The 224,919-nt window shown below is 65.1% G+C and carries 219 protein-coding genes and 1 tRNA gene; 103 read left to right on the forward strand and 117 right to left on the reverse strand.

All coding sequences use genetic code 11. The features are described 5' to 3' along the window. Positions 1-163: 163 nt before the first annotated feature. Positions 164-2,251, reverse strand: a complete 2,088-nt coding sequence (locus AC1ROK_RS21420; protein ID WP_492850689.1) for a molybdopterin-containing oxidoreductase family protein — start codon at positions 2,249-2,251, stop codon at positions 164-166. A gap of 233 nt (positions 2,252-2,484) precedes the next feature. Here AC1ROK_RS21420 and AC1ROK_RS21425 point away from each other — a divergent pair, with 233 nt between their 5' ends. The 3 genes from AC1ROK_RS21425 (at position 2,485) to AC1ROK_RS21435 (ending at position 6,478) form a co-directional block, all read left to right on the forward strand. After that, positions 2,485-3,297 carry a M10 family metallopeptidase C-terminal domain-containing protein gene (locus tag AC1ROK_RS21425; protein WP_492850691.1) on the forward strand — a complete coding sequence of 271 codons (813 nt, stop codon included), beginning with the start codon at positions 2,485-2,487 and terminating at the stop codon, positions 3,295-3,297. A 240-nt stretch (positions 3,298-3,537) separates the two neighbouring features. Then, complete coding sequence (locus AC1ROK_RS21430) at positions 3,538-5,673, forward strand: hypothetical protein (RefSeq protein ID WP_492850693.1); 2,136 nt, start codon at positions 3,538-3,540, stop codon at positions 5,671-5,673. A gap of 10 nt (positions 5,674-5,683) precedes the next feature. Further along, positions 5,684-6,478 carry a calcium-binding protein gene (locus tag AC1ROK_RS21435; protein ID WP_492850695.1) on the forward strand — a complete coding sequence of 265 codons (795 nt, stop codon included), beginning with the start codon at positions 5,684-5,686 and terminating at the stop codon, positions 6,476-6,478. An 85-nt stretch (positions 6,479-6,563) separates the two neighbouring features. Here AC1ROK_RS21435 and AC1ROK_RS21440 read toward each other — a convergent pair whose 3' ends face one another. Together AC1ROK_RS21440 and AC1ROK_RS21445 are read right to left on the reverse strand one after the other, a co-directional pair. Then, entirely contained in the window at positions 6,564-7,892 is a 1,329-nt protein-coding gene (locus tag AC1ROK_RS21440) for an ATP-binding protein (protein WP_492850697.1), read from the reverse strand. Then, positions 7,892-8,608 (reverse strand): response regulator, encoded by a 717-nt coding sequence (locus tag AC1ROK_RS21445; RefSeq protein ID WP_492850699.1) that lies wholly within the window; start codon positions 8,606-8,608, stop codon positions 7,892-7,894. The genes AC1ROK_RS21440 and AC1ROK_RS21445 overlap by 1 nt, the downstream gene beginning before the upstream one ends. 202 nt (positions 8,609-8,810) lie before the next feature. On the opposite strand from AC1ROK_RS21445, the gene AC1ROK_RS21450 reads away from it, so the two are divergent. Together AC1ROK_RS21450 and AC1ROK_RS21455 are read left to right on the forward strand one after the other, a co-directional pair. After that, a complete protein-coding gene (locus tag AC1ROK_RS21450; protein WP_492850701.1) occupies positions 8,811-9,119 on the forward strand; it encodes a hypothetical protein in 309 nt (102 codons plus the stop codon). 84 nt (positions 9,120-9,203) lie between these two features. After that, positions 9,204-9,476, forward strand: a complete 273-nt coding sequence (locus AC1ROK_RS21455) for a 3',5'-cyclic-nucleotide phosphodiesterase (protein ID WP_492850703.1) — start codon at positions 9,204-9,206, stop codon at positions 9,474-9,476. Between the two features lie 9 nt (positions 9,477-9,485). On the opposite strand, the gene AC1ROK_RS21460 is transcribed toward AC1ROK_RS21455, so the two are convergent. Continuing rightward, entirely contained in the window at positions 9,486-9,641 is a 156-nt protein-coding gene (locus AC1ROK_RS21460) for a hypothetical protein (protein ID WP_492850705.1), read from the reverse strand. Positions 9,642-9,856: 215 nt separating this feature from the next. Next, positions 9,857-10,171, reverse strand: a complete 315-nt coding sequence (gene sugE / locus AC1ROK_RS21465) for a quaternary ammonium compound efflux SMR transporter SugE (RefSeq protein WP_492850707.1) — start codon at positions 10,169-10,171, stop codon at positions 9,857-9,859. A gap of 121 nt (positions 10,172-10,292) precedes the next feature. Between sugE and AC1ROK_RS21470 the strand changes: the two genes are divergently transcribed. The 3 genes from AC1ROK_RS21470 to AC1ROK_RS21480 all read left to right on the forward strand — a co-directional run bounded on the left by AC1ROK_RS21470 (position 10,293) and on the right by AC1ROK_RS21480 (position 13,536). Further along, the gene (locus AC1ROK_RS21470; protein ID WP_492850709.1) at positions 10,293-11,324 is read left to right on the forward strand and encodes a FecR family protein; all 1,032 of its coding nucleotides are present in this window, start codon (positions 10,293-10,295) and stop codon (positions 11,322-11,324) included. 175 nt (positions 11,325-11,499) lie between these two features. Beyond that, complete coding sequence (locus AC1ROK_RS21475; RefSeq protein WP_492850711.1) at positions 11,500-12,702, forward strand: sugar efflux transporter; 1,203 nt, start codon at positions 11,500-11,502, stop codon at positions 12,700-12,702. 45 nt (positions 12,703-12,747) lie between these two features. Then, entirely contained in the window at positions 12,748-13,536 is a 789-nt protein-coding gene (locus AC1ROK_RS21480; RefSeq protein ID WP_492850713.1) for an ion channel, read from the forward strand. Between the two features lie 102 nt (positions 13,537-13,638). Here AC1ROK_RS21480 and AC1ROK_RS21485 read toward each other — a convergent pair whose 3' ends face one another. The 4 genes from AC1ROK_RS21485 to ndk form a co-directional block, all read right to left on the reverse strand. Continuing rightward, on the reverse strand, positions 13,639-13,824 hold the full coding sequence (locus AC1ROK_RS21485; protein ID WP_492850715.1) for a tautomerase family protein: 186 nt from the start codon (positions 13,822-13,824) through the stop codon (positions 13,639-13,641). 1 nt (position 13,825) lies between these two features. Next, positions 13,826-14,122 carry a tautomerase family protein gene (locus AC1ROK_RS21490; RefSeq protein WP_492850716.1) on the reverse strand — a complete coding sequence of 99 codons (297 nt, stop codon included), beginning with the start codon at positions 14,120-14,122 and terminating at the stop codon, positions 13,826-13,828. Between the two features lie 51 nt (positions 14,123-14,173). Next, positions 14,174-16,183 (reverse strand): DEAD/DEAH box helicase, encoded by a 2,010-nt coding sequence (locus tag AC1ROK_RS21495; protein ID WP_492850718.1) that lies wholly within the window; start codon positions 16,181-16,183, stop codon positions 14,174-14,176. A gap of 201 nt (positions 16,184-16,384) precedes the next feature. Then, the gene (ndk, locus tag AC1ROK_RS21500; protein WP_492850720.1) at positions 16,385-16,807 is read right to left on the reverse strand and encodes a nucleoside-diphosphate kinase; all 423 of its coding nucleotides are present in this window, start codon (positions 16,805-16,807) and stop codon (positions 16,385-16,387) included. Between the two features lie 109 nt (positions 16,808-16,916). On the opposite strand from ndk, the gene AC1ROK_RS21505 reads away from it, so the two are divergent. Then, positions 16,917-17,375: a GNAT family N-acetyltransferase gene (locus AC1ROK_RS21505; protein ID WP_492850722.1), complete on the forward strand. Its 459-nt coding sequence runs from the start codon at positions 16,917-16,919 to the stop codon at positions 17,373-17,375. 87 nt (positions 17,376-17,462) lie between these two features. After that, the gene (locus AC1ROK_RS21510; RefSeq protein ID WP_492850724.1) at positions 17,463-18,371 is read left to right on the forward strand and encodes a hypothetical protein; all 909 of its coding nucleotides are present in this window, start codon (positions 17,463-17,465) and stop codon (positions 18,369-18,371) included. A gap of 26 nt (positions 18,372-18,397) precedes the next feature. On the opposite strand, the gene AC1ROK_RS21515 is transcribed toward AC1ROK_RS21510, so the two are convergent. Then, complete coding sequence (locus tag AC1ROK_RS21515; protein ID WP_492850726.1) at positions 18,398-18,898, reverse strand: hypothetical protein; 501 nt, start codon at positions 18,896-18,898, stop codon at positions 18,398-18,400. Positions 18,899-18,986: 88 nt separating this feature from the next. Further along, positions 18,987-19,388: a hypothetical protein gene (locus tag AC1ROK_RS21520; RefSeq protein ID WP_492850728.1), complete on the reverse strand. Its 402-nt coding sequence runs from the start codon at positions 19,386-19,388 to the stop codon at positions 18,987-18,989. Between the two features lie 96 nt (positions 19,389-19,484). Here AC1ROK_RS21520 and AC1ROK_RS21525 point away from each other — a divergent pair, with 96 nt between their 5' ends. After that, positions 19,485-21,371, forward strand: a complete 1,887-nt coding sequence (locus tag AC1ROK_RS21525; RefSeq protein ID WP_492850730.1) for an ABC-F family ATP-binding cassette domain-containing protein — start codon at positions 19,485-19,487, stop codon at positions 21,369-21,371. A 5-nt stretch (positions 21,372-21,376) separates the two neighbouring features. Further along, entirely contained in the window at positions 21,377-21,796 is a 420-nt protein-coding gene (locus AC1ROK_RS21530) for a cupin domain-containing protein (RefSeq protein ID WP_492850732.1), read from the forward strand. 36 nt (positions 21,797-21,832) lie between these two features. Here the strand turns inward: AC1ROK_RS21530 and AC1ROK_RS21535 are convergent, their stop codons facing one another. The 3 genes from AC1ROK_RS21535 to AC1ROK_RS21545 are packed head-to-tail and all read right to left on the reverse strand — an operon-like array spanning position 21,833 to position 24,347. Then, positions 21,833-22,279 (reverse strand): DNA polymerase III subunit chi, encoded by a 447-nt coding sequence (locus tag AC1ROK_RS21535; RefSeq protein WP_492850734.1) that lies wholly within the window; start codon positions 22,277-22,279, stop codon positions 21,833-21,835. Then, positions 22,276-22,854: a hypothetical protein gene (locus AC1ROK_RS21540; RefSeq protein WP_492850736.1), complete on the reverse strand. Its 579-nt coding sequence runs from the start codon at positions 22,852-22,854 to the stop codon at positions 22,276-22,278. Before AC1ROK_RS21540 ends, AC1ROK_RS21535 begins: the two co-directional genes overlap by 4 nt. Further along, the gene (locus AC1ROK_RS21545; RefSeq protein ID WP_492850738.1) at positions 22,851-24,347 is read right to left on the reverse strand and encodes a leucyl aminopeptidase; all 1,497 of its coding nucleotides are present in this window, start codon (positions 24,345-24,347) and stop codon (positions 22,851-22,853) included. The genes AC1ROK_RS21540 and AC1ROK_RS21545 overlap by 4 nt, the downstream gene beginning before the upstream one ends. Positions 24,348-24,575: 228 nt before the next feature. On the opposite strand from AC1ROK_RS21545, the gene AC1ROK_RS21550 reads away from it, so the two are divergent. The 5 genes from AC1ROK_RS21550 (at position 24,576) to pdxA (ending at position 31,210) form a co-directional block, all read left to right on the forward strand. Next, positions 24,576-25,664 carry an LptF/LptG family permease gene (locus AC1ROK_RS21550; protein ID WP_492850740.1) on the forward strand — a complete coding sequence of 363 codons (1,089 nt, stop codon included), beginning with the start codon at positions 24,576-24,578 and terminating at the stop codon, positions 25,662-25,664. Continuing rightward, positions 25,661-26,722: an LptF/LptG family permease gene (locus AC1ROK_RS21555; protein ID WP_492850742.1), complete on the forward strand. Its 1,062-nt coding sequence runs from the start codon at positions 25,661-25,663 to the stop codon at positions 26,720-26,722. Before AC1ROK_RS21550 ends, AC1ROK_RS21555 begins: the two co-directional genes overlap by 4 nt. Positions 26,723-26,727: 5 nt before the next feature. Beyond that, positions 26,728-29,043 carry an LPS-assembly protein LptD gene (locus AC1ROK_RS21560; RefSeq protein ID WP_492851311.1) on the forward strand — a complete coding sequence of 772 codons (2,316 nt, stop codon included), beginning with the start codon at positions 26,728-26,730 and terminating at the stop codon, positions 29,041-29,043. Between the two features lie 130 nt (positions 29,044-29,173). Further along, a complete protein-coding gene (locus AC1ROK_RS21565) occupies positions 29,174-30,049 on the forward strand; it encodes a SurA N-terminal domain-containing protein (protein WP_492850744.1) in 876 nt (291 codons plus the stop codon). Positions 30,050-30,181: 132 nt separating this feature from the next. Then, complete coding sequence (gene pdxA / locus AC1ROK_RS21570) at positions 30,182-31,210, forward strand: 4-hydroxythreonine-4-phosphate dehydrogenase PdxA (protein ID WP_492850746.1); 1,029 nt, start codon at positions 30,182-30,184, stop codon at positions 31,208-31,210. A 320-nt stretch (positions 31,211-31,530) separates the two neighbouring features. Here pdxA and copM read toward each other — a convergent pair whose 3' ends face one another. Further along, a complete protein-coding gene (copM, locus tag AC1ROK_RS21575; protein ID WP_492850748.1) occupies positions 31,531-31,962 on the reverse strand; it encodes a CopM family metallochaperone in 432 nt (143 codons plus the stop codon). 132 nt (positions 31,963-32,094) lie between these two features. Here copM and rsmA point away from each other — a divergent pair, with 132 nt between their 5' ends. Together rsmA and AC1ROK_RS21585 are read left to right on the forward strand one after the other, a co-directional pair. Further along, a complete protein-coding gene (gene rsmA / locus AC1ROK_RS21580) occupies positions 32,095-32,925 on the forward strand; it encodes a 16S rRNA (adenine(1518)-N(6)/adenine(1519)-N(6))-dimethyltransferase RsmA (RefSeq protein WP_492850750.1) in 831 nt (276 codons plus the stop codon). After that, positions 32,925-33,182 carry a hypothetical protein gene (locus tag AC1ROK_RS21585; RefSeq protein WP_492850752.1) on the forward strand — a complete coding sequence of 86 codons (258 nt, stop codon included), beginning with the start codon at positions 32,925-32,927 and terminating at the stop codon, positions 33,180-33,182. The genes rsmA and AC1ROK_RS21585 overlap by 1 nt, the downstream gene beginning before the upstream one ends. A 326-nt stretch (positions 33,183-33,508) precedes the next feature. Here the strand turns inward: AC1ROK_RS21585 and AC1ROK_RS21590 are convergent, their stop codons facing one another. From AC1ROK_RS21590 to AC1ROK_RS21630, 9 genes are all read right to left on the reverse strand, one after another. Further along, positions 33,509-33,802 (reverse strand): hypothetical protein, encoded by a 294-nt coding sequence (locus tag AC1ROK_RS21590; protein WP_492850754.1) that lies wholly within the window; start codon positions 33,800-33,802, stop codon positions 33,509-33,511. A gap of 183 nt (positions 33,803-33,985) precedes the next feature. After that, positions 33,986-34,624 (reverse strand): guanylate kinase, encoded by a 639-nt coding sequence (gene gmk / locus AC1ROK_RS21595; protein WP_055879293.1) that lies wholly within the window; start codon positions 34,622-34,624, stop codon positions 33,986-33,988. 58 nt (positions 34,625-34,682) lie between these two features. Continuing rightward, positions 34,683-35,576, reverse strand: coding sequence for a YicC/YloC family endoribonuclease (locus tag AC1ROK_RS21600; RefSeq protein WP_492850756.1), 894 nt, complete (start codon positions 35,574-35,576; stop codon positions 34,683-34,685). Then, complete coding sequence (gene mltG / locus AC1ROK_RS21605) at positions 35,576-36,718, reverse strand: endolytic transglycosylase MltG (RefSeq protein ID WP_492850758.1); 1,143 nt, start codon at positions 36,716-36,718, stop codon at positions 35,576-35,578. Before mltG ends, AC1ROK_RS21600 begins: the two co-directional genes overlap by 1 nt. A 90-nt stretch (positions 36,719-36,808) precedes the next feature. Further along, positions 36,809-38,071, reverse strand: a complete 1,263-nt coding sequence (fabF, locus tag AC1ROK_RS21610; RefSeq protein WP_492851313.1) for a beta-ketoacyl-ACP synthase II — start codon at positions 38,069-38,071, stop codon at positions 36,809-36,811. Positions 38,072-38,104: 33 nt separating this feature from the next. Further along, positions 38,105-38,341, reverse strand: a complete 237-nt coding sequence (locus AC1ROK_RS21615) for an acyl carrier protein (RefSeq protein WP_055048542.1) — start codon at positions 38,339-38,341, stop codon at positions 38,105-38,107. A gap of 288 nt (positions 38,342-38,629) precedes the next feature. Next, positions 38,630-39,370 (reverse strand): 3-oxoacyl-[acyl-carrier-protein] reductase, encoded by a 741-nt coding sequence (gene fabG, locus AC1ROK_RS21620; RefSeq protein WP_291311319.1) that lies wholly within the window; start codon positions 39,368-39,370, stop codon positions 38,630-38,632. 26 nt (positions 39,371-39,396) lie between these two features. Beyond that, on the reverse strand, positions 39,397-40,347 hold the full coding sequence (gene fabD, locus AC1ROK_RS21625; protein WP_492850760.1) for an ACP S-malonyltransferase: 951 nt from the start codon (positions 40,345-40,347) through the stop codon (positions 39,397-39,399). A gap of 114 nt (positions 40,348-40,461) precedes the next feature. After that, complete coding sequence (locus tag AC1ROK_RS21630; protein ID WP_492850761.1) at positions 40,462-41,418, reverse strand: threonine/serine dehydratase; 957 nt, start codon at positions 41,416-41,418, stop codon at positions 40,462-40,464. Between the two features lie 81 nt (positions 41,419-41,499). Between AC1ROK_RS21630 and AC1ROK_RS21635 the strand changes: the two genes are divergently transcribed. After that, positions 41,500-41,697, forward strand: coding sequence for a hypothetical protein (locus tag AC1ROK_RS21635; protein ID WP_492850762.1), 198 nt, complete (start codon positions 41,500-41,502; stop codon positions 41,695-41,697). A 5-nt stretch (positions 41,698-41,702) separates the two neighbouring features. On the opposite strand, the gene AC1ROK_RS21640 is transcribed toward AC1ROK_RS21635, so the two are convergent. Beyond that, positions 41,703-41,888: a hypothetical protein gene (locus tag AC1ROK_RS21640; RefSeq protein WP_492850764.1), complete on the reverse strand. Its 186-nt coding sequence runs from the start codon at positions 41,886-41,888 to the stop codon at positions 41,703-41,705. A gap of 295 nt (positions 41,889-42,183) precedes the next feature. On the opposite strand from AC1ROK_RS21640, the gene rpsF reads away from it, so the two are divergent. From rpsF to AC1ROK_RS21660, 4 genes are all read left to right on the forward strand, one after another. Beyond that, positions 42,184-42,597, forward strand: coding sequence for a 30S ribosomal protein S6 (gene rpsF / locus AC1ROK_RS21645; protein WP_492850766.1), 414 nt, complete (start codon positions 42,184-42,186; stop codon positions 42,595-42,597). 77 nt (positions 42,598-42,674) lie between these two features. Then, the gene (gene rpsR, locus AC1ROK_RS21650) at positions 42,675-42,929 is read left to right on the forward strand and encodes a 30S ribosomal protein S18 (RefSeq protein ID WP_055048535.1); all 255 of its coding nucleotides are present in this window, start codon (positions 42,675-42,677) and stop codon (positions 42,927-42,929) included. Between the two features lie 121 nt (positions 42,930-43,050). Continuing rightward, positions 43,051-43,629: a 50S ribosomal protein L9 gene (rplI, locus tag AC1ROK_RS21655; protein ID WP_492850768.1), complete on the forward strand. Its 579-nt coding sequence runs from the start codon at positions 43,051-43,053 to the stop codon at positions 43,627-43,629. Positions 43,630-43,948: 319 nt separating this feature from the next. Next, positions 43,949-44,656 carry an outer membrane protein gene (locus AC1ROK_RS21660; RefSeq protein WP_492850770.1) on the forward strand — a complete coding sequence of 236 codons (708 nt, stop codon included), beginning with the start codon at positions 43,949-43,951 and terminating at the stop codon, positions 44,654-44,656. Between the two features lie 146 nt (positions 44,657-44,802). On the opposite strand, the gene AC1ROK_RS21665 is transcribed toward AC1ROK_RS21660, so the two are convergent. Continuing rightward, positions 44,803-45,336 (reverse strand): cytochrome b, encoded by a 534-nt coding sequence (locus AC1ROK_RS21665; protein WP_492850772.1) that lies wholly within the window; start codon positions 45,334-45,336, stop codon positions 44,803-44,805. Between the two features lie 73 nt (positions 45,337-45,409). Here AC1ROK_RS21665 and AC1ROK_RS21670 point away from each other — a divergent pair, with 73 nt between their 5' ends. From AC1ROK_RS21670 to AC1ROK_RS21700, 7 genes are all read left to right on the forward strand, one after another. Then, positions 45,410-45,847 carry a MarR family winged helix-turn-helix transcriptional regulator gene (locus tag AC1ROK_RS21670; protein WP_492850774.1) on the forward strand — a complete coding sequence of 146 codons (438 nt, stop codon included), beginning with the start codon at positions 45,410-45,412 and terminating at the stop codon, positions 45,845-45,847. Positions 45,848-46,041: 194 nt separating this feature from the next. Beyond that, the gene (locus AC1ROK_RS21675; protein WP_492850776.1) at positions 46,042-47,532 is read left to right on the forward strand and encodes a replicative DNA helicase; all 1,491 of its coding nucleotides are present in this window, start codon (positions 46,042-46,044) and stop codon (positions 47,530-47,532) included. A 2-nt stretch (positions 47,533-47,534) separates the two neighbouring features. Next, the gene (gene alr, locus AC1ROK_RS21680; RefSeq protein ID WP_492850778.1) at positions 47,535-48,671 is read left to right on the forward strand and encodes an alanine racemase; all 1,137 of its coding nucleotides are present in this window, start codon (positions 47,535-47,537) and stop codon (positions 48,669-48,671) included. A 179-nt stretch (positions 48,672-48,850) separates the two neighbouring features. After that, positions 48,851-49,222 carry a hypothetical protein gene (locus AC1ROK_RS21685; RefSeq protein WP_492850780.1) on the forward strand — a complete coding sequence of 124 codons (372 nt, stop codon included), beginning with the start codon at positions 48,851-48,853 and terminating at the stop codon, positions 49,220-49,222. Next, positions 49,212-49,709 (forward strand): P-loop NTPase family protein, encoded by a 498-nt coding sequence (locus AC1ROK_RS21690; protein WP_492850782.1) that lies wholly within the window; start codon positions 49,212-49,214, stop codon positions 49,707-49,709. Before AC1ROK_RS21685 ends, AC1ROK_RS21690 begins: the two co-directional genes overlap by 11 nt. Before the next feature lie 101 nt (positions 49,710-49,810). Continuing rightward, a complete protein-coding gene (locus AC1ROK_RS21695) occupies positions 49,811-50,065 on the forward strand; it encodes a GlsB/YeaQ/YmgE family stress response membrane protein (RefSeq protein ID WP_492850784.1) in 255 nt (84 codons plus the stop codon). Positions 50,066-50,099: 34 nt separating this feature from the next. After that, complete coding sequence (locus AC1ROK_RS21700; protein WP_492850786.1) at positions 50,100-50,633, forward strand: YidB family protein; 534 nt, start codon at positions 50,100-50,102, stop codon at positions 50,631-50,633. A 41-nt stretch (positions 50,634-50,674) separates the two neighbouring features. Here the strand turns inward: AC1ROK_RS21700 and AC1ROK_RS21705 are convergent, their stop codons facing one another. After that, entirely contained in the window at positions 50,675-51,445 is a 771-nt protein-coding gene (locus AC1ROK_RS21705) for an SDR family NAD(P)-dependent oxidoreductase (protein WP_492850788.1), read from the reverse strand. A 140-nt stretch (positions 51,446-51,585) separates the two neighbouring features. Here AC1ROK_RS21705 and AC1ROK_RS21710 point away from each other — a divergent pair, with 140 nt between their 5' ends. Further along, on the forward strand, positions 51,586-52,053 hold the full coding sequence (locus AC1ROK_RS21710; RefSeq protein ID WP_492850790.1) for a VOC family protein: 468 nt from the start codon (positions 51,586-51,588) through the stop codon (positions 52,051-52,053). Here the strand turns inward: AC1ROK_RS21710 and AC1ROK_RS21715 are convergent. Together AC1ROK_RS21715 and AC1ROK_RS21720 are read right to left on the reverse strand one after the other, a co-directional pair. After that, entirely contained in the window at positions 52,050-53,210 is a 1,161-nt protein-coding gene (locus AC1ROK_RS21715) for a S41 family peptidase (RefSeq protein ID WP_492850792.1), read from the reverse strand. The genes AC1ROK_RS21710 and AC1ROK_RS21715 overlap by 4 nt on opposite strands. Further along, on the reverse strand, positions 53,188-54,402 hold the full coding sequence (locus AC1ROK_RS21720; protein WP_492850794.1) for an enolase C-terminal domain-like protein: 1,215 nt from the start codon (positions 54,400-54,402) through the stop codon (positions 53,188-53,190). Before AC1ROK_RS21720 ends, AC1ROK_RS21715 begins: the two co-directional genes overlap by 23 nt. A gap of 198 nt (positions 54,403-54,600) precedes the next feature. On the opposite strand from AC1ROK_RS21720, the gene AC1ROK_RS21725 reads away from it, so the two are divergent. From AC1ROK_RS21725 to AC1ROK_RS21745, 5 genes are all read left to right on the forward strand, one after another. After that, entirely contained in the window at positions 54,601-55,215 is a 615-nt protein-coding gene (locus tag AC1ROK_RS21725; protein WP_492850796.1) for a 2'-5' RNA ligase family protein, read from the forward strand. An 80-nt stretch (positions 55,216-55,295) separates the two neighbouring features. Beyond that, positions 55,296-56,684, forward strand: coding sequence for a DNA repair protein RadA (gene radA, locus AC1ROK_RS21730; protein ID WP_291311346.1), 1,389 nt, complete (start codon positions 55,296-55,298; stop codon positions 56,682-56,684). A gap of 124 nt (positions 56,685-56,808) precedes the next feature. Then, positions 56,809-57,459 (forward strand): CvpA family protein, encoded by a 651-nt coding sequence (locus AC1ROK_RS21735; protein WP_492850799.1) that lies wholly within the window; start codon positions 56,809-56,811, stop codon positions 57,457-57,459. Between the two features lie 92 nt (positions 57,460-57,551). Next, the gene (gene purF / locus AC1ROK_RS21740; protein WP_492850801.1) at positions 57,552-59,042 is read left to right on the forward strand and encodes an amidophosphoribosyltransferase; all 1,491 of its coding nucleotides are present in this window, start codon (positions 57,552-57,554) and stop codon (positions 59,040-59,042) included. Between the two features lie 243 nt (positions 59,043-59,285). Then, positions 59,286-60,020 (forward strand): SDR family NAD(P)-dependent oxidoreductase, encoded by a 735-nt coding sequence (locus AC1ROK_RS21745; RefSeq protein ID WP_492850803.1) that lies wholly within the window; start codon positions 59,286-59,288, stop codon positions 60,018-60,020. Between the two features lie 117 nt (positions 60,021-60,137). Here the strand turns inward: AC1ROK_RS21745 and AC1ROK_RS21750 are convergent, their stop codons facing one another. From AC1ROK_RS21750 to AC1ROK_RS21760, 3 genes are all read right to left on the reverse strand, one after another. Next, the gene (locus AC1ROK_RS21750; RefSeq protein WP_492851315.1) at positions 60,138-61,400 is read right to left on the reverse strand and encodes a hemolysin family protein; all 1,263 of its coding nucleotides are present in this window, start codon (positions 61,398-61,400) and stop codon (positions 60,138-60,140) included. A 219-nt stretch (positions 61,401-61,619) separates the two neighbouring features. Further along, complete coding sequence (gene der / locus AC1ROK_RS21755; RefSeq protein WP_492850805.1) at positions 61,620-63,050, reverse strand: ribosome biogenesis GTPase Der; 1,431 nt, start codon at positions 63,048-63,050, stop codon at positions 61,620-61,622. A gap of 34 nt (positions 63,051-63,084) precedes the next feature. Next, complete coding sequence (locus AC1ROK_RS21760; RefSeq protein WP_492850807.1) at positions 63,085-63,978, reverse strand: tetratricopeptide repeat protein; 894 nt, start codon at positions 63,976-63,978, stop codon at positions 63,085-63,087. A gap of 208 nt (positions 63,979-64,186) precedes the next feature. On the opposite strand from AC1ROK_RS21760, the gene AC1ROK_RS21765 reads away from it, so the two are divergent. Beyond that, positions 64,187-64,606: a L,D-transpeptidase gene (locus AC1ROK_RS21765; protein WP_492850809.1), complete on the forward strand. Its 420-nt coding sequence runs from the start codon at positions 64,187-64,189 to the stop codon at positions 64,604-64,606. Here AC1ROK_RS21765 and AC1ROK_RS21770 read toward each other — a convergent pair. From AC1ROK_RS21770 to AC1ROK_RS21790, 5 genes are all read right to left on the reverse strand, one after another. Next, the gene (locus tag AC1ROK_RS21770; RefSeq protein ID WP_492850811.1) at positions 64,603-65,010 is read right to left on the reverse strand and encodes a YbaN family protein; all 408 of its coding nucleotides are present in this window, start codon (positions 65,008-65,010) and stop codon (positions 64,603-64,605) included. The two genes, AC1ROK_RS21765 and AC1ROK_RS21770, sit on opposite strands and share 4 nt — an antisense overlap. Before the next feature lie 4 nt (positions 65,011-65,014). Continuing rightward, the gene (locus AC1ROK_RS21775) at positions 65,015-66,415 is read right to left on the reverse strand and encodes an alpha-L-fucosidase (protein WP_492850813.1); all 1,401 of its coding nucleotides are present in this window, start codon (positions 66,413-66,415) and stop codon (positions 65,015-65,017) included. Beyond that, complete coding sequence (guaA, locus tag AC1ROK_RS21780; RefSeq protein ID WP_492850815.1) at positions 66,412-67,980, reverse strand: glutamine-hydrolyzing GMP synthase; 1,569 nt, start codon at positions 67,978-67,980, stop codon at positions 66,412-66,414. The genes AC1ROK_RS21775 and guaA overlap by 4 nt, the downstream gene beginning before the upstream one ends. 56 nt (positions 67,981-68,036) lie before the next feature. Further along, positions 68,037-68,741, reverse strand: coding sequence for a Crp/Fnr family transcriptional regulator (locus tag AC1ROK_RS21785; protein ID WP_492850817.1), 705 nt, complete (start codon positions 68,739-68,741; stop codon positions 68,037-68,039). 74 nt (positions 68,742-68,815) lie between these two features. Continuing rightward, entirely contained in the window at positions 68,816-69,433 is a 618-nt protein-coding gene (locus tag AC1ROK_RS21790; RefSeq protein WP_492850819.1) for a cyclic nucleotide-binding domain-containing protein, read from the reverse strand. 288 nt (positions 69,434-69,721) lie between these two features. Between AC1ROK_RS21790 and AC1ROK_RS21795 the strand changes: the two genes are divergently transcribed. Both AC1ROK_RS21795 and AC1ROK_RS21800 read left to right on the forward strand, forming a co-directional pair. After that, the gene (locus AC1ROK_RS21795; protein ID WP_492850821.1) at positions 69,722-70,948 is read left to right on the forward strand and encodes an acyltransferase family protein; all 1,227 of its coding nucleotides are present in this window, start codon (positions 69,722-69,724) and stop codon (positions 70,946-70,948) included. Positions 70,949-70,952: 4 nt separating this feature from the next. After that, positions 70,953-71,528 carry a DUF1349 domain-containing protein gene (locus AC1ROK_RS21800; RefSeq protein ID WP_492850823.1) on the forward strand — a complete coding sequence of 192 codons (576 nt, stop codon included), beginning with the start codon at positions 70,953-70,955 and terminating at the stop codon, positions 71,526-71,528. 5 nt (positions 71,529-71,533) lie between these two features. Here AC1ROK_RS21800 and AC1ROK_RS21805 read toward each other — a convergent pair whose 3' ends face one another. The 5 genes from AC1ROK_RS21805 to guaB form a co-directional block, all read right to left on the reverse strand. Continuing rightward, the gene (locus tag AC1ROK_RS21805) at positions 71,534-72,019 is read right to left on the reverse strand and encodes a TspO/MBR family protein (RefSeq protein ID WP_492850825.1); all 486 of its coding nucleotides are present in this window, start codon (positions 72,017-72,019) and stop codon (positions 71,534-71,536) included. A 32-nt stretch (positions 72,020-72,051) separates the two neighbouring features. Next, on the reverse strand, positions 72,052-72,456 hold the full coding sequence (locus AC1ROK_RS21810; protein WP_492850827.1) for a hypothetical protein: 405 nt from the start codon (positions 72,454-72,456) through the stop codon (positions 72,052-72,054). Position 72,457: 1 nt separating this feature from the next. After that, entirely contained in the window at positions 72,458-73,750 is a 1,293-nt protein-coding gene (locus AC1ROK_RS21815) for an RsmB/NOP family class I SAM-dependent RNA methyltransferase (protein WP_492850829.1), read from the reverse strand. Between the two features lie 61 nt (positions 73,751-73,811). Further along, positions 73,812-74,228 (reverse strand): MAPEG family protein, encoded by a 417-nt coding sequence (locus AC1ROK_RS21820; protein ID WP_492850831.1) that lies wholly within the window; start codon positions 74,226-74,228, stop codon positions 73,812-73,814. A gap of 13 nt (positions 74,229-74,241) precedes the next feature. After that, entirely contained in the window at positions 74,242-75,744 is a 1,503-nt protein-coding gene (gene guaB / locus AC1ROK_RS21825) for an IMP dehydrogenase (RefSeq protein WP_492850833.1), read from the reverse strand. A 400-nt stretch (positions 75,745-76,144) separates the two neighbouring features. Between guaB and AC1ROK_RS21830 the strand changes: the two genes are divergently transcribed. Then, complete coding sequence (locus AC1ROK_RS21830) at positions 76,145-78,196, forward strand: elongation factor G (RefSeq protein WP_492850835.1); 2,052 nt, start codon at positions 76,145-76,147, stop codon at positions 78,194-78,196. A 56-nt stretch (positions 78,197-78,252) separates the two neighbouring features. After that, complete coding sequence (locus AC1ROK_RS21835; protein ID WP_492850837.1) at positions 78,253-78,708, forward strand: GIY-YIG nuclease family protein; 456 nt, start codon at positions 78,253-78,255, stop codon at positions 78,706-78,708. A 102-nt stretch (positions 78,709-78,810) separates the two neighbouring features. Here the strand turns inward: AC1ROK_RS21835 and AC1ROK_RS21840 are convergent, their stop codons facing one another. Further along, positions 78,811-80,127: a hypothetical protein gene (locus AC1ROK_RS21840; RefSeq protein WP_492850839.1), complete on the reverse strand. Its 1,317-nt coding sequence runs from the start codon at positions 80,125-80,127 to the stop codon at positions 78,811-78,813. Positions 80,128-80,301: 174 nt separating this feature from the next. On the opposite strand from AC1ROK_RS21840, the gene AC1ROK_RS21845 reads away from it, so the two are divergent. Continuing rightward, complete coding sequence (locus AC1ROK_RS21845; protein ID WP_492850841.1) at positions 80,302-81,708, forward strand: MFS transporter; 1,407 nt, start codon at positions 80,302-80,304, stop codon at positions 81,706-81,708. 79 nt (positions 81,709-81,787) lie between these two features. Continuing rightward, positions 81,788-83,185 (forward strand): MFS transporter, encoded by a 1,398-nt coding sequence (locus AC1ROK_RS21850; RefSeq protein ID WP_492850843.1) that lies wholly within the window; start codon positions 81,788-81,790, stop codon positions 83,183-83,185. A gap of 212 nt (positions 83,186-83,397) precedes the next feature. On the opposite strand, the gene AC1ROK_RS21855 is transcribed toward AC1ROK_RS21850, so the two are convergent. Further along, complete coding sequence (locus tag AC1ROK_RS21855; RefSeq protein ID WP_492850845.1) at positions 83,398-84,111, reverse strand: RlmE family RNA methyltransferase; 714 nt, start codon at positions 84,109-84,111, stop codon at positions 83,398-83,400. Further along, entirely contained in the window at positions 84,111-85,292 is a 1,182-nt protein-coding gene (locus AC1ROK_RS21860; protein WP_492850847.1) for a Ppx/GppA phosphatase family protein, read from the reverse strand. The genes AC1ROK_RS21855 and AC1ROK_RS21860 overlap by 1 nt, the downstream gene beginning before the upstream one ends. Positions 85,293-85,557: 265 nt before the next feature. Between AC1ROK_RS21860 and AC1ROK_RS21865 the strand changes: the two genes are divergently transcribed. From AC1ROK_RS21865 to nagA, 9 genes are all read left to right on the forward strand, one after another. Beyond that, a tRNA-Gln gene (locus AC1ROK_RS21865) sits at positions 85,558-85,631 on the forward strand. Positions 85,632-85,951: 320 nt separating this feature from the next. Beyond that, positions 85,952-86,485, forward strand: coding sequence for a hypothetical protein (locus AC1ROK_RS21870; protein ID WP_492850849.1), 534 nt, complete (start codon positions 85,952-85,954; stop codon positions 86,483-86,485). Positions 86,486-86,800: 315 nt separating this feature from the next. Then, positions 86,801-88,096 carry an ABC transporter substrate-binding protein gene (locus AC1ROK_RS21875; RefSeq protein WP_492850851.1) on the forward strand — a complete coding sequence of 432 codons (1,296 nt, stop codon included), beginning with the start codon at positions 86,801-86,803 and terminating at the stop codon, positions 88,094-88,096. 238 nt (positions 88,097-88,334) lie between these two features. Continuing rightward, entirely contained in the window at positions 88,335-89,198 is an 864-nt protein-coding gene (locus tag AC1ROK_RS21880; RefSeq protein ID WP_492850853.1) for a carbohydrate ABC transporter permease, read from the forward strand. Between the two features lie 77 nt (positions 89,199-89,275). Next, a complete protein-coding gene (locus AC1ROK_RS21885) occupies positions 89,276-90,070 on the forward strand; it encodes a carbohydrate ABC transporter permease (RefSeq protein ID WP_492851317.1) in 795 nt (264 codons plus the stop codon). Continuing rightward, entirely contained in the window at positions 90,067-90,945 is an 879-nt protein-coding gene (locus tag AC1ROK_RS21890; protein WP_492850855.1) for an ROK family protein, read from the forward strand. Before AC1ROK_RS21885 ends, AC1ROK_RS21890 begins: the two co-directional genes overlap by 4 nt. After that, the gene (locus AC1ROK_RS21895; RefSeq protein ID WP_492850857.1) at positions 90,938-91,684 is read left to right on the forward strand and encodes a GntR family transcriptional regulator; all 747 of its coding nucleotides are present in this window, start codon (positions 90,938-90,940) and stop codon (positions 91,682-91,684) included. The genes AC1ROK_RS21890 and AC1ROK_RS21895 overlap by 8 nt, the downstream gene beginning before the upstream one ends. A 24-nt stretch (positions 91,685-91,708) precedes the next feature. Further along, the gene (locus AC1ROK_RS21900) at positions 91,709-92,503 is read left to right on the forward strand and encodes a sugar isomerase domain-containing protein (RefSeq protein WP_492850859.1); all 795 of its coding nucleotides are present in this window, start codon (positions 91,709-91,711) and stop codon (positions 92,501-92,503) included. Between the two features lie 50 nt (positions 92,504-92,553). Continuing rightward, complete coding sequence (nagA, locus tag AC1ROK_RS21905; RefSeq protein ID WP_492850861.1) at positions 92,554-93,681, forward strand: N-acetylglucosamine-6-phosphate deacetylase; 1,128 nt, start codon at positions 92,554-92,556, stop codon at positions 93,679-93,681. Between the two features lie 28 nt (positions 93,682-93,709). On the opposite strand, the gene AC1ROK_RS21910 is transcribed toward nagA, so the two are convergent. Next, positions 93,710-93,967 (reverse strand): hypothetical protein, encoded by a 258-nt coding sequence (locus AC1ROK_RS21910; RefSeq protein ID WP_492850863.1) that lies wholly within the window; start codon positions 93,965-93,967, stop codon positions 93,710-93,712. Positions 93,968-94,116: 149 nt separating this feature from the next. Between AC1ROK_RS21910 and AC1ROK_RS21915 the strand changes: the two genes are divergently transcribed. From AC1ROK_RS21915 to AC1ROK_RS21925, 3 genes are read left to right on the forward strand one after another with little or no spacing between them, the layout of a single operon-like run. Further along, entirely contained in the window at positions 94,117-94,929 is an 813-nt protein-coding gene (locus tag AC1ROK_RS21915) for a BtpA/SgcQ family protein (protein ID WP_492850865.1), read from the forward strand. Next, positions 94,929-96,026 carry a M42 family metallopeptidase gene (locus tag AC1ROK_RS21920; RefSeq protein WP_492850867.1) on the forward strand — a complete coding sequence of 366 codons (1,098 nt, stop codon included), beginning with the start codon at positions 94,929-94,931 and terminating at the stop codon, positions 96,024-96,026. The genes AC1ROK_RS21915 and AC1ROK_RS21920 overlap by 1 nt, the downstream gene beginning before the upstream one ends. Continuing rightward, entirely contained in the window at positions 96,023-97,513 is a 1,491-nt protein-coding gene (locus AC1ROK_RS21925; RefSeq protein WP_492850869.1) for an FGGY-family carbohydrate kinase, read from the forward strand. The genes AC1ROK_RS21920 and AC1ROK_RS21925 overlap by 4 nt, the downstream gene beginning before the upstream one ends. Before the next feature lie 187 nt (positions 97,514-97,700). Here AC1ROK_RS21925 and AC1ROK_RS21930 read toward each other — a convergent pair whose 3' ends face one another. From AC1ROK_RS21930 to AC1ROK_RS21945, 4 genes are all read right to left on the reverse strand, one after another. Then, on the reverse strand, positions 97,701-98,636 hold the full coding sequence (locus AC1ROK_RS21930) for a carbohydrate ABC transporter permease (RefSeq protein WP_492850871.1): 936 nt from the start codon (positions 98,634-98,636) through the stop codon (positions 97,701-97,703). Then, entirely contained in the window at positions 98,636-99,730 is a 1,095-nt protein-coding gene (locus tag AC1ROK_RS21935) for a carbohydrate ABC transporter permease (protein WP_492850873.1), read from the reverse strand. Before AC1ROK_RS21935 ends, AC1ROK_RS21930 begins: the two co-directional genes overlap by 1 nt. A 93-nt stretch (positions 99,731-99,823) precedes the next feature. Then, a complete protein-coding gene (locus tag AC1ROK_RS21940; RefSeq protein ID WP_492850875.1) occupies positions 99,824-101,458 on the reverse strand; it encodes an extracellular solute-binding protein in 1,635 nt (544 codons plus the stop codon). A gap of 417 nt (positions 101,459-101,875) precedes the next feature. Continuing rightward, on the reverse strand, positions 101,876-102,328 hold the full coding sequence (locus AC1ROK_RS21945) for an RbsD/FucU family protein (protein ID WP_492850877.1): 453 nt from the start codon (positions 102,326-102,328) through the stop codon (positions 101,876-101,878). Between the two features lie 397 nt (positions 102,329-102,725). Between AC1ROK_RS21945 and AC1ROK_RS21950 the strand changes: the two genes are divergently transcribed. The 6 genes from AC1ROK_RS21950 (at position 102,726) to AC1ROK_RS21975 (ending at position 108,700) form a co-directional block, all read left to right on the forward strand. Continuing rightward, entirely contained in the window at positions 102,726-103,655 is a 930-nt protein-coding gene (locus AC1ROK_RS21950) for a glycosyltransferase family 2 protein (RefSeq protein WP_492850879.1), read from the forward strand. Between the two features lie 61 nt (positions 103,656-103,716). Beyond that, positions 103,717-104,775 (forward strand): dTDP-glucose 4,6-dehydratase, encoded by a 1,059-nt coding sequence (gene rfbB / locus AC1ROK_RS21955; RefSeq protein ID WP_492850881.1) that lies wholly within the window; start codon positions 103,717-103,719, stop codon positions 104,773-104,775. Next, positions 104,772-105,665, forward strand: coding sequence for a dTDP-4-dehydrorhamnose reductase (rfbD, locus tag AC1ROK_RS21960; protein ID WP_492850883.1), 894 nt, complete (start codon positions 104,772-104,774; stop codon positions 105,663-105,665). The genes rfbB and rfbD overlap by 4 nt, the downstream gene beginning before the upstream one ends. Further along, positions 105,665-106,546, forward strand: a complete 882-nt coding sequence (rfbA, locus tag AC1ROK_RS21965) for a glucose-1-phosphate thymidylyltransferase RfbA (protein ID WP_492850885.1) — start codon at positions 105,665-105,667, stop codon at positions 106,544-106,546. The genes rfbD and rfbA overlap by 1 nt, the downstream gene beginning before the upstream one ends. Further along, positions 106,546-107,103 (forward strand): dTDP-4-dehydrorhamnose 3,5-epimerase, encoded by a 558-nt coding sequence (rfbC, locus tag AC1ROK_RS21970; RefSeq protein WP_492850887.1) that lies wholly within the window; start codon positions 106,546-106,548, stop codon positions 107,101-107,103. The genes rfbA and rfbC overlap by 1 nt, the downstream gene beginning before the upstream one ends. A gap of 436 nt (positions 107,104-107,539) precedes the next feature. Next, on the forward strand, positions 107,540-108,700 hold the full coding sequence (locus AC1ROK_RS21975) for a class I SAM-dependent methyltransferase (protein ID WP_492850889.1): 1,161 nt from the start codon (positions 107,540-107,542) through the stop codon (positions 108,698-108,700). A gap of 41 nt (positions 108,701-108,741) precedes the next feature. Here AC1ROK_RS21975 and AC1ROK_RS21980 read toward each other — a convergent pair whose 3' ends face one another. The 16 genes from AC1ROK_RS21980 to AC1ROK_RS22055 form a co-directional block, all read right to left on the reverse strand. Next, on the reverse strand, positions 108,742-109,800 hold the full coding sequence (locus AC1ROK_RS21980; RefSeq protein WP_492850891.1) for a polysaccharide pyruvyl transferase family protein: 1,059 nt from the start codon (positions 109,798-109,800) through the stop codon (positions 108,742-108,744). A gap of 67 nt (positions 109,801-109,867) precedes the next feature. Continuing rightward, the gene (locus tag AC1ROK_RS21985) at positions 109,868-110,413 is read right to left on the reverse strand and encodes a D-glycero-alpha-D-manno-heptose-1,7-bisphosphate 7-phosphatase (RefSeq protein ID WP_492850893.1); all 546 of its coding nucleotides are present in this window, start codon (positions 110,411-110,413) and stop codon (positions 109,868-109,870) included. Further along, positions 110,410-111,096, reverse strand: coding sequence for a sugar phosphate nucleotidyltransferase (locus AC1ROK_RS21990; RefSeq protein ID WP_492850895.1), 687 nt, complete (start codon positions 111,094-111,096; stop codon positions 110,410-110,412). The genes AC1ROK_RS21985 and AC1ROK_RS21990 overlap by 4 nt, the downstream gene beginning before the upstream one ends. Then, entirely contained in the window at positions 111,097-111,690 is a 594-nt protein-coding gene (locus tag AC1ROK_RS21995; RefSeq protein WP_492850897.1) for a D-sedoheptulose 7-phosphate isomerase, read from the reverse strand. Beyond that, entirely contained in the window at positions 111,675-112,700 is a 1,026-nt protein-coding gene (locus tag AC1ROK_RS22000) for a GHMP family kinase ATP-binding protein (RefSeq protein ID WP_492850899.1), read from the reverse strand. Before AC1ROK_RS22000 ends, AC1ROK_RS21995 begins: the two co-directional genes overlap by 16 nt. Next, positions 112,697-113,659: a GDP-mannose 4,6-dehydratase gene (locus AC1ROK_RS22005; RefSeq protein WP_492850901.1), complete on the reverse strand. Its 963-nt coding sequence runs from the start codon at positions 113,657-113,659 to the stop codon at positions 112,697-112,699. Before AC1ROK_RS22005 ends, AC1ROK_RS22000 begins: the two co-directional genes overlap by 4 nt. Before the next feature lie 2 nt (positions 113,660-113,661). Next, positions 113,662-117,093, reverse strand: coding sequence for a methyltransferase domain-containing protein (locus AC1ROK_RS22010; RefSeq protein WP_492850903.1), 3,432 nt, complete (start codon positions 117,091-117,093; stop codon positions 113,662-113,664). Positions 117,094-117,525: 432 nt separating this feature from the next. Continuing rightward, positions 117,526-117,768, reverse strand: a complete 243-nt coding sequence (locus AC1ROK_RS22015; RefSeq protein WP_492850905.1) for an acyltransferase family protein — start codon at positions 117,766-117,768, stop codon at positions 117,526-117,528. 23 nt (positions 117,769-117,791) lie between these two features. Then, complete coding sequence (locus AC1ROK_RS22020) at positions 117,792-118,493, reverse strand: ABC transporter ATP-binding protein (RefSeq protein ID WP_492850907.1); 702 nt, start codon at positions 118,491-118,493, stop codon at positions 117,792-117,794. Next, entirely contained in the window at positions 118,493-119,281 is a 789-nt protein-coding gene (locus AC1ROK_RS22025) for an ABC transporter permease (protein WP_492850909.1), read from the reverse strand. Before AC1ROK_RS22025 ends, AC1ROK_RS22020 begins: the two co-directional genes overlap by 1 nt. A 115-nt stretch (positions 119,282-119,396) precedes the next feature. After that, positions 119,397-119,822, reverse strand: coding sequence for a methylmalonyl-CoA epimerase (mce, locus tag AC1ROK_RS22030; RefSeq protein ID WP_492850911.1), 426 nt, complete (start codon positions 119,820-119,822; stop codon positions 119,397-119,399). Next, on the reverse strand, positions 119,819-120,226 hold the full coding sequence (locus AC1ROK_RS22035) for a hypothetical protein (protein WP_492850913.1): 408 nt from the start codon (positions 120,224-120,226) through the stop codon (positions 119,819-119,821). The genes mce and AC1ROK_RS22035 overlap by 4 nt, the downstream gene beginning before the upstream one ends. Continuing rightward, positions 120,223-122,361, reverse strand: coding sequence for a methylmalonyl-CoA mutase (scpA, locus tag AC1ROK_RS22040; protein WP_492850915.1), 2,139 nt, complete (start codon positions 122,359-122,361; stop codon positions 120,223-120,225). The genes AC1ROK_RS22035 and scpA overlap by 4 nt, the downstream gene beginning before the upstream one ends. 148 nt (positions 122,362-122,509) lie before the next feature. Next, the gene (locus AC1ROK_RS22045) at positions 122,510-124,486 is read right to left on the reverse strand and encodes an acetyl-CoA carboxylase biotin carboxylase subunit (protein ID WP_492850917.1); all 1,977 of its coding nucleotides are present in this window, start codon (positions 124,484-124,486) and stop codon (positions 122,510-122,512) included. Continuing rightward, positions 124,487-125,032 (reverse strand): endonuclease domain-containing protein, encoded by a 546-nt coding sequence (locus AC1ROK_RS22050; protein WP_492850919.1) that lies wholly within the window; start codon positions 125,030-125,032, stop codon positions 124,487-124,489. 8 nt (positions 125,033-125,040) lie between these two features. Next, entirely contained in the window at positions 125,041-126,573 is a 1,533-nt protein-coding gene (locus tag AC1ROK_RS22055; RefSeq protein ID WP_492850921.1) for an acyl-CoA carboxylase subunit beta, read from the reverse strand. A gap of 219 nt (positions 126,574-126,792) precedes the next feature. On the opposite strand from AC1ROK_RS22055, the gene AC1ROK_RS22060 reads away from it, so the two are divergent. After that, complete coding sequence (locus AC1ROK_RS22060) at positions 126,793-128,199, forward strand: helix-turn-helix domain-containing protein (RefSeq protein ID WP_492850923.1); 1,407 nt, start codon at positions 126,793-126,795, stop codon at positions 128,197-128,199. 55 nt (positions 128,200-128,254) lie between these two features. Here the strand turns inward: AC1ROK_RS22060 and AC1ROK_RS22065 are convergent, their stop codons facing one another. The 4 genes from AC1ROK_RS22065 to AC1ROK_RS22080 form a co-directional block, all read right to left on the reverse strand. Further along, positions 128,255-128,521 (reverse strand): YiaA/YiaB family inner membrane protein, encoded by a 267-nt coding sequence (locus tag AC1ROK_RS22065; protein ID WP_291311424.1) that lies wholly within the window; start codon positions 128,519-128,521, stop codon positions 128,255-128,257. A gap of 41 nt (positions 128,522-128,562) precedes the next feature. Further along, complete coding sequence (locus AC1ROK_RS22070) at positions 128,563-129,243, reverse strand: PspA/IM30 family protein (protein ID WP_492850926.1); 681 nt, start codon at positions 129,241-129,243, stop codon at positions 128,563-128,565. Positions 129,244-129,626: 383 nt separating this feature from the next. Further along, entirely contained in the window at positions 129,627-130,232 is a 606-nt protein-coding gene (locus AC1ROK_RS22075; protein WP_492850928.1) for a TetR/AcrR family transcriptional regulator, read from the reverse strand. 137 nt (positions 130,233-130,369) lie between these two features. Further along, on the reverse strand, positions 130,370-132,181 hold the full coding sequence (locus AC1ROK_RS22080) for an OmpA family protein (protein WP_492850930.1): 1,812 nt from the start codon (positions 132,179-132,181) through the stop codon (positions 130,370-130,372). 219 nt (positions 132,182-132,400) lie between these two features. Between AC1ROK_RS22080 and nadC the strand changes: the two genes are divergently transcribed. From nadC to AC1ROK_RS22105, 5 genes are all read left to right on the forward strand, one after another. Then, the gene (gene nadC / locus AC1ROK_RS22085) at positions 132,401-133,264 is read left to right on the forward strand and encodes a carboxylating nicotinate-nucleotide diphosphorylase (protein WP_492850932.1); all 864 of its coding nucleotides are present in this window, start codon (positions 132,401-132,403) and stop codon (positions 133,262-133,264) included. After that, positions 133,261-134,073 (forward strand): 3'(2'),5'-bisphosphate nucleotidase CysQ, encoded by an 813-nt coding sequence (gene cysQ, locus AC1ROK_RS22090; protein ID WP_492850934.1) that lies wholly within the window; start codon positions 133,261-133,263, stop codon positions 134,071-134,073. The genes nadC and cysQ overlap by 4 nt, the downstream gene beginning before the upstream one ends. Positions 134,074-134,215: 142 nt before the next feature. Then, positions 134,216-134,764 carry a PadR family transcriptional regulator gene (locus AC1ROK_RS22095; RefSeq protein WP_069908473.1) on the forward strand — a complete coding sequence of 183 codons (549 nt, stop codon included), beginning with the start codon at positions 134,216-134,218 and terminating at the stop codon, positions 134,762-134,764. 11 nt (positions 134,765-134,775) lie between these two features. Beyond that, positions 134,776-136,002 carry an efflux RND transporter periplasmic adaptor subunit gene (locus tag AC1ROK_RS22100; RefSeq protein ID WP_492850936.1) on the forward strand — a complete coding sequence of 409 codons (1,227 nt, stop codon included), beginning with the start codon at positions 134,776-134,778 and terminating at the stop codon, positions 136,000-136,002. Further along, positions 135,999-139,352: an efflux RND transporter permease subunit gene (locus AC1ROK_RS22105; protein ID WP_492850938.1), complete on the forward strand. Its 3,354-nt coding sequence runs from the start codon at positions 135,999-136,001 to the stop codon at positions 139,350-139,352. Before AC1ROK_RS22100 ends, AC1ROK_RS22105 begins: the two co-directional genes overlap by 4 nt. A 67-nt stretch (positions 139,353-139,419) precedes the next feature. Here AC1ROK_RS22105 and AC1ROK_RS22110 read toward each other — a convergent pair whose 3' ends face one another. The 14 genes from AC1ROK_RS22110 to AC1ROK_RS22175 form a co-directional block, all read right to left on the reverse strand. Beyond that, positions 139,420-140,406 carry an acyltransferase family protein gene (locus tag AC1ROK_RS22110; protein ID WP_492850940.1) on the reverse strand — a complete coding sequence of 329 codons (987 nt, stop codon included), beginning with the start codon at positions 140,404-140,406 and terminating at the stop codon, positions 139,420-139,422. Positions 140,407-140,694: 288 nt separating this feature from the next. After that, entirely contained in the window at positions 140,695-142,593 is a 1,899-nt protein-coding gene (locus AC1ROK_RS22115) for an ABCB family ABC transporter ATP-binding protein/permease (RefSeq protein WP_492850942.1), read from the reverse strand. Continuing rightward, the gene (locus tag AC1ROK_RS22120; RefSeq protein ID WP_244488434.1) at positions 142,593-142,904 is read right to left on the reverse strand and encodes an ArsR/SmtB family transcription factor; all 312 of its coding nucleotides are present in this window, start codon (positions 142,902-142,904) and stop codon (positions 142,593-142,595) included. Before AC1ROK_RS22120 ends, AC1ROK_RS22115 begins: the two co-directional genes overlap by 1 nt. Positions 142,905-143,016: 112 nt before the next feature. Then, on the reverse strand, positions 143,017-144,825 hold the full coding sequence (locus AC1ROK_RS22125; RefSeq protein WP_492850945.1) for a LysM peptidoglycan-binding domain-containing protein: 1,809 nt from the start codon (positions 144,823-144,825) through the stop codon (positions 143,017-143,019). Positions 144,826-144,902: 77 nt separating this feature from the next. Then, positions 144,903-146,510: a citramalate synthase gene (cimA, locus tag AC1ROK_RS22130; protein ID WP_492850947.1), complete on the reverse strand. Its 1,608-nt coding sequence runs from the start codon at positions 146,508-146,510 to the stop codon at positions 144,903-144,905. A gap of 10 nt (positions 146,511-146,520) precedes the next feature. Continuing rightward, positions 146,521-147,009 (reverse strand): GFA family protein, encoded by a 489-nt coding sequence (locus AC1ROK_RS22135; protein ID WP_492850949.1) that lies wholly within the window; start codon positions 147,007-147,009, stop codon positions 146,521-146,523. Further along, positions 147,002-147,490 (reverse strand): GFA family protein, encoded by a 489-nt coding sequence (locus AC1ROK_RS22140; RefSeq protein ID WP_492850951.1) that lies wholly within the window; start codon positions 147,488-147,490, stop codon positions 147,002-147,004. The genes AC1ROK_RS22135 and AC1ROK_RS22140 overlap by 8 nt, the downstream gene beginning before the upstream one ends. Beyond that, positions 147,483-147,995 (reverse strand): GFA family protein, encoded by a 513-nt coding sequence (locus AC1ROK_RS22145; protein WP_492850953.1) that lies wholly within the window; start codon positions 147,993-147,995, stop codon positions 147,483-147,485. Before AC1ROK_RS22145 ends, AC1ROK_RS22140 begins: the two co-directional genes overlap by 8 nt. Beyond that, a complete protein-coding gene (gene pip, locus AC1ROK_RS22150) occupies positions 147,992-148,948 on the reverse strand; it encodes a prolyl aminopeptidase (RefSeq protein WP_492850955.1) in 957 nt (318 codons plus the stop codon). The genes AC1ROK_RS22145 and pip overlap by 4 nt, the downstream gene beginning before the upstream one ends. Next, positions 148,945-149,442, reverse strand: coding sequence for a GFA family protein (locus AC1ROK_RS22155; protein WP_492850957.1), 498 nt, complete (start codon positions 149,440-149,442; stop codon positions 148,945-148,947). Before AC1ROK_RS22155 ends, pip begins: the two co-directional genes overlap by 4 nt. Continuing rightward, positions 149,429-149,812 (reverse strand): VOC family protein, encoded by a 384-nt coding sequence (locus AC1ROK_RS22160; protein WP_492850959.1) that lies wholly within the window; start codon positions 149,810-149,812, stop codon positions 149,429-149,431. The genes AC1ROK_RS22155 and AC1ROK_RS22160 overlap by 14 nt, the downstream gene beginning before the upstream one ends. After that, positions 149,809-150,198: a VOC family protein gene (locus tag AC1ROK_RS22165; RefSeq protein WP_492851319.1), complete on the reverse strand. Its 390-nt coding sequence runs from the start codon at positions 150,196-150,198 to the stop codon at positions 149,809-149,811. The genes AC1ROK_RS22160 and AC1ROK_RS22165 overlap by 4 nt, the downstream gene beginning before the upstream one ends. Positions 150,199-150,310: 112 nt before the next feature. Then, positions 150,311-151,711, reverse strand: coding sequence for a cysteine--tRNA ligase (gene cysS / locus AC1ROK_RS22170; protein WP_492850960.1), 1,401 nt, complete (start codon positions 151,709-151,711; stop codon positions 150,311-150,313). A 207-nt stretch (positions 151,712-151,918) separates the two neighbouring features. Then, positions 151,919-152,374, reverse strand: coding sequence for a hypothetical protein (locus AC1ROK_RS22175; protein ID WP_492850962.1), 456 nt, complete (start codon positions 152,372-152,374; stop codon positions 151,919-151,921). A 420-nt stretch (positions 152,375-152,794) separates the two neighbouring features. On the opposite strand from AC1ROK_RS22175, the gene AC1ROK_RS22180 reads away from it, so the two are divergent. Next, complete coding sequence (locus AC1ROK_RS22180; RefSeq protein ID WP_492850964.1) at positions 152,795-153,958, forward strand: DUF2865 domain-containing protein; 1,164 nt, start codon at positions 152,795-152,797, stop codon at positions 153,956-153,958. Here the strand turns inward: AC1ROK_RS22180 and gltX are convergent. From gltX to AC1ROK_RS22195, 3 genes are all read right to left on the reverse strand, one after another. Beyond that, positions 153,903-155,228, reverse strand: a complete 1,326-nt coding sequence (gltX, locus tag AC1ROK_RS22185; protein ID WP_492850966.1) for a glutamate--tRNA ligase — start codon at positions 155,226-155,228, stop codon at positions 153,903-153,905. The genes AC1ROK_RS22180 and gltX overlap by 56 nt on opposite strands. A 163-nt stretch (positions 155,229-155,391) precedes the next feature. Beyond that, positions 155,392-157,107, reverse strand: coding sequence for an NAD+ synthase (locus tag AC1ROK_RS22190; protein ID WP_492850968.1), 1,716 nt, complete (start codon positions 157,105-157,107; stop codon positions 155,392-155,394). 89 nt (positions 157,108-157,196) lie between these two features. Then, the gene (locus AC1ROK_RS22195) at positions 157,197-158,312 is read right to left on the reverse strand and encodes a hypothetical protein (protein ID WP_492850970.1); all 1,116 of its coding nucleotides are present in this window, start codon (positions 158,310-158,312) and stop codon (positions 157,197-157,199) included. A gap of 234 nt (positions 158,313-158,546) precedes the next feature. Between AC1ROK_RS22195 and AC1ROK_RS22200 the strand changes: the two genes are divergently transcribed. Then, positions 158,547-158,975, forward strand: a complete 429-nt coding sequence (locus tag AC1ROK_RS22200; RefSeq protein ID WP_492850972.1) for a response regulator — start codon at positions 158,547-158,549, stop codon at positions 158,973-158,975. On the opposite strand, the gene AC1ROK_RS22205 is transcribed toward AC1ROK_RS22200, so the two are convergent. From AC1ROK_RS22205 to rpiA, 5 genes are all read right to left on the reverse strand, one after another. Beyond that, a complete protein-coding gene (locus AC1ROK_RS22205) occupies positions 158,932-160,797 on the reverse strand; it encodes a PAS domain-containing sensor histidine kinase (protein ID WP_492850974.1) in 1,866 nt (621 codons plus the stop codon). The genes AC1ROK_RS22200 and AC1ROK_RS22205 overlap by 44 nt on opposite strands. Positions 160,798-160,954: 157 nt before the next feature. Beyond that, a complete protein-coding gene (locus AC1ROK_RS22210) occupies positions 160,955-162,340 on the reverse strand; it encodes a class II 3-deoxy-7-phosphoheptulonate synthase (RefSeq protein ID WP_492850976.1) in 1,386 nt (461 codons plus the stop codon). 65 nt (positions 162,341-162,405) lie between these two features. After that, the gene (gene gor / locus AC1ROK_RS22215; RefSeq protein WP_492850978.1) at positions 162,406-163,782 is read right to left on the reverse strand and encodes a glutathione-disulfide reductase; all 1,377 of its coding nucleotides are present in this window, start codon (positions 163,780-163,782) and stop codon (positions 162,406-162,408) included. Between the two features lie 113 nt (positions 163,783-163,895). Continuing rightward, complete coding sequence (locus AC1ROK_RS22220; RefSeq protein WP_492850980.1) at positions 163,896-164,477, reverse strand: DUF2059 domain-containing protein; 582 nt, start codon at positions 164,475-164,477, stop codon at positions 163,896-163,898. A gap of 96 nt (positions 164,478-164,573) precedes the next feature. Then, the gene (rpiA, locus tag AC1ROK_RS22225; RefSeq protein ID WP_492850982.1) at positions 164,574-165,266 is read right to left on the reverse strand and encodes a ribose-5-phosphate isomerase RpiA; all 693 of its coding nucleotides are present in this window, start codon (positions 165,264-165,266) and stop codon (positions 164,574-164,576) included. A 238-nt stretch (positions 165,267-165,504) separates the two neighbouring features. Here rpiA and AC1ROK_RS22230 point away from each other — a divergent pair, with 238 nt between their 5' ends. Both AC1ROK_RS22230 and moaA read left to right on the forward strand, forming a co-directional pair. After that, positions 165,505-166,101, forward strand: a complete 597-nt coding sequence (locus tag AC1ROK_RS22230) for a L,D-transpeptidase (RefSeq protein WP_492851321.1) — start codon at positions 165,505-165,507, stop codon at positions 166,099-166,101. Positions 166,102-166,192: 91 nt separating this feature from the next. Further along, positions 166,193-167,233 carry a GTP 3',8-cyclase MoaA gene (gene moaA, locus AC1ROK_RS22235; RefSeq protein WP_492850984.1) on the forward strand — a complete coding sequence of 347 codons (1,041 nt, stop codon included), beginning with the start codon at positions 166,193-166,195 and terminating at the stop codon, positions 167,231-167,233. 153 nt (positions 167,234-167,386) lie between these two features. Here the strand turns inward: moaA and AC1ROK_RS22240 are convergent, their stop codons facing one another. Then, positions 167,387-168,154, reverse strand: a complete 768-nt coding sequence (locus AC1ROK_RS22240) for an SDR family NAD(P)-dependent oxidoreductase (protein ID WP_492850986.1) — start codon at positions 168,152-168,154, stop codon at positions 167,387-167,389. Positions 168,155-168,225: 71 nt separating this feature from the next. Next, entirely contained in the window at positions 168,226-169,872 is a 1,647-nt protein-coding gene (locus tag AC1ROK_RS22245; protein ID WP_492850988.1) for a GMC family oxidoreductase, read from the reverse strand. Positions 169,873-170,454: 582 nt separating this feature from the next. Here AC1ROK_RS22245 and AC1ROK_RS22250 point away from each other — a divergent pair. Beyond that, positions 170,455-170,703, forward strand: coding sequence for a helix-turn-helix domain-containing protein (locus AC1ROK_RS22250; RefSeq protein WP_492850990.1), 249 nt, complete (start codon positions 170,455-170,457; stop codon positions 170,701-170,703). Here AC1ROK_RS22250 and AC1ROK_RS22255 read toward each other — a convergent pair. The 3 genes from AC1ROK_RS22255 to AC1ROK_RS22265 form a co-directional block, all read right to left on the reverse strand. Next, positions 170,700-171,581: an alpha/beta hydrolase gene (locus AC1ROK_RS22255; RefSeq protein WP_492850992.1), complete on the reverse strand. Its 882-nt coding sequence runs from the start codon at positions 171,579-171,581 to the stop codon at positions 170,700-170,702. The genes AC1ROK_RS22250 and AC1ROK_RS22255 overlap by 4 nt on opposite strands. A 1-nt stretch (position 171,582) precedes the next feature. Next, the gene (locus tag AC1ROK_RS22260) at positions 171,583-172,062 is read right to left on the reverse strand and encodes an Lrp/AsnC family transcriptional regulator (protein ID WP_055048427.1); all 480 of its coding nucleotides are present in this window, start codon (positions 172,060-172,062) and stop codon (positions 171,583-171,585) included. Between the two features lie 109 nt (positions 172,063-172,171). Further along, positions 172,172-172,846 carry a thermonuclease family protein gene (locus AC1ROK_RS22265; RefSeq protein ID WP_492850994.1) on the reverse strand — a complete coding sequence of 225 codons (675 nt, stop codon included), beginning with the start codon at positions 172,844-172,846 and terminating at the stop codon, positions 172,172-172,174. A gap of 109 nt (positions 172,847-172,955) precedes the next feature. On the opposite strand from AC1ROK_RS22265, the gene AC1ROK_RS22270 reads away from it, so the two are divergent. Further along, the gene (locus AC1ROK_RS22270) at positions 172,956-174,488 is read left to right on the forward strand and encodes a sensor histidine kinase (protein ID WP_492850996.1); all 1,533 of its coding nucleotides are present in this window, start codon (positions 172,956-172,958) and stop codon (positions 174,486-174,488) included. Between the two features lie 84 nt (positions 174,489-174,572). Further along, positions 174,573-175,925 (forward strand): aminotransferase family protein, encoded by a 1,353-nt coding sequence (locus AC1ROK_RS22275; RefSeq protein ID WP_492850998.1) that lies wholly within the window; start codon positions 174,573-174,575, stop codon positions 175,923-175,925. On the opposite strand, the gene AC1ROK_RS22280 is transcribed toward AC1ROK_RS22275, so the two are convergent. From AC1ROK_RS22280 to AC1ROK_RS22290, 3 genes are all read right to left on the reverse strand, one after another. Then, on the reverse strand, positions 175,922-176,707 hold the full coding sequence (locus tag AC1ROK_RS22280) for an aminoglycoside adenylyltransferase domain-containing protein (protein ID WP_492851000.1): 786 nt from the start codon (positions 176,705-176,707) through the stop codon (positions 175,922-175,924). The two genes, AC1ROK_RS22275 and AC1ROK_RS22280, sit on opposite strands and share 4 nt — an antisense overlap. A gap of 3 nt (positions 176,708-176,710) precedes the next feature. Next, positions 176,711-177,724: a nicotinate-nucleotide--dimethylbenzimidazole phosphoribosyltransferase gene (gene cobT, locus AC1ROK_RS22285; RefSeq protein WP_492851002.1), complete on the reverse strand. Its 1,014-nt coding sequence runs from the start codon at positions 177,722-177,724 to the stop codon at positions 176,711-176,713. A 67-nt stretch (positions 177,725-177,791) separates the two neighbouring features. Continuing rightward, positions 177,792-178,256, reverse strand: coding sequence for an SRPBCC family protein (locus AC1ROK_RS22290; RefSeq protein ID WP_492851004.1), 465 nt, complete (start codon positions 178,254-178,256; stop codon positions 177,792-177,794). A gap of 61 nt (positions 178,257-178,317) precedes the next feature. On the opposite strand from AC1ROK_RS22290, the gene AC1ROK_RS22295 reads away from it, so the two are divergent. Then, on the forward strand, positions 178,318-179,172 hold the full coding sequence (locus tag AC1ROK_RS22295; protein WP_492851006.1) for an adenosylcobinamide-GDP ribazoletransferase: 855 nt from the start codon (positions 178,318-178,320) through the stop codon (positions 179,170-179,172). Positions 179,173-179,318: 146 nt separating this feature from the next. Here AC1ROK_RS22295 and AC1ROK_RS22300 read toward each other — a convergent pair whose 3' ends face one another. Next, positions 179,319-179,951, reverse strand: a complete 633-nt coding sequence (locus AC1ROK_RS22300) for a glutathione binding-like protein (RefSeq protein ID WP_492851008.1) — start codon at positions 179,949-179,951, stop codon at positions 179,319-179,321. A 118-nt stretch (positions 179,952-180,069) separates the two neighbouring features. Here AC1ROK_RS22300 and AC1ROK_RS22305 point away from each other — a divergent pair, with 118 nt between their 5' ends. The 3 genes from AC1ROK_RS22305 to AC1ROK_RS22315 all read left to right on the forward strand — a co-directional run bounded on the left by AC1ROK_RS22305 (position 180,070) and on the right by AC1ROK_RS22315 (position 182,286). Further along, a complete protein-coding gene (locus AC1ROK_RS22305; RefSeq protein WP_492851010.1) occupies positions 180,070-180,957 on the forward strand; it encodes a LysR family transcriptional regulator in 888 nt (295 codons plus the stop codon). A 109-nt stretch (positions 180,958-181,066) separates the two neighbouring features. After that, positions 181,067-181,753 carry a retropepsin-like aspartic protease family protein gene (locus AC1ROK_RS22310; protein ID WP_492851012.1) on the forward strand — a complete coding sequence of 229 codons (687 nt, stop codon included), beginning with the start codon at positions 181,067-181,069 and terminating at the stop codon, positions 181,751-181,753. Between the two features lie 41 nt (positions 181,754-181,794). Then, positions 181,795-182,286: a nucleoside deaminase gene (locus AC1ROK_RS22315; RefSeq protein ID WP_492851014.1), complete on the forward strand. Its 492-nt coding sequence runs from the start codon at positions 181,795-181,797 to the stop codon at positions 182,284-182,286. Between the two features lie 155 nt (positions 182,287-182,441). Here the strand turns inward: AC1ROK_RS22315 and dusA are convergent, their stop codons facing one another. After that, positions 182,442-183,440, reverse strand: a complete 999-nt coding sequence (gene dusA, locus AC1ROK_RS22320) for a tRNA dihydrouridine(20/20a) synthase DusA (RefSeq protein WP_492851016.1) — start codon at positions 183,438-183,440, stop codon at positions 182,442-182,444. Positions 183,441-183,549: 109 nt separating this feature from the next. On the opposite strand from dusA, the gene AC1ROK_RS22325 reads away from it, so the two are divergent. The 7 genes from AC1ROK_RS22325 (at position 183,550) to AC1ROK_RS22355 (ending at position 189,990) form a co-directional block, all read left to right on the forward strand. Further along, positions 183,550-184,014 (forward strand): MarR family winged helix-turn-helix transcriptional regulator, encoded by a 465-nt coding sequence (locus AC1ROK_RS22325; protein WP_492851018.1) that lies wholly within the window; start codon positions 183,550-183,552, stop codon positions 184,012-184,014. Positions 184,015-184,016: 2 nt separating this feature from the next. Then, on the forward strand, positions 184,017-185,168 hold the full coding sequence (locus AC1ROK_RS22330; RefSeq protein WP_492851020.1) for an HlyD family secretion protein: 1,152 nt from the start codon (positions 184,017-184,019) through the stop codon (positions 185,166-185,168). A gap of 1 nt (position 185,169) precedes the next feature. Next, a complete protein-coding gene (locus AC1ROK_RS22335) occupies positions 185,170-186,723 on the forward strand; it encodes a DHA2 family efflux MFS transporter permease subunit (protein WP_492851022.1) in 1,554 nt (517 codons plus the stop codon). 60 nt (positions 186,724-186,783) lie between these two features. Further along, on the forward strand, positions 186,784-187,131 hold the full coding sequence (locus tag AC1ROK_RS22340) for a winged helix-turn-helix transcriptional regulator (protein ID WP_492851024.1): 348 nt from the start codon (positions 186,784-186,786) through the stop codon (positions 187,129-187,131). Positions 187,132-187,331: 200 nt separating this feature from the next. Continuing rightward, positions 187,332-188,606 (forward strand): NAD(P)/FAD-dependent oxidoreductase, encoded by a 1,275-nt coding sequence (locus AC1ROK_RS22345; RefSeq protein WP_492851026.1) that lies wholly within the window; start codon positions 187,332-187,334, stop codon positions 188,604-188,606. 38 nt (positions 188,607-188,644) lie between these two features. Further along, entirely contained in the window at positions 188,645-189,514 is an 870-nt protein-coding gene (locus AC1ROK_RS22350) for an AraC family transcriptional regulator (RefSeq protein ID WP_492851028.1), read from the forward strand. Between the two features lie 65 nt (positions 189,515-189,579). Further along, positions 189,580-189,990: a VOC family protein gene (locus AC1ROK_RS22355; protein ID WP_492851030.1), complete on the forward strand. Its 411-nt coding sequence runs from the start codon at positions 189,580-189,582 to the stop codon at positions 189,988-189,990. A gap of 58 nt (positions 189,991-190,048) precedes the next feature. Here the strand turns inward: AC1ROK_RS22355 and AC1ROK_RS22360 are convergent, their stop codons facing one another. Both AC1ROK_RS22360 and AC1ROK_RS22365 read right to left on the reverse strand, forming a co-directional pair. Further along, the gene (locus AC1ROK_RS22360; RefSeq protein WP_055879654.1) at positions 190,049-190,258 is read right to left on the reverse strand and encodes a cold-shock protein; all 210 of its coding nucleotides are present in this window, start codon (positions 190,256-190,258) and stop codon (positions 190,049-190,051) included. A 194-nt stretch (positions 190,259-190,452) separates the two neighbouring features. Next, on the reverse strand, positions 190,453-191,841 hold the full coding sequence (locus tag AC1ROK_RS22365) for a M24 family metallopeptidase (RefSeq protein WP_492851033.1): 1,389 nt from the start codon (positions 191,839-191,841) through the stop codon (positions 190,453-190,455). Between the two features lie 194 nt (positions 191,842-192,035). Here AC1ROK_RS22365 and AC1ROK_RS22370 point away from each other — a divergent pair, with 194 nt between their 5' ends. The 6 genes from AC1ROK_RS22370 (at position 192,036) to AC1ROK_RS22395 (ending at position 196,145) form a co-directional block, all read left to right on the forward strand. Continuing rightward, positions 192,036-192,932 (forward strand): metal ABC transporter substrate-binding protein, encoded by an 897-nt coding sequence (locus AC1ROK_RS22370; RefSeq protein WP_492851035.1) that lies wholly within the window; start codon positions 192,036-192,038, stop codon positions 192,930-192,932. Further along, positions 192,929-193,846 (forward strand): manganese/iron ABC transporter ATP-binding protein, encoded by a 918-nt coding sequence (locus AC1ROK_RS22375; protein WP_492851037.1) that lies wholly within the window; start codon positions 192,929-192,931, stop codon positions 193,844-193,846. The genes AC1ROK_RS22370 and AC1ROK_RS22375 overlap by 4 nt, the downstream gene beginning before the upstream one ends. Then, complete coding sequence (locus AC1ROK_RS22380; RefSeq protein ID WP_492851039.1) at positions 193,843-194,700, forward strand: metal ABC transporter permease; 858 nt, start codon at positions 193,843-193,845, stop codon at positions 194,698-194,700. Before AC1ROK_RS22375 ends, AC1ROK_RS22380 begins: the two co-directional genes overlap by 4 nt. Continuing rightward, the gene (locus AC1ROK_RS22385) at positions 194,700-195,545 is read left to right on the forward strand and encodes a metal ABC transporter permease (protein ID WP_492851041.1); all 846 of its coding nucleotides are present in this window, start codon (positions 194,700-194,702) and stop codon (positions 195,543-195,545) included. Before AC1ROK_RS22380 ends, AC1ROK_RS22385 begins: the two co-directional genes overlap by 1 nt. A 72-nt stretch (positions 195,546-195,617) precedes the next feature. Then, a complete protein-coding gene (locus tag AC1ROK_RS22390) occupies positions 195,618-195,848 on the forward strand; it encodes a type II toxin-antitoxin system CcdA family antitoxin (RefSeq protein ID WP_492851043.1) in 231 nt (76 codons plus the stop codon). Further along, a complete protein-coding gene (locus AC1ROK_RS22395; RefSeq protein WP_492851045.1) occupies positions 195,849-196,145 on the forward strand; it encodes a CcdB family protein in 297 nt (98 codons plus the stop codon). On the opposite strand, the gene AC1ROK_RS22400 is transcribed toward AC1ROK_RS22395, so the two are convergent. The 4 genes from AC1ROK_RS22400 to AC1ROK_RS22415 all read right to left on the reverse strand — a co-directional run bounded on the left by AC1ROK_RS22400 (position 196,142) and on the right by AC1ROK_RS22415 (position 199,030). Then, positions 196,142-197,059 carry a DMT family transporter gene (locus tag AC1ROK_RS22400; RefSeq protein WP_492851047.1) on the reverse strand — a complete coding sequence of 306 codons (918 nt, stop codon included), beginning with the start codon at positions 197,057-197,059 and terminating at the stop codon, positions 196,142-196,144. The two genes, AC1ROK_RS22395 and AC1ROK_RS22400, sit on opposite strands and share 4 nt — an antisense overlap. A gap of 2 nt (positions 197,060-197,061) precedes the next feature. Next, positions 197,062-197,973: a DMT family transporter gene (locus tag AC1ROK_RS22405; RefSeq protein ID WP_492851049.1), complete on the reverse strand. Its 912-nt coding sequence runs from the start codon at positions 197,971-197,973 to the stop codon at positions 197,062-197,064. A gap of 102 nt (positions 197,974-198,075) precedes the next feature. Then, positions 198,076-198,597 (reverse strand): DUF6580 family putative transport protein, encoded by a 522-nt coding sequence (locus tag AC1ROK_RS22410; RefSeq protein ID WP_492851051.1) that lies wholly within the window; start codon positions 198,595-198,597, stop codon positions 198,076-198,078. A 52-nt stretch (positions 198,598-198,649) separates the two neighbouring features. Then, positions 198,650-199,030, reverse strand: a complete 381-nt coding sequence (locus tag AC1ROK_RS22415; RefSeq protein ID WP_492851053.1) for a winged helix-turn-helix transcriptional regulator — start codon at positions 199,028-199,030, stop codon at positions 198,650-198,652. A 105-nt stretch (positions 199,031-199,135) separates the two neighbouring features. Here AC1ROK_RS22415 and AC1ROK_RS22420 point away from each other — a divergent pair, with 105 nt between their 5' ends. Next, positions 199,136-200,125, forward strand: a complete 990-nt coding sequence (locus tag AC1ROK_RS22420; protein ID WP_492851055.1) for a quinone oxidoreductase family protein — start codon at positions 199,136-199,138, stop codon at positions 200,123-200,125. A gap of 152 nt (positions 200,126-200,277) precedes the next feature. Here AC1ROK_RS22420 and AC1ROK_RS22425 read toward each other — a convergent pair whose 3' ends face one another. Then, the gene (locus AC1ROK_RS22425) at positions 200,278-202,791 is read right to left on the reverse strand and encodes a beta-mannosidase (protein WP_492851057.1); all 2,514 of its coding nucleotides are present in this window, start codon (positions 202,789-202,791) and stop codon (positions 200,278-200,280) included. Between the two features lie 159 nt (positions 202,792-202,950). On the opposite strand from AC1ROK_RS22425, the gene AC1ROK_RS22430 reads away from it, so the two are divergent. The 5 genes from AC1ROK_RS22430 (at position 202,951) to AC1ROK_RS22450 (ending at position 205,881) form a co-directional block, all read left to right on the forward strand. Continuing rightward, positions 202,951-203,697: an ArsR/SmtB family transcription factor gene (locus AC1ROK_RS22430; RefSeq protein WP_492851059.1), complete on the forward strand. Its 747-nt coding sequence runs from the start codon at positions 202,951-202,953 to the stop codon at positions 203,695-203,697. 34 nt (positions 203,698-203,731) lie between these two features. Beyond that, positions 203,732-204,040 carry a YciI family protein gene (locus AC1ROK_RS22435; RefSeq protein WP_492851060.1) on the forward strand — a complete coding sequence of 103 codons (309 nt, stop codon included), beginning with the start codon at positions 203,732-203,734 and terminating at the stop codon, positions 204,038-204,040. Between the two features lie 200 nt (positions 204,041-204,240). Beyond that, positions 204,241-204,657: a DUF4260 domain-containing protein gene (locus AC1ROK_RS22440; protein ID WP_492851061.1), complete on the forward strand. Its 417-nt coding sequence runs from the start codon at positions 204,241-204,243 to the stop codon at positions 204,655-204,657. Further along, positions 204,641-205,198: a TetR/AcrR family transcriptional regulator gene (locus AC1ROK_RS22445; protein ID WP_492851062.1), complete on the forward strand. Its 558-nt coding sequence runs from the start codon at positions 204,641-204,643 to the stop codon at positions 205,196-205,198. Before AC1ROK_RS22440 ends, AC1ROK_RS22445 begins: the two co-directional genes overlap by 17 nt. A 77-nt stretch (positions 205,199-205,275) precedes the next feature. Further along, entirely contained in the window at positions 205,276-205,881 is a 606-nt protein-coding gene (locus AC1ROK_RS22450) for a dihydrofolate reductase family protein (protein WP_492851063.1), read from the forward strand. A 4-nt stretch (positions 205,882-205,885) separates the two neighbouring features. On the opposite strand, the gene AC1ROK_RS22455 is transcribed toward AC1ROK_RS22450, so the two are convergent. From AC1ROK_RS22455 to AC1ROK_RS22465, 3 genes are all read right to left on the reverse strand, one after another. Beyond that, complete coding sequence (locus AC1ROK_RS22455; protein ID WP_492851064.1) at positions 205,886-207,754, reverse strand: ABC transporter ATP-binding protein; 1,869 nt, start codon at positions 207,752-207,754, stop codon at positions 205,886-205,888. Between the two features lie 280 nt (positions 207,755-208,034). After that, positions 208,035-209,903 (reverse strand): ABC transporter ATP-binding protein, encoded by a 1,869-nt coding sequence (locus tag AC1ROK_RS22460; RefSeq protein ID WP_492851065.1) that lies wholly within the window; start codon positions 209,901-209,903, stop codon positions 208,035-208,037. Positions 209,904-210,272: 369 nt separating this feature from the next. Then, the gene (locus AC1ROK_RS22465) at positions 210,273-212,123 is read right to left on the reverse strand and encodes an ABC transporter ATP-binding protein (protein ID WP_492851323.1); all 1,851 of its coding nucleotides are present in this window, start codon (positions 212,121-212,123) and stop codon (positions 210,273-210,275) included. A gap of 323 nt (positions 212,124-212,446) precedes the next feature. Between AC1ROK_RS22465 and pepN the strand changes: the two genes are divergently transcribed. Together pepN and AC1ROK_RS22475 are read left to right on the forward strand one after the other, a co-directional pair. Beyond that, positions 212,447-215,086 carry an aminopeptidase N gene (gene pepN, locus AC1ROK_RS22470; protein ID WP_492851067.1) on the forward strand — a complete coding sequence of 880 codons (2,640 nt, stop codon included), beginning with the start codon at positions 212,447-212,449 and terminating at the stop codon, positions 215,084-215,086. Between the two features lie 179 nt (positions 215,087-215,265). After that, the gene (locus AC1ROK_RS22475) at positions 215,266-216,522 is read left to right on the forward strand and encodes a sensor histidine kinase (protein ID WP_492851069.1); all 1,257 of its coding nucleotides are present in this window, start codon (positions 215,266-215,268) and stop codon (positions 216,520-216,522) included. Between the two features lie 127 nt (positions 216,523-216,649). Here AC1ROK_RS22475 and AC1ROK_RS22480 read toward each other — a convergent pair whose 3' ends face one another. Beyond that, entirely contained in the window at positions 216,650-217,342 is a 693-nt protein-coding gene (locus AC1ROK_RS22480) for a helix-turn-helix transcriptional regulator (RefSeq protein WP_492851325.1), read from the reverse strand. 75 nt (positions 217,343-217,417) lie between these two features. Here AC1ROK_RS22480 and AC1ROK_RS22485 point away from each other — a divergent pair, with 75 nt between their 5' ends. Together AC1ROK_RS22485 and AC1ROK_RS22490 are read left to right on the forward strand one after the other, a co-directional pair. Further along, the gene (locus AC1ROK_RS22485; protein ID WP_492851071.1) at positions 217,418-217,843 is read left to right on the forward strand and encodes a VOC family protein; all 426 of its coding nucleotides are present in this window, start codon (positions 217,418-217,420) and stop codon (positions 217,841-217,843) included. A 62-nt stretch (positions 217,844-217,905) separates the two neighbouring features. Beyond that, the gene (locus tag AC1ROK_RS22490; protein WP_492851073.1) at positions 217,906-218,634 is read left to right on the forward strand and encodes a CPBP family glutamic-type intramembrane protease; all 729 of its coding nucleotides are present in this window, start codon (positions 217,906-217,908) and stop codon (positions 218,632-218,634) included. A 3-nt stretch (positions 218,635-218,637) separates the two neighbouring features. On the opposite strand, the gene AC1ROK_RS22495 is transcribed toward AC1ROK_RS22490, so the two are convergent. Further along, positions 218,638-221,409 carry a bifunctional [glutamine synthetase] adenylyltransferase/[glutamine synthetase]-adenylyl-L-tyrosine phosphorylase gene (locus AC1ROK_RS22495; RefSeq protein ID WP_492851075.1) on the reverse strand — a complete coding sequence of 924 codons (2,772 nt, stop codon included), beginning with the start codon at positions 221,407-221,409 and terminating at the stop codon, positions 218,638-218,640. A gap of 357 nt (positions 221,410-221,766) precedes the next feature. Between AC1ROK_RS22495 and AC1ROK_RS22500 the strand changes: the two genes are divergently transcribed. After that, positions 221,767-222,387, forward strand: coding sequence for a hypothetical protein (locus AC1ROK_RS22500; RefSeq protein WP_492851076.1), 621 nt, complete (start codon positions 221,767-221,769; stop codon positions 222,385-222,387). 155 nt (positions 222,388-222,542) lie between these two features. Here the strand turns inward: AC1ROK_RS22500 and AC1ROK_RS22505 are convergent, their stop codons facing one another. From AC1ROK_RS22505 to AC1ROK_RS22515, 3 genes are all read right to left on the reverse strand, one after another. Further along, complete coding sequence (locus AC1ROK_RS22505) at positions 222,543-222,752, reverse strand: hypothetical protein (protein ID WP_492851078.1); 210 nt, start codon at positions 222,750-222,752, stop codon at positions 222,543-222,545. 73 nt (positions 222,753-222,825) lie between these two features. Next, complete coding sequence (locus AC1ROK_RS22510; RefSeq protein ID WP_492851080.1) at positions 222,826-224,238, reverse strand: sensor histidine kinase; 1,413 nt, start codon at positions 224,236-224,238, stop codon at positions 222,826-222,828. Between the two features lie 2 nt (positions 224,239-224,240). Beyond that, complete coding sequence (locus AC1ROK_RS22515) at positions 224,241-224,912, reverse strand: response regulator transcription factor (RefSeq protein WP_055997263.1); 672 nt, start codon at positions 224,910-224,912, stop codon at positions 224,241-224,243. Positions 224,913-224,919 lie beyond the last annotated feature (7 nt).

Below are 224,919 nucleotides of genomic sequence, written 5' to 3' on the forward strand. Positions count from 1 at the left end.
ACGCAGAACCGCCCTTGGGAGCCTGACCAACCCAAAACAGCTTGACGGCAAACACAGATGCTCTCTTGCGAAAACTAGGGACTTAGCTTCGCTAAGCCCAAGTTTTCGCTTTCTCCCCCGCCGAGGGGGAGATGGGGCCGGTGGGTGCGGTTACTTCGCTCCCTTACCCCCGCCGCACCCACACCGACGTATCGTGGAACGCCGCTCCGCCGAAGGGGCGGACGGGGTCCGAGCCGATCAGGGTGTTGATGCCCTGGCCGTTGCGATGTGCCGAGTTCGGGTGGATGCCCTCGGCGATCAGCACGCCGCGCTGCATGCCGGCAAAGAACACCGCTTTCAGCGCCACCTCGCCGCGACGGTTGCCGAGCGTGACCGGATCGCCATCGGCGATGCCGAGTTCAGCCGCATCGTCGGGATGGACAAAGACTGTCGGCTCGGGCTGGCGCTTCCGGCTGCCGGCGGTTTCGGCAAAGGTCGAGTTGAGGAAGCTGCGCGACGGGCTGGTGGCGAGCCGGAACGGAGTTTCGGCGTCGACCCGCTCAGTAACGTCCCAATGGTCGGCGAAGCGCGGCATCTCCGAGGGATCGCAAACCCAGGTGTAGCCCTTGAGCCGGGCTACCGCGTCCCAGTCCGGCTCGAAGCGATAGCGCTTGTCCGGCCAGGCGAAGCCATCGGCGAAGCGGGCCTTTTCGTCCGGCCAGGCGCCGTCGATGAAACCGGTCTTTTCGATCTCGTCGAGCTCGCCGAAGCCGGAGCGGCGGAAGGTCTCCGCCACCATCTGGCGATCGGTGAGGTGCATCGAGGCGTGGTCGCTGCCCAGGCGCCGCAGCAGTTCGTTGACCACCTCGAAGTTGGAGCGGCATTCGCCGGGAGCGTCGACCAGCTTGGGGCCGTAGAGCAGCCGGGTGTGGCCGCCGCGGCGGTAGTAGTCGTTGTGCTCGAGGAACATGGTGGCGGGCAGCACGATATCGGCAAACCTGGCCGTATCGGTCATGAACTGCTCGTGGACGACGGTGAACAGGTCGTCGCGCGCAAAGCCGGTGCGGGTGAGCCCCTGCTCCGGGCTGACGTTGACCGGGTTGGTGTTCTGGATGAACAGCGCCTTGACCGGCCCACCGCCCTTCAGCGCCGTGCTGTCACCGGTCAACACCTTGCCGATTTCGCTCATGTCGAGTTCGCGCCCGCCAGGGCCCATGTCGGCGCCGGTGATCATCGATTTGTCGAGCTTCCACGAGCCGGAGTTGGAATGGAAGGCGCCGCCGCCATGGTGCTGCCACGAGCCGGTCATCGCCGCAACCGAGAGGGCTGCATGCATCGCGGTTGAGCCGTTGCGCTGGCGGGTGAAGCCATAGCCGAGGCGGAAATAGGTCTTTGGCGTCGTGCCGACCAGCCGGGCAAAAGCCTCAATCTCGGTGACGGCAAGCCCGGTGATGGACGCTGCCCACTCGGGTGTGCGGGTCGAAAGGTGGGCTTCAAACTCGGGCGAGAAGTCGGTGTACTCAGCCATATAGGCGCGGTCAGCGAGACCGTCGCGCAGCAGGATGTGCATCACCGCCACGGCCAGCGCGCCATCGGTGCCGGGGCGCACGACGAGCGCCATGTCGGCCTGCTCCATGGTGCCGTTGCGGTAGATGTCGATGGCGACGATCTTCGCCCCGCGCTCCTTGCGGGCGCGGATGGCATGGGTCATCACGTTGACCTGGGTGGCGACGGCGTTGGTGCCCCAGATGACCACGCAATCGCTGTCGGCCATCGACTCGGGGTTGGGGCCGGCGAGCACACCGGTGCCGGCGATGAAGCCGGGCCAGGCGGTGCCGGTGCAGATGGTGTCATACTGCAGCGAGTAGCCGCGGGCGTGGCGCAGCCGTTCGATGCCGTCGCGCTGCACGTGACCCATGGTGCCGGCGTAGAAGTAAGGCCAGATCGCCTCGGGGCCATCGGTGCGCTCGATCTCCAGCCAGCGCGCGACGATCTCATCCATCGCTTCATCCCAGCTGATCCGCTGGAACTCGCCGGCGCCCTTTTTGCCAACGCGGCGAAGGGGATGCGTCAAACGGTTCGGGTGATGAATCCGCTCGGCGTAGCGCGCCACCTTCTCGCAGATGACGCCAGCCGTGTACGGATCGTCCTTGGCGCCGCGGACCCGGCCGATGGTCCGCTCGTCGATCAGTTCGACGTCGAGCGCGCAGGTCGACGGGCAATCGTGTGGGCACACCGAACGGGCGGTGCGAGGCGTGGTGATGGCGTTCATGGGCGCACATTTAGCACGGGGCGACGTCGCGTGCGACTGGCGAGGCCAATGCCAAGCGGCCAGGCAGCACCGAGCGCCGGGGCCCTCTCGCCCAGGAATTAGGCAAGCGCCGGAACCCGTTTGCAGCAGAATCCGATGTCGCCATGCGGCGCGAGCGTAGCCGTCATGCCGGGCGCGGTCGTGCCGCGCAGAACAAGGCCGTCGCAAGGTGGCGGTGTGAGAGGGAGGATATGATGGCATTCATTATCGGCACGTCCGGGCCGGATACGATTATCGGCATGGATGACGACGACGACAGGATCCTGGGCCTCGGTGGTGACGATCACCTCATCGGGCTCAACGGCAATGACGGCCTGATCGGCGGCCCTGGCGCCGACCTCCTCGAGGGCGGAGAGGGGGACGACACCTACGAGCTGAACGCCGACCGCTCGGATACGATCATCGACTTGAGCGGCTGGGACACCATCCGCGCCACCACCAGCCTCGACCTCGCGGACTACCCGGAGATCGAGAACCTGGTGATGGCTACCGAGGCTTCCGGCCGGGAGGCGCTGGGCAACGCGCTGAACAACGAGATCTTCGATCGGGGTGGCAGCAACATCCTCGATGGACGCGAGGGGCAGGACTATCTCGTAGCCGGTGGCGGCGACGACATCCTCATCGGCGGGCTCGGCGTCGATTACCTGCAGGGCGGCAGCGGCGACGATCGTTTCGATTTCCGCGACGTGGCCGAGACGGGCGTCGGCTCGGGTCCGGGCATCTACCACCGCGACCAGATCATGGATTTTACTCATGGCGATGACCTCATCCATCTGGGCGGGATCGACTCCGACGCCGGACATTCCGGCAACCAGGGCTTCCGCTTTCTTGGCGCCACCAGCTTCACCGGCTCGGCCGGTGAGCTCGTGACCTACGAGGAACTCATCAATGCCGGCACCGAAACGGTGACGGTGATCGCCGGCGATACCGACGGCGACGGCGTCGCCGATTTCGAGATCGAGCTGCGTGGCAGCATCGGGCTCAGCGCCGGCGACTTCATCCTCTAGGTGCTGTCGTCTTTGCGAGCCGGAACGGGCGGGCGCTCATCCGTGCCCGCCTGACGGGCGCCCACGCTGCGCGGTGAGCGGATGCCGCAAAAATAGGCAGCCACCAGTTCTGATTTGGCGACGGAAAGGTCGAAGGCGGGCTGATCCATGCACGGCTGACATGTCCGCCATGCAAGTCGCTACGTTCCCGGATCGCGGGCCGAGGCGGAGCCTTGAGCGATATTCGGGAGGATTTTCAGCATGGCCTATTATCCACCTAGCATCGATCCGGACGCGCTGGACGGCAGCGACGGCTTCAACATCACCGGCGCCACCACCGACGACAGGCTGGGGACCAGCGTCGAGGACGCCGGCGACGTCAACGGCGACGGTTTCGACGATATCATCGTCAGCGGCCGCGACCGGATGGGCGGCGCAGTCTACAACTACGTGGTCTTCGGTTCGGCCGAACCATTTCCTGCCGATTTCAACATCACCGAACTCGATGGCAGCAACGGCTTTGCCATCGATACGGTGGACAAGCCCTGGTACGTCCAAGGCGCCGGCGACATCAACGGCGACGGCTATGACGACCTGATGGTCGGCACCACCAACGACACTGACCAGTACGGCTACGAGGACGTGCACGTCGTCTTCGGCAAAGCGGATGGGTTCGAGCCGTATTTCTGGCTTGAACAGCTCGACGGCGAGAACGGCTTCACGCTCAACGGACCGCCGCGATCGACCGCAAGCTACACCATCGCCTCGGCCGGCGACACCAATGGCGACGGCTTCGACGATGTGCTGATCACCACCGACTACGAGGCCCGGCTATTGCTTGGCAAGGCGGACGGTTTTGCGGCGGATGCTGTTGTCACCGACGTCACCACATCGATCTTCAGGCAGCTGGAGCGCGGATACGAGCCCCCATCCGGTATCGGCGATATCAATGGGGACGGGTATGGCGACGTCGCCATTGGCGAGGCGGTGATCTTCGGCGGCGCAGATGGCTTTCCTGCCGACCTCGCCGTTGACCTCCTCGACGGCAGCAACGGCTTCCGGCTTGACCCCGATGTCACCCGCACGGTCGCGGCGGCGGGCGATGTGAACGGCGACGGCATCGACGACTTCATCATCGGCAATCCCAATGCCAGACCGCACGGCCATATCGATGGCGGCGAGGCCTATGTGGTGTTCGGCAAGGCGGACGGGTTCGACGCTTCGCTCGACCTCGAGGCGCTCGACGGCAGCGATGGCTTTGTCATCCGCGGGCCGACCCTGGCACGGCTGGGGACCGAGGTGGCCGGCGCCGGGGATGTGAACGGCGACGGTTTCGACGATGTGCTGGTGCAGACCGGCTACGGCCGGGCGCACGTCGTGTTCGGCCGGGCGACCTTTCACACGCCGGGCTTCGACGTCGACGATCTCGATGGCAGCAGCGGCTTCGAAATCGACAGCTCCGACCCCTATTCCGGCGTCGAAAACGTTGCCGGGCTAGGCGACTTCAACGGCGACGGCTTCGCCGACCTCGCCTTCGGCAACAGCAACGCCAGCCCGGGCGGCCTCTATCTCTCCGGGACCACTGCGGTGGTGTACGGGCTGAAGCCCACCGAAGCGGTGACCCGGATCGACGCCGCCGGCGACCAGACGGTGCGTGGCGGGCTCGGCCACGACGTACTGATCAGCTATGGCGGCGACGACCACCTGATCGGCGATGTGGGCAATGACTCGCTGCGCAGCGTCGAGGGCACCGACATCCTGGAAGGCGGGCTTGGCAACGACGAATACTTCGTGTTCGCCGACCGCACCGACAGCATCATCGACACCGGCGGCATCGACACGATCCGCGCCACGACGCACTGGGACCTCGCCGGCAATCCCGAGATCGAAAACCTGGTGCTTGCCGATGCGGGCGATTGGCACGTGAGCGGCAACGACCTCGACAACCGGCTGGTTGGCGGCTTTGGCGACAACGTGCTCTCCGGCGACAACGGCAATGACCGGCTCGAAGGCGGCGGCGGCAATGACATCCTGATCGGTGGCTTCGGGCGCGATGTGCTGATTGGCGGCGCCGGCACGGATCGGTTCGATTTCGCCAGCTACCAGAGCGAACCGACAGTGGGTCGCGACGTGATCGTCGACTTCGAAGCGGGCGAGGTGATCAACCTCGCCGGTGTCGACTCGAACGTCTGGCGCAACGGCAACCAGTCCTTCACGTTCATCGGCGATGGCGAGTTCACCGGCAAATGGGGTCAGCTGCGCTACGACTACTTCACCTTCACCAATGGTGAAGTGGTGACCATCATCGAGGGTGACACCGATGGCGATGGGGAGGCCGATTTCGGCCTCGAACTGCGCGGCCAGCATGTGCTGACGGCGGGCGACTTCATTCTCTAGGGGGGACGCGATGGCCTACATCATGGGCACAGATGCCGCCGAGACGCTGACCGGCAGCGATGCGAACGACTCCATCCTCGGGTTCGCCGGTAACGATCACATCATCGCACTTGATGGCAGCGACCAGCTGTTCGGGCATGGCGGCGCCGACCTGCTCGAGGGCGGGCTAGGCGACGACATCTACCAGCTTATCGACGATCGCTCCGACACCATCATCGATATCGGTGGGGTGGACACCATCCGCGCGACGGTGGCGATCGATCTCGAGGATTATCCCGAGATCGAGAACCTCACCATGGCCATCGACTATTCCGGCCGCGCGCTGCTGGGCAACGCGTCGGACAACGAGCTGATCGACTGGGGCGGCAGCAACCGGCTCGACGGGCGCGACGGTGATGACTATCTCAACGCCGGGGCCGGCAATGACCTGCTGATCGGCGGGCTCGGCACGGAGTTCATGCTCGGCGGACAGGGCCGGGACAGGTTCGATTTTCGCAGCGTCGAGGAGATCGGTACCGGCGAAACGACGCGCGACGTGATCTGGGACTTCAAGCCGACGGCGGACAAAATCAACCTCGGGTCGATCGACGCCAACGAGCAGTTCGCCGGCAACCAGGCATTCCAACTGCTGGGCTTTGCCGAGTTCACCGGCAAGGCCGGCGAGTTGCGCTGGGTCTACGAGCAGCGCGCCGACCTTTCCGCCGTAACGCTGGTCGAAGGCGACACAGACGGCGACGGCGTGGCGGATTTTCAGATCGAACTGAATGGCCGGCTGCCAATGTATGCAGCCGACTTCATCCTCTAATCCAGCCGATATTCCTCGGACTTCATATGGTCCCCTCTCGCACGGTTGGACCTGCGCGGCATGTGTTGAGCGCCGCAGATTGCGCTCAGACGGCAAGCGGCAGCGAGACGGTGAAGATCGTGCCGCCGCCCGGGCGATCCGAGACGGTGATGCGGCCGCCATGGCGATCGAGAATCTGCCTGACGATCGCCAGCCCAAGCCCGGTGCCGCCGTGCGTGCGGCTGCGCGACCCCTCGACGCGGTAGAAGGGCTCGAAGATCAGTTCGCGTTCGGCGAGCGGAATGCCCGGTCCACGGTCGGCAATGGCGACGAGAGCTTCGGTGGCGGTGGCAGTCACGCTGACATCGGCTTGCCGGCCGTAGGCGATGGCGTTGCCTACCAGATTGTGGAGCACACGGCGGAGCGCCGGCTCGCCGATGGCGACCTCGAGCGGGGGATGGCCGGACCATGCCAACTCCGGACGATCGGCGCGCATGCCGTCGAGGGTGGCGGCGACATCGGCCCGGCCCTCGCCCGGCTTGTCGCTAAGCGAGGCAAACTCCAGTGCCTGCTCGACCAGCGCCTGCATGGCCTCGACATCGGCAACGGCCTGATCGCGACCGGTCGAGGGCGGCATGAGTTCGAGCCGCAGGCGAAGCTTGGTCACCTGGGTTCTGAGATCGTGCGACATGCCCGCGAGGATGAGGGCGCGGTCGCGGATCAGTGCGGCGATCTGGTGCTGCATGGCATTGGTGGCCCCGATCAGCGAACGAAGATCCGATGCACCGCGGGGCTCGAGCTCGCGCGGGGACGCCGTCCGGGCGAAGGCCTCGACATTGGCAGTAAGCGCGGCCAGTGGCCGGGTCTCCCGCAGGACAAGGACGACGGCGACGCCGAGCACGATGAGGCCGATCAGCGCGGCAATGGCCGCCAGGATCCCCCCATAGACGTAGGAATCGACTTCGCCTGCCGGGTTGATGACGAGATAGGAGCCGCTCTGCAGCGCTACCGTAATACGCAGGTGCCGGCCGACCAGGCGGGCGAACGGGCCGTCGCCCTCGCCGCGGGCAGAGCGCACGTTACTCACCTCGATGCGATCGCGATCGAGCCCTTCGGCCGCAATCCGATCGGCGGTGATGCGGGCACTCCATCCCAGAAGCAGCCCACCGGGGTCGGGCGCCGGTGGGCTATCCGCTACGGCGACGTCGAAGCGGGCGTTGTTGAGCAGATCGAGCGCGAGACTGCGGCGAAGCGGCGGCAGGCGATCGAACAAACGGACCAGGCTGACCACCTGCCGGGCAAAAGAGGGGCGAATCCCTCCCAAGGTGAAACCGTCATCGCGCGTCACCTGCACGGCGAACGCCGCGATCTGGAGCAGGAAGATGGCGCCGGTGACAATCAGCACCAGCCGCAGCGAAAGGGGGAGGCTGCGCATCAGGCGTCCTCGACCGGCATGGCGAAGAGGTAGCCCCCGTTGCGCACAGTCGTGATGGCATCGACTACGCTCGGTGCAACCGGGGCGAGGCGGGCGCGCAGGCGCGAAACGGTGACATCGATAGTGCGATCGAACGGATCGGCAGTGCGACCGCGCGTCCAGTCGAGCAACTGGTCGCGAGAGAGGACGCGGCGCGGCCGTTCGATGAAACAGGCGAGCAGGTCGTACTCTGCGGTGGTGAGGGTCACCAGCGCACCGGCGCGAGTGGCGATGGCGCGGCCATCGAGGTCGATGATGAGCTCACCCACCGCCTTGCGTCGCGACACCGGCATGGCAGGCGGCATCAGGGCGGCCGAGCGCCGGAGCTGGGCGCGGATGCGCGCGAGCAGCTCGCGGGGATTGAACGGCTTGCCGAGGTAGTCGTCGGCGCCGACTTCCAGCCCAACGATCTTGTCAACGTCTTCCGACCTGGCCGTCAGCATGATGATCGGAACCATGCTTTCGATGCGGATGCGGCGGCAGACGGAGAAGCCGTCCTCGCCGGGCAGCATGATGTCGAGGACGACCAGCGCCGGCGCGAAGCTGGCAATGGTCTGCGTCGCCAGCCGGCCAGTATCGAGGGTGCGCACCTCGTAACCCTCGCGCGTGAGGAACTCGGCGAGCAACGCCCGGAGGTCGGGATCGTCCTCGATGACGAGCAGGCGTGCTGGGTTCATGAAGCGGCCGGTTGTCTGATCTGTCGCGCTGTCGAACAATTAGGTCGGCAGTACATCCCCCAAGGGCTGTAGCGGTTACACCGACGAGGCGGCAACCGCCGAGCTGCCGCCGTTACAAATCGTTACACGAGGGCGCCAGCGTGCAACAGCGGCGCAAAGACCCGGGTCCATCGTCTCCCCCATCGAAACCAGGAGACCAAAAATGCGAAAACTCGTCGTCGTCCTTACCCTTGCCGCGGCAGCCATGGTGGGAGGCACCGCCAGCGCCTCCGCCTGGGAGCGCAAGGTGACCATCGACACTGACCACGGCACCCTCACACGCTCGGCAGAGGTCTACTGCTTCCAGGGCGCCTGCTATCGCGAAACCGAGCTCACCGGCGTCAACGGCAACACGCTGAAGCGCTCGGGCATGTGCGTCCGCGTCGCCTATGAGCAATGGGACTGCAAGGGAACGGTGACCGGTCCGGCCGGCAACAGTCACAGCCGCCGGTTCCGCGTCACCGCATACTGATCGGCCACGACCCGGCCGTGGAGCGGGGGGCCCCCGGCCCCCAACCGCAGGGCTCCCCCGCTTGTTCTTTCACAGGAGTAACCAATGAAACGAGGTCTTGCGCTTGTTCTGTCCGCTTTGCTGACCGCAGCGACGGGTGCGGAGGCAGCACAGCTGAACCTGATGCAGAAGATGGAGCTGCGGCGCGTCTGCCAAGCCGATTTCCGATCAGCCTGCGGCGATCTGCAACCAGGCGACGGCCGGCTCGCGCAGTGCATTCGCGACAACGCGTCGAAATTCTCCGAGCCATGTCGACAAGCCATCGATGCGGCGCGTGGCGCCGTCCCCGGCGCCACCGATGAGGCGATGGACTACTAAATCCGTTGCCTATTCCTCGGCGCGGATTTTCTTCAGCTCCGCATTGTAGATGCGCAGGCTGAGGTAGATGGCGAACATGAAGCAGACGATGCCGGTGATCTGCGACAGCGGCAGACCGGAAAACAGCGGCAGGTGCTTGGCAATGAGCAAGGCAACAACGAGCATGAGGACAGACACGACCTCAGCAGAGCGGAACAGCATGGCTCCCCTTTACTTTCTTTTCGAGATGCGCTGACGCTCGGCGCGGATTAGCTCCGCCTGACGGAGCCCCCGCAATGCACGTTACGGAAAACCGCAAAAGGTTCCATCAACTTTTGCGTTATCCCGCAATTTCACCAAAGAGGCTGGCGCGGAAGCAACAGGTGCACCGGCAAGCGGCCTCAACTGACCAGCTTGAGGCCGACAATTCCTGCAACGATCAGGCCGATGCTGGCAAGCCGCAGGGCGGTGGCCGGCTCCTGGAACAGCAGGATGCCGAGCACTGCGGTGCCGATGGTACCGATGCCGGTCCAGATCGCATAGCCCGTGCCCACCGGCAGGTCACGCAAGGCGATGCCGAGCAGTACGATACTGGCGAGCATCGCCGCCACGGTGATGGCGGTCGGGCCGAGCTTCGAAAAGCCTTCGGTATATTTGAGGCCGATGGCCCACACGATCTCCAGCAGGCCGGCAACAGTGAGGTAAACCCACGCCATGGAAGTTACTCCTTGAGCGCGGGCCGTCCCGCCTGATCATTGGGAAGCGTCGGGGTCGTCCTCGACGCGAGGCATATAGGGCCTTGCTGCGCTGCTGAAAAGGGCCCGGGGCGCAGACCTGATGGTCCGCCTTCAGCCGCGGCGCGGACAAGCTGAACGATTCCTGAACAAGCCGGTCACGAGCGCCGATGAATCCGGTTTTTCGGTCTGGAACCGGCATACGGGCTTGTGTAGGAGACCGACGATCGCACTCGCCGGGGGGCCGGGCGATTTCCGTGCCACTGCATTGTCGAGGACGCATATGCACCCCCTGATGTGGCGAGCCCCCCTCGCCTGCGCACTTGCTGCGCTTGGATTCATTGCCTTTTCATTGCCCACGCTCGCCGCCAGCGGCAAGGCGCTGGGCGTCGACCCCGCCGCCTCGGTCGAAACCAAAGTTGACACCAAGACGCTGACGGTGGGCGCCGACATCTCCATCGGCGACCGGGTTGTCACCGGCGCCAAGGGGCAGGTGCAGATCAAGTTCAGCGACCAGACCGAGCTGGTGGTGGGCCCGAACTCCGCCCTGCTGATCGAGGACTATCTGCTGCGCAACGACGACTCGGCCGGCAAATTCGCCATCAACGCGCTGTCGGGCACCTTCCGCTTCACCACCGGCCGGGCGCCGAAAGACCGCTACATCATCGAAACGCCGACCGGCACCATCGGGGTGCGCGGCACCTCCTTCGACTTCAACTCGAGCGCCCAGGAAACCAAGGTGCTGCTCTATCACGGCCAGGTCGTGCTCTGTAATCTGGACGACGCCTGCGTGACGCTCGACGATACGTGCGAGCTGGGCGCCTACGACCTCGGTAAATCCGAGATTCTCGGCCACACCGACGACTTCAAGGGTGCTGACCGCGACGACCTGAAGGCGAGCTTCAAGTATGCCCAGTCGCAGGCCCCATTGCTGGGTGCGTTCCGCGTCGAAGAGGCAAAGGAGTGCTTCCAGAAGGGGTTTGTGGCCAATACGCCCAAAAGCCTGATCTATGGAGAGGGGAGCGGCGCACCACAGGTGTTGCCCGAACCTAACCCGGACGACGAGTATCCGCCGCCGGACAACGGGTTCCCGCCGGAGTGCTACGGTCCCAACGACGAGTTCTACTGCAACTGACCTTCGAGCGACGCAGGACGACGATGGTGACATGCGCCTACCGACGCTGCTGCTGACTAGCGCTGCCGTGCCCGTTCCTCGTGCACAAGCCACTCGAGCCACGTCTGGCACTCGACCAAACCACTGGCCTGCCCCCGCGATTCTGCACTAGGGATCGCGGGGGAGAGCCACCGACGTGACCGAGACTGTCCAACCACGCCTGCCGATGGCGGCGCTTATTTCTGCGAGCCTGTTATCGATCGGCGTCGGCTATGCCTCGACGGCGCCCTATGACGCGATCATCGCCATCGACGCACTTGATATCGGTCACGGCGATTTCGCGCTGATCCTGACGGCCGCCTCGATCGTCGGTGTCGTTGCTTCAGTGGCGCTCGGCTGGTTGTCGGACCGGATCGGCGACCGCCGGCTGCTGATGCTGGTCACCGCGCTGCTCGGCGCGATCGGCATGGGCCTGATGTACTGGCTGCGCAGCCCGATGGCCTTTGTCATCGCCTATTGCGTGATCCTGCCGTTCGGCAACTCGGCGTTCAGCCAGACCTTTGCCTATGCCCGCGTCTACTACGACCAGACGCGGCCGAGGGATGCCGAATTCCGCATCACCGTGCTGCGCTCGATCTATGCCGCTTCGTGGGTGATGGTGCCGCCGCTCGCCGGCTGGATCGCTGCGGTCTACCAAGTGTTCGACGTCTACCTCTTGGCGGCCATGGCCTATCTGGTCTGCGGCGCCATCTCGCTGGTGATGCTGGCCGACCCTGCGACCCGCGTCGTTTCGGCCCCGCCGAAGCCGAGCACCGACGGCAAAGGCGGCATCGGGCTGCCGATGCTGGTCGGCATCTGCGGCGTGCTCTTGATCAATGTGGCGATCAAGGTCAGCGGCACGGCGACGCCGCTGGCGATGGTCAGCCATTTCGGCGGCAATATCGGCGATGTCGGGATCGCCGCGGGCATCGGGGCATTTCTCGAGATTCCGCTGATGCTGGCCTGGGGCTTTCTCGGCCGCCGGTTCAGGAAGCACACGCTGATCGCCGCCGGGGCGCTGATCTACGCGCTCTACCAGGTGCTGCTGACGCAGGCGAGCGGGGTCACCGAGGTGTTCTGGCTGCAGATCCCGCGGGCTGTCGCGATCGCCGTGCTGATGAGCGTGCCGATCAGCTACATGCAGGAGGCGATCCGCGGGCGGGTTGGGCTTTCGACCTCACTGCTCGACGTTACCATCGTTGCCTCGGGCATGCTCTCGGCCGGGATTTTCGGCTTGGTGGCGGCGCCGGGGCAGTATCTCGAGCTGTTCTGGGTCGCGGCGACCCTGGCGACTTGCGGCGCGGCGGTGCTGGTGGTGGCGCACAACGTGCTGCAGCGACAGCCGGCCGTACAGCATTGACAGCAAGCGCGGTCCGGGCAAGCTCCCGGGGAGGAGGCAACGCGGATGGATGAGCCAAGTCCCGAGCACGGCCTGACCCGGCTGCGCTCAACCTTGCGGCTGCTCTACCACGGCAGTTCGACCACCGCGCTGCGCTTCCAGTTCGCCGTGTTGTTGGTCGACCTCGCGATCATTGCCTTTTTCATCGCGACGCCGCTGCTGCGCGAGCGGCCCAGCTTCATCTGGTTCGACATTGCGGTGGCCGTGCTGCTGATCGCCGACCTGGTGGCGCGTGGCCTCGCCTCGACTGATCCACTGCGTTGGCTGAGACAGCCGACGACGATCGTCGACATTTTCATCCTCGTCACACTGCTGCTGCCGGCCTGGCTCGCCAATTTCGGCTTCCTGCGCATCCTCCGGCTCTGGACGCTGTCACAGAGCGGCGTGCTGTGGCGGCCGCTGAAGAAGTTCAGGCTGACGCAGTACCGCGAACAGGGCGAGGCAATCGTCAACATCGTGACGTTCTTGTTCCTCGTTTCGGGGTTCGTGCTGACCTTCTTTGCGAGCCCGGATTCCGGCATCGAGGGTTATGTCGATGCGCTCTACTTCACCGTCACCTCGGTGACGACGACCGGCTATGGCGATGTGACGCTGCCGGGCACGGCCGGCAAGCTCACTTCGATTGCCGTGATGATCATCGGCATCACGCTGTTCGTCCGGTTGGCGCAGTCGATCTTCCGCCCTAACAAGGTATTCTTCCCCTGCCCGCAATGCGGCCTGCAGCGACACGAGCCGGACGCCGTGCATTGCAAGGCCTGCGGGCACGTGCTGAACATTCCCGACCCCGGGCACTAGAGCATTTCACCGCTCCGTTGAAACGGCCAAATGCTCCAGGCGGAAAGTCTGTGGTCCGCGTCTCACGGCGACAGGCTTTCCTGAAAGCGCTCCAGCCGCCGGTTACATCTCGTCGAAGGGCACGCCGCCCCTCGACTTGCTGTCCCGGGAGCTCTTGACGATCTGCACGACGACCCGCTCGGCCGGGACGTTGAAGTTCTTCACCACCGCGTCGGTGATGTCCTTCATCAGCGCCTTCTTGCTCTCTTTCGAGCGGCCTTCGACGATGTGAACGAGAATCTCGGGCACGTCAGGCCTTCACGGTCCTGGGCTTCGGCTTTGCCGGTTTCGGCTTGTCCTTGGCCTTGGTGACCTTGGGCGCCTTGACGGCCGCCTTGGCCTTTGCCTTGGCCTCGGCCTCGCGGATCTTGGCCACGGACGTGCCCATGTGGCCCCAGTTCTTGTTGTCGACCTCTTCGATGACCACGAAAGTGTATTCCGGCTTCTTGTTCAGGATCCGGACCAGCATCTCCGTGGTCTCTTTGTAGATCTGCAGCTTCTGTTCGTAAGTCGCGCCGTCGGTGATTTCGATACGGACGTAAGGCATGGTTTCCTCCCCCAAAGCCGGGGGCAGGATGCGGCAGCCGAGGTACGTTCGTCAACCGAGCGGATCGTAGCCCTTTTTCGGCTTCTTGCGGGGGGCGGTTCCGGCGGAGTCGGCCGGCGGGTCGCGCTTCTCGCGGTTCTTGTATTTCGGCTTGCCCTTGTCCTTGGGATTCACCTTCGGCTTCTCGGTCGGCTTCCTGTTGAACAGCACCGGTTCGCGCGCCACCGGCGGCGCATCGAAGGCGACCGGCGGGGTGATCTCGCGGGCCGGCTTGGTGGCGAGCTTGGCGCCCTTGTCGGAGCGCACCTTGTAGCGGGGGCCGTCCTCGCGTGGCGGCTTGTCGTAGCGCGGCGCGTCGTCGTGCTTCTTGAAGCGCGGGGCGCTGTCGCGGTTGTAGCTCTTTTTCTGCGGCGCCGCGGGCGGGCCGGAGGCGGCAATGGTGGTGTTGTTCTCGATCTGCCCGCCGACGCGACCGATGGCCGCCGCGAAGGCATCCGCCTTGTCGGCGGCAATCTCGAAGCGGGTTTCGTTGTCGAGGATCTTGATCGAGCCGACATCGCGCTTGGTGACGTCGCCGGCCTTGCAGATCATCGGCAGCAGCCACTTGGGGTCGGCGCGGCGGTTACGGCCGATCGACAGGGTGAACCAACGGCCGTTCTGCATCGGCTCCGGCTTGCCGCGCGGCGCGCCATCTTCGTCGACGAAGCGCTTGTCGCGGCGTGGCGGCTTCTCGTTAAAGGCCGGGATCGCCTGCTCAGACACTTCCTCGGGCGCCGGACGGGCGGCGAGCTCGCGGCGGATATAGGCGGCGGCGAGCTGCTCTGGCGTCAGGCGGGCGAGCAGGTCGGCGACGAACGGCGCCTCGACCTCGTTCGGCGCGGTGACGGCAACGGCCGTGGCGATGATCTGCTCGCGGTTGCGAGCGTCGATCTCGGCGATGGTTGGGGCGCCGCGGCTGGTGGCGTCGAGGTTGGCGGCGCGCAGCACTCGGGCAGCGGCGCTGCGGCGGTGCAGCGGCACGATCAGCGCGCAGATGCCCTTGCGGCCGGCGCGGCCGGTGCGGCCGGAGCGGTGCAGCAAGGTCTCGGGGTTGGACGGAACGTCGGCGTGGATGACCAGATCGAGGTTGGGCAGGTCGATGCCGCGCGCGGCGACGTCGGTTGCGACGCAGACGCGGGCGCGGCCATCGCGCATCGCCTGCAGCGCGTTGGAGCGCTCGGCCTGGGTCAGTTCACCCGACAGCGCCACCACGGGGAAGCCGCGGTTGGCGAGGCGGGCGGTGAGGTGTTTCACCGACTCGCGGGTGTGGCAGAACACGATGGTGTTGGAGCTGTCGTGCAGCAGCAGCATGTTGATGACGGCGTGCTCGCGCTCGTCGTTACGCACGACGATCTGCTGGTATTCGATATCGGCATGCTGCTCGCCGGCGCTGGTGGCGACGAGGCGAAGCGCATCGCGCTGGAACGTCTTGGCGAGATCGGCAATGGCGCGCGGCACGGTGGCCGAGAACATCAGGGTGCGGCGGCCTTCCGGCGCAGCGTCGAGAATGAACTCGAGGTCCTCGCGGAAGCCCAGGTCGAGCATTTCGTCGGCTTCGTCCAGCACCACGGCGCGGACGTTGCTCAGATCGAGGGCCCCCTTCGAGATGTGGTCGCGCAGCCGCCCGGGGGTACCAACGACGATATGGGCGCCGCGCTCGAAGGCTCGCCGCTCGGTGCGGATGTCCATGCCCCCTACCCCGGCGGCAATCTGCGCGCCGGTCTCGGCATAAAGCCACTCGAGCTCGCGCTGCACCTGCATGGCCAGTTCGCGGGTCGGGGCGATCAGCAGCGCCAGCGGAGTGGCGGCGCGCTCGAACTTCTCGGCCTCACCCAGCAGGGTCGGGGCAATCGCCATGCCGAAGGCTACGGTCTTGCCCGACCCGGTCTGTGCCGACACCAGGAGGTCCCGCTCGGCGGCCTCGGGCGCGAGCACGCTCAGCTGTACCGGGGTCAGCGTGTCGTAGCCACGGGCCGTAAGGGCGGCGGCAAGCGCGGGATGAATGGTCTCGGGAAGGTTCACGGGTGCATCTTTGCTGTTTGCTCGATGAGTATCACACTCACCGGGTCATTCCCGCAAAAGCGGGAACCTCTGTTTTTTGGCCTGCGGCGCGATCGCAAACGGAGGTCCCCGCTTTGCGCGGGGATGACATCGTGGTTGCGGCACTAGCAAAACAAAAGGGCCGCCCGGAGGCGGCCCTCGGAAATCGCTATCATCAGGCGATCAGCCGACGATCTCGTCGTCGGAGAAGAAGAACTTGATCTCCTCGGCCGCGGTCTCGGGAGCGTCCGAGCCGTGCACCGAGTTCTCGCCGACCGAAACGGCGTAGAGCTTGCGGATGGTCCCCTCGGCCGCGTTGGCCGGGTTGGTGGCGCCCATCACTTCACGGTTCTTCAGGATGGCGTTCTCGCCTTCCAGCACCTGCACGACCACGGGACCCGAGGTCATGGTCTCGACCAGCTCACCGAAGAACGGGCGTTCCTTGTGCACCGCATAGAAGCCCTCGGCCTGGGCACGGGTCATCTTGATCTTCTTCAGCGCCACCGGACGCAGGCCGTTCTTTTCGAACACGGCAAGGATGTTGCCGATCAGGTTGCGGCGGACCGCGTCGGGCTTGATGATGGAGAAGGTGCGCTCAATGGCCATGTGTCTGGTCCTTGGAGTGGGTCTGAATTGGGTGCGGCCTTCTAACGGGAAGGCGTGACGGGCGCAAGACGGGCGTTCTGTCACCAGCAATGCAGCGAGCGGAGGGCCGATGGGCTCCGGATACACTATTCGCCCGGCAAGGGCCGAGGATCAGCCGGTGCTGCTCGCTATCGTCTGGAAGACGGTGATGGCCAGCGAGCGCGATCGCGACACGCTGCTGGCGCATCCCGAAGCGGTGCAGGTGCCCATCGAACAATTGACGCCGGCAACCGCCTGCGTGGCCGATGCGGACGGTATCCTTGCCGGTTTCGCCATCGTGCTGCCGAGGCCGGACGGCGACGCTGAACTCGACGGGCTGTTCGTCGATCCGGCGATGCAGCGCCTCGGCATCGGCCGCCGGCTGGTCGAACGGACGAAGGCACTGGCGCGGGCCATGGGTGCTCCGACGCTGCACGTCGTCGCCAACGACGACGCCCTCGCCTTCTACCGGTCGGTCGGCTTCGTCGAGACAGGTGTGACAGAGACGCAGTTCGGCAGCGCGCCGTTGATGCAATTGGAGCTGAGGTGACGCCTCGGCGATGCGCGCACTCGTGCCCTCTGACACCACGGTCAAACGGGAGTAGAATGGCGACGTCGGGATCGAGCGGAGGGACAAATGTCTTCTGTGGGGTCTGCGCAGCTGCCGCATGGCGATACGGCGACGACCCGTGGCAACCGGGTCTGGAGCGACAGGCGGGTTCATGTCGGCGCCCTGATCGTGGTGGTCGCCCTGGCGATCGCACTGACGGATTATGCCGGGTATGGCTACGCCTGGTCGCATCTCTCCGGGTCCGGCGGGAGCGGCCCGTCCGCGACTTCGGCATCGACGAGCGAGGTGTTCGGCAACCTCACGTCGAAGTTCCGCGACTACAACAAGGACTCACGCGACATCTTCCTGATGGAGGAGCGCGGCAAGATCGATGCGCCGTACCTGTCGACCATCGCGAGGCTGCTGGAGAACACGGCGGAAGGCGACGGCGCAGGCCCGATGGTGGAGGCTTTCACGGACCTGCGGAGGGCGCTCGACCTCGAGCAGTCCTGCACCGCCGGCTATCCTTGGTCGACGCTGGTCTGGAGCGCGAGACGCGACATCGACACGATGGCCGATGGTAGCAAGCTGGTCGCGCTGGACCTGTTCTTCTGCCTTTTCACGGTGCCTAGGGACGAAAGCGGCATCGTTCGGTACCCGATCGCCACCGTCACCCTCACGGCGGACGAGAGCCGGCAACTCTCGTCGATCTACTCCCATATCAGTGCCGACGACGCTAGGAATGCGTTGCGCTGGCTACAGGCCGTGGTGAGTGGCGAGGTCGCGCACCTCAAGCGTCTTCTCGAGCTCCGGAACGCGTCGACATCGTCATTGTCAGGCGAGATCGACGACCGGCTGGAACAGTATCTGCGGACCAACCAGGCTGCTTTCGAGTACGGCGTGGCGATGACGCTGACCCGGGCTTTGCTGCTGACGGTCCTGATCGCGCTGGCGGCCGTGTCGCTGAAGCTGGCGTACCGGGACCGGTCGAAGTAGCAGGGCCCGCGTGCCGGCGTGAGCCCCTACTCCGACGGAAGCGACGGGACGTAGTCCGAGGTGTGGGGGGTGCTGTCGGGTGACGCTGGCACTGGTGCGACCACATCGAAAAACACAGCGAGCCGCCCCAGGATCAGAACAACCAAAGTGCTGGCGCCCGCCGCGATGGACAGCGCCAGCCAGATGTGGGTTGGAGCAACAGCCGCAAATGCGAGCGTCAGGCCGACACAGATCACAAATGCAACCACCAGCGGATCGATAATGCTAATTGGACGTCGCCTGGCCAGCTCCAAGAGCATGCAAGCACCGAGCAAGCCAGGGATGCAGCCCAGAACAAGCCCCGCCCCGATAAGAAGTGGAGCAGCCGGCACCATGACCACCAGATATTGAAGGTCACTTATGGCAAACGGCCCCGGACTTGCCAGCACAAAGACCAGCGCCGATGCGGGGAACGCCATGAGAGCAGGGGCAAAGACCATGCACAGGACGAATATGCTGGTCGGGCTTTTGATAACCCATCGTTGCACGCCAGAAGCCCCATAGAGTTGCCAAGGCGCAAACCTAACAAGCGCGGACTGGTATGAACATCCCCGGCGACTATTGCGAGCCCGGGCCCTACTCCGTCGGCGCCGGCGGCACGCAGTCCGGAGTGTGCGGCGCGATCTCGACCTTGCCCTTGGCCTGCACTTCGCCGCCGGGGCTGACCAGTTGCACCTCGAGGGCGGTGACGTCCTCGACGGCGTTGATGGCGCCGGTGTGCGTCACCTTCACCACCTGCATGGTGCAGACTTCGGCAGTCGAAACGATCGGGATGGTGACCGTGGCAGTGCCGGATTCGACTAGGTCGACGCTGCCGTTGCCAGTCTGCTCGCAGGCGCCGCCATCGTAGCTGAAGCTCAGCGACACCAGTTCGGCATCGAGGCGGCAGGCCTTCAGATCGTTGAGCGGCGCCAGTTCCTGGGCGAGGGCCACGCCGGAGACGAGGCACAGGGCGAGGGCGGCAGGGACGAGGCGCATTGGACTTCTCCAGGTTCTCGGTCTATTGGGTCGGCTCGATTTGACCCTATCTCCCACGTAACGCATTCCGCGCGCCGCGGATGCATCGGCCGCGCCATGTTGACCATTACCGATCTCAGTTACCGCATCCAGGGTCGTCCCCTGTTCGAAAATGCCTCGCTCGTTCTCCCCGACGGTTCAAAGACCGGTTTTGTGGGCAAGAACGGCACGGGCAAGACTACGCTGTTCCAGTTGATCCTGGGGCAGATCGCGCCCGAGGGCGGGACGATCGAGGTCAACAAGAAGGCCCGCATCGGCGCAGTGGCGCAGGAAGCGGTGGCGAGCGACATCAGCGTGCTCGACGTCGTGCTTTCGGCCGACAAGGAGCGAACGGCGCTGCTGGCCGAGGCCGAGACGGCGACCGATCCGCACCGTATCGGTGATATCCACACGCGGCTCGCCGAGATCGATGCGCATACCGCGGAGGCGCGGGCTTCGACCATCCTCAAGGGCCTCGGCTTCGAGAAGGACCGGCAACTGGGCCCGACCTCGGAGCTATCGGGCGGCTGGCGGATGCGCGTGTCGCTGGCCGGCGTGCTGTTCAGCCAGCCCGACCTGCTGCTGCTGGACGAGCCGACCAACTATCTCGATCTCGAAGGCACGCTGTGGCTCGAGAAGTATCTCGCGACCTACCCCTACACCGTGTTCATGATCAGCCACGACCGTGACCTGCTCAACAAGGCGGTGAACTCGATCGCGCATCTCGAACACCGGAAGCTGACCTTCTACAAGGGCAATTACGACACGTTCGAAGAGACGCGCCGGATGCAGATGGAGCTCAACAACAAGAGCCGCGAGAAGACGCTCGACCAGATCGCGCACCTGCAGAAATTCGTCGACCGCTTCAAGGCCAAGGCCACCAAGGCCAAGCAGGCGCAGGCGCGCGTCAAGATGATCGCCAAGCTGAAGCCGCCGGCGGCGATGTTCGACGAGAGCTCATCGCCGTTCAACTTCCCCGATCCCAAGAAGATCCCGGCCTCGCCGATGATGACCTTCGACAACGTGTCGGTGGGCTATGGCGACAAGGTGATCCTCCGCCACATCACCAACCGGATCGATCCGGACGACCGCATCGCGCTGATCGGCGTCAACGGCAACGGCAAGTCGACCTTCGCCAAGCTCCTGTCGGGCGACCTGAAGCCGATGGGCGGCGAGATGCGCAAGGGCAAGGGGCTGGAGATCGCCTATTTCGCCCAGCACCAGCTCGACAAGCTGAAGCCGGAACAGACGCCGTTCGAGCATGTCATCGACCTGATGCCCTATGACAGCGAAGCCAAGCGGCGCTCGCGTGTGGCGCAGATGGGGCTGACCACCTCGCGCATGGACACCAAGGTGAAGAACCTCTCGGGTGGCGAGCGGGCGCGCCTGCTGCTTGGGCTCATTACTTTCGGCGGGCCGGGGATGCTGATCCTCGACGAACCGACCAACCACCTCGACATCGACAGCCGCGATGCGCTGGTGGCGGCGCTCAATGACTATTCGGGCGCCGTGCTGATCATCAGCCACGACCGCCACCTGATTGACGCCACCGTCGACAAACTGTGGATCGCACAGAACGGCACGATCGAGGAATTCGACGAGGATCTCGATACTTACCAGCGCCTCCTGACCTCCAACGGCAGCGGCAAGGGCAAGAAGGAAGCGGCAGCGCCGGTGGTCGAGGACCGCAAAGCGGCCCGACAGGATGCCGCGGCCAAGCGCGCCGAAGTGGCGCCGCTGCGCAAATCGATCAAGGACCTCGAGCAGAAGCTCGGGCGACTCAAGACCGAACTGGCGCGGGTGGACGGCTTCCTCGCCGACCCCAAGACCTATGACGGAGCGCCCGAGCGGGTGATCCTGCTCGGCAAGGACAAGGCGCGATTCGAGGGCGAGATCGCGAGGATCGAGGAAAGCTGGCTGACCCTCAGCGAAGAGCTCGAGCAGGCCGAGAGGGCGATGGGATGACGGCGATGACCGCAAGCGAAGTGGTGGCGCTGCTCGGGATGGAGCCACATATCGAGGGCGGTTTCTACCGACAAACCTTCGCCGATGCGCCGAATGCCGCCGGCCGGCCGCACTCGACGCTGATCTACTACCTGCTCGACAACCACCAGACCGGCGCCTGGCACCGGGTGGATTCGTCCGAGGTCTGGCACTGGTACGCCGGCGCGCCGATGCGGCTCGACATCTCACGCGATGGCAAGACGGTCACCGAGCACGCGCTGGGCAACGACCTTGCTGCCGGCGAGCGGCCACAACTGGTGATCCCCGGCAACGCCTGGCAGCGGGCGGCCTGCCTGGGTGACTGGACGCTGGTCGGTTGCACCGTGGCGCCGGGCTTTCAGTTTTCGAAGTTCGAGCAGGCGGAGCCGGGCTGGGAGCCGGGCTGAGACCCGTCGCTACGAGCGGAGCGAGGAGCGAAGACCCTACCCCTTCTTCGCCCAGCGGCCGTTGCCGTCCTGCTGCCAATAGGTCACCTCATTGCCATCACGCAGCGCTTTCCACGCGGCGCGGGCGTCGGTCACCGCATCCGGATCGTGCCCGGAGAACATGAAGACGATGCGCTGATAGCCTTCGCCTGATTGCGGCACGGCGCGGTCGACGAAGAAGCGCACTTCGGCATTGTTGGGGTTGTGCGGGCGCGTGGTGATCAGCACCGGCTGCAGGTGGTCGGCATCGCCGCCGGCGAGGGAGTGCGGCAGAAAACTGTCGTCGCGGTAGGTCCAGAGCATGTAGTCGAGCGCCTGCGCCCGCTCGTCGCTGCTGGTCTCGACCACGACGCTCCAGCCGCGCTCCAGCGACTTTTCCAGTAGCACCGGCAGCACGCGCTCGAGCGGCTGGCTTTCGAGGTGGTAGAACAGGATCTCGGTCACGCGGGCTCCTCCGCCGGCGGTACGGCGCCGTGGCGCAGGGCCAGCCCGGTCAGCGTCTCGGCAAGCAGCTTTGCCGGCCGGTCCATGGCGCGCACCGGGATATTGGCGAGGCCCGCGGCCGGCTGGCGGAACCCGGCGGTACCGGCACGATAGGGGCTGAGGCGGGTTTCGCGCGGCGTTCTGAGCGCCAGCAGGACGCCGCCGCCACCGGGAGCCGGAGCGACCTCCACCACGTCGGACCAGGCGATCGGGCTGTCGGTGATGCGGCGATCGAATACGCCGTGCTCATCGATGGTCAGCACCGGGCGTCTTAGACGGAGGTCACCGATCACCACGCTGCCGACGGCGAGGAAGAACACGGCCACCGCGAGCGTCGGCAGCGCCAGCAGCGTCAGCTCGACGCTCGGGTGCATGCCGAGCAGGCCAACCAAACTCGCCAGCAGCAACAGGCTGGGCAGCAACGCCACCAGCCCGGCGAACAGCGCCATCGCCGCGATCGGCAGCAGCCACAGGCGCGAGGGATTGGCGACGAGCGGCAGATCAGGTAGCGCGCTGGTGGTTTGGGCGCCGGTCATTTGGCCTCATAATTGTCGCGCACCAGCCGATCGAGCAGCGCCACGCCGAAGCCGGAAGCCCAGGCGGTATTTGTCTCGCTGGTGGGCGAGGCCAGCGCCACGGCGGCGATATCGAGGTGCGCCCATGGCACATCGTTGACGAAGCGGGCGAGGAATTGCGCGGCGGTGATCGAGCCGGCCGGGCGGCCGCCCGAGTTCTTGATGTCGGCGAAGCGGCTATCGATCTGCTTGTCGTAGGCAGCGCCCATCGGCAGGCGCCAGAGCTTTTCCCCAGTGGCAAGACCAGCGGCGAGGAGTTTGCCCGACAGCTCGTCATTGTTGGAGAACAGCCCGGCGTGATCGTTGCCGAGCGCCACGCCGATGGCGCCGGTCAGGGTCGCGAGGTTGATCATGAACTTCGGCTTGAAGCGGTCCTGCGTGTACCAGAGCGCGTCGGCGAGGATGAGGCGACCCTCGGCGTCGGTATTGACGATCTCGATGGTGGTGCCGCTCATGGCAGTGAGGATATCGCCGGGACGATAGGCAGTGCCTGACGGCATGTTCTCGACCAGCCCGATGACGCCGATGGCGTTGACCTTGGCCTTGCGGCTGGCAAGCGCATGCATCAGCCCGGTAACGGCGGCGGCCCCGCCCATGTCGCCCTTCATATCCTCCATGCCGAGGCCGGGCTTGATCGAGATGCCGCCCGAATCGAACACCACGCCCTTGCCGATGAAGGCGATCGGCTGCTCCTTCGCCTTGCCGCCATTCCAGCGCATGATGACGAGTCGCGGCGGGCGAGCGGACCCCTGCGCCACGCCGAGCAGCGCGTTCATCCCAAGCTTGCGCATGGCCTTTTCATCGAGCTGTTCGATCTCGACGCCGAGCTCGGCGAGCTTGGCCGCCTCGGCGGCAAATTCGAGCGTGCCCAGGACGTTGGGCGGCAGGTGGATCAGGTCACGGGCCAGGAGCGTGCCTTCGGCAGTGGCCTGGCGGTCGGCGATAGCCTTGTCGACGGCGGACTTGGCATCGACGTGCAGCGTGACGGTCAACGCCCCATTGCCGTTGTCGTCGGGCTTGGTCGGCTTGTAGCGGTCGAACTTGTAGTGGCGGAGCCGGAGGCCGGCAGCGAGTTCGCCGATACGTTCGGGCGTCGCTTCGGCGTCGTCCAGCAGCACCGCAGCCTTGCTTGCCTTGATCGCCGTGAGCTTACCGGCGAGCGAACCGCCACGGTCGGTCCACGCCGACAGGCTGGCGCCCTGCTCTGCCTTGCCGCTGCCGAGCACCAGTAACCGGTCGGCCGCGACACCGGCCGGCGCCAGGAGGTCGATCACCTGCCCCTGTTTGCCCTTGAAGCTGGCGGCGGCGGAGACCTTCTGCCAGTCGAGCCCGGTGGCCTTCCAGACGTCGGCCGCGCCCCCGGCAGGCGCGGCGCCCTCGGCGACGTAGACGACCAGCGTTCCGGTCGCCTTCAGCGGCAGGGCGGCGGTCTTGATCTCGATCCGGTTCGGCATGGGCGAAAATACCTTATGGCAATGGGGCGGACGCGTTGTCCGAGAAGGGCAGGTTCACGACTGATAGTGGCTACGCCCGTCGCGTCAATCCCGCAACACCCCGGGGCCGACGGCCACGCCCTTGCCCGATTGGCTTGCCAAGCCATGCCGGGGGCGGGCAATGTCCGCCCGGTTCACCTGCCCGGGGGCAGACCGGAGGTGAGCGCGCGTCGGAACCAGATTGTCGGCATGACTCGGCTAGGCACTTATCTTTTCAGGCTTTTTGCCGCCGAAGCCGCCGCGCTTTTCGGGGTCGCGCTGACGATTCTGTACCTCGTGCAGCTGCTCAGAATCGTCGAGGTCGGGGCCGTGCGGGATCGCGGACTGGGCACCCTGTTCTGGCAGACCATTCTCGGCCTGCCGCCGCTCTCCATCGCGTTCCTCTACGTGTGCCTCGCCATCGGCCTGGCCCGGGCGCTGCGCGCCATGCAGGGCTCGCGCGAGCTGCACATCATCCACGTGTCGCAGCGGCTGCCGGCGCTGATCGGCACGATCCTTGGGTACGCAGCCGTCGGAGCGATGCTGGTGTGGTTGCTCGGGCATGTGATCGCGCCGATTGCCGGCCGCGAAAACAACCTGATCAAGGAGCAGGCGGCAGCGGACCTGGTGGGCCGGTCGCTGGTGCCCAACCGCTTTGCGGAACTCGGCGACGGCGTGACGATCACCGTCGGTGGACGCGGGGCGGATGGCGAGATCACCTCGTTCTTCGCCGACGACCGGCGCGATGCGCAGACCCGGCGCACCTATATCGCCGACTCGGCGGTGATCACTGCCGACGAGCTGGGCTATGTGTTGCAGCTCGCCGACGGCACGATCCAGTACCGTACGGCCGATGGTCAGTTTTCCGAGATCTCGTTCGAGCGCTACGACATCGCGCTGGAGCGGCTGACCGGCGACGAGGATACCGGCGACCGGCGCGGCGACCAAACCACCTATGGCTTGATTAAGCGGGGCCTGAGCGAAGGTGAAATGCCCAGCGAGGACCAGCGCCATATCGCCGAGCGGACAGCCGACGGGCTGCGCGTCCTGGCGCTCTGCCTGTTCGTCGCGGCAATCAGCGCCTTCCCGTCGGGCCGCCGCAGGGAGCCGATCCTGCCGGTGGAGATCACCGTGCTGGGCGCCGTGCTGTTCGAACGCGCCGTAACCTCCTACGTGCCGGTGCCGGGCTGGGCGCACGAACTCAGCGGCGTCGTCGTGCTGATCGTCATTGCCGCCGGCATCCTCATCTACCGGCTGCGGCTGTTCGCTCCCCTGCCGCGGGAGGCGCATAGCCGATGAACCGGATCGACCTGATCATCGTTCGGCGACTGGCGAGCAATGTCGGGCTGACGCTCGTCGTGCTGTTCGGCATCGTACTGCTGGTCGAATCGCTCAATACCAGCCGCTTTTCCGCCCTCTCGGCAACGGGCGGCGCGCCGCTGGCGCTGACCGCCGTGGTGCTGGCGGCGGCACGCTGGATCATCGATACCCTGCCCCTCACCTTTCTTGTCGGTACCGTCGCGGGGCTCCTGAACCTGCAGGCGACGCGCGAGATGACGGTGATCAAGGCCTCGGGCCGGTCGGTCTGGCGGGTGATGCTGGTGCCGCTGGCGGTTACCCTCGCCGGCGGGGTGCTGGTGACGCTGCTGGTCGACACGGCGGTGATCCAACTCAATCGCACGCTGTCGCTGAGCACCACGAGCGGCGAGGTCGGCCGTTCCGGCACGCTTTGGCTCGACGAGCGGCAAGGCGATGTCCACTACATTCTCGAGGCCGGGTACGTGAACCCGTCGGGTACGGCCCTGGGCAGCATCAACGTCTTCCTGATGGAAGCGCCGCGCGACCGGATCGAGGCGCCCGCCGCCGAACTGGTCGGCAACGAGTGGGTGATGCCCCAGGCGACGCGCTATCGCTCCAACGAAGTGCCTGAGGCGATGACCGATTTCCGGCTGCCAACCGCTCGGACGGCCGGCGACATGCGGGCCCGGATCGCCTCGATCAAGGACATGACAGTGTGGGAACTGGCAGGGTCACTGGCGGCCCGGCTCACCGATTCCCGGGAACGCGCCGAGACGGAAACGCGGTTCCTCAGGCTGCTTGCACTGCCACTTACGCTGTGTGGCTCGCTGGTCATTGCCTTCGCGTTTACGGCCGGTTATCGAAGGACCAATAAGTATGGTGGGGCGGTGCTTTATGGTATCGTCCTTGGCGTCTTGGTTTATGTCGTGACCGAGATGGCGGGACGCGCCGGGGGTGCCGGCGTGATGCATCCGGCCATCGCAGTTGCAGGGCCGGCGGTAGTAGCCATCGTCATCGGAGTGACGGTGCTGCTCAACAGGGAAGACGGGCGGACGTGAGCATTATGCGCCGCGACCGGGGGATGGGGACGCGCCTGCGCCAGTTCGGCGCGGTGCTTGTGCTTGCCTTGGTGACCGCATCACCCGCCACAGCGCAGTTCCTGCCCGAAGGATTCTTTGCCACGCTGCCCGAGCCGGGCGCCCCTGCCAGGGTCGAGGCCAACGTCCTCTCCTACGACAAGAGCAGCGACGTGATCAGCGCGCAGGGCCGTGTGCTGATGCAGTACGAAGGCTATTCGATCGCCTGCGACGACCTGCGCTACGAGCAACAGACCGGCAACCTGAACTGCATCGGTAACGTACAGCTGGTCGACCCGGCGGGTACCAAATACACCGCCGAGACGATCGAGGTGACCGGCGGGATGAAGCAGGCCTTTATCCAGTCACTGACCCTCACCACCACCGATGGTGCGCGGGTGACCGCCAACGACGTGCAATATTCCAGCACACTCGAGACCGTACTCAACCAGGCGACCTACACGCCGTGCGGCGAGTGCATCGACGCCAAGGGCAACCGCATCGGCTGGAAGGTGAAGGCCGCCAAGCTGATCCAGAACGCCGAAACCAAAACGATCTATTTCGAGCAGCCGTCACTGGAAGTGCTCGGCATTCCGGTGGCCTGGCTGCCGTGGCTGTCGCTGCCCGATCCGAGCTCGAAGCAGAGCAACGGCTTCCTGCTCCCCAGCGTCAACTACAAGCAGGTCTATGGCGGCCGCATCACGGCGCCGTATTTCATCAATATCGGCGATGACACGCAGATCCTGCTCGCCCCGTCACTGATGTCGCGCCAGGGCTTCCTGATGGCGGCCGAATGGCAGCAGCACTTCGATTACGGCTCGTTCACCGTCAAGGCGTCGGGCCTCTACCAGCTCGATCCGGGTGCGTTTTCGGGCATCGGTAACCGCGAATGGCGTGGCGCCATCCAAAGTTCCGGGCGTTTTCAACCGATTGCCGACTGGACGTTGGGTTGGTCGTACAGCGCCTTCACCGACGCGGCTTACTTCGACGATTACGACTTCAGCACCGCCGACTGGGTGACCAACGAAGTCTACGCTACGCATCTCAGCAGTGATTTCTACGCCGACGTCCGGCTGCAGGAGTTCCTGAAGCTGGGGCAGTACCCGAACGACTTCTCGGCCGACCAGGCGCAGAACCAGCAGGCCGCCACCCTGCCGAACGCCCGCGGCAACGGCTATTTCGACCTTGGCGACTGGGGGCAGGTGCGGGCCAACGGCAACCTGCTCGGGGTGTATCGCGCCGAGGACTCGCTGCAGACCTTTGCCGGCGTGCCGTATGTCTTTGGCTATGAAGGCAACAAGACGCATGCATCGGGCGAGTTGAGCTGGCAGAACCAGATCATTGCGCCGGGCGGCGTCGTGGTCACTCCGTATCTCGGTCTGCGGGCCGACGTCACCAACTACGACAACGGAGCCGCGGGCTTCGACGATGGGCCCGGGGGCTATCCGACCGAGCCGGCCGATCAGTTCCTATTCGCGGCGACGCCCATTGCTGCTGTCGATTTCCGCTGGCCGCTGTTTGCAACCAACGGGCTCGATACCCACCTGCTCGAGCCGATCGCGCAGTTGGTCTATCGCGGCAGCGACACCTCGCTGGTGGGCATCACCAACGACAACGCGCACAGCTTCGTGCTCGACGACACCAACATCTTTTCCTATGACCGCTTCACCGGCACCGACCGGCAGGAAACGGGGCTGCGCGCCAATGTCGGGGCGCGCTATCTCGCCAACTTCTCGGGCGGCCAATGGCTGGAGATCGTCGCCGGGCAGAGCTTCCATCTCGCCGGGACCAACGCGTTCGGCGTCGACGACCCCGTGAACACCGGCGTCGGCAGCGGGCTCGAGGACGATGCGTCCTACATGGTGCTTGGTGCGCGCGGTTCGCCCTATGCCGGGCTGACGCTGGGCGCCAAGATGCAGGTCGACCCCGACGGTCCGCGCGTGGCGCGCGCCGGCGTCGGCGGCGACTATGCCTTCGGCCCCTACTCTGTGGGAAGCGACTACGTCTACCTGCCTGCCGACGCGACAACCGGCGTGCCGGTGGATCAACATGAAGTGACCGTGCGCGGCAGCACGCCGCTGCCGCTCGACTACTGGCGCGCCATCGGCAGCGTGTCGTGGGATATCGCCGCCAGCGAGTGGCTGCAGGCCCGCGGCGAGCTGATCTATGACGACGGCTTCTTCCTTGCGGGCGGCTTTGCGCAGGCCAATGGAGCGACGCACGAGACGCCGAACTCGGTAACGTTCGGCGTGCAGTTCAAGCTGAAGGCGCCAGGGGCGCAGTTCGATATTCTCAACTACTAGTCCGGTCGGCGCGATCGACCGGTAAACCGACCTCGGCCAACCGATTTTGGCCGTATTCTTCCAACATTGAGATGGCCGAGCCGGGGGCGATCCGGCGGCCTTCCCAAAGAACTGAAAAATGGTGACGACAATGCTCCGCCTCATCGCTGCAACGCTGATCGGCCTTACCCTGAGCGTCATGCCGGCCTTCGCCGCGACCAAGGTCACGGTCAATGGCGTGCCGATCTCGGATATCGAGGTTGCCCAGCGCACCAAGCTGCTGGCGCTGGAAGGCGGCGGTGGCACCAAGAAGGCCATGGAACAGCTGATCGACGAGCAGTTGCAGATCCAGGAAGCCAAGCGGATGAACATCGTCATCTCCGACCAGCAGGTCGATGACGCGTTCCAGCAGGTCGCCCGCAACATCAAGGTGTCGAGTGACAAGCTGCGCCAGATCCTGCAGCAGGCCGGCGTCAACATGGACACCATGCGCGCCCGCCTCCGCGCCGCCATCGCCTGGCAGCAGGTGAGCGGCATGGTGGTCGCTTCCCGCGTCAAGGTGTCGGACCTCGACCTCGAGAAGGCCGCCGAGGCCAAGCTCGACCAGGCCTCGAGCTACGACTACATCCTCAAGGAAGTGCTGTTCATCAGCTCGACGGGCAATGCGTCGGCCCGCACCGGCCAGGCCAACCAGTATCGCAAGGCCTTCAAGGGCTGCGACAGCGCCGTGCAGGTGTCGCTGAACTTCACCGACGCCGCGGTACGCGATATGGGCCGCCGCCACGCCACCCAGCTGCCCGAGGCGCTGGCTGCCGAACTCGCCAAGCTCAACGTCGGCGGCATCACCAAGCCGCGAGTGACCGAAACGGGCGTGTCGATGCTGGCGATCTGCGCCAAGAACGAGGCACGCGACACCACCTTCCTCAAGAACAAGCTGCGCAGCGAGCAGGGCGGCGAGCAAATGAAGGCAGAAGCCGAAAAGTACAAGACCGAGCTGCGCACCAAGGCCAAGATCGTCTACAACTAACGGACCCTTGCCGGACCTTCGATAAATCGAAGGCAAAAACAACCGGTGACTTAGCGAGTCCATGTTAGTGGCAGTGAACCTGGCGCAGCAATTGGCTGCGCCAGTTCTGTGTTTTTGACACGCGAGGACACCTTGGCCGACACTCTGGCGCCGCTAGCCGTAAGCATGGGCGAACCTGCGGGGATCGGGCCGGACCTGATCCTCAGACTGTTCGCCAAGCGGGCTGAGCTGGGGCTGCCGCCCTTCATCGTCTACGGCCATATCGATTTCCTGCGGGCTCGCGCCGCCCGCCTGCGGCTGCCGTTGGCGATGGTCGAGAGCACGCCGCTCGAGGCGGCCAACCGCTTCGCCGAGGCCCTGCCCGTATTGCATGTCGATGGCCTGGTGCCCGACAAGCCGGGCGATCCCACGCCGCTCTCAGGCAAGGTAGTGATCGAAGCGATCAGTCGTGCCGTAAGTGACAGCCTCACCGGAGCCTGTCGCGCCATCGTCACGGCGCCGATCCACAAGGCGGCGCTCTACTCCGCCGGCTTCAAGTATCCCGGTCATACCGAGTTCCTCGCGGCGCTCTGCGCCCAGGGCGGCGTGGCGCCAACGCCGGTGATGATGCTGGCTCATGAGGCCCTGCGGGTGATCCCCGCGACAATCCACGTGCCGATCAGCGCCGTGCCGGCACTGGTAACGTTCGAGCTGGTGGTGAGCACCGGGCGGATCGTGGCGCACAGCCTCAGGACTCGCTTCGGCATCGCCGAACCACGCATCGGCTTTGCCGGCCTCAACCCGCATGCGAGCGAAGGCGGCAATATCGGCACCGAGGATTATGACATTGTCGGGCCGGCGATCGCTCAGCTGCAGCATGAGGGCATCCTCGCCGAGGGCCCGATGCCGGCTGACACGCTGTTCCACCTGCCGCACTGGCGGAAGTATGACGCGGTGATCGCGATGTACCATGATCAGGCGCTGATCCCGATCAAGACGGTGGCGTTCGATCAGGCGGTGAATGTCACCCTGGGGCTGCCGATCGTCCGCACCTCGCCCGACCACGGTACCGCGTTCGATCTCGCCGGCACCGGCAAGGGCTCCGATGCCAGCTTCCTCAATGCGATCCGGCTGGCCGACGAGCTGACCGGCGGCGTGGTGCAGCGGGCGGCGGCGCAATAGCTTTAGGGGCTCGGTCCCGCGTCGGCACTGTGACTCCTCACGCCCCCCTGTCTGGCGAAAACTAAGGACTTAGCCGCGCTAAGCCCAAGTTTTCGCTTTCTCCCCCGCCAAGGGGGAGAGGGGCATCGAGTGTGTGGCTGCGGATGCGGCCCCTTCGCCAGCGACCTAGCCACCGCCCTCGCCTCATCTCCCCCCTTGCGGGGGAGAATGGAATTTCTTGGGCTTAGCTTCTTGGCTGAGCCTTAGAGATTCCAAGAGAGGGGATCTTGGCGGGCACGGAGGCTCTCAAGCCCCCTGTCTGACGAGCTTGTGGCTCCCGGTTACTGCGGCTGCTTCTCCAGCCAGGCCAGCATATCGGCGATTTCCTTTTCCTGTGCCGTGATCACTGCCTGCGCCATCTCCTTCGCCCAGGGATCATCGCCGTGCTTGAGCTCCGCCTTGGCCATATCGATGGCGCCCTGGTGGTGCGGGATCATCGAGCAGACGAAGGCGACGTCAATATCGGTGGCGGTACCGCCGGCCATCATGTCTGCGTTCATTGCGTCCATGCCGGCCATCAGCTCGGTATGGGCGTCGGAGGCCCCTGCCCCGTGCTGCATGGCCATGGGCGCTGCCGCCTGAGGAGCGTTGGCGAGGCAGATGGCCGGAAGGTTTGCGGCCGGCGCACCGCCGTGAGCGCCATGATCCTGCTGCGCCATCGTGGGGGCAGCGAATGCCAGCAGCAGGGCGGCGGCGAGGGTGAACTTGTGCATGCTAATCTCCTTCCAGATCGGGCCTGATTCAATGGCCGTACCACACCCCCTGCACCTTCCCACCGTGGCAAGGTCAAGCGTGTTCTGCGGCACCCATTTGCCTTCGCTGATAAATCCGCTATCCCCGCTGCCATGCAGATCGACAATCTCCCCCCGCTTCGCGAGGTCATCGCCGCGCACGACCTGAGAGCCAGGAAGGAGCTCGGGCAGAACTTCCTGCTCGACCTCAACCTCACGGCGCGGATTGCCCGCGTGGCCGGCCCGCTGGCAGCAGTGACAGTCATCGAAGTGGGCCCCGGTCCGGGCGGCCTGACGCGCGCGCTGCTCGCCGAGGGCGCCAGGAAGGTCATCGCCATCGAGCGCGACGAGCGCACCCTGCCGGCGCTGGCCCAGATTGCCGAGGCCTATCCAGGCCGGCTCGAGGTGATCTCCGGCGATGCGCTCGAGATCGACTACGCCGCGCTGGCCGATGGCCCTACCCGGATCGTCTCGAACCTGCCCTACAATATCGGCACCGAGCTTTTGACGCGCTGGCTCACGGTGGAGCACTGGCCGCCGTTCTTCGAGAGCCTGACGCTGATGTTCCAGCGCGAGGTCGCCGAGCGGATCGTCGCCAAGGCCGGAGACGATCACTATGGCCGGCTGGGCGTGCTGTGTGGATGGCGAACCGAGGCGCGGATCGCCTTCAATGTCGGGCGCGAGGCGTTCACCCCGCCGCCCAAGGTCACCTCCAGCGTGGTGCACCTGAAGCCGAAGGTAACCAGTGATGGCGTCGCCGTACGCGACCTCGAAGCGGTCACCCGCGCCGCCTTCGGGCAGCGCCGCAAGATGGTGCGCCAGAGCCTCAAGTCGCTCGGCGTGCCGATGGAACCGCTGCTTGCCGCGGCAGAACTCAGGGGCGACGAGCGCGCCGAAGTGCTGCCGGTCGAGACGTTCCTGAAGCTGGCGAAGGCACGCCGCTGATGAGCGGCGTCATTGCCATCGTCACGGCGCTGCTGGCGTTCGGCATTCCGATTGCGGTGCCACTGTTCGCGCAGCGCTGGCGGACGCTGGCTATCCTGCTGGGGCTCGGGGTGCTGTTCTTTGCCTGGGTCAATCTCGACCTCGCCTCACCGGACGGCGTCACCCAGGCGCTGGGGCCGTTCACCTTCGGCCTGATGCTGTTCGGCTTCGCTGCCGGGGTGATCGCGAAGTTCGTGATGCTGGTGTCGCGGCGGTAGATACCGCCCCAAAGTGCGATCGCATATGGTGCTACTGGCACCCCTCTTGCCTTCTCCCCTTGAGGGAGAAGGTGGCGCGTAGCGCCGGATGAGGGGTCCGCGCAACGAAGTGTAGCGCGCTCGGAGCGCAAGCGACGAACGGTTGGAGTACGCGGAGAGAAACCCCTCATCCGGCCTTCGGCCACCTTCTCCCACAAGGGGAGAAGGCACTCGGTCCACGGCCGGTGCCTGTTGATATGCGATAGTCCTCCCCCTTGCGGGGAGGGATCAAAACCGGGGGTCAGCTCGCACCGAAGGGCGGTCAGAGAGCATACCGGGAAGAGCTTTCAGCCGCTGACGGTCGGCCGCGTTACCGCGCCGTCGCCGCTCACCTCGATCTCGGCAACCGAGACGGTGCGCTTGAGGATGGCGGCCGCCTTGACCAGCAGCGCGGTCTTCACTTCCGACGGGCTCATCTTGTCGTGAGTGTTGGCCCAGACGCGCAGGGTGAGGTTGTGATCGAAGGTTTCGCGCGAGCGAATCTCGCGCAGCAGCACTTTCACCTTTGCCTGGGTCCGATCGGCAAAGGTCGGATGCCGGTGCATTTCGTCGATGCTGCACGCTTTCACTTCGAACGGCATGCTCAAGTCCCCCGCGAGGGTAGGTTCCGCCCAATTCCGAGGTTTCGGAACTGCGGGCGCGCGAACCATCCACAGATGCCGATGGCTTATCCACAGGCAGCTATCGGAAGAGTTAAGGTGTTACCTTAACGATTTTGTTGCGCCTTTATGACGCTCGGAGGCTCGCAACCCTCTCCTCTCTTGTTAAAGAGAGTCGATCTGATCCTGCAAGTCCTTGACGAACTTATCCAATTGGATGAACCGGGGCCGTGCGAGGCGGGCCGCGGCAAGGATCGTGCGGACGCGCGAGGTGGAATCCTCCAGATCCTCGTTGACGAGCACGTAGTCGTACTCGCCGTAATGCTCCATCTCGATGCGCGCGTTCTTCAGCCGCTTCTCGATGGTACCGGCGCTATCCTGGGCCCGTCGCTCGAGGCGCTTGCGCAGTTCCTTGATCGAGGGCGGCAGGATGAAGATCGTCACCATGTCGCTGCGGCACTTCTCGTAGAGCTGCAGCGTGCCCTGGAAGTCGATGTCGAACAGGATATCGCGGCCGGCCGAGAGCCGTTCTTCGACGCGCGAGCGCGGCGTGCCGTAGAAATTGCCGTGCACCTCGGCGCTCTCGAGCAGTTCGCCGTCCTCGCGCATCTTCTTGAAGGTCGGCACGTCGATGAAGTGGTAGTGCTTGCCGTCGATCTCGTCGGTGCGGCGGGCGCGCGTGGTCACCGAGACCGACAGCGCGATGTTCGGATCATCCTCGAACAGGGCGCGAGAAATCGAGGACTTACCCGCGCCGGACGGCGAGGCGAGAACCAGCATCACTCCGCGGCGTGTGAATTCCATTCGTACTTCGCCCTCTGCCCAGTCCATAGCCCTTGGCCGCTGTGCGGCACTCGCCGGGCTACTCGATATTCTGGACCTGCTCGCGGAGCTGATCGATCACGGCCTTCAGGTCGAGGCCGATGGCGGTCAGGGCCACGTCGTTGGATTTGGAGCAAAGCGTATTCGCTTCGCGGTTAAATTCCTGTGACAGGAAATCGAGCTTGCGGCCGACTGGGCCGCCGCCTGAGATCAGCTGCCGCGCCGCTGCGATGTGCGCGCCGAGCCGATCAAGCTCCTCGCGGATATCGGCCTTGGTGGCGAGCAGCACGGCTTCCTGCGCCAGCCGCTCATCCGACAGCGTCGGGCTCGCTTCGCTGAGCTCGGCCAGTTGCTGGCGCAGCCGGGCGAGGATGGCGTCGCGGCTGCGGCCCGGGTGGATTTCGGCGGCCTTGGTGAGCGCGGCAATCTCGTCGATGCGTTCGGAGAGAATGGCGGCGATGCGGGCCCCCTCGTCGCGCCGCGCTACGACAAGGCCGGTTACGGCCTCCGCCACGGCGCCGAGGATCGCCGCGTTGAGCGCCTCCTCCTCGTCGGCCGAGAGCGCGGTCTCGTGCTGCTCGAGCACGCCGCGCAGCGCCAGAATGCCGTCGAGGCGAGGCTTGTCGGCGTTGACGCGGCCCTCCAGCCACTTGAAGCCCTCGAGCACCGCTTCCAGCGCCTGGTGATTGACGACGACGCGGCCGCCCTCGCCTTCGCGGTCGACGCTCAGCGATACGGTCAGCGAGCCGCGGGTGATCGATTTGCCGATCAGGCGGCGGATCTCGCTCTCCAGTACATCGAAACCAGAGGCAAGGCGCATCCTGAGATCGAGGCCGCGGCCGTTGACCGATTTGATCTCGATGGTGAAGCCGACGCCCGGCAAGGTGCCGCCGGCCCGGGCATAGCCGGTCATGCTGGCGAGCGACGCGCCCATCAGTTGGCGGGCTCGACGGTCTCGCCGGCGCCCTCGGCCTGCTCGGCTTCCAGCGCTTCCTTGGCGGCTTCCGCGTCCGCCTCAGCGGCCGCCTTGCGATAGAGCCTCACGTTCTTGCGGTGCTCGGCATAGGTTTCGGCAAACAGGTGGCCGTCGGCGGGGTTAGCGCTCTTGGCGACGAAGTAGAGGTCCTTGATCGCCGCCGGGTGCGCCACAGCGCGCAGCGCGTCCTCGCCCGGATTGGCGATCGGGCCGGGCGGCAAGCCGTCGATCTGGTAGGTGTTGTAAGCGGTCCTGGCCTTCAGCTCCGACGAGGTCGGGCCGCGGTTCAGCACGGCCTTTCCCTCGGTAACACCATAGAGGACCGTGGGGTCCGTCTGCAGCCGCATCGACTTCTTCAGCCGGTTGATGAACACGGCGGCCACCTGCGGCCGTTCGGATGCGACGCCGGTTTCCTTCTCGACGATCGACGCCATGGTCACCAGTTCGGCCGGCGACTTGATCACCGAGTCGATGGCGGGGTCGCGGCCGGCCCAGATCTCGTCGACGGTCTTCTTCATCTCGGCCTGCATCTTTTCGAGCACCGAGATGCGGGTGTCACCGGGGAAGAAATCGTAGCGCACGGCGAGCAGCGTGCCTTCGGGCGGCACGGGCACCGGCTCGCCGGTGAGGTTCGGGCCCTCGGCATTCAGCCGCTCGGCCACCTGGAACGAGGTATCGCCGGGGATGACGTTGACGAAGAAATCGAGCGGCTTGCCCTCGGTCAGCTCGGTGAGGATGTCGGCCATCGAGGAATTCGGCTTCAGCGCGTAGACGCCGGCCTTGAGGTCGCCTTCCTTCTTCAAGGCGCGGGCGCCGCCCCAAAACAGCCATTCGGACGGCAGCAGCTGGCCCTGCGGGATCAGCCCCTGCTCTTCGAGCCGGCGGGCCGTGGTCATCACCGAAGAGCCCTTCTCGACAGTGAAGTTGGCCTCGGTCTTGACCGCGCCGGGGGCATAGAACTGGCTGGCGCCGTAAAGGAAGATACCGACGGCAACGAGGATGCCGAGGACGAGCAGCGTCAGCAGCGCGTTGATGACGCTGAGGAAACCGCCACTCCGCCGTTTCTTGCGGACTCGCTTCTCGCTGCGCTCGTTAGCCATCGGTCGAACCTCCAGAAACGCGCACTAATCGCTTGAAAAATGACATCAATACGAACCCGGCGTCCGGTTACGACGCCAGGGTTCGGTCGCTTAGCTCGCCTTGCGGAAGATCAGCGAGGCATTGGTGCCGCCGAAGCCGAAGGAGTTCGAGAGGGCAATGTTGACCTCTTTCTTCCTGGGCTTGTGGGGCACCAGGTCGATCACCGAGGCAACCGACGGATTGTCGAGATTGATGGTCGGCGGCACGATCGAGTCGCGCATGGCGAGCAAGCAGAAGATCGCTTCAACCGAACCGGCCGCGCCAAGCAAGTGCCCGATCGCCGACTTGGTGGAGCTCATCGCCGCCTTGGGAGCAGCGTCGCCCAGCATGCGGGTCACGGAGCCGAGTTCGATCTCGTCGCCGAGCGGCGTCGAGGTGCCGTGAGCATTGATATAGTCGATCTCGGAGGGGTCGATACCGGCGCGCTTCACCGCCATCTGCATGCAGCGAAAGCCGCCATCGCCGTCCTCGGAGGGAGCGGTGATGTGGTAGGCATCGCCGGAGAGGCCGTAGCCGATGACTTCGCCGTAGATCTTGGCACCGCGGGCCTTGGCGCGCTCATACTCCTCGAGCACGACAATGCCGGCGCCTTCACCCATGACGAAGCCGTCGCGATCCTTATCATAGGGACGCGAAGCCATTTCCGGGCGATCGTTGAAACCGGTGGAGAGTGCGCGACAGGCCGCAAAGCCGGCGATCGAGATGCGGTTGACCGGCGATTCAGCGCCGCCGGCCACCATCACGTCGGCATCGCCCAGCATGATCAGCCGGGCAGCATCGCCGATGGCGTGAGCGCCGGTCGAACAGGCCGTCACCACCGAGTGGTTCGGGCCCTTCAGGCCGAAGCGGATCGAGACGTTGCCCGATGCCATGTTGATGATGCGGCCCGGGATGAAGAACGGGCTGACGCGACGCGGGCCCTTCTCGTGCAGGATGATCGAGGTCTCGTAGATGCCCCCGATGCCGCCGATACCCGAGCCGATCAGCGTGCCGATCCGGTGCTTTTCTTCTTCGGTCTTGGGTTCCACCCCGGCGTCTTCGATGGCCTGGGTGGCCGCCGCCATGGCGTAGACGATGAAGGGATCAACCTTGCGTTGATCCTTCACGTCCATCCACTCGTCGGGGTTGAACTTGCCGTCGGCGTAGTCGCCCAACGGGATCCGGTGTGCGATCTGGCAAGCGATATCGTCGACCTGGAAGTCGTCGATGCGCTTGGCACCGCTCTTGGATGCGAGGATGTTGGCCCAGGTTGGTTCGATCCCGCAGCCCAAAGGGCTGACGATCCCCATCCCGGTGACGACGACGCGGCGCAGTTCCATCGAAGAAGAGCCGTTAGCGGTCGGCGATCAGCCGACGGCCTTGGTCAGATAGGCGACGGCGTCACCGAAGGTCTGGATCGATTCCGCGGCATCGTCCGGGATTTCGACGTTGAACTCTTCTTCGAAAGCCATGACCAGCTCGACCTGATCGAGCGAGTCCGCGCCCAGATCGTCAATGAAGCTAGCCTTATCGACGACCTTCTCCGCATCGACGTTGAGGTGTTCGACCACGATCTTGCGGACGCGATCAGCGATATCGCTCATATTTGACTTCCCTTGTTACCAAACAGGTTGTTCGTTCGTACGCGGCCCCAGACACCGGAATTGCCCGGGCCCACCGACCTTTGCCGCCGTTCGCGGCAGACTGTAGGCGCGGCTTCGTACCCTCGCAAGTACGGGCCGAACCCGAAATCAGGGCGGAGGTAACATACTTCCCCCGCCATTGCCATATTGCGCAAGACCCGGTTTCCCCAGCCTTCGCACTGGCAAGCTTTCCCTCTGTCGCGCTCGCGAACCGCAAAAGTCTGCAACTTTTGCTGCTCACGCTCCGGTTCAGAGCATCACCATGCCGCCGTTGACGTTCAGCGTATGGCCGGTGATGTAGCCGGCCTCATTGCTGGCAAGGAACACCACCGCGGCAGCGACCTCGTCGGCGGCGCCGAGCCGGCCAGCCGGCACCTTGCCCAGAATGCTTTCACGCTGCTTATCGTTCAATTCGTCGGTCATCGCCGAGCCGATGAAGCCCGGCGCGACGGTGTTGACCGTGATGTTGCGCGAAGCGACTTCATAGGCCAGGGCCTTACTCATGCCGATGAGACCGGCCTTCGATGCTGCGTAGTTGCCCTGCCCCGGGTTGCCGACGACGCCGACCACCGAGGTGATGCCGATGATGCGGCCGAAGCGCTGCTTCATCATCCCGCGCAGCACCGCACGGGTGAGGTGGAAGGCTGAGGTGAGGTTCACCGCCAGCACTTCGTCCCACTCTTCGTCCTTCATGCGCATGAAGAGGTTGTCGCGGGTGACGCCGGCATTGTTGACGAGAATATCGATGCCGCCCAGCGCCGCCTCGGCCGACGGGATGAGCTTATCCACCGCGTCGAGGTCCGACAGGTTGGTCGGCAGGATCGGATGATCGCCGCCACCGAGCAGGTCGCGCGTCTCCTCGAGTGCCCCGACGCGGGTGCCGCTCAGCGCCACGCGCGCGCCCGACGCGGCCAGCGCCTTGGCGATTTCGCGCCCGATGCCGCCCGAAGCGCCAGTGACGAGGGCGCGTTTGCCCGTGAGATCAAACATTTACGGACTCCTCAGGAGAAACTGAATCAGGCGCCGAGTTCGGCGAGGAACGCATCGACATCGGCCGGGGCGCCGATCGACACCGCCGCTGTTTCCGGCGCAATACGCTTGGCGAGGCCGCTCAGCACCTTGCCCGAGCCGAGTTCGACCAGTTGCGTCACTCCGCCGTCTTTCACCAGCCAGCCGACGCATTCGGTCCAGCGGACCATGCCGGTGACCTGCTCGACGAGGCGCTTCTTGATTTCTTCCGGGTCGCTGATCGGCCTGGCCAGCACGTTGGCGACAACAGGCACGATGGGGGACTTCACGGCCACCTGGTTGAGCGCATGTTCCATCGCGTCGGCGGCGGGACGCATCAGCGCGCAGTGGAACGGGGCGCTGACTGGCAGCGGCAAAGCGCGCTTGGCGCCGGCCGCCTTCAGCAGCTCAATGGCGCGGTTCACCGCGCCGACGTGACCGGAGATCACCACCTGGCCGGGAGCATTGTCATTGGCAACGCCACAGACTTCACCGTCCTCGGCGTCATTGGCGGCGCGCAGCACGGTTTCGAGGTCGAGCCCGAGGATTGCCGCCATGGCACCCTGCCCGACCGGCACCGCCTGCTGCATGGCCTGGCCGCGGATCTTCAACAGCCGCGCCGCGTCGGCGAGGCTGAAGGCGCCGGCTGCCGCCAGCGCCGAGTATTCGCCGAGCGAGTGGCCGGCGACGTAGGCGACATTGTCCTTGAGCGAGAAGCCGCGGCTTTCGAGCACGCGCGTCACTGCGACGGAGACGGCCATCAGCGCCGGCTGGGCGTTCTCCGTGAGGCGCAGCGTCTCATCCGGTCCCTCGAACATGATGGCGGAGAGTTTCTGGCCCAGCGCTTCGTCCACTTCGGCGAAAACGTTGCGGGCCTCCTGATAGGCGTCGGCGAGTTCCTTGCCCATGCCGACAGCCTGGCTGCCCTGGCCCGGGAAGGTGAATGCGCGCTTGGTCAAGGTGGTGGCCTCCGCCGTTCTTATTGCTGCTTGCAGCCGAGCCTAAGCCCCGCCCGGACAGGCGTCCAGTTGGCGGCGGCGTTTGCAGGAGGGGGATGGCAAAGTCAAGGCGGGCTAGTCGAACTTCACCGCCGTCGTGTTGGCGCCGCAGAGCAGCACGCCAACCTTTTCGCCCGGCGCGGGCACATAGCGTCCCGAGAGGACGGCTGCCATTGCAGCAGCCCCGCCCGGTTCCACCGCCACGCGCAACACGTCCCAGATCGCCTGCTGCGCCGCAACGATCGCCTCGTCGGTGACCAGCACCGAGCGGTCGATGAACCCCGACAGGGCGAAGCTGAGACTGCCGATGCGTCGGGCGCCGAGGCTGTCGGCGGCAACGCCACCGACCGGCACGTCGACGGGGTGCCCCGCCTCGATGGCGTTGTGCAGGGTCGGTGCATTCTCGGGCTCGACGCCGATCAGCCGGACCCGGCCGGCTGCGGCTGCAGCGATGCCGCCGATCAGTCCGCCGCCGCCCACCGCCACCAACAGCGTGTCGAGCCCGGGCGCCTGCTCCAGCCATTCGATCCCGACCGTCCCCTGCCCGCACAGCGTCTCGAACATGTCGTAGGCATGCACCTCGAGCAGTCCTCGCTCGGTGGCGAAGGCGTGGCTGGCATTGTAGGCGTCGATGTAGCTGTCGCCGCCGATGACGATCTCGGCGCCATATTGCAGGATGCGGTTGATCTTGGCCTGCGATGAGATGCGCGGCACATAGATATGCGCCTTGATGCCAAGCCTTTGCGCCGCATAGGCGACCGCGGCGCCATGGTTGCCTCCCGAGGCCGCCACCACGCCACGCGCGGCGCCTGGCCGGATCAGCAGGTTGGCAAAGGCGCCACGGGCCTTGAAGGTGCCCGAATGCTGCATGAATTCGAGCTTGAAGGAGAATGGCGCGCCATCGAGCCCGAAATCGGCTGCCGCAACCTCCACCACGGGGGTGCGTCGGATGTGCGGGCGGATTACCGCCTCGGCGGCGCGGATCGCATTGCGATCGGGCGGGGCGGACGCGACAGCTTCGGTGGTGGTCATGGCGGTCTCGACAAGGTTATCATAGTGGAGCCGCCCGGCCTGCCTAACGCAAGTGTCGGGACGATGAAAGAGGCCGCGACGATGGGCAAGATCAACTCCGAGTGGCACCGTGAGCACAGGATGCCAACCAACGCGACCAAAAAGCAGCGCGCCGCCTGGCATTACGAGCATGCCCGGCATTGCGGCTGCAGGGCGCTGACGCCGTCGATCACGTCGCTGCTGGTCTCAGAGGGATATGAGATCCCGAAGCGGGCCGGCGAGGCGTCCGCGTCGGGCTGAGCGGATCAGTCGAGCGGCGGCGTTTCCCGCTCCGAGGGCGTCGGCCCCGGGTTCAACAGCGGATCACGCCATACCGGCATGCCCGGCAATTGTCCTTCCGGCAGTTCCTTCTCGGTCTGCTCGGCATCAGGAATGTCCAACGGCATGTCGGGCTGGCCGGCAGGCCGTTCTGGAATTTTACGATTGGTCATGACTTTCTCCTTATGCAAAGGAAAGGCTCGGCCGGCCGAGATCGTTCCGCCGGAGCGGAAGCGATCAGGACGTCACAGTCCCACGCCGCTTGCCATTGCCGGCGTTTTCCCCTATAGCCCGCCTCGCATTCGTTCGGCCGGGGGCTGAACGGAGGGTTCGTGCATTTGCACAAACAGGGTTCGCCCGTCCTCCCGTGTTCCCGCTCTTTAGAAGACTGCTTTGATCGCCTTTCCGGCTTCAAAGGGGCTCCGCGCCGAGTGGAAGTGTTGTGAACCAACTTGAAGGAAGGCGCTTATGGCCCTTTACGAACACATCTTCCTGGCTCGCCAGGACGTTTCCCCGACGCAGGTGGAAGAGCTGACCACGGCGCTGACCGAAGTGCTCACCAACGGCGGCGGCAAGGTCACCAAGAACGAGTACTGGGGCCTGAAGTCGCTCTCGTACCGCATCAAGAAGAACCGCAAGGCGCACTACACCCTGCTCAACATCGACGCTCCGCACGCCGCGGTGGCCGAGATGGAGCGCCAGATGGGCATCAACGAAGACATCCTGCGCTTCATGACCATCCGGGTGGATGAGCTCGAGGAAGGCCCGTCGGCCATGATGCAGAAGCGCGATCGCGATGACGACCGCGGCGACCGTCCGGGTGGCCCGCGTGGCGACCGTGGTGGTTTCGACCGCGGCGACCGCCGCCCGCGCCGCTTCTAAGAACGCCCGGGAGTATTCCAGGAAAAGTTGAAGACTTTTCCGGTTCGGAATGCGACCCACCCAAGAGGATAAGCCAAATGGCCATCAAAGACCTGACCACGACCACGGCCCGCCGTCCGTTCCAGCGCCGTCGCAAGACCTGCCCGTTCTCGGGCCCGAACGCGCCGAAGATCGACTACAAGGACGTTCGCCTGCTGCAGCGCTACGTGTCGGAGCGCGGCAAGATCGTCCCCTCCCGCATCACTGCGGTCTCCGCCCTGAAGCAGCGCGAACTGGCCAAGGCCATCAAGCGCGCCCGCTTCATCGGCATCATGCCCTACGCCGTTCAGTAAGAACCGTCGTTAGGACTAAGGCGGTTGGCGCTATAGACGCGCGCCAACTCGCCAAGCTGGGGTGGCCGGATGGCCGGCCGCTCCTAACTGCCCAAGGGCAGGACAGCACAAGGAAAGCATCATGAAAGTTATTCTCCTCGAGCGTATCGGCAAGCACGGCCACATCGGCGACGAAGTGTCGGTGAAGGACGGTTTCGCCCGTAACTTCCTGCTCCCGCAGCAGAAGGCGCTGCGCGCCACCGAAGCTAACCGCAAGAAGTTCGAGCGCGATCGCGCCGACATCGAGAAGCGCAACCAGGAGCGCCGCGAGGCCGCTGCCGGTATCGCGTCGGGCCTCAACGGCAAGTCGGTGGTGATCATCCGCCAGGCCGGCGAAACCGGCCAGCTTTACGGCTCGGTGTCGTCGCGTGACGTGGCCGACGCGCTGATCTCGGACGGCTTCACCGTTTCGCGTTCGCAGGTCGACCTCGCCAACCCGATCAAGACCGTCGGCGTCCACCCGGTGCCGCTGCACCTGCACGCTGAAGTTGCCGTCTCGATTACCGTCAACGTGGCGCGCTCGGAAGACGAGGCTGCCCGCCAGGCAGCCGGTGAGGATCTCACCGCGATCAACTACGACGACGAAGCGGCCGAAGAGTTCGCGGCTGGCCAGGCCGAAGCCGGCTCCGCCGCTTCCGAGGCCTTCGGCGACGAAGAATAAAACATCGTATCCCATCGACACGAGAAAGGGCCGGGAGCGATCCCGGCCCTTTTTGTTTGTGCGCCCCGACCGGCTGTGCCTACCAGCCCCGCGACAGTCTTGACGACGTGGTCTCCGGCACAGCTTTTGGCAGATCAGATTCCTTCTGGTCCGGAATATATCAGCAACGGTGAGACTTCTATTGCTCGCCCCACTTTCGGCCTGGTGTTGCCATTATGTGCCACAGGCGAAATTGATGCGCTGAAAGCTGCTTTCCCTGCTTCCACGAATACAATTCATCTGCAAATCATTGTGGCAGCTCATTTGTGGGAGGCTCAACGTGAACCTATTCAAACTACTCGCCGGCGCTGCTGCCGTCGCACTGATCGCCGGCACCCCCGCCCTGGCGGCTGATCTGATCGTCGACGTTCCGGTCGACGAGCCCGTAGCCGTTGCCGATATGGGCTGGTACTTGAGCGTCTTTGGCGGCGCCCAATGGACCAGCATTTCGGCCGATGACAGCTCGCCGCCGGGCGGCCAGTTCTTTGACTTCGACAGCGATATCGGCTGGCAGTTCGGCGTCGCACTTGGCGCCAACTTCACCGACAATCTGCGCGGCGAAGTCGAAGTGTCGACCGGTGCGGTCGGCCTCTCCGAAGTGACCATCAGCGGCGGTCCGGGACCGGCTTTCGATGGCGACACTTACGCGATTACGGACGGTTGGGCCTCCACCAGCTACCTGCTCGGTAACCTCTGGTTCGATATCGACACGGGTTCGGGCTTCACGCCCTATATCGGCGGTGGTCTCGGTGCCGGTTATGTTACCGCTGAAGGCACCGCGGTCGGCACCCCGATCGATATGTCCGGCTGGGGCTGGGCTTACCAGGTCGGCGCCGGCGTCAAGATCGACGTGGCCGACAACATGGCCCTCGACCTTGGCTATCGCTACAAGGCGGTCGTCGGCGCCGAGCTCGAAGGCGGCGGCGACGATGCCGTCGCGGACCTCGGCTCGCACGTCGTGCAGGTCGGTCTGACCTTCGGCTTCTGAGCCGATCCGAGCGAAGTTCTCAAAGGCCGGGAGCAATCCCGGCCTTTTTGCTTTCAGCGCAACTCAGCGAGCGCCTTGGTGCCCTTCAGCCAGGAGGCGATCCGGCTCGAGTTGCGGGATGCCGATCGCCTACCCGCCGCCGCTGGCTACGCAGCCCCCACTCCCATCCGCGCCAGCAGGCGGTCGCGACGGATGAACTGGTGGTAGAGGGCGGCGCCGATATGGAGGGCGAGCAGGCCCAGCATGGCGCGGGACATGACGCCGTGGACGGCACGGGGCAGGACGGTCTCGAGGTTGGGAAGCGTGACGGAGCCGATGATGGCGGGAAGCGCGCCCGACAGGATGATGGTGGCGATACCGCTCGAGGCGGTGACGATGATCACTGCATAGAGGGAAAGGTGCACGGCTTTCGCCATGACCTTCTGCCAGCCCGGCTGATCGGCTGGCAAAACCGGACGCCGATCGATGGCGAGCCACCAGACGATGCGCAGCAGCGTCAGCAGCAACACCCCTGCCCCGAACGGAATGTGAGCGCGGAGCAGCGCGAGCTTGGCGCCCGGGTCGACCTGCGCTGCGGCGAGCAGGCCGGTGGCGAACAGCTCCAGGATCATCAGCGCGGTGAGCCAGTGGATGGCGATGGCGACGCTGCCGTAGCGCGTCGAGGTACTTTTCGCGGACATCGAAGCCTCCTTGCGTTTTGCTCGCATGGGGATTTACATAGCACACTATGGATTTAAATAGCAAGCTATGTAAATGAGCTATGTGCGCGAGACTTCCGCCGGCTACCTCACCAACTGGGCGGCGCGACTGTTTGCGCGCGCCATCGAACGGCGGCTGGCAGGGGGCAATTCGGGGCCGATGCCGGTGTTCTTCGCGCTGCAGGACGGCGGAGCGATGACGCAGAAGGAGCTGGCGTTGCTTGCGGCGGTTGAGCAGCCGACCATGGCGAACACGCTCAATCGCATGGAGCGCGACGGACTGGTGGCGAGGAGGCCCGACCCGAACGACCGGCGCAGCGCGCGGGTGTCGCTGACGCCGCTCGGGCTCGAGCGCGCCAAGGCCGCCTTCGTTTCCGCGATCGAGGTGAACGGTATCGCCACCGAGGCGATGAAGCCCGAGGAACGGGAGGTGTTCTATGGCATGATGCGCCGGATCATCGCAGCGCTGGAGCGCGACGCCGGTACGGAATGACGGGTACGAATCGGCCCTCGGCCAAGCGTGACGAATGTAAACGCGCCGCCTTGGTTTCCCCCGCTTTCAACACTAACCACAGGCGTCGTCGCAGTGACCCGATTCGGCCACCGCAGCGTCACATTTTGTAGTCGTTCGGGCTGGCGCCGCTGGTAAACCAATCCTTACACTTTGGGAGGAGACTTCGAGTCGCCATGGCCGACAACAACGTGCATCGCCTGCGTCCGGAAGACGAAAAGGGCTTCCGTCTTGCGCCCCACAATGTGGAGGCGGAGCAGGCTTTGCTGGGAGCGATCCTCGTCAATAACGAGGCGTTCTACCGGGTCAGCGACTTCCTCGTGCCCGAGCATTTCTACGAGCCGATCCACCGCACCATCTACGAGGTGCTGGCCAAGATCATCCGCGCCGGCAAGACCGCGACGCCGATCACCGCCAAGACCTACCTCGCCGACGCGCTGACTGCCGAAATGACCATGCCGCAATACCTGGCGCGGCTGGCGGCGGAAGCGACGACGGTGCTGAACGCGGCCGATTACGGCCAATCGATCTACGACCTCGCGATCCGCCGCAACCTGATCCAGATCGGCGAGGAGATGGTGCAGATCGCCTACGACTCCGATGTCGAGGCGACGGCCAACAAGCAGATCGAGGAGGCCGAGAAGGCGCTGTTCGATCTGGCGGAAAAGGGCCGCTACGATGGCGGCTTCCAGAGCTTCTCGGCGGCACTGACCGAAGCCATCAAGATGGCCGGCGAAGCCTATGGCCGCGACGGCACGCTGTCGGGCACCTCGACCGGGCTCACCGATCTCGACCGGCTGATGGGCGGGCTGCAGCGCTCCGACCTGATCATCCTCGCGGCGCGCCCTGCCATGGGCAAGACCTCGCTCGCCACCAACATCGCCTTCCACGTGGCCAAGAGTTTCCGCGGCGAAGTGCAGGCGGATGGGCACATGAAGACCATCGATGGCGGGCATGTCGGCTTCTTCAGCCTCGAAATGAGTGCCGAGCAGCTGGCGACGCGTATTCTCGCCGAGCAGGCCGAGATCTCGTCGTCCGACATCCGGCGCGGCAACATTCACGAGAGCCAGTTTTCGAAGCTCGTCGACACCTCGAACCTGATGGCGCAGGTGCCACTCTATATCGACGATACCGGTGGTATCTCGGTGGCGCAGCTGGCCGCACGCGCCCGGCGCCTGAAGCGGCAGAAGGGCCTCGACCTGCTGATCGTCGACTACCTGCAACTGCTCAGCGGCTCGTCGAAGAAGGCGAGCGAGAATCGCGTGCAGGAACTGACCGAAATCACCACCACGCTCAAGGCACTGGCCAAGGAGCTGGAAGTGCCGATCATCGCGCTCAGCCAGCTGAGCCGACAGGTCGAAAACCGCGACGACAAGCATCCTCAGCTTGCGGATCTGCGCGAATCCGGCTCCATCGAACAGGACGCCGACGTGGTGCTGTTCGTGTACCGCGAGGAGTATTACCTCAAGAACAAGGAGCCCAAGGAGGGCACGCCGGAACACATGGCGTGGCAGGGCGAGATGGAACAGGTGCACGGCAAAGCCGAAGTGATCATCGGCAAGCAGCGTCACGGTCCGACGGGTACCGTGCAGGTGAGCTTTGAAGCGCAGTTCACGCGCTTCGGCAATCTGGCGCGCTCCGAGTACCTTCCCGAAAGGATGGAATAGTGATGGCGGCACCGGCCATTGCGACCGGTTACGGCGGGCGGCTGACGGTCGACCTGGGCGCGTTGAAGCGCAACTGGCAGGCCCTCGACAAGGTAAGCCGCGGCGCCCTGACCGGTGCGGTGGTGAAGGCCGATGCCTATGGCACCGGCATTGCCCAGGCCTCGCGCGCCTTCTACGAGGCTGGCGCCCGGTTCTTCTTTGCGGCAACGCCCGACGAGGGCATCGCGGTACGCGCAGCGCTGCCTGAGGACAGCCACATCTTCATTCTCTCCGGGCTCTATCCTGGCTCGGCGCCGCTCTATGTCGGCGAGCGGCTGATGCCGTGCCTTGCCTCGATCCCGATGCTGGAGGAATGGCTCTCGGCCTGCGCCGCCTCCAACCAGGCGCTGCCGGCGGCACTGCATTTCGATACCGGCATCAACCGGCTCGGGTTTCGGCTCAACGAAACCTCGATCGTCAAGCGGCTGATCGACTCGATCGGCTATGCGCCGCAGATGATCATGAGCCATCTCGCCTGCGCCGATATGCCGGCGCACGAGAAGAACCGCACCCAGCTGGCGCTGTTCACCTCTGTCATGGCGCAGTTCCCGGGCATTCCAGCGTCGCTCTCGAATTCGGCCGGGCTGATGAGCAACCGCGACAACCACTTCCAGATGGTTCGCCCGGGCATCGCCCTCTATGGCGGCCGGGCAGTTGCCGGCCGGCGCAATCCGATGGCTCCAGTGGTGACGCTCGAAGCGCCGATCCTGATGACCAAGGACGTGAAAACCGGCGAGACGGTCGGCTATGGTGCGTTGCAGACCATGTCGCGCGACAGCCGCCTCGCCGTCGTCGCCATCGGCTATGCCGACGGCTTCTTCCGCTCATTGAGTTCGTCGAACAACCACCGCGGCACGCATGTGGTGATCCACGGCCAGCCCTGCCCGGTGGTCGGGCGCGTCTCGATGGACATGATCGGGGTGGATATCACGGACCTGCCGCGGTCTCCGGCGCCGGGCGAGATGGCCGAGATCATCGGCAGGCAGATCACCGTCGACGACCATGCCGACATCGCCAACACCATCGGCTACGAAGTGCTGACCAGCCTCAAGGGCCGCTACTCGCGCAACTACATCGAAAGCGCCGCACCGACGGCGTGAACCATGCCTCCGCTTCGCGTCTTGTTGCCTTGCGGGATGGCGAGCGCTAGCTTCACGCCAAGGCCGCTCCAGCCAAACCTGCCGCCGGGTTGAAGGGGGCTACCCAGACAGCTTGCGACCGACCTCAGTCCCTGGTCGATGCGTAATCGGCGGACGTCGACCCAGAGATGAGGTCTGGTATGCCGTTTGGAATTACGCCCTTCACGAGCTCGGGCATTCTGTCCGCCAAGCACGCTGTTCGCGACCGCTTTCCGCAGATCAAGTCGGGTCACTTCGATGAGGCCATGGCCTACGCCCTGGGCTTCAACACGCACGCCGCGATGCTTCCCGTCCTGGAACTGGCCGAGCGATCGGGGGCCATGTCAGCGGTGGCCAAGCCTGACTGGTTTCTCGTTCGACTTGCAGACCTGGGATACGACCTGGGCGAGATGAAGCCGCTTCACGCTTTCCTTTGGAGCCTTCGGGCAGAGGTCGGGGTGGCCATCGAGACGAAGGAGCGCGAGGAGCGAGCGCGATCGCTGCTCTCGCCGAAGGCAGCCAATGATGGCTGACGGGGTGCGGGTGCTGATCACCGGGAACGGCGGGTCGGGCAAGACCTGGCTGGGTGGGCGGCTGGCGGAGCGCCTGTCGGTGCCGCCGGTGCGGCTCGACGACCTCTATTGGGACGGGGCCTATGGCGGCAAAGAGCGAGACAAGCGGGTGGTGTTCGACGAGGTTGTCGAGCGCGCCGCCGAGCGTTCGTGGGTGATGGAGGGCGTCTACGGCTGGCTGCTGCCGGCCGCCCTGCCCCGCGCCACGGAGTTCATCTTCCTCGACCTGCCGGTCGAAGAGTGCATCGACAACGTTCGCCGACGCGGCAACCAGGGGGGCGGCGACGAAGCGGCCTTCGCGGCGCTGCTGGCCTGGGTTGCCGAGTATCCCACCAGAAGCAACGCGAACTCGCGGCAGGCGCATCAGCGGCTGTGGGATAGCTTCGAGGGGATGAAGCAAGTGCTGCGCAGCCGCGAGGAGTCGGAGCAGTACGTCGGGCGCCGTTGATATGCCACTTGCGGCGATGGAGCCGCTGCCGGAACGCTGTTGGCAGCGCCGCGTTGTCTGAGACCCGCGCATTCTGCGCGAGGACTCAGGGGAACGCGCCTATGGGCATTCTGTGGACCATTATCATCGGCCTGATCGCGGGCATTGTCGCAAAGCTGATCCTGCCAAACAGCGGCGGCCCCTCGGGCTTCGTGATGACGGCGGTGCTGGGCATCGTCGGTGCATTCGTCGCCTCCTTCCTTGGCCAGGCCCTCGGTTGGTATGCGCCCGGTGAAGGCGCAGGCCTGATCGGCGCCGTCGTCGGCGCGGTGATCGTGCTGTTCGCCTGGGGCGCCTTCATGCGCCGTCGCGCCTGACCGCCCAACCTCATCCTTTGAAAGGACCCGTGACATGGCCAAGAACGCAATGCCCTCAATGGTCGCCCTGCTCGGTTTGCTCGCTGTGGCGGGCTACCAGAACCGCGACAAGATCGCCGAGGCGCTGAAGGGGTTTCAGAACCGCTCCAGCACAGGGGCGGATGGCGCTCCCGCGCAGGACGGACTTTCGAGTATTCTGGGCAGTCTGGGCGACTTGTTCGGTGGTGGCGCCAATGGCACAGAGGCGAGCCGGCCCGGGAACGGCAATGTGCTGACAGGCGGGCTGGGTGACCTGATGGACAGCTTCCGCAATTCGGGCCAAGCGGAGACCGCCGATTCCTGGGTTACGGTGGGCGTTCCGACCAAGGGCCTCTCCCCCGAACAGGTCGAGCAGGCTGTTGGGGCAGAGAATCTCGCCGAGCTGTCCCAGCGTACCGGCCTGTCACGCGAGGAACTGCTCAAGCGTCTCGCTACGGCAATTCCGGAGTCGGTGGATCGGTTGACCCCGGGTGGCAACATCCCCCAGTCCGATACGGAGATCCGCGATCGGTTGACCGGTACGGCATGACGTGATCGGTCGCGGCTGGCGCCCTGCCCGCCTGCGACGGATCAGCCCTCCATGATCAGGTCGTGCAGGCCGCCCGTCATGATGCCGCCCTCGACGGGGAGGTTGATACCGGTGATCCAGGAGGCATCGGCCGAGGCGAGGAAGGCGACAGCGGCGGCGATGTCTTCGGGCTCGCCGAGGCGGCCGAGCGGATATTTGCGGGCACGCTTGCCGCCATCGTCTTCGCGCACCGTCCAGTTGCGCGTTCGGATGGTGCCGGGGCTGATCAGGTTGAAGCGGACACCCTGACTGCCGTAGCGGGCCGCCAGGTTCTTGGTGAGGATTTCGAGCCCGGCCTTCGCCGCCGAATAGGCGTAGCCGCCAAACGCCCAGCTGCCATTGATCGAGCCGATGCTGACGACGTTGCTGCCCGGCCCGGCCGCGATCAGCGCCGGCAGCGCGGCGCGGACACAGCGGAACACGCCGGTGAGGTTGACGTCCATCTTGCGATCGAACAGCTCGTCCGGAATTTCGCCGAGCGCCGGCTCGTTCCAGTCGCCACCGGCGGTGTTGACGAGAACGTTGAGCTTGCCGAAGCGACCGACCGTATCGGCGATGGAGGCATCGACGGCGTCACGGCTGGTGACGTCGCAAGTGGTGGCGAAGGCCCGCGCGCCCGCCGCGGCGATTTCGGCGGCGACAGCCTCCGCCGCGGGGCCATCGATATCGGAGACTGCAATCGAACCACCTTCGGCGGCGAGGCGCCGCGCGGTGGCGCGGCCGATGCCGTGCCCTGCTCCGGTGACATAAATCGCTTGGCCCTCGAACCGCATGCCGCGCTCCCTCGGTCTTTACGTGGGCCGGCACCCTAGCGGCTGTGGCACGGTCGACCAACCACCAGCTTGACAGAGCTCTGGCGTTCGTATTCAACACATATGTTGATCAACAATTGTGTTGAATATTGAGGCCCAACATGCCGGGAAAGCAGCCGACCTTCACCAAGACGATGCAGCTTGGCATCGTGGTGCCCAACCTCGAGGCTGCCGTTCGCGCTTATGAGGAACAGTATGGCATCGGGCCGTGGGAATTCATGGAGATCGGACCGGAGAATGCCGAGAACGTCCTGGTCGACGGCGAGCCGGCCGAATGGCGGTCGCGCATCGCCATGACGATGATCGGCGACGTGATGTGGGAACTGATCGAGCCGAGGGACGAAAACGACATGTTCGGCAAGTTCCTCGCCCAACGCGGCGGGGTCGGCGGCGTGCACCATGTCGCGGTGCGGACGCCCGACTTCCGGCAGACGCTGAAAGACCAGCAGGCACGCGGCCGCCAATCCACCCTCAGCGGCACCTTCACCGGCATCGAGGTGCACTATCTCGACAGCGCGCCAGACATCGGGGTGGTCCTCGAGGTGTTCAGCGGCATGCCGGACCTCTAGGCGCCAAGTGCCCACTCGAGGACCGGATCGCGGCCGGCGACGAAGTCGGCATGGCTGGTATTGATCGGTTGGTCCGGAAGAAAGCTGTCGGCATCCTCCGGACCGAAACGGTAGAGCCGGGTCGCGGCGGAGACCTGCAACCCGGAACCCGGCAGCGTGAACCAGCCGTTCTCCTGATAGCCGTATGGCCGTGCGCCAATCGGTTCGCCGACCAGGATCGCCTCAGTTTCGCGGCGGAAATCGATGGCGTTGACCATGCTGGCCGAGAAAGTGCGGCGACCGACCAATACGAACAGTTGCCCCGCGATCAGCCCCAGCAGCTCGATGGGGAGCAGCAGCCATTGCCGGCCGGCGAGGAAGTTGCCGCCGCCGTTCCGCCTGAGGTCGACGATGAGCCGCCGCGCCGGCCGTTGCCGGAGGGCGTCGAACAACCTGACGGCATTGGCCTCCAGCCCGTCATAGGAGCGAAACTGCACGTAGACCGCATCCCGTTCGGCGAGGCGCGAGAACCAGAACGGTTCGTTCATGCGTTGCATCGAGAGTGGAACATGCTCGAAGGTCAGCAGCGGCTCGTCGTCTGGCCGCAGCGTCACGACCAGTTCAGTTCCGGCGGCATCGACGAGGCGAAACAGGGGCGGGAGGCCCAGAGCAGCGAGCACCTCGGGCTCCCGCAGCAGTTCGACACTGCGCGCCAGCACATAGCCGCCGTTCTCGCCCTGCGGGATGAGCCAGTTCAGCCGGCTCTGCACGAGCGCCGCCGGCTGCTCGCCGATCGCCAACAGTCGGGCGCCGATCAGCTTGCGGTGGGCTGCCGTGGCGCGAACCACCGTGAGGTCATCGCCGAACCAGCAGAACTCGACCGGGAATTTCGGCCGTGGCGGCGCGGCGACGAAGGTGTGGCCGTCGCCGATGCTGGCCGCGATGCTGCGCAGCGCGACGACCTTTGCCTCGTCAGGCAGCAAGGGCAGCCGGACAGACAGCTCGGCAACCTGCGCCTCGAATGCCGCGCGCGAGATGAGGTGGAACGGCTGTCGATGCCGGATGACGATCCCTTTGGCCAGGTGAGCGAGTTCCGCCTGCCAGTCAATGGAGCTTCCGATAGTCCGCCTCCCCTCAATCGCCCGTCGGCACTCGCTACGGCCGGACGATGCCGCCATCGCGGCGGCGGTCTTCGGCCATGTAGTGCGACTTCGCCGCCTTATCCGGATCGAGCAGCGCTTCGGCCTTCTTCACGTCGATGTCGAGGCCGAGGCCGGGTTGCTCGTTGCCGTAGAGGTAGCCGCCCTCGAGCACGGCGTGACCGGGGAACAGCTCGTACTCTTCGGGCTTGAAGTGGTTCTCCTCCTGGATGCCGAAGGCAGTGGAGGCGAGGTCGACATGCATCGCCGCCATCTGGTTGACCGGATCGTTGTCGCCGCCCTCCTGCCAGGCGGTCTGTACGCCGAACCATTCGCAGAGCGTCGCGATCTTCCGCGCCTGGGTGATGCCGCCGCCCTTCGAGATACGGACGCGAACGAAATCGATCAGCCGCTCGGTGATGAGCGGCAGGTATTCGTGCGGATTGACGAACAGCTCGCCCATCGCCTGCGGGGTGGCGCATTGCTGGCGCACCTGGCGATACCAGCCGACCTGCTCGGGCGAGAGCAGGTCCTCGAGGAAGTAGAGCCGATAGGGCTCAAGGAGTTTTGCGAGTTGCACCGCATTGGTCGGGGCGAGGTGCTCGTGCACGTCGTGGGTGAATTTCGGCCCCCAGCCCAGTTTGTCGCGCAGATGCGCGAACATCTCCGGGATGGCCTGAAGGTAGGCGTCGTCGTCGAAGGCCTTGTCCTGCGGCCAGTGGTTCTTCGGCCCGCGGGCATTGGCGCGATCGAGGAAGCCGCCGCCGCCGTAATTGCCGAGCTGACAGCGGATGACGGTATAGCCCTCCTCCCAGTAGCGGCGGACATCGTCCTCGAGCTCGGTGAGCGAGTTGCCCTGGGCGTGGGCATAGGCCGCGACTGCGCTGCGGGTCTTGCCGCCTAGCAACTGGTACACCGGCATGCCGGCTTCCTTGCCTTTGATGTCCCACAGCGCCATGTCGATGCCGGCCTGCGCGGTGTTGCCGATGGCCTCGTTGCGCCAGTAGCTCTGGGTATAGACGGACTGCCAGATATCCTCGATGCGGCTGACGTCGCGGCCGATCAGCAGGGGCGTGACGTTCTCGATCGCCGCCTGCACCACCTTGGCGCGGTAGTGATCGGAGGCCGAGCCGATGCCGTAGAGGCCGGGCTGATCGGTCAGGACCTTGACGAACAGCCAGGTGCCGTCGGCGCGCGTACGGATCGTCTCGATCCCGGTGATCTTGGTCATCTCTTCCCTATGTCTGCTTGTTCCGGCCGCTGGTCGGGCCGTTCGGAGTCCCGGGAGAGCTTCGCAACGGCGGACGCGATAGGCAAGTTGTGCGAAGGGCGGACGCGCACCTTAGTTCAAGTTTGTTCTCTTTTTGTTCTTGACTGCGCTTCAGCCTCACTGGTTCCCTGTTTCTCCCTAAAACGGAGGACCGATGAGATGACCGATCTGCCACAGCTGTCGATGTTCGCTGAGGACACGCGGCCACTCAAGTCCATCAGGGTACCGCCGCGCCAGGGGCGCGACCCGGTGTTTTTCGCCGTGCTGGTGGGCGGCGGGATCAGGCCGGCCTTGCAGGAGCTGGTCGACGAACAGCGCCGCCTCCATGGCATCACCGCGGCGCTGCTGCCGGCTACGACGCTCCATATCTCGCTGGTCGGGGTCGGATTCTACCAGGAGCTGAGCGGTAGCGACCTCGCCCTGGCAATGGCCACCGGTGACGCGATCGGCTTCCAGCCGTTCGACATCACGCTCACCCGGATCGGCAGCTTCCGCCGCAAGGTGGGTTCGCCGCCGTTGGCGCTCAGGCCCGGCTCGGACACGCCGCTGGTCGAACTCGCCCGGCTGCTGCGCTGGGGCATGCTGGAGCGCGGCTTCGAGGTGCGCTCGGCCCCCAGTGAGGCGTTCCACCTGACGCTCTGCTACGACAGGGTGAATGCGCCCGAGGTGGTGTTGGAGCGGCCGCCGACGCTGCGGGTGGATGGATTCGCGCTGGTGCGGAGCTTTTATGGGCAGGGACGGTATGAGGTGATTGGCGAGTGGCCGCGGCGGTAGCACCGCTGATGTTGTTCACTCTTCGTTCTTGCCTTTGCCCCCATAGTCGGCTACCTCTCGTCGACTCCTCGGGGCATCTTATGGCGCGAACCAAAACCTCCTATGTCTGCCAGGCGTGTGGCGCCCTGACCACCAAGTGGCAGGGCCGGTGCGAGGCGTGCGGCGAGTGGAACACCATCGTCGAGGAAATCGTCGATTCGGGTGTCGGCGCCGGGCCGAAATCGGCAATCGCCGGTGGACGGCCGATTGAGCTGTTGCCGCTGGCCGGCGAAACGGAGACAGCGGCGCGGGTCGAGACCGGGATCGGTGAGCTCGACCGGGTGACTGGTGGCGGTTTCGTCATGGGTTCCGCCGTGCTGATCGGCGGCGATCCGGGCATCGGCAAATCCACGCTGCTGCTGCAGGCGGCAGCTGCGCTGGCCGAACGCGGCCGGCGTATCGTCTATGTCTCGGGCGAAGAAGCCGTGGCCCAGATCCGGCTTCGAGCGCAGCGGCTGGGGCTGGGTGACCGTGCCGTGCTGCTGGCATCGGAAACCAATGTCGAGATCATCCTCGCCACGCTGCAGAACGGCCCGCCGCCGGATCTGGTGATTATCGATTCGATCCAGACGCTGTGGACGGACCGGGTGGAGAGCGCGCCTGGCACCGTCACGCAGGTGCGCACCTCGGCGCAGGCGCTGACTCGCTTCGCCAAGAAATCCGGCGCCGCCGTGGTGCTGGTCGGGCACGTCACCAAGGACGGGCAGATTGCCGGGCCGCGTGTCGTCGAGCACCTGGTCGATGCGGTGCTGTATTTCGAGGGCGATGCCAGCCACACCTTCCGCATCCTGCGTGGCGTGAAGAATCGCTACGGCGCCACCGACGAGATCGGCGTGTTCGAGATGTCGACGCTGGGCTTGCGCGAAGTGGCCAACCCCTCGGCGCTGTTCCTCGACCAGCGCGACAAGGATGCGGCGGGCTCCGCGGTGTTCGCCGGCATGGAAGGCACGCGACCGATGCTGTGCGAGGTGCAGGCGCTGGTCTCGCCCTCGCCGCTCGGCACGCCGCGGCGCGCGGTGATCGGCTGGGATTCGTCGCGGCTCTCGATGGTGCTGGCGGTGCTGGAGACCCGCTGCGGAGTGCGGATTGGCGCCAATGATATCTACCTCAACGTCGCGGGCGGCCTGAAGATCAACGAGCCGGCGGCTGACCTCGCCGTGGCGGCGGCGCTGATCTCGTCGCTCACCGGCTCGCCGCTCCCCTCCTCAAACGTGTATTTCGGCGAGATCTCGCTGGCCGGCGGCGTACGCCCGGTGGCGCATGCTGCGCAGCGCCTGCGCGAAGCGCAGAAGCTCGGTTTCCAAGGGGCGGTAACCGGCCGGCTGGGCAAGGGGGACGTGCCTAACGGCATTGCGGTGGGCGAGTATGCGGAGCTCGCCGAGCTCATCGGACGGATCGCCGCGCGTGGTCAGCGGCAGGCGGCAGAGTAGCGCTTTGGCCACGCTTCCTGCTTTCCGTGAACATCGGCCATGCACCTCGTCCTCCGTGCTTGGCTTTGCCACGATTAATGGTTACACGGGACCCTGAAGCGGGTCCCAGGGGCGGATTTTCTCTATGTTGACTGCATTTGACGTCGGCATCGGCGTTCTCGTCCTGATTTCGGCGATCCTGGCTACGGCCCGCGGATTCACGCGTGAAATCCTGTCGTTAGCGACCTGGGCGGGCTCCGCGGCAATCGCCGCCTATGCCTATTTCAACCACAAGGAAATCGCGCGCGGCTATATCGCCGAACCGATCGTGGCCGACATCGTGACGGTGCTCGGCACCTTCATCGTGGCGCTGATCATCCTCCACCTGATCACCATGCGGATCGCCGATTTCGTCGTCGACAGCCGTATCGGGCCGCTCGACCGCACGCTGGGCTTCATCTTCGGCGTCGCCCGTGGCGTGCTGATTGCGGTGATCGTGGTGGTCTTCGGGCTGTGGCTGATGCCCTCGAACCTGCCCTCCTGGGCGGCCGAGTCGCGCTCGCTGCCGATCCTTCGCAATTTCGGCGACAGCCTAATCGCGCTGTTGCCGCCTGATCTCGAGAAGCAGGTCACCGACATCCTGCAGCGTGGCGCCGGTGGCGGCACTGGCGAGGATGCTTCGCCCGACGACGTGCCGACGCCGGATGCCGACGTGCCCAATGAAGAGGGCACCGACCAGCTCGAGAACGACGCGCCGCTGGAGCCGCCGGCCGAGGGGGCCGCGCCCAACGCCTGATGAAATTCGGGTGAGCGCATTGCATATTCGTGAACGGGGCCGCATCTGCGGTCCCGTCTTGTTTGGCCCGACCTGAACCCTGGAGGTGCCCGATGACCCAGAACGCCAAACCGATCGCGGAATGGGACCATGATACGCTGCGCGAAGAGTGCGGCGTGTTCGGCATCCTCGGCCACCCCGAGGCTGCAACCCTCACCGCGCTCGGCCTGCACGCGCTGCAACACCGCGGACAGGAAGCGGCGGGCATCGTCAGCTTCGACGGCAAACAGTTCCATTCGGAACGCCAGCTCGGCCTCGTCGGCGATCACTTTACCGACCCCGCGACTGTCGGGCGCCTGCCCGGCCACCTCGCCATGGGCCATGTCCGCTACTCCACCACCGGCGAGACGATCCTGCGCAACGTGCAGCCGCTGTTCGCCGAACTGGAAGTCGGCGGCATCGCCATCGCCCATAACGGCAACTTCACCAACGGCCTGACGCTCAGGAAGCAGCTGATCTCGCAGGGCGCCATCTGCCAGTCGACCTCGGATACCGAGGTGGTGCTGCACCTGATCGCCCGCTCCAAGAAAATCGCGTCCTCGGATCGCTTCATCGATGCACTGATGCATCTCGAGGGCGCCTTCGCGCTGGTGGCGATGACCCGCACCAAGCTGATCGGCGCACGCGATGCCAACGGCATCCGCCCGCTGGTGCTGGGCGATCTCGACGGCAAGCCGATCTTTGCCTCCGAGACCTGCGCGCTCGACATTATCGGCGCCAAGTTCGTTCGCGACGTCGAGAACGGCGAAGTGGTGATCTGCGAGACCCAGCCCGATGGCTCGATCACCATCGACTCGGTGAAACCGTTCGCGCCCCGCCCCGAGCGCATCTGCCTGTTCGAGTATGTCTACTTCGCCCGGCCCGACTCGATCGTCGCCGGCCGCCCGGTCTATTCGGCACGCAAGCGCATGGGCATCAATCTCGCCGGGGAAGCTCCGGTAGAAGCCGATGTGGTGGTGCCGGTGCCCGACGGCGGCACGCCGGCGGCAATCGGCTATGCGCAGGCGAGCGGCATCCCGTTCGAGCTCGGCATCATTCGCAACCACTATGTCGGCCGCACCTTCATCGAACCGACGCAGTCGATCCGCGCTTTCGGCGTGAAGCTGAAACACTCGGCCAACCGGGCCGAGATCGAAGGCAAGCGCGTGGTGCTGATCGACGATTCGATCGTCCGCGGCACCACCTCGGTGAAGATTGTGCAGATGATCCGTGAAGCGGGCGCGCGCGAGGTGCATATCCGCGTCGCCTCGCCGATGATCTTCCACTCCGACTATTACGGCATCGACACCCCGGACCCGGAGAACCTGCTCGCCAACCAGCACCCCGACCTCGAGTCGATGTGCCGGTTCATCGGCGCGGATTCCCTCGCCTTCCTCTCGATCGACGGGCTCTATGACGCGGTCGGCGGGGTGAAGCGCAATCCGCTCAGCCCACAGTTTACCGACCACCACTTCACCGGCGACTACCCGACCAAGCTCACCGACCTCAACGGCCGCAGCAAGAACGATCCCAAGACGCTGTCGTTGATGAAGGAAGCGAGCTGACAGGACGTAAGTACCAGTGGCAGCTCGTCGATCCGGGCTCGAGGATACCCCCCACCCTGTCCCTCCCCCGCAAGGGGGAGGAGACCAGAACACCGGCTCTGGTGATGGCGTCTCCCTCCGCCTTGCGGGGAGGGACAGGAGTGGGGGCTCTTCTCGCTCCGGCGTGAGCGGACCATCAGCCGCACTGGCGCCTCTGCCCCTCCCCCGCTAGAACCCGAGCCGAAACTCACGGGAACCCCACGCATGACCACCAACTCGCTTGCCGGCAAGATCGTCCTCGTTACCGGCGCGTCGCGCGGCATCGGCTATCAGGCGGCGCTGGAAGCGGGGCGGCGCGGGGCGCATGTGATTGCGGTGGCGCGCACCATCGGGGGGCTCGAAGAGCTCGATGACGAGATTCAGCAGGCCGGCGGCAGCACGACGCTGGTGCCGATGGACCTCAGCGATTTCGACGGCATCGACCGACTTGGGCACGCAATCTTCGAGCGCTGGGGGCACCTCGACGGGTTCGTCGCCAATGCGGCGATGCTGAGCGAGTTGCGGCCGCTGGCGCATGTCGAACCCAAGGAATTCGACAAGCTGATGGGCCTCAACGTCACCGCCAATTACCGGCTGATCCGCTCGCTCGACCTGCTGCTGCGCCAGTCGGTGGCGGGCCGCGTGGTGATCGTCTCCTCGTCGTCAGCGCGTTCGGCGCGCGCCAACTGGGGACCATATGCGGCGAGCAAGGCCGCGGTCGAGGCGCTGGCCAAGAGCTACGCCGCCGAAGTCGGCGGCATCACGCCGGTGCGGGTCAACGTGTTCTATCCGGGCGCGGTGCGCACCGCGATGCGGGCCAAGGCAATGCCGGGTGAGAACCCCGACACCCTGCCTCGCCCCGCGGCGCTGACCCCCAAGCTGATCGACATGATCGCACCGGAGTTCACCGAGAACCGTATGCTGTTCGACTGGGACAAGGCGGAGTTGCGGCCGCTTTAGGCTCTGCTTCCCTCCCCCTTGCGGGCAGGGCAATCGCATATGACGGCGCTGGGCACCTCTTGCCTTCTCCCACAAAGGGAGAAGGCCCTCCAACTACTGTCGGTGCTCCACATGCGGCTAATTCAGCCGCGTCACCAGGATCTTGTCGATGCGGCGACCATCGAGATCCAGCACTTCGAAGCGCCAGTGGCCGCGCTCAAACGTCTCGCCCACCGCCGGCAGGTGGTTGAGCTCGGCCAGCACAAAACCGGCAACGGTCTCGAACTTGGCGTCCTTGGGGACGGGCACGCCCAGATGCGCCTGGAACTCGTCGACCTGCATCCAGCCCGAGACGAGGTATGACCCATCCTCGCGGGTGACATAGGCCTTCTCGTCGCCCTCTTCCTCCTGGAACGCGCCGGTGATTGCCTCGAGGATGTCGCCGGGCGTCACGATGCCTTCGAAATGGCCGTACTCGTCGAACACCAGCGCCATATGCACCAGCGAGCCACGGATGGCCTTCAACACGTCGAGCGCGCTGGAGCGATCCATCACCACGGGCGCCTGCTTGACCAGCGTACGCACATCCAGCGGTTCGCGTGCCAGTACGTTCTCGACGAGATCCTTGCGGACGATCACGCCGACGATCGAATCCACCGCCCCATCCTGCACCGGCAGCACCGAGTGGCGGGTGGCGCGGAGTTTTTCGATCATCTCGTCCTGCGTCTCACTCAGGTCAATGAGCTCGACATCGAGACGCGGGGTCATCAGGCCGCGCGCCGAACGGTCGGCAAGCCGCATGACGCCCGAGATCATGTGACGCTCTTCGGTCTCGAGCACGCCGGCATGCTCGGCCTCGGCGATGAGGGTCTTTACCTCTTCGTCGGTCACGCGCTCGTCAGTCTCGCCACTCTGGCCAAGCAGGCGCAGCACCAGCTTGCCCGAAATATCGAGCAACCAGACCAGCGGTGCGGCGATCGAAGCGATGAGCGCCATCGCCGGCGCCACCCGTGTGGCGACGCCTTCCGAGTCGCGCAGCGCGATCTGCTTGGGCACCAGCTCGCCGACGATCAGCGACAGATAGGTGATGATGATGACCACGATGCCGACGCCGAGCGGCGCGGCGACCGTGGGATTGATGCCGGCGCCGATCAGCGTGTCGCCGAGGCGCTCACCCAGCGTCGCGCCCGAGAAGGCGCCGGAGAGCACGCCGACGAGGGTGATGCCGATCTGCACCGAGGAGAGGAACTTGCCGGGGTCTTCCTGCAGCTTCAGCGCCACGGTGGCGCCGCGTTTGCCTTCGGCGGCGAGGACTTTGAGGCGCGCCGGGCGGGACGAGACCACCGCCAGTTCGCTCATTGCGAGAAGACCGTTGACCAGCGTCAGGACGGCGACAATCAGAATTTCGAGGAACAATGTCGTTTCAAGGTTGCGGCCCCGCACTCAGCATCGGGTCGCTTAGGAGGCGCGAAGTATAGCGAGGATCGTTAGGGGTGCAATGACGGTGCGTCGAAGTGGCCCGCGAGGCGCCAAAGGCGCAGGTTGCTGGTGCCGGTCAGGAATAGCCCGACAAGCAGCGCCAGGCATCCTCACAGGCCATCGCCCTTGTCGATTCAGCGACTACTTCTCGCTCTTGTCGAACGGGTTCTTGCCGCCCCGCAGCCACAGTCGGATCGGGGTGCCCGGCATGTCGAAGGCGTCGCGCAGGCCGTTGACCAGGTAACGCTGGTAGGCGTTGGGCAGGGCTTCGGGGCGCGAGGCGAACAGAATGAAGCTCGGCGGCCGGATCTTGGCCTGCGTCATATAGCGCAGCTTGAGGCGGCGGCCCGAGACGGCCGGAGGCGGATGGCTTTCGGTCATGCCGCTCAGCCAGCGATTGAGCCGCGCGGTCGAGACGTGGCTGTTCCACTTGCGCTCGATGGCGAAGATCGCCTGCATCAGCTTGTCGATATTGCGTCCCTGCAGGCCCGAGATGGTGACCAGCGGGATGCCCTTGAGCTGCGGCAGGTAGCGCTCGCACTGCTCGCGCAGTTCGGCGAGCTTGGCGTTCTTGTCTTCGATGGTGTCCCACTTGTTGACGGCGATCACCAGGGCACGGCCTTCGCGCTCGACCAGATCGGCCAGCGTCAGGTCCTGCTTCTCGAATGGGATCTGCGCGTCGAGCAGCAGCACCACCACTTCGGCATACTGGATCGAACGCAGGGAATCGCTCACCGCCAGCTTTTCGAGCTTCTGTTCGATGCGCGCCTTTCGGCGCATGCCGGCGGTATCGACGAGGTTGATGGTTCGCCCCTCGTACTCCCAGGGCACGAGGATGGAGTCGCGGGTGATGCCGGCTTCCGGCCCGGTCAGCAGGCGGTCTTCGCCGACCATGCGGTTGATCAGCGTGGATTTGCCGGCGTTGGGGCGACCGATGATCGCGACGTTGAGATGGCGCTTGGGATCCCAGCGCTTGACCGGCCCCTCCTCGGTCGAGCCGTCATCGACCGGCAGGTCGACATCGACCTCGGGCATCACATCCAGCGTCGGCGCCTCGGCCTCAGCCTTCTCGGCGGCGGCGTCCACGGCCTTCGACACGATGGCGTGGAGGTCGGCGAGGCCAAGCCCGTGCTCGGCGGACAGTGCCACCGGCTCGCCGAAACCGAGATTGTAAGCTTCCAGCAGCCCTGGATCGGCCGCCCTGCCCTCGGCCTTGTTGCCGATCAGATGGACGTCCTTGCCGGCGCGGCGCAACACCTGGGCAAAACGCTCGTCCAGCGGTGTGACGCCGGCCTTGGCGTCGATCATGAACAGGATGACGTCGGCATCGCGGATGGCGATCTCGGTCTGCTGGCGCATCCGATCTTCGAGCGAGCCGTCGGTCTTGTCTTCGTAGCCGGCGGTATCAAGCACCTTGAAGCGCAGGTCGCCGATGCGGCCCTCGGCCTCACGCCGGTCGCGGGTGACGCCCGGCGTATCGTCGACGAGCGCGATCTTCCTGCCCACGAGCCGGTTGAACAGCGTCGACTTGCCGACATTGGGACGGCCGACAATGGCGACGGTAACGGTCAAGCGAGACCCCAGTATTTAGAGCCGGACGCGAACCTCAGTTCGCGGGCGCGGCAGGTGCTTCAGTGGACGCGGGTGCGTCCGTGGTCGCGGGCGGGACGGCTTCCATCGCGGGAGCAGCCTGCATCGCGGGCGCCTCCATGGCGGGCGCGGCCTCGGGCGCCGGGGCGGTATCGAGCACCGGTCCATCGCCAACCGAAGTCGCGGCCGGCGCGGCGGTAGCAGGGTCAACGACCACAGGCGTCTCGGTCGCGGCGGCTTCCGCCACCGGCGGGGCGACGCCCTCGGCGACCAGTTGCGCCAGATAGACGGTCAGCCGGCTGCGCAGCTCCTGGCTCGCCTGCGGATCGTTGGCCGCATCTTCGAAGCTCTGGCGGGCACCGGCGAGATCGCCCGCCTTGTACTTGGTGAGGCCCAGCGCCTCACGGGCGGCGTTGCGCATCGAGCTGGCCGAGCCGACAAGGCCGCCGACGCGCTGCTCGACCTGGGCGACATCGCCACTGTCGACCAGGAGATTTGCGGCGAGCACCAGTGCCAGTTCGCGCAGATACTTGTTGGGCTGACCGGCGGCGAGGGCGTCATAGGCCGCCACCGCCTCGGCGGTCTTGCCATCCTTCGCCAGCAGCGCAGCTTCACGGAAGCGCGCGAGCACCGGATAGCCGCCGTGGTTGGCCGCGATCACCTCGTCCAGCGCCTTCTTGGCCGCTTCGGCATCGGTGCCGTCGGCCAGCTGCAGCGCGGCATAGAACTGGTCCGACGACTGGGCCGAGTTCGAGTTCTGCCACCAGTCCCAGCCCTCTTTCACCGCCACGATGAGGACGATGGCTACGGCCGCGCCGATCACATAGGGGCCGAACCGACGCCACAGGTTGCGCGCGCGGTCGCTGCGCAGTTCCTCGTCGATCTCGCGGATGATGTTTTCGTTGGACATGAAGCTCAAGTGAAACGGGGTCGAATTTCGGCGCACCATAGTGAGGCGTCCGCGCGAATGCAAACCCGTACACGCGGGTGTTCCCAACGGACCGCCGTGCTCACCAGGGGTCACGAGCGCGTGAGCCAGCGGATGCAAGCGACCAAATTAATCTGTCTGCAACGGGCTCGCGCGAAGCTTTCGGCAGCGCCAGTTCGAGTTCATCAAGATGTTCATCCGCGTTTTACTGCTTGTTGCCTTCCTCGCCATTGCAACACCCGCCGCCGCAGCCAACGTTTCCATCGTCATCGACCTCTCCGAGCAGCACATGCGGGTGTCGGTGGGCGGCGCGCCGAAATACAGTTTCGACGTTTCTACCGGCCGCAAGGGCTACACCACGCCCAAAGGCAGCTATGGCGTGCAGCGGATGTACAAGGAGTACTATTCCAAGAAATACGACTGGTCGCCGATGCCGTATTCGATCTTCTTTCGCGGCGGCTACGCCATTCATGGCACCTACGACACCAAGCGATTGGGCCGCGTCGCCTCACATGGCTGCGTCCGCCTCTCCCCCGAGAACGCCCGCCGGCTCTACAACCTGGTGCTGCAGCACGGCAGCGGCAACGTCAGCATCCGGGTGAAGGGCTAGGAGCGGACCTTCGGTTCCGGCCTCGACAACACGTACCAGGCGCAGGCGACGAAGACGGCAAGGACGAACAGCGCCAGCGGCAGGTCGGGGCGGGCGCCGATCAGGAACAGCACGTAGCCCAACACCATGCCGCCTGTGGCCAGCGTCTTGCCGCGCCGCGAGATGGCGCCCTCGGCGCGCCAGGCCCTGATGGTCGGGCCGAAACGCTTGTGATTGAGCAACCAGTCCTCGACCCGGCGATTGGAGCGGGCAAAGCAGCCGGCGGCGAGGATGACGAAGATGGTGGTCGGCATCAGTGGCAGGAAGGCGCCGATAATGCCGAGCGCCAGAAGGGCGAAGCCGGCGACGAGATAGGCGAGGCGCACCATGCGGGCAGAGGCACCATCCGGGCGATCCTGCTTCATTCGGTCACCTGAGCACCCCGGTGCTCACCACCCGGCTGCGTAGCCGCGCTCGGCCTCGAGCGGCGGTGACCGACAGCCTGACGGCATCGGTCTGCACCGTAGGAAAGGACAGGATGCGGCGATAACCAACCGAGGCGCACTCCGCCACCGGAAGCCATAGACCCTCGGCGGTTCGGGTCTCCACCAGGAGCCGCTCGACCTGCTGGCCCCAGGCAATGTCCTCCTCGGCAATCACCGCGCCGACCTGTCTCGGTTCCGCCCAAGATAGAGTATGGCTGCCGCCGGCGGCGTCGATGGCCCATCGACCTGCCTGATCCAGGGCATCGGAGGGCGGCACCGTGGCCAGGGGGGCGATGTCGGCGGCGTAAAGAGCCGCGATCCGGTGCCCCAGTTGCGACAACACCAGCCGATCTGCCGCACTGACGAGGCCAGACCGGTGCGGCGGCACGTTGAGCAGAAACGTCGCGTTGCCGCCCACTGACGCACAGTAGATGTCGAACAGTTCGTCGGCGGACCGCACCTCGGCGTCTTCCCTGGCGTGGTGAAACCAGCCCGGCCGGATCGAGGTGTTCACCTCGGCCGGGTACCAGACGAGCTGATCGCTCGATGAGGCGATGGCCTCGCGACTCCCCAGGTCCTGTTCGTCGGAGCGGACCTGGCGCGAGAACTTCCCGTCATCGACCTGCTGCGAATTGGAGGCGGTGCGTTCGGCGTCGCGCAGCGAGGCGGGAACCACGCTCCACTCGTTGAGCCGCGTATGCCCGGCCTCATTGCCGCACCAGCGCACGTCGGGCCCGCAGACGCTGATGACCGCGTCGGGCTGCAACTCCCGGACCACGGCAAAGTAGCGGTCCCAGTCATAGTACTGCTTCCTCCCGGTGGCGCCTTCGCCATTGGCGCCATCGAACCAGACCGAGAAGATCGGGCCATAGCCCGAGAGCAGTTCGCGCAGTTGCGCGACGAAAAAGTCGTCGTAGCCGACCCCGGTGCCGTAGGCTGGCTCGGTGCGGTCCCAGGGAGACAGGTAGACGCCGAACTTCATGCCGCGACGCGCGCAGGCCGCCGACACCTCCGCCACAAGATCCCCACGACCGCCTTTCCACGGGCTGGACGCCACCGAATGCTTGGTCATCGCGCTCGGCCAGAGGCAGAACCCGTCATGGTGTTTGCAGGTGAGGATCAGGCCGCGCATGCCGGCCGAGGCGAGGCTCTCGACCCATTGGTCCGCATCCAGCTGCGCCGGATCGAACAGGGCGGGATCCTCGTTCCCGAGGCCCCATTCCCGATCGGTCATGGTGTTCATGCCGAAATGGATGAAGCCGTAGAACTCCAGCTGCTGCCAGGCCAGTTGCCGCGGCGTCGGCCGAACCGACGAGGCCTCGGCGATGCGGCTGGCGGAACTCACTCCCACTCGATGGTGCCGGGGGGCTTGGACGTCACGTCGTAGACCACCCGGTTGATGCCGCGCACTTCGTTGATGATGCGGGTGGCGGCGCGGCCGAGGAAGTTCATGTCGTAGGGGAAGAAATCCGCCGTCATGCCGTCGACCGAGGTCACGGCGCGGAGCGCGCAGACGAACTCGTAGGTGCGGCCGTCGCCCATCACGCCGACGGTCTGCACCGGCAGCAGCACGGCAAAGGCCTGCCAGATCTTGTCGTAGAGCCCGGCCTTCCTGATCTCGTCGAGATAAATCGCGTCGGCGCGGCGGAGGATGTCGAGCTTCTCGCGCGTCACCCCACCCGGCAGGCGGATGGCGAGGCCGGGGCCCGGGAACGGGTGGCGGCCGACAAAGCGGTCAGGCAGGCCGAGCTCGCGGCCGAGCGCCCGGACCTCATCCTTGAACAGTTCCCTCAGCGGTTCGACCAGTTGCATGTTCATACGATCAGGCAGGCCGCCGACATTGTGGTGCGACTTGATGGTGACCGAGGGACCGCCCGAGAAGCTGACGCTTTCGATCACGTCGGGGTAGAGCGTGCCCTGTGCGAGGAACTGCGCGCCGCCGAGCTTTTTGGCCTCTTCCTCGAACACTTCGATGAACAGCCGCCCAATGGTCTTGCGCTTGGTCTCAGGGTCCGCCTCGCCTTCGAGCGCACCGATGAACTTGTCGGCGGCATCCACATGGACGAGCGGGATATTGTAGTGGTCGCGGAACATCGAGACGACTTCGTCGGCCTCGTTCATCCGCATCAAGCCGTGATCGACGAACACGCAGGTCAGCTGATCGCCGATGGCTTCGTGGATGAGGATCGCCGCAACCGAGCTGTCGACTCCGCCGGACAGCGCACAGATCACCCTGCCCTTGCCGACCTGGGCGCGGATCTTGTCGACGGCGCGCTGGCGATAGGCCGACATGGTCCAGTCGGACTTGAGGCCGACGATGTTGTGCACGAAGGACTGCAGGAGCTTGCCGCCATCGGGAGTGTGCACCACCTCGGGGTGGAACATAGTGGTGTAGTAGCGCTTGCGTTCGTTGACCGCGATGGCGAACGGGGCGTTCTCGGAGGTGCCGATAACGGTGAAGCCCTCGGGCAACTCGGTGACGCGGTCGCCATGGCTCATCCACACCGGATAGCGCCCGCCGACCTTCCAGAAACCGTCGAACAGCGGGCTCTGTTCCTTGATCTCGACATCGGCGCGGCCAAACTCGCGGGCATGGCCGCCCTCGACCTTGCCACCCTGCTGCAGCGCCAGCGTCTGCTGGCCATAGCAGATGGCGAGGATCGGCACGCCCGAATCGAACACTTCCTGCGGCGCGCGGGGGCTGCCCTCGTCGGTCACCGAGGCGGGACCGCCCGAAAAGATCACGCCCTGCGGCCTCAGCCGGGCGAAGGCCTCGGCGGCGCTCTGGAACGGATGGATTTCGCAATAGACGCCAGTCTCGCGCAGGCGGCGCGCGATCAGCTGGGTCACCTGGGACCCGAAATCGATGATGAGAATGGACTCGGCGGGGGCGGCGGCGATGTCTGTCATGGCCGGGAAATAAAGCCCGGGCGGGGATTCCGCAAGTCTCCTGCCGGTCAAGGCACCTATGCCGAGAGGGGCGCGACCCTGGTGGTGTTGGCGCGCACCAGCTTGCCGACGAGGTTGCGGTTCAATCCGGCCTCCATGGCGCGATGGATGGCGGCATCTGATGCGACGGCAGCGTGCAACCGCTGCTGGTCGAAAGCCAGCACCCGCATCGGTTTGGACGCCACCACTCTAGCAGTAGCCGGCTCGCCACTGAGAAAGCTCATCTCGCCCAGGTAGTCGCCCGGCCCGCATACCGCGATGATCCGCCCGGCGCTCTCGATCCGCGCCACGCCGCTGGCGACATAGAGCAGGTCCTTGACCACCTCCCCTTCGCGCACCAGCACCTCGTCGGCAGGGACTTCACGCACCGTGGCGAAGGCCAGCAAGCGCTTCAGGGCGCGGCGCTCCACGCCGGGCGGCATGCTGTCGACGAAGTGACGCTGGTCGTCAGTGAAGCGGTGGTGGCGCTCGTAATACCAGATCAGCAACAACTGGCCGATGTTCACCAGCACGAACACCGCTTCCCACAGGACGCTCACCGGATCGAATATGAAGAACGCCCGATAGACGATCTTGGCGACGCCCGACGCCACGGCAAAGCTTCTGAGCCACACCATGCGCCGCATCAGCATCGAGACGATCAGCAGGAAGTAAGTGAAGTGACCGAACAGGATGACCGGATTGGTGAGACCGGTGAGCAACTGGTCGAACAGGCCGGACATCGTGCACCACAAAGCAAACAGCGAAGTCGAGGCCCTTGCCCGCTCCGACTGTCATAAACAAGGGGCTCAATCTTCTAGATGGCAGCGACGCGCTCGGGGTGGGCGGCGTTGGCCTTGGCCAGCTTGCCGACCAGGTTGTGGTTGAGGCTGGCGTCGAGGGCCTGGCGGAGGTCGTTGTCGGCTTCGACAGCGGCGCGGAGCCTCGCCTGTTCGAAGGCAAGATATCGCATCGGCTTGGCCGCGATCGCGGTAGCCGAAGCCGGGGCGCCGGTGACGAAGCTCATCTCGCCGACGAAATCCCCAGGTCCGCACACGGCGACAATTCGGCCGGCCTGCTCGATCTGCATCACCCCATCGGCGATGAATACCAGTTCGGTAACGGCCCTGCCCTCCTCGGTGAGCTTCTGGCCCTCGGGAGCGTGACGAAGCTTGGCGAGGCGCAGCAACCGCCGGATGGTTCGCCGATCGATGCTGGTGGGCATGATCGAGGCGAAACGCTGCTCGTCGTCAGAGAAGCGGTAGCGCTTGGCGTAGTACCAGAGGATCAGCAGTTGAACGACATTCACGGAGACGAAGATCACCTCCCAGAACACGATGATCGGATCGATCTCAAAGAAGGCGCGATTGATAATACGTATTATGCCTGCGGCGATAGCAATAGCGCGGAGCCAGCCCATGTCGTTCATCAGCATAGAGATGACGAGAAGAGCATATGGCAAATGAGTCAGCAGATGACTTGGATCCATCATCCGAGTGACAAAATCCTGAAAAGTCATTTTGCCTCTACGCGATAAGTATTGCTCCAGTAGGGCGCAGTGACCGCCCCGCGTCAACCGCTACCTCCGCTTGTCGCCACGCCGATCGGCGACGCGTTGCGACGAGCGCAAGGGGGTTGCGCAGAAGCCCCTGGCGGTGCCAAATGAAATCGATTGCACGACCTACCGCGCGGCAGACGCGGCGTGCCACGCGAGGGGAGCCCGATGACTGACAACCGCCTGAATGGCGCGGATTTCGTGCGTGCGGCTGCGTGCCTGACGGTGCTGTTCCACCATCTGGCGCAGCGGATGAGCTGGCAGGACCAGCTCGGCGGCGTCGAGTGGTTCCGGGTCTTCGCACAGATCGGCACATTCGGCGTGGCGATGTTCTTTGTCTTGTCCGGGTTCCTCCTGGCACGGCCGTTCTGGCAGGCGCTGGATCGGGGTGAGCCGGCGCCGTCGCTGCGGGTCTATGCCATGCGGCGTGCGGCCCGCATCCTACCCGGGTACTGGCTGGCGCTGCTGGTTACCTTCGTCCTCAGCCTCACGGTGTTCGGCGCAGCGCTCGACGGGCAGCTGGTGCTGCGGCTTGTCGCCGGCATCCTCACGGTCGCCGACTGGCACTGGATCACGCTGTTCCCAGTCGAGGTGAATGGGCCCCTCTGGTCCATCAGCTTCGAGGTCACCTCGTACCTGCTGCTGCCGCTCGGCTTTGCGGCATTGTTCCTGATCGGCCGATGGAGCGGCCAGGGTTGGCAGTCGCGCCTGTTATGGCTGGGCGTGATCGGCCTGGCGCTGGCCGCGCACTGGCTGTTCACCCGCTACTACCGGGTCGACATGCACCAACGCGGCTGGGACTACGGGCTGATCGGCGGCGCCAAGTACTGGATGCCGCGCTTCAACCCGTTCGCGTTCTTTGCCATGTTCGCCATCGGCGCGCTGGCCGCCGGATTGCAAGTGCGCTGGGCGAAATACCGGCATGCGCTGTTCGACGCCATCGCGCTCGCGGCGTTCGCCTGGAGCATCTACCTGATGCACGAACAGCTTTCGGCCAAGACCGCGGATGGCTGGGGCTGGCTGGGTGTGCCCTATGGTTTTCCGTGGTTCGTCCTGGCGGTCGGGTTGTTCCTTTCGTCCTCACCATCCAGTGCGCTGCTCGGACGGCTGCTCGACAACCCGGTGACGCGCTACATCGCGAAGATCTCGTTCGGCATCTATATCTGGCACTATCCGGTCCTGGAGTTGGTGCGGGTCTACTGGGATCCGCAGATCGACCACGGGCAGTCGTCCGATCCGACCCGCTTCGTCGTCACCTGTACGATCATCACGGTCATCACTTTCACGGTGGCGCACCTGTCGTATCATCTGGTCGAGAACCCGGTGATTCAGTGGGCGCGCGGCAAGGAGCGGCGTGGCGCGGGTTCGGCGACCCTTTCTCCAGCTGCAGGATGACCCGATGAAAGCCGGTAAGAGTTTCTGGCGCAATCAGCCGCCGTTCTACGAAGAGCGCGGCGGCACGCTGACGGTGCGGACCGGCCGGGAGACCGACTACTGGAACAACACGTTCTACGGCTTCAAGCACGCCAACGGGCACTTTCGCGCCACCGAAGTGAGCGGCGATTTCAGCTTCGAGGTGACCTTCATCGCCAATTACCAGCGGCTCTACGATCAGGCGGGAGCGATGTTGTTCGTCGACGGCGACAACTGGCTGAAGAGCGGCGTCGAATTCACCGATGGGGCGATGCACTTTTCGGTGGTGGTAACTCGCGACGACCAGTCGGACTGGTCGGTGCTGAAACTCGATCGGCCCGTCGATGGAGCAGTGACGCTGCGGTTGACACGCCACGCCGAAGCCCTGCGGGTACAACTGCAGGAGCCCGATGGGAGCTGGCAACTGGTGCGACTGTGCTTCCTCGGCATGGGCGAGACGGTGGAGGTTGGGCCGATGACCTGCTCGCCCACCGGCGAAGGGCTGGAGGTCAGCTTCAGCCGACTGGAGCTGGGTGAGCCGATCTCACGCGAACTGCATTAGCCCGGTCAGTTCAGCGTCGCTATGGCGAGGTTCAGCAGGCTGGCGAAGCCGACCCATGCCGCATAGGGCACGAACAGCATCGCGGACAGGCGATCGCGGTTCCAGCGATTGCCGATGAAGATGATGATCAACGCGAAAATAGCGATGATCACGATAAAGGCCGGCCACAGCAGGTGCAGCGAGAACCAGACCGGCGACCATAACCAGTTGAGCGCCATCTGCCCGCACCAGAGCTTCATCCCGGTGCCATTGGGCTCGCTCAGGAACGTGCGCCAGCCGGCAATGGCGATCAGCACATAGAGGGCGAACCAGACCGGGCCGAATAGCCAGTTCGGCGGGTTGAACGGCGGCTTGGCAAGGTTGGCGTACCACTCGCCGGGCGCCGTCGCGACGCCGATGACGGCGCCCACGCCGATGACCACGGCGAGGAAAACAGCCAGCAAGATCAATGCGCGCGGCGTCTTGAGGTCGGATATCGAAAGAGTGCTCATGCCGCCAGTAACGTACCGGGCGGCGGCAAGTTTCACTCGCTCTGCGTACAATCGGCCGCGATGTTCAGCGGGAACTTGCCGCCCTGCCCTTCAGCGTCGGCATAGACGATCTCGACCGTCTGCTCGTCGGCGGCCCAGAGCGGAAAAGCGTTGAGCAGCACCGGCTGCGTCTCGGTCAGCTCGACCCGGCAGCCGCGGCGCGACTTGCTACCATCGGCGGCGATGGTTTCGGCGATGACCCGTCGCTCGCAGCTCGCCTCGCCGCACTGCTCGCCGATATCGAGCGCGACGCGCCCGGACGGTGAGACGAAATGGTGCCTGGCGCTGGCACCCGGAATGGCGAACCAGATCACTGCGCCAACGATCAGCAGGAAGGCGACAGAGCCGACGGCGAAGATGAACATGGGCGACAGGCCGCCGGCGTCGTCGCGGATCATCTCAGCCTCGCTGCATGGCGACGACGTAGAAGCCGTCAGTGCCGGTGAGGTGCGGAGTTAGCGACACCCCACCCTCGGGCGAGAAGCGGGCCCGCAGCTTGGTGCCGGAGAAGTGGCTCATCCATAGCTTGTTGCCGGCGATGGCCTTGAACTCCGGGTTGGCTTCGAGGAAGGCCGCGGCCTGCCGGGCGTTCTCTTCAGGCAGCACCGAGCAGGTGATGTAGACCAGCGTGCCGCCAGGCTTCAGGTACTTCGCCGCCTCAACGAGGATGGCGCGCTGCTCCTCGACGCGGCCGGAGAGTTGCTCGGGCGTCAGCTTCCATTTGGCGGTCGGCTGGCGGCGCCAGGTGCCCGAGCCGGTGCATGGCGCATCGACCACGACGCGATCGAGCTTGCCGACCAGGTCGTCGAGCACGCCCTCGCCCGGGGCGCGGACCTGCACGTTGCGCGCGCCGGCACGCTTCAGGCGGTCATAGATCGGAGCAAGTCGGGTGCGGTCGCTGTCATAGGCGAAGATCTGGCCACGATTCTGCATCGCCGCGGCCATGGCTAGGGTCTTGCCCCCTGCCCCGGCGCACAGGTCGAGCACCTGCTCGCCACCGCGTGCCCCGCCCAGCGCGGCGACGATCTGGCTGCCGAAGTCCTGCACCTCGAACCAGCCCTTGATGTAGCCCTCTTCGCTCTGGACGTTCGGCGTGCGGCTGTCGCGATCGCCGGCGGGAAAGCGGATGCCCTCGGGGATGATCACCGTCGCATCGGGGGCAAAGCGACTGAGCGCCCGCAGCGCCTTGTCGCGGTTCGCTTTCAGCGTGTTGACGCGCAGGTCGAGCGGCGGCCGGCCGGAGAGATCGTGCGCTTCGGCGACCCAGTTCTCGCCAAAACTCTCGGCGAGGTGCGGCGCGACCCATTCGGGCACATCGCCGCGCACATGGTCGGGCGCACCGGCGAGCGGATCGGCGGCGGTGAGCTTTGCGGCCTCATCGGCATCGATCGGGGCCGGAGCGAAGCGATCACCCTCAAAGCTCAGGTTGAGCTCCTCGATCTTTTCGCCCCACTCGCGCACCACGACGCTCAGCACCAGGGCGCGCGGCGCGTCCGAGCCCATGGCCCAGGCGTGCGAGCTCTTGCGGCGCAGCGCATCGTAGACGAGGTTGCCGATGGCGGCACGATCGCCGGCGCCGGCGAAACGGTTGTTGAGCCCCCATGCCTTCAGCGCCTCGGCCACCGGGCGCTTATGCGCATCGATATCGGCGAGCACAGCGATGGCGGCAGCAATCCGGCCGGGCAGTCTCATGCGAAGATCCTCTTCTCGTCAGCCGCGTCCGTGACACGATGCGGCACGCGGATCAAGCTCGCTACAGCGCGAGCAGCAGCCGCACCGCGAGGTCGAGCCAGAACACGCAGAGCAACAGCAACCCGACGAAATAGGCGGCAAAGCGTCGGATCACGTGGTTGTCGGTGACATGCACAAAGGCATGCGCGTAACGGGACACAACGAACAACCAGGCCAGCACGATCTCGAGAAGGGTCGGGCCGAAATAGAGCGCCAGCCCAGCCCCGACATAGAACAGCACCGGCAGCTGGAACTGATTGTCGAAGGCGTTCGAAGCCTGCCATTCGCGCTTCGGCCAGCCCTTGCGTTCGAGCGCGATGTCGTCGATCCGCACCTCACCCTTCATCACCATCGGGATGCGGATGGCGCCGAGGTACCAGAGCAGCCCCAGGGCGAGTGCGCCCTGGGCGAGGATGGCGGCGATCAGCCAGAACGCCATCGCGCGGCGGCCTTTAGTTACCGCCGCGGTAGTTCGGGCTCTCGCGGGTGATCGACACGTCGTGGACGTGGCTCTCGTTGAGGCCGGCGCCGGAGATTTTCACGAACACCGAATTGTCGCGGAAAGCCTGCAGGGTCGGTGCGCCGGTATAGCCCATGGCGGCGCGGAGGCCACCAGCCAGCTGGTGCAGCACGTTGCCGGCGGCGCCCTTGTAGGGCACCTGACCCTCGATGCCTTCGGGTACCAGCTTCAGGCTGTCGTTCACTTCCTGCTGGAAGTAGCGATCGGCCGAACCGCGGGCCATGGCGCCCACCGAGCCCATGCCGCGATACGACTTATAGGAGCGGCCCTGGTAGAGGTAGACCTCGCCCGGACTCTCGTCGGTGCCGGCCAGCAACGAGCCGACCATGGCGCAAGACGCACCGCCGGCCAATGCCTTGGCCAGATCACCTGAGAACTTGATTCCGCCGTCGGCAATGACCGGGATGCCGTGCCTGTCGCCCTCTTCGGCGCAGGCCATGACGGCCGCAAGCTGCGGCACACCGACACCGGCGACGATGCGGGTGGTGCAGATCGAGCCCGGGCCGATGCCGACCTTCACCGAATCCGCGCCCGCTTCGATCAGTGCGCGGGTGGCTTCGGCAGTCGCCACGTTGCCGGCGACGATGCGGGTCGAGTTGCTCTCGCGCTTTACCCGCTCCACCGACTTCAGCACGCCGGTCGAGTGACCGTGCGCCGTGTCGATCACCAGGAGGTCGACGCCGGCATCGATCAGCGCCAGCGAGCGCTCGAAGCCGGCATCGCCAACCCCGGTCGCCGCCGCGACGCGCAGGCGCCCCTGGGCATCCTTCACGGCATGCGGGTTGAGCTGGGCCTTCTCGATATCCTTGACGGTGATCAGCCCGACGCAACGGCGATCGTCATCGACCACCAGCAGCTTTTCGATGCGGTGGGCATGCAGCAGGCGCTTGGCCTCGTCCTTGCTGACACCGTCACGCACCGTCACGAGGTTCTCGTGCGTCATCAGTTCGGCGATGCGCTGGCGCGGGTTATTGGCGAAGCGCACGTCGCGGTTGGTGAGGATGCCGACCAGCCTGCCGACCTTGCGGCCGCCCTGCCCACCATTCTCCACCACCGGAATGCCGGAGATGTGGTTGGCTTCCATCAGTGCCAGCGCATCGGCGAGCGTCGCGTCGGGGCCGATGGTGATGGGGTTCACCACCATGCCGCTTTCAAAGCTCTTCACGGCGCGGACATGCTCGGCCTGCACCAGGATATCGAGGTTCTTGTGGATCACGCCCATGCCGCCGGCCTGCGCCATGGCGATGGCCATGCGGCTCTCGGTCACCGTGTCCATGGCGGACGACAGGATCGGGATGTTGAGGGAAATATCCTTGGTCACCCGGGTGCGGATGTCGACATCGGTCGGCAGCACATCGGAGCGCGCAGGCTGCAGCAGCACGTCGTCGAACGTCAGTGCGCTATCGCCGGTGATGGAAGTAATGATCTTCGCCAAGGGTCGGGCCCTTCCCTTCTGAGCATCAGAAAAACGGAAGCCCGTGAGCGGAACGACTCGTCGCCGGCTCACGGGTTGGCGAGGGTGATTACCACCGGAGTTCGGGATTGGGAAGGGCGGTTGTGGCGTAGCAGCCATGCCACAACCACGGCGTCATCCCCGCGAAGGCGGGTACCCAGGCCGGCCCCCCGCTGGTGCTGCGACATCCCACCAGGTTCCCGCCTTCGCGGGAATGACGCCGGTGGGTGGGTTGGTCACCGTGATCCACAGCTTCGAACCGCCGATTGGCTCCGCCGTGGCAGAGCGCTACAGTATCGCGGCGGACGCGCCTCAACGGTGCGAGGAACACGCACCGGGGAGGACGTCGCCAGAGGAACAAATCACGAACGAGGAGGAGTAAATGGCAAACGACAACGGCAGACAAGCCGGGCCCCGGTGCATCGCGCTGGTGGGGCCGTTCGCGAGCGGCAAGACTTCGCTGCTCGAAGCGATCCTCATGCGCACTGGGGCCATCACCCGACAAGGCAATGCCAAGGACGGCAACATGGTGGGCGATGCCTCGCCGGAAGCCCGCTCCAACGGCATGAGCGTCGAGGTCAACGTCGCCGAAACCGAGTTCATGGGAGACCGCTACAGCTTCGTAGACTGCCCCGGTTCGGTCGAGTTCCAATATGAGTCCCTGCCCGTGCTCGCCGGCTGCGACATGGCTGTGGTGGTGGCGGAGGCCGACCCCAAGAAGGTCGCGGCGCTGCAGCTGATCCTCAGGGATCTCGAAGCGCGGAAGCTTCCGCACCTCATCTTCCTCAACAAGATCGACAAGCTCTCGGGCCAGGTTCGCGATATCCTCACGATGCTGCAGCCGGCCAGCCGCGTGCCGCTGGTGCTGAGGCAATTGCCGATGACCAAGGGCGGCGTGGTGACCGGCTGCATCGACCTGGCACTCGAGCGGGCGCATGTCTACCACGAGGCCAAGGAGAGCGAGATCGTGGCGCTGCCGGATGGCGAGAAGGCCGACGAAGTCGCCGCGCGCACTGCGATGCTCGAGCAGATTGCCGATTTCGACGATGTGCTGATGGAGCAACTGCTCGAGGACGTCCAACCGGAAAAGGACCTGATCTTCAAGGACCTGGTCGAGGAGATGCGCGCCGGCAAGATCTGTCCGGTGTTCATCGGTTCAGCCGAGCACGGCAACGGCATCACCCGGCTGCTCAAGGCGATCCGCCACGAGGCGCCGACGGTGAAGGAAACCCGGGCCCGGCTCGGGCTCGCCGACGGGCCCGGCGCCGTGGTGCAGATCATGAAGACCATGCAGACCGCGCGCAGCGGCAAGATGTGCGTGGCCCGCGTGCTCAGCGGCAGCGTCGCCGATGGTGCTGCGCTTCGCTCCGCCGATGGCCGCGAGAGCAAGGTCTCCGGCATCTTCCGGGTGATGGGCCAGGAACCGCAGAAGCGCGAGGCGGCGCAGGAGGGGGAAACTGTAGCGCTCGGCAAGGTCGAAGCCGCCCGCACCGGCGATACCCTGTCGGCCGGCCGCATGGTGCCCGACCTGATGCCGCCGCCTGAGAGCATGCCGATGATGGCCATCGCCGTATCGCCCAGGGAGCGCAAGGACGACGTGCGGCTATCGACGGCACTGCAGCGCATCCTCGAGGAGGATCCCTCGCTGCATCTCACCCATGTCCCCGAGACCGGCGAGACCGTGCTCGAGGGACATGGCGAGATGCATCTGCGTGTGGTCATCGAGCGGCTCACCGGACGCTACGGCGTGCCGGTCACCACCTCGGTGCCGCGCATCGCCTATCGGGAGACGATCAGGAAGTCGGCCAATGTGCGCGGCCGGCACAAGAAGCAGTCGGGCGGGCACGGCCAGTTCGGCGACGTGGTGCTGACCATCAAGCCGCTACCGCGCGGCGGCGGGCTGGGCTTTGACGAGAAGATCACCGGCGGCGTGGTGCCACGGCAATATATCAGCTCGGTGGAAGCCGGCGTCCGCGAGTACTTTGGCATGGGCGGCCCGCTGGGCTTCCCGGTGGTCGATGTGGCGGTGACGCTGACCGACGGCTCGTACCACACGGTCGACTCGTCCGACATGGCGTTCCGGCAGGCGGCACAGATCGGCATGCGCGAGGGTATGCCGCAGTGCGAGCCGGTGCTGCTGGAGCCGGTGATGGAAGTGACGGTGCACTGTCCCAGCGAGGCCACCGCCCGCATCAACGCCATCCTGCCCCGCCGCCGCGGCCAGATCGTCGGCTCCGACACTCGCGAGGGCTGGGATGGCTGGGACGATATCCACGCCTATGTCCCCGCCTCCGAGATGCAGGACCTGATCATCGAGCTGCGCTCGGCAACCGCAGGGGTGGGCAGCTTCGAACAGGAGTTCGACCACCTGGCCGAGATCAGCGGGAGGTTGGCCGAGGAAGTGGCGAGCAAGTATGGGAGGCAGGTGGCTTAGGCTGGCCCTACGTTGACGGCGTCCGCCTGCGTTGATCCGATGGTTCGGGGGCGCAGGTGGACAAACAGTTCTTCGTCTACATGATGGCGAGCGGCAAGCGCGGCACGATCTACACCGGCGTGACGTCCGATCTGGTTGGCCGCGTCTGGCAGCACCGCACGCACGCAATCGCCGACAGTTTTACTGCACGATACGGCGTGACACGGCTGGTGTGGTTCGAAGAACAGGGCGACGCCGAGGCTGCAATCACGCGTGAGAAGCGGATCAAGGAATGGCGACGAGCGTGGAAGGTAGAGCTGATCGAAGCGACGAACCCACGCTGGGATGACCTGTGGGACGAGATTGTTGGGTTAGGCTCTGCTACCCGCCCTATCTCGGTCGGCAATAACTCACAATCTCCCACCCACCGGCCGTCATCCCGGCGAAAGCCGGGACCTACTGCTCGGTGGACAGGATGGGCACGGAGCGCGCCGGTCCATCACAGCAAGGTCGGATGGCTTGGCGCTTGCTGAGCAGTCAGAGCATTGGGTCCCGACTTTCGCCGGGATGACGCCGGTGGGTGGAGAGAGATTTGGGCCCAGCACCGAGCTACGACGCCCTCACGCCACGCCGCCTCAAACCTCGACGCCCACACCCTTCGCCGGTTCCGGCAAGTCCAGCGCCTCGATCTTCGCAATCAGCGGCTCGATCCGCTCGACCGCATCGATGTGGCGCTGCTCCATGACGAAGTTCACGGTCATGAACTCGCGGCCGGGGCAGAAGGTGGCGATGTTGGAGGCGGGGTGATAGGCACCGCAATAAATCGGCTCCATCATCCACTGGGTGACCGGACCCAGGGTACGGTGCGGCGGTACCAGGGTCAGCACGGTGTCGACACGACCCGAGAAACGCCAGAAGCGCGGCCCGTAAAGGAACGGGAACCAGCTGTGGAGCTTGCGGTGCATCGCAAACAGCGCCAGCACCTGGGTCTGGAACGAGGTGATGTCCTTGCTCTCGATCTGGCTCACCACGTCGTCGACAGAGCGCACATACTCGACGAAGTCTTCCTTGTACGGGAACTTCGCCTGTAGCGCGCGGACGCGGAAGAAGTCATCGTCGGCGTCGGTTCGACGGGTATCGAGCATCGTATAGGCCGCGGCGATCACTGCCTCGTTGAGGCGGCGGTCGGTATCGGAATGCAGCGCATGCGTGACGATGGCGAAGTAAAGCGAGCGCTGCCGCACGCCCAGCCGGCTCGCGAGGCGGCGCAGGCGGTCGCGGCGCAGCGGCAGAGTCTTGAAGCCGAACGGCTTGTCGGGCGGCGACAGGACATGGGCGAAGAACAGGTGCAGCGACACGCCCAGGCCTGCCTTCAGAGCGCCTTTCAGCCGATCGCCGAAGCTGACCTTGTTGTCCTTGTTGGACTGGATGCCGTGCCCGGCGGTCTGCGAGCGCGACAGCAGCGCCGAGTCCGAGCCCTCGAGCACGCAATGCGCGGCGCGCACCTGGATCACCGAGATGCGGCCTTCGGCATCGGGGCCATCCTTCAGTGTCGCCGCCATGAAGCGGAACAGCGGCAGGTCGGGATGGTCGAAGATATCGGCACTCTTGCCCAGCCACTTGTCCGGGTAGCCGTCGAAACTGTCGACCAACTCGACCGAGGTGATGGCGTCGAGCTGGCTCTCGGTGAAGGGATGCCCCGGGCGCGCACCGGCAAAGCCGTGCGTCAGTTGCGGCGCCAGTGCCACCACCTGCGCCACCAGGTCCTTCAGCTTCTGTTTGTCGAACCTCTCTTTCGAGAAGGCGGTGAAGAAGATCGTGTCCTTGCCGGTGTACAAAAACCACTGGAAATTGGTGAACAGCGCCTGCGGGTTCTTCTGCACTGCTGCAAAGGCAAGGTCGAGCGCCTCGGCATGATTGCTGGCGAAGCTCGAGGACGAAAAGCTCTTCATGGTTCAACCCGAATAAAATGTGGCTACTATAAGCCACGTGTAGGCTCGAGGGGTCAATCGGTTAGCATCCGAGCGATTAATGGCCGTCGTACGTGTTGCGTTGCCGCCCCACGCACCGTAAAGCTCACCCCGATAGTTTCAATCCTAACAGTGCCTCGATAGAGGCTCCCCTCCGTGCGAATCATCCCCCTCGTTCTCGCGGTCGCGCTGTTCATGGAAAACATGGACTCGACCGTCATTGCGACATCGCTGCCGGCGATCGCGGCGGATATCGGGGCGGAACCGATTTCGCTGAAGCTGGCGCTGACCGCTTACTTTGTGGCGCTCGCCATCTTCATTCCGCTGTCGGGCTGGATGGCCGACCGGTTCGGGGCCAAGAACATCTTTCGCGTGGCCATTGTGGTGTTCATGGCCGGCTCGATCTGCTGCGCCTTCTCGGATTCGCTGCTGACCTTCGTGCTGTCGCGGTTCCTCCAGGGCATCGGCGGCTCGATGATGACGCCGGTGGCGCGGCTGGTGCTGGTGCGTTCGACGCCCCGCACCGAGCTGGTGTCGGCCATGGCCTGGCTCACCATCCCGGCGCTGATCGGTCCGATCACCGGTCCGCCACTGGGCGGTTTCCTCACCACCTATCTCAGCTGGCACTGGATCTTCTGGATCAACGTGCCGATCGGCATCATCGGGCTGATCCTCGTCACCAAATATCTCCATGCGGCCGATGGCCGGAACGAGCGGCCGGTGGACGTGCCCGGGCTGATCCTGTCGGCCATCACCTTTGCCGGCATCATGTTCGGCTTCTCGGTGATCAGCCTCCCCGCCATACCCACGGTCGCCGGCTATGCCTCGATCGTGGTCGGGGTGATCGCCGGACTGCTCTACCTGCGGCACGCCAGACGCACGCCGTTCCCGATCCTCGATCCGAAGATGTTCCGGTTGCCGCTGTTCCGGAACGCCATCATCGGCGGCTCGCTGTTCCGCATCGGCATCGGCGCTTTCCCGTTCCTGATGCCGCTGATGCTGCAGCTGACCTTCGGGCTGACGCCGTTCGAATCCGGCCTCACCACCTTCATCGCAGCGATCGGCGCCATCCTCTCGAAGTTCGGCGCCGAAAGGCTCTACGCCGCCTTCGGCTTCCCGCGCACGCTGATGGTCACGGCGCTGCTCGGCTGCACCTTCCTCGCCATCAACGGCTTCTTTACCCCTGCCGTCCCGCATTGGCTGTTGATGGGCGCGCTGCTGTTCGGCGGCCTTACCCGCTCGTTCTTCTTCACCGGCGTCAACGCGCTGGTGTTCGCCGATGTCGACGAAGCGCATGCCAGCCAGGCGACGGCGATCAACGCCGTGAGCCAGCAGCTCAGCGTTGCAGCCGGCGTCGCAGTGGCGGGCGGCGCGCTGGAGATCGCTTCAAACCTGCATGGCGGCGAACTGGTTCTGGCAGACTTCCACATTGCCTGGTTCGTCGTTGCGGCGGTCGCCATCTGCAGCGCCATCCCGTTCATGCGACTGCCACCCGATGCAGGCAGCGACGTTTCGGGCCACAAGGTGAAGCCCATCGCCAAGCCCGTTCCCGCAACACTCTGATGTCTTTGATTTGTCACGCTTTCGAACCGGAAACGTCTGCAACTTTTCCTGAAAACGCTCCACAAGGCCGAAAACTCCGATGTCCGCGCTCCGCCTGACTCCGCTGATCCTCGCCGTAGCGCTGTTCATGGAGAACATGGATTCGACCGTGATCGCGACTTCGCTGGCGGCCATCGCGCACGACATCGGCACCGAACCGATCGCGCTGAAGCTGGCGCTCACCACCTACATGGTGGCACTGGCGATCTTCATCCCGATCTCGAGCTGGATGGCCGACAAGTTCGGCGCCAAGCGGGTCTTTGCCTGGGCGATCGTAGTGTTCATCCTCGGATCGGTGTGTTGCGCCATCTCGAACTCGCTGCTCACCTTCGTTCTGTCGCGGTTCCTGCAGGGTATGGGCGGAGCGATGATGACGCCGGTGGCACGGCTGGTGCTGGTGCGGGTGACGCCGCGACAGCAACTGGTCGACGCCATGGCGTGGCTGTCGATCCCGGGTCTCGTCGGCCCCATCGTCGGCCCGCCGATCGGTGGCTTCATCACTACCTTTGCCAGCTGGCACTGGATCTTCCTGATCAACGTGCCGATCGGCATCCTCGGCATCATTCTGGTCAACAAGTACCTGCCCGAGTGGCACCGGAACGAACCCAGGAAGATGGATTTCACCGGGTTCCTGCTTGCCGGGTTGTGTTTCGCCGGTCTCGTTTTCGGCATCTCGGTGCTGACGCTGCCGGCCCTGCCCGCGAGTTTCGGCTATGGCTCGCTGTTCCTCGGCGTGGTGGCGGCGATCGCCTACTGGTTCCACTTCCGCCGCACTGAGTATCCGCTGCTCGACCTCAGGATTTTCCGCCAGCCGCTGTTCCGGCTGACGATGATCGGCGGCACGATCTTCCGGCTGGGCACCGGTGCGATGCCGTTCCTGTTTCCGCTCATGCTGCAACTCGCCTTTGGCCTGAACCCGTTCGAGAGCGGCATGGTGACCTTTGCCTCGGCCGTCGGCGCCTTCACCATGAAGTTCATGGCCGAGCGCTTCATCGCACGGCTGGGCTTTCGCAGGGCTCTGGTGATCGCCTGCACGATTACCGCCGGCGGGGTGCTGGCGATGGGGCTGTACACGCCGGACACCCCCACCCCGCTGATGCTGGCGCTGTTGGTGATCACCGGCTTCTTCCAGTCGCTGTTCTGGACCACCACCAATGCCTTCATCTTCGCCGACGTTGCCGACAAGGATGCCGGGCAGGCCAATGTGCTGAGCCAGGTGAGCGTGCAGCTCTCCCTCGCCTTCGGCGTCGCGATCGGCGGCGGCATCTTCGAGGGCGTCCATCTGCTGCATGGCGGGGCCCCTGATCTCAACGACTTCCACATCGCCTTCTGGGTGATGGCAACGCTGACGCTGATCTCCGCCCTGATCTTCCTGCGGGTTCCGAGAAGCGCCAACATGCACAGCCACCAGGCCGAAAGCGGCGCGCCGGCCGAGTGATCCGGGCACTATTGGGCTGTACGGACCCAGTGATTATGGCTCGGTCTTGACCGACCACCGGCTGTTATCCCAGCGAAAGCAGGGACCCAACTCACAGCCTGCGCAAGCTGATAAATGGGTCCCAGCTTTCGCTGGGATGACACCGTAGCTGGGGTGATCGCAACGGGTCCGCTCGACCACCGCGCACCATGACCAGGCCCTACTGCAAGCGCTCAGTCCGGCGCGTTGCCCTTGAAGCCGCGGGCCAGGAGGTACGTCTCGGCGGAATCGGCGCGGCTGGCCTTGGGTTTGGCGTGGATGGTGGTGGTGAAGTGCTGCTTCAGCAAGTGCAGCAACTCATGCTCGGTGCCGCCCTGGAACACCTTGGCGACAAAGGTACCGCCCGGCGCCAGGACCTTGACGGCGAAATCCGCGGCGAGTTCGACCAGTTGCATGATCCGGATATGGTCGGTCGCGCGATGCCCGGTGGTCGGCGCCGCCATGTCCGACATCACGATATCGGCCTTGTGCCCACCCAGCGCATCGATCAGCGCCGCGGGGGCGTCCTCGTCGTTGAAATCCTTCTGCAGCAGGATGACGCCCTCGATCGCATCCATCTCGAGATAATCGATCCCCACGATCAGCGGCTTATCCGCTGTCGTACCGACGATGGGCGCCGCCACCAGCGACCAGCCGCCGGGGGCCGCGCCGAGATCGACGACGCGCATGCCCTTCTTGAACAAGTGGTAGCGCTCGTCGAGTTCCTTGATCTTGTAGGCGGCACGCGAGCGCAGCCCCTCGGTCCGGGCCTTGGCGACATAGGGGTCGTTGAGCTGGCGCTGCAACCACAGGGTCGAGCCGATCTTCCGGCCCTTGGCGGTCTTTACATGAACCTTGAGACCCGTCGCCGATTTGCGTCCGGCTCCCTGCCCTGTTCCCTTCGCCATCAGCGGCTCCTGCGGTTGCTGGCGCGACCGGCTCGGTCGGCGTCGATCAGTGAAATGAGGATGCCCTCGCGCAGGCCGCGATCGGCGACACGCACCCGCTCGGTCGGCCATTCGCGACGGATCGCCTCGAAAATGGCGCAGCCGGGCAGCACCAGGTCGGCGCGATCCTTGCCGATGCAGGGATGGGCAACGCGGCGGTCAAAACTCATGCCGAGCAGCGCCGTCATGGTGGCATCGACATCGGCGCGGGTCATCCACAGGCCATCGACCTTCTGGCGCTCGTAGCGTTCGAGGCCGAGATGGAGGCCGGCAAGCGTGGTGACGGTGCCGGAGGTGCCGATCAGGTGCACTGGGTGCTCGGCGATCATCTGGCGCAGTTTTTCGCGGCCGCGAAACTGGCGGAGCTGGCCGGCAACGAACGCCACCATGTCCTCGAAAGTCTCGGGCGTGACGTTCACGCCGCCGAACTTTTCGGCAATCGACACCACCCCCACCGGCAACGACTGCCAGGAGCGGATCGACGACGACATGCGGCCCTGCCGGCGCGGGCGACCACCGCGGAAATCCAGCCATGCGAGTTCGGACGACCCGCCGCCGATATCGAACATCAGGGCACCGGACGATTCTTCTTCGATCAGGTCGGCACAGCCGGTGACGGCAAGCGAAGCCTCGGTCTGCCGGTCGACGATCTCGAGCACGAGGCCGAGTTCGCGTTCGACCCGGGCGATGAACTCGGCGCCATTGGAGGCGGAGCGGCAAGCCTCGGTGGCGATGAGGCGCATGCGGGTCGGTTCGTGCTCGCGCAGCTTGTTGCGGCAGAGCCGAAGCGCCTCCATAGTCCGCTCCATCGCGGCGTCGGACAGTTTTCCAGTGGTCGACAGCCCCTCGCCGAGGCGCACGATGCGGGTGAAGCCATCAAGGACACGAAAACTGTTCTCGTGCGGGCGGGCGATCAGCAGGCGGCAATTGTTGGTACCGAGATCGAGCGCCGCATAGAGCGGCCCTCGCGACCGTCGCGAAGAGGGGTTCCCTGCGGGGTGCGTCCGCCGCTCCGCTCCGCCAGATCCGGGTTGCCCCCCAGGATTCGCGGTGGTCTGGGCGGGGGTACGGCCCTGCCCGTCACGGTGCCGCTCCAGGCTCTCGGCCCCGGCTGCGGCGGCGGACCGATCTTGATCGGTCAACCTTGCTCCATTTCCCCGCGCGGTCGCCGGCTGCCGGCCGAAGCCGTGGGCGCCCGACACGGGCATATTTCAGTGTCGCCGATGAGGGTAGTGGATGATCAGGGCCAACGCAACGCCCTGAATCTGCCGCAAACTTGAACGGCGCATGACAGATCGTGAAGGCTGAAGAATGCCGCAAAAGGGGTGTTGATCAGACGATCGATTGCCGCTAGAAGGCGCGCACCAAATGCTGACGGCCACGCCGACGGCATCCAGGCTAAGCGCTTGGGGAATAGTTCAATGGTAGAACTGCGGACTCTGACTCCGTCAATCTTGGTTCGAATCCAGGTTCCCCAGCCAGCCCCCTCCTTCTGATACCGCCGATGTTCGATTGCCGTTGGCGTGGAGCTTGCAGCGCTTGGCCGGCCGTCGTTGCCGATATCGGTGTTGGTGGAGGCGCCGTGCGCTCCTGATCCGCCCTTGGGGACATGAGGCGTCCGGCGCGGGTTGCAGAAGTCCTGCAAACCTCTGGACGCTCAGCATGCAGTGGCGCGGGTCGCCGGCGTGAGGCGGTTCCTGCAATTGTGCTGACATGGCGGCTCAGCCAGAGATCAGGGCGGCGATGCTATCTGAGAAGCGCCCGCAGGGACGGGCATCCCCCTATCTCAGAGGCCACGCTCATGAAATCACTGTCAAAATTCGCCCTGGTCGGGCTGATCGCCATGTCGCCGCTCGTTGCCGCCAACCTGAGCGGCGCAGTCGCCGGCGGCCGCCCCGAAAGCCCCGGCAACTCGGAATCCGCGCATGAGAACGCCGGCAGCGAGCACAGCAACGGCAATGGCAGCCTCGCCTCCCAGGCTGGCGGCGGCAACGCGGCGCATGCTTCCGAGCAAGGGCTGGCGCATGCCAGCGACAAGTCGATGGTCGGCAAGGTTCGCGCCTATGCGGCCCTCGACGCCGCGGTGGAGTCGGGCGAGTTGCAGCAGGCCGTGACCGACGCGCAGGCTGACTTCGACGAAGCCTATCCGGACTTCGATGAACTGACGGAGGACGAACAGGCCGCAGCGCTGGATAGCCCCGAGGGGCAGGCGCTGGCGGACGCCCAGGCGGCGCTGGACGAGGCGGTCGGCGACCGGGATGCGGCGCTGGCGGCAATCACCAAGTCCGACGATCCGGCGGTCAAGGCGTATATCGACGCGCTGCTGGCCGACTGATTGACGAACCCGCGATGGGCCGGGTTGTCCGGCCTGTCGCCCCTAGCCCAGGGATGGCCGCCTCAGGGCGTGCAGCTGGCGGACCTCGGCCCCCTACCCCGCCCCCCTCGACATCAGCTCCTCCCCTGATAGCGCGCTCCGCCAAGGCTCGTCCGACTCCAGCCTGCGAGCAGTGATCCTCGACGCCGTGCCGGCGCCGCGGCCCGACTCATCCACAGCCACAGGCATACCTCTTGACCAATGTCGTTATAACGTCATAACTCTATGACGTCAGGGGAGCATAGAGCTCACTGGCGCCACAGGGAGAATTCAAACATGCAGCTGTTCCAGGCTTTCACGCGCTCCGCGGGGGCGGTCGCGGTCCTGCTTTCGAGCACCGCACTGGTCCAGGCCGCGGATGTGTCGTTCCTCACCCATTGGGCACCGGATACGGTGGCCAAGCTGGAGGCGGCCGCCGCGACCTACACCCAGGCCCACCCCGATACCAAGATCACCGTCCGCGCCGTGCCGTTCGGCGACCTGTTGACGACGCTCCGCACTTCGGGCGGCGGCGCCGGCGGGGCGACCATTGCCGGGATCTATGATGCCTGGCTGCCGGACCTCGCCAAGGACCAACTGGTGGCAGCGGTGCCGGAGGCGATCGCCGCCGACACCAAGGCCAACTGGCCGGCCGGCGTGATCGGCGCGGCTTCGATCGGCGGCGTGCTCTACGGCATCCCGAACGAGATCGACGTCTACGCGCTCAACTACAACAAGAAGCTGTTCGCGGAAGCCGGCATTGCCGAGGCGCCCAAGACCTGGGACGAATTCCTCGCGGCAGCCGAGAAGCTGACCGACAAATCCAAGGGCCAGCAGGGCTTTGGGCTGATCAACTCGTGGGCGGCGGGCGTCTTGCACCCGTTCTCGTCGCTGCTGGTTTCGAACGGCGGCGACCTGGTGGTTGATGGCAAGCCGGTGCTCGACAGCGAGGCGGCCAAGCAGACCTTCGAGCTCTACGAAAAGCTGATCAAATCGGGCTATTCCGACCCGGCAATGGCCACCGCCGACGCCAACACCACCGGACCGTTCCTCGACAGTTTCGTTTCCGGCAAGACCGGCATGATCATCATGGCGAACTGGTGGGAATCGGCGCTGAAGGCCGGCATGGGCGACAACTTCGCCGATATCGCCACGGCCCCGATCCCGGTGGGACCGTCGGGCGATACGGCGCGCTCGATCTCGTACTCCTGGATGACCGTGGTCAATGCCAAGGCTTCGGCCGAGGAACAGGCCGCGGCCTGGGATTTCCTCAACTGGCTCAACGGGCCGGAATCGGGTCCGAACGGCGCCTCGGCCATGGGCGATATCCTGATGTCGATGGGCATCCTGCCGTCGCGCACCTCTGACGGCACGGCGTTCGCCGACCGGCTGTCGAGCGATCCGTTCCTCAAGGGCTATACCGAGACGCTGGCCAGCGCCAAGGGCTTCCCGGTGGTGCTTGGCGGGCAGGAATTCTCGGAATCGCTGCAGAAGACGCTGGAAGCCATCCAGTTCGGCCAGCTCTCGGCCGCCGACGCGCAGGCGACGGCGCAGGCCGACGCCACCGAGATCCTCGAGCGTAACGCGAAGTAAGAACCAATGGAGGCGGCTCACGCCGCCTTCGCCAACACCGAGGTCAGAGATACCCCCGCCCCTGTCCCCTCCCCGCAAGGGGGAGGGAGACGCCAGAACACCTGCCGGTGCGTGACGAAAGCTCGCGAGCGCAGGTCACCTCCCCCCTTGCGGGGGAGGGGGTGGGGGGACTCTTTGAGCACCGGTACCAGAGACACTTTCTACCATGCACTCGACTCAGCACCGATCAGCGGTCTTCATGCTGGCGCCCGCGACCGGGTTGCTGGCGGTTTTCATCATCATTCCGATGCTGCTGACGATCTGGCTCAGCTTCCAGAACTGGTCGACGCAGACCGGGTTCGAGACGGCGACCTTTGTCGGCGTGCAGAACTTCATCGATATCTTCGCCAACAACTCGGTAGGCCGCGACTTCAAGGCGGCGCTGGTCAATACCGCGCTCTACACGGTTGGGTCGGTGGCGATCATCCTGCCGCTATCGGTGATGCTGGGGCTCTTGGTGCACCAGAAGATCGCGCCGGGCGGGGTGTTTCTCCGCACCGTGCTGTTCTCCACCTACATGGTGCCGATGATCGCAGTGGCGCTGGTGTTCTCAAAACTTTACTCGCCGACCGAAGGGCCGTTGAATCAGATTCTCGGCTGGGTCGGCATCCCGCCGCAGACCTGGCTGAGCGCGCCGCAGACGGCGCTGTTCTCGATCGTCATCCTCAATGTCTGGCAGCAGGTGGGCTATTTCACCGTGCTGGCGGTGGCTGGGCTGACGCAGATCCCGGATTCGCTTTACGAGGCAGCCAAGATCGACGGCGCCAACCCGATCCAGCGCTTCTTCTCGATCACCCTGCCGCTGCTCGGCAACACGCTGCTGTTCTCGTCGGTGATCGCCATCATCAACGCCGTGCAGGTGTTCGAGCCGGTGGCGCTGATCACCCAGGGCGGGCCGGTGAATGCCACCAACGTCCTCACCTATCACATCCGTCGCGTCGGCATCGAACGCGCGCAGGGCGGGCTCGGCTCGGCCATGGCGGTGACGCTGATGCTGTCGCTGGTGGTGGCGATCGCGCTGCTGTTCGCCTTCGCCCGCTCGCGGGAGGCAAAGTCCGCATGAACACCGCAGTTGCAGACCGCCGCCGGCTCGAGGGCCCACGCTTCAAGGCGACACCGGCCAGTGCACTGCTGGTGCTGATGATCATCGTGGTCGCGGTGATCGCCGCGTTTCCGCTGGCCTGGATGATCCTCACCAGCCTCAAGACGCCGCAGGAGACCATGCAGGTGCCGCCGGTATGGCTGCCCGGCGCGCCCAACCTCGACGCCTATACCCAGGTGGCCGAGGTGGTGAGCCTCGGACGCTCGTTCCTCAACTCGGCGGTGATCGCGGTGGTGACCACGGTCGCCATCATCGTCACCAGCCTGATGGCCGGATACGCCTTCGCCAAGTACGAGTTCCGCTACAAGGAGGCGCTGTTCGCGCTGTTGATCGCGACGATGTTCCTGCCGCCGATCGTGACGCTGATCCCGCTCTACCGGATCACCGGCAATCTCGGGCTCAACGCCAGCCTCGCCGGGGTGATCGTCCCCAACCTCGCCAACGCGTTCGGGATTTTCCTGATGCGGCAGTTCATCAAGGGTGTGCCCGATGAACTGATCGAGGCGGCGCGGGTCGACGGCGCGTCGGAGCTCAGGGTGCTGTTCCAGATCGTCGCGCCGGCCGTGATGCCGGCCATCGCGGCGCTGGTGCTGTTCGCCTTCGTCTACCACTGGAACAGCTATCTGTGGCCGCTGACGGTGCTGCAGGGGAGCGCCGACCAGTACCCGATCGTCATCTCGCTCTCGCGGCTCTTGAGCTACAACCGCGGCGCCATGAATACCGGCCTGGTAATGGCCGGTGCGACGCTCGCGGTGCTGCCGCCCGTGCTGCTGTTCGTGATCTTGCAGCGCTTCTTCGTCGATTCCGTCGTCAGTTCGGGGGTGAAGGGATGAGCACAATCCTCGCCATCGATCTGGGCGGCACGCGGTTCCGCGCCGGCGTCGCCGATCCGGGCGATCCGGCTTCCGTCCACGTGGTGGGCGAATGGGCGGCACCGCAGACGCTGGCGGCGTTCATGGAGCTGCTGACGCAACAGCTGGACGCGCACAGGGCGACGCGGCTGGGCCTCGGCATTCCGGGGCTGGCGCAAGGGACAGTGTGCCGCTGGGTGCCCAATCTCGGCTATCTCGACGGGCTGGACCTCGCGGCAGAGCTGCCTGATGTTTCGGTGGGGCTCGGCAACGACGCACAGTTCGCGCTCCTGGCCGAAGTTTCGGCCGGGTCGGCCAAAGGCCTGGAAGACGCGATCCTCCTCGCCATCGGCACGGGCATCGGTTCGTCCGTGCTGGCGGGCGGACGGATCGTCGCCGGCAATGGCGGCGCGGCCTGTTCGTTCGGCTGGGCGGCGGCGGACCTCCACGATCCGGGCGAGGACCGGAGCGGCTGGCTGGAGCGGCAGGCCTCGGGCCGGGCGCTCGATGCGGCGGCGCAGTCGATCGGATTACCTGATGGCGCGACGCTGGTGCGGGCGGCGCGCGGGCGCGATGCTGCAGCGATCGATGCACTGCGTCCCGGCATGCAGGCCCTCGGCACGGCGCTGGCCGGCGCGGTTGCGCTGCTCGCGCCCGAGGCCATCATTTTCGCTGGGGGCGTTGCGGCGTCGCTGGATGTGCTGCGGCCACTGCTGCTGCCGGCGCTGCACCGGCAATTGCCGCCGCACCTGAGATCAATCGATATCCGCCCCGGACAGTTCGGGCCGAAGGCGGGACTGGTGGGTGCGGCATTCGCCGGCGCCTATGGGCCGAACTGGAGGAATGGGCATGGATGAACCAAACGGTCTCATAAAGCCCGATCGGCGGCGACCGGAGCCGCTGTGGCATCAGGCCGAGATGGCGCTGCGCGAGCTGGTCGAGCGCGGCGAATGGAGCTCGGGCATGCAGATCCCCAACGAGGATCGGCTCGGCGAGATGCTGGGGATTTCACGCATCACGCTGCGCCATGCCCTGCGCAACCTCGAGGAAGCCGGGTTGCTGCGGCGCGAGCATGGGCGCGGCACGTTCGTGCGGTCGGCCACGGTCGTCGCCGGCGTGCGCGGGCTCACCAGCTTCACCGACGAAATGAAGACGCTGTCGCTGCAGGCCGGGACCCGGCTCATCGAAGCCAATCGCGTGCCGGCCGATGAAGAGATGGCCGACGCGCTGGAGATGGCGATCGGCGATCCCGTGGTGCAGCTCAAACGCCTCCGGCTTGGCAACGGCATGCCGATCGGCATCCAGACCAGCCACCTTCCGGAGGCGCGGGTACCCGGGCTGCTGGAGGACGCAGCGAACGTGCAGTCGCTCTATGGCTGGCTGAAGGAGCGCTGCGGCATCACCCCGGTGAAGGCCAAGGAAGTCTACCGCGTCGGCAGCGTCGCGGCGGCGGACGCCGAACTGATCCAGCTCACGGCAGGTACGCCGGCCTTCGAGGTCGAACGCATCGCCTACGACGCGAGAGGGCCGTTCGAATACGCCGTCTCCACCATGCGGGCGGACCGCTATGAGATCCGCTCCACTCTCTACGTGTAACGCTTTGTTCTGAAAGGCAAATCTATGTCCACTCTATATATCAGCAAGCTCGTGAAGATCGCCGAGGCGGCGGCCGCAGCGAATGCCGACGCCTTCGACAAGGCCTCGTCCGCGGTCGCGGAAACCCTCGCCAACAAGGGCCTGGTGCATCTCTACGGTTCGGGTCACTCGGTGCTGCCGGTGCAGGAGACCTATCCGCGCTATGGCTCGTATGTCGGTTTCAACCCGCTGACCGACCCGCGTGTGATGTGGCACAACATCCTCGGCGCCGGCGGCGTACGCGAGCTGCTGTGGCTCGAGCGCACCGAGAAGTACGCCGAGAAGTTCCTCGACCACCAGCCGCTGAACGCTGGCGACACCATCGTGATCTTCGGCCATTCCGGGTCGAACGCCTCGGGCATCGATACGGCGCTTTACGCCAAGGAGCGTGGGCTGACGGTGATCGCCATCACCGCGCAGTCGAACGCATCGAAGCCCGCGACGCACTCGTCGGGCAAGCGCCTGCCGCATGCCGCCGACATCGTCATCGACACCGGCTCGCCGGTGGAGGATGCGATCGTCAACATCAAGGGCTGGTCCCGTCCGGTGGCGGGCTCGTCGACCGTGCTTGCCATGATGATGATGCATGAACTCCTGGCCGAGAGCGCACAGAAGCTCGCCGATCGTGGCATCGAGCTGCCGGTATTCGCGTCGCCGACCATCCCGGGCGTGACGCTGCACGACACCGACATCATCTACGGCCAGTACCGCGAGCGCATGCTGGAAGCGCAGCAGAAGCACCTGCCGCAGTTCAAGAAGTCCATGGCCAAAGAAGGCTGATCGGACGTCCCGGGCGGAAGCTGACCCTGACGCCCGGGACACTCTCCAGGATGACCCAGACACTCAATGCTTACACCGGCGCCCGCATCTTCGATGGCGAGACGTGGCACGATGATGCCGCGCTTGTCGTCACTGATGGCGTCGTGCACTCCATCGGCGGCGCTCCAGCTGGCGCCACGCAGATCACTCTCGATGGTGGGGTGCTGGCGCCCGGGCTGATCGACCTGCAGGTGAATGGCGGCGGCGGGCACCTGCTGGGGCCCGGGACGAGCGCAGACGACCTGGCGATGGTTTGCGCTACCCATCGTGCGTTCGGCGTCACCGGGCTATTGCCGACGCTGATCACCGACACGGCGGCGGTCACCGATGCGGTGCTGGCCGCCGGAGCCGAGGCAGCGCGGCGGAGAGTGCCGGGCTTTCTCGGGCTGCATCTCGAGGGACCGCATCTATCACTGGCGCGGAAGGGTGCGCATGACCCGGCGCTGATCCGGCCAATGGATGAGACGGACCTGGTGCGGCTGGAGCGGGCGCGCGGCACCCTGCCCTATCTGCTGGTTACGGTGGCGGCCGAGACGGTGACGCCCGAGCAGATTGCCCGGCTGGTGCGCGCCGGCATTGTCGTCAGCATCGGGCATTCGGATGCCTCGTTCGAGGTGACCTCGGCGGCGATCCAGGCCGGGGCGAGCATGACGACGCACCTGTTCAATGCAATGAGCCAGATCGGCAATCGCGACCCTGGCGTGGTCGGCGCGGCGCTGCACCATGGCAGCGTGTGGGCTGGGCTGATCGCCGAGGGTATTCATGTCAACCCGGCGACGCTGGGCTTGGCGCTGCGGGCCAAGACCGGACCGGGCCGGATCTTCCTCGTGTCGGATTCGATGTCCCAGGCCGGCACCGACATGGCGAGCTTCGAACTCAACGGACGAACGATCTACCGCCGGGATGGTGCACTGCGGCTCGGCGACGGAACGCTGGCGGGGGCTGACCTGACGCTTGATGCGGCAGTGCGATATATGCACCTCAAGTTCGGGCTGGAGCTGGGCGAGTGCCTGAGGATGGCGTCGCTCTATCCGGCGCAGGCGATCGGGGCGAAGAGGTTGGGGCGGTTACGATCGGGTGATGCTGCCGATCTGGTCTGGTTCAGCGAGGGTTTGAAGGTTCGAGCTCTGCCCGGATAGCCTGTAACTCTTGCCAAGGCGCTTGGTCCTACTCCCGAAAACTGTAGCGTGGGGCGGTGTCGGGCTGCAGCAGGATGGCGCGCAGGTCGCTGTCGCCGGCGGCGTAGTCGACCGTGTCGGCCGGCGGCTTCGACATGGCCTGGACTCCGATCCAGCCGGCGACGAGCACGCCGACTAGAATGCCGGCGCCGGTGAAGCGGTATTTTCGGGCGCGCTTGGCGATCCGCCCGGGCAGCAGGAGCAGCCAGAACACTGGGATCAGCAGGAGGAGAAAGAGCAGTTCCATCTGGGGAACCTCGCACTCATTCCCGCATACCCTACCCGATCGTGGTTAAGGATTGGTGTGGAGCACGCTGGCGGCCCGCCTCGGGCCATAGACGCCGGGCGTTGCCGCTGCTACGCATAGGCGTCTAGTAAAGCGGTTTACAAGAAACAATGACAAGCAAATTCAAGACGGTGTTCGGCGACAAGAAGCCGGTGATTGCCATGGTGCATCTGGGGGCCCTGCCGGGCGCACCGCTGCACGACTACGAGGGGGGCGTGGAGGCCATCGTCGAGGGGGCCCGCAAGGACCTCGTGGCGCTGCAGGCCGCCGGGTTCGATGCCGTGATGTTCGGCAACGAGAATGACCGGCCGTATGAATTCAACGTCGATACCGCCTCGACGGCGACAATGGGCTACGTGATCGGGCGGCTGCGCTCGGAGATCACCGTGCCGTTCGGCGTCAACGTCCTGTGGGACCCGGAGAGCTCGATTGCGCTGGCAGCGGCAACGGGTGCGCGCTTCGTGCGCGAGATCTTCACCGGCACCTATGCCTCGGACATGGGGCCTTGGACCCCCGATGCCGGAAAGGCGATGCGCTACCGCGACCGGCTGGGTCGGCAGGACCTGGCGCTGCTCTACAACGTTTCGGCTGAGTTCGCCTATTCGCTGGACCAGCGGCCGCTGAGCGACCGGGCCCGCAGCGCGGTGTTCTCGTCGATCCCCGATGCGATCCTCGTCTCCGGCGCCATTACCGGCGAAGCGGCGAAGATGGTCGATCTTGAAGCCGTGAAGAAGGCGCTGCCGACAACGCCGGTGCTGGCCAATACCGGCGTGAAGCACGCCACGGTGGCGGACGTGCTCAAGGTTGCGGATGGCTGCATTGTCGGCTCGTCGCTGAAGGTCGATGGCGACACCTGGAAGGCAGTGGATGCCGACCGGGCAGCCGAGTTCATGCGGCTGGTCCGCGCGGCGCGGGGGTACTGATGAGCCTCAAGCAATGGGTGATCGATCTCATGCTCATTCCCGGGCTCTCCGGCTATGAGGGACGGGTCAGAAAATACCTGAAGGCGGCGATGGCGGGGCTCGGGATCACCTCGACCACCGACCGGCTGGGCAACCTGATCGCGACGCTGCCGGGCGACAAGGGCGCACCGAGCGTCATGCTGTTCGCCCATATGGACCAGCTCGGCCTGATCGTGAGGAAGATCGAGGCGAACGGCATGGTTCGCGTCGAGCGGCTGGGCGGCGTGCCGGAACGGGCGCTGCCGGCGCATGAGGTGATCTTCTGCATCGGCGAAGGCGCAGACGTGCCCGGGCTGATCGCGCACAAGAGCCACCATGCCACCTCGCAGGACGAAAAGTACAAAGTACTGCCCTACCCCGAGCTCTATATCGATGCCGGATTCAAGTCGGCGGCCGAGGTGCTGGCGGCAGGGATCGATGTGGGGACACCCATCGTTTACGCGCCGAAGGTGACCGAGCTCGCCAATGGGCGGATAGCCGGTACGGCCGTGGACGATCGCGCCGCCTGCGCGGTGATGATCGAGGTGGCGAAGGCGCTGGTCGAGGTCAAGAAACGGCCGACGGTGCATTTCGTCTTCTCGGTGCAGGAGGAGTTCAACCTCCGTGGGGCCGTGACGGCGGCCCAGGTGCTGATGCCCGACGTGGCGATCCAGCTCGACCTGATCCTCGCTACCGATACGCCCGACATGGCGGCGCGCGGTGACGTGAAGCTCGGCGGCGGGCCGGCGATCTCGCTCTACTCCTTCCACGGGCGCGGCACCTTGAACGGCACACTGCCGCATCCGGCGATGGTGAAGCTGTTCGAGGACAGCGCCGCGGCGAAACAGCTGCCGCTGCAGCGGAGCGCCCATATCGGGGCGCTGACCGATCTCAGCTATGTGCAGCTGGTCGGCCAGGGCGTCGCCTCGATCGATGTGGGCTTCCCGATGCGCTACTCGCATTCGTCGCTGGAGGTTTGCGACATGGCCGACCTCGAGCAGCTGACGACGCTGCTGGTGGAAGCGCTGCCGCGGATCGACAGCAAGTTCAGCCTCGATCGGGACGATTACATCGGATGAGGCACTATCTCGGCATCGATATCGGGACGTTTGAATCGAAGGGCGTGCTGGTGGATGCGGAGGGGCGGATCGTCGCCAGCGCCGCCCGGCCGCACAAGATGCTGGTGCCGCAGCCCGGCTGGGCCGAGCACCGGCCGCGCGAAGACTGGTGGGGCGACTTCTGCTTTCTGAGCCAGAAGCTGATCGCCGATAGCGGCGTGTCACCGGCAGACATCGTCGCGGTGGCGGCAAGCGCCATCGGCCCGTGCATGCTGCCGGTGGATGCCGAGGGCGAGCCGCTGATGAACGGTGTGCTCTACGGCGTCGACACCCGGGCGGCCAAAGAGATCGAGGAGCTGACGGCGCGGATCGGCGAGGACGTGCTGCTGAGCCGTTGCGGCAATGCGCTGACCAGCCAGTCGATCGGGCCAAAGATCCTGTGGCTGAAGCGGAACCGGCCGGAACTCTATGCCAAGACCGCCAAAATCCTGACCTCGACCACCTACATCGTCCACAAGCTCACCGGCCGCTATGTGATCGACCACTACTCGGCGGCCAACTTCTCGCCGCTCTACGACGTCGAGAAGCTTGAGTGGACCGACGAGCTGGCCGACGACATCATCGGGCTCGACAAGTTGCCTGAGGCGATCTGGACCACCGACATTGCCGGTACGGTGACGGAGGCAGCAGCTGCTGAGACAGGTCTCGCGGTGGGCACGCCGGTGACGACAGGCACGATCGACGCCGGCGCCGAGGCGCTGAGTGTCGGCGTGCTCGACAGTGGCGACATGCTGCTGATGTATGGCTCGACCATCTTCATCATCGAGATCACGCCGGTGCGAGTGCCGGATGCGCGGCTCTGGTACGCGCCGTGGTTCTTCCCCGGCAAGCACGCGGCGATGTCGGGGCTCGCGACCTCGGGGACGCTCAGCCACTGGTTCCGCGAGCAGTTCGCCAGGGAGCTCGACCCGGCGACTGCGGTGATGGCATTGGCGCTCGAGGCGGAGGGCTCACCGCCCGGCGCCAACGGGCTGGTGATGCTGCCCTATTTCTCCGGCGAGCGGACACCGATCCACGACACCGAGGCCAAGGGCGTGCTGTTCGGGATGAACCTGACGCATACCCGCGGCGATATCTACCGGGCGCTGTTCGAGGGCATCGCCTTCGGCACGCACCATGTGTTCGAAACCTATGCCGATGTGGGGCAGCCGCCCAAGGCGATCCTCGCAGCTGGCGGCGGCACCAAGAACAAGGTGTGGGCCCAGGCGACGTCGGACGTGTCGGGCCGGACGCAGATCGTGCGGCAGAAGACCGTGGGGGCGTCGTATGGCGATGCCTTCATCGCGGCGCTGGCGATCGGCGATGTGCAGCCAGACGACATCCGGACGTGGAACCCGGTCGACCACGAGATCACCCCGGACGAGAACCTCCGCGAACTCTACGAGCGGCGGTATCGGGTGTTCCGGGAGCTCTATGAGCGGAACAAGGATCTGATGCGGGGGCTTTAGCCCGGCATCGAGCTCTCGGCTCACCCCCTCCGAGCTTCGCTAGATCGCTTCGCTCTCAAGCTTCGCTTGCCTCCCCCATCAAGGGGGAGGTGGGGCCGGTATGCTGGGCCGGATGGTGCCCCAGCCACCGGCCAGCACCCTCCCCTTGACGGGGAGGGGTGCGAGTGTGGCGCCGGCGTTTCCGGGCCTACCCCTTCACGCTGCCGGCCGTCAGCCCGCGGATGATATAGCGTTCGAGCAGCACGCCGACGACGACCAGTGGGGCGATGGCGGCGGTGGAGAGGGCGGCCATGCTCCACCAGTTGATGCCCTGCGAACCGGTCTGGCTGGCGACCATCACGGGGAGCGTTTTCGCGCTGGAGCCGGTGAGAAGCGCGGCGAAGAAATACTCGTTCCAGCAGAGGATCAGGCTGAGAATGAAGGCCGCGACCATGCCGGGGAGCGCCATCGGCAGGATGATGCGGAAGAAGGTGCCCCAGGGACCCAGACCATCGACCTGCGCCGCCTCGTCGAGCTCGATCGGGATGGTGTCGAACTGGTCCTTCATGATCCAGATGACGATCGGCAGCACGGTCAGGGTGTAGAGCAGGACGAGGCCGATGATGCTGTCGAGCAGCGCCAGCTCGCGATAGAGCACGAGGAAGGGCAGCGCCAAGACGACCGGCGGCAGGATGAGCTGACTGAGAAAGAAGAAGCTCAGATCCTGGTTCTTCATCCAGAGGAACTTGTACTGGAAGCGGCTGAGGCCGTAGGCGGCGAGCGCGCCGATCAAGACCGCGAGGAACGAGGCGCCGAAGGCGGTGTAGACCGAGTTGAGGAAACGGCCGAGGAACTCGTCACGGACGGTCGAGACCTGCCCGATGGTATCGGGCGAGAGACCGAGCGAGCGCCAGCCCAGCCAGTTGGGCTGGAAATCCACCCATGGGATCAGGTGGCCGAGCTGCACGTCCTTGGCCACCTTCATCGAGGTGGTGATGGTCCAGTAGACCGGGAACAGCGAAACGAAGGCCCAGGCCACCAGCGCGGCGTAGATGCCGACCTTGCCGGCGACATGCTTCAGGCGCCGGGCACCAGCGCCGGCGTCGGCCGCGGTCGAGGCGGAGAGTGTTGCTTCGGCGGCCATCAGGTCATCCTCTGCATGTGCTTGCGCAGGAACTTCAGCAGCAAGGTGATGAAGATCACGATCAGCACGAGATAGAACATTGCGAGCATGGTGCCGTAGCCGACATTCGAGCGGTCACGGTACTCGCGATAGATGAAGCTCGAGACGCTGTCGGTGGCGCCGCCGGGACCGCCCGAGGTGACAGTGATGATGATGTCGGCGAGCTTGAGCTTGAAGATGATGCGCAGGACGATCGCGGTGATCGAGACAGGCAGCATCAGCGGGAAGATCACCTGCCAGAAGCGCTGCCAGGGCGAAGCGCCATCGACCTTGGCGGCCTCGATCACCTCCTTGGGCATGGCCTGCAGGCCCGCCAGCAGCAGGATCATCACGAACGGGATCGACACCCAGGCATCCATCGCCTCGATCCACAGCCGGGCGATCCAGGGGTCGGTGAAAAAGCTCGGATTGTTGAAGCCCAGCCAGCGAGCGAAGCGGGCCACGGGTCCGAAGCGGTATTCGAGCATCGACTTGCCGACCATCCAGCTGACGGCGACCGGCGACAGCATCAGCGGAATGAGGAAGACGACGCGCCAGAACTTGCGAGCGCGGATCTCGGCGTTGAGCAGCAGGGCGAGGCCGAAGGCGACGGCATACTCGACGAGCACGAACAGCACGTAGATCACCATGTTGCGCATGGCGTTCCAGTAGAACGGGTCGCGGACCAGCTGCACCAGGTTGTCGAAGCCGTTGAACTTCTGGCCGGTCAGTGAGGCGAGGTTCCAGTCGGTGAAGGCGATGGACAGGCCGAACAGGGTCGGGAAGATCGCCATAGCCGCGGTGAACAAAGCTGCCGGCAGGATGAACAGCGCCTTGAGTCCTGCCTCGCCCCGCACCATGACCATGCCGGCGCCGAGCGCCACCGACCAGAGCAGGAAAGCGTAGAGCGTCGGGCGCCAGTCCTTGAGACCGAGCGGCAATATGCCGGCGGAGTTGAGCGCCTGGAGCAGGCCGACGGCGAGGAAGAGAACGGTGGCAGCGGCGATGAGTGCCCTGCCCCCGTCCTTGCGGCGACGCGAGACGGCGCCGTAGCTCGGTGATTCAGTCAACGCCATCCACGCCTCTTGGACAGTTCTCGTTCGGAACTAAATCGGCTGGTGACGGTCCGCCACCAGCCGTGGATTGTCAATCGCGCGACGCGCGCGGCACTACATGCCGAGCGATGCCTTGTAGAGCTTGATCTGGTTGTCGCGACCGATCTGGTCGGTGATCTTCTCCCAGGCAGCGGCGATGGCGTCGGCGGTTTCCTGGGCGCCGGCGTACTGGCCGTTGATGCCCTTCACCAGTTCGTCCTCGGCGATCGAGTAATACTGGAAGATGCCGGGGATACGGGGCTCGATGGCAGCGTTCGGGTGATTGTAGCTGTCGAGGTTGGAACCGAGGTAATCCTCGACGAAGGCGCGATCATAGCCGGCAGCCACCCACTCATCGTACTGGAAGTGCGAGTTGCGGTAGGGCTGGAAGCCGGACGGATAGGCCGCAGTCCACAGCGAGATGTCCTTGCCGCCCAGATGTGCGGCGGCGGACCAGGCGGCCTTGCGCTTCTTCTCGTCGCCGGAGACGCGGCTCGTGACGTACACGCCCCAGCCGATATAGGCCATGTTGGGAGCGAAGTTCTCTTTCTCCTCCCAGGCGCTGGTCTTGGAGTTGTAGACCTTCTTGGCGCCGGGGTTGATCGAGAAGCCGACCACATCGCCGACCACCGAGGTATCGGAGGTGCGGGCGTTGGAGCCGACGTCGCCCCACCAGGTCAGCGCCGCGCCGGTGCCGCCGAGGAACTGCGAGAACGCCGTGGCGTTCGGATCGGCATTGAGCTGATCGGGCGGATAGGCGTTGGCCTTCACCAGGTCGAGCACGTCCTGGATGGCCTGCACCCAGGCCGGGTTGTTGACCCGCGGCTTCATGGTGTCGGGGTCGAACAGCCAGGCCGGATCGTCCGGATGCTTGGCGTAGGCGGCCGCACGATCCTCGAGGAAGTAGAAGCCGAAGCCACCCCACTGGTACTTCAGCGGATCGATGAAGCCGTAAGCCGGGGTTCCGGTGATCGGATCGTTCTTGCCGGCGAGAGCCGTGGCCAGCGCCGGGAAATCTTCCCAATGCGTCGGCACATCGGCCATGCCGCTGATCGAGCCATCGCCGAAATAGTCCTTGCGGTAGGCGAAGGTGTGGCAGTCGCCGTCGATGTTGATGCGGTAGGTCTTGCCGTCCCAGGTGCCGACCGGCGCCTTGAGGTAGTTCACCAGATCATCGGCCTCGATCTGGGTCTTCACCCAGTCCGGCATCTCGTCGAGCAGGCCCTTGCCGGCGGTGTCGCCCTCGAACGGCGCGCCCATCTCGACGATGTCGAAATCGACGGTGCCGGTGGCGATCGACTGCTGCAGGCGCGGGTTATAGTCGGCCTGGGCAAGATCGATCCAGTTGATCTTGGCGCCGGTATAGGCCTCCCACGGCTTCAGGAAGCCGCGGAACAGGAAGTTGTGCAGGTTCTGGTTGTTGAGCCCCATGAAGGTCAGCTCGACGCCGGCAAACTCGCCCTCGGCGACGTTGGCCTTGGTGGCGGCGAGGCAGAGTTCACCGACCTTCTGCCAGTCGGCATCGGTGGGCGAGCCCTTGCCGACGCCGGGGATCTGCAGGATCTGGGCGCGCACACTGTCCTGAGCCAGAGCGCGGCCGGCGAACGTGCTGCTGAGCGCAGTGCCCGCCGCGAGCGCGGCAGCGCCCTTCATGAAGCTGCGGCGGTTCGCCTGCATGGCCGCAACCCGGTTGTAGAGTTCGAGTTTCACGTCTGTTCTCCCTCAAAGCCGCTCCAGCGGCGTTGTCGCCTCCGCGCCGGCGCTCGATCGGAACTGAACGTGCAGGTCGGGCCGCGCCACGGCGCAACCCAAGTCCCTCAACCCCTGCCGACGTCCCTCCCCAGGGAGCGCTCCCTTATGTGCGGGATGCTGACGAATGGTATGGAGCTGACATGTTAGGAGTCAACACGTTAGCGATGGCGCCGAGCGCTGGTAGCGCACAAAGTAGGGCTTGCATTCATTAGTAAGCAATGTGTGCTTTCATCAGTGAATGCACAATTTCGGCTGGGGCGCCTCCCGGCTTTGCTGGCTCGGTGGGCGCTCCAGGTGTTTTTCTGGTCACGCTTTCGAACCGGAAAAGTCTGCAATCCCCGCCTTCGCGGGGACAGGCTTTTTCCTGAAAGCGCTTCAGGCCTCGGGTGGCAGCACACCCTTCTTGAGGATGAAACAGCCGTAGAAGCGGCGCTCTCCGGTCTGGATCACCGCATAGGCGTGCTTGGCCGCCTCGTAGAAGGCGAAGCGTTCGATCGAGCCCATCGGTGAAGGCTTGCCCTCGGCCTTGTCGATCGCCGCCTGCACCTCCTGCTGCACCGGCGGCACCTCGTCGGGCTTGCCGACAATTTCCATGCGCAGCGCCGGATGGGGCACGAAGCTGTCGAGCGGCAGCAGCGACAGGATCGCCTCAACGGCGCGGCCGGCGGTGACGTTCTCGAGCTTCAGCAGCTTGCCGTAGATGGTCTGGCGAGCAATCGAGTCCGAGGGAAAGTTCATATCGGCGATAACAAGATCGTCGCCGTGCCCCATGGATTTGAGCGCGTGCAGCACGTCGGCATTCAGAACGGGATCGAGCCCCTTGAGCATGATTTCCTCCTCCAAGGATGAGGCTGATTAGCATGGGTGGAGGCGGGTGTGCATCCCGTCGCAGGGGTGCGCATTTCCAACTCCTCGTCAGCCTCCGCAAGTCTCTTGGCTGCAACGCCGCAGCTTGGAGCTGTGCTCAAGACAATGCCGATTCGACAACGCGTCGGCGGCAAAGCTTTGAGCTTGCACGCGAAAAGTCTCTCCAAGCAAAGCCGCTTGATCATTCAGTCGCGCTGGCTATGGTGCACGGCGCAGTCGTCAGTGTGGACCGTCGACAATGCCCGGCTCCTTGGGGCGGGGACTTTGAAGGTTATGTGGTTATGCGGCGCAGACATTTCGGTCTTCGCGCATATCGGTTTGTTGTGAACTGGTGTGCGATGAACGGGGACCGCGGACGATGACAGCGGCTGGGGGGCGGCTGGCAGTGCTGATGGCGACCTACAACGGCGCCAGGTATCTCGATGAGCAGTTGCGCTCGGTCGATCAGCAGGCTTGGCCCATGATTGACGTCTGGGTGTCGGATGACGGCTCAACTGACGGGACGCCTGTCGCGCTGGAGCGGTGGGCCGTGTACTGGAGCAAGGGCGATTTCATCCGCTTGCCCGGCCCGGGCCGCGGTTTTTCTGACAACTTCCGATCGCTGCTGACCAATCCCGAAGTCGATGCGGACTACGTGGCGTTCTGCGATCAGGATGACGTCTGGCTGGCGGAAAAGACCCAGGTCGCCGTGGCGGCGCTGGAGCCCCATGGTTGCCGGCCGGCGCTCTATTGCGCGCGGACCATCATTACTGACGCCGAAGGGGAGGAACTGTCGCGTTCGCCGCTGTTCCGCCGCCCGCCGGATTTCGCCAATGCGCTGGTGCAGAACATCGGTGGCGGCAACACCATGGTGCTCAACCGGGCGGCGCACGAGCTGGTGCGCAAGGCGGCTGCGCGGACGGATTTCATCAGCCACGACTGGTTCGCCTACCTGATCGTCGCGGGCGCCGGCGGGCACGTCACCTATGACGAGACCCCGCATGTGCGCTACCGGCAGCATGGCAGGAACCTCGTCGGCTCAAACCAAGGTTGGAGGGCCCGGTTCAGCCGGATCAAGGCGGCATTCGGTGGCCGCTTCACGCTGTGGAATGACGGCAACGTGGCGGCGCTCGACGCCTGCGGCGACCTGCTTACCCCAGCGGCAGCGGAGATCTTCGATCGGTTCCGCCAGGCGCGCTCGGGGCCCCTGCCCGATCGACTGGTGAACCTCTGGCGTTCCGGCGTCTACCGGCAGACCGCGCTGGGGCAGGTGTCGCTCTATGCCGCGGGCCTGCTGGGCAAGCTCTGACGCGGTGGCAGATCATGGGTATTGCGGCTAAGGTCCGCCGGCGGAAGGAAACTGCAAAGAGATGACTATCCTGGTGACCGGCGGCGCCGGCTTCATCGGCTCGAACTTCGTGCTCGACTGGCTGGCCGCCAACGACGAGCCGGTGGTGACGCTAGATGCGCTGACCTATGCGGGCAATCTCGCCAATCTTGCCTCGCTGGATGGCGACAGCCGACATCATTTTGCGCGCGGCTCGATCGGGGACGGCGCCTTGGTCAGTCGTTTGTTGCGCGCGCATGATGTGCGGGCAGTGGTCAACTTTGCCGCGGAGAGCCATGTCGACCGGTCGATTTCGGGCCCGGCCCCGTTCTTCGAAACCAACGTGATGGGCACACTCCACCTGCTCGAAGCGGTGAAGGCGTATGTCGCCGGGCTCGATCAAGAGAAACGGCGGGACTTCCGGTTCCTGCATGTCTCGACCGACGAGGTCTATGGCACGCTGGAGCGGGACGAAGCACCGTTTGCCGAGACCAACCCGTACAAGCCGAACAGCCCCTATGCGGCATCCAAGGCCTCGTCGGATCACCTGGTGCGGGCCTATCGCGAAACCTATGGCCTGGCCACGATCGTCACCAACTGCTCGAACAATTACGGACCGTTGCAGTTCCCTGAGAAACTGATTCCGCTGATCATCCATAACGCGTTGAACGGCAAGGCTTTGCCGATCTATGGCGATGGGCTGCAGGTGCGGGACTGGCTGTATGTCGGCGACCACTGTTCGGCGCTGCGCCGGGTGCTCGATGCCGGCGTGCCCGGCGAGACCTACAATATCGGCGGCGACAACCAGAAGACCAATATCGAGGTTGTGCGCACCATCTGCGCGCTGCTCGATGTCAGACGCCCGCGTTCAGACGGTGCGAGTTACGCAACGCAGATCACCCATGTGACCGACCGGCCCGGTCACGATCGACGCTACGCGATCGACCCCACCAAGCTCGCCGGCGAGCTCGGCTGGCGCCCGGCGGAGGCGTTCGAGGGTGGGCTCGCGAGGACGGTCGACTGGTACCTTGCCAATGAGGCCTGGGTCGCCGACGTGACCAGCGGCGCCTACCGCGAATGGGTGGCGAGGCAGTACGGATGAGACTGCTGATCCTTGGGCGCGACGGACAGGTCGGCACGGCGCTGACCCAGTTATTGGCGCCGCTCGGCACCATCGTTGCACTCGGTCGCGATGGTGCGGACCTCGCGCATCCCGACGCGCTGGCGAGAGTCGTCGACGGCGAGCAGCCCGACGTGATCGTCAATGCCGGCGCATATACCGCCGTCGACAAGGCCGAGAGCGAGCCCGAACTGGCGCATCTGGTGAACGCCGACGGGCCGGCCGCACTGGCCCGTGCGGCGGGGGAGCGCGATGCCTGGCTGATCCACTATTCCACCGACTATGTATTCGATGGCGAAAAGTCGGAACCCTATGTCGAGGATGACGCCACGGCGCCTCTCAATGTCTACGGCGCGACCAAACGCGCCGGCGAGCTGGCTATCAGTGAAGCCGGCGGCAAGCACCTGATCTTTCGGACCAGTTGGGTGCACGCGCCGGGCCGCAACAACTTCATCGCCAAGATTCTGGGCCTGGCGCAGAGCCGCGACGAACTCAAAGTGATCGACGATCAGGTCGGGGCACCGACCAGCGCCCGGCTGATTGCCGAGGTGACAGCCCGCGCGCTCCAGCAGATCGCCCACGACCGGCCGCTCGCGAGCGGCATCTACCACCTGACGGCGGCCGGGGAGACGAGCTGGCACGGCTACGCGCGCTACGTCGTCGCCGAGGCGCTGAGGCGCGGCGTGACGCTCAAGGTCGCGCCGGAGCGGGTACTGCCGGTACCTTCGACCGCGTTCCCCTCGCCGGCCAGGCGGCCGCACAATTCCCGCCTTTCTACCCATAAGCTGCGCAACGCGCTCGGCATCGACCTGCCTGACTGGCAAGCCGACGTACTGGGAACGCTCGACACCCTTCTCCCGGAGACCACCTGATGACCCGCCGCGGCATCATTCTCGCCGGCGGCGCTGGAACGCGCCTCCATCCCGCGACACTGACCGTGTCCAAGCAATTGCTGCCGGTCTACGACAAACCGATGATCTACTATCCGCTGTCGACACTGATGAGCGGCGGCATGCGCGAGGTGCTGGTGATCTCGACGCCCCAAGACCTGCCGCGGTTCCGCACGTTGCTCGGCGACGGCCGGCAGTGGGGGATGGAGCTGAGCTACGTGGTGCAGCCGAGCCCGGACGGGCTGGCACAGGCGTTCATTCTTGGAGCGGATTTCGTCGAGAGCCGGCCCTCAGCGCTAATCCTCGGCGACAATATCTTCTTCGGCCATGACCTGCCAAAACTGCTGCAAGGTGCCGATCTGCAGGCGCATGGCTCGACGGTGTTCGCCTATCACGTGAACGATCCCGAACGGTATGGCGTCGTGGAGTTCGATTCTGCCGGCGCGGCGATCTCGATCGAAGAGAAGCCAAAGCTGCCGAAATCCAACTACGCCGTCACCGGGCTCTATTTCTACGACGAGCAGGTGGTGGAACTGGCGCGCGGACTGAAACCATCGCCACGCGGCGAGCTGGAGATTACCGACCTCAACCGTCTCTATCTCGAACGCGGCGCGCTGAGCGTGCAGCGCATGGGGCGCGGCTTCGCCTGGCTCGATACCGGCACGCATGACTCGCTGCTCGAGGCCGGGCAGTTCATCGCTACGCTCGAGAAGCGGCAAGGCTTCAAGGTCGCCTGCCCTGAGGAAATCGCCTGGCGCAATGGCTGGATCGACGATGAAGCGCTGGCGCGACTCGCAGAACCACTCAAGAAGAGCGGCTACGGCATGTACCTAATGGCTCTGCTGCGTGAGGGGCGAGGCTGATGAACGTCCAGCGATTGGGCATCGATGGGTTGATGGTGTTCGAGCCGCGCGTCTTCGAGGACGAGCGCGGCGCATTTTTCGAGAGTTATAACGAGGCGAAGTTTCGCGAGGCGACTGGCTTTACTGGCAGCTTCGTGCAGGACAACCACTCGATCAGCCACAAAGGCGTGCTGCGCGGGCTGCATTACCAAGTGCCACCGCATGCGCAGGGGAAGCTCGTGCGGGTGGTGGCGGGCGCAGCATTCGATGTGGCAGTGGACATCCGCCCGGGCTCGCCGACCTTCTGCAATTGGGCGGGGGTGGAGCTCAGCGCGGCAAACCGCAAGCAGTTCTGGATCCCGGCGGGGTTCGCGCACGGCTTCCTGGCGCTCGAGGACGGGACGGAGTTCTTGTACAAGACGACGGATTTCTGGCACGCGGCGAGCGAGAGGAGCATCCGGTGGGATGATCCGCAGATTGGGGTGGCATGGCCGCTGGAGGGGGTGCCGGTGGTTTCGGAGAAGGATGCGGGGGCCGGCCGTTTTTCTTGCCTCCTCCCACCGGGTTTGTCGCGGTGACGGCCCCTTTGCTTGCTACCGGCGAATTCAGCTTCGCTCGGTACGTGCGGGACATGCTCCGTCGAAGACCCGATGACGTTTGCTGAGGCGCTAGTCTTGCATATCAACGTCACGGAGATAGCGTCCGGGGCCAAGCGGATACGCGTGACCTCGACAGCGGACCACAACGCCAACCACCAACTTGTTTCTGGCAGGCAACCTCATGGATCTCCTCGCCGGATGTTCGAGTTCGGCGACGTGAAGTACTTCCAGTTTGGCGCGAACGATGCGAACGCGGCACGGCGCCGCTTGTCCATGCTATCGCCATTGGCCTGTCGGTCCGGGAGTTGCCCCCGGAGATGCCCACCCCGCGAGCACGCATCAACCGGCCACTCTCGGACTTGCCTGTTCGTGTCCGTCTCTATAGCTGATGGCAGGTGCACCTGGGAGTTGGGTTTTGAGCTACGCAAAGCAGATCGAACAGCAGATCGCCCAGTATGCCGAGACCATAAACATGCACGACCTGCCGGCGATTTTTCATCGCTGGTCGGAGCGGCACTACGGCCCGGGCCTGCGCGCCGTTTTTGGGGTAGATACGATCGACGCCGCGTACGCCCTGGCCTGTCGCGAGGCGATGCCGGCAAACCGGACACTGAGCATTTACAGCATTGGGTGCGGGGACGGCCAGGTCGAGATGAGGCTGGCCCGGGCGCTGCTGGCGGAGGGCATATCCGATTTCCAGATCATTGCCGCTGACCTGTCCCCCTATTTGCTGGGGCGGCTGTCTGCCTCGCTGCGCGAGGACTCCGCCCTCGCAAGTCGGATCACGCCGCTCGAAGCCGATCTGAACGACCTTCGCTTCGACCGACAGCACGACGTGATCATGGCGAACCACTCGCTGCATCACATCGTCAACCTGGAGGGCGTTTTCGAGGCGTCCTACAACGCTCTTACCGACAAGGGCATTTTTGCGACTGCCGACATGATCGGTCGTAACGGCCATATGCGCTGGCCAGAGGCCGCTGTAATCCTCAAGGCGTTCTGGCCGCTGCTCAGGCTCGACCAGCGGTACCACGTGCAGCTGAAGCGCCTCGAAGCGGAGTTTCTGGACCACGACTGTTCGAACGAAGGCTTTGAGGGCATCCGCGCCGAAGACATCCTGCCGCTGATGAACGCACGGTTCCACGCTAAGCGCTTCTTCGGCACGGGCGGCATCGTCGACCCGTTTATCGACCGGGGCTTTGGTCATCACCTCAATCCGCAAGATGAGCGCGACGTCGCACTGGTCGACTGCATAGGGCTCGTAAACGACGTCCTGCTGGACCTGGGCGCAATCAAGCCAACGCAGATGATGGCGCATTTCAGCAAGGACGCGTCGGTCAGCGAGGCCTTCTACCGGACCCGCAGCGCGCATGCCTCGGTCAGGAGCAGCCTGCCGAAATGGAGTGAGCCGTATATCGCGGAAGCTGCCGTGAGGCCTGCGACCGAGCTACGAGCCACCCAGGCGCCGGCAAGTGGCCCGGCATCGGCCGCTGCACACCCGTCTCGACCGACGATTGCCCGTCGAATAGCCAACAAGGCAATGTCGGCGATCCGACGCACGCTTCGTCGCGCCTGAGCTGCGAACAGTGCCCCGGCACCTCAGGGCGGATGATCGAGCTAGGCCCGCAGCAGCGTATGCGTATAGGTGTTCAGCATCTCGGATGCGAAGCCGGCAAAGCTCCGCACCTGCTGCTGGTGCCGTTGTGCGACCGCCAGCCTGTCGGGCACCTGTGACCACATCGTCGTGCGAAACTGCGGAATCCCCATCATCTCGAACAGCTCACGGAACTTCTGATCATTGGATGGCGGATAGACCAGCACCGCCGGGCGCCCCGCGGCCATGGCGGTGATCGCACCGTGCATGCTCTGGCCGACAAACGCCGCAGCACCCAACAGGATTGCCCCCCGCTCCTCGTAGGAACGTTCCGAACCCACGACGGAAAAGCGTCCGCCAGCCTGCTCGTTGATCCGGTGCAGATCTCGGCTATCGTCCCAGCAGTCGGTAATCCCCATGAGCACAATGTCGCAATGGTTCGCTGCCTCAATCTCGCACAGCACGGAGGCAATCATTCCGGTATCGTACTCTCCCAAGCCCGGTATCGCCTGCACGACGATGTAATCACGCTCGGAGCTCGAGAAACCGCTGTGGTCGCGCCAGCCTTCGTGGTTGGCCAGTTCGGGAATGGCCCATCCAAGGTCGGGAATGACGACGGGGCTTCTGCCGAGGTCGGCCATGATCTTTGCCGAGTGCCTGCCCCGCACCGAGACGTGCGTGAGCTTGCGCAATGCGCGCGAGACACTGTCCTGGGATTCCGCCGTCGGTGGCGGCACGCCGAGGCCAATCCATAGCCGCTGATCGGCTTTTGCGTGCGCAACACCAAACACCACGTCGGTCGGGCTCGCGATGCTGTTCAAGCCACCTCTCGAGAAGATATCCCGCAGCATCGTATCGTAGCGGTGGACGACCTCGCCGCCGGCCATCAACGCGATATCGAAGGAACCAGACACTTCATCAAGCCGCACGCTCGGCAGGGACCCAAACGATGATCCGGTCGAGGATGCGTAGGTGATCTCCACGGCTGGATGGACCCGCTCCAACAGCATCGCCACAATCCTTGGGAACAGCACGTCTCCATAGTTGTTAACGTCGCCGTAGTGTTGCACCAGAACCCGCATAAAAACCTCCGTGCACGCAGTCAGTGATTTGTTGTGAAAGGCCCTGAAGGCGACGACCGCCGGCAGCCTAGACGAGGAAGGCGACGGCCTCACGCAGGTCGGCGATGCGATGGACTTGAACATGGTCCTCGATCCCATCGGCCCGACCAGATTGCAGCAGCAAAAGCGTGCCCACGCCGGCTGCATGACCAGCAGCGATATCGGTGACCTGATCGCCCAGCAGGATCGAGCCGGCCAACTCCACCTGATGCTTGGCGGCGGCATCCAGGATCATTCCCGGTTTAGGCTTTCGATTGGGCGAGTCCTGCTTGTATCGGCCGGTGCCATGGATGGGATGGTAGGGGTCGTACAACACGTCAGTGATTGGAATATCTCGCCGGGCGAACTCGGCGACCATCCAGCTGGTCAGCGCCTCGAAGTCTGCTTCGGAGTACATACCACGGGCAATTCCCGCCTGGTTGGTCACGACAATGATGAGATATCCGAACCGAGCGGCCGCGGCGGTCAGGTCGAATATGCCGTCCACGAAGTCGAAATCTTCTGTTCTATGAACATACCCATGGTCATGATTGATCACGCCATCCCGATCGAGAAACAGCGCGCGACGCTTCAACTAACAACCCGCTCCAGCTCGGTCTGTGCGCGCCGATAATCTTCGGGCACGCCTATGTCGACAAAGTAGCCGTCGCAGATGTGGACGGCGAATTGCCGATCGCGCACTGACTGCTCGAGGAACGCTTCGAGTGAAAACGGATCACTCAGGGTCGTAGTGTCGAAAGCGGTTCGATTAAGTAGATAGAATCCTGCGTTTATCAGCCCGGGCCCCGTCGACTGATGACCGAACCGAACCACTTTACCGTCGGCGACCTCCAGGCGGCCATAGCGGTCACCCCCTTCGACCGGCCGACCCACGATAATGGGCAGGCTCTGCGCCGCCCATTGAGACTCGAGCTGCTGGATGTCCACATCAAGGAACGTATCGCCGTTGACGACGAAGACGTGGTCTGAAGACACCATGCCAAGGCTTGCGCGGACCGCACCCCCGGTTCCCAACGGCGTCTTTTCCTCGCAGTACTGAATCGTGAGGCCTTCGAAGCTCCTGCCAAAATAGCTTTTGATGGCGTCCGCCAGGTAACCAACCGACAGAACGACATCAGTGACGCCTTGGCGAGCCAGACGGGTGAGGAGCAGCGCCAGAAACGGGTGCTGTCCAATTCTCGCCATCGGCTTGGGGAGATCCGGAACCACCGCGCGGAGCCGAGTCCCTTGCCCGCCGGCCAGAACTATCGCCTCCACTCACTTACCTCCGAACATGGCGGCTTCCACCAAGCCGCACACAATGTGGCCGATGACCAGGTGCCCCTCCTGGATTTTGGGCGTTTCAGCCGACGGAACTGCGAGATAGTAGTCGGACAACTGCTGCATGGGTCCGCCGCGATTACCGGTGAAGCCGATCGTCGTCACGGACATTTCACGCGCAACCTCCAGGGCGTGCAGAATGTTGGCAGATCGTCCCGATGTAGAATACGCGACGAGCACATCGCCTTCCCGGGCCAAGGCCTGCACTTGGCGGGCAAAGAGGCGCTCGTAGCCGTAGTCGTTCCCAATCGCGGTGAGAATGGATGTGTCCGTCGTCAGGGCGATGGCCGGCAATCCGGGGCGATCGAACAGGAACCGACTGACAAACTCGCCAGCTATGTGCTGCGCGTCGGCCGCACTGCCACCGTTGCCGGCCAGCAGCAGCTTGTTGCCGCGGCGGAACGCCTCGGTGATCTTGTCCGCGGCTGCGTTGATCAGGTCGACAATCGTTTCGTCCGAACGAATTGCCTCGATCGTTGCGATCGTCTTGTCCAGTTCGGACAAAGCAAAGCTCTTCACGTCCGCCGCCATGCGTGAGCGCCCATTTCCGTGCAACTACAAGTCATTACAGTTCCCCCGAAGCGACTAAGCTCACGCATCACAGCTGGGCGCCGGGCCGGATCGGCCAGCAGCATCATGAAACCGCCGCCGCCGGCGCCCGACAGTTTGCCTGCCAGCGCCCCCGCGCCAAGTGCCGCTTCGTAGATCTCGTCAATCTGTGGGTTGCTGATTGCAGACGCACTTTGCTTCTTGGCCACCCAACCGTTCTGCATCGAACGCGCCAGGGCATTCAGGTCACCACGGAGGATAGCCTCCTTCATCAGGGTCGCTTCCTCCTTGATGCGATGCATTGCCTCAAGGGCCCCAGCTCGATTCTCCTGCACGTTGGACGATTGCGCCTCGATGATCACGGCGGAAGACCGCGATATGCCCGTGTAGTAGAGCACGAGGGAAGACTCGAGTTCAGCCTTGACCTCGGCCTTGACGCGCAGGGGATTTACGATCACCCGATCCTTGTAGAACTCCATGAAGTTCAAGCCGCCGAAGGCGGCGGCATACTGATCCTGCTTGCCTCCCGACATTCCAAGATCCACGCGCTCGATGTCATAGGCGAGCTGCGCAATCTCGTACTCACCGAGCGAGAGCTGCAGCCACTCGCAGAAGGCCTGCACCATCGCCACCACCATCGTCGAGGAGGAGCCAAGTCCCGAACCGGGAGGGGCCTCGCAATGGGTGGTGATCGAGACGGGCATCGCCTTGCCGGCGCCGAAGTCCCGCACGATGCGATTATAGGTCCCAATGTGCAGTTCAAGCCCGGCGATCGTCGGCAGCTGCGGGGCAGCCGTAAGCACTCTCGAGAGGCCGCTATCGGCGGCCACGAGTTCTACCTGATCGTCCGATCGTGGACTGATGGTCGCGTAAGCGTACTTGTCGATGGTGACATTGAGGACCTGCCCACCGAAGAGCTCGGTGTATGGAGAGACGTCCGTTCCGCCTCCCGCCAAACCGAGCCGAAGGGGCGCGCGTGCTCGGACGATCATTGAACTGCCCCGGCCGGAAAGGCGCGCCAATAGTCGAGCATGTCGCGGAGCGTCTGTTCGATGTCGTGCTGCTGCTGCCACCCGGTGGCTGCCACCAACCTCGAGGAATCGCCAAAAATCACCTTCTCGTCCGTCGGACGGAGGAGGCTTGCGTCGATTTCGACCTCGAGTGGAATACGTACGTTCTTCTGGATCAGTTCGACCAGTTGACGAACCTGGTAGAGCTTCGCGCCGCTGACGTTGTAAACTTCGCCGGACTGCCCTTGTTCCGCAAGCAGCTCGAGAGCGACGATCAAATCCCTCACGTCGGTAATAGCTCGGAACGTTTCCAGGTTGCCCGCGCGCAGGACGGGGGGCAGCTCGCCCCGCTCGATGCTAACCGCTCGCTCGGTGAGATCTGCGCAGACATCGCCCTTCTTTCGGGGGCCGGTGGTGTTGAATATCCGCGCACAAACCGTGCGGAGGCCGAAATTCCGGCAGTACTGCATTGCCAGCAACTCGGTCGCTACTTTGCTCACCCCGTAAGGGTGGAGGGGACGCATGGGATGCGTTTCCTTGACCGGTATCTGGTCCTGCGCGACATCTCCGTATTGCGCGCTGGAGCAGGCGACGACCACCTTGGCGTCGAGCCGCGCCTGCTTGATGCTGTCGAAAACGTTCGCTGTACCGACGACGTTGGTCTCGAGCGTCTCCGATGGCGCGGTCCAAGAGAGCGCGGGATAACTCTGAGCCGCAAGGTGGTAAACGAGGTCGGGCCGGACGTCGTTGATCACCGCATCAACCTGCTCACGGTACCTGATGTCGCAGCGGCGCAACCTGCCGGCATGCCAAGCGTAGTCTTTGGCCTCGACGGTAGGGAGGAATGAGGTACCGACAACCTCCCTGCCGCGCGCCACCATTGCGTCCATCAGATAGCTTCCCACGAAGCCGGTAGCGCCAACTATCAAAACTCTGGTCATAACTACTTAGCTCGATCGTTTGTGATTTTCGACAGCCGCTCTGCGACAGACCGGTAAGGAGCCGGGTCCATGTCCTTGGCCAGAACCTCCCAGAGTGCGTCCTCTGAAAATGACCGCCGGGCGAAAGCTTGCGATGCTTGCGACAGCTCACGCCACGCATCGTCATCGGTGAGCAGCTTGACTATATTGCTCGCAAACTCGTCGGCGCTGTCTGCAACCGAGATCACGTCGCCGCTGTCCTCGAAGCCCTGGGCTCCGGCAGGCGAGGTAACGCATGGGAGCCCGAACCGCATGGCCTCGACAACCTTGCCTTTCATGCCGCCGCCGTACTTCAACGGCGCTACCGCCACGCGCGTGTCACGATACTTTGCCTCGAGCGTGGCATCGTCGACATAGCCGGTGACGGTGATGTTGTGCCGTGCGAGTTCCATGACCGAGGCGGGAGGATTCGACCCCACGATCGAGAGGTGGGCTTCCGGAACCTCGGCAAGGATAAGCGGCATGACTTCGTTGGCAAACCAGATCGCCGCCTGGGCATTTGGCCGGTGGCCGAAGCCAGCCACAAACATCATGCCCTTTCGGGACGGGAGATTGTCCCAGGGCGCGGCTGGAAATGAACTGAAGGCATAGACCGGGATAGTATGCGCTTTCCCCGCAACCCCGGCACGACGCTGGAACTGGGCCACCTGTTCAGTCTCCGTCCGTGAGGGGTAGTAGGCGACGTCAACCGCCTGCCACAGGCTGTGCTCCCACTGCTCGGCCTGCCGCACTTCCCGTTCGGCCACGCTTCCCGGATCAGCCTCGATCTGCCGCTTCAGTCGCTCGTAGTGAATGTCGTGCCCGTAATACAGAATCCTGGCTGACGTGTTTCGACGCAAGGTCGCGATCAGCGGCTCGGATATGTGAGGCCTGCTAAGCAGGACGTATTCGAAGTACTTCCCGTTCTCCACCAGCCAGTTGTCGAACTCTCCAGCAAATTCCGGACCGTACGCAACCTCGACCCCCAGGCGCTCAAGTTCGGGCGTATATTTTGGATCGTACCAAAGGTTGTCGGGCCAGAACTTTACGCTCATGCCCTTGTTCAGGAACAGATTGATGAACTGCCACATGGTGCGCGAGCCTGCGTCCCGGTCCGGTTGCGGCACGTAATGGTCGATCACCAGAACAGACTTGCGCAGTGTCGACCTGTCTCGAGCCAGGAAGGCCGCCTGGCCGTTCCGGAAATGCTCCGACCGCAAGACCCGCTCCCACCGAGCGAAGAACTTGCGTTGGTTGATCACCTGGTGCGCCTTGCCACTCGAGGTCTCATCCGTCCCGTGCGAAATGCCCTCGTGATGAACCACAACCGAGTCCGGCAGGTAGTATACTTTCAGCCCCTTGTCGCGGGCGCGGAACGCAAGGTCGGTATCTTCGCAATAGGCCGGAGCATATAGCGGGTCGAAGCCATCCATCTCGTCGAACAGCTTTGCCCTGATCAGCAGGGACGCACCCGAGACGTAATCAACCTCTTTGACATAGTTGAAGACGCTGTCGGAGGGGTTTTGAAGTCGGCCGTAGTTCCAGGCATTGCCGTCGGCCCAGACGATCCCACCCGCCTCCTGCAGCCTGCCGTCGGGGTAGACGAGCTTCGAGCCGACGATGCCGCAATCTTCACGTGCCTCGGCAAAGCGCACGAGACTGTCGAGCCACCCGCTCGTGACTTCGGTGTCGTTGTTCAGAAAGTAGAGGTACTTGCCTCGGGCCAACTCGGCCGCGCTGTTGCAGGTGCCGATGAACCCGAGGTTCGTCGGGTTGGTGAAGAACCGCAGCCCCTCGACGCGCTCGAGCCGCGCCACATCCGGATCACCTGAGGCATCGTCGACGACCAACACCTCCACCGTTGCGGTGGGCATGTTCCGCATGATCGATTTGAGACAGGCTGCGGTGTAAGGCAGCTTCCCGTAGGTGGGGATGATGATGCTCACCATCGGAGCGGCGTGCTCCGCAAAGCGAATGTCGCGAAGCTGGTCCTCGACTGCACTCTGATCGACCGGTGTCGCGGTCAGCGCAACGACCTGCCTGAGTTCCTGTCGCTTTGACCATGCCTCAAAAGCCGGAACACCAGCGAACAGCCCCCCTGCCGTACGGAACACGGCCGATGCCAGGCGCTCCTTGGTACGTCTTGATAGCGGGAGGGCGTGATAAGTCCCGCGCGCTGCACGGATCAGCACCGGCCGCGTCGTCGAGAACGCTTCCGAGAACTGTCCCCTGGCGAGGCGAGCAATGAAGCGCAGGGGCTTGGTTGCCCGCCAGGATCGCGAGCGAATAAGGGTGGCATTTCCCACCGACAGTTCGTCAAGGCGCCTGTTCAGAGAGTGCCTCTGCTCCGCCTCCTGCTTGAGTTGCGCCTCGCTGCGGGCCACGCGCTGCTCAGCATCGGAGAGCGCGTCGGCGGTCCTTCGCAGCAGCTCCGCTGAAGGTTCCGCATTGGCCTTGAGTTCAGCGAGTTCGCTGGCCAGTTGGGCCGCAGCTTGCCTCTGCTGATCGAGGTCGCGGCTGCTCACCGCATGAACCTGGGAGAGTTGATCATAAGCCGTGCGCTGGTGCGCCAGATCGCTGTCGCGCGCCGCGAGCTCGGCCCGTATCGCGTCGCGCTCCGCTTTCATCGCCTCAAGTTCACGATGCACGCCGGATGCCCATTGGAGGACCTTCTGGTTCTCCGAGAACAGATCGTCAGATCCATCCTGCAGCACTGAGGCGGCAAGCGCCGGCAGCGACCCACGGTTGCCGCACACTGCGATGTAGTAGCGGACGTGATCGAGCTGAGGTACGGCGCCGTCGGCAATCACACCCCCCACACCGACGAGGATGGAGCGGTATTCGGACCGCTCCGCGTCGATCGGCGCAACCGCCGAAGCGAGGACGAAACGTTGTCCGTAGATCTCGACGTCTGCAAACTCCTGCCCGATGAGGGCGCGAAACTCCGTCAGGTCCAACTCCCTGACATGGTGCGGGTTTTTCTCGTAGCGTTCGTCGGTGTAGACTTCACGGTTCGGGGTGGAGATGATCAACAGCCCATCGGGGCGTAGCACCCGGCGTATTTCGGCCAGCATCTCCGACTGAGCAGCCAGGTGCTCGAGCGTCTCAAACGAGACGACGACATCAAAGCTTGCGCTTTCGATGGGGATCGCGGCCACGTCGCCAACCGCAAACCGCAGATTTGCCATCGGATAGACGGAGGCCGCGTGTGAGATGGCCTCGGGGGCAATGTCGATGCCGACAACCGACCTGGCGATTGCGGCCAGGGCAGCGGCGCCGTAGCCCTCACCACATGCGATATCGAGGACGTCCTTGTCCTTTACCAGCGAAGCGGCGACCGCGTAGCGGTGCAGGTGCTCGTGGCGAATCTCGCCCCGCTCGCTCGGCACGTAGCGTTCCCCGGTAAATTCCAACAAGTCTAGCTCCGTCTCTCTCGCTAGCGCCTAATCTTGCGGAAAGGGGGCCGCAAGCGACGCTGTTCAGGTTTCCCTCGCGCTGAGTCGCCAGGCAGCCACGTAGCTAACACATCAGCGAGCGGAATGGGCAGACCTGGCGTCCGCATCTGTGATCGTCTTGGCACGCCTATTCAAGAGCGGGGAAACGTCACCACAACGAACCATTGACGGACGCGGGGGTACGGGTTGCCTTCAAAGACGCCAGGCAGCTTAGAGCGAACGTCAAACACCAGCGCGGTGCGGAGATAGTCCCAAGTACGCGGATCTTGGAAGTACTCTGCAGTCGGAGGCGTCGCACTGATCGCTCCGACGAGCAAAGCGGTCCACAACAGCCACACTCCCAATCCAGGGACTATTCTGCGGATGCGAGCTAGTGGGTAGCCCGACAAGGTCCTACCCTCGTAGCGACCTGAGGATGAGGAACCCGCTGACAATGAAGAATACTGACACCGCGATGTCACCGCCTGATGTCGAAAACCTTGAAAGCGGGTCGGCGTTGCCAGTCAGGGGAAAACTGTGACTGATCAGCACCAAGATGGCAGCAATCAGTCGAATAAGATTAGGTTGTTGGCCTTCGAGTTGAACCGAGACCCATCGAGCAGGCCACACGCTCGCCTTGTGATGCGGGCGCTGCACTGCTTTCCACTAAGATCGGTCCTCTATCGAAACGCCTTCGCCCTCCCCTTCTCTAGTTCCAGGCGCTTGTTGCATGACTTTGCCAACAGCTCTTCGCTGTGGCTCGCCAGTACGATGATACCCGCCCGGTCCGCCAGTGCATTCATGCGATCCGTTGCCTTCTTCTGAAAGCTCGCGTCGCCCGCCCCGATCCACTCATCCATCAACAGAATCTCGGGGTCCATCGTCGTGGCGATGGCGAAGGCTAAACGGGCGCCCATGCCTTGGCTGTAGCTCTTGAACGGCATGTCGATGAATTCGCCGAGCTCGGAGAACTCGATGATCTCCTCGGTGCGCTCGGCGATCTGGGCTTCCGTCCAACCATTGATCAGGCCACGAAGCAGGATGTTGCGGCGGCCAGTGGCCTCGGGGCGGAAGCCGAGGTTGATGTTGAACAGGGCATCGACCTTGCCGCGGATATCGAGGCGACCGGCGGTCGGCTCGTAGATGCCGTAGAGCACCTTCAGCAGCGTGGTCTTGCCGGCGCCGTTGGCGCCGACGAGGCCCAGGCGGTCGCCGGCCTCGAGCTCAAAACTGACGCCATCGAGTGCGGTGACGAAGCGCCGCGAGCCGCTGCCCGAGATGGTGCCGCCGGTTTGCGGGACGCGCGTATCGCGCGGCCGCAGCGTCAGCTTCTCGCGCACCTGGTAGTTGAGGTGCAGATCGTGGGCGCGAATGGAAACCATCAGACGATCAGAGCCACTTTGCGACGGAACACACCCAGCAGGACGATAGCCCCCAGCCACATTGCCACGGTAATAGCGAGGCAGACGGCAAGCGAGCTCAGCGGCGCGCTGCCGTTGACGATCGGCTCGCGCACGATGGCGAGGAAATAGGTGAAGGGGTTCCAGTAATAGAGGACGGTGCGGATGGCATCACCATCGGCGGCGCCCCAGAACACCGGGGTGGCGAACATGCCGACGCGCATGAGGTTGCCGACGATGAACTGGCTATCGGGGAAGAACACCCCGAGGAAGCTGAACACGGTGATCACCGCGGGCGACGCGACCAGAACAACGGCAACGCCGAGTGCGGACCACATCCAGGCCGAGGTAATGCTGACGCCAGCCAGCAGCAGGATGACGACGCATCCGAGCAGGGCATAGCCGGAGCGGATCAGGTTCTGCAGGGTCAGCCGCATGACATAGACGGAGAGCGGCAGGGTGGTGCCCTTGATGAAGCTCTCTTCGCGCTCGAACAGTGAAACGGCCTGGGTGATCGTGTCGGTGATGTAGAACCACACCAGCAACCCCACGCCGATGTAGATGGCGTGCAGCGGATCGAGCGGCGGCGGTGTAAAGATGAAGATGAACGTCGCAGCGAACGCGAAGTAATTCACCAGGAGCCACAGTGGACCGAGCGTGGTGCGGCGGTGTTGATCGAAGATGTCTTCACTGGCCAGCGTGATCCAGACGCGCCGCTGCTCGTATCCGCCGACAATGTCGGTGAGCGCGTTGCTGAGAATCTTGAGCATAAGGGCCCCGGGCGATTTCCGTGCGCTCGCGTAGCACAGGGCGAGCCCGAGGCCAATTGCAGCGATGCCACTGCTGGGGATTGCGACTGCCGACCGGCCAATCGGCAGTGGCCGATCACCCGGGCTGCAGCTCCGGCTTCACCTCTTCGAGCTCGATCAACGTCCCATCGAAATCCTTTGGGTGGAGGAACACCACGGGCAAGCCGTGGGCGCCGATCCGGGGTTTGCCGTCGCCGAGGACGCGGGCGCCGGCTTCGACCAGCGTGCGGATGGACGAGGCGATGTCGGGCACTTCGTAACAGACGTGGTGCATGCCGCCGGAGGGGTTGTTCTCGAGGAACTTCCTGACTGGCGAGTTCTCGCCAAGCGGCGTCATCAGTTCGATCTTGGTGTTTTCGAGGTGGACGAAGACGACGGTGACGCCGTGCTCGGGCAGATCGTGCGGGTGGTGCACGTCGGCGCCGAACAGGTCGCGGTATTTTGCGGCGGCAGCTGCGAGATCCGGGACGGCAATGGCGACGTGGTTGAGGCGGCCGATCATGGGTCTCGCATCCTCACATCCTTGAACGCTTTCATCAGTGATTGCCGGGTGGTGATGTCACTTGTCTCGCAGCGCCAGAATGTCGAATCCACGGCGTGCAGGACTATCCAAGATTCACCACCTTCGCTTCGGTCAAAGCCGCGAAACGTTCCCCAGATCACCTGAGGCGAAGACGATGCAATTGCCACCAACTCATCGCCGGAGATGGACCTTCCAGTGTTTGCCAGGAGGCTGAGGTGGTCATCTCCTACCGACGCTACCTCGAAGTAAGCCTCGCCGTTCGGATAAACGAAGTCGACTACTTCCCAGCGCGACGCCAATGCCCGTTGCGGCAGAGCGGCCAGAACTCGTTTCAAGGTCAGAAAGGCACGCCGATCAAGGTCCCAGAGCTCGATCGCCTTCATCGGTTGCTCAACCTCCCCTCGATCTGGTTCAGCACCGAGAACGCGGCTTCGAGCACGTTGGTGCCGGGGCCGAAGATCTCCGCCACGCCCGCCTGGCGCAGGAAATCATAATCCTGCTCAGGGATGACGCCGCCGACGATGACGGTGACGTCGCCCAGGCCCCTGCCCCTGAGTTCGCTGATCAGCTCGGGGACCAGCGTCTTGTGGCCGGCGGCGAGGGAGGAGACGCCGACGGCGTCGACCTTCAGTTCGGCGACGTGGTCGGCGACCTCAGGGGCTGTCTCGAACAGGTCGCCCATATGGACGGTGAAGCCGAGGTCGGCAAAGGCGGTGGCGATGACCTTGGCGCCGCGATCGTGCCCATCCTGCCCCATCTTGGCGATGAACAGCGCCGGCGGGCGCTTCTCCTTGTCTCTGAACGCGGCAATTCGGCTGGTGAGCTGGGCGTATTGCGGGTCAGCGGCGTAGCTTTCGGCATAGACGCCGGAGATGACGCGGGTGACGGCCGAGTGACGGTTGAAGACCTGCTCCAGTGTGGCGGAGATCTCGCCGAGGGTGGCGCGGGCGCGAGCAGCGATGATGCTGGCAGCGAGCAGGTTACCGTTGGACCTTGCCTCATTCTGCAATGACGCGAGCGCAGCGGCCACGGCGTCAGGGTCGCGGGTGCGGCGGATTTCCGCAAGGCGGGCGACCTGTTCGTAGCGCACCTTGTTGTTGTCGATCTCGCGGATGGCGATCGGCGCTTCGTTTTCGAGCCGGTAGCGGTTGACGCCGACGATGACATCCTCGCCGCGGTCGACGCGGGCCTGGCGCAACGCGGCGGCTTTCTCGATCTCGAGCTTCGGTGTGCCGGCCTGCACCGCGGCGGTCATGCCGCCCTGGGCCTCTACCTCGGAGATCAAGGCACTGGCGCGCTCCACCAGGTCGGCGGTAAGCGCCTCGATGTAGTAGGAGCCGCCGAGCGGATCGACGACATCGGTGACGCGGCTCTCGTGCTGCAGGATCAACTGGGTGTTGCGGGCGATGCGGGCGGAGAATTCCGTCGGCAGTGCAATGGCTTCGTCGAAGGAGTTGGTGTGGAGGCTCTGGGTGCCACCCAGCACCGCAGCGAGCGCCTCGATGGTGGTGCGGACGATGTTGTTGTGTGGATCCTGCTCGGTCAGCGACACGCCGGAGGTCTGGCAATGGGTGCGTAACACCAATGACTTCGCATCCCTGGCCCCCAGCTGGGTCATGAACTTGTGCCACAGCGTGCGCGCGGCGCGGAGCTTTGCCACCTCGAGGAAGAAGTTCATGCCGATGCCGAAAAAGAAGCTCAGCCGCGGCGCAAAGGCATCGATATCGAGGCCACGCACCTGCGCCGAACGGACGTACTCGATGCCGTCGGCGATGGTGTAGGCGAGCTCTTGCACCGCCGTCGCTCCGGCCTCGTGCATGTGGTAGCCGGAGATCGAGATCGAGTTGAACTTCGGCATATGCTCGGCGGTATAGGCGATGATGTCGCCGACGATCCGCATGCTCGGCCCGGGCGGGTAGATATAGGTGTTGCGGACCATGAACTCCTTGAGGATGTCGTTCTGGATGGTCCCGTCAAGCTGCGCCTGCTTCACCCCCTGCTCTTCCGCGGCAACGATGAACATGGCGAGCACCGGCAACACGGCGCCGTTCATGGTCATCGAGACGCTCATCTGATCGAGCGGGATGCCGTCGAACAGCATCTTCATGTCCTCGACGCTGTCGATGGCGACGCCCGCCTTGCCGACATCGCCGGTGACGCGAGGGTGGTCGCTGTCATAGCCGCGATGGGTGGCGAGGTCGAAGGCGACGCTCAGGCCCTTCTGGCCGGCAGCGAGGTTCTTCCTATAGAAGTCGTTGGATTCCCGGGCGGTGGAGAAGCCGGCATATTGCCGGATGGTCCATGGACGGTTGGCGTACATGGTGGCGCGGACGCCGCGGGTGAACGGGGCGGCGCCGGGGAGTGACGCAGCGACATCGGGGTCTGTGACGTCCTCGGGGAAATAGGCCGGCTTGATCGGGAGATCACCATAGTCGCGGTTCAGCGACTCCACAGGGGTGTCGCGCAGGTCCTTGCGGGCGAGCTTGGCCCAATCGGCGAAGGTGGATTTTGCAGTCATCGGGGCTTCCCTCCCCCCTCCCGACCTCCCCCACAAGGGGGGAGGTGAAGAGTCGAGTTCGTGGCCAGATCGAGCCTGACGCGCCGGCGGGGCACCTCCCCCCTTGTGCGGGAGGATGGGAGGGGGGCGTCTCTATCAGTCAGCGACGTCATACCGCCTCGAACTCCAAAATCACCTCGTCAACCGCCAGCACGCTGCCGGGTTTCACGCGGACCTTGCTGATCCGCGCGCGCTTTTCAGCCTTCAGCACGTTCTCCATCTTCATCGCCTCGACGATGGCGAGGGTCTGGCCGTCTTCGACGATATCGCCTTCGGCGACGTCGATGCGGACGATCTGGCCGGGCATCGGGCAGAGCAGGAACTTCGAAAGGTCGGGCGGCACCTTCACCGGCATCAGCGGCATCAGGTCGGCGACGCGCGGCAGCAACACCTTGGCGACGAGATCGGCGCCGCGCCAGCGCAGGCGGAAACCGCCGGTGACACGGTCGAGCTTGACGTGGTGCAGGCGCCCGTCGACGCGGGCGATGCAGAGGCTGTTGCCCGGCTTCCAGCCGCTCTCGACCAGGAGCTTTTTGCCGTCAGGCGCGGTGAGCCAATACTCGATGCCGTCGGCACGCACCGCGAAATCCCAGCGCTCTGCGCCGATGATCACGGCGCGCGGTTCAGGCGTCGTCGGGTAGAGCCGCTTGTCGAGCGCGAAGGCGGAGCAGCAGGCGAGCGCCGCCAGATGCGTCAGTGATTCCGCATCCGGCGCTACGCCGCTGAAGCCATTGGGGAATTCCTCAGAGATGTAGCCGGTGGTGAGGCGGCCCGAACGGAAGCGCTCCTGCCCCATGACGGCCGAAAGGAACGGGATGTTGTTGCCCACACCTTCGAGCTCGAACTCGTCAAGCGCCACTTGCATGGCGTCGATCGCTTCGCTGCGGGTCGGCGCCCAAGTGCAGAGCTTGGCGATCATCGGATCGTAGAAGGTGGAGATGTCGCCGCCCTCGGCGACGCCGGTATCGTTGCGCACCACGAGCTCGGCGCCGACCCCCTCGGCCGGTGGGCTGTAGCGGGTGAGCCGGCCGGTGGAGGGCAGGAAGTTGCGGAACGGGTCCTCGGCGTAGATGCGGCTCTCGATGGCCCAACCAGTTATGCCGATATCAGACTGAGTAAGCGGCAGCTTTTCGCCTGCTGCGGCGAGGAACATGAGTTCGACCAGGTCGAGGCCGGTGATCAGCTCGGTGACCGGGTGCTCGACCTGCAGCCGGGTGTTCATCTCGAGAAAGTAGAAGTTGCGATCCTTGTCGACGATGAACTCGACAGTGCCGGCGGAGGTGTACCCCACCGCCTTGGCGAGGGCGACGGATTGCTCGCCCATGGCCTTGCGGGTGGCGGCATCGAGGAACGGCGACGGCGCCTCCTCGATGACCTTCTGGTTGCGGCGCTGGATCGAGCACTCGCGCTCGTTGAGCCACAGCACGTTGCCGTGCTGGTCGCCGATCAACTGGATTTCGATGTGCCGCGGCTCGGTGACGAATTTTTCGATGAAGATGCGATCGTCGCCGAAGCTGGAGGCGGCTTCGGATTTCGAGCGCTCGAAGCCTTCACGGGCCTCGGCATCATTGTGGGCGATGCGCATGCCCTTGCCGCCGCCGCCGGCCGAGGCCTTGATCATCACCGGGTAGCCGATCGAGCGCGAGATGCTGACCGCCTCCTCGGCATCGGCGATGAGGCCCATATGGCCGGGGACGGTGGAGACGCCGGCCGCAGCGGCGAGCTTCTTCGACGTGATCTTGTCGCCCATCGCCTCGATGGCTTTGACCGGCGGACCGACGAAGATGATGTTCTCCGCCTCGAGAGCCGCGGCGAAGGCGGGATTCTCAGAGAGGAAGCCATAGCCGGGGTGAATTGCTTCGGCGCCGCTCTGCTTGCAGGCGGCAACGATCTTTTCGATCGAAAGATAGGAGTCGCGGGCAGCGGAGCCACCGATATGGATGGCTTCATCGGCGAGCTTGACGTGCACGGCATCACGATCGGCGTCGGAATAGACGGCGATGGTGCGGATGCCCATGCGCTTGGCGGTGCGGATAACGCGACAGGCGATCTCGCCGCGATTGGCGATGAGGAGGGAGGTGAACATTCAGGGGGTGGTCCTGTCGGAAGCCGCGTACTTGGCGCCGGAGCTGGCAGTCGACTCCCTCCCCCGTTGCGGGGAGGGATCAAGGGTGGGGGGAGCAGCTATGCTGGACATTTCGGCAAGTGCGGCTGCGATGGTCAGGTAGACACCCTCAGCGTTCTCCATGACCTCGTTGTTCCAGAACCTCAGCACGCGGTAGCCGCGACCGGTGAGATAGTCGTCGCGGGTCGCGTCGTTAGTCTGGACAAGGTCGGTCGTGTGCGTTTCGCCGTCGACTTCGATCACCATTGCCGGATGGCGGCAGGCGAAGTCGGCATAGTAGGCGCCGATCTGCGCCTGACGGCGGAAGTTGTAGCCCTGGCGGCGCAGGGGATGGATGATCGCCCACATGCGGCGCTCAGGCTCGGGCGGATTACGGCGGAGCCTTCTGACGAGCTCGGCGCTCATGGGTGCCTTGCCTCTGGGGTCGAGCGTGCGGCTCCCCCCCACCCTTGATCCCTCCCCGCAACGGGGGAGGGAGACGCGAGGGGCGCAACCGGTCGTTTGCATCAAGGCCCTCACAGCGGGATGTTCCCGTGCTTCTTCAGCGGGATCACTGCCTTCTTGTTCCGCAGCACCTCGAACGACCTGACGACCCGGCGGCGCGTCTCATTGGGCATGATCACGTCGTCGATGAAGCCGCGTTCGGCGGCGACGAAGGGGTTGGCGAACCTCGCTTCATAATCGGCCGTGCGCTTGGCGATCTTGTCCTTGTCGCTGAGTTCGGAGCGATAGAGGATTTCCGTCGCGCCCTTGGCGCCCATCACGGCGATTTCGGCCGTGGGCCAGGCGTAGTTGACGTCGGCGCGGATGTGTTTGCTCGCCATCACGTCATAGGCGCCGCCATAGGCCTTGCGGGTGATGACGGTGACCTTGGGGACGGTGGCCTCGGCATAGGCGAAGAGGAGCTTGGCGCCATGCTTGATGATGCCGCCATATTCCTGGGCGACACCGGGGAGGAAGCCAGGGACATCGACCAGCGTCAGGATGGGGATCGAGAAGGCGTCGCAGAAGCGGATGAACCTTGCGGCTTTCTTCGACGAGTTGATGTCGAGGCAGCCGGCGAGAACCAAAGGCTGATTGGCGACGACGCCGACGGTGCCCCCGTTGAGGCGGATGAAACCGACCAGGATGTTTCCGGCATGGTCCTTCTGGATCTCGAGGAAATCGCCTTCGTCGGCGATCTTGAGGATCACCTCGCGCATATCGTAGGGCTTGTTGGCGCTGTCGGGGATCAGGGTATCGAGGCTGGGCTCGGCGCGATCGATGGTGTCGTTGACGGCGACGACGGGCGGCTTGTCGGCAGCGTTCAGCGGCAGGAAATCGAACAGGCGGCGGACTTCGAGCAAGGTCTCGATGTCGTTGTCGAAAGCCGCGTCGGCGACCGACGAAACCTTGGTGTGGGTCGAGGCGCCGCCGAGCTCCTCGTGGGTGACGACCTCGGAGGTCACGGTTTTCACCACGTCCGGGCCGGTGACGTACATATAGGACGTGTCCTTCACCATGTAGATGAAGTCGGTCATGGCGGGGGAATAGACCGCGCCGCCGGCGGTGGGCCCCATCACCACCGAGATCTGCGGGATGGCGCCCGACGCCTGGACGTTGCGCCAGAACACTTCGGCATAGCCGCCGAGCGCTGCGACACCCTCCTGGATGCGGGCGCCGCCGGAATCGTTGAGGCCGATGACCGGCGCACCGTTCTGCACGGCGAGATCCATGATCTTGCAGATCTTCTGGGCGTGGGTCTCGCTGAGCGAGCCGCCGAACACCGTGAAATCCTGGCTGAACACGTAGGTGAGGCGGCCGTTGATAGTGCCCCAGCCGGTGACCACGCCGTCACCGGGGATGATGTTCTGCTCCATGCCGAAATCCACCGCCCGGTGGGTGACGAACATGTCGTACTCCTCGAACGAGCCGGGATCGAGCAGCACCTCGAGGCGCTCACGGGCGGTGAGCTTGCCCTTCGTATGCTGAGCGTCGATGCGCTTCTGGCCGCCGCCGAGACGGGCCTCATTGCGCCGCTGGTCGAGTGCGGCGATGATCTTTTGCATGGAGTCCCCTGAGCGTTGATCATTCACCGTTCTGGCGAACGGCGAATGCTCCAAGTCTTCTTTGTTGGTCGCGCTTTCGAACCGGAAAAGTCTGCGACTTTTCCTGAAAACGCTCCAAGCCATCGCCAGCTTACACGGTCCGACGAAGCGACGAGAGACAGGAATGTGTGGACCTGCTAATTCTGCAAAGTTGCGAACTGTGAAATTGCGAACTTGCGAATGGCTGACCGAAAGATCTTCGCCGGGGCTCGGGTGCGGGCGGCGCGCACCAAGGCGGGGCTGACGCAGCGCGAGCTGGCGCGCCGGCTCGAAATCTCGGTGTCGTATCTCAACCAGATCGAGAACAACCAGCGGCCGCTGACGGCATCGCTGATGCTGACGCTGGCGGAGAATTTCGGGCTGGATCTTGCGGAGCTGACCTCGGAGGGGGCCGACCGGGTGCTGGCCGATCTGCGCGAGGCGATGGCCGACCCGGTGTTCGGCGAGGCAGCGCCGGGGCTGATCGAGCTCAAGTCGGTGGCCGCAAGCGCGCCGGACACGGCGCGAGCCATGCTTCGGCTCTATGAGGCCTATCGCAAGGCGAACGAGCGACTGATGGGGGCGGATGCGGCGATGGTCGGCGGGCCGGGGCTGCAGACCAGCTACGAGGAAGTGCGCGACTTCTTCCACTACGCCAACAACTATATCGATCCGCTTGATCTTGCGGCAGAGACCCTTGTGGCGAGCATCGGTCTCGCCCTGCATGGGCGGCTCGAGCGGCTGGCGAGCTACCTCACAACCCGGCACGGGATTTCGGTGGAGTTCGAAGAGCCGAATTCGCCGGACCAGTTGCGGCGGTTCGAGCGGGCATCGCGCACCATCGTGCTCAACGGGCGGCTGGCGCCGGCGACACAGTACTTTCAGCTCGGCGTACAGCTGGCGCTGATCGAACAGGCGGGGCTGATCGACGAGATCGTCGGCGGCGCTGAGTTCAAGACGCGGCAGGCAGCCGATATCTGCCGGCTGGGACTCGCCAACTATTTTGCGGGCGCATTGCAGATGCCGTATGAGGCCTTCCTCGCGGCGGCCGATCGGAACGGCTACGACGTCGAGGAACTGGCATTCGAATTCGGCGCGTCGATGGAGCAGGTCGGGCATCGGCTCTCGACCATGCAGCGGCCGAAGGCGCGTGGTGTGCCGTTCTTCTTTGCGCGGGTCGATGCCGCGGGGACGATCACCAAGCGGCACTCGGCGACGCCGCTGCAGTTCCCACGCTTCGGCGGTGCATGCCCGCTGTGGAACGTGCACCGGGTGTTCGGCGAGCATAATGGGCGGATCGCGCGGCAGCTGGCGGAGACGCCGGACGGCAATCGATACCTCTGCCTCGCCTGGTCGGAAGAAAAGCACACCGGCGGATTTCGCGGGCCGGTGCGGCGCTACGCCTATGCACTCGGCTGCGAGGTGGCGCATGCGAGTAAGCTCACCTATGCGGCGGACCTCGACCTGACGCGCGGGTTCGAACCGATCGGCATCAGTTGCCGGATCTGTCCGCGGACCAACTGCATCCAGCGCTCGGTACCGCCGATGGATGCGCAGCTGGAGATCGATGTCGACCGGCGCGAAGTGGTGCCGTATCGGCTGGGCTGAGCAACAAAAAGCCCCGGGCACTGGCCCGGGGCTTCCGCGTCGGCAGCGACTGGGATCACTGATTGCCGACATAGTCCTTGAGAATCTTCTCGTTCTTGGCCTGCTCGAGCTGCCGCACCACGTCACGGGCGTTGCGGTCGTCGGTGCGGTATTTGACGAGGTTCACGAGACTGCCCATCAGCAGCACGATGCCCATGCCCCAGTAGCCCTTAGTCGACAGGTCGACCGGCGCGAGCCAGAGCGACAGCGACAGCAGGAACAGCGCGGCGGCGACGCCGGCGGCGTTGAACATGATGTAGATCTGGTTGTTGTCGGAGTTCATTTTCAGGTTCCCTTTGGTTCGAATGCGGTTGCGGTTGCGGCTTAGAGGCTGGTGGACTTGAGGCGGGCGAGCACGTCATCGGCGCGGACCTTGGTCTTGTCGCCGAACCCGGCTTCGCCGAGACGATCGCGGATGCCCTTCTCGCTGAGGCCGGCGTCGATCTCATCGAGCACCTCGCTCTCGGCGAACGGATCGGGACCGTTGACGACGCGAGCGATCAGTTCCTCGGCCTCGCGGATCGAGCTGGTGGCGCCGATCGAGCGGTTGAGCGACTTCTGCGCCTTGCGCTCGGCATCGGCAGCGCGGGCCGAGATCATGCCCTGGCGCAGGTCGATGATGCGGCGGTTGGCCTTCTCCACCGACGCCTGGGTGCGGGCGACGCGGTTGGCGAGCTGATCGAGGGTATCGCGGCGCACGGTCCGCTCGTTCTCGAGGTTGGCGATGGCGGTCGCGGCGTCGGCGGCAAGATCTTCACGCCCAGCAGTCAGCGCCTGACGGGCCCGGGTCTCGAGATCGGCAATCTGCGTCTCGAGGCGGGTCAGCGTCTGGGTCTCGTTGCGCTGCCGGATGATCAAGGCGGCGAGGGTCGACTTGGCGAGCGACAGCGCCCCTTCGGACTCGCGGATCTTCTGTTCGATCAGGTCGATGGCGAAATGATCGGTGAGCTGCTCTTCGGCTCGGGCAGAGGCGCCCAGGAACAAGGTCTTCAGAACGTTCAACATCGCAGTACGTCTCCCTTCGGTTGGTGTCGGCGTTTAATTGAACGCTGTTCACGAGGATCAACATACAGGGTTTTAAACGGCGTTCAAGAGAAAATTGAACGACGTTTAGTCTTTCGGAAATGCTAAGAGAATGCAATGAGTTGGGCACTGTTTATCGTGGGGGAACGGCTACCCTCGGGTAGCCTTTTTGGATCTGTTTCGACTCAACGTCATCCCGACGAAGGCAGTGTGTCGGGCCATGCGTCGCACCATACCCACCGGGTGTCATCCCAGCGAAAGCTGGGATGACACCCGGTTTGGGCTCGGTCGGGTGGCAAGTTCACCGGCAGGTGCGGCACACGCGCCTCGGCCGATGTCGGGCGGGCGTTCGCCGGCGGGCTGCCCTACTTCGAGCGGTGGGTATAGGCGAGGATATGCATGTCGACCAGTTCGTGGACGACCTTGCCGATGTCGCGATCCATGACCAGGCTCAGGCGGCCGGAGCTGTCGAGCGAGACGACGGAGTGTATCGAGGCGAAAACCAGTTGGCCGGACTGGCGGGCCGTCTTGTCGTCGAGGTCGGGGCGAATGTCCTGGAAGCACTGGGCGATGATGCGGATCAGCGAGGCGATGGCCTCGATGTACCAGGATGGCACCGGCTGGTCGGGCTTGCGGCGGAACTCGAACAGAGCGTTCCACAGGTTCCGCTTCAGCGTGATGTAGCCGAGGAAGGCATGGGCATAGTTGTGCAGCATCTGCCGCGGATCGTCGGAGGGCGCGGCATCGGCGAAGGCGCGGGCAAGGCCCACCAGGGTGCGGGTGTTCACCTGGGTGACGATATCGTCGAGATCCTTGAAGTGATGGTAGAGCGTGCCGGCGGTGTAGCCGATGGCGCGGCTCAGCGAGCGCGCCGAGAACGCGTCGATCCCCTCTTCGGCGATCAGTTCCTCGGCGGTGTTGACGACGAGGCTCGCGAGCTCTTCCTTCGAATGATCGGCACGGCGGGCCATGGCGCAACTCCAGAACTGAACGACGTTCAATTAGACCGGGGATTGTGGCTTGTCCATGGGCTTGGAGCTTGGGCTGCCCCTCCGCGAAAAAAGGCCTCGGGCAGTGCCCGGGGCCTCGATGCTTGCGATGCCGTGGATCAGCTCTGGCCGCCGGAGACCAGGGAGGTGATGCGGCGGATAGTGACGCGGCGGTTGGCCCGCTCGGCCCCATCGGTCTCGACCTTGAGGTAACGCTCGCCATAGCCCTGCGTAGTGAGGTTCTCTGGCGGGATATCGTAGAACTCGGTCAACAGGTCGGCGATGGTGCCAGCGCGCTCGTCGGACAGGACGAGGTTAGATTCGTCCGAGCCGACGGCATCGGTGTGGCCTTCGATGAGGAAGGTCTCGCCCGGGTTGCGGTCGAGGATCTTCTTGATCGCCTCGGCCACCTTGCCGAGCGAGCCGACCTGGTCGCGGCCCAGCTGGGCCGAACCGGTTTCAAAGGTCAGGTCGCCGATCTCGACGCGGCGGACCGTATCGCGGATACGGGCCGAGCGCTTCACTTCGTCGACCGTATAGACCCGGGCCGCCTTTTCCAGCGGCGGTTCGCTGAGGAAGCGTTCGATATCGTCCTCGTCGGAGCGTTCGCTGTAGAGCACGTAATCGTCGACGGGGATCGGCAGGTAGAACGGCGGCAGGTCGTCGCCCGGATCGCGCCAATCATCGTCCCGACGGTCGTCGGGAGCGAAGACCAGGATGATCCGGGTGCCGTCGGGCAGCACTTTCACGCGGCGGATGATCTCGCCGTAGCGGTTCCACACTGTGATGACGCGCGTACCATCCGGCCGGATGACGGTCTGACGATAGCGGCCATTATCGAGCTCTTCGTAGTAGACCTCGTCGCCGCGGCCGATGCGGTCGCGATCCTTGTACGGCGTGAAGATGTCGATGTTGATGCCGATGTTGATGATCAGCTTGTCGCCATCCTTCTTGGCCTCCTGCGCGGCAGGAGGGGCTTGTGGCGCCGGGAGCTGGTCGACGCGCTTGCCTTCGGTGACGACGGCCGCTTCGACTTCCTCGGCAGGCGGCGCTGCCTCGGTCTGGGCGTCGGCATCGGTGGCCGGCGGCGGAGCCTGGGCGGCAGGGGGCTGGGCAGGAGCGGGCTGTTCGGCCCCGGCTTCCTGGGCATCCTTGGCGCTATCGAGCACCGGAGCGGCCGGCGCGTCCGGCGTTTCCTGATCGGGAACCACCTCGAGCGGCTGACCGGATTGATCGGTCGCCGGAGCTTCACCCGGCTGCGCGGGTTCGACAGGCGTTGCGGGTTCCGCAGGGGCTGCGGAAGCCGGGGCGCCGCCCATCAGCGCCAGGCACTCGTCGAGCGACTGGATGCCGAGACGATTGCACTCGGCGAGGAAGGCGGCCTCGGCGGTGGCCTTGGCGTTGGCGTCGCCGCTGGAACCGGCGGAAACATAAGCCTCGAACGCAGCGATCAGCGCCGGATCGCTGGCCGGCGACTGTTCAGCGGGAGTTGCGGGCTGCGCCTCGGGAGCGGCGGGTTGCTCCGCCGGAGGCTGTGCGGGCTGCTCGGCAGCAGGCGGCTGCTCTGCGGGAGCCGCGGGCTCAACAGGGGCGGGCTGTTCAGCCGGCGGAGCGGGTTCCTCAGCCGGAGGCGGTGCGGGCTCCTCGGCGGGAGGAGCCGGCTCTTCAGCCGCAGGTGCAGGCTCCTCGGCGGCCGGCGGCTGCTCCTCGGCAGGCGGCGCAGGTTGTTCGACCGTTGCGGCGCCGGTGGCGATGGCGATGCACTGTTGCAGGTCGGGCGCGCCGATGCGCTGGCATTCGGCAAGGAAGGCTGCTTCGGCCGCGGCCTTGGCGTCGGCGTCATCGCCGCTCTGGGCCTCGACATAGGCGTTGTAGGCCGCCGTCAGCCCCGCATCCTGCCCCAGGGCAGTGAGCGGGACCAACGAGAGCATGCAAAGGCTCGTGGTCGTAAGCAGTAATCGCTTGAGCTGCATGGTTTTCTCCATTCTTCTTGTGATGCAACAGCCAACCCGCCCTGAACTGGCAGGGGATCAAACGAGTGCGCGCGCGATTTGTTCCGGCTTCGGAGATAATGGTCGCGCGCTGTAGCGGCATTGCGTGGGGTGGCGCGGTCGCGTAAACCGCTCGCCGCCAGCACCCGAGCCCCAGACATGCGCGAAACCCTTATCGGCGCCCTGCCCCCTGCCCTCATCGAGGATGCGGTCCGTCGCGCCCTTGCCGAGGACCTGGGGCTTGCAGGCGACCTCACCTCACAGGCGACAATCCCCGCGGACGCGGTGGCAACGGCAACTCTTTCAGCACGCGAGGCCGGCGTGATCGCCGGGCTGCCGCTGGCGCTCGAGGTGTTCCGGCAACTGGGTGCCGCTGTGTCGTTCGATCCGCGGGTCGCCGATGGCGCTGCTGTGACCAAAGGCGACATCGTCGCGGTGGTGTCGGGCGACGCGCGGCAGCTCCTTGCCGGCGAACGCACGGCGCTCAATTTCCTGAATCATCTCAGCGGCATCGCCGCACATACGCATAAGTTTGTAGAAGCGGTAGCCGGGACCGGGGCGCGCATCTGCGATACGCGCAAGACCACGCCGGGCCTCAGGGCATTCGAGAAATACGCCGTGCGTTGCGGCGGCGGCTCGAACCATCGCTATGCGTTGAGCGACGCCATCCTGATCAAGGACAACCACATCGCGGTGGCTGGCGGCGCCGGCAAGGCCTATCGGGCGGCGCGGGCCGCGGCGGGACACCTGGTGGCGATCGAGATCGAGGTGACCACCCTCGACGAACTGGCGGAGGTGCTGGATGCCGGCGCGACCATCGTCATGCTCGACAATATGGACAACCAGTTGCTGCGGGCAGCGGTGAAGCTCAACAACGGACGGGCGCGGCTCGAGGCTTCGGGCGGGGTGACGCTGGAGCGGGTGCGCGGCATTGCCGAGACCGGGGTCGACTATATCTCGTCGAGCCAGATCACCATGGGGGCCAAACCGCTGGACCTCGGACTGGATGTCGAAATCCAATGAGCACGCCGCTGGCCGAGCTGATGAACCGCGTCGCGATTGCGGCGGCCGAATTGATCCTCGAAGTCTACCACCGCCCCGTGGTCGCCATGGAGAAGGCCGACGGCTCGCCGGTAACGGAGGCCGACCAGCGGGCCGAGGCGATCATCCTCGAGTTCCTGGCGGAAACCGGCCTGCCGGTGCTGGCTGAGGAGAGCGTGGCGGCGGGGCGGATCCCGGAGCTGGGGGCACGTTACTTCGTTGTCGATCCGCTCGATGGCACCAAGGAATTCCTGAAGCGCAACGGCGAGTTCACCGTGAATATCGCCTACTGTGAGGATGGGCACCCGGTCAGCGGCGTGGTGCTGGCGCCGGCCACAGGCGAGATCTACTGGGGCGGGCCGGACGGGGCGTTTGCCGGCCGCGTCGTCGGCGGCAATGTCGAAGGCGTCGAGCCGCTGCAGGTGGCCGAGGCCGAGCATCCGCTGCGGATCGTCGCCAGCCGCTCGCATGGACACGCCGCGCTGGCCGAGCTCTGCGATACGCTCGAGGTGGCTCAGGACGTGTCGGTCGGCTCGTCGCTGAAGTTCTGCCTGCTCGCCAAAGGCGATGCACAGCTTTACCCGCGATTTACCCCAACTTCGGAATGGGACACGGCGGCGGGCCAGGCCGTGCTGCAAGCCGCGGGCGGCGTGGTACTGGGAATGGACGGGTTGCCGCTCACCTGCGGCCACCGGGACCGGAGCTTCCTCAATGCCTGGTTCGTGGCCGCAGCCAGCGAGAAACTGGCCTTGCGGGCCCTGGCCGAGATGCTGCGGTTCGTCGACGCCTGACGGAAGCCGTTAGTATTCAAACGGTTGGCCATGAAGAAAATGCATGGCAGCCCCTCTTCCGGCCCTTGTTGCGCTTTCTTCCAGCTCCATATATAGGCCCGGCATATGCTGGTCCGTTATATGCCAGCCGGATAGGAAGCCAATGAACGTCAGAACCATCTGCCTTGCCATCCTCTATGATGGCGACGCGACTGGATATGAGATCCGAAAGCTCTCCGTTGAAGGGGAGTATTCGTATTTCATCGACGCCAGCTATGGGGCGATCTATCCCTCTCTGGCGCGCCTCGAACAGGAAAAGCTGGTCACGGCGCGCGTTGAACAGCAGGACGGCAAGCCCGCCAAGAAGATCTATTCGATCACGCCGGCCGGCCGCGCTGCGTTCATTCAGTCGATGTTCGAGAAGCTTGGCGAAGACGAGTTCCGCAGTGAGTTTCTGCTGTTCCTGCGCTTCGCCTCGGAACTCCCGCAATCGCTGGTCGAGCAGCGGCTGAACGAACGAATCGTCGAAATCGACGCGACGCTGGCCGACTTCGACCGGCTCAAACAACAACATAACCACCCCGGAGACGCCTGGGTCATCGATTACGGGCGGACTTGCATGCAAGCGGCTCGTGACTACATCGAGGCGCACGGGGATGAACTGATAGCGCTGGCCCGTTCCGACAGGGACGATGCTGCAGCAGCGGAATAGAGGGTATCAGAATGCGTGCGATCGTTTCTTACGGCGTTGCCGGCGCCATTGTCATTGCCGGGGCCTTGTGGCTCGGCAGCGGCGTTTTCGTGGCCGGAGGCAACGGCCCCGGTAACGGCGAAAAGCCGATTGTCTCGTTCTTCAGCAAGGACGCCGAGGGCGCCGAGACGACGCACCACGTCGCCGAGGGCGCGGTCGATCCGGCGCTGACCATTGCCGAGCGCGTGGCCGAGAGCAGCGGGGCCTCGGCGCCGGCCCAGTCGGTGCGCACCGAGACCTACAACATGCAGGCCATGCCGGTGGAAGTGCCGCTGCGCGGCCGCACCAAAGCCAAGACCGTGACCACCATCACCCCCGAAACCTCGGGCGTGGTGACAGCGGTCAACGTCACCAAGGGCCAGGCGGTAAAGCCGGGCGACATTATCTGCACCCTCGAGGAAGGTACCCGTGCCGCCGCGGTGGCGCAGGCCGAGGCCGCGCTGGCGCAGGCACAGAATGCCTATGACTCCAACAAGGCGCTGCGCGACAAGGGCCTCGCGGCGAGCAATACCGGCATCGCGGCGGAAAGTGCGCTGCGCCAGGCACAGACGGCGTTCGACCAGGCCAAGCAGGAGTTCGACCGCGCCAAGGTGACCACCAAGGTCGCCGGCATCGTGCAGGACCCGGTGGCGACGGTGGGTAGCGTGCTGAGCCCCGGCCAGCCATGCGCCACGGTGGTCGAGCTCGATCCGATGCTGTTTGTCGCCAATGTGCCGGAGGCGCGCATCGCGCGCGCCGAACTGGGCCTCGCGGCCAAAGTCGAAACGGTGACTGGCCAGACGGTCGAGGGCAAAGTGAGCTACATCGCCTCGCTCGCCGACGAGGCTACCCGCTCGTTCCCCGTCGAGATCGAGATTCCCAACGCCGAGGGCAAGGTGCTGTCGGGCGTGACGGCGACGGCCACGGTCACCATGGGCACGGTGCCTGCGCACCTGTTGCCGCAATCGGTGCTGACGCTCAATGACGAAGGCGCACTTGGGGTGCGCACGGTCAAGGAAGGCGTCGTTGAGTTCTATCCCGTGACGATCATCTCGGACTCCCGCGAGGGTGTCTGGGTCGCGGGCCTGCCCCCGACGGTCGATGTGATCACCATGGGTCAGGAATATGTCGTGCCGGGTCAGAAGGTCAACGCGACCAACGTTACGGGCAAGCCGGAATCGGTAGAGGCCGAAACCGCCGCTGAAGGGGTGCACTCATGATGAATTTCCTCGAACGCGTCCTGCGCATGCCGCGGGTCGTGTTGACGGTGATGGCGCTGCTGCTCCTCGCCGGTTTCAGCGCATACATGTCGTTGCCGAAGGAGAGCTTCCCGGCGATCGACATCCCGTACTTCTACGTGTCGACCAGCCAGACGGGCGTTTCCCCACGGGATGCGGAGCGACTCCTGGCCAAGCCGATCGAGGATCGGGTCAAGGACATCGACGGGCTCAAGAACTACACCTCGACCGCCACAACCGGTCACGCCTCAGTGTTTCTCGAGTTCGACGTGAATGCCGACAGCGACAAGGCGCTGGCCGACATCCGCGCCAAGCTCGACGGCGTAGCGTCGGAGCTTCCGGACGATGCAACCGAGCCTTCGGTGACGGAGATCTCGTTCACCAACCAGCCTTCGATCTCGGTGGCAATTTACGGCAACGTGCCCGAACGCGCCCTGGTGCAGAGCGCCAAGGACCTGCAGGACCGGCTCGAAGAAATCCCGACCGTGCAAAGCGTGACCATCTCCGGGTCGCGCGACGAGATGTTGGCGGTGACCATCGATATGAGCCGCCTCGAGGCCTATAACCTCACGGCCGGCGAGCTGCTGGATGCACTGGCCAAGAACAACATGGTGGTGCCGGGCGGTACGCTCGACACCGGCCGCGGTTCGTTCAACGTCGAAGTGCCTGGTCTCATCACTAACGCGCAGGATGTCTACTCGCTGCCGATCAAGGCGGATGGCGACAATGTCGTCACCTTCGGCGATGTGGCGACGATCACTCGCACGTTCGAGGACGCGACACAGTACGCGCACGTCAACGGCCAACCGGCGATCACCCTGGGGGTGATCAAGGAGCTCGGGACCAACGTCATCGACGTCTCCGACCAGGTGCGCGCGGTCACCACCGAGTTCGTCAAGGACTGGCCGGCCGGTATCCAGCACAGCTTCCTGATCGATCAGGCCGACACCACCAAGAACCTGTTCCGCTCGCTCGAAGCCGCGGTGCTGACTGCCGTGGCGCTGGTGATGGTCACCTGCGTCGCGACGCTCGGCGTCCGCCCTGCCCTGATGATCGGTACGTCGATCCCGATCTCGTTCATGATCGCGTTCCTGATCGTGCAGATGCTCGGCATGACCATCAATATGATGATCATGTTCGGCCTGGTGCTGGCGGTGGGTGTGCTCGTCGACGATCCAATCGTGGTGGTGGAGTACGCGGAACGAAAGCTGCAGGAGGGTGTCTCAAAGAAGGAGGCATTCATCCTCGCGGCGCGCAAGATGTTCGTGCCGGTGGTTTCGGCCACCTTCACGACGCTGGGCGCGTTCGTGCCGCTGCTGTTCTGGCCGGGCATCATCGGCAAGTTCATGAGCTACCTGCCGATCATCGTGATCGTGGTGATGTGCGCCTCGCTGCTCTCGGCGCTGGTATTCATGCCGGTGATCGGCGCGATCATCGCCTCCACGCATGTCGACCCCAAGGCCAAGGAAGCCGCGGACGTCGTCATGTACCCGGACAAGTTCGATGTGAAGAAGGTGAAGGGGGTGACGGGCGTCTATGTGCGCACACTGCAGCACCTGATCCGGCATCCGATCCTGTCGCTGCTGGCGGGCTTCACCGTCGTCGGCTTCATGTTCTACGCCTACATCGCCAACCCGACTGGCATGGAAGCTTTCCCCGCTTCCGAGGCCGAGTTCGGCACGGTCAACGTGATCGCGCGCGGCAACTACTCGCCGGTCGAGATCCGCGACATGCTGGCCGAGGTAGAGACGCAGATCCTGCAGGTGCAGGGTGTGCAGGACTCGATCATGACCTTCTCGGGTGGTGGCGGCGACGGCTTCTCGAGCGGTGGTCCGCCGGACACCATCGGGCAGTTCAACCTGCAGCTGCAGCCGTGGAATGAGCGCGTCAAGGCGACTGAGATTTTCCAGAACATCCGTGATCGGGTGAAGAACATCTCGGGCCTCGAAGTGCAGATCGCGGCGCAGGAAAACGGCCCGCCGGCCGGCAAGGCGATCAACCTGACGGTCGAAAGCACGGTCTATTCGGACCTGACGCCGGTGGTCACCAAGCTGCGCGACTATGTGGAGAACCAGCTCGGCGACACCATCGACGTGGAAGACGGCCGCCCCTCCCCCGGCATCGACTGGGAAGTGACGATCGACCGCGTGGCCGCGGCCAAGTACGGCATCGGCGTACGTGAGCTTTCGCCTTACGTGCAGCTCGTCACCTCGGGTGTGAAGCTCGGCTCGTATCGGCCGGATGACGCGGATGACGAACTGGATATCCGCGTCCGCCTGCCGCTCGAAGAGCGCAGCTTCGACAGCCTCGACTCGCTGAGGATCGTCACGGCTCAGGGTCTGGTGCCGGTGTCGAACTTCATCAAGCGCGAAGCCGTGCCGAAGGTCGCCAACATCAGCCGCAAGAACGGCGTCTACGTCATGGGCGTGGCGGCGAACCTTGCACCGGGCGTGGCGGCAGATGCCAAAATCGCCCAGCTCAAGGAATGGGTGGCGACGCAGGACATCCCCGCGACGACCAAGATCGCCTTCGGCGGTGCCGACGAACAGATCGGCGATACCAATGCCTTCATCATGCAGGCACTGGCAGCCGCCCTGTTCATCATCTTCCTGGTGCTGCTGCTCGAGTACAACAGCTTCTACCAGGTGCTGGTGACGCTCTCGACCGTGGTCATGTCGCTCGCCGGCGTGATGCTGGGCATGACGATCACCGGGATGAGCTTCTCGGCGATCATGACCGGCCTCGGCATCGTGGCGCTGGCAGGCATCGTGGTGAAGAACGGTATCGTGCTGATCGACACCTACAACCACTATAACCGTGGTGACGGGGTGGAGCCGACCAAGGCGATGCTGATCACGGCGGCCCAGCGCGTGCGGCCGGTGCTGCTCACCGCTACGGTGACGGCGCTGGGCGTGATCCCGATGGCAGTGAACGTCGAGTTCGACTTCATCCGGCGCGAGATCGTCTGGGGCGGCCTTGCCGGTTCGTGGTTCACCCACCTGTCGGCGGCCCTGGTTTCGGGCCTGTTCGTCTCGACCGCCCTCACCCTGGTGATGGTGCCGGTGATGATCACTGCGCCGAGCGTGATCCGCCACGGCTGGATCGGCCAGCTGTTCGGCGCGGTGTTCGGAGCCATCGGCAACGCCATCGCCTGGCCGTTCCGGGCAATCTTCGGTGGGCGCAAGCACACTGCCGTTACGCCGGAAGGCGAGACGGTCGAGATCCCGGCCGATATCGACAGCTCGAAGCGGTTCATCAAGACCGAAGGTTCGGGCCTTGTCGAAACCGAGCAGGACGGCGTCACCGTGGTGAGCCGCCAGGCTGCCGAGTAAGGCGGACGACAGACACAAGAGCTGAACAGGCCCGGAGCGATCCGGGCCTTTCTTTTTTGGCTGCAGGCTAAGCGGTGGCGCGGTACCGAGAGAGCGCCGCACGCCCTGCCCTCCACGCCACAGCCAGACCGAGGCTGATGCTGAAGCCGAGGGCGATCATCAGCAGCGAGTAGCGCCCGAGGCCGAGGTTGCCAGCGAGGACTTTCAGCACCAGCAGGTGGATCAGGTAGGCGCCGAAGGTCGCTTGACCCAGGATCGACCAGAGAGGGCTCGTCAGCTCGATGCGCATGAACAGCACGGCGACCGAGAGGGCGTAACCGAGGGTGGCAAGCGAATAGTCGTGACCGAGGGCATAGCGGCCGACGACGAAATAGCCCTCGGCGAGATGCAAGGCTGCGAAGGCGACCAGCGCCGCCACAATGGCAGGGATCGGCCAGTCAGCCAGCGCGGCGCGGTGGCGGCGCAAGGCGATGCCGGCGACGAGGAAGATCGGTGCGAAGAACAGCCCGTTGCGATCCATCCAGAACGGAAAGCCGTGGCCGAACAGCGGCTTGGAGTAGGCGCCGATGATGGTGCCGGCAGTGTAGAGCGCCAGCGCAATCGCCAAGGTCCAGAGCAGACCGGTGAACTTCATCAGGGTCGCGACGACGGCGCTGCCGAGCACCAGGGCGGGCAGGAACCACAGGTGGAACGCCGGTCCACCGGACCACAGCAGCAGCAACAGACCCTCTGGCGTCAGCTCGAAGCCGGGGCGGCCACCCTCGAGCAGGCGAAGCGCGATGGTGAGAACGAGGACGATCGCGAAGGCGGGCATGACCCGCCGGGCGACCTTGCCGGTCAGCCGCAGCGGCGCGGCGAGGTCGGCATCCTTCCAGAAATAGGCCGACATCAGGAAGAACACTGGCACGGCAAAACGGCTGAGTTCATCGACCACGAAGCCGAGCGGCTTGTTGTCGGCGAAGCCGCCGCCGGCGACGTGCAGCGTCACGATGCCGAACAGGCTGAGGACGCGCAGGGCGTCGAGCGAAGCGTTGCGTAGGGATGGTGAGGTCATTGGCCGAGGCTGTGATGATCGGGCGCAACGGATTGGTCAAGGGGTGGGTTGCATTGCGCCGGAGCGCGGGGGCTCCCCCTTCCCAGCCTCCCCCACAACGGGGGAGTGCCGTCCTGCGATCGGCGCGCTATCCAGCCAAACCCACCAGCCCGACACCTCCCCCTTGATGGGGGAGGCTGGGAGGTGGTGGGGCCATCGGCTCGATGCGCGGTCGCGGGCCTCGCCTGGGATCAAGCTGGGGGTGGCCGCGGCCACGATCATTCAGTCAGCGCTCGACGGAACCTGGATCTACTCCGCCGCCGGTAACCCGCGTTTGACGAAGCCTTCGGGATCGTTGGCGACGCGCTGCATGCGCTCCTCCGCCTCGCTGGCTTCACGCTGGCGGTTCCACATCTGGGCGTAGAGCCCCTGCTTGACCAGCAGGCGATGATGGGTGCCGCGCTCGGCGATCTGGCCGTCGCGCAGCACGATGATCTCGTCGGCGTTGACGACGGTAGAGAGCCGGTGGGCGATGACCAGCGTCGTGCGGTTGGCCGAGACCACGTCGAGGGCGGACTTGATGTCTTCCTCGGTCTTTGAATCGAGCGCCGACGTTGCTTCGTCGAGAATGAGGATCGGCGGGCCCTTCAGAATGGTGCGGGCGATGGCGACGCGCTGCTTCTCGCCCCCCGAGAGCTTCAGGCCGCGTTCGCCGACCGGGGTGTCATACCCCTTGGGCAGGCTTTCGATGAAATGGCCGATCTGCGCCAGCTCGGCAGCCTTTCGCACCTCGGCGTCAGTCGCATCGGGGCGGCCGTAGCGGATGTTGTAGGCGATGGTGTCGTTGAACAGCACCGTATCCTGCGGAACCATGCCGATGGCGGCGCGCAGGCTTTCCTGCGTGACATCGCGCAGGTCCTGCCCGTCGATGGTGACCTTGCCCTCGATGACATCATAGAACCGGTAGAGCAGCCGCGAGATGGTCGACTTGCCGGCACCGGAAGGCCCGACCACCGCGATGGTCTTGCCGGCCGGAACCTCGAAGCTGATGCCTTTCAGGATCGGACGATCGGCATCGTAGTGGAACTTCACGTCCTCGAACTTGACCACCGGACCGGTGACGGCAAGCGGCTTGGCGCCCGGCTTGTCCTGGATTTCCGGGGCGCGGTCGAGCAGCTTGAACATCTCCTCGATGTCGGTGAGGCCCTGGCGGATTTCGCGATAGACGAAGCCGATGAAGTTGAGCGGCCGGTAGATCTGCATCAGGAAGGTGTTGAGCAGCACGAAATCGCCCAGCGTCAGCGTGCGATTCATCACCCCGAGCACCGCCATGATCAGGATGATCACCGTGCCGGCATAAAAGATCAGGGCCTGGCCGAAGTTGAGGAAGCCGAGCGAGGTCCAGATGCGGATGGCGGAGCGTTCGTACTTCTCCATCGAGGCATCGAAGCGCTGGGCCTCCATCTTCTCGTTGGCGAAATATTTCACCGTCTCGAAGTTGAGCAGGCTGTCGATGGCCTTGCCGTTGGCGTCGGTATCGCTGTCGTTCATGTCGCGGCGAATGGCGATGCGCCAGTTCGAAGCCTTGATAGTGAACCACAGGTAGAGCCAGACGGTGACGACAAGCACGCTCAGGTAGCTGACGCCGAACATGACGATGAAGATGACGCCGGTAATGACGAACTCGACCAGCGTGGGCGCCGTGTTGAGCATCGTGAAGCGCACGATGGTCTCGATGCCCTTGGTGCCGCGCTCGATAACCCGGCTCAATCCACCGGTGCGGCGGGCGAGATGGAAGCGCAGCGACAGCCTGTGCAGGTGCTCGAAGGTCTGCAGCGCCAGTTTGCGAACCGCATGCTGGCCGACCGAGGCGAACAGCACGTCGCGCAACTGCTGGAAGCCGGCATCGATGATGTTGCCGACGCCGAAGGCGACGACCAGCACGATGGGAATGGCAACGCCCATGACCAGCGCGGTATCGGGCGTGCTGCCGTCGAGGCTGTCGATGATCCACTTGTAGACGAAGGGGATCAGCGTGGTCGCGACCTTCGACACCAGCAGAGCGCCGATGGCGAGGATGACGCGTAACTTCAGGTCGGGACGGCCCTCGGGCCACATGTAGCCCCAGAGGTTTCGTACAGTGGCAAGCAGGCCACCCTCCTCCGCGTTAACGGTGGGGCGCTTGGTTGCCTCATCGGCGGATGACATCAGGCGAGCTCTTTGACCGGGTGATCGGTTAGGCCGGTGAACAAGCCGGTGCAGGCGATGCCGAAATCGGCGAGGCGATCGGCGCGCAGCGAGTAGCAGTTGCGCGTGCCCTTGGGGTGACGCTCGACCAGGCCGGCGTCGAGCAGCACCTTGATGTGCTGGCTGACAGTGGACTGGGCCAGCGACAGGTTCTGCGTGACATCGGTGCAGCAGCAATCGCCCGCACGCTGGGCGGCGAGGATGCGCAGGATGTTGAGCCGGACGGGGTGTCCGAGGGCCCGCATCACATTGGCGATGTCGTCGTCATGCATCGGGTTCATCGTTATTCAGCGATAAAAGATCGGCCTCGCCAAGGCAAGGCGAAACCACCTGCCTGACTGGGCAGTTGAACCGGATTCGCGGCAACACCTTGTCAGGGAATGCTCAGTCGTCGGTGACCAGCGGCAGATCGAAGATCTGGCCGGGGAAGATGCGCGAGGGGCGGCGGATCAGCTCGCGATTGGCATGAAAGATGGTGCGGTAGTGGATGCCATGGCCGTAGTAGCGGCGCGCGATGCTCCACAGCGTATCGCCATGGCGGATGATGGCTTTGCCGAGGTTGTAGCGGCCCTCATCCGGGTCGCCGAAGGGTAGCAGGCGGAGGATGGTCACGGGTTGGCCGGGTGGCTGAGCCGGTTCCGGCGCACGGATCTCGAACTCGGCGATAAGGGCCGGTGCGTCGGGGGGCGGGAGGGTGATCGTCGACGCGTCGCCGGCGCCACCCCTGGCCGACGGCAGGATGGTCGGCTGCAAGCTGGATGGGGCGAGGATTTCGACGGAGGCAGACTCGCGCTCGGGGACCACGGCGGCCAGCGGCGGGAGCGGTTCGGGCGTCGGTTCGACTGCTGCTACCTCGGGCTCGGAGACCGGCTCGGGTTTGCTGGGCGCTGGCTCGATTGCCAGGCCAGGCTTTTCGATGGGCGCGGCCTCGGGAACGGCGGCGGCCACGGGCGGCTCGGTGTCGGCCAGCCCGGCAGGCGCCGGCGTGGGCGCGCGTCCAGTGGCGATTGGCGGAGCGGGCTCAGCCGGTGGGGCGGGTGCGACGCCGCTACCGAGGTCAGGTGTTTCCTTCTGGCGCTCGTCAGGTGGGGCGCCGCCGTCCGGCAGCTCGATCTCGACGGTGATGGCGGCGGCGCCCAGCAGCTTGCCTGTGTCGGGTTCGATGGCTTCAACGCGCAGCTCGCGACGGGGACTATCTAGCAGGTTGCTGCCTTCGACCAGCCACCTCCCCTCTTCGACCGGGCTCTCGCCGATCAGCTCGCCATCGGCATAGAGGCGCATCAGCGCTCCGGCCGGGCCGGACCCGGAAACGAAGCTCCTGGTGCCATCGAGCTCGATGGCATCGATGGTGGGGGCGAGGATGACGGGAGCCGCAACGGTTGGCGCGGGGGGCTGCGAGATCGCCGGCTCGGCGTTGGCGACCACGAGCGGCGCCTCGGGCGGGGCGGCAGCGGCAGGCACGGCCGGCTCAGGCTGCGAAGCCGCAACGGGCGGCTTGGCGGGCTCGGTCGGCGTGGCTGCAGGTGCGACTGGCTTCGGCTGGGCCGCAGGCGCAACGGCGCCGATGGCAGGCTCCTCGATCTGATCCGCTGGCGTTGCGAATTGGGTAGCCGACGCCTCGGGCCGGATCGGAAGCCCTTCAATGTCCTGTGGTTCGGACGGGACGCTCCAGTTCAGGGCGGTGTCGTCGGGCCTGGCCGGCGCAGGTTCGGCGGCAAGGATCTCGGGCTTGAGCGGCGTGGACTCACCAGGCTCCGGCTCGACGGCGGCTGCCATTTCGAGAGGCGCCGGGACAGCGGCTGCGGGCTGAGCGGCGGTCGGAACAGGTTCGACAGGAGCCGCTGCGATGGGCTGCGGCTCGGCTGTGGGTTCGGCGATCGGATCCGGAACCTCGATGGGTTCGACGGGCGCAGCGCCAGTATCAGCCGTCGGCGCCTCGAGTGGCCCTCCCGCTGCGGCGGGAGCTTCGGTATCGGCCACAACGCTTGCCGGTGGAGCCGGGAGTTCAGTGGGCGTTGTCTCGGCAACCTGCCCCGGGACGGTGCCGGGCAGGTCGAACTTGCGGTCGGCCATGTCGCGGAGGCAGGTGATGACGCCGCGCGGATCGGCCGAGCAGGCGTTGATCGCCGGCAGGCCGATGACGCCGAGGACGACAGCCAGCGTCACCCCGGCGGCGCCGAGGGCGAGCAGCAAAGTACGGCGGTCGTCGGTCCGGCTCAGCGGGGCCTCCGGGGGAACATGGGGCAACCTGCCCCTACCGCTCCGGCGTCTCAGGCTGCCTCTGACTTCATCAACTTATAGGTAATCGACTCGTAAAGCGCCTCAAATGAGGCGTCGATGATGTTGGTGTTGACCCCGATGGTGTACCAGCGCTCGCCGGTGCCGTCGCGGCTCTCGACCAGTACACGGGTGACCGCGCCCGTGCCGCCGTCGAGGATACGCACCTTGAAGTCGACCAGTTCGAGGTCGGCGATACGGGTCGAGAACACGCCGAGATCCTTGCGCATGGCAAGGTCGAGGGCGTTGACCGGACCGTTGCCTTCGGCCACCGACATCAGCAGCTCGTCGCCGATGCGGATCTTCACCACCGCCTCGGTGACGACGACCTGTTCGCCGCGCGCATTGTGGCGGCGTTCGACGCTGGTCCGGTAGCTCTCGACGTCGAAGAACTCGGGCAAGGTGCCAAGCACGCCGTGCGCGAGGATAAAGAACGAGGCGTCGGCACCATCGTAGGAGTAACCGCGGGCCTCGCGCTCCTTGACGGTGCGCAGCAGCCGCTCGAGGCGCGGATCGTCCTTGCCCAGCTCGATACCGTGGCGTTTCAGCGCGGCGAGCAGGTTGGATTTGCCGGCCTGCTGACTGACCATGATGTTGCGCTCGTTGCCGACCACTTCGGGCGGCACGTGCTCGTAGGTCGAAAAATCCTTGGCCAGCGCCGAGGCGTGGATGCCGGCTTTGGTGGCGAAGGCCGAGGTGCCGACATAGGGCGACTGCCGGGCCGGGGCGCGGTTCAGCAGGTCATCAAAGGCGCGCGAGATCGAGGTGAGATCAGCCAGTTGCTCGCTGGTGACGCCGATCTCGAAGCGGTCGGCGAAGCCGGGCTTCAGCGCCAAGGTGGGGATGAGAGTGACGAGGTTGGCGTTGCCGCAGCGCTCGCCGATACCGTTGAGCGTGCCCTGGATCTGGCGGACGCCGGCCGAGATGGCGGCGAGCGTGTTGGCGACCGCCTGGCCGGTGTCGTCATGGGCGTGGATACCGAGGTGATCACCCGGCACGACCTTGCTGACCTCGGTGACGATCGCGGCGACTTCCGACGGCATGGTGCCGCCATTGGTGTCGCACAGCACCACCCAGCGGGCGCCGGCATCGAGCGCGGTGCGGACGAAGCGCAGCGCATAGTCGGGGTCGGACTTGTAGCCATCGAAGAAATGCTCGCAATCGACCAGCGCTTCCTTGCCGGCGGCGACGGTGGCTTCGACGGTCTCACGGAGATTGTCGAGATTCTCCTCGAGCGAGATGCCGAGCGCAACCTTCACCTGGTGCGACGAGGCCTTGCCGACGAAGCAGGCGGCATCGGAGACGGCGTTCAGCGTCGCCTGCACGCCGGGATCGTTGCCGACCGAGCGCCCTGCCCGCTTGGTCATGCCGAAGGCGGTAAAGACCGCGTCCCGGGTGCGGCTCTCGGTGAAGAACTGGTCGTCGATGACGTTGGCGCCCGGGTAGCCGCCCTCGATGTAATCGACGCCGAGGCGCTCGAGCAGCGCGGTGACCGAGATCTTGTCCTCAAGCGAAAACTCGATGCCGGCCGTCTGCGCACCGTCGCGCAGCGTGGTGTCGAAGAGGTAGAGGCGTTCCTTGGCAGGCGCTTGGGCAGTCATCACAGGGTACTCAGTTACGGGGCGGCCATTCGGCCGTGTCGTGGTCAGGGTGTTGCCGGTTGGAGCTACTAATTCGGGCGAGGCGGCCTTCGGGGTCGACGAAATAGGTCGGCGTGTTGCCCGGCAGCTCGCCGATATGGGCATACCAGCTGACGCGGCTTTCGTTACCGTACTGGATCACCGGCGGCACGCGGTCAGGCTCGTCGAAGGCGCCGGAGAGCACGCCGATATCAGGGGCCCAGGGGTAGTCGAAAATCAGCGGCGTGCCGCACTCGCGACAGAACCCGCGATTGGCGAGCTCGGAGCTCTTGAACCAGCTGATCTCGCCGCGGGTGACGTGGAAGTTCACCTTGTCGACCGGGCAGATCACGGCGAACGGCCCGCCTACCGCCTTCTGGCACATACGGCAATGGCAGACATGGACGTTGTCGGGCTGCTGGTCGACGCGAAAGCGGACTGCGCCGCACTGGCAGCCGCCGGACAGATGGACTTCAGACATAGCGCGGGACCCAGTCGGTGGTGTCGTGGTCGGGGTGCTGGTGATTGGTCGCACGAATGCGTTGCGCCAGATCGGGGGCAACCTCCTCGATCGGTGGCAGGTCGGGAACCTCGGCAAGCGCCCCCACATAGTGGAGGCGACTGTTGGTGCAAGTCTGCTCGGTCGGCAACACGGCTTCAGGGTGATCGAGCGAACCGATGGCGACGCTGACGTAAGTGCCGCCGGGACGGCGGAACGTCAGCGGCGTGCCGCAGGCCGGACAGAAGCCGCGTTCGACTGTATCGGACGAGCGGAAAACCCCGAGGCTTCCCCGGGTAAGCTCGAAGCTCTCGGCCGGCGCGCCGGCGAAAGCGCCGAACAGCCCGCCCGTCGCCTTCTGACACATGCGGCAATGGCAGAGGCTCACATCGTCGAACGGTGCGGTGAACCGATAGCGGATGGCACCGCACTGGCAGCCGCCGCTGGCGAATGCGTCAGCCATCGGCGCCTCCCGTGACCCACTTGTCGGTGTCGTGGTCGGGGTGCTGGTGGTTGGAAGCGCGGACGCGGGCCACGGCTTCGACACCGTCCCCCTCCTCGGTGGTGCCGATCTGCTCGGCGCCGGGAACGGGGCGGAGGCTCGGGTGACGGCCCTCGAGGCCCATCTCGTAGAGGATGGGCACCAGGTGCGGGGTATCGAACGAACCGATGGTCATCGAGACATGCGGACCGCCGAGCGAGCGATAGTAGAGCGGCGTGCCGCAATTGCTGCAGAAGCCGCGGGCCGCCACGTCGGAGCTGTTGAACTCGCTGGGCTTGCCGCGTGTCCAGGTCAGATGCTCGTGGCGGATGCCGACGAGATCGATGAAGACGTTGCCGGCGGCCTTCTGGCACATGCGGCAATGGCAAAAATGCGGATTGTCGCGCAATTCGGTGGCGTGCCAACGCACCGCGCCGCACTGGCAACCACCCGAATACTCGCGAAAACGATAGCTGTCGTCAGTCACATTCCGCCTCCCGCAAAGCGATCCGTGGTTTCGATCAGATGGTGCAGGATGCCGGGCTGGCTCAGCGCGTGCCCCTGCCCCTCGACCATGATGAACTCCGCTTCCGGCCAGGCCTGATGCAGGTCCCAGGCGGTCTGCGGCGGACAGGCAATATCGTAGCGCCCCTGGACGATGACGCCCGGGATATCGCGGAGCTTTTCGGCATCGCGGACCAGCTGGCCCTCGTCCATCCAACCGGCATGGACGAAATAGTGGTTCTCGATGCGGGCGAAGGCCAGCGCATATTCGTCGCCATAGAACGCGTCGCTGACCTGCGGATCGGGCAGCAGCGTGATGGTTTCGCCTTCCCAGCGCGCCCATTCGCGGGCAGCGCCGAGCCGGATGTCGCGATCGGGGCTGATGAGACGACGACGGTAGGCGGCGATCATGTCGCCCCGTTCGGCCGGCGGAATCGGGGCGATGAAGCGCTCCCATTTGTCGGGGAAGAGCAGCGAAGCGCCGTGCTGGTAGTACCAGAGCAACTCCCAGCGACGCAGGGTGAAGATGCCGCGCAGCACCAGCTCGCTGACCCGCTCGGGGTGCTTTTGCGCATAGGCCAGCGCCAGCGAGGAGCCCCAGGAGCCGCCGAACACCAGCCACTGCTCGACGCCGACCATTTGCCGGAGCCGTTCGACGTCGGCGACCAGATCCCAGGTGGTGTTGTGTTCGAGTTCGGCGAAGGGTCGCGACTTGCCGCAGCCGCGCTGGTCGAAAAGCAGGACGTCATAGCGAGCAGGATCGAAGACGCGGCGCTGGCTGGGGGTGAGGCCGCCACCCGGGCCGCCATGCAGGAACACCGCCGGCTTGGCGCCAGGCGTGCCGATGCGCTCCCAGTAGATCTGGTGACCGTTGCCGACGTCGAGATGGCCGGCAGCGTAAGGCTCGATCTCTGGGTAATAACTGCGCAGGGTCACGCGGGGAAACCTTGTTTCGGCGGCCATTCGGCCGTGTCGTGGTCGGGATGCTGGTGGCTGACGAGGCTCGCCATGAACTCGTGCCAGCCGGCCGCATACTCGGTGCGCACCGGCAGCGCGGCGAGGCCGTCGAAGAACGGCAGCTTGTCGGCCAGATTGACCTGGATCGCCGGCGCGGCGACGGTCGGATCATCGAAGGCGCCGATGGCGATCTCGACCTGCTGGTCGGCCGGGCGGCCGATCTCCTCGTAGGTCAGCGGCGTGCCGCACGCGGCGCAGAACCCGCGCTTGATCCTGTCAGAGCTCTCGAAGTACTTCGGCGCCCCGCGAGTCCAGGTCACCTCGAACGAGGTGACCAGTGGGCCGAAGAAGGCGCCAAAGGCTTTCTGGCACATGCGGCAATGGCAGATCGAGCCGCGGCCGAGCCGGCCGACGGCGAAGCGCACCGCGCCGCACTGGCAACCGCCGGTGAACGGTGCCTCACTCGGGGGCATGACACACGGCTTCGATGTTGTGCCCGTCCGGATCGTAGACGAAAGCGGCGTAGTAGGTGGCGTGATAGTGCGGACGCAGGCCCGGCGGGCCGTTGTCCTTGCCGCCGGCGGCGATCGCCGCGGCATGGAACGCGTCGACGGCTGCCCGATTGGGGGCGCTGAAGGCCAGATGCACGCGGCCACCGGTGAGCTTGCCGCCGTCGCCGATCCACAGGAACGGCTGCTCGGAGCCGAGGCCGGCCACGTTTCCCTCCTCGCCCTCGAACTTCATGTGCGTCTTGATTCCGAGCGGGGCCAGCGCCTTCTCGTAAAAGGCGAGCGAGGTGGGGTAGTCGGCAGTCGAAATGGCTACGTGATCCAAAGCGCTCATGGGCGTCCTCCCTCCGGGCCGACATAGACGGCCTCGATGTTGTTTCCGTCAGGGTCCAAAACAAAGGCGGCGTAGTAATCGGGGGAATAGTGCGGGCGAACACCCGGCGGACCGTTGTCGCGGCCGCCCGCGGCCAGCGCCACGGTGTAGAAGGCCTCGACCGCAGGGCGGCTCGAGGCGACGAACGCGACGTGCGTGTCGCCGCCCCGCATGGTCTTGCCCGTGCCGAGCCAGAAGGTCGGACGATTGACGCCGTAGCCGGCGGATTTCACGCCCTCATATTCGAACTCGGCAAGCAGCTTGATCCCAAGTGCACCGAGCGCGGCGGTGTAGAAGTCGCGCGAGAGGGTGAAGTCGGTGACCTTGAGGCCGACGTGGTCGATGATGACGGTCATGGGTGTTCGTCCCGGCTAAACTGCCCCTCACCCGCCTCGCTGCGCGAGGCACCCTCTCCCTTAAGGGGAGAGGGAAGGCCGGGGCGTGTGTCGCGATCTGCACTCACCTCACCACCTCCCACTTGGTCTGGCGCTGGCCGGCTTCGTCCTTGTAGTCCATCAGTTGGACACCCTGTGTCAGCAATTGCGCGCGGATGGTGTCAGCCTTTGTGAAATCCTTGGCATTGAGGGCGGCGAGGCGGGCTGCGACGGCTTCGGCGACGCCTTGTGGCGCGTCGGCGGCAGCAGCGGTCAGCAGGCCGTCGGTGGTGAAGCCGAGGAACTCCAGCGTTGCGGCGAGGCAGTTGGCGGCGGTTTCGGTGCCGCGGTTGGCTTTGCGGGCGACCACGTCCAGCGCCACTGAAGCGCGGTGGAAGTTGAGGTCGTCGGTGAGCTCGGCGACGACCGACGGTTCGGGCGGCGTGCCGGGCCGGGGCCTAGCGGCGCGCTGCCAGTCGCGCAGCTTCTGTTCGGCTTCCTCCAACCGCTTCACCGAGAAGTCGATCGGCTCGCGATAGTGGGTCATCAGCATGGCGAGGCGCAGCACCTCGCCCGGCCATTTGCGGCCGCCGAACTTCTCGGTTTCCAGCAGCTCGGAGATGGTGATGAAGTTGCCGAGACTCTTCGACATCTTCTGGCCTTCGACCTGCAGGAAGCCGTTATGCAGCCAGTAATTGGCCATCGCAGGCGTGCCATGGGCGCAGCGCGACTGGGCGATCTCGTTCTCGTGGTGCGGGAAGATCAGGTCGAGGCCGCCGGCATGGATGTCGAAGACCTGGCCGAGGTAGCGCTCGCTCATGGCTGAGCACTCGATATGCCAACCCGGACGCCCCCGGCCCCACGGGCTCTCCCAGCCGGGCTCCTCGGGGCTCGACTGCTTCCAGAGCACGAAGTCGGCCGGGTTCTTCTTGTGCGCTTCGACGGCGATGCGGGCGCCGGCGAGATTGTCGTCGAGGTTGCGGCCGCTGAGCTTGCCGTAGTCGGGCATGGAGCCGACGTCGAACAGCACCTCACCGGCCGCCTCGTAGGCGTGTCGGCTGCCGATCAGCGAGGTGATCAGCGACTGCATGCCGGGGATGTGGTCGGTAGCGCGCGGCTGATGGTCGGGCTCGAGCGTGCCGAGGGCGGCGACATCCTTGAAGTACTGGTTGGCGGTCTTCTCGGTGACCTTGCGGATCGCCTCGTTGAGCGGCAGGCCCGGGTAGTCGCGCACGGCGCGCGCGTTGATCTTGTCATCGACGTCGGTGATGTTCCGGACATAGGTGACGTGAGCGGCGCCATAGACGTGGCGCAGCAGTCGGTAGAGCAGATCGAAGACGATCACCGGGCGGGCATTGCCGATATGGGCATAGTCGTAGACCGTCGGCCCGCACACATACATGCGGACGTTGTTGGGATCGATGGGGACAAAGTCCTCCTTCGCCCGGGTCAGCGTGTTGTAGAGCTTCAGTGTGGTTTGGCCCAAGTCACAGTTCCTCGCGCACGATAAGACGCTCGCGGACGGGTTCTTCGGACTAGAGATCAGAGGATGAAGAAAACCGCGCCGCCAGCAATGCTTAGCGGATAATAATGCAGCCGGTAATGCAGTTCGCGGTGCCGGTTTTCATGGCGCGCAATGTGACCGCAGCGCCGGCAAAAAGCAAGGGGCGCCGAAGCGCCCCTCATGGTTGGCCTATTGCGGTGTTGCCGGAGCGGTTGGATCGGCCGGGGCCGGCGCCGCGGGATCGGCGGGTGTGGCGGCCGGCGGAGCGGCGGCCTGCATCGCGGCGGCGACCTCAGGGCTGGCGAAGCATGTGGTCAGGCCCTCGCGGGCGAGGTTGGTGACCTGTTCGTAGCTGCCGTGGGCGGCGTGGGCTTCGTCGGTGCCTTCACCGCGGAGGTCGGCGGCGAGGATGTCGACGTCCTTCTGCGGCATATCCTTGAACGCGCCGGTCAGGCAGCCGCAAAGCGGGGTGAGGATCAGCGATGAATCGACACCGGCAGGCACCTCACCGAGCAGGAAGGCCTCTGCCGCGAGGCAGGTTTCGCTGAACTTGGTGAAATCTGCCGGGGTCTGGGCCTGCGCGGTGGGTGCCAGGGAAACAGCGATCATGCCGGCGAGGGCGGCGAAAGCGATGCGAACTTGCAAAGTGATACTCCAGCGACAAGGCGCGATGCTGCGCACCTAAGCACAGAACCCGCTCCCGGCCACCGCAGAAATGCAGAAAAAGGGCCGCGAACGCCCTTCTGTCGCCCAATTCGCCGAGACTCGGCTCAGATGGCGGAACGTCCGGCAACACTGACGGTCACGGCTGCGTTACAATCGTCAGCGCGACGTTGCGCGGGCCGCCAGCAGGCGTTAACCGGCGCCGATGCTGTGCTAATGGTTGTCGCGAATCTGGCGGGCGCCGTCTCGCTTTAGGCGTATTGGCCGACTAGGCATTTCGTCGCTTCCATGAAGCGTCGAAGTGCTGCAGGTTTTTGGTGTTTCGCGCTTTCGAGGTGAAAAAGTCTCACAACTTTTCCCGAAAGCGCTCTGGCGGAGGGCCACACGATCCGGTTCGAACTGATGACCCGCGCCTACCTGCGCGCTTCCGCCCTGCTCATCCGGTTTGCCCTGCTGTTTTTGGTGGCATGGGCAGGCTTGGTGATCGATGTGTCGACGGCCTATGCGCAGGCCGATAGCTGCGCCCGCTTGCAGGCGACGCTGCGCTCGCTCGACCGAAACTCCGACTTCCAGAATTCGCAGGGCGGCCAGCTGAAACGGCTGCAGCGCGAGGTGCAGCGCTCCGAGAGCGCCTATGTGCGCCAGGGCTGCAACGACGATGCCAAGGCCGGCCGGCGGCTCACCCCCGAATGCCGTGCGCTGGCGCGGGAGGTGCTGCGCGGTCGCGAGGAAGTGCAGCAGCTGTCGCAGAGCGTCAGCACCGGCGAGGCGGTGGCGCAGCAGCGCGAGGCGATCCTGCAGGAAATGGCGCGCTTCGATTGCGATGGCCGGTCGCGTGTGCAGGTCCAGCGCGGCGATCGCGGCAACCTGTTCGAGCGGCTGTTCGGGGTGTTCACCGACGGCGATGACGGCGCCGGCGGGATCCGCGGCGAAGAGTTCAACCCGTATGGCGACTACCACACGGTGCGGACGCTGTGCGTGCGCAAGACCGACGGGTTCTGGTGGCCGATCAGCTATTCGACCCTGGTGGACTATGTCGCCAACGACGCGCAGCAATGCCGGGCGATGTGCCCGGGACTGGACGTCGATCTCTACTACTACGACAATCCAGGGCAGGAACCGGAGCAGATGATCAACGAGTGGGGCGAGCCCTATTCCTCCCTCCCTAACGCCTTCAAGTTCCGCACCGAGTTCGACACCACCAACAAGTGCAGCTCGACGCAGGACCAGGGCGCCATCACCCTCGCCGAGCTGTCAACCGGCGGTACGCGGGCCATGGTGACATTCCGCGGCGCGACGTTCCCGCTGCCGCTGCGGGACGGGCGGCGGATATCTCCGACGGTCGCCACGACGGTGACGCAGGTTGCCGAACTGACGCAGTTCGTCGATGTGCCGCTGCCGCGCCCGCGTCCGCCCGCGCCGGGCGAGACACCGAAGCCAGTGGTCGCCGTGGTGGCACCGGCCGCGGCCAACCAGCCCGGGCGGATCGTTCAGTTCGGTGACAAGCGGGTCAGGGTAGTCGGGCCAGACACGCCGTACGCCCCACAAGTGGCAGCAGGGACTTGAGTTCGGGCCCCTGCTCCCGGCCGGTGACGGCCAGGCGCAGCGGGTGGAACAGCGCCCTGCCCTTGCGGCCGGTCGCCGCCTTCAGGGCTTCGGTCCATTTCGACCAGGTGGTTTCATCCCAAGGCTCGGCGGGCAGCAGCTCGCGCGCCTCGCGCAGAAACTCCCGGTCCTCGTCGGCGACCACGGGATTGACGGGGCCCGAGACGAGCGTTGCAAGGTCGGCGATATCGGCGAACACCGCGAGGTTGCCGCGCAGTGCCAGCCAAAGCGGCTCTGAGGCGAGGCCCAGCGGAGCGAGGCGCGATCTGGCCGCCTCGTAGGGCATCTGGTGGAGGATGCGGGCATTGAGGCTGGCGAGCTCCGCCGGATCGAAGCGGGCAGAGCCGTGCGACACGGCTTCGAGCGTGAACACCTGTCCGAGCGCCGTCAGGTCGGGATAAGGCTCGAGCGGCAGGCTGGTGCCGGTGAGCACGGCTGCCATGGCGACGGCCATCGGCTCGTAGCCGGCTTCGCGCAGCTCCTCCAGCGAAAGCGAGCCGAGCCGCTTGGAGAGCCCCTCGCCATCGGCACCGGTCAGGAGGTTGTGGTGGGCGAAGGCCGGGACCGTGCCGCCCAGGGCTTCGAAGATCTCGATCTGCGTGCCGGTGTTGCTGACATGGTCCTCGCCGCGGATCACGTGGGTGATGCCCAGCGCGATATCGTCGACCACAGATGGCAGGGTGTAGAGATAGGAACCATCGGCGCGCAGCAGCACCGGATCGGACATCGAGGCGGTGTTGACGGTCTGCGGGCCCTTGATCAGGTCGTTGAATGCGACCGGGCGGCCATCGAGCTTGAAGCGCCAGTGGGGCTTTCTGCCCTCGGCCTCGTACTTCGCCTTCTGCTCCGGCGTAAGCTGCAGCGCAGCCCGGTCGTAGACCGGCGGGCGGCCGAGCAGCCGAGCCCGGGCCCGTTTGCTGTCGAGCTCCTCCTCGGTCTCGTAGGCCGGGTAGAGGCGGCCGGCGGCGATCAGCTGGTCGCGCGCCGCGTCGTAGAGCGCGGTGCGGTCGGACTGCCGGACCTTGAGATCGGGGGCGATGCCCAGCCAGCTCAGATCGGCGTGGATACCCTCGGCAAACGCTTCCGTGGAGCGGGCGGCGTCGGTGTCGTCGAGCCGCAGGATGTAGCGGCCGCCGGTCGATTTGGCGAACAGCCAGTTCATCAGCGCCGGGCGGGCATTGCCCAGGTGCAGCCGGCCGGTGGGGGATGGCGCGTAGCGGACGGTGGTCATGGGGTGTCACCGGCTTCGAGCAGGTGGCCCCACCCCCTCCCGGCCTCCCCCATCAAGGGGAAGGTGAAGAGTCTAGTGTGTGGCTTGGTCGTGCCACAGCACAGGTGCGGCACCTCCCCCCTTGTGGGGGAGGATGGGAGGGGGGTGGCCACACGCACGCAGCTCATTCCAGACCCTTGCTATCCAGCCGGCCGATCGGTTCGGCAATCAGGTTCTCGTCGCGGTAGCCGTTGGTGATCGGGTAGCGGCGGCCAAGCCCGAAGGCCTTGCGGGAGATCTTCACGCCGGGGGCGGACTGGCGGCGCTTGTACTCGGCGATGTTCAGCAGCTTTTCGATGCGCTTGACCAGCGCGCGGTCGAAACGGCCTTCGCCGCGCTGCACCACTTCGGCGACGCTGAGCTCGAGCTCGACCAGGCCGACGAGGATCTCATCGAGGATCGGATATGGCGGCAGCGAGTCCTGGTCGGTCTGGTTGGGACGGAGCTCCGCCGAGGGTGCCTTGTCGATGATGTTCTGGGTGATCACCAGCCCGTCGGGACCGAGACAATCGGCCGGGCGGTGCCTGTTGCGCCAGTCTGCGAGCTCGTAGACCCGCATCTTCAGCATGTCCTTGATCGGATTGAAGCCGCCGTTCATGTCGCCATAGATGGTGGCGTAGCCGACCGCCATCTCGGACTTGTTACCGGTGGTGAGGAGGAGCGAGCCGAGCTTGTTGGAGACCGCCATCAGATAGACGCCGCGCATGCGTGACTGGATGTTCTCTTCGGTGAGATCCTGCGGGCGGTTGCCGAACACCGGCTGCAGCTCGTTGAGCGCGGCTTCGACCGGATCGCCGATCGAGACGACGTCGTAACGAACGCCGAGGCGCTCCGCGCAGTCGCGCGCGTCGGCGAGGCTCTCCTCAGAGGTATAGCGATAGGGCAGCATCAGGCAGTGAACGTTCTCGGCGCCGATGGCATCGACCGCCATGGCGGCAACGATGGCGCTGTCGATGCCGCCCGAGAGGCCGAGCACCACGGACTTGAAGCCGTTCTTCCTGACATAGTCGCGCAGGCCGAGCACACAGGCGCGCCACGGCGCCTCATCGACGCTCGACAGCGGGGTGACGTGCGGGTCGGTACAGCGCCAGCCATCCTCGGTGCGGGCCCAGTTCGACATCAGGATTTCGGGCTCGAAGCTCTTGCCCTGCACGACCAGGCGACCGCCGGGCTCGATGGCAAAGCTGGCGCCGTCATAGACCAGCTCGTCCTGGCCACCGACCTGGTTGAGGTAGAGCAACGGCACATTGTCTTCGGCGACGCGATCGGTGACCAGCTTGTAGCGGGTGGCCTGCTTGTTGCGCCAATAGGGCGAACCGTTGGGGCAGAGCAGGATGCGGGCGCCGTGATCGACGAGATGAGCGCAGACTTCCGGGTGCCAGATGTCCTCGCAGATCGGGATGCCGATCGAGACACCCTTGATGGTCACCGGTTCCTGCAGCTCGGCCCGCTCGAAATAACGCTTCTCGTAGAAGATGTCGTCGTTGGGCAGCTCGCGCTTGTAGCGCCGGGCAGTGATGGCGCCCGCTTCGCAGACCACCACGGCATTGAACAGCTTGCCGCCCTCGCGCCAGATCGTCGGCATGATGGCAGTGACCGAGGTGCCGGCGGTGGCGCGGGCAAAATCCTCGGCGGCGGCCATCGCGTCGGCGATGAACCGCGGCTTGAACAGCAGGTCGTCGGGGAAGTAGCCGGTAAGGAACAGCTCGGAGAATAAGAGGATATCGGCGCCCTGCCCGGCCGCGTCAGCCAGCGTCTGCTTGGCCAGCGCCAGGTTCTGGGCGATGGCGCCGACCGTCGGATTGAGCTGCGCGAGGGCGATGCGGAGACGATCGGTCACGTGGAAAATCCGAGCCGTTTGAAAACGGGGCAAGACTTATCCGCTCACCCCGGTCGGGGCAAGCGGACAGCCGGTCATGCGGGATTTGATCAGAACGAGTAGGTCAGCTCGGCGAGCAGACCATAGCGGAACAGCGAGAACGGATTCTCGGTAACGATCACGTTCTGCGTGCTGATCTTGGGCGGCGAGTAGGCCGGATCCGGCGGAGCCGGCGGATCACCCTCGAGCGGCTGCTCGACCGGCGGCGACACCACAACCTGAGTCCAGGTTGCGTCGTACGTGCCCCCAACATACCAGGCGCGACCACCGACCCGAAGCGTCAGGTTCTCGACCGGAGTAATGCCGGCCATAACTTCGCCCATCGCGCCGTAGCCCCAGCCGTTGATATCGGTCTGCGAGCCCTTGAACACGTATTGTGGGCAGGGGTCGCCCAGCCCGCATCCCGGGTATGGCCCGTAGTCGCCGTTGAGCCCAGCGTCATGCCCGCCAATCACGCCGCTGATGGTCGCAAACGGGACCGCCGCGACTTCGGCGGAGATATCGAAGAACTCGTTGATCTCTGCCTTCCCGCTGAGGCCAAGCCGCAGCATATGGAGCTCGACCTTGTCGTCCACGCTGTCCCCGGGCAGCGACCAGACGCCCGTATCGGGTGAGTAGTAGCTGGCGGCATCGGCCGCAGTGGCCGTGGTGAAGTTGGTTCGGGAGGTGCGGGGCGAGTTGTTCCAGTAGTTGTAGCCCACGAACGCGCCCATGCCCGTGCCGTTGCCGTCACCGAAGGCGTTCCAGCCAAAATCCGCACCGGCGTAACCCAGGACGCCGTCGACGACATCGCCGCTCCCCGTCGGATCAGAGTACCCGCCCGTGATGGCCGCAGAGTACCCAGCCCAGCCCTTGGCGTAGGTGCGGGTTGCATCTTCCTCAACGCGAATGTGGGCCTCAACCGTGTGGGCGTTGTCGGTCGACTCGAAACTCTCACCGCCAATTTCGTAGTTCTGGCTGCCCCACGAGTACCAATAGCGCAGGCCGGTTTCGATGTGGATGCCATCACTCTCGTCGCCCATCTCGGTCCAGTCCTTGGGCTCGGTCGAGTAGGCGCCGCGATAGACTTCCTCGGGCGACCAATCCTCGCCCCAATCGGCGGCCAAGGCCGGGCTGCCGACAGCGGCGGCGAGAACGGCGAGACTGGTTGCCAGACGGATGGACATCGGATGCTCCGCAACAAACGCGTACGTGAGCTATTCATGACCGGTTAGGGTTAATGTTCCGCTAAATGAACTGGCAGAATGCAACGGTTCGTACGGCAAAGCCCCCACCGTCCACGAGTTGATAAGCATCAGCAGGTTTTCCACCGCTACAGACGAGGCATGCAAAACTAGGCTGCAACCTTCGCGGGCGCGGTGAGTTGGGCTGGCAAGCGTAATCTGACTTTGGGTACGGGTATGAGTTGCAAGGTTCTGGTGGTGGAAGACGAGATTTTCGTCGCCATCGAGTTTGAAAGCCTGCTGTACGATCTTGGTCATGTGCCGGTCGGCATTGCTTCGGACAGCCGGCAGGCATTGGCGCTTGCCGACGAGGCCGAACTGGCCTTCGTCGACCTCAACCTCATCGACGGTCCTACGGGTATCGAAGTGGGGCGCTCGCTCGCAGAACGCGGGGTAACGGTGGTGTACATGACCGCCAACCCGGGCCAGTTGGGCACCGGCGTGCCGGGAACGATTGGCGTCATCCCCAAGCCGGTCGACAACAACGAGCTTCGTCAGGCAGTGGAGTTCGCGGTTTCGGTGCGCCGCAGGTCCGATCCCAAGCCCGCACCGCCGCGGCGCCTCAGGCTGTTTGGTTCGCTCGATGCGAGCCCGGCGCTCGCTTGAGTTCAGCACGGTGGCTCAGTGACGCCAAGGGAATGCTGAGGTCGACCTCGAGTCCGCCCTCCCCGTAGCGACGATCAAGAGTACCGCGCAACTGCCCCTCCACACTTAGCGACATCAGCCGTGAGCCGAAGCCGGCGTTGCCAGGCTGCGCGGGCGGGCCGCCTATCTCGCGCCAGTGCAGTCGATAGCTATCGCCGACCACCTCGCCACGGATCTCGACGCGCCCGTCATCGCAGGAGAGCGCGCCATATTTGGCCGCGTTCGTCGCCAGCTCGTGGAACAACAGCGCCAGCGGCGTCGCCGTACCATCATCGATCGAGGCATCGACGCCGGTGAAGCTCACACGCTCGATATCGCCGTCACGATAAGGCTGCAGCAGGTCGTGGACCAAGGCTTGAAGGGAAGATGGGTTGGATCTCGGGGCCGACTCGCGCGAATGCGGACGAACAAAATCGTGCGCCCGACCAAGTGCCAGAATGCGGCCACGCAAGCGCTCTGCAAAGTCCTTTGCTTCGGGATGCGATCGCGACGCGAGGCTGACAATGCTGCCGATGACCGCAAAGATATTCTTGATGCGGTGGCTGAGCTCCTGAGCGATGACCTCGCGCTCTTCCTGCGCCAGACGCTCTTCGTGAATATCGGTGCAAGTACCGAACCAACGAACAATGCGGCCGCCCCCGTCGCGCATCGGCAGCGCCTGACCCAACACCCAGCGATAGGCGCCGGTGTGATGCTTCAGGCGGTACTCGATGCGGTACGGTTCGCCCGTGGTGAGTGAATGGCGCCAGACGGCCCAGGCACGTTCCTGATCGTCCGGATGGAACATACCGTTCCAGCCCTCCCCGTCGGTGGTTCCGGCCGGCACGCCGGTGAACTCATACCAACGGGCATTATAGTAGTCGTGATACCCATCCGGCAGCGTGGACCAGACCATCTGAGGCATGGTGTCGGCGAGGGTGCGGAAGCGCATTTCGCTTTCCGCCAACTGCTCGGCGATCCGGCGCTCATCGGTGACATCAACCACAATGCCCGGCAGTCGAACGGCTCTGCCGTTCGCATCGGTAATGACGCGACCTGAGGCGACCACCCAGCGCTCATGTGCCGCGCCAGTACCCGCCAGTCGGTACTCGAACCGTACCGGCCCAGCATCCTTCAGTGCATCGCCGATCTCGGCGATGACCCGTTGGCGATCATCCTGATGAATCCCGGCGAGGAACTTTTCGATCGGGAGGCCCACCGCGGCCGCGCCCGCACTGACCGAATAAAGCGAAGCGAAGCGTTCATCCGCCGTGACGACATTGTCGGCAATGTTCCAGTCCCAGGTGCCCACCATTCCGGACGCGCTCAGAGCAAGGTCGAGCTTCTCCCGGCTTTCCTCGAGCGCCCGCTCGGCCACCACGCTCATGGTGGTCTCCTGCACGATGGCCAGCACGGCCAGTCCGCTGCCGTCGTCATCCAGCACAGGGGAGTAGTCGAGATTGAGCCAGACCTCCTCCGGGCCGCCATTGCGATTGAATACGAAGGGCTGACTGGTGAACACCAGCGACTCCCCGTTCAGCACCCGCTTCATCACGTCGCGATTGAAGTCGGCCACCTCGGGCCAGCTCTCAAACACAGAAGTCCCGAAGGCGCTGGGATGTCTGCCACCGGCAATCGGCGCATAGGCGGCGTTGTAGAGCATGATGCCGCGCGGACCGATCAGCAGGGCCATGGGCGCGGCAGAAGTCATGATCAAGCGGGCGGCCGAACGCGTGGCAACTGGCCACTCGGCAATCGGTCCCAGATCCGTGGACGACCAATCAAAATTGTTGGCGAGGAGCATGACCGGATCGCGATCCAGCCTAGCCTTTGTCGCGGCGTCGGCCCGCGGGAAGAACGAACGTGGCATCGATCACCGAGGCTGGCGCGCAAGGCGCAATTATCACCGGCCGTACAAGCGGACTCCTGGACAGCAACAACCCCGATCGCGACGGATTAGTTCACTCCGCCGCCACGATTCTTTCGCTGCGAGCCGGACGCTGGGAGCGCAACTCCTCGGCCACAAGGAACGCCAGTTCGAGTGCCTGGCTGGCATTGAGCCGCGGGTCGCAGTAGGTGTGGTAGCGATCCTGGAGGCCAGCCTCGGTGATTGCGGCCACACCACCGCCGGTGCATTCGGTCACGTCGTCGCCGGTCATCTCGATATGGATGCCGCCGGCATAGGTGCCCATGGTGCGGTGGATCTCGAAGAAGCTCTTCACTTCGCCGAGCACGCGCTCGAACGGCCGGGTCTTGTAGCCGTTGGACGCCTTGATCGTGTTGCCGTGCATCGGATCGGAACACCAGACCACGACCTTGCCTTCGGCCTTCACCGCTTCGATGAGGCGCGGCAGGTGGTCTGCGATCTTGTCCGAGCCGAAGCGACCGATCAGGGTGATGCGGCCGGCCTCGTTTGCGGGGTTCAGCTTGTCGATGATGCGCAGCAGGTCGTCGGCGGCGAGGCTCGGGCCACACTTGACGCCGACCGGGTTGCGGATGCCCGAGAAGTACTCGACATGCGCCGCATCGACCTGGCGGGTGCGGTCGCCGATCCAAAGCATGTGGCCCGAGGTGGCGTAGTAGTCGCCGGTGATCGAGTCCCGGCGGGTCAGCGCTTCCTCAAAGCCCAGCAGCAACGCCTCGTGCGAGGTGTAGAACTTGGTTTCGCGCAGCGACGGGGTGTTGTCGGGGGTAAGGCCGAGCGCACGCATGAAGTCGATGGCGTCGTCGATCTTCTGCGCCAGCTCCTCGAAGCGCGGATAGGCGTTCGAGTTCTTCATGAAGCCCATGGTCCACTCATGGACGCGGGTCAGGTCGGCATAGCCGCCGGACGCGAAGGCGCGCAGCAGGTTGAGCGTCGCGGCCGACTGCCGATAGGCCAGCAGCAGGCGCTCAGGATCGGGAACGCGGGCGCCTTCGGTGAAGCCGATGTCGTTGATGATATCGCCGCGATAGCTCGGCAGCGTCACGCCATCGATGGTCTCGGTGTCGGAGGAGCGGGGCTTGGCGAACTGGCCTGCGATGCGGCCGACCTTCACCACGGGCTTACTGGCGCCGTGGGTCAGCACCACCGCCATCTGCAGGAAGACGCGGAAGAAATCGCGGATGTGGTCGGCGCCATGCTCGGCAAAGCTTTCGGCGCAGTCGCCGCCCTGCAGCAGGAAGGCCCTGCCCTCGGCGACTTCGGCCAGCTGATGCTTCAGTTCACGGGCCTCGCCTGCGAAGACCAGCGGGGGGAACTTGCGCAGTTGCGCTTCGGCCGCTTCCAGCTTCGCCGTATCCGGGTAGACCGGCACCTGCGAAATCGGCTTCTGTCTCCAGCTCTGCGGCGTCCAAGTCGTCGGCATCACGCGTATCTCCCAGTCGGCGGGCGGAATAGCAGGGGATTGCGGCGGTGTGAAGCCGCCGCCCACTACTGCTTTTGGCCGCCGCGATAGACGTAGCTCGGCTTCTTGAAGGTCACGAGCTCCTCGGCGGCGGTCGGGTGCATGGCCATGGCGCGGTCGAAATCGGCCTTGGTCGCCTTCATGCCCAGCGGGATCGCGGCCATCTGGATGATCTCGGCGGCCCCCGGGCCAAGGATGTGGACACCCAGCACCTCGCCGCCGCCAGACTTGGTGATGAGCTTCATCATCATGCGGTCGGACTTCAGCGACAGCGTGTTGATCATCGGGCGGAAGCGGGTGACGTAAACGTCGATATCGCCATGTGTGGCGGCGTCATGCTCGGCGAGCCCGACGGTGCCGACCTCGGGTTCGGCGAACACCGCCTCGCCGATCAGCGAATGATCGACGGCAGTTGGCTTGTCGCCGAAGACCGTGTCGGCGAAGGCATGGCCTTCGCGGATGGCGACCGGGGTCAGCTGGGCGCGGTTGGTGACGTCCCCGACGGCATAGATCGAGGGCACGCTGGAGCGCGAATAGGGATCGACCACCACGGCGCCATCCCAGGCCAGCTCAACCCCGGCAGCTTCGAGCCCGAGCCCGGCGGTGTTGGGCGAACGGCCGGTGGCAAACATCACCGCGCCGAACGGCGCGTCGACACCGTCGGAGAAGCTGACGGTGATGTCCTTGCCGGTCTGGCGCAGGCCGAGCACGTTGGTCTGGTGGATGATCTTGACGCCGCGCGCTTCGAGCCCGGCTTCGAGGCCAACCCGCAGATCCTCGTCGAAGCCGCGCAGCAGCCGATCGCCGCGATAGACGATGGTAGTGTGCACCCCGAGACCGGAGAAGATGGTCGCAAACTCCACCGAAATGAAGCCACCGCCCTCGATGAGGATGGAGTGCGGGAGCTTTTCGAGATGGAACGCCTCGTTGGACGTGATGGCGAGTTCCTTGCCCGGGATATCCGGGATGAAGGGATGCGCGCCCGTGGCAATCAGGATGGTCTTGGCCGTGAGCTCCCGGCCGGATTTCTGCAGCTTGACGCTGTTGGGACCGATAAGGGTGGCGCGGTCGCGGATGATCTCGGCGCCAGGCTTTTCGAGCCCGGCCACATAGGCCGCCTCGAGCCGCGCGATCTCCTTGTCCTTGTTTGCGACGAGCGTCGCCCAGTCGAAGCTTGGGGTTCCGACATTCCAGCCGAAGCTGGGTGCGATCTCGAACAGGTCCTTGTAGCGCGAGGCGTAGACGAACAGCTTCTTGGGCACGCAGCCGCGGATCACGCAGGTGCCGCCGACGCGGTACTCCTCGATGATGGCGACCTTTGCGCCATAGGTCGCGGCGATCCGCGCCGCCCGCACACCGCCCGAACCGGCGCCGATCACCACGAGATCGTAACTGTCGCTCATTTCCTACCCCGAACGTAAAAGGCCCCGCGCGGTGCAGGGCCTTTAGGGCCTACTCCGAACGTAAAAAGGCCCCGCGCGACGGCGGGGCCTTGAAGCAGATAAGGTGCCGAAGCTCAGCTGTCGATACCCTTGGCCTTCAGTTCGGCGCGAACGGCCGTGAAGAACTCGGTGTTCAGGTTGCCGGCGAAAACGTCCATGATGCGGTTGATCGTGCCGCTCATCGCCGAGTTCGACTTGGCCAGCTTGATGCCGGTCGGAGTCGAATAGAAATCGACGATCTGCTGCAGTTCCTCCTGGGTGAAGGAGAGCGCATAGACCCGCGCGAATTGGTCGAACAGCTCGCCCTTGCGACCCTTGTAGGTCCCGATCACCTTTTCAATCGCCGAGTTCAGCGGTTCGGCAATCTCCGGGTTCTGCGGCAGCAGCTGCTTATAAGTGTTGATGCCTGCCTGCACGATGGTGGCCTCGTAGAGGCCACCGGTGTCGGTCAGGTCGACGTACTTGCGCGCCAGGGCAAGGTGCTCGGGCGAAATCTCCGAGGCTCCCTGCCCCAGGGCGGGCAACGCCGCGAAGCTCGACAGGATCAGAGACAGCAATGCGGCGACAAGCATCGGCGCGCGTTTGAAGGTGGACGTCATCAGCTTGGTGCCCATCTGGTTCTTGTTTCCCCTGCTGGAGCTGACCGCCGTTTCCACGCCGACATCCCCAAGTCGTTGTTTGTCGCGCTTCCGAACCGGAAAAGTCTCACGACCTTTTCCTGGAAGCTCCCCTAGCCTCTATCCGAGCGGCATTCAGCCGTCCAGAACGTCGACACCCGCGGGACCAGCCACGTAGGCCCGCTTACAGAGCCCGATGAACAGGCCATGCTCGACCACGCCCGGAATGTCGACCAAGGCTTTCGCCAGCGCTTCTGGCTGAGGAATACGGCCAAAAAAAGCGTCGAGGATGGCGTGTCCGCCGTCCGTGACGAAGGGCGTCCCATCGGCCTTGAGGCGACGGCGCAGCTCGCCCTCGGCATTGAAATCGGCCATCACGGCGCCGATGCAGGCGGTGGTGGCGCCGAGGCCGAAATGGTTGACCTCGATCGGCAGAGGGTAGCGCCCGAGCATTTCGACCCGCTTGCTCTGGTCGGCGATGACGATCATCCGCTTCGAGGCCGCGGCGACGATCTTTTCGCGCAGCAGTGCGCCGCCGCCACCCTTGATCAGCGCCAGGCCAGGGCCGAGTTCATCGGCGCCATCGACGGTGAGATCGAGTTCGGGCGTCGTTTCCAGGTCGGTGAGCGGGATGCCAAGGCTCTTTGCCTGCGCCGCGGTCACTTCGGAGGTCGGGACGCAGATCACGTCCAGCCCATTCTGCACGGCGCGGCCAACGATATCGACGAAGTGTTTGGCGGTTGAACCGGTGCCCAGGCCCAATCGCATGCCGCTCGCGACTTCGGCCATCGCCGCCTCGGCAGCGCGGTACTTCTGGTCATCGCTCATCAAGCAGTCCTCCCCTTCCGGCCGGACCTAGGAGAGGCGCGAAGGCCTGTCAACCTAGCCTTTTCACGCAGAGGTGAATGGAAATGTCACATCGAGGCAACACATTGTGGCTGTGGTGTTCTGAGTTTGTCCGAATCGTGGCATGGCCCGTTCACTGCCTGTTAGGAACAGTTTATCAACCATCCGGAACTGGCTCAGAATCAGGGTCGATTACGTCAAGAGGCGCAGTTTGAAGAAAATCTCCAAGACCAAGATTGTGGTCGCCGCTCTTTTGTCGGCGATCCTGTCGCTGTCATTGGCCGCTCCGGCTACGGCAGCGAAACGTGTCTACGATCCCGCCACCGACACCTGGTCGGAAGCTGGCGCGGTCAAGGCCGGCTCCCGGCGCGGCAGCGCGATCGCCAAGCAGATCGTCGACTACGACAGCAAGTTCAAGCCGGGCACGATCGTCGTCGAGACGTCCGAGCGCCGGCTCTACCTGGTGCTCGATGACGGCAAGGCGATGAAGTACGGCATCGGCGTCGGCCGTGACGGCTTCCGCTGGTCGGGCCAGCACCGCATTACCCGCGTGGCCGAGTGGCCGGGTTGGACGCCGCCGGCGCAGATGCGCAAGCGCGTTCCCGACCTGCCGGCCTATATGCCCGGTGGTCCGGACAATCCGCTCGGCGCCCGTGCGCTCTATATCGGTTCGACGCTCTACCGCATCCACGGCACTTCGGAGCCCTGGACCATCGGCCAGGCCGTGTCCTCGGGCTGCATCCGGCTCACCAACGAAGACGTCACCGATCTCTACGAGCGTGTGAAGGTCGGCGCCTTGGTGGTCGTCCACCAGTAACGGCAGAGCACTGCGAATTTCGAAGGGCTGGCTCCACGGAGCCAGCCCTTTCTTGTTTTGCTGTCCGGGCCAGTGTGCGGTAAAAAGGGGAATGTCCCTGACGCTTCTCGAACAGCCGAACCTCGCTCCGACCGGCGCTGAGCGCCCGCTTGTCGACCGCTATGGTCGCCGGATCACCTATCTTCGGGTGTCGGTGACCGACCGCTGCGACTTCCGCTGCGTCTACTGCATGTCGGAGTACATGACGTTCCTGCCCAAGAAGGACGTGTTGAGCTTCGAGGAAATCGACACCATCGTGAACGCCTTCGTCGCCCGCGGGGTCAAGAAGGTGCGGCTGACCGGCGGCGAACCGCTGGTGCGGCGCGACATCATGGAACTGGTGGAGAAGATCGGCGGTCACATCGGGCACGGACTCGAGGAACTGACGCTCACCACCAATGGCAGCCAGTTGCGCCGTCATGCCGAGGGCCTGGCGCGCGCCGGAGTGAAGCGGCTCAATGTATCGCTCGACACACTGGACGAGCAGCGCTTCGCCCAGATCACCCGTCGCGGGCGGATCGCCGATGTGCTCGATGGGATCGATGCAGCCGCGGATGCCGGGCTCAAGATCAAGATCAACATGGTGGCGATGCGCGGCGTCAACGAAGACGAGATCGAGCCGATGCTGCACTGGGCACATGGCCGCGGGTTCGGACTGACGCTGATCGAGGGCATGCCGCTGGGTGAAGTCGGGATCGACCGGGTCGATACCTACCTGCCGCTCAAGGAGATGCGGGAGAGACTGAGAGCGAAATATACCCTGGAGCCGAGCGGGCACCGCACCGGCGGGCCGGCGCGCTACGACTACGTGGCCGAGACCAACGGGCTGGTCGGCTTCATCACGCCGATGAGCCACAATTTCTGCGAGAGCTGCAACCGCGTCCGGCTGACGGCGACCGGACAGCTCTATATGTGCCTGGGGCAGGATGACATGGTCGACCTGCGCGCGGCGATCCGCGAGGGCGGGCCGGAAGCGCTGGATGCGGCGCTGGACCGGGCGATGCTGCTCAAGCCCAAGGGGCACGATTTCGTGCTCGATCGCGACCACACCGCGCCGGCCTTGAGCCGGCACATGAGTGTGACGGGGGGTTAACCCGCTCCATTGCAATAGCAGAACTCGATGTCATTCCCGCGAAGGCGGGAACCTAGTGCGGTCTCTCAACGCCAGCAGGTGCTGAGACATCCCACTGGGTCCCCGCCTTCGCGGGGATGACGCAGGTGGGTGGCTGCGAGACAGTCAACCCAACTACCGAACCGTGTACCCCCCATCCACCACCAGCACTTCACCAGTCACGTAGCCTGACGCCGGCGAGCAGAGGTAGAGCGCCGCGGCGCCGATATCGGTGGCCGAGCCCGGGCGCTTCATCGGCGTCATGTCGCGCCAGACCGGCCCCCAGACCGGGTCGGCGAGACCACCATTGGTCATGTCGGTGGTGATGTAGCCGGGGGCGATGGCGTTCACGCGGATGCCGTCATCGGCGTAGTCGGAAGCGAGACTCTTGGTCAGCATGTGCACCGCCGCCTTCGATGCATTGTAGGCGGCCTGAGGCTGCGGGATGTTGGAAATGAGCCCCGAAATCGAGCCGATATTCAGGATCACGCCGCTCTTCTGGGCCCGCATCGGGCCGAGTGCCGCCTGGCAGGCCCGGAACACGCTGTCGAGGTTGATATCCATCAGGCGGCGATACTGCTCCTCGGGGAAGCTATGGGTGTCGCCGTGCTGGGCGACGCCGGCGTTGTTGACGAGGATGTCCAGCCTGCCGCCGCCGAGCTTCACCGCTTCGGCTACGAGTTGGGCAGGAACGGCGGGGTCCTGGACGTCGCCCTGGATGTAGTCGACCTTGCGGCCGAGGTCCCTGAAGTGCTGCATCACTTCGGGCTTGGGCACCTTGGATGAAAGAATGACGTGAGCGCCGGCGTCGCTCAGCGCCTCGACGATGCCGAGCCCGATGCCGCGGGTGGCGCCGGTGACCAGTGCGACTTTGCCGTCCAGACGAAACAGATCGAAAATCATCGTACTTCCCTCCAAAGCGTGGTCAGGAAAAGTTGCGGCTCTTCCTCTTCGACCACGCGACAACCAGGACTCTAGTGCGTTGTGGCGTTGGCCGGCCGATCGAGGCCGAGGATGAAATCGGCGCAACGGTCGCCCAGCATCATGGCTGGCGCCGTGGTATTGCCGGCATTGATGTTGGGCACCGCCGACATGTCGGAGACCCTGAGGTTATCGACGCCGCGGACACGCAGGCGGGCGTCGAGCACAGCCATCGGATCGCCGTCGGCGCCCATCCTGGCGGTACTGGCCGGATGGTAGTTGGTCTTGACGAAGCGGCGGCAATGTTCGGCCATCGCCTCGTCACTGAGGTCGGGACCGGGCGGCGCAATGACCTTCTCGATGCGCTTGCCAAGCGGGCCCGACAGCAGCACGTCGCGGAAGAAGCGCTGGCCTTCAACCATCATCTGCATGTCGTCGGGGTGCTGCAGCAAGTGCGGCGAAACCACTGGCATATCGGCCGGGTTGGCGGAGCGGAGCTCGACGTAGCCACGCGACCTGGGTTTCACCAGCACCGTGGTGATGGTGACCCCGTAGGTATCGTCGAACACTTTCAGCAGATCGCGGTCGAGATAGACGATCGGCACGCAGAACGCCTGGATGGAAGGGAGCCCGTCGCGATCGACGGGGTTGATGAAGGCGCCGGCCTCGAAGCCGGCCGAAAGGATCGGGCCGTTGCCGAACAGCTTGAAGTTGAGGCCGTTCTTCAGCATGCGCCAGCCGACGCCCTGCCTGAAATAGCCATAGGGGCCGTTGGCGACGGAGATCACCGGGACTTCCGGATGGTCGATCAGGTTGCGGCCGACTCCGGGCAGATCGACCAGCGTCCTGATGCCGTGGCTATCGAGTTGTTCGGCCGGGCCGAGGCCGGAGAGCATCAGCAGCTTGGGCGTCACCAAGGCGCCGGAACTGAGGACGATATCGCCGGAGGAGTGGACTGTGTGCTCGGTCCCCCTGCCATCGCGATAGGTGACGCTGACGGCACGGCCGTTCTCGATGTCGATCTTCTGCACGGCGGCGCGGAGCCGCACGGTGAGGCGCGGATCATCCTTCAGCGGCTCGATATAGGCGTAGGCGGCGCTGGAACGTTTCCCCTTGCGGTTCATGAACTGGTAGAAGCCGACGCCGCGCTGGGTCGCGCCGTTGAAATCACTGGTGAACGGCTCGCCCTTCTGCTGCACGCTCTGTACGAACCAGCGCGACACGTCGTCGATGTGCCCGGGATCGGAGACGAGCAGCGGACCGTCGTTGCCGTGGAAGCCGTTGCTCAGCCGGTTGTTGCCTTCGATACGGCGGAAGTGCCGCAGCACGGTCGCCCAGTCCCAGGCAGCGCCGTCATTGCTGCCGCGCAGGATCTGGTCCCATTCGTCATAGTCCGACGGTCTGCCGCGCATGTAGACCTGGGCGTTCACCGAGGTGCCGCCGCCCAAGACATTCCCCTGCGGGATATCGTGCACACGACCGTTCAGGTGCTGCTGCGGCACCGTGTGGTGATAGGTCATGTATTTCGAGCCGTTGATCAGCTTGAAGATGCCGGGGGGCATGTCGAGCAGCGGGTGGTGGTGCGAGTAGCCCGCCTCGAGCAGCAGCACGCGGCGCCCGCCATCAGTCACCAGTCGGGCCGCCGTGACGCAGCCCGACGCTCCCCCTCCGATCACGATGTGATCGAATTCCTCCCGCATCTCGCCCCCTCCAGGCCTCGCGCCGATCGGCGCCGGACGGACGTTTTCGCCCTGTCTCGCCGGGCACAATAGACGGCGCGCGGGGGAAATGTCGAACGGTCAAGCATCGAACCGTCTGTACACGCGCTCGGCGTCTGTCCGCGCTGCTCCACGGAAACCGTCGCGCCCGGCATGCCGGCGGTCAATTGATCATTGACAGTCGGGCTCAAGTTACATTTTCTGTCGCCACGGACCGGACTGCCGATTGTGTCCAGTTACTGCAACTATACATCCAGAGCAGTTTTTGCTCTTTTTTGATCAACACACTGCATCGACTGAGCGTTTTTTGCTCATCGGCAAAATGTGATTGTGGCCGGCACTGTCCCGGCCCAATTTCGCCGCATAAGGTGCGTGGTGAAGGCGATAGCGTGACTTCAGGCGTTGGGGGGCAACGAACCAACGTTCTGATGTGGGGGAAATGACAATAATAGATACGCGACCAGGCATTACTGGGCATAGCGACTGCGAGGCGAAGGACCGGACGAATCTGTGGCGGGAGGCACCCCGCTCGTGAACCAGCATTCGCATATGCAGCCGGGGCTGATGGAAACTCCGACAGATACGCTGTCACACGCTCAGATCCGCGCGGCGCGCGCTTATCTGGGCTGGACGGCGCTCGAGCTTGCCGAGGAGTCCGGGGTGTCGTTCTCCACGGTTCGCCGCGTCGAAATGCCGGGGCCCCGTGCGGTGCGTGACGAGAATGTCGCGGCGATCCGCGAGGCATTCACCCGCCACGGCGTCCGCCTCGTCAGTTATGCCGATGGCAGCCTGGGAATAGCCGGGCGCGGCTAAAGGTTCTCGGCAAAGAACCTGAGCGCAGCTTCGCGCATGCGCGGCGTTTCCTGGTGCTTTACTCCCGGTTCTGACACCAACTGCAGCCGACCGGGCGCATTCGCATAGGCGGCGCTGGTTTCATCCCACGCCAATGCCACGGCGGCTGGCGGGGTCAGCGAGTCGGCCTCGCCGATGCAGATGAGCTGCGGCCGCGGCGCCACCAGCGCGCCGATGGCCCCGGCATCCGCCTCGTTCAGCAGGCCCGGCACGATCAGGTAGACGCCATGCCCGTCATGGTTTCCAAGCTCGACCATCTTGCGCAGGTCGGCGAAGCAACAGAGGTGGGCGACGGCCTTGATGCGCTGGTCCATCGCGGCGAGCCAGTAGCTGAGCGTGCAGCCCATCGAGATGCCGAAGGCCCCGATGCGGGCCGGATCGACGTCCGGGCGGGAGGCCAGATAGGTCAGCGCCGCCGAGTGATCGCAGAGCATCTGGCCGAACAGCCCCTTGCCGTACCAAAGCAGCGCCTTGGCGGCCGCGCTCTCGGTAACCGTAGAGCGCTTGCCGAACACCGGCATGTCGATTGCAAGCGTCACATAGCCGGCGCGGGCGAAGACCGGACCAAGCGGGCCCAGCAGATACTCGCGACCATCGAGCAATTCGTCGGCGCCGATATCGTAGCGTCCGCCATGCGAGTGGCCGTAGAGGATCGCGGGCAGCCTGCCCTCGACCTTCAGCGGCCGGGTGAGAATGCCTCGCACCTCAGTGTCGCCGAGCTTGAGGGTCAGGTGCTCGACCTCGTAGCCGTCGCGCTCTTCGATGCGGGCAGCGCTGAGCGACACAGCCGGCTCCACCAGCCCGACGAGCTGGCGCAGCCTCTCACGGGTAATGGCCATGTTACTTGTCGTCGTCGGAGACGATGGCGAACTCCAGCGGCAATGCCGTGGTGTACTTGATCTGGCCCATGGCGAAGGACGAGCTGACGTCGGTCAGATTGATCTTCGAAATCAGCTTCTTGTAGAACGAGTCATAGGCCGCGATGTCAGGTACGACGACGCGCAGCAGGTAATCCACCTCGCCGCTCATGCGGTAGAACTCGACCACTTCGGTGAAGTCCTCGACCACGCCGGCGAACTTCCGCATCCATGCATCATTGTGCTCGTTGGTGCGGATCGAGACGAAAACCGTGACGCCGGCGTTGATCTTGGCCGGATCGAGCACCGCGACGCGGCCCTTGATGATCCCGTCCTCTTCCATCTTCTGGATGCGCCGCCAGCACGGCGTCGTCGACAACCCCACCTTGCGGCCGATTTCCGCAACAGGAGTCGTCGCGTCTTTCTGCAGGAGCGCCAGAATCTTGCGGTCGATCTTGTCCAAAGCTATGGCAGCCCCCTAGAAATCAGATTGCGTGACTGTGAGAAAATCAGCGCGGCAACGCAAAGATGGTCGGATAAGGCGGCCATACAACGCAAATATCTTGCGCCTGTCAACTGGGTAGAAGGCTCCACAGCCAGGCGATAAAACGCTCGAAGCGGCTGGGATTCCCGGCCTCTCCGGCGCCCTTCTCCGCCTCGCGCCGTCGCCACTCCACCGGCATGTCGAATTTGCCCTGCCACAGCCCCCGCCTCGCCCGCCGAGCCTCGGCCTCAGCCGCCCCGTAGCGGTCGGTCGCCGTCGCGAGTCCGTCGGCCACCAGCGCGGCGGCGATATCGACCTTGCCGTCACGGCAGACTGCCAGCAGTCGGCCGTAGCGATCATGGCCCTCCGCGCGGCAGGACAGCGTTCGGTTCCAGGTCAATTCGCGCATGCGCTTGGCGGCCGCCCTGCCGCAATCCCAGGAGCCGCCGGTGGCAGTCTGGCAGGTCTGGTTCCATTCGGGCGCATCGATCCCCGGCAAACGGATACGCTGGCCGGCGACATCGATGGTGTCACCGTCGCTGACGCGCTCGACCGTACCGGTCAGCGGCGGGCCATCGAGCGAGAATGGCGGATCCGGAAGCAACAGGTAGGCGACGATGCCGAGCCCCGCGAGGATGACCAGCCAGCTGCGCCAGCGGAGCTTGCGACGGCGCGGCAACGGGTTGCGGCGACCGTTGCCCCAAGCGGGCATGGCCCGGTGCAGCGTCGGCTGCAACTGCTTCTCGCCACGGGCTTTTCCCACCCCGAGCCCCCGTCCTTCACCCTAACTTAACCATGCGAGGCTAAGGGTTTTTGCACAAGCGTAACGAACGCGTTTCCTGTTCGTAGTGTTTAGTCGAGTACTGCGTAAAATGTCGTTGAAGCCCGCGATGCACGATCAGGACGTGCGCGCCCAGATGGGCCGCGAGCCTCGTCGTAACTCGCAGCGGACGGTGTTCGACGCGCGACAGCGCCTCACCTCCAGTTCCGGCACCCGCGCATCCTTCGATTTCGAACTGCTCGACGAGTATGCCAGCTCGCGGCTCGGCGGGCTGCTGGCCGTGCCGGCGCTCGTGCTCATCCTCGCGCTGTTCTCAAGCCTCTGGGTGCCCCCCCTGGCCGCCGCCGGATGGGCGGCGCTGGTGATCCTCGCCAACCTTGCGGTGGTCTGGCTGTGCCGGCGCTTGAAGATCGAGGACCCTGCCCGGTTCAATGCCGGCCGCTGGACGGCGACGTTCATCGGCGCGGAACTGGTCAACGGCGTCGCCTGGGCGCTGTTGGCGCTGTTCACGCTGGTGGCTGAGGACCACATGGCGCTGCTGGTGGCGATCTTCGCCATCGCACTGGTGGGTATCGCCGCCAATGCGGTATCGACACGCACCCTGCCCGGCGCGACGCTGATGAGCACCCTGCCGGTGGCGGCCACGGTGACCATCACTTTGCTGATGGCGGGCGGGACGCTCAACTGGGCGCTGGCCGCGGTGGTGGTGGGTGGCGAGATGTTCTTCGTCTACCTCGCCAAGCAACTCTATGCCTCGGAGCTCGAAACCATCGAGCACCAGGCCGAAAAGGACGCGCTGATCAACGAACTCGAGGAAGCGCGCGAGATGAGCGACGAGGCGCGGCGGCATGCCGAGCAGGCCAACATCGCCAAATCGCAGTTCCTCGCCACGATGAGCCATGAGCTGCGCACGCCGCTCAACGCCATCATCGGCTTTTCGGAAGTGCTGCAGTCAGAGCTGCTCGGGGCGCACAACGTGCCGCAGTACAAGGAATATGCCGGGGACATCCACTCGTCCGGCCAGCACCTGCTCAACCTGATCAACGAGTTGCTGGATCTGAGCCGCATCGAGGCGGGCAAGTACGACCTCAACGAAGAAGCGGTATCGCTGATCGACATCGCCGAGGATTGCCGGCGCATGGTGGAAATCCGCGCCAAGGGCAAGGGGATCGAACTCTCGGTCAGCTACGCGCACAACCTGCCCAAGCTCTGGGGCGACGAGCGGGCGATCCGCCAGGTGGTGTTGAACCTGCTCTCCAACGCCATCAAATTCACCCCGCAATCGGGCAAGGTGCACCTGATGGTGACGCGGTCGGGCGATGGCGGCCAGTTGCTGAGCGTGCGCGACAACGGCCCGGGCATCCCCGAGAGCGAGATCGAGACGGTGCTGAGCTCGTTCGGCCAGGGCTCACTGGCGCACAAGTCGGCGGAACAAGGCGCAGGCCTCGGCCTGCCGATCGTGCAGAAGATCATGGAGCTGCACCAGGGCCGGTTCGACCTGTTTTCGAAACTCCGCTTCGGCACCGAAGTGATCGCGACATTCCCGCGGGCCCGCGTCATGGATGCGCTGGCGCCCGTGGTGGAAAAGAAGCCGCGCCTGCGGATCTATTCCGAAGCCAGCTGAAGCCCGGGCAAGCGGTACGTTCTGGCAATGGCCTGAACCGCCGGCCCGCCGCATACTCCCCGGCAAAAGGGAGCGATTCAGACCATGTCCGCCGCAAGCAATGCCGACGAGCTGACCCAGCTCGCGTTCGAGAACTGCATATTTCCCGTCGCCGACCAGCGCATCGTGCGCGAACAGGGGCCGACGATCTATGTTGCCGCCGATGGCATCGCACTGACCGACAGTCACGGCGTCACCCGGCTCGACATGATGGGCTCGCACACCCGCGCCAACTCGCTGGGCTACGGCAACCGCGAGATCGCTACGGCGGTGTTCGAACAGATGAGCGCGGTGCACTATGTCGGCACCACCAGCCATTTCGCCGAGCCGACGCTGCGGCTGGCGGGGAAACTCGCCGAACTGGCGCCCGGACGGCTGAAGCGCTCGGCCTTTACCAGCGGCGGCTCGGAATCGGTGGAAACGGCGCTGAAGCTCGCCAAGCAGTACCAGCGCGAGAGCGGCAGGAAGCCCCGCGCCTACAAGACGATTTCGCGTTGGAACGCCTATCACGGCGCGAGCATGGGCGCGCTGTCGGTGACCGATTGGCTGGCTGTACGCGATGTGTTCGAGCCGCGGGTGCCTGGCCATAGTTTCATCCCCAATCCCACCCGCTACCGCAACCCATTCGGCATGCCCGAGGACGAGTATGCCGAACTCTGCGCCACCTATCTCGAGCGCGAGATCCAGTTGCAGGGGCCGGAGAGCGTTTCGGCATTCATCGGCGAGCCGGTGATGCAGGCGCATGGCGTGCAGGTGCCGCCGCAGCGCTACTGGGACCGGGTGCGCGAGATCTGCGACAAGTATGGCGTGCTGCTCATCGTCGACGAGGTGATCACCGGGTTCGGCCGCACCGGAACCTGGTTCGCCAGCGAACACTTTGGGCTCGAGCCGGATATCATGACCATGGCCAAGGCGTTGAGCGCCGGTTACGGGCCGATCGGCGCGGTGATCACCCGCGACGAGATCGCCGATGCGATCCCGCTGTTCCGGCACGTCCATACCTTCGCCGGGCATGCGAGCATGGCCGCAGCGGCAAACGCCGCGATCCAGATCAAGCAGCGCGACGGGCTGGTGGAAGCGGGCAAGCGCAACGGCTCGCGCTTCGGCGCGGAGTTGGCGGCGGCGCTCGATAACCACCGGATCGTCGGCCAGGTACGCGGATTGGGCATGTGGTGGTGCGTAGATTTCGCCGCCGACAAGGCGACGAAGGCGGCATTCACCGACGACACGGTGGCAGCGATCGTCCGCCGGATGAGTGACCACGGCATCCTGGCGTCTGCCATCGGCACGGCGCTGGAGATGGCCCCGCCGCTGATCGCGACGCCCGAGCAACTGGCGCAGGCGGTCGAGGTATGCGCGCGCGCGGTGGAGGAAGTGGCGCGGGAGCGTGGGCTCTAGCTTCCAACCACCTCGCCGATGGCCATCGCCACGAACGCCAGTGCATCCCGCCGCCGTGCGAACGGGTTGCCGTAGGTCGACGGTTGGCCGCGGCGATGAGCCAATGCTTCCTCGATGATCGGTCGCCAGCGCGTATCGAACGCCGTCAGCGCCCATTCGCCAGCGGCGGACTTCGAAGCGATCTCACCGGTGGCGCTCGTGTAGGCCAGGCGGCTGATGCCGAGCACGCCCCACATCGGGGCGGCGCGGCCGAGCATGGCGGGCGAGATGCCCGCGGCGCGGGATAGCCAACGACGCCAGTAGGTGCCCGCATTGTCACGGACCCAGTTCACGAGGCGCGTGCGATCGTGCCACGGCGCATCGCGGTCGAGCTCGCCGATCAGCGGCACCGCCTCGGGCAGCGCATGCCAGGTGACCGGATTGCGGTTGCCGCGGGCAGCAATGAGGAAGTCGCCCTGCTGCGAGGTGGGACCGTCACCGATGGCATCGGGACCGGCCCCGAGCTCGGTTTCGGTGAGCCAGACGCCGTCGAGACGCGGCAGGGTCGGATCGGTGCGATAGCTGCGGTGAACAAGCACCAGCGCCTCGGCGTCCTCGTCGGTGAGCGGGCGCGACAGCACGGCGACGAAATCGAGGTCGCTGCGACCGGGGCGGAAATCACCGTCGGCGATGGAGCCGATGAGGTGGAGGCTGGTGACCAGGTCAGCGGTGTTGCGCTGCAGCAAGCTGACGAAGTGGCCAGTGGCGAGGTCGATGGTCGACGCTGCACCGGCCGCGATCATCGGCTAGGCCTCCTTGTCGCTGACCCCGGCGCTGCCGAAGGTGGCCATGTTGTTGTGGAGATGCAGTGCGGTCTTGGCAAGTACGGCGGCGAGCGCGGCGCCGCTCCCCTCCCCCAACCGCATGCCGAGGTTGAGCAAAGGGCGCTTCCCCATCGCCTCGAGGGCACGGCCATGGGCATGCTCGCCTGACAGGTGGCCGAAGATGCAATGTTCGATCGCCTCCGGGTTCACCGCCTGCGCGATTGCGGCGGCAGCGGTGGCGACGAAGCCGTCGACAATGACCGGGATCTTCTGCTGGCGGGTCGAGATGATGGCGCCGAGCATGGCGGCGATCTCGCGGCCACCGAGGCGAGCGAGGATGGCGAGTGGATCGGTCAGCGCGTCCTTGTGCAGCGCCAGGGCGCGATCCACCGCATCAGCCTTGCGGGCGAGGCCGGCATCGTCGACGCCGGTGCCACGGCCGACCCAGTCGGCGCCGGTACCGCCGAACAGCGCGGCATAGATGGCGGCGGCGACGGTGGTGTTGCCGATGCCCATCTCGCCGATGGCGAGCAGGTCGGGCTTGCCGGCCACCGCTTCCATGCCATAGGCGACGGTGGCGGCGCACATGCGATCGTCCATCGCGGCGGTGCGGGTGATGTCGCCGGTGGGCAGTTCCAGCGCCAGTTCGAAGACCCGCAGGTTGAGCTCGTGCAGGGCGCAGATCTGGCTGATGGCGGCGCCGCCGGCAGTGAAGTTGGCGACCATCTGCGCTGTCACTTCGCGCGGAAAGGCGGAGACGCCCTGATCGGTGACGCCGTGGTTGGCGGCAAAGATCGCGACCATCGGGTTATCGAGGGTGGGTTTGGCCTTGCCCTGCCAGCGGCCGAGGAACTCGACCAGGTGCTCCAGCTCACCGAGCGAGCCCGGCGGCTTGGTAAGCTGGCGATCACGCTGGCGGATGGCGGCGACGGCGCTTTCATCGCCGGAGGGCGCGATGTGCAACAGGTCGATGATGTCGGCGAAGGGGGAAGGCAATTTCGGCTCCGGCTCAGGGGATGCCACTCATGGGCGAGTCCTGTCCCAAGAGTCCAGCGCGATCGGCTCAGCCGATCCCCAAGCGGGCCTTGAGATCAGTCTCCCCCCAGCCCATCAGCACGTTATGGTTCCAGGCGAAGACCGGATGCAACACCGGCGCCAGGCTTCGCATCCAGGGCTTACCCAGGTCGACGCGCCAATCGTAGCGCACTGCCGTTCCGGCTCCCTCGGCGAGGAGGGTCCAGAGCCCCACGCCGCTGAGCTCGCCACTGGCACGGCCTTCGATCAGGTGCATCGGCTCGATACGGGTCGAGAGGACATCGAAGGTGATGCTGTAGGGCAGCGCCGTCGCCCAGGTCAGACGGCGGAGGGCCCCGACACCACCGGCACCGCCCTCGCGGAGCCGCTCTACCTTGCGAACGGCGCGCCACCACGAAGGCCAGGCATCGACATCGACGATCTCCGGCCAGACCCGGTCCAGCGGCGCAGCAATCCGCCAATGCGACACCAGCTCGAACGCAGTGACACTCATCTTGCATTGCCCCCTCGGCTGAAGGACAAGCGAACATCGACCCATGGCAAGGGAACTGCAAGTGAGCGACGACGCGCCTCGGACGCCCCCGCGGCAGGACAACTATCGCCCAGGCGCAGAGCCTCAGCCGCCGCAGCCCGAAGCCTATGGCTGGCGCCTGGCGGATGATCTGATCATGGGCCTCAGGTTCTTCTCGCGGCTGCCGACCGGCGACAGCCCGTTCGAGCAGCCGAACCTTAACCGCATCGCGGTGGGGCTCAGCTTCACCAGTGTCGCCATCGGGTTCCTGCCGGCGTTGCTGATGATGATTGTCGCCTGGCTTGGCGTGCCGAGCTATTTCGCGGCGACGCTGGGGGTCGCCGCGATGCTGGCGGCCACCGGCGCGATGGCGGACGATGCGCTGGCGGACAGCGCCGATGGATTGATCGGCGGGGCAACGATCGAGCGGCGGCTCGAGATCATGAAGGACAGCCGGCACGGCACCTATGGGGTGGCGGCGATCGGGCTCTATCTGCTGCTGCGGGTGACGGCGATCGGCGCCGTGGCGGCGTACAATCCGCTGGCCGCCGGCGCGATCTGGCTGGCGTCGACGGTGATCGGGCGCTCGGCTTCGCTATGGGTGAGCGTCGCGCTGCCCAATGCCCGCGAGGGCGGGGCTTCGGCCTCGGTTGGACGGGTGTCACGGCGGGCGTTCTTTGCCGGCATCGGGTTTGCCGTACTGCTGACCTTCGTGCTGGCGGCGCCGTTCACCAGCGTGGTCGCGGTGATCCTGTCGCTCGCCGCGGCGGCAAGCGTCGCGGCGGCGTGGGTGTGGACCTGCCGCAAGCTGATCGGCGGGCAGACCGGCGACCTGATCGGGGCGTTGCAGGCGTTGATCGAGGTCGTCGTGCTGACCGTGCTGCTGGTTTTTGTCTAGTTCACCTCCCAACGGGGCGCTAGCTCCCCTCCCCCTTGAGGGGAGGGGTTGGGGGTGGGAGTGGTGAGGGACGCTCGGTGCTGACTGCACCACCCCCTCCCTCAATCCCTCCCCTCAAGGGGGAGGGAGGCCGAGCCACCGGAGTACTAGGCCGCCTGCGCGGTCGGGCTGACGGAGTGGAGCTTGAGCGCGGCGCGGACCTGCGGGCGAGCTTTCATCCGTTCGAACCAGGCACCGATGTTGGGGAAGCCGGTCAGCGGAGTGTTGGCTGCAGCGGCCCAGTTGACCATCACGAACAGGTAGGCGTCAGCGACGGTGAAGCTCTCGCCCAGCAGCCAGGTCTTGCCGGCGAGCTGCTGCTCGACGATGGCGTAGCGGGCGGCGACGCGTTTGCGGGCATAGTCCTGCGCCGCAGCCCCGACCTCGGGGTGGAACAGCCAGGGCGAGTAGGTCTTGTGCAGTTCGGTGCCGAGGAAGGTCAGCCACTGGTTGAGTTCCCGCCGCTCCGTCGTGCCTTGTGCCGGCGCCAACCCGGCCGCCGGGTTCAGGTCGGCGAGATATTGCAGGATGATGCCGGCTTCGCTCACCTCGGTGCCATCGTCCAAGCCGAGCAGCGGCACATAGTTGCGGGCGTTGACCTCAGTGTAGAGCAGGCCATCGGCCAAAGTGTGCGGTTCGCCGAGGATGTCGACATAGACGAGGTCCAGCGCGATCCCGGCTTCGGCGGCGGCAATTGCCGGGGCGAGCGAGCATCCGTAGGGGTGGTAATAGAGCTGCATTTCAGTCTCTCCGGTTGGTGATGCCGAAGAGCTAGTCGCCGCACCCGCGAAAGGCGAATGGCGATTTTGCCATCAGCATTTGCATGATTGCAAGCGCCTGACATGCTATGCCAACGGTATGGAAAACTGGAACGACCTGAAGCTGGTGCTCGCCATCGCCCGTGCCGGCACTCTCGGCGGCGGCGCCACGGCGCTCGGCGTCAACCATTCCACCGCCTTCCGGCGGCTCAACACGCTGGAGGAGAAGCTCGGAGTGCGGCTGTTCGAGCGGTTGCCAGGCGGCGTGTACCAGACAACGACCGAGGGTGAACGGGTCGCCACCACCGCCGAGCGGGTGGAGACCGAGGCCGACGCCCTGAGCCGCGAGGTCGGTGGCCGCGACCAGCGGCTGGTTGGCGCGCTGCGGGTCACCTCATCGGAGACGCTGGCCTATAGCGTGCTGACCGAGCAACTGGCGCGGTTCCGCGCGCTACAGCCGGGGATCGTGGTCGAACTGGTCGTCGACAATCGGGTGCTGAGCCTCAGCCGGCGTGAGGCGGACATTGCCCTCAGGGTGACGCGGCCCAAGGAGCCGGACCTGTTCGGACGCAAGCTCGCCGATATCGCCTGGGCCATTTATGGCGCGCCATCGCTCGGACCGCTAGACGACATTGCCGGGCGCGACTTTATCGGCTGGGGCGCCGAGGTGACAGGAATCGCGGCTGCCGACTGGCTGGGCGAGAAGATCGAGCCGCGTCATATCGTCTATCGCGCCAACAGCCTGATCAACCAGTTCACCGCCGCCAAGGCCGGAATTGGCTATGCGATGCTGCCCTGCTACCTCGGTGACATCGAGCCGGGCCTCGTTCGCGCCGGCTCTGGACCGGTCATCGAGTTGACACGCGAGCTCTGGATCGTCACCCATGCTGACCTCAGGAAGACGGCGCGAGTCAGGGCCTTCTTCGATATCGTCGGCGACGGGCTGGTCGCGCAGAGTTCACTGTTCTCCGGCCTGCGCGGTGCTTGAATTGCGCCTGGGGCTCCCCATTATCGTGGAGAGCGCCGTCGCTTGATAGTCGCGCTTTCGAGGTGGAAAAGTCTCACAACTTTTCCTGAAAGCGCTCTAAGGGATCTGCATGCTGTTCATTGGTTTCGCCCTCGTCATCGCCATCGGACTGGCCCTGCTGGTCAGCGCCGATGCCGGGTCGATGGTCGGCCTCACGCAGGACCAGCTCGGGCAGTTGCTGCCGCTGGTTGCGATCCTGATCTTCATCGCCGGCGGGCTGTTCTCGCGGCGCTACAAGTTTTCCGAGCTGTTCGGCAACCTGGTGCTGTGGGCCGGTATCTTCGGTGTGGTGCTGGTCGGCTACACCTATCGCGATGACCTGACCCTGGTGGCGTCGCGAGTGTTCGGCGAGCTGATGCCGGGGATCGCGGTGGTTGACGGCGAACGTGGCACCGCCACCTTCCGCGGCGGTCGCGACGGGCACTTCCAGATCAACGCCACGATCAACGGCGCCGACGTGCACACTATCTTCGACACCGGCGCCAGCGCCGTCGTGCTGACGCAGGACGACGCACAGAAGGCCGGCTACGCGACGGAAACCTTGCGCTACGACATCTCGGTCTCCACTGCCAACGGCACGGGCAAGGCGGCGGCGGTGACGCTCGACCAGGTGGAGGTGGGTGGGATCGTGCGCAACAATGTGCGTGCTTTCATCGCCGAACAGGGCGCGCTGGAGCGGAGCCTGCTCGGCATGACCTTCCTCGGCACGCTCAGCCGCTATGCGGTGAGTGGCAACGCGCTCGAACTGGTCGACTGAGCGGTACTGAGGCATAGTCTGCCGAGATCACGGAGACCTCGATGCCACAACGCCCCTACGACGAAACCCTGCTGCGCCAATCCTTTGCCGTCGCCAAACGCTCGCGCGATGGCGGCGACCATCCGTTCGGTTCGCTCCTGGCCGACAGATCCGGCAAGGTGCTGCGCGAGCAGGGGAACGGCTACAGCTCGGAGGGCGGCGACCGGACGGCGCACGCGGAAAAGCTGCTGGCCTCGTGGGCGGCCAGGAACCTCAGCCTGGAAGAGCTGAAGGACTGCACGCTCTATACCTCGGCCGAGCCCTGCGCCATGTGCTCAGGCGCCATCTACTGGGCCGGCATCGGCCGGGTAGTGTTCGGCCAGACCGAGCGCGACCTCAAGGCGCAGACCGGTGCGCACGAGGAGAACCCGACGCTGGACCTGCCGTGTCACATCGTGTTCGAAGCCGGGCAGCGTCCGACCGAGATCGTCGGCCCGCTGCTGGCCGAGGAAGCCGCGCAGTTGCAGGCGGATTTCTGGAACGACAAGGGGTGAGGCTGAGCAAGCGGCCTCACCCTCATCCGGGCTTCGCCCACCTTCTCCCATCAAGGGAGAAGGCCTGACTGCGATGCTGGTGGAGGACCCTTCTCCCCTCGTGGGAGAAGGTGCCCGAAGGGCGGATGAGGGGGAGCCCCCGGGGATAGTATCAGCTAAACCGCCAGCTGCAGCTCCGGCTCCAGCGCCTCGAACGCCCGCATGATCACCTCCGGCCCTGCCCCCTTGCGCGCCGCGTCGACGCTGAGGGTCTGGCGGAAGGTGCGGGCGCCGGCGCGGGCGTTGGCGAGGCCGAGCATGTGGCGGGTGATGTTGTTGAGCCGCGCGCCATTGCCGATCTCGCGCTCGGCGTAGTCGGCCATCGCGACCATCACATCGTGCAACTCGATCGACTTCTTCGGCGCGCCGAAGAAGCGCTCGTCGACCAGGGTCAGCAGCATCGGCTCATGGTAGGCGACGCGGCCGAGCATGACGCCCGACATGTGCGCCATATGCGCCTCGGCATCCTTGATGGTCTTGATGCCGCCATTGATCATCACCGGCAGCGGCTTGAGGCGCTCGGCGAGGCGATAGACGCGCGGATAGTCGAGCGGCGGGATCTCGCGGTTCTCCTTGGGGCTGAGGCCCTTGAGCCAGGCCTTGCGGGCGTGAACGTAGAGCGCGTCGACGCCGGCCGCGACCATGGCGTCGGCGAAACGGTCGAGGCTCTCCTCGGTGTCCTGGTCGTCGATGCCGATGCGGCACTTCACCGTCACCGGCACGTCGGTGACATCGCGCATGGCGCGAACGCATTCGGCGACGAGCTCGGGTTCCGCCATCAGGCAGGCGCCGAAGCGGCCGGACTGCACCCGATCGGACGGGCAGCCGACATTGAGGTTGATCTCGCGATAGCCGAACGCGGTGGCGATGCGGGTCGCCTCGGCCAGCTCCTTCGGATCGGAACCGCCAAGCTGCAGCGCCACCGGCTGCTCCACCTGATCGAAGCCCAACAGCCGTTCGCGCGGGCCGTGCACCACCGCCGCGCTGGTCACCATCTCGGTGAACAGCAACGCGTGCGAGGTGAGGAGCCGGTGCAGATAGCGGCAATGCCGATCCGTCCAGTCCATCATGGGCGCTACGGAGAAGCGGCGCGCGGTTGCGAGGTCATGAGCCATGGTCCGCAAATAGGGCATGCGGGGCAAAAATGCCAGCCATGCAGATTTAGCTTGGTTTCTAATAGTTCCACGCGTTGACGTCGTATGTGCACTTATTATATGTGCACTTATGAAATCGAACCTGAGCTACAAGCACCAGGCCCCGATGGGCTACCTGATCCATGAAGTCGCCCGGCTGATGAAGCGCCGCTTCGAGGAGGAAGCGAAGATGCACGGCATCACGCTGCCGCAGTGGCGCGTACTGGCGCAGATCGCGCTCAACGACGGGATTACTCAAGTGGCGCTGGCAACCGCGGCCGACACGGACCCGATGACGATCTCGGGCGTGCTCGACCGGCTGGAGAAGCGCGGCCTGATCGACCGCTACCCCGACCCCACCGACAGCCGCGCCAAACTCGCCCGGTTGACGGCCGAGGGCGAAGAGATCTTCACCACCGCCCGCAAGGTCGGGCTGGCGATGTACGAGGCCGCGCTCGAGGGGGTCACCCCCGAGGAACGGCAGACGGTGATCACTGCCCTCTCCAAAATGCGCGAAAACCTATCCGGCCAGACGGCCGATCTCGAGGAAGTCTGATTATGAACGCCCGCGTTACCCCCCCTGCCCCCGGCGAAGCCAAGCCGGTCACCACATCAGCCGTTGAAGCCGGCAAGCCCGAGGCTGCAGCTCCGGCAGCGCCTGAGGCTCCCGCCAAGAAGAAGCGCTCGGGCCGGCGGCTCGCGCTGATGCTGGCGGTGCCCGTGGTGCTGGCGGCAGGCGGCGGCTATTTCTGGCTGACCGGCGGGCGCTATGTCGAAACCGACAACGCCTATGTGCAGCAGCCCAAGGTGTCGATCTCGTCCGACGTTGCCGGCCGCATCGTCTCGGTGGCGGTCAAGGACAACCAGCAGGTGAAGGCTGGCGACACGCTGTTCGCCATCGATCCCGAACCCTATCGCATCGCGCTCAACCAGGCCGACGCGGCGCTCGCCACGGCGCGGGTGAATGTCGAGCAGCTGCGCGTGGGCTATTCGATCGCCAATGCCAAGCTCGAGGCTGCCAACGCCACCCTCGAGATCCGTCAGAAGGAGTGGGACCGAGCCTCGAACCTGCAGAAGCAGGGCATCTCGGCGGAGTCGGCGCTCGATGACTCGCGGCTGGCGCTGCAGCAGGCCCAGAGCAATGTGGCGCTCGAGCAGCAGGACGTGGCCAATGCCACCGCGGCGCTCGGCGGCGACCCCAGCATCCAGACCGATGACCATCCGGCGGTGCGCGCTGCCCTCGCGGCACGCGACAATGCGCAGCGCAGTCTCGACAAGAGCACAGTGCTGGCTCCCGCGGACGGCATCGTCAGCCAGGTCGCAAGCCTCAACGTCGGCCAGTTCATCAATACCGGCTCGACCATCGCGACGCTGGTCGAAACCGGCGATACCTGGGTCGAGGCCAACTTCAAGGAAACGCAGCTGACCACGCTCGCTGTCGGCATGCCGGCCGAGGTGAAGGTCGATGCCTATCCAGGCCTCGCGATCGAATGTCAGGTCGCCTCGATCGGCGCGGCGACCGGTGCCGAGTTCGCACTGATCCCGGCGCAGAACGCCACCGGCAACTGGGTGAAGGTCACGCAGCGCGTGCCCGTCAACATCGCCTGCGATACCGGCACCGACCTGCTCCGGGCGGGCATGAGCGCCACCGTCAACGTCGACACCAAGCCCGCCGGGGCCCAGGCTGCCGAAAGCCAGAAGGCGCTCTAAAATGGCCGCCGCCGCCGCCGCTGTCTCGGCCCCCACGGTCGTCGTCAAGAACAAGGGCCTGCTCACCGCCGCCATCATGGTGGCTGTGATCATGCAGGTGCTCGACACCACGATCGCCAATGTCGCCCTGCCCCATATGCGCGCCAGCCTCGGCGCGTCGCAGGACGAGATCAACTGGGTGCTGACTTCCTACATCGTCGCGGCGGCCATCGCGACGCCGCTGACCGGCTGGTTCTCCGACCGTTTCGGCCGGCGCAACCTGCTGCTTGCGGCGGTCGTCGGCTTCACCGCGGCGTCGCTGCTCTGCGGCATCGCCACCAACCTCGCGCAGATGGTGGCGTTCCGCGTCATCCAGGGGATCTGCGGCGCCATGCTGGTGCCGCTGGCCCAGGCGACGATGATGGACATCAACCCGCGCGAACAGCTCGGGCAGGCGATGGCGATCTTCGGCGCCGGCATCATGTTCGGGCCGATCATCGGGCCGACGCTGGGCGGTTGGCTGACCGAGACGTTCAACTGGCGCGCGGTGTTCCTCGTCAACCTGCCGGTCGGCATCGTCGCCTTCTTCATGCTGGCGGCCCTGATGCCCAACACGGCAATCAAGATCCGCAAGTTCGATTTCTTCGGCTTCGGCATGCTGGCGCTCGCGGTGGCATCGCTGCAGATGCTGCTCGACCGCGGTCAGGGCGTCGGCTGGTTCGACTCGACCGAGATCTGGCTCTACCTGCTGCTCGCCATCTCGGGCCTGTGGGTATTCATCGTCCATTGCCTCACCGCCGAGAACCCGTTCATGGACATGGGCATGTTCAAGGACAGGAACCTCGTCACCGGGCTGGTGCTGATCTTCATCACCGGCATCACGCTGTTCTCGGGCCTCGCCCTCTTGCCGCCGATGCTGCAGAACCTGATGGGCTTTCCGGTGATCGAGACGGGCCTGCTGATGGGCCCGCGCGGCATCGGCACGATGGTGTCGATGATCATCGTCGGCCGGCTGGTGTCGAAATACGACCCACGCCTGCTGGTGGTCGGCGGCACGCTGCTGATGGGCTACTCGCTCTACATGATGACCGAGTTCGATATCGTCATGGGCTCGGGCCCGATCCTGATCTCGGGGTTCCTGCAGGGCATCGGCATGGGCTTTGTGTTCGTGCCGCTCAACTCGCTGGCCTTCGCCACCATCAATGCGAAGTACCGGGTCGATGCCACGGCGATGTTCAGCCTGATCCGCAATGTCGGCCAGGGTGTCGGCATCTCGGTGGTGACCACGATCCTCGCGCAGATGCAGGTGGTGAACTATGGCGAACTGGCCGAACGGATCACCCTCGACTCCGGTCCGCTACGCGACTTTGCGGCGGCCTATGGCGGGTTCGCCAACGTCATCGGCACCATCCACGGGATGATCACCCAGCAGGCGGCAATGCTCGCCTTCCTCGATGACTTCCACCTGATGATGATCCTGACCTTCGTGTCGCTGCCGATCGTCTTCCTGCTCCGCCGGCCCAAGGCGGCCAAGCCGATGACGGCCGAGGAGCGCGCCCATGCGATGGGCGAATAGCGACCAAGCCCGGCCGCCTCGGCGGCCGGGTGGACCACAACAACTACAGGGTATTACGACATGGCCAGCCAGTTTGAGATTGTTCACGACCTCCTCGATCTCGCCGGTGCCCGCTGGACCGTCGACGTTTTGTCGGTGATGCGGGACGGCAAGCTGCGGTTCAACGAGATTTCCCGTGCCGTCGACGGCATCTCGCAGAAGCAACTGACGCAGACGCTGCGCAACCTGCAGCGGCACGGTTTTGCGGTGCGCGCCGCCTTCGCCACCATCCCGCCGCGGGTCGAGTACGAACTGACCGAACTCGGCCGCGACTTCGCCGCCAGCGTCTACCCGCTCGGCTCGTTCGCCGTGCGTAACCAGCAGAGCATCGAGGCGGCGCGCCGCGATTTCGACGGCTCTGCGGCTTAGCAGACTCCCCCGCCCGATCTTGGTGGGGGCATGGCGCGAAGAGCGCCGGCCGGAGGGAGCCTTACCCCATGCATGATCGTGCAAGGCTCCCTCCGCTCCCTTCCGTGCCTCAGGCGCATGCGAGGCCTGCTCTCACCGTTCATTGAGCATTGCGGATCAAAGACCTACATGCAGTGCGGGCGCTGCAAGTGGGGTTCAAAATGACCAACTCGGCTCAACGGCATCGGGTAGTCGTGATCGGCGGCGGGTTTGGCGGGTTGGCCGCCATCCAGAAGCTGAAAGGCGCCGATGTCGACATCACCGTCATCGACCGGCGCAACCATCACCTGTTCCAGCCGCTGCTCTACCAGGTGGCGACGACCGCCCTCAGCCCGTCGGAAATCGCCTGGCCGATCCGCATGCTGGTGAAGCACCGGCCGGAGGTGACGACGCTGCTCGGCAACGTCACCGGAATCGACAAGGCCGCAAGGTTGGTCGAACTCGAGGATGGCGGGCGGGTACCCTACGACAGCCTGATCATCGCCACCGGGGCGCGGCATGCCTATTTCGGCCATGACGACTGGGAGCCGTTCGCGCCGGGCCTCAAGACGCTCGAAGACGCGACGGCGATGCGGCGCCGGCTGTTGCTGGCCTTCGAGGCGGCGGAGCGCGAGACCGATCCGGACAAGCGCAAGGCGCTGCTGACCTTTGCCATCATCGGCGCCGGCCCGACCGGCGTGGAACTGGCCGGGGCGGTGATCGAGCTGGCCCGGACCACGCTGAAGCACGAGTTCCGCTCGATCCGGCCGGAAGAGGCGCGGGTGATCCTGATCGAGGCCGGACCGCGGGTACTGGCGAACTTCCGCGAGAACCTTTCGGCCTATGCCAAGTCGGCGCTGGAAAAGCTCGGCGTCGAGGTGATGCTGGGTCAGCCGGTCACCGAGGTCACAGCCGACACCGTGCGTTTCGACGGGCACGTGCTCCACGCCAACACCATCATCTGGGCGGCCGGCGTGCTGGCTTCGCCGGCGGCCAGGTGGCTGGGGGTCGAGGCGGATCGCGCCGGGCGGATCAAGGTCGAGCCCGACCTTACCGTCCCCGGCAGCCCCGATATTTTCGCCATCGGCGATACGGTCACGGTGCTGGCGCCGAACGGCAAGCCGGTGCCGGGAATCGGCGATGCCGCCAAGCAGGGCGGCAAGTATGCGGCCTCGGTGATCCGCGCCCGGCTCAAGGGGCAGACGGTCGGCCCGTTCCGCTACAAGCACCTGGGCGACATCGCCACGGTGGGTAAGAGCGCGGCGCTGATCGACTTCGGCTGGATCCAGCTCACCGGCTGGATCGGCTGGTGGACCTGGGGCCTCGCCCATATCTACTTCCTGATCGGGCTCAAGAACCGCATCTCGGTGGCGATCAGCTGGCTGTGGATCTATCTCACCGGCCATCGCAGCGCGCGGCTGATCACCTGGGGCGAGGCCGGCAGCGGCAAGAAGTGAGGTTTTGCCCCACGACCTGGAGGGGCTAGAGTTGCCGGATGGACGAGATGGCCGGCATCGACAGGTTCGATCACGCATCAGAACATGGCCGCTGGACGCTGTGGCGGAAGCGGCCCGCCGCGCTGTTGCGACCGCACGTCATCGAACTCGAGGGCTATGTCGAGAGCGGCGGCACGCCGCTGGTGCGGCGTGAGCTGCCATTTGCGGGCATTCCGCTGATCCTGGTGTTCGAACATCACTTCAGCGTCTTCGATGATGATGGCGCCGAGAGCGTGCGGCTGGGACAGGGGTTTATCGCCGGTCTCACCGATCAACCGACGCTGGTCGGCTCGCCGGGCCACGCCTTCTGCATGCAGGTCAACTTCACCCCGCTCGGCGCACGCCGCATCCTTGGCCTCAACCTCTATGAGATCGGCGGATTGGTGGTACCGGCCGACGCCGTGCTCGGGGCGGCGTTTCGTGGGCTCGAGGATCGGTTGGCGCATGCCGTCGGCTGGCCGCAGCGCTTCGCCATCATCGAGCGCTACCTGCTCGAGCGGCTCGACCGGAACGCGCCTCCCACGCCGCTGGTCGAGGCTGGTTACACACAGCTGGTCGCGGCCGGGGGGAGGCTCGATATCGCTGGGCTCGCGGCCCGCCTCGAGATCAGCCGCAAGCACCTGGGCACGCTGTTCCGACGCGAGATCGGCATCACACCGAAGGCGGTGGCACGGCTGCTGCGGTTCGAGACGGCACTCGCGGCGCTGCGTTCCGGGCAGGTGCAATCGCTGGCCGACCTCGCCTATGCCTGCGGCTATGCCGACCAGTCGCACTTCAACGGCGAGTTCCGCTCGATGAGCGGCCAATCGCCAACCGCCCTGCTGCGCGCCAGCCTGCCGGATGGAAGCGTGCTGGCGCCGCCGAGGTAACAAATCTCCAAGACCGGGGCAGAGGTCGCGGGCAAGTCTGTCTCCCCTCACAACGGAGAAGAGAGATGGCTTCGACGGTAATCCCCTGCCTCACCTATGAGGACGCACCCGCGATGATCGACTGGCTGTGCGAGAACTTCGGCTTTGCCCGGCATGAGATCAACGGCGACGGCAATGGCGGCATCTCGCATGCCGAACTGCGGCTCGGCGACGGCATGATCATGCTGGGCTCGCCGCATCCGCACACCGAGTTCGGCCGCGCCATCTCGACGCCCGACAAGCTGGGCGGCACGACGCAGAGCCCCTACGTGATCGTCGACGATGTGGATGGGGTCTATGAGAAGGCCAAGGCGAACGGCGCCGAAATCGTCCGCGAGATTCGCGCCGAGAGCTATGGCGGCCGGGGCTTCGCCTGCCTCGACCCCGAGGGGCACCTGTGGAGCGTAGGCAGCTACAGCCCGTGGGCAACGGGCTGAAACAGAGAGGCCGGGCACCTTGCGGTGCCCGGCCTCTCAACTCAAATTTCTACGCCGATCAGGCGGCCGAAATCTCGGTGACGGCGATCTTGCCGGTGCGGCGGTCTTCGCCGGTCTCGAACGAGACCTTCTGGCCTTCGCTCAGGCCGGTCAGGCCAGCGCGCTGCAGAGCGGTGGCGTGCACGAACACGTCCTTCGCGCCGCTGTCAGGCTGAATGAAGCCGTAGCCCTTCTGATCGTTGTAGAATTTGACGGTGCCCTTTTCCATCGGGGGAGTCCCTCTTCGCAGTGATGTGGTGGACAGAACGACATACGATCACCCTGCCCGGTCAGTCGAATTTTGGAAGTCCTATCGTGCGCCTGACCGAGAGCGGGGGCATACGGCCGGAAGTCAGCCAAATGTCGATGCCAAACGAGATAATCGGCGCGGGCAAGATTGGCAAGTGAGCGCGCGCGATCACATCACGCTTTGGAAACGATGCGGTTGGGTGACAGCCAGTATGGTGGCATCGCCCCGGCGAGGTTGGAGAGCGGCAACACCTCGGGCTTCAGCCGGATGCCGAGCACGTCGCCCATGAAGGCGCGGCGCGCTTCGATGCGGCCCCAGACATCAGGGAAATCCACCTTCAGCTCGGCCCTGCCCCGGTCGTCGAGCAGCGCGATGCCGTCCTCGATATTGGCGCCGTAGTAAGGTGGACCGGCCGCCGGGATGATGTCGCACTGTATCGCCTGGCCCGACAGGAACGGTTCCTTCGAGCCCGGATAGACCTGGGTGTTCATCCACTCGTCGAGGTGAATCAGGTGGCCGGGGTTGAGCACCAGTTTGAAGAACGGCGTATCGAGGTGACGGCGCGCCAGCGCATCGAGTTCGCCGCCGGTGACCCCGATGCCGATGGTCTCGTACCACTCGGCAGCGCAGGCAAAGTATGGGCCGGCAAGGCGATCGACATAATCGCGAACATTGGTGGGGAGTTCCGACTCATCCTCGACCAGCCAGCCCATGCGGCTCGACAGGCCGCCCCAGTAGCCGACCGCCGAGGTCATCGGGTCGCCCTTTTTGAGCCTCTTGCCCGACGGGCTGTTGAGTCCCACCAGCTTGTCGCCGGACGAGAACATGGTGTGGCAGGAGTGCGGCAGCACGCCGAGACGCATCTGCTGCACCGCGTCGAATTCGCTCATTCCCGGCCGCACATTGGCGATCAACGCCTTGACGGCCTCCGAGCAGGCGACAGCGCCGAACTCGAACTGGGCAATCTGCACGATCTCGTTGACGGCGCGCAGACCAGTCACCGAGTGCATCAGCAGGGCATTGGCATTCACCACACGGCCGTCGGCGCCGACGATCTGACGCAAAGTGTCGACGATATAGGAAGGGGTCTCGAGCCACGCCTCGGGCTTTGCGGCCTCGTCGGGGCCGAAATACTTCCAGCCGAGCACGCCCACACGCTGGTTCGAGGCGATACCGGCGTTGCGCAACACCTCGGCCAGCGCCGGGGTTTTGGTGCGATCCTGCCCGAGCAGCCCGAACGGGGGATAAAGCCGCGCCTCGACCTCGATGGCGGCATTGGCGGCGCGGCCGAGATTCTCGGGGCCCGCCAACAGGGTCGGGGTGGCGTCGGGGGTGATCAGCAGCAGCGCTTCCTCGAAACGCGGATCGAACCCGGTGATGTAACTGAGGTTCGCCGAGTGCTCGCGGTCGGCATAGACGACCAGCGCATCGAGCCCGGCGGCACGGCGGGCCCGGCCGAGGGCGGCGAAGCGGGCAAGGTAGACGGAACGGTCGAGTTCCGGACGCGTTGCTGGAATGCCGAAGTCAGGCAGCTTGGCGTCGATCAGGCGGAAGGCAGGCATAAGACGAATTCCCCCAAACCCGAGGCGATTTCTTCGCAGCTCGGTGTTTTTCGTAATCGTGGAAGAAACCGCCTGCGAAAGCAACCGCGCGCGGCGCTTTCCCTGCCCGGCAGCAGGAATGCCGCCGAGAGTTGACAAGCGTCGAAAACTAGATGCTATTAAGAACCATTCGCAACAAGAGATTGCCCCGACCGATGATTACGCGCCGCCTCCTCACCGTCCTGGCCCTTGCTCTGTTGGCCGGGACGATGGCCTTGCCCGCTCTCGCCCAGGATAAGTTCAAGGTCGTGACAACCTTCACCATCATCGCCGACATCGCGCGGAACGTCGCGGGCGATGCGGCAGTGGTTGAGTCGATCACCAAGCCGGGCGCCGAGATCCACGGCTATCAACCCGGACCGCGCGACATCGTGAGAGCGCAAGGCGCCAACCTCGTGCTGTGGAACGGCATGAACCTCGAGCAGTGGTTCGTGAAGTTCTTCGAGAACGTGAAGGACGTGCCGCAGGTGGTGGTGAGCGATGGGGTGGAGCCGATGAGCATCGGCGAGGGGCCCTATACCGGCAAGCCCAACCCACATGCCTGGATGTCGCCGAACAACGCGCTGCTCTATGTCGAGAACATCCGCAAGGCGCTGGTGCAGTACGACCCGGCGAACGCCGCGACCTACGACGCAAACGCCGCGGCCTATTCCGCCGAGATCAAGGCGCTCGATGCGCCGCTGCGTGCGCGGCTCGCGCAGATCCCGGCCGAGCAGCGCTGGCTGGTCACCAGCGAGGGCGCGTTCAGCTACCTCACTCGCGACTACGACATGAAAGAGCTCTACCTCTGGCCGATCAACGCCGACCAGCAGGGCACGCCGCAGCAGGTGCGCAAGGTCATCGACGCGGTGCGCGCCAACAAGATCCCGGTGGTGTTCTCCGAGAGCACGGTGTCGGACAAGCCGGCCAAGCAAGTCGCCAAGGAAACCGGCGCCGCCTATGGTGGTATCCTCTACGTCGACTCGTTGAGCGAGGCCGACGGCCCGACGCCTACCTACCTCAAGCTGCTTGAAGTCACCGTCGACACCATCGCCAAGGGATTTGGGAAGTGACCCTCACCGCCAACGTGCCGCATGAGGCATGGAATCCGGCGCCGCAGCCGAGCCTCGAAGTCGAGGGGGTAACGGTCGCCTACCCCAACGGCAACGTGGCGCTGCGTGACGCAACCTTCGGGCTCGGGGCGGGGACCATCGCCGGCCTCGTCGGCGTCAACGGCAGCGGCAAATCCACTTTGTTCAAGGCGATCATGGGTTTCGTGCAGCCGATCGCCGGCGAGGTTCGCATCGCCGGCCTGCCGGTCCGCGAGGCGCTGAAGCGCAACATCGTCGCCTATGTGCCGCAGGCCGAGGAAGTCGACTGGAACTTCCCGGTGCTGGTCGAGGACGTGGTGATGATGGGGCGGCAGGGCCATATGGGCTTCTTCCGCATGCCTTCGGCGCGCGACCGCGAACTGGTTGACCAGTCGCTGGCCCGGGTCGGCATGAGCGACTATCGCAAGCGCCAGATCGGCGAGCTCTCCGGAGGCCAGAAGAAGCGCGTCTTCCTTGCCCGCGCGCTGGCGCAGGAGGGGCGGATCATCCTGCTCGACGAGCCGTTCACCGGGGTCGACGTGCAGACCGAAGCGGCAATCATCGCGCTGATGCAGGAGTTGCGCAGCCAGGGTCACCTGATGCTCGTCTCCACCCATAACCTCGGCAGCGTGCCGGATTTCTGCGACCAGGTGGTGCTGGTCAACCGCACCGTGCTGGCCTTTGGCCCCACCGCCGAAGTGTTCACGCAGGCCAATCTCGAGAGAGCATTCGGCGGCGTATTGCGGCACTTCCAACTGGCCGGCGAAGACCTCCACGACGACAAGGACCAGCGCCGTGTCACCGTGCTCACCGACGACGAGCGCCCGGTGGTGTTCTATGGCGAGAATGGCGGCAGCAAGCCGGCTTCGCCGAGCAAGTCGCGGGACGAGAAATGATCGAGGAACTGCTCGTCCCCTTCAGCTACGACTACATGGTCAAGGCCATGTGGGTGTCGGCGCTGGTCGGCGCCGTGTGCGCCTTCCTCTCGGCCTACCTGATGCTGAAGGGCTGGTCGCTGATCGGTGACGCGCTCGGCCATGCCGTGGTCCCTGGTGTTGCGACGGCCTACCTGCTCGGCCTCCCCTACTCTGCCGGCGCGTTCGTCGCGGGCGGGCTCGCTGCGGCCTCCATGGTGCTGGTGCGGGCCCGCACCCGGCTCAGGGAAGATGCTGTCATCGGCATAATCTTCACCTCGTTCTTTGCCCTGGGCCTGCTCATCGTGTCGCTCAACCCCACAGCCGTCGACGTGCAGGCGATCGTCATGGGCAACATCCTCGGCATTTCGGACGGCGACGTCATCCAGGTGGTGATCATCTCGCTGGTGTCGCTGGCGATCCTCATCCTCAAGTGGAAGGACCTGATGCTGGTGTTCTTCGACGAGAACCACGCGCGCACCGTCGGGCTCAATCCGCGGGCGCTGCAGGTGCTGTTCTTCGCCTTGCTCGCCGCCTGCACCGTTGCCGCGCTGCAGACGGTCGGCGCCATCCTCGTCATCGCCATGGTGGTGACGCCGGGCGCCACGGCTTACCTCCTTACCGACCGGTTCCGGAACCTCCTCGTCATCGCGGTTATCCTCGGCTCGGCCACGGCGGCGGTGGGCGCCTATGTCAGCTTCTTCCTCGACGGCGCGACCGGCGGCGTCATCGTCTCCTTGCAGACGGCGCTGTTCCTCCTCGCCTTCTTCTTTGCTCCCAAGCATGGGCGGCTCGCGGCGCGGCGCCGGGCGCTGCGCGAAGCGGGAGCGAACTGATGGACGCGCTCTACGCCTTCTTCGTCGAGCCGCTGACCTATGACTTCATGCAGCGCGCGCTGATCGTCGCCATCCTCGTCGGCGCGGTCTCGGCGGTGCTGTCGTGCTTCCTGGTGCTGAAGGGCTGGTCGCTGATGGGCGACGCCATCTCGCACGCCGTGCTGCCCGGCATCGTCATCGCCTATGTGATCGGCCTGCCGATCGCCATCGGAGCGTTCGTCGCCGGGCTGTTTGCGGCAGTGAGCACGGGCTACCTCAAGGATAACAGCCGGATTAAGGAAGACACCGCCATGGGCATCGTCTTCACCGGCATGTTCGCGGTGGGGCTGGTGCTGTTCTCGCGCATCGAGACCGACCAGCATCTGAGCCATATCCTGTTCGGCGACATGCTCGGCGTGACCTGGCAGGACCTGATCGAGACGGCCGTCATCGCGCACGGCACGCTGCTGATCGTCCTCGCCAAGCGCCGCGACTTCCTGCTCTATGCCTTTGATCCGCAACATGCCCGGGCCATCGGCCTGCCGGTGAAGCTGCTGCATTACGGCCTGCTCGCCCTGCTCTCGATCACCATTGTCGCCTCGCTCAAGGCGGTCGGCATCATCCTGGTCGTCGCCATGCTGATCGCTCCCGGCGCCATCGGGTTCCTGCTCGCCAAGCGCTTCGAGGCGATGCTCGCCATCGCCATGACCGTCGCCATCGCCTCGGGGGTCCTGGGCACGCTGATCAGCTTCAGCATCAACGGCGCCACGGGCCCGTGTATCGTGCTGATCCAGTCAGCGGTGTTCCTGGTGGCGCTGCTGTTTGCGCCGGGCAGCGGGTTGCTGCGGAAGCGGGCGGCCAACTGACCCAACCAAAGGGCGAACAGCTTGCAAAGTCGTCGAGTATGCGCATATTTATGCGCATACTCGGAGGCAACAATGTCGAATGCGCTGCGTCGCGCCGCCAATCTCTCCATCGACGGCGCCCTCATGGATGAAGCCAAGGCGATGAAAATCAACCTGTCCAGGGCGGCGGAGGTTGGGATTGCCCGCGCCGTGGCGGCTGAAAAGGCGCGACGCTGGTCGGAGGAAAACGCCGACGTGGTCCGGGGCACAAACGAGTACATCGCAAAGCACGGGCTTCCGTTGCAAAAGTACCGCGCGTTCTAGATGGCTCAGTTCGACGTCTTCCGGCTCGGCGACGGAGAACTGGTGCTGGATGTGCAGACTGACCTGCTCGGTGACTTCGACAGCCGTATCGTTGTTCCGTTGATGCTGCCAGACCGAGCGCCACCAAGAAACAAACGGCTGAACCCGCAGCTCGCCATTGAGGGAACGTCGTACGTGATGGTGACCCAGTTCATCATCACGGTCGAGGCGCGGGCACTGCGCAGTCCGATCGACAACCTTGACCGCTACTACGACGAGATCAAATCCGCTTACGACATGATCTTCAACGGCCTCTAGTCCTGCACCGCAACTTCCGTGACCACGCTCTTCGACAGCTGGCGCTCGCGTAGCCAGATGTAGAGGCCGGAGGCCATGACGATCGGCGCACCGATGTAGATCCAGATGTCCGGCGGCTGATTGAAGACGAGCCAACTGGCGCCGGTCATGAAGAAGATCTGCAGGTAGCCGAATGGCGCCAGCACCGAGGCCGGCGCATAGCGGTGGGCCGTGGTGATGAACAGGTGGCCAATCAGCGCCGCGACGCCGATACCGGCAAAGCAAAGCCAGATCACCGGATCGGACGGCCAGGTCCAGCCGCCCAGTGAAAAGGGCAGCACGCAGATCGTCGCCGCACCGGCGGCATAGAACTGCTGCGTCGAGGTGCTGTCGACGCCGGCAAGGCGGCGAGTCGAGAGGTTGTAGAGCGCACTGCAGACGGCGGTGCCCAGCGACAGCAGCACAGCCGGATGGAAAGCCTCGGTCCCCGGTCGCACGATGATCATCACGCCGAGGAAGCCGACACCGATCGCCAGCCAGCGCCGCCAGCCGACCGTCTCCCCCAGCAGCGGGATCGACAGGGCGCACAGGATCAGCGGCATGGTGAAGGAGATCGCCGAGGTGATGGTCAGCGGCAGATAGACCACGGCGATGAAGTTGAAGATGGTCGAGCCGAGCAGGAACAGCCCGCGTCCGACCTCGAGCTTCAAATTCCGCGTCGCCGCCAGCGCCCTGCCCTCGCGCGGCAGGAAGAAGGCCAGCACCAGGATGAACTGGCCGGCATAGCGGACAAACACCACCTCCATCGGCGGCAGCCCGGCCTGCACCATCAGCTTGGCGCAGCTGTCGATCACGGTGTAGCAGAACAAAGCCGCGACCATCAGGCCGATGGCGAATGGACGGCGATCCTCGACGGGTTTCACCAGGCCGGCCATGCTCAGTCCTCCACCGGCGCAACGGTGACAGGGCGGTGCAACTGGCGTTCGCGAAACCAGATGTAGATGCCGGAACCGATGATGATCGGCGCCCCAAGGAAGAACCAGGCATCCGGCGGTTCAGAGAAGATCAGCCAGCTGGCCAGCGCCAGTAGCAGCAGCTCGGTGTAGCTGAACGGCGCCAGCGTCGAGGGCGGCGCGAAGCGATGCGCGATGGTGTTGAGCTGATGCGCGATCATGCCGGTGACGCCGATGGCGATGAAGGCGAACCACCCTGCTCCGTCGGTCGGCCAGACCCAGTTGTTGAAGGCGAACGGGGTGATGCAGGTAAGCGCGATCAGCCCCGAATAGACCTGCTGTGTTGCGGCCGAGTCGACCCCGGCCAGCTTGCGGGTGATGATGCCGTAGAACGCCGCGCAGAGCGCGCCGGCGAGGCAGATCAGCGAGGCCGGGTGGAAGGCCGCCGTGCCCGGACGGACGATGATCAGGATACCGAGGAAGCCGACGCCCACCGCAACCCAGCGGCGCCAGCCGATCTTTTCGCCGAGCAGCGGACCGGAGAGCGCCGTCACCATCAGCGGCATGGTGAACATCAGCGCCCCGGTCACCGTCAGTGGCAGGAACTGCATGGCGCCGAAATTGGCCGCCGTAACCCCGAGCAGGCAAAGGCCGCGCATGAGCTGCAGCTTCCAGTTCCGGCTGACGAACAGGTTGCGCTGGAACGGCAGGAACAGCGCGATCGCCAGCGCCACATGGATGGCGTAGCGGATGAAGACGATCTGCGTCAGCGGCAGCCCGATAAAGCCGAGATACTTGGCCGAGGTGTCGAGAGTGGCGAAGAACAGCTGGCTGAACAGCAGCAGGCCAATGCCGAAATTGCGGCGCTCCTCGACGGGGGCGATGGTGGAAGTCATTGGTCGGTCCGAAGGGCCGCCGAGGGATGCGGGGCCGGCTCACCAAAAGGCGCGCCGACCCGGCCTGTCAATGGCAGGGCGGCGGCAATCGGTTCAGTTGAACTAAAGTCTGGCGCCTGCGGCGCCGGGATCACGCTCAACAGCGCGACGGGCGAGGATGAACAGCGCGAAGAGGACGGCGGTGGAGCCGAGATCGCCGACGAGGCTCAGGCCCCAGAACGGGATGGCGGCAACATAGCAGGCGACCAACCCATCGAAGCCGAAGCCATAATAGCCGCCGAGATAGACGCCGAAGTTCGAGATGAGGAAGAAGGCGAGGCTGGCGAGGAAGGCAGCGCCGCCCAGGCGGATCACCGAGAGCTGGCGCAGCAGGCCGCGCCCGATCAGCACGCCGGCCAGCATCCCGGCATAGGTAAACAGGGCCGAGCTGTGCCAGCCGAGCGCGAGATCGGCGAGCGCCATGACGGCGAGGGGAACGAGCGCCGCCAGCCACGGGCTGCGGATGGCGTAGGCGCCGAGCAGGCTCACTCCGACCACTGCCGTGATATTGGGCGGGTGCGGGATCAGCCGGCTCAAGACGCCGATGACGATCAATCCCAGGGCAAGTCGTTCGCTGTTGGTCACGCTCAAATCTCCTCTTGCGATTGTCGGACCGTCCTGCGCCAGCGTCAACCGTTCAGGCGGCGGTCGCTGCCCGGTTCTCGGCGGCAAAGCCATCGCAATAGACCATCCGTGCGTGGTCGCCGGTGGCCTTGGCGTGCCGGATGCCCCAGTTCTGCAGGGTATCCATCAGCGGCGCCAGCGACAGGCCGAGCTCGGTGGCGCTGTACTCGACATGTGGTGGAGCGGCGGCGAACACCGTCCTCACAATCAGCCCATGCTCCTCCATCTCGCGCAGCTGCTGCACCAGCACCTTCTGCGAGATGCCCGGAATGCCGCGCTGCAGCTGGGAAAGCCGCTGCGGTCCGGCCAGCACGTGGAACAGGATATAGAGCTTCCAGCGCCCGCCGATGATCTGCAGGGTGCGTTCGAGCGGCCAGGTCGAGAGGCGGTTCATCGCGGGGACTCCAAGCGCACCTGACGGTGCGTATGACACCAGAAAGTCTGTAGCGGGCAGAGGACGATATCGGAACAAGGGACGCCTTCAACAAGGAGAGTTCCCATGAAGGTTGTTTCGATTTCGGCGTTCGGCGGGCCCGAGGAATTGCAGGTTGGCGAAGTGCCGACGCCCGCCGCGGGGCCCGGCCAGGTGCTGATCAAGGTGGAGGCGATCGGGCTCAACCTGGGCGATGCCATCATCCGCTCCGGTCGCTCGGGGCTCGAGCTGCCGATGCCGTTCATCCCCGGCGGCGAGGTGGCCGGAACGGTTGCCGCCGTCGGCGATGGCGTGAGCGAGTTGAGCGTCGGCGATCGGGTACTGGGAGCGATCTTTGCCGAGCCGCGGCTCGATGGCGGCTATGCCGAGTTTGTCGCGCTCTCGTCTGACGCGGCGTTCAAGCTGCCCGACGCGGTGTCTTTCGACGCCGCGGTTGCGCTGGCCGTGCAGGGGCTGACGGCCGAGCAGCTGCTGGCGCACAACCCGGTCGCAGACAAGTCGGTGCTGGTGCACTCGGCAGCCGGTGGCGTCGGCCAGTTGCTGGTGCGACTGGCCCGGCTTGCCGGGGCTCGAGGGATCGTCGGCACGGTCGGCAATGCAGCGAAACGTGACGCGGCGATGGCGGCCGGGGCGGACCGGGTGGTGGTGTCGGCGACGCCTGACTGGGCCACCGAAGCGCCCGGGCCCTATAACGTGATCTTCGACGCGACCGGCGGCGAGATCACGGCGGCGAGCCTCCCCCTGCTCGCGCCGGAGGGACGCTATGCAGTGTATGGCGGCGCCAGCGGGGTCTATCCAAGCTTCAGTGCCCAACAGATGGCCGGCGTCACCGCCGCAGCGCAGACCATTGCAGGGTTCTCGCTGTGGTCGCTGCTTGGCGATCCGACGCGACGTGGGCCGGCGCTCAGAGCGTCGTACCAGCGGCTGTTCGGCGCGGTGGCGGACGGGTCACTCACGGTGGATATCGGCCACCGCTTGGCGCTGGCCGAGGCTGCCGAGGCGCATCGGCTGATCGAGAGCCGCGGGTCGGTGGGGAAGATCGTGCTGGTGCCGTAGGGTTGACGGCTGGCAGACGGCCCCCTCCCATCCTCCCCCATGAAGGGGGAGGTGCCCCGCCGGTGCCTTGGGTACGATCGAGCGGCGGCCTCGACTCTTCACCTCCCCCATCATGGGGGAGGATGGGAGGGGGCCGTCTCTATCAGTATGGCCTAGTATGTCTGCCGCAGATGCCCAACCTTGAGGCTGCTTGCCAGCGCATCCTTCGTCACCACTGCCCCTTTGCGCGGCGTGAAGCTCAACTTCACCTCCCGCCCCGGCAACAGCGTTACGGCGTTATCCGAGAAGTAGCCGGGCACATCGACCGTGGCGGTGACGAACACCGCCGGCTTGTCGGCGGTCAGCGTCAGCACCGGCGCCTTGTCGCCGCCCGACCAGCTCGCCTTCACCTTGGCTTCGCCAAGCTCGTAGGCCTTGTAGGCTTTGGGGAAGTAGTCGTTCTCGCCCAGCAGCTTGCCGTCCTCGGCGATCCAGGAGAAGAACAGGAACTCGTTGGGCCCCAGATCGCTCAGCTTCAGCTTGGTCGCCACCACCGCCTTGTCGGGGTTGCACTTCACCTTCGCCGTGGCGATGACGCGGGCCTTGCCGTTGGCATCCACCGCGTGGACTTCCAGAGCGATTTCAGCCTTTTCGGCGGTATCGTTGATGGCTTTGAGGAGGATGGTGTCGCCGTCCGGCACGGCCACGACGTTGATCGGGTTATAGAAGCGCTTCGCCATGTAGTGCAGCAGCTTCCACTGCCCGCCATAGTCGAGGCTCGACCAGCTGGCGACGGGGTAGACGTCGTTGATCTGCCAGTAGAGCGTGCCCATGCAGCGCGGCTTGGTCGAACGCCAGTATTCGATGGCGGTCTTGATGGCGAGGCCCTGCTGGATCTGGCTCAGGAACACCATGTTCTCGAAGCCCGAGGGGAAGCGGAAGTAGCGCGTCATGGTCTCGAGAATGCGCGAGTTGCCGCCGGTATTGCGCTGGTGCGCTTCCATCACCGGCGAGGTCGGGTTGCGATCCTCGGGCTTGGTGAAGCTCTCGATGACGTTCATCGAGGTGAAGCTCTGGAAGCCGAACTCCGAGGCGAAGCGCGGGTTCACCTCGCGATAGGCGGAGAAATCCTTGGCCGAGTGCCAGACGCTCCAATAGTGGGTGTCGCCGCGCGTATCCATCAGCCAGCCATCGGAATAATCCATGTAGCCGAGGGATGGCGAGGACGGCCAGAAGCGGCGGGTCGGATCCTCGTCCTCGACGATATAGCCGAGCATCGAGTTGAGCCGGTCGTAATTGGCGACGTAGCGTTCCGGCGCCGCCTTGGTCTCGGGGTACCAGTGCAGCGAACCGATCACTTCGTTGTCGCCGCACCAGAGCGCGATCGAGGCATGGTGGCTGAGGCGGCGGATCTGCTGGGTGATCTCGGTGCGCACGTCGGCGAGGAAGGCGCGATCACTGGGGTAGCTCATGCAGGCGAACATGAAGTCGTGCCAGATGAGGATGCCGAGCTCGTCGCACATCTCGTAGAAATAGTCGGGCTCGTACTGCCCGCCGCCCCAGATGCGCAGCATGTTCATGTTCACTGCCCGGGCGCTTTCGAGCAGGTCGCGAACCGTGTCGGGGGTGATGCGCGACGGGATGGCGTCGGCGGGGATCCAGTTTGCCCCGAACATCGAGATGTCGCGGCCGTTGATCCGTACCTTGAAGCTGTGGTCGATCTCGTCCTTTTCGACCAGCCATTCGAGCTTGCGCAAGCCGAGCTTGCGCTTCGTCACCTCGCCGTCGAGCGTGGTCCAGAGCTCATAGAGCGGCTGCTCGCCCTGCCCGTTCGGCCACCAGAGCTTTGGGTTCTTGATGGTGACATTGTGGGTGAAGACGTTCTCGCCCGGCCGCACCACCACCTTGTCGGCGAGCTTTTGGCCGTCGACCTCGTGCGTCAGCTCGACCGAGCCTTCAGCGAAAGCGAAAACGCGAGTCGTGATCGAGAGTTCGACCGACTTCTTGCCATGCGCCTGCTCGACGGTGACGCTCTCCTGGCGGGCGAGGCGCGAGCGGCGGATCGCCATCTTGCCATAGACGCCTGTCGGCATCAGGCAGATGCCCCAGTCCCAGCCGGCGTGGCAGGCGGCCTTGCGCACGAAGTTCATGTGCACGCCTTCGAGGCCGTTCGAGAGATAGTTGTAGGTGAAGGGGATCGGGAACGGGTGGGCGTCGGAGCGGGCCTTGGCCACATCGCGGGTCACCGCGAACTCGATGCGCAGCGTGTTGGTGCCGGCCTTGATCTTGCCGGTGACGTCTATGTCGTAGCGGATGAACTGGTTCTGCGTCTCGGCGATCGCCTCGCCGTTGAGGATCACCGTGGCGATGGTGTCGACGTTTTCGAGCGTCAGCGTCAGGTAGCCGTCGATATCGGCGGCGCTCGCCTCGAACTTCCGCTCTACCGTCCACGGGGTCTTGTTGACCCACATGACGTCGACTTCGTTCTGGCCGAAATACGGGTCCGGGATTTCCTTGGCGTCGAGCAGCGCCGTGTGCACGTCGCCGGGCAGCGCGATTGGCGCCTTGATCTTCGACTTCGGCGAAGTCAGCTGGAACTGGCCCGCGAGATTGAGTTCGCTGTAGTCGGACTTGGCCGGCGCAGCCGAGGACTTGGCGGGCTCGGCCGCGGTTTTGGTCTTCGCCATGTGGGGAGTTCCTCCGATCGATGCCCGGCGCGCAATCGATTGCACCGCCGGCAGGCGACTGATGTAGCCGCTGCCATTCCAGCTGCCAATCCCCTCCCCGTCGCTCCGGCAACCTCCCACCCTTGACACGTGACCATTTAGTCACCTATTGTGATGACCGTGGATGCCGTCTTCAAAGCCCTGGCCGATCCGACCCGAAGGCAGTTGCTCGACAGCTTGCGCGACAAGGCCGGACAGACCCTGACCGAGCTCGAGAGCGGGCTCGGGATGACCCGATTTGGGGTGATGAAGCACCTCAAGGTGCTCGAAGAGGCGAAGCTGGTGACGAGCCGCAAGGAGGGGCGGTTCAAGTACCACTACCTCAACGCCTCCCCGATCCAGGAAGTCGCGGATCGGTGGATCGCGCCCTACCAGAAGCCGTTCACGCGCTTCGCACTCGATTTGAAGACCCAGTTGGAGAGTTCAGTACCGATGGCCGACAAACCGAATTTCGTGCTCGAGACCTATATCCAGACCACGCCGCAGGCACTGTGGGACGCGCTCACCAAGCCCGAACTGACGGCGCTCTACTACTATGGCACTCGGATCGACAGCGAACTCAAGCAAGGCGGGCCGTTCCGCTACCTCACCGGCGACGGGCAGGTGATGCTCGACGGCGAAGTGATCGAGATCGAACCGCTGAAAAAGATCGTCTCGAGCTTCATTCCGAGCTGGGCCGAGAACTCGCAGCCAACCCTCGTCACCTTCGCGATCGAGCCGATGGGCGAGGTCGTCAAGTTCACCATCACCCACCACGACTACGAGAAGGCCAATGCCGGCATCGACACCGGCTGGCCGGTGGTCGTCGCGGGCCTGAAGACGCTGCTCGAGACAGGCAAACCGCTGAACCTGCCGACCAGCATGTGAGCATCAAGCAGCGGCAAAACAGGGAAACAGAGAGATGGCAAAATACATTCTGGGCTTTCACGGATCGCCCGCCACTTCACCGGCGGACCTCGAGGGCTCGATGGAGAAATGGGTCGCCTGGTACAAGGGCATGGGCGGCGCGGTTGCCGACATGGGCAATCCGGCGGGCCCGAGCAAGACCATCGGCGCCGACGGCCGCGTGGTCAGTACCAACGGCAATGCGCTGACCGGCTATTCCATCCTCGAAGCCGAAAGCCTCGACGATGCGATCTCCCTGGCGCGCGGCTGCCCGATCTATGCCGCCGGCGGTTCCGTGGAAGTCGCCGAGCTGATGTCGATGTGACGTGAAGGGCGGCGCCCACGCGACGCCGCCCATAGCTCTCACCCTCCACCTGTGGTGAGGCATCCCAATAGGTTCCTGCCTTCGCGGGAATGACGGCGGAGATGGACTGCGCCAACTGGTACATATATAGGCCACGCTTGACTTCCATAGCTAATATATGTAGCCATCATAGCTACGCACGTTAGCCATTGAGGTTTGCTATGTCGACCACCCCCGGTTTCCCGCCGAAGTCCGTCGTGACCACGTTGCGCGTCGAAGGGCTGGTTGCGCTCACTGCCGCCGTCACCGCCTACTGGTTCCTCGGCGGCAACTGGTGGTTGTTCGCCGTGCTGCTGCTGGCCCCCGACCTTAGTTTCTTCGGGCTTTATGCGGGCGAGACCGCGGGGGCGAAAATCTACAACCTCGCCCACACCTATGCTGTCCCCGCCGTGCTCGGCGCGGTCGGCTGGTTCGGCGGGATCTCCTGGCTGACCGAAGTCGCGCTGATCTGGGCCGCCCATATCGGCATGGACCGAGCGGTCGGTTACGGCCTCAAATATCCTGGGCTTGGCCACCACACCCATCTCGGCCTCATCGGCCCCGCCAGGAAGGCCGCACGCAGTGCCGACGCCCGCTAAGACCTCGCCCACGCAACTGGCGGCCATCGCCCGGGCCCTGGTCGAAAGCTCCGGGCCCGAGGCGCTCACCATGGGGGCGGTGGCGCAGAGCGCCGGCATCAAGCCGCCCTCGCTCTACAAGCACTTCGCCGATCGTGCGGCGATCCTCAAGGTGGTCGAGATCGGGATCCTGCACGAGCTCGAAGCCTATCTCCGGCGCGAGACGAACGGGGTGGCGTCCAAGGCGCGGCTGATCACCATGGCCACCGCCTATCGTCGTTTCGGCCGTACTGCGCCCAACCGCTACAAGGCGATCTATAGCGGTAACGCCTTCAACGACCCCGATATCCGCGCCGCCTGCCTGTTCTCGGCGCAACCGCTGTTCGAGGAACTGAAGGCAGCCGGCATCGCCGAGGCCCGCATCCTGCCGCTGTCGCGCACGCTGGTGGCGTTCCTGCACGGCTTCGTTCTGATGGAGATCGGCAACGCCTTCACCCTCGGCGGCAGCGTCGAGGAGGCGTTCGAATCGAGCCTCGAGACGATCCTGCGAGAAATAGCCTAGCAGCCTGTCGATCCCGGCTGCGTTCACTCGTCGGGATGGTGAGAGCGGCCAACGCCGCCCAACCGAGGAGAAGGACGATGGGTTCGAGCGTGCTGTACATGTCGATATCGGTGGATGGCTTCATCACCGGGCCGAACGTCCGGCCGGACAATGGGCTTGGCGACGAGGGCCAGCACCTCCACGACTGGGCGTTCGGCGATGCCGAAGGTGGCGATTTCGATGCCGCGATCGCGCAGCTCAAGGGCGTCAACCGGCAGATCTGGGACGAGATGATGGCGACCGGTGCGGTGGTCGCCGGGCGCCATACGTTCGAGCCCGCCGGCGGCTGGAATGGCGACCATCACAACGGCGTCGAGATTTTCATCGTGAGCCGGCACGAGGCGCCCGAGTGGGTGCGCAAGTGGCGGAACGTGCACTATGTCGACGATCTCGGTGTCGCGATGCGCGAAGCCAAGGCGGCAGCAGGCGAGCGAAATGTGATGTTGCATGGCGGCGGCACGCTGGTGCCGATGGCGCTGAAGGGCGGCTTGCTTGACGAGCTGATGCTCCACCAGGTGCGGTTCCTGCTCGGCGAAGGCACGCGCCCGTTCGACGGGCTGGGCTTCGGGCTACGCCAGTTGGAACGGCTGCGGGTGCTCGACGGCGAAGGCGTTACGCACCTGCACTACCGGGTGCGTAAGTAGTCCCCTACTCCGCCGCCTTCAAATCAAGAAAGCCACCCGACTGCCGCGCCCAGAGCGTCGCGTAGTGGCCGCCGGCCGCCAGCAGCTCGGCATGGGTACCCTGTTCGACGATGCGGCCCTGTTCGAGCACGATCAGCCGGTCCATCTCGGCGATGGTCGAGAGCCGGTGGGCGATGGCCAGCACGGTCTTGCCCTGCATCAGCGTCTTCAGCTGGCTCTGGATCGCCGCTTCGACCTCGCTGTCGAGGGCGGAGGTCGCTTCGTCGAGCACCAGGATCGGGGCGTTCTTCAGCAGCACGCGGGCAATGGCGACGCGCTGGCGCTGCCCCCCCGAGAGCTTCACGCCGCGCTCGCCGACAAAGGCGTCGTAAGCCGTGCGGCCCTTCTGGTCGATCAGCTGTTCGATGAAATCATCCGCCTCCGCCGAGGCCGCCGCGGCGAACATCTCGTCGTCGGTGGCATCGGGTCGGCCATAGGTCAGGTTGGCGCGAATCGAGCGGTGCAGCAGCGAGGTATCCTGCGTCACCACGCCGATATTGGCGCGCAGCGACTCCTGGGTGACTCTCGCGATATCCTGTCCATCGATCGAGATGGTGCCGCCCTGCACGTCGTAAAAGCGCAGCAGCAGGTTGACGATGGTCGACTTGCCCGCGCCGGAGCGGCCGATCAGCCCGACCCGCTCGCCCGCCTTGATGTGAAGCTCGAGGTTGTCGATCACCGGCAAGGCATTGTCGTATTTGAAACTGACATGGTCGAAGCTGATCGCCGCCTCGGTCACCCGCAGTGGTTTGGCATCGGGCGCATCGACCAGTCCGAGCGGCCGGGCGATCAGCTCGGCCGAGTTCTGCGCCGTACCATAGTTGCGCATCAGGCCATTGAGCTGGTTCATCAGCCGGCCGAGGAGGTTGTAAAGCCGCAGCACCAGCCCGGTGGTGAAGGCCACGCCGCCGACGCTCACCAGCCCCTCGGTCCACAGATGCACCGACAGCGCCGCGATCCCGGCGATGGCGATGCCGGACAGCATGCCCATCGCCGTGCGTACGCCGACCAGCGTCCGCGCCAGCCTGGTCATCGCGGCAATGAAGCTCTCGAAGCCGGATTTGACGAACTTGTCATCGGCCTCGGCGGTTCCGAACAGTTTCAGCGTCTGAATGTTGGAAAAGCTGTCGACGATACGTCCGGTCAGCACCGAGGCCTGTTCTGCGGCGCCGGCCGAGTATTTTCGCATGCGCGGCACGTAGTAGCGCGCCAACCCGGCAAAGGCCGCGACCCATAACAGCACTGCCGCGGCCAGCCGCCAGTCGAGCTGGCCGACCAGCACGATGGTGGTCACCGTGTAGATGCCGATGAACCACACCACCTGCAGCAGGCTGACCATGAAATCGCCCACCGCGCCGCCCGACTGCCAGACCTTCGAGGCAATCGAGCCGGCGAAATCGTTCTGGAAGAAGGTGAGGTTCTGCCGGATCACATGGGCATAGGCCTGCCAGCGCACCAGGTTGTAGAAGCCGAGATTGACGGTCTGCTCTTCGACCGTCGCCGACAGCCAGGTGATGACGAACCGGATGCCGAGCGTCACCACCAGCATCCAGACCAGCTCCAGCCCGAACCCGGCGATCAGCCCGCCCCACCCCTCGGCCTGGCTGGAGCTATCGAGAATATCGACGATGCGGCCGACGTAGTAGAACAGCGCCGCCTCGACCAGCGCCACCAGCCCGCCCAGCACCAGCAGCGCGAGAAAGGCAAGCTTCGCCTGCGAGATGTAGAACCAGAAAAACCGCCAGGTCACCGCCGGCGGTTGCAGGTCGCCGGACTTCCCGAACGGGTCGGTCCAGCGCTCGAAGAAGCGGTGAATGGGCTCGAGGAGCGTCATGGGTGTTCTCGCTGAACCCTCAATAGCTTGAGTCCTAACGAAGTGAACGTGAAATCGGGGTAAGGTGGAGGTGACGCTCCGTGGCGCCACATCGTCTCCCTCCCCCGTTGCGGGGAGGCATCAAGGGCGGGGGGGAGCCGCAAACTCCGTGCGTGCTGCTCCCCCCACCCTGGCTACACTATGAACTTGGCCGAGGCCAAGTTCAGCTTCGCTACCCTCCCCGCAAGGGGGAGGGGCGGTGCAAGAACCGAAAGGGCGGACCGAAGCCCGCCCCCTGTCCTTATTCCGCAGCTTCCGCCTCGGCTTTCATATCGAGGAAGCCGCCGGACTGGCGTTGCCAGAGCTGGGCGTAGTGGCCGCCGCTGGCGAGCAGTTCGGCGTGGGTGCCTTCCTCGACGATACGGCCCTTCTCCAGCACCACCAGGCGGTCCATGGCGGCGATGGTCGAGAGGCGATGGGCGATGGCGATCACCGTCTTGCCCTGCATCAGCGACACCAGTTGATCCTGGATCGCCGCCTCGACCTCGCTGTCGAGCGCCGAGGTCGCCTCGTCGAGCACCAGGATCGGGGCGTTCTTCAGCAGCACGCGGGCAATGGCGACGCGTTGGCGCTGCCCACCCGAGAGCTTGACGCCCCGTTCGCCGACATGGGCGTCGTAGCCCCGCCGTTGCTTGGGGTCCACCAGCCCGGCAATCACCTCGGCCACCTTGGCCTGCTCGGCGGCGCGGATCATCTCATCGTCGGTCGCCGTCTGGCGGCCGTACTTGATGTTCTCACGCACAGAACGGTGCAGCAGCGAGGTGTCCTGGCTGACGAGACCGATTGCGGCGCGCACGCTTTCCTGCGTCACGTCGCGAACATCCTGCCCGTCGATGCGGATCGACCCGGACTCCACGTCGAACAGACGCAGCATCAGGTTGACCAGCGTCGACTTGCCGGCGCCGGAACGACCGACCAGACCCACCTTCTCGCCCGGTTTGATGGTGAGGTTGAACCCCTCCATCACAGTGCCTTCCTTGCCGCGCCAGTAGTTGAAGGTGACGTTGTCGAAGGCGATGCCGCCTTCCTTCACCACCAGGCTTTTGGCCTCAGGCTTGTCGAGCATGGTGATCGGCTGGGCGATGGTGATCATCGAGTCCCGCGTGGTGCCGATCTGGCGGAAGATGTTGGAGCCGACATCGAGGATCCAGCCGCTCATGTTCATGATTTGCAGCGCGAACGGGATGGCGGTCGCCACCGCGGCGGCGTTCAGCGTGCCGGCGTTCCAGCTGCCGAGCGCGATCCAGGCGATCGAGATCACGAGGCCCGCGTTGAGCAGGAACAGGGTCGACCACATGTAGGTGAACACCCGCATGAGCTTGCGGAACTCGGCCGCGTGCTCGTTCACCGAGTCCGCCACGTAGGCGTCCTCGTGCCCATCGGTCGAAAACGTCTTCAGCGTGTGGATGTTGGTGTAGCTGTCGACGACGCGCCCGGTCATCACCGACTTGGCTTCAGACAGATCCTCGGAATACTTGGCGATCAGCGGCATGACGATGGTGAACAGGATGCCGTAGAGCACCAGCCAGACAGCAATCGGCACCAGCAGCACCCAGTCGAGCCGCGCCAGCACCACCACCGCCACGATTACGAAGATGCCGGCGTACCACACGGCGTCGATGGTCATGTTGACGGAGGTTTCGATCGATTCCCCGGCCTGCATGATCTTGTTGGCAATGCGGCCGGCGAAGTCGTTCTGGAAGTAGCTCCAGGTCTGCCGGATGACGTGCCAATGGCTCTGCCAGCGGACGATGTCGACGAGGTTCGGTACGATCGAGTGGTTACGCACCAGCGTATCGAGCAGGAAGGTGATCGGGCGGACCACGGCGATCACGAGGATCATCCACACGAAGGTCTGCCAGTGCAGCTCGAACATCTGCCCCGGCGGGGTGGTGGCGAGCAAACCGACCACGACGCCGACGAAGATCGGCATCATCGCATCGGCAATCGAGCCGACGGCCACCAGCACCATGCGGAGCAGGAACGCGCCGCGGAACTGGTTGACGAAATACATTGTGAACTTGGTGACCCCCATCGGGGGTTGGGTGTCCTTGGCCAGCGCTACCGGAGAGTAGCGGGCATCGAACCAGGCAATGACTCGGTTGAGCATTTTGAACTCATTTTCCGAGCCCGGTAACTGACTATCCGGGTCAGGTCAGGGCTCTAACGGATTGTTTTCGCTTCACTTTGGACCGGCTGGCGTTGGGGCCCGCGCTGAGGTCGATGAATCCGGGTTGATTGCGAGTTTCCATTTGTCCCCTCCTTGGGGTGGTTGAAATTTGTAATCTGGCTAGAAGGCGGCGCGCGTGGCGCCCCCCTCCCCAACCCTCCCCGCGAGGGGACGACAAGAGGCCGCCCCGAGGGGGAGGGTGCCGGCCGGTGTGTCGGGCACGATCCGGCCGAAAACGCGATGCAGCACCTCCCCCCCTTGCGGGGGAGGTTGGGAGGGGGGAGGCCAAGTGCCCTAGACTCTCATTCCTCACTCGGCCGCCTCCTCCTGCACGTCCATCTCCAGGAACCCGCCGGACTGGCGGGCCCAGAGCTTGGCGTAGACGCCGCCCAGCGCGATCAACTCGGCATGCGTCCCCTGCTCGACGATCTTGCCCTGCTCCAGCACCACCAACCGATCCATCATGGCGATGGTCGAGAGCCGGTGCGCGATGGCGATCACCGTCTTGTTCTGCATCAAGAGCTGCAACTGCCCCTGGATCGCCGCCTCGACCTCGCTGTCGAGGGCCGAGGTGGCTTCGTCGAGCACCAGGATGGGCGCGTTCTTGAGCAGCACCCGCGCGATGGCAATGCGCTGACGCTGTCCGCCTGAGAGCTTCACGCCGCGCTCGCCGACATGGGCGTCGTAGCCCTTGCGGCCCTTGAAATCGACCAGCCCGTCGATGAACACGTCGGCCTCGGCGAGGCGCGCGGCGGCAAGCATCTCCGCCTCGGTCGCGTCGGGGCGGCCATAGAGGATGTTCTCGCGCACCGAGCGATGCAGCAGCGAAGTATCCTGCGTCACGACACCAATCTGCTCGCGCAGCGTATCCTGCTGCACGGTGGCGATGTCGATGCCGTCGATGGTGATCCTGCCGCTCTCGCGGTCGTAGAAGCGCAGCAGCAGGTTGACGATGGTCGATTTGCCGGCGCCAGAGCGACCGACGAGACCGATCTTCTCGCCCGGCTTGATCGCCAGATCGAGGTGATCGATGACCCCGGACGTCTTGCCGTAATGGAACCCGACGTCATCGAAGCGCACGTCGCCCTTCACCGGGCCGATCGGCTTGGCGCCAGGCTGGTCGGCGACGACGCGCGGCAGCGAGATCGAGTTGATGCCGTCGCGGACGATGCCGATATTCTCGAACAGCTGCGACATCTCCCACATCACCCACTGGCTCATGCCCTGGAAGCGCAGCACCAGCGCCGTGGCTACGGCAATCGCACCCGGGGTCATCGAGCCGTTCAGCCACTGGTTGATGCCGACCGCCATGACCGCGAACAGCAGCAGGTTGTTCATCAGCGGGATGACGATCTGTAAGAGCGCGAACATCCGCATCTGCTTGTGCACGGTGCCCATGAACTGATCCATGGCCTCGTGCGCATAGGCTTCCTCGCGGTGCGAGTGCGAGAACAGCTTCACTGTCGCGATGTTGGTGTAGCTGTCGACGATGCGCCCGGTCATCAGCGAGCGCGCATCGGCCTGCGCCTCGGCGACCTTGCCGAGCTTGGGGACATAGTAGCAGAGCAGTGAAACGTAGATGGCGAGCCACACCAGGAACGGCACGGCCAGCCACAGATCGCTCATCGCCGCCAGCACCACGGCGCCGGCGAAATAGACGACCACGAACACCGTGACGTCGAGCAGCTTCATCACCACTTCGCGCACGGCCAGCGAGGTCTGCATCAGCTTGGCGCCGATGCGGCCGGCAAACTCGTCCTGGAAATAGCTCATCGACTGGCGCAGCAGGTAGCGATGCGCCATCCAGCGGATGCGCTGCGGCAGGTTGCCGATCAGGGTCTGGTGGATGATCAGCGTGTCGAAGATCTGCAGCGACGGCAGGATGACGAGCAACACCGCCGCCATCAGGATCAGCTTCCAGCCTTCCGTGGCGAGGAAGGTGGCGCGATCCGCCGTGCCGAGCCAATCGATGATCGAACCCATGAAGCTGAACAGCAGAATCTCGCCCAGCGCGATGCCGGCGCCGAGCAGCGCCATGGCGATCAGCCAGCGCTTTGCGCCCTTGCAGTAGTGCAGGCAGAACGCCACCAGCCCCTTGGGCGGCTGCTGCGGCTCGCCGAGCGGATAGGGATTAAGCCGATCCTCGAACCACTTGAACACTCTGTCGATCACGGCCGTCTCCCTCGTCCCATCGTCAGGATGGCGGCACGGCTACGACCTCAACATAGGTTGAGGTCAAGCGGCTCTTGCCATCCGAGGGCTTTGCCCTCTTCTGTATTTTGGATTACGCACACGCCACGCCAATAGCGTGACGGAGGTGCGTGCTGGCGGGCCAGCCAGGCGCCAATCCCAATACCGCCGGAATCGGCAAGGATCGTGTCCAAATTGGCTGGTTGTCAGCCGCACAGAATACACTAACCATGGGATTCGGCTGTTGCGCCTGCGCCACAGTTGGTTAACGAGTTGATGTTGCGGAGAATTTGATGCGCGGCGAGAACGAAGAGACGATCTTCCTCAAGGATTATGCCGAGACCCCCTACGCTATCGAGAAGGTCGAACTGGACGTCCGGATCGCCCCCGACACCTCGGTGATCCGTGCTCTCTTGACGCTGGTGCCGCGCGCCAACACCGCGCCCGGCACGCCGTTGGTGCTGGACGGCGAGGAGCTGACCCTGCACACCGTCGCCATCGACGGGCTGCCGCAGGCGCTGACCGCCTACGAGGCAACGCCGACCGGCCTCACCATCCATCAGCCGCCGAACAAGCGCTTCGTGCTCGAGACCGAAGTCGCGGTCGAGCCGGAAAAGAACATCCGGCTGATGGGCTTTTATCGCTCCAACGGCACCTGGTGCACGCAGTGCGAGCCCGAGGGCTTCCGCCGCATCACCTACTATCTCGATCGCCCCGACGTGCTGGCGCCGTTCAAGGTGCGGATGACCGCCGACCAGGCGCTCGCCCCGATCCTGCTCTCCAACGGTAACCTTGTCGAAAGGGGGGCCCTGCCCGACGGCAAGCACTTCGCGGTGTGGGAAGATCCGTTCCCCAAGCCGGCCTACCTCTTCGCCATGGTGGCGGGCGATCTCGGCTCGATCCATGATGAATTCACCACCGCCTCGGGCCGCAACGTGGCGCTTGGCATCTATTGCGCGCACGGCAAGGAGAGCGAGTGCCTCTACGCCATGGATTCGCTGAAGCGTTCCATGGCCTGGGACGAGCGCCGCTTCGGCCGCGAGTACGATCTCGACGTGTTCAACATCGTCGCCGTCTCCGATTTCAACTTCGGCGCGATGGAGAACAAGGGCCTCAACATCTTCAACGACAAGCTGGTGTTCGCCAAACCGGAGAGCGCTACCGACGCCGACTACATCAACATCGAGAGCGTCATCGCGCACGAGTATTTCCACAATTGGACAGGCGACAGAATCACTTGCCGTGACTGGTTCCAGCTCTGCCTCAAGGAAGGCCTGACGGTTTACCGCGATCAGGAGTTCTCGATGGACGAGCGCTCGCGCCCGGTGAACCGCATCGACGACGTACGCCAGTTGCGCCAGACGCAGTTCCCGGAGGATGGCGGCCCGCTCGCCCATCCGGCGCGGCCGGATCGCTACAAGGAGATCAACAACTTCTACACGGCGACCGTCTACGAGAAGGGCGCCGAGATCGTCCGCATGCTGGCGACGCTGCTGGGCGAAGCCGGCTTCCGCAAGGGGATGGATCTCTACTTCGAGCGCCATGACGGCGAGGCGACGACAATCGAGGCCTTCATCAAGGTGTTCGAGGATTCCTCGGGCCAGAACCTGCAGCACTTCCAGCAGTGGTACCTGCAGGCCGGCACGCCCGAGGTCAGCATCACCGACCGGTTCGATGCGGCGACGCAGACCTACACGCTCGATATCGTGCAGGAGAACAAGCCGACGCCGGGCCAGGACGAGAAGCAGCCGATGGTGCTGCCGATCAAGTTCGGCCTCATCGGCCCGAACGGCAGCCCGATGACCTGGGCCTCGGTGTCCGGTGGCGAGGTGCGCGATGACCTGATCGTCATGGACACCAACAAGGTCAGCGTCAGCTTCACCGGCATCCCGAACCGCCCGGTACCGTCACTGTTCCGCGGCTTCTCGGCGCCGGTGCAACTTAGCAGCAATGCCAGCGAAGCCGATCAGTTGTTCCTCGCCCGCCACGATGCCGACCCCTTCAACCGCTGGCAGGCGCTGCAGGACGTGTCGATGCGGCTGATGCTCGAGGCGATCGGCGGCAAGGCCTGGAGCGACGCGCAGGTCGCCGCTGTCGCCGACGCACTCGAGGAGACGCTGGGCTCCAAGGAGCTCGACCCCGCCTACAAGGCGCTGGCATTGAACCTGCCCAATGAGCAGACGATCGCCCGCGCCATCGGCAGCAATGTCGACCCGGACCGGGTCCACGAGGTGCGCGCCGGATTGATGACGGCTTTGGTCGCCCGGCTCGCCCCGACGCTGGAGAAGGTCTACCTGACCAATGACAGCCGGCTCGCCTACTCGCCGGATTTCCAACAGACCGGCCGGCGTTCGATGAAGAACACTGCGCTCGCCCTGCTGGTGCTCGGCCGGGCCGAGGGCGCGGACAAGCTGGCGCGCGAGCAATACGAGCGGGCGCTCAACATGACCGACCGGCTGTCGGCGCTTTCGACGGTGGTGCAGTCGTGGACCGCCGACGCCGATGCGCTGCTGTCGGATTTCTACCGGCAGTACACCGCAGATCCGCTGGTGCTCGACAAGTGGCTGTCGCTCAATGCGCTCGCCGCCGACGACGCGGCGCTCGAGCGCATCAAGGCCATCCTCGCCTCGCCGGATTTCCCACGGAACAACCCCAACCGGCTGCGGGCATTGATGGCGACCTTCGGCATGAACAATCCAACGCAGTTCGCCCGCAAGGACGGCGCCGGCTTCCGCTTCCTCGCCGAGTTCGTCGGGGATGTCGACAAACGCAACCCGCAGGTCGCGGCGCGCGTGCTTACGGCCTTCCGCGTATGGCGCAGCTTCGAATCCGTACGTCAGGGGGAGGCCGAGAAGGCGCTGAAATCGCTGCAGGAATCGGGTGAGCTCAGCCGCAACACCGCCGATATCCTTGAGCGGACGCTGGCTGGTTAACAGAACCTTAGCGCTAGAAGAATTTTTCTTTCCCGCTAAGTGATTCAGCCGACTCACGATTTTGGCTTCGCCGTCGCGCCGTTCAGAAACCCCTCTGGACAGTGACGACGAAGCCGATTCAAAGTCCCCGCCAAGGGGCAAATCACTGGGTCGCTCCAATCACATAGACGGAGAACTTGATGCGGCCGACGGAGCAATCCGGCGACGAGGCGAAGCGATTCCGCGCGCCTGATGGACTGATGCGCGGCAACTGGCTGCGCCGCACCATCATCGGCGTGCTGGAGTGGTTGCTCGTCCGCGCAACCGGCCGCGACACCGCCAGCGGCTACGCCGCACTGATCGACACGCTGCCGTTCGGCGTCGCCTGCTGGGGCGCCGATGCGCGGCTGTTGGCCAGCAACGACCGCTTCGCCGAGCGCCTGGGCGTGGCGCCCGACGCGCTGGCGGCCGGCGCGGCCTACCACGAAGTGGTGAAGGGCCTGGCGCAGGGCGGTTACATGCAATCGGTGCGCGAGGATTTCGAGAACCGCCTGCTCGAGCTGCATCGCGAGGATGGCTCCACCCTCCTCATCGAGGAACGCCCGCTGGCCGGCTCCGGCTTCGTCACGCTGCTGATGGATGTCACCGAGAGCCGGCGCACCAACCAGTTGCTGACCACGGTGCGCGAGGAGCAGCGCCTGCTTGCCCGGCGCTATCACGAAGAAAAGCTCCGCGCCGAGGCCGCCAGCCGCTCTAAGACCAGCTTCCTGGCCCATCTCAGCCACGACATCCGCACGCCGCTCAACCACATTATCGGCTTTGCCGACATGATGCGGCAGCAGCCCTACGGCGCGCTCGGCGACCCCCGCTACCTCGGCTATGTCGAAGCGGTGAAAACCTCGGGCGAGCGTCTCCTCGGCTTCTTCGGCTCGATCCTCGAACTGGCTGAACTCGAAGGCGGCCGACGAGAGCTGCGCAGCGACCGCTTCACCGCCGACGAGTTGCTGGTCGGGGTGTTCCGCCGCTTTGCCGGCCAGGCGCAGCACGCCGGGGTCATCTTCGGTCTGGGTGGGCCCTGCACCGCCATGCTCACCGCCGACCGCTTCGCGCTGGAGCGGATGGTCTCCAACCTGGTCGAGAACGCTGTGCGCTTCACCCCACGCGGCGGCAAGGTCACCCTCGCCGCCTATGCCGGCAGCGACGGCGTGGTGCTCGAAATCACCGACACCGGCATCGGCATGACCGCCGAACGCCTCGCCACGCTGTCACAGCCCTTTGTCTTCGGCGACGCGGCGCTGACCCGCGACCGGGAAGGCGCTGGGCTCGGCATCGCCATCGCCCGCGCCATTGCCGAACTCTCGGGCGGCCACCTCGCGATCGACAGCCGGCAGGGGCTCGGCACCACGGTGGCGGTGAGCCTGCCGGTGTTGGCCGAGGAAGCGGCGAAGGCGGCTTAGGGACTTCGGTAGCCGCCGGGCTCGTCTCACCCCCGATGTCATCCCAGCGAAAGCTGGGACCCGTTTGTCCGCTGACACGGGCCGCGAGTTGGTCCCACTTTGGTGAAGCTGCAAGGCAACATCATCGCTATCCCGTCCTCCGCCCCTGCAGCTCCGCCAGATACTCCCGCAGCAGCACCACGCGTCGCGGCCGGAAGCTGGTCCCCGTGAGCCACAACTCGCCGATCCCGTCCGACCGGAACATCCGGAACGCTTCGCGCAGGCAGCACCAGGCGAGGACGGTGAGCGTCCCCTGGGTGTAGACGATGGCCAAGGGCAGGATGGTGCGCTCGGAGGTTGCGCCGGCCTTGTCGGTGTAGCGGATGGCAAGCGCCTCTTCGCGCCAGCACGCTTGCCGGACGGTGTTCATATCGAGCCCCGCGGCAAAGCGTGCGTCCGGTCGGTAAACCTGCGAGACCGCGTGGAACAGATGCTGCTCGCGATCGTCCGGCAGCGTCGCCGCGACCTTGGCGAGCACCGAGGTCGCGGCCTTCACCAAAGCCGGATCGCCCATCCGTTTCACTTCGGCCAGTCCCAGCGCCAGCGCCTCGATCTCATCGCGATCAAAGGTCTGCGGCGGCAGCGCGTAATCCTCAATCAGCCGGTAGCCGTAACCGCGCTCCCCTTCGATCCGCGCACCGGCCGCCCTCAGGCTGTCGATGTCGCGGTAGAGCGAGCGCAGCGACACCTCGGTCTCCTCGGCGAGGCGAGCGGCGGTAATCGGTGCAGGCATTACGCGCATCGCCTGCAGGAGGCGAAACAGCCGGTCGGGTCGAGCCATCATCCAACTGACAGAAAGTGGCAGTTGGGCCCCGCTATAGCAGGTCGCATCAGGCCAGCAAACAGGAGCCACGCCATGACCATCAAGACCACCACCCACCTCAACTTCCGCGGCGATGCCCGCGCCGCCCTCGCCTTCTACCAGTCCGTGTTCGGCGGCCAGCAGGTGGTGGTCAGCTACCGGGACGCCGGCGCAGTGCAGAACCCCGATGAAGCCGACCAGGTGATGTGGGGCCAGGTGGAGGCCGACAACGGCTTCCGCATCATGGCCTACGACGTGCCATCGCGCCTCGGCTGGAACCCAGGCGAGATCCCGGTCTTCATCTCGGTGCGCGGCAGCAACGCCGAGGAGGTCGCCCCCTACTGGCAGAAGCTCGCGGCCGACGCGACGATCCTGCACCCGCTCGCCCCGGCCAACTGGTCGCCGCTCTACGGCATGCTCAGGGACCGCTTCGGCATCACCTGGGTGCTGGATGTGGAAGTCGCCTACGCCCCCGCCTGACCCACCTCGACGCCAACGGGGTTCCATGACCTGGTAAGCTGGAAAGAGCACCGGGGGCAAAGATGAGCGAACACAGGGACCTGCCGTTCTATGATGGACGGCCGGTCGAGATTTCCGGCCGCGGCTGGCTGGTAATCCTGCTGGCCGTGACCCTTGGCCTTGCGGCTCTGGTCGCCGTGCCGCTGCGCGATGTTCCCCTCAACTTCGTTCCGGCCGTGCTGTTCGTCGCCATTCCGCTCGGCGCCCTCGCCATGGTCACCGGCCCGCATTGGAGAGCGCTGTTTGGCCGCTACGGCATCAAGCAGTTCGGCCAGTCGCTGGGCTTCGGAGTACTCACCATTGTCGTCTCCGGGGCGGCCGGCTTCCTGCTCGGCCTGCTGATGCCAATGGCGGCGAACCCGGCGGTGACCTCGCTCGCCGGCATTGGCCCCGCCGAACTCGTGCTGTTCCTTGCGCGAACCTTCATCCAGCTCATCGGCGAGGAGCTGGCCACTGTGCTGCCGCTGCTTGCCGTGCTCTGGCTCTGCGTCAGCCGGTTCGGGCTGTCGAAGCGCACCGGCCTCATCATCGCCGTGGTCGTTTCAACCCTGTGGTTCTCGGCCCTGCATCTGCCGACCTATGACTGGAATATCCTCCAGTGCCTGGGCATCATCGGCACGGCGCGTGTCGTGCTGACGCTTTCCTACCTCGTCACCCGCAATCTCTGGGTGTCGGCGGGCGCGCACATCATCAACGATTGGGCGCTGTTCCTCACCGCCTACGGCCTCGGCCATGCGCCAATCGGGACGTGAGAGCTAGAGCCCGCGCGCCTTGGCATACCACGCGCCGGCAGCGGCGCTGACCTCGCCTGCCATCTCCCGCACGTCGGCAGCCAGCCGTTCGAAGTTCGGAGTGTTGGTGCGCTGCGCGAGGAGTTCGCGGAACGCTTCGGTCCAGCCCTCGTCCTTGAACGGGTCGGCCAGCGCGGCGCTCATCACCTGCAGCACGGTGGAATAGAGCTCGAGGATCTCGGCCAGCCTAAGCCCCTCGGGCACCAAGCCGGTCTCGGCCAGGCGGCGCAGCACCACGCCCGTGGTGGCCTGCGGGGCCGCCACCGTGTCGCCGGCCACCAGTTGCGCCGACTGCGCGATGAACTCGAGGTCGACCAGCCCGCCCGCAGCCAGCTTCAGGTCGAAGGCATGGCGCGGTGGCCGCTCCTTGCTCATCAGGGCGCGCATGGTCAGTACGTCATCGATGGTCTTTGCCGCGTCACGCGGCCGGCCCAGGATCTCCGCTACCGTGGCATCGACCTTGGCGCCGAGCTCTCCGTCGGCGTAGACGACGCGGGCCCGGCTCAGCGCCAGGTGTTCCCAGGTCCAGGCGCTCTCGTGGTGATACTGGATGAAGCCGGCAAGGCTGGTGGCGAGCGGGCCGGCATTGCCGGAGGGCCGCAGCCGCATGTCGGCCTCGTAGAGCACCCCCTCGGAGGTCGGGGCGCTCAGCGCCGCCAATAGCCGTTGCGTCAGCCGGGCGTAGTACTGGCTTGCCGCCAGCGGCTTCTCGCCGTCGGACTCGTCGGCGCCGGCGGTGTCGTAGAGCATGATGAAGTCGAGGTCGGAGCGCGCCGTCATCTCGCGGCTCGCCATCTTGCCGAAGGCGAGCAGCGCCACGCGCGCACCGGGCACTACGCCATGCCGCTTCTCGAACTCGCGGCGCACTGCATCGAACAGCCGGGTCAGCAGCGCCTCGGCCAGGGTGGTGAACTGCTCCCCTGCCCGCGCCGCATCCATCGAGCCGGCCAGCAAGCCTGCGGCGATCAGGAACATCTGCTCCTGACCGATGATGCGGGCCCGGTCGATCACGTCCTGGTAGTCGCGCGCATCGGCGAAGAACGCTTCGATCTTGCCGAGCAACGTCTCGCGTCGCCGCACGTCGTCGGCGAAGGCGGGGTCGATCAGCCCGTCCATCACATGCGCACGGTGGATCACCGCGTCGGCCATGCGCGGCGCCGAGGCCATCAGCGCGACGAGCAGGCTCCGGAGGTTCTCGTGGTTGCGCAGCAGCGCGAAGAGCTGCACGCCCGAAGGCAGCCGCGACAGGAAATCGTCGAAGCGCGCCAGCGCCTCGTCCGGATTGCCGGCGCCCGAGATGGTCGAGAGCAATGCCGGCAGCAGTTCGGTGAGATGCGCCCGCGCCGCCGCGGCGCGGGTCGCGGCGTAGCTGCCATAGTGCCACTTCTTCACCGTGGCGATGGCTCTGGACGGGTCCTTGAAGCCCATGCCGCTCAGCGTCTCGATAGTCTCCGGGTCGTCGTCCGAGCCGGTGAACACCAGGTTGCCGCCACCCGCCGCCAGGCTCTCGCCCTCGGCGAAAAGGTCGGAGTAGTACCCGACAACCTGATTCAACGCCGCCCGGTAAGCCGTTTCAAACGCTTGCAGTTTCGGCTCGCCCATCAGCGTGCCGATCACCGCGATATCGGCTTCGGCCTCGGGCATCACGTGGGTCTGCTCGTCACGCAGCATCTGCAGCCGGTTTTCGACGCCGCGCAGGAACCAGTAGATCCGAGTCAGATCCTCGGCCGCCCGCTTCGAAATCCAGTTGGCCCCTGCGAGCGCCTTCAGCGCCAGCGCCGTCGGACGCACCCGCAGCGCCTGGTCGCGCCCGCCGGCGATCAATTGCTGGGTCTGGGTGAAGAACTCGATCTCGCGAATGCCGCCCAGCCCGAGCTTGACGTTGTGCCCGGCGACTCGCGCATCGCCGACATTCTTGGTGATGTTGATCTGGCGCTTCATCGCCTGGATGTCGGCGATGGTGGCGAAGTCGAGGTGCTTGCGCCACACATAGGGGGCGAGGTCTTTGAGGAACCGCTCCCCCACCTGTTTGTCGCCGGCGCAGGGCCGCGCCTTGATCCAGGCGGCCCGCTCCCAGTTCTGCCCGCGGCTCTCGTAGTAGGCCAGCGCCGCCTCTGTCGGCAGCGCCACCGGCGTCGCGCCCGGGTCGGGGCGGAGCCGCAGGTCGGTGCGGAACACATAGCCGTGCTCGGTGCGGTCCTGCATCAGGCTCGCCAGCCGCTGCACGATGCGCGTGAAGAACTTGGTCTCCTCACCTCGCTCCTTCACCGTCCCCTGCTCGGGATCGAAGAAGGCGACGATGTCGATGTCGCTCGAATAGTTGAGCTCGCGCCCGCCATGCTTGCCGAGCGCGAACAGCGCCAGCCCCGAATTGGCTGCCGTCGCCTCGGTCAGCCCGCGCGCCGCGGCGAGCCGCAGCAGCACCTCGAGCCCCGCGTCGAGCGCCGCATCGGCAAGATCGGAGAGTGCTGCGGTCGATTGCGCCGTGGTCCAACGCCCCTCGACTTCGGACACTGCCGCCAGCAGCGCCACACGCCCCTTGGCGATGCGCAACTCGCGCCCGATCTCGTCCTCGGTCGCAGCCTCCTGTCCGACCTTCGCCACCTGATCGAGCGCCGCCGCCAGTGCGATATCGGGCGACAGCTGTTTGGCTGCGGCGAACCAGTCGGCATGGCGATCGGCGAGGCCGCTGAGGTAAGGGGCTGAAGCGAGAAGGGTTTCGAGCGCGACTTTCATGTCCCCTCGATACCCTGCCCCACCCCGGATGTCATTCCGGCGCAGGCCGGAAATCCATACTGAGATGACGGCCCGAGGCTCCGGCCCTATGCGCTGAGTTACGGACGGCTGTCATCCATTCGAAAGCAAGGACCCATTTCGCCTCCCCGTGCCAGCTGCGAGTTGGGTCCGCTTTCGCTGGGATGACACCGAGCTTGAGGCGCCGTCGGGGCGGTGAGTGCACCGATCGCATAACTCAGCGCATATGGGCCTTCGTCGTCGTGACCGGCCGGTCATGGTTAGCTAAGCCTAAAAGTCACTGGATTTCGGCATCGGCATCGCTATGTTCCCGCGCCAGCCAAATCCGAAGAGCCCCGCATGCGCACCCGTATTGCCGCCCTTATTGCCACCCTTCTGGCCGCCCTCGTCCTCCCTGCCATCCCCGCCTCCGCTGCCGGTCTCGACGGCATGGGCCAGGCGATCTTCGGCAACAGCTTCAACTTCAGCAAAGCCAATATCGAGAAGGCACCGGTCAAGGCGATCGGCGTCGGCAAGCTGACCGTGCAATTGCAGCGCACCAAGCTCAAGGACGTGCAGAAGGCCTTCGGCGGCACGATCCGGCGCGAGGGCGACGGCGCCGGCCGCGCCGACTGGCTGTGCTACGGCGCCGAGGGCGCCAATATGTGGTTCATCTCCAACGCGCTTGGCGGATACGAGTTCGTCATGATGGTGGCGGCTGAGGCCGCCAGCAAGCCGTCAAAGAGCTGTGACACCGCGCCAGCCGGGCTCACCGCGCCGAACTTCGGCATCCCGGGCCTCGGCGCCTCCACCGCCGAGCTCAAGGCGACCTTCGGCGCCGCCTCGGGCAGCAAGATCGCCTACCGCTCCGACCGCCCGGGCGGCTACTCCGACATCGCCCAGTATATCGGTTACGTGATCAAGGGCGGCAAAGTCGCCGGCATCGGCATCGGCGAGACCTCGGTGCAGACGGCCCACTGAGGTTGACCCAGTGCCTGATGCGCACGGTGGTGCCTCAACCACCAGGTGTCATCCCTGCGAAAGCAGGGACCCATTTCACAGCTCGCGCCGGCGGATAGTTGGGTCCCAGCTTTCGCTGGGATGACAGCCGGTGGATGTGTCGAAGGCCGGGCCCACTAAGCCCCGAGCAACGCCTGAAAGTGCCAGTCGGGGAACATCTTGGCCATCTTGCTAACGGTGCGGAAGGTGGTGCGCACGACCATGATCGAGCGGTCCGGCCGGAGACTGACCACATGAGGTGAGGGCACCCTTTGCACGGCGCCCTGATCGAACATGTAGAACCGGTGGACTTCTGCGGCCGGTATGTGGACAACGAAGGTGGTCATGCTTGCCTCATGCCACGGCTTCCATCTCCACCGGTTTACAAGACCATCGCAAATTGCATGGAGTTTGGCGCTCTCAGGCCGGCAGGTCGATGACTGCCCGCACCCCCGGCAAATTGTCCTCGAGCCGCAGCTCGCCTTTGTGCAGTTGCGCCACTGCGGCAACCAGGGACAGGCCCAATCCCGATCCGGGCTCGGTCCGGCTCTTTTCCAGTCGCACGAAGCGTTCGATCACCCTGCCCCGGTCTTCGACCGGAATGCCTGGGCCGTTATCGGCCACGTCGATACGCACCCGGCTGCCGTCACGCCTGAGGCTGACGGTGATCCGACCGGCCTTGCCCGCCTCGGGCTCATAGTATTTCAGCGCGTTTTCGATCAGGTTCACCAGCGCCTGCCCGAGCAGTTCGCGGTTGCCGTTGATCCTAATGTCCTCGGCAATGTCGGTCTCGATGGTCAGCCCTTCGTCTTCGGCCAATGGGCCGTAGAGTTCGGCGACGTCGGTCACCACCGCGCTCAGGTCGATCTCGCTCAGTGCGCCCGATGGCGTGCCGGCCTCGGCGCGCGCGATCATCAGCAGCGCGTTGAAGGTCTTGATGAGCTTGTCGCTCTCTTCGATCGTCGTCTCGAGCGCCTGCTTGCGGGTCTCCTCGCCCTGCCCATCGCGCAACGCCGATTCTGCCTGGTTGCGCAGCCGGGTCAGCGGGGTCTTGAGATCGTGGGCGACATTGTCGGTCACCTCCTTCATCCCCTGCATCAGCTTTTCGATACGGTCGAGCATGAGGTTGAGGTTGGTGGCGAGCGCGTCGAATTCGTCGTTGCGCCTGGTGACCGGCACGCGCTCGCTGAGGTTGCCTGACATGATCTTGTTGGAGGTCGACGAGATGGTGTCGATGCGGCGCAGCACCCGCACCGCGGTCAGCACCCCGGCCACCAGGGAGAACAGCAGGATGCCGCCGGCGCCCACCGCAAACCATTGCAGCACGATGGCGGTAAAGCCGCGCCGCTCGACTATGTCGCGCCCGACCACGAGGATCAGCCCGCTGGGCAGCTTGTCCGAGCGCACCATGGCGTAGCCCTGACGCTGCGGCGTCGGGTCGTCGGCCTCGCTGTCCGGATCGTCGAACAGCCGGGGCTTGGAATAGTTGAAGCTGTAGGTGCCGGCCTCGGCCAGCACTTCAGGCGGCAGGTCGGTGACGTTGCCGACGATCAACTGGCCGGCGGGATCGGCGAGGTAGTAGATGCCGGGGCCCGGCTGGCTCGCCAGCCGCTGCACCGCGATGATGGTGGCGCGGAAGCCGCCGTCGCTGTCGAGCCGCCTGAACTGGACCGCTTCGCGGTCGATGGCGTCGGTCTGCTGACGCTGCAGTTGTACCGAGGTCTGCCAGGTGATCAGCCCGAGCAGCACCACCGCGAAGATCACGAAGATTGCGATGAAGAGCGCGGTGAGGCGCACGGTCGTCGTGCGCCAGAGCTGGGCGAGCCTGAACATCGTCAGTCGCGGATCATGTAGCCCGCACCGCGGATGGTGTGCAGCAGTGGGTTGGCGTGGCCCTTGTCGATCTTGGCGCGAAGCCGCGACATGTGCACGTCGATGACGTTAGTCTGCGGGTCGAAGTGATAATCCCAGACGTTCTCCAGCAGCATGGTGCGGGTCACCACCTTGCCGGCATTCTTCATCAGGTATTCGAGCAGACGGAACTCACGCGGCTGCAACAGGATCTGCTCGCCGTCGCGCTCCACCTTGCGGCTGAGCCGATCGAGCGCCAGCCCACCGACCTCGAAACTGGTCGCGGCCTCGGCCGGCGACGAGCGGCGGGCCAGTACTTCGATGCGCGCGAGCAGTTCGGTGAAGGCGTAGGGCTTGACCAGATAGTCGTCGCCGCCGGCGCGCAGCCCGGTCACCCGGTCATCGACCTCGCCCAGTGCCGAGAGTATCAACACCGGGGTCTTGTCGTCCTCGGCGCGCAGGCTCTCGATGATGGAGAGGCCGTCGCGACGCGGCAGCATGCGATCGACCACCAGCACGTCGTAATCCATCGACGACGCCATGGCATAGCCGGTCTCGCCGTCGCTGGCATGGTGGGTGATATGACCCGCTTCGTCGAGCGCCTGGATCAGGTAGCTCGCGGCCTCGCGGTCGTCTTCGATCAGCAGAATCTTCATGTCGCTA

Source organism: Devosia sp. GW821-FHT12F11 (genome assembly GCF_058806655.1).

Coding starts and splice junctions, on each gene's coding strand:
- AC1ROK_RS21420 (WP_492850689.1), bottom strand. CDS start 2,251: ATGAACGCCATCACCACGCCTCGCACCGCCCGTTCGGTGTGCCCACAC.
- AC1ROK_RS21425 (WP_492850691.1), top strand. CDS start 2,485: ATGGCATTCATTATCGGCACGTCCGGGCCGGATACGATTATCGGCATG.
- AC1ROK_RS21430 (WP_492850693.1), top strand. CDS start 3,538: ATGGCCTATTATCCACCTAGCATCGATCCGGACGCGCTGGACGGCAGC.
- AC1ROK_RS21435 (WP_492850695.1), top strand. CDS start 5,684: ATGGCCTACATCATGGGCACAGATGCCGCCGAGACGCTGACCGGCAGC.
- AC1ROK_RS21440 (WP_492850697.1), bottom strand. CDS start 7,892: ATGCGCAGCCTCCCCCTTTCGCTGCGGCTGGTGCTGATTGTCACCGGC.
- AC1ROK_RS21445 (WP_492850699.1), bottom strand. CDS start 8,608: ATGAACCCAGCACGCCTGCTCGTCATCGAGGACGATCCCGACCTCCGG.
- AC1ROK_RS21450 (WP_492850701.1), top strand. CDS start 8,811: ATGCGAAAACTCGTCGTCGTCCTTACCCTTGCCGCGGCAGCCATGGTG.
- AC1ROK_RS21455 (WP_492850703.1), top strand. CDS start 9,204: ATGAAACGAGGTCTTGCGCTTGTTCTGTCCGCTTTGCTGACCGCAGCG.
- AC1ROK_RS21460 (WP_492850705.1), bottom strand. CDS start 9,641: ATGCTCGTTGTTGCCTTGCTCATTGCCAAGCACCTGCCGCTGTTTTCC.
- sugE (WP_492850707.1), bottom strand. CDS start 10,171: ATGGCGTGGGTTTACCTCACTGTTGCCGGCCTGCTGGAGATCGTGTGG.
- AC1ROK_RS21470 (WP_492850709.1), top strand. CDS start 10,293: ATGGTCCGCCTTCAGCCGCGGCGCGGACAAGCTGAACGATTCCTGAAC.
- AC1ROK_RS21480 (WP_492850713.1), top strand. CDS start 12,748: ATGGATGAGCCAAGTCCCGAGCACGGCCTGACCCGGCTGCGCTCAACC.
- AC1ROK_RS21490 (WP_492850716.1), bottom strand. CDS start 14,122: ATGCCTTACGTCCGTATCGAAATCACCGACGGCGCGACTTACGAACAG.
- ndk (WP_492850720.1), bottom strand. CDS start 16,807: ATGGCCATTGAGCGCACCTTCTCCATCATCAAGCCCGACGCGGTCCGC.
- AC1ROK_RS21505 (WP_492850722.1), top strand. CDS start 16,917: ATGGGCTCCGGATACACTATTCGCCCGGCAAGGGCCGAGGATCAGCCG.
- AC1ROK_RS21510 (WP_492850724.1), top strand. CDS start 17,463: ATGTCTTCTGTGGGGTCTGCGCAGCTGCCGCATGGCGATACGGCGACG.
- AC1ROK_RS21520 (WP_492850728.1), bottom strand. CDS start 19,388: ATGCGCCTCGTCCCTGCCGCCCTCGCCCTGTGCCTCGTCTCCGGCGTG.
- AC1ROK_RS21525 (WP_492850730.1), top strand. CDS start 19,485: ATGTTGACCATTACCGATCTCAGTTACCGCATCCAGGGTCGTCCCCTG.
- AC1ROK_RS21530 (WP_492850732.1), top strand. CDS start 21,377: ATGACCGCAAGCGAAGTGGTGGCGCTGCTCGGGATGGAGCCACATATC.
- AC1ROK_RS21540 (WP_492850736.1), bottom strand. CDS start 22,854: ATGACCGGCGCCCAAACCACCAGCGCGCTACCTGATCTGCCGCTCGTC.
- AC1ROK_RS21545 (WP_492850738.1), bottom strand. CDS start 24,347: ATGCCGAACCGGATCGAGATCAAGACCGCCGCCCTGCCGCTGAAGGCG.
- AC1ROK_RS21550 (WP_492850740.1), top strand. CDS start 24,576: ATGACTCGGCTAGGCACTTATCTTTTCAGGCTTTTTGCCGCCGAAGCC.
- AC1ROK_RS21555 (WP_492850742.1), top strand. CDS start 25,661: ATGAACCGGATCGACCTGATCATCGTTCGGCGACTGGCGAGCAATGTC.
- AC1ROK_RS21560 (WP_492851311.1), top strand. CDS start 26,728: ATGCGCCGCGACCGGGGGATGGGGACGCGCCTGCGCCAGTTCGGCGCG.
- AC1ROK_RS21565 (WP_492850744.1), top strand. CDS start 29,174: ATGCTCCGCCTCATCGCTGCAACGCTGATCGGCCTTACCCTGAGCGTC.
- copM (WP_492850748.1), bottom strand. CDS start 31,962: ATGCACAAGTTCACCCTCGCCGCCGCCCTGCTGCTGGCATTCGCTGCC.
- rsmA (WP_492850750.1), top strand. CDS start 32,095: ATGCAGATCGACAATCTCCCCCCGCTTCGCGAGGTCATCGCCGCGCAC.
- AC1ROK_RS21585 (WP_492850752.1), top strand. CDS start 32,925: ATGAGCGGCGTCATTGCCATCGTCACGGCGCTGCTGGCGTTCGGCATT.
- AC1ROK_RS21590 (WP_492850754.1), bottom strand. CDS start 33,802: ATGCCGTTCGAAGTGAAAGCGTGCAGCATCGACGAAATGCACCGGCAT.
- gmk (WP_055879293.1), bottom strand. CDS start 34,624: ATGGAATTCACACGCCGCGGAGTGATGCTGGTTCTCGCCTCGCCGTCC.
- AC1ROK_RS21600 (WP_492850756.1), bottom strand. CDS start 35,576: ATGGGCGCGTCGCTCGCCAGCATGACCGGCTATGCCCGGGCCGGCGGC.
- mltG (WP_492850758.1), bottom strand. CDS start 36,718: ATGGCTAACGAGCGCAGCGAGAAGCGAGTCCGCAAGAAACGGCGGAGT.
- AC1ROK_RS21615 (WP_055048542.1), bottom strand. CDS start 38,341: ATGAGCGATATCGCTGATCGCGTCCGCAAGATCGTGGTCGAACACCTC.
- fabG (WP_291311319.1), bottom strand. CDS start 39,370: ATGTTTGATCTCACGGGCAAACGCGCCCTCGTCACTGGCGCTTCGGGC.
- AC1ROK_RS21630 (WP_492850761.1), bottom strand. CDS start 41,418: ATGACCACCACCGAAGCTGTCGCGTCCGCCCCGCCCGATCGCAATGCG.
- AC1ROK_RS21635 (WP_492850762.1), top strand. CDS start 41,500: ATGGGCAAGATCAACTCCGAGTGGCACCGTGAGCACAGGATGCCAACC.
- AC1ROK_RS21640 (WP_492850764.1), bottom strand. CDS start 41,888: ATGACCAATCGTAAAATTCCAGAACGGCCTGCCGGCCAGCCCGACATG.
- rpsF (WP_492850766.1), top strand. CDS start 42,184: ATGGCCCTTTACGAACACATCTTCCTGGCTCGCCAGGACGTTTCCCCG.
- rpsR (WP_055048535.1), top strand. CDS start 42,675: ATGGCCATCAAAGACCTGACCACGACCACGGCCCGCCGTCCGTTCCAG.
- rplI (WP_492850768.1), top strand. CDS start 43,051: ATGAAAGTTATTCTCCTCGAGCGTATCGGCAAGCACGGCCACATCGGC.
- AC1ROK_RS21665 (WP_492850772.1), bottom strand. CDS start 45,336: ATGTCCGCGAAAAGTACCTCGACGCGCTACGGCAGCGTCGCCATCGCC.
- AC1ROK_RS21670 (WP_492850774.1), top strand. CDS start 45,410: ATGAGCTATGTGCGCGAGACTTCCGCCGGCTACCTCACCAACTGGGCG.
- AC1ROK_RS21675 (WP_492850776.1), top strand. CDS start 46,042: ATGGCCGACAACAACGTGCATCGCCTGCGTCCGGAAGACGAAAAGGGC.
- alr (WP_492850778.1), top strand. CDS start 47,535: ATGGCGGCACCGGCCATTGCGACCGGTTACGGCGGGCGGCTGACGGTC.
- AC1ROK_RS21685 (WP_492850780.1), top strand. CDS start 48,851: ATGCCGTTTGGAATTACGCCCTTCACGAGCTCGGGCATTCTGTCCGCC.
- AC1ROK_RS21690 (WP_492850782.1), top strand. CDS start 49,212: ATGATGGCTGACGGGGTGCGGGTGCTGATCACCGGGAACGGCGGGTCG.
- AC1ROK_RS21695 (WP_492850784.1), top strand. CDS start 49,811: ATGGGCATTCTGTGGACCATTATCATCGGCCTGATCGCGGGCATTGTC.
- AC1ROK_RS21700 (WP_492850786.1), top strand. CDS start 50,100: ATGGCCAAGAACGCAATGCCCTCAATGGTCGCCCTGCTCGGTTTGCTC.
- AC1ROK_RS21705 (WP_492850788.1), bottom strand. CDS start 51,445: ATGCGGTTCGAGGGCCAAGCGATTTATGTCACCGGAGCAGGGCACGGC.
- AC1ROK_RS21710 (WP_492850790.1), top strand. CDS start 51,586: ATGCCGGGAAAGCAGCCGACCTTCACCAAGACGATGCAGCTTGGCATC.
- AC1ROK_RS21715 (WP_492850792.1), bottom strand. CDS start 53,210: ATGGCGGCATCGTCCGGCCGTAGCGAGTGCCGACGGGCGATTGAGGGG.
- AC1ROK_RS21720 (WP_492850794.1), bottom strand. CDS start 54,402: ATGACCAAGATCACCGGGATCGAGACGATCCGTACGCGCGCCGACGGC.
- AC1ROK_RS21725 (WP_492850796.1), top strand. CDS start 54,601: ATGACCGATCTGCCACAGCTGTCGATGTTCGCTGAGGACACGCGGCCA.
- radA (WP_291311346.1), top strand. CDS start 55,296: ATGGCGCGAACCAAAACCTCCTATGTCTGCCAGGCGTGTGGCGCCCTG.
- AC1ROK_RS21735 (WP_492850799.1), top strand. CDS start 56,809: ATGTTGACTGCATTTGACGTCGGCATCGGCGTTCTCGTCCTGATTTCG.
- purF (WP_492850801.1), top strand. CDS start 57,552: ATGACCCAGAACGCCAAACCGATCGCGGAATGGGACCATGATACGCTG.
- AC1ROK_RS21745 (WP_492850803.1), top strand. CDS start 59,286: ATGACCACCAACTCGCTTGCCGGCAAGATCGTCCTCGTTACCGGCGCG.
- AC1ROK_RS21760 (WP_492850807.1), bottom strand. CDS start 63,978: ATGTCCAACGAAAACATCATCCGCGAGATCGACGAGGAACTGCGCAGC.
- AC1ROK_RS21765 (WP_492850809.1), top strand. CDS start 64,187: ATGTTCATCCGCGTTTTACTGCTTGTTGCCTTCCTCGCCATTGCAACA.
- AC1ROK_RS21770 (WP_492850811.1), bottom strand. CDS start 65,010: ATGAAGCAGGATCGCCCGGATGGTGCCTCTGCCCGCATGGTGCGCCTC.
- guaA (WP_492850815.1), bottom strand. CDS start 67,980: ATGACAGACATCGCCGCCGCCCCCGCCGAGTCCATTCTCATCATCGAT.
- AC1ROK_RS21785 (WP_492850817.1), bottom strand. CDS start 68,741: ATGTCCGGCCTGTTCGACCAGTTGCTCACCGGTCTCACCAATCCGGTC.
- AC1ROK_RS21790 (WP_492850819.1), bottom strand. CDS start 69,433: ATGCTGATGAACGACATGGGCTGGCTCCGCGCTATTGCTATCGCCGCA.
- AC1ROK_RS21795 (WP_492850821.1), top strand. CDS start 69,722: ATGACTGACAACCGCCTGAATGGCGCGGATTTCGTGCGTGCGGCTGCG.
- AC1ROK_RS21800 (WP_492850823.1), top strand. CDS start 70,953: ATGAAAGCCGGTAAGAGTTTCTGGCGCAATCAGCCGCCGTTCTACGAA.
- AC1ROK_RS21805 (WP_492850825.1), bottom strand. CDS start 72,019: ATGAGCACTCTTTCGATATCCGACCTCAAGACGCCGCGCGCATTGATC.
- AC1ROK_RS21810 (WP_492850827.1), bottom strand. CDS start 72,456: ATGATCCGCGACGACGCCGGCGGCCTGTCGCCCATGTTCATCTTCGCC.
- AC1ROK_RS21815 (WP_492850829.1), bottom strand. CDS start 73,750: ATGAGACTGCCCGGCCGGATTGCTGCCGCCATCGCTGTGCTCGCCGAT.
- AC1ROK_RS21820 (WP_492850831.1), bottom strand. CDS start 74,228: ATGGCGTTCTGGCTGATCGCCGCCATCCTCGCCCAGGGCGCACTCGCC.
- AC1ROK_RS21830 (WP_492850835.1), top strand. CDS start 76,145: ATGGCAAACGACAACGGCAGACAAGCCGGGCCCCGGTGCATCGCGCTG.
- AC1ROK_RS21840 (WP_492850839.1), bottom strand. CDS start 80,127: ATGAAGAGCTTTTCGTCCTCGAGCTTCGCCAGCAATCATGCCGAGGCG.
- AC1ROK_RS21850 (WP_492850843.1), top strand. CDS start 81,788: ATGTCCGCGCTCCGCCTGACTCCGCTGATCCTCGCCGTAGCGCTGTTC.
- AC1ROK_RS21855 (WP_492850845.1), bottom strand. CDS start 84,111: ATGGCGAAGGGAACAGGGCAGGGAGCCGGACGCAAATCGGCGACGGGT.
- AC1ROK_RS21870 (WP_492850849.1), top strand. CDS start 85,952: ATGAAATCACTGTCAAAATTCGCCCTGGTCGGGCTGATCGCCATGTCG.
- AC1ROK_RS21875 (WP_492850851.1), top strand. CDS start 86,801: ATGCAGCTGTTCCAGGCTTTCACGCGCTCCGCGGGGGCGGTCGCGGTC.
- AC1ROK_RS21880 (WP_492850853.1), top strand. CDS start 88,335: ATGCTGGCGCCCGCGACCGGGTTGCTGGCGGTTTTCATCATCATTCCG.
- AC1ROK_RS21885 (WP_492851317.1), top strand. CDS start 89,276: ATGATCATCGTGGTCGCGGTGATCGCCGCGTTTCCGCTGGCCTGGATG.
- AC1ROK_RS21890 (WP_492850855.1), top strand. CDS start 90,067: ATGAGCACAATCCTCGCCATCGATCTGGGCGGCACGCGGTTCCGCGCC.
- AC1ROK_RS21895 (WP_492850857.1), top strand. CDS start 90,938: ATGGATGAACCAAACGGTCTCATAAAGCCCGATCGGCGGCGACCGGAG.
- AC1ROK_RS21900 (WP_492850859.1), top strand. CDS start 91,709: ATGTCCACTCTATATATCAGCAAGCTCGTGAAGATCGCCGAGGCGGCG.
- nagA (WP_492850861.1), top strand. CDS start 92,554: ATGACCCAGACACTCAATGCTTACACCGGCGCCCGCATCTTCGATGGC.
- AC1ROK_RS21910 (WP_492850863.1), bottom strand. CDS start 93,967: ATGGAACTGCTCTTTCTCCTCCTGCTGATCCCAGTGTTCTGGCTGCTC.
- AC1ROK_RS21915 (WP_492850865.1), top strand. CDS start 94,117: ATGACAAGCAAATTCAAGACGGTGTTCGGCGACAAGAAGCCGGTGATT.
- AC1ROK_RS21920 (WP_492850867.1), top strand. CDS start 94,929: ATGAGCCTCAAGCAATGGGTGATCGATCTCATGCTCATTCCCGGGCTC.
- AC1ROK_RS21925 (WP_492850869.1), top strand. CDS start 96,023: ATGAGGCACTATCTCGGCATCGATATCGGGACGTTTGAATCGAAGGGC.
- AC1ROK_RS21930 (WP_492850871.1), bottom strand. CDS start 98,636: ATGGCCGCCGAAGCAACACTCTCCGCCTCGACCGCGGCCGACGCCGGC.
- AC1ROK_RS21935 (WP_492850873.1), bottom strand. CDS start 99,730: ATGGCGTTGACTGAATCACCGAGCTACGGCGCCGTCTCGCGTCGCCGC.
- AC1ROK_RS21945 (WP_492850877.1), bottom strand. CDS start 102,328: ATGCTCAAGGGGCTCGATCCCGTTCTGAATGCCGACGTGCTGCACGCG.
- AC1ROK_RS21950 (WP_492850879.1), top strand. CDS start 102,726: ATGACAGCGGCTGGGGGGCGGCTGGCAGTGCTGATGGCGACCTACAAC.
- rfbB (WP_492850881.1), top strand. CDS start 103,717: ATGACTATCCTGGTGACCGGCGGCGCCGGCTTCATCGGCTCGAACTTC.
- rfbD (WP_492850883.1), top strand. CDS start 104,772: ATGAGACTGCTGATCCTTGGGCGCGACGGACAGGTCGGCACGGCGCTG.
- rfbA (WP_492850885.1), top strand. CDS start 105,665: ATGACCCGCCGCGGCATCATTCTCGCCGGCGGCGCTGGAACGCGCCTC.
- rfbC (WP_492850887.1), top strand. CDS start 106,546: ATGAACGTCCAGCGATTGGGCATCGATGGGTTGATGGTGTTCGAGCCG.
- AC1ROK_RS21980 (WP_492850891.1), bottom strand. CDS start 109,800: ATGCGGGTTCTGGTGCAACACTACGGCGACGTTAACAACTATGGAGAC.
- AC1ROK_RS21995 (WP_492850897.1), bottom strand. CDS start 111,690: ATGGCGGCGGACGTGAAGAGCTTTGCTTTGTCCGAACTGGACAAGACG.
- AC1ROK_RS22000 (WP_492850899.1), bottom strand. CDS start 112,700: ATGATCGTCCGAGCACGCGCGCCCCTTCGGCTCGGTTTGGCGGGAGGC.
- AC1ROK_RS22005 (WP_492850901.1), bottom strand. CDS start 113,659: ATGACCAGAGTTTTGATAGTTGGCGCTACCGGCTTCGTGGGAAGCTAT.
- AC1ROK_RS22020 (WP_492850907.1), bottom strand. CDS start 118,493: ATGGTTTCCATTCGCGCCCACGATCTGCACCTCAACTACCAGGTGCGC.
- AC1ROK_RS22025 (WP_492850909.1), bottom strand. CDS start 119,281: ATGCTCAAGATTCTCAGCAACGCGCTCACCGACATTGTCGGCGGATAC.
- mce (WP_492850911.1), bottom strand. CDS start 119,822: ATGATCGGCCGCCTCAACCACGTCGCCATTGCCGTCCCGGATCTCGCA.
- AC1ROK_RS22035 (WP_492850913.1), bottom strand. CDS start 120,226: ATGAAGGCGATCGAGCTCTGGGACCTTGATCGGCGTGCCTTTCTGACC.
- scpA (WP_492850915.1), bottom strand. CDS start 122,361: ATGACTGCAAAATCCACCTTCGCCGATTGGGCCAAGCTCGCCCGCAAG.
- AC1ROK_RS22045 (WP_492850917.1), bottom strand. CDS start 124,486: ATGTTCACCTCCCTCCTCATCGCCAATCGCGGCGAGATCGCCTGTCGC.
- AC1ROK_RS22050 (WP_492850919.1), bottom strand. CDS start 125,032: ATGCAAACGACCGGTTGCGCCCCTCGCGTCTCCCTCCCCCGTTGCGGG.
- AC1ROK_RS22055 (WP_492850921.1), bottom strand. CDS start 126,573: ATGCAAAAGATCATCGCCGCACTCGACCAGCGGCGCAATGAGGCCCGT.
- AC1ROK_RS22060 (WP_492850923.1), top strand. CDS start 126,793: ATGGCTGACCGAAAGATCTTCGCCGGGGCTCGGGTGCGGGCGGCGCGC.
- AC1ROK_RS22065 (WP_291311424.1), bottom strand. CDS start 128,521: ATGAACTCCGACAACAACCAGATCTACATCATGTTCAACGCCGCCGGC.
- AC1ROK_RS22070 (WP_492850926.1), bottom strand. CDS start 129,243: ATGTTGAACGTTCTGAAGACCTTGTTCCTGGGCGCCTCTGCCCGAGCC.
- AC1ROK_RS22075 (WP_492850928.1), bottom strand. CDS start 130,232: ATGGCCCGCCGTGCCGATCATTCGAAGGAAGAGCTCGCGAGCCTCGTC.
- AC1ROK_RS22080 (WP_492850930.1), bottom strand. CDS start 132,181: ATGCTCTCGTTGGTCCCGCTCACTGCCCTGGGGCAGGATGCGGGGCTG.
- nadC (WP_492850932.1), top strand. CDS start 132,401: ATGCGCGAAACCCTTATCGGCGCCCTGCCCCCTGCCCTCATCGAGGAT.
- cysQ (WP_492850934.1), top strand. CDS start 133,261: ATGAGCACGCCGCTGGCCGAGCTGATGAACCGCGTCGCGATTGCGGCG.
- AC1ROK_RS22095 (WP_069908473.1), top strand. CDS start 134,216: ATGAACGTCAGAACCATCTGCCTTGCCATCCTCTATGATGGCGACGCG.
- AC1ROK_RS22100 (WP_492850936.1), top strand. CDS start 134,776: ATGCGTGCGATCGTTTCTTACGGCGTTGCCGGCGCCATTGTCATTGCC.
- AC1ROK_RS22105 (WP_492850938.1), top strand. CDS start 135,999: ATGATGAATTTCCTCGAACGCGTCCTGCGCATGCCGCGGGTCGTGTTG.
- AC1ROK_RS22110 (WP_492850940.1), bottom strand. CDS start 140,406: ATGACCTCACCATCCCTACGCAACGCTTCGCTCGACGCCCTGCGCGTC.
- AC1ROK_RS22115 (WP_492850942.1), bottom strand. CDS start 142,593: ATGTCATCCGCCGATGAGGCAACCAAGCGCCCCACCGTTAACGCGGAG.
- AC1ROK_RS22120 (WP_244488434.1), bottom strand. CDS start 142,904: ATGCATGACGACGACATCGCCAATGTGATGCGGGCCCTCGGACACCCC.
- cimA (WP_492850947.1), bottom strand. CDS start 146,510: ATGACTGCCCAAGCGCCTGCCAAGGAACGCCTCTACCTCTTCGACACC.
- AC1ROK_RS22135 (WP_492850949.1), bottom strand. CDS start 147,009: ATGTCTGAAGTCCATCTGTCCGGCGGCTGCCAGTGCGGCGCAGTCCGC.
- AC1ROK_RS22140 (WP_492850951.1), bottom strand. CDS start 147,490: ATGGCTGACGCATTCGCCAGCGGCGGCTGCCAGTGCGGTGCCATCCGC.
- AC1ROK_RS22155 (WP_492850957.1), bottom strand. CDS start 149,442: ATGCCCCCGAGTGAGGCACCGTTCACCGGCGGTTGCCAGTGCGGCGCG.
- AC1ROK_RS22160 (WP_492850959.1), bottom strand. CDS start 149,812: ATGAGCGCTTTGGATCACGTAGCCATTTCGACTGCCGACTACCCCACC.
- AC1ROK_RS22180 (WP_492850964.1), top strand. CDS start 152,795: ATGACCCGCGCCTACCTGCGCGCTTCCGCCCTGCTCATCCGGTTTGCC.
- gltX (WP_492850966.1), bottom strand. CDS start 155,228: ATGACCACCGTCCGCTACGCGCCATCCCCCACCGGCCGGCTGCACCTG.
- AC1ROK_RS22195 (WP_492850970.1), bottom strand. CDS start 158,312: ATGTCCATCCGTCTGGCAACCAGTCTCGCCGTTCTCGCCGCCGCTGTC.
- AC1ROK_RS22200 (WP_492850972.1), top strand. CDS start 158,547: ATGAGTTGCAAGGTTCTGGTGGTGGAAGACGAGATTTTCGTCGCCATC.
- AC1ROK_RS22205 (WP_492850974.1), bottom strand. CDS start 160,797: ATGCTCCTCGCCAACAATTTTGATTGGTCGTCCACGGATCTGGGACCG.
- AC1ROK_RS22210 (WP_492850976.1), bottom strand. CDS start 162,340: ATGCCGACGACTTGGACGCCGCAGAGCTGGAGACAGAAGCCGATTTCG.
- gor (WP_492850978.1), bottom strand. CDS start 163,782: ATGAGCGACAGTTACGATCTCGTGGTGATCGGCGCCGGTTCGGGCGGT.
- rpiA (WP_492850982.1), bottom strand. CDS start 165,266: ATGAGCGATGACCAGAAGTACCGCGCTGCCGAGGCGGCGATGGCCGAA.
- moaA (WP_492850984.1), top strand. CDS start 166,193: ATGTCCCTGACGCTTCTCGAACAGCCGAACCTCGCTCCGACCGGCGCT.
- AC1ROK_RS22240 (WP_492850986.1), bottom strand. CDS start 168,154: ATGATTTTCGATCTGTTTCGTCTGGACGGCAAAGTCGCACTGGTCACC.
- AC1ROK_RS22245 (WP_492850988.1), bottom strand. CDS start 169,872: ATGCGGGAGGAATTCGATCACATCGTGATCGGAGGGGGAGCGTCGGGC.
- AC1ROK_RS22250 (WP_492850990.1), top strand. CDS start 170,455: ATGGAAACTCCGACAGATACGCTGTCACACGCTCAGATCCGCGCGGCG.
- AC1ROK_RS22255 (WP_492850992.1), bottom strand. CDS start 171,581: ATGGCCATTACCCGTGAGAGGCTGCGCCAGCTCGTCGGGCTGGTGGAG.
- AC1ROK_RS22270 (WP_492850996.1), top strand. CDS start 172,956: ATGTCGTTGAAGCCCGCGATGCACGATCAGGACGTGCGCGCCCAGATG.
- AC1ROK_RS22275 (WP_492850998.1), top strand. CDS start 174,573: ATGTCCGCCGCAAGCAATGCCGACGAGCTGACCCAGCTCGCGTTCGAG.
- AC1ROK_RS22280 (WP_492851000.1), bottom strand. CDS start 176,707: ATGATCGCGGCCGGTGCAGCGTCGACCATCGACCTCGCCACTGGCCAC.
- AC1ROK_RS22290 (WP_492851004.1), bottom strand. CDS start 178,256: ATGAGTGTCACTGCGTTCGAGCTGGTGTCGCATTGGCGGATTGCTGCG.
- AC1ROK_RS22300 (WP_492851008.1), bottom strand. CDS start 179,951: ATGCAGCTCTATTACCACCCCTACGGATGCTCGCTCGCCCCGGCAATT.
- AC1ROK_RS22305 (WP_492851010.1), top strand. CDS start 180,070: ATGGAAAACTGGAACGACCTGAAGCTGGTGCTCGCCATCGCCCGTGCC.
- AC1ROK_RS22310 (WP_492851012.1), top strand. CDS start 181,067: ATGCTGTTCATTGGTTTCGCCCTCGTCATCGCCATCGGACTGGCCCTG.
- AC1ROK_RS22315 (WP_492851014.1), top strand. CDS start 181,795: ATGCCACAACGCCCCTACGACGAAACCCTGCTGCGCCAATCCTTTGCC.
- dusA (WP_492851016.1), bottom strand. CDS start 183,440: ATGGCTCATGACCTCGCAACCGCGCGCCGCTTCTCCGTAGCGCCCATG.
- AC1ROK_RS22325 (WP_492851018.1), top strand. CDS start 183,550: ATGAAATCGAACCTGAGCTACAAGCACCAGGCCCCGATGGGCTACCTG.
- AC1ROK_RS22330 (WP_492851020.1), top strand. CDS start 184,017: ATGAACGCCCGCGTTACCCCCCCTGCCCCCGGCGAAGCCAAGCCGGTC.
- AC1ROK_RS22335 (WP_492851022.1), top strand. CDS start 185,170: ATGGCCGCCGCCGCCGCCGCTGTCTCGGCCCCCACGGTCGTCGTCAAG.
- AC1ROK_RS22340 (WP_492851024.1), top strand. CDS start 186,784: ATGGCCAGCCAGTTTGAGATTGTTCACGACCTCCTCGATCTCGCCGGT.
- AC1ROK_RS22345 (WP_492851026.1), top strand. CDS start 187,332: ATGACCAACTCGGCTCAACGGCATCGGGTAGTCGTGATCGGCGGCGGG.
- AC1ROK_RS22350 (WP_492851028.1), top strand. CDS start 188,645: ATGGACGAGATGGCCGGCATCGACAGGTTCGATCACGCATCAGAACAT.
- AC1ROK_RS22355 (WP_492851030.1), top strand. CDS start 189,580: ATGGCTTCGACGGTAATCCCCTGCCTCACCTATGAGGACGCACCCGCG.
- AC1ROK_RS22360 (WP_055879654.1), bottom strand. CDS start 190,258: ATGGAAAAGGGCACCGTCAAATTCTACAACGATCAGAAGGGCTACGGC.
- AC1ROK_RS22365 (WP_492851033.1), bottom strand. CDS start 191,841: ATGCCTGCCTTCCGCCTGATCGACGCCAAGCTGCCTGACTTCGGCATT.
- AC1ROK_RS22370 (WP_492851035.1), top strand. CDS start 192,036: ATGATTACGCGCCGCCTCCTCACCGTCCTGGCCCTTGCTCTGTTGGCC.
- AC1ROK_RS22380 (WP_492851039.1), top strand. CDS start 193,843: ATGATCGAGGAACTGCTCGTCCCCTTCAGCTACGACTACATGGTCAAG.
- AC1ROK_RS22385 (WP_492851041.1), top strand. CDS start 194,700: ATGGACGCGCTCTACGCCTTCTTCGTCGAGCCGCTGACCTATGACTTC.
- AC1ROK_RS22390 (WP_492851043.1), top strand. CDS start 195,618: ATGTCGAATGCGCTGCGTCGCGCCGCCAATCTCTCCATCGACGGCGCC.
- AC1ROK_RS22395 (WP_492851045.1), top strand. CDS start 195,849: ATGGCTCAGTTCGACGTCTTCCGGCTCGGCGACGGAGAACTGGTGCTG.
- AC1ROK_RS22400 (WP_492851047.1), bottom strand. CDS start 197,059: ATGGCCGGCCTGGTGAAACCCGTCGAGGATCGCCGTCCATTCGCCATC.
- AC1ROK_RS22405 (WP_492851049.1), bottom strand. CDS start 197,973: ATGACTTCCACCATCGCCCCCGTCGAGGAGCGCCGCAATTTCGGCATT.
- AC1ROK_RS22415 (WP_492851053.1), bottom strand. CDS start 199,030: ATGAACCGCCTCTCGACCTGGCCGCTCGAACGCACCCTGCAGATCATC.
- AC1ROK_RS22420 (WP_492851055.1), top strand. CDS start 199,136: ATGAAGGTTGTTTCGATTTCGGCGTTCGGCGGGCCCGAGGAATTGCAG.
- AC1ROK_RS22425 (WP_492851057.1), bottom strand. CDS start 202,791: ATGGCGAAGACCAAAACCGCGGCCGAGCCCGCCAAGTCCTCGGCTGCG.
- AC1ROK_RS22435 (WP_492851060.1), top strand. CDS start 203,732: ATGGCAAAATACATTCTGGGCTTTCACGGATCGCCCGCCACTTCACCG.
- AC1ROK_RS22440 (WP_492851061.1), top strand. CDS start 204,241: ATGTCGACCACCCCCGGTTTCCCGCCGAAGTCCGTCGTGACCACGTTG.
- AC1ROK_RS22450 (WP_492851063.1), top strand. CDS start 205,276: ATGGGTTCGAGCGTGCTGTACATGTCGATATCGGTGGATGGCTTCATC.
- AC1ROK_RS22455 (WP_492851064.1), bottom strand. CDS start 207,754: ATGACGCTCCTCGAGCCCATTCACCGCTTCTTCGAGCGCTGGACCGAC.
- AC1ROK_RS22460 (WP_492851065.1), bottom strand. CDS start 209,903: ATGCTCAACCGAGTCATTGCCTGGTTCGATGCCCGCTACTCTCCGGTA.
- pepN (WP_492851067.1), top strand. CDS start 212,447: ATGCGCGGCGAGAACGAAGAGACGATCTTCCTCAAGGATTATGCCGAG.
- AC1ROK_RS22475 (WP_492851069.1), top strand. CDS start 215,266: ATGCGGCCGACGGAGCAATCCGGCGACGAGGCGAAGCGATTCCGCGCG.
- AC1ROK_RS22480 (WP_492851325.1), bottom strand. CDS start 217,342: ATGGCTCGACCCGACCGGCTGTTTCGCCTCCTGCAGGCGATGCGCGTA.
- AC1ROK_RS22485 (WP_492851071.1), top strand. CDS start 217,418: ATGACCATCAAGACCACCACCCACCTCAACTTCCGCGGCGATGCCCGC.
- AC1ROK_RS22490 (WP_492851073.1), top strand. CDS start 217,906: ATGAGCGAACACAGGGACCTGCCGTTCTATGATGGACGGCCGGTCGAG.
- AC1ROK_RS22495 (WP_492851075.1), bottom strand. CDS start 221,409: ATGAAAGTCGCGCTCGAAACCCTTCTCGCTTCAGCCCCTTACCTCAGC.
- AC1ROK_RS22500 (WP_492851076.1), top strand. CDS start 221,767: ATGCGCACCCGTATTGCCGCCCTTATTGCCACCCTTCTGGCCGCCCTC.
- AC1ROK_RS22505 (WP_492851078.1), bottom strand. CDS start 222,752: ATGACCACCTTCGTTGTCCACATACCGGCCGCAGAAGTCCACCGGTTC.
- AC1ROK_RS22510 (WP_492851080.1), bottom strand. CDS start 224,238: ATGTTCAGGCTCGCCCAGCTCTGGCGCACGACGACCGTGCGCCTCACC.
- AC1ROK_RS22515 (WP_055997263.1), bottom strand. CDS start 224,912: ATGAAGATTCTGCTGATCGAAGACGACCGCGAGGCCGCGAGCTACCTG.